The sequence below is a fragment of the Pararhodobacter sp. genome, from assembly GCF_034676545.1.
Classification (GTDB): Bacteria; Pseudomonadota; Alphaproteobacteria; order Rhodobacterales; family Rhodobacteraceae; genus Pararhodobacter.
On the sequence record NZ_JAUCBZ010000015.1, the window covers coordinates 2,774,473 to 3,005,158 of the forward strand.

Annotated in this window: 200 protein-coding genes, 2 tRNA genes, 14 pseudogenes and 1 other annotated feature (2 of these 217 running past the window's edge); of the genes and pseudogenes, 138 read left to right on the top strand and 78 right to left on the bottom strand. The window is 62.0% G+C overall.

All coding sequences use genetic code 11. The features are described 5' to 3' along the window. From VDQ28_RS17085 to VDQ28_RS17125, 9 genes are all read right to left on the bottom strand, one after another. Positions 1-1,066 carry the 5' portion of a cysteine desulfurase gene (locus tag VDQ28_RS17085; protein ID WP_323037075.1) on the bottom strand. The gene continues 155 nt to the left of window position 1, outside the view, so the window shows 1,066 of its 1,221 coding nt (coding positions 1-1,066); the start codon lies at positions 1,064-1,066; the stop codon falls past the left edge of the window. Further along, positions 1,059-1,625 (bottom strand): hypothetical protein, encoded by a 567-nt coding sequence (locus tag VDQ28_RS17090; protein ID WP_323037076.1) that lies wholly within the window; start codon positions 1,623-1,625, stop codon positions 1,059-1,061. Before VDQ28_RS17090 ends, VDQ28_RS17085 begins: the two co-directional genes overlap by 8 nt. 21 nt (positions 1,626-1,646) lie before the next feature. After that, the gene (locus VDQ28_RS17095) at positions 1,647-2,126 is read right to left on the bottom strand and encodes a YIP1 family protein (protein WP_323037077.1); all 480 of its coding nucleotides are present in this window, start codon (positions 2,124-2,126) and stop codon (positions 1,647-1,649) included. Between the two features lie 22 nt (positions 2,127-2,148). Further along, positions 2,149-3,468, bottom strand: a complete 1,320-nt coding sequence (locus tag VDQ28_RS17100; RefSeq protein WP_323037078.1) for a SufB/SufD family protein — start codon at positions 3,466-3,468, stop codon at positions 2,149-2,151. Beyond that, positions 3,465-4,223, bottom strand: coding sequence for a Fe-S cluster assembly ATPase SufC (gene sufC / locus VDQ28_RS17105; protein WP_323037079.1), 759 nt, complete (start codon positions 4,221-4,223; stop codon positions 3,465-3,467). Before sufC ends, VDQ28_RS17100 begins: the two co-directional genes overlap by 4 nt. 297 nt (positions 4,224-4,520) lie before the next feature. After that, entirely contained in the window at positions 4,521-4,721 is a 201-nt protein-coding gene (locus tag VDQ28_RS17110) for a hypothetical protein (RefSeq protein ID WP_323037080.1), read from the bottom strand. Continuing rightward, positions 4,718-6,232, bottom strand: coding sequence for a Fe-S cluster assembly protein SufB (gene sufB / locus VDQ28_RS17115; RefSeq protein ID WP_323037081.1), 1,515 nt, complete (start codon positions 6,230-6,232; stop codon positions 4,718-4,720). The genes VDQ28_RS17110 and sufB overlap by 4 nt, the downstream gene beginning before the upstream one ends. Before the next feature lie 5 nt (positions 6,233-6,237). Further along, a complete protein-coding gene (locus VDQ28_RS17120) occupies positions 6,238-7,320 on the bottom strand; it encodes a cysteine desulfurase family protein (protein WP_323037082.1) in 1,083 nt (360 codons plus the stop codon). Then, entirely contained in the window at positions 7,317-7,781 is a 465-nt protein-coding gene (locus VDQ28_RS17125) for an Rrf2 family transcriptional regulator (protein ID WP_323037083.1), read from the bottom strand. Before VDQ28_RS17125 ends, VDQ28_RS17120 begins: the two co-directional genes overlap by 4 nt. A gap of 201 nt (positions 7,782-7,982) precedes the next feature. On the opposite strand from VDQ28_RS17125, the gene VDQ28_RS17130 reads away from it, so the two are divergent. From VDQ28_RS17130 to VDQ28_RS17165, 8 genes and pseudogenes are all read left to right on the top strand, one after another. Next, positions 7,983-8,642 (top strand): alpha/beta hydrolase, encoded by a 660-nt coding sequence (locus tag VDQ28_RS17130; RefSeq protein ID WP_323037084.1) that lies wholly within the window; start codon positions 7,983-7,985, stop codon positions 8,640-8,642. Positions 8,643-8,916: 274 nt separating this feature from the next. Then, positions 8,917-11,301: a glycogen/starch/alpha-glucan phosphorylase gene (locus VDQ28_RS17135; RefSeq protein ID WP_323038151.1), complete on the top strand. Its 2,385-nt coding sequence runs from the start codon at positions 8,917-8,919 to the stop codon at positions 11,299-11,301. Positions 11,302-11,373: 72 nt separating this feature from the next. Next, positions 11,374-13,563 (top strand): 1,4-alpha-glucan branching protein GlgB, encoded by a 2,190-nt coding sequence (glgB, locus tag VDQ28_RS17140; RefSeq protein WP_323037085.1) that lies wholly within the window; start codon positions 11,374-11,376, stop codon positions 13,561-13,563. Next, positions 13,560-14,825 carry a glucose-1-phosphate adenylyltransferase gene (gene glgC / locus VDQ28_RS17145; protein ID WP_323037086.1) on the top strand — a complete coding sequence of 422 codons (1,266 nt, stop codon included), beginning with the start codon at positions 13,560-13,562 and terminating at the stop codon, positions 14,823-14,825. The genes glgB and glgC overlap by 4 nt, the downstream gene beginning before the upstream one ends. Continuing rightward, entirely contained in the window at positions 14,822-16,285 is a 1,464-nt protein-coding gene (gene glgA, locus VDQ28_RS17150) for a glycogen synthase GlgA (RefSeq protein WP_323037087.1), read from the top strand. Before glgC ends, glgA begins: the two co-directional genes overlap by 4 nt. Next, entirely contained in the window at positions 16,282-18,363 is a 2,082-nt protein-coding gene (glgX, locus tag VDQ28_RS17155; protein ID WP_323037088.1) for a glycogen debranching protein GlgX, read from the top strand. The genes glgA and glgX overlap by 4 nt, the downstream gene beginning before the upstream one ends. Continuing rightward, positions 18,360-20,195, top strand: coding sequence for a 4-alpha-glucanotransferase (malQ, locus tag VDQ28_RS17160; RefSeq protein WP_323037089.1), 1,836 nt, complete (start codon positions 18,360-18,362; stop codon positions 20,193-20,195). Before glgX ends, malQ begins: the two co-directional genes overlap by 4 nt. Further along, positions 20,196-21,820, top strand: a pseudogene (locus VDQ28_RS17165) (alpha-D-glucose phosphate-specific phosphoglucomutase). 86 nt (positions 21,821-21,906) lie between these two features. Here the strand turns inward: VDQ28_RS17165 and VDQ28_RS17170 are convergent. After that, positions 21,907-23,016: a serine/threonine protein kinase gene (locus VDQ28_RS17170; protein ID WP_323037090.1), complete on the bottom strand. Its 1,110-nt coding sequence runs from the start codon at positions 23,014-23,016 to the stop codon at positions 21,907-21,909. A 579-nt stretch (positions 23,017-23,595) separates the two neighbouring features. Continuing rightward, positions 23,596-24,858: a DNA polymerase IV gene (dinB, locus tag VDQ28_RS17175; RefSeq protein WP_323037091.1), complete on the bottom strand. Its 1,263-nt coding sequence runs from the start codon at positions 24,856-24,858 to the stop codon at positions 23,596-23,598. Positions 24,859-24,968: 110 nt separating this feature from the next. Between dinB and VDQ28_RS17180 the strand changes: the two genes are divergently transcribed. From VDQ28_RS17180 to VDQ28_RS17205, 6 genes and pseudogenes are all read left to right on the top strand, one after another. Continuing rightward, complete coding sequence (locus VDQ28_RS17180; RefSeq protein ID WP_323037092.1) at positions 24,969-26,822, top strand: ATP-binding protein; 1,854 nt, start codon at positions 24,969-24,971, stop codon at positions 26,820-26,822. Then, the gene (locus VDQ28_RS17185) at positions 26,819-28,165 is read left to right on the top strand and encodes a sigma-54 dependent transcriptional regulator (RefSeq protein ID WP_323037093.1); all 1,347 of its coding nucleotides are present in this window, start codon (positions 26,819-26,821) and stop codon (positions 28,163-28,165) included. The genes VDQ28_RS17180 and VDQ28_RS17185 overlap by 4 nt, the downstream gene beginning before the upstream one ends. Before the next feature lie 238 nt (positions 28,166-28,403). After that, positions 28,404-29,402 (top strand): TAXI family TRAP transporter solute-binding subunit, encoded by a 999-nt coding sequence (locus VDQ28_RS17190; RefSeq protein ID WP_323037094.1) that lies wholly within the window; start codon positions 28,404-28,406, stop codon positions 29,400-29,402. Between the two features lie 155 nt (positions 29,403-29,557). Continuing rightward, positions 29,558-31,865 (top strand): annotated as a pseudogene (locus VDQ28_RS17195) (TRAP transporter permease). Positions 31,866-31,972: 107 nt separating this feature from the next. Then, positions 31,973-33,142 carry a cytochrome P450 gene (locus VDQ28_RS17200; RefSeq protein WP_323037095.1) on the top strand — a complete coding sequence of 390 codons (1,170 nt, stop codon included), beginning with the start codon at positions 31,973-31,975 and terminating at the stop codon, positions 33,140-33,142. A gap of 297 nt (positions 33,143-33,439) precedes the next feature. Continuing rightward, positions 33,440-33,736, top strand: coding sequence for a hypothetical protein (locus tag VDQ28_RS17205; RefSeq protein WP_323037096.1), 297 nt, complete (start codon positions 33,440-33,442; stop codon positions 33,734-33,736). Positions 33,737-33,774: 38 nt separating this feature from the next. On the opposite strand, the gene VDQ28_RS17210 is transcribed toward VDQ28_RS17205, so the two are convergent. The 4 genes and pseudogenes from VDQ28_RS17210 to VDQ28_RS17225 all read right to left on the bottom strand — a co-directional run bounded on the left by VDQ28_RS17210 (position 33,775) and on the right by VDQ28_RS17225 (position 38,338). Further along, a protein-coding gene (locus tag VDQ28_RS17210) for an IS3 family transposase (protein WP_416349375.1) occupies positions 33,775-35,018 on the bottom strand; the annotation gives its coding sequence in 2 pieces (ribosomal slippage) (positions 33,775-34,715 and positions 34,715-35,018; 1,245 coding nt in all). Then, positions 34,606-34,722 (bottom strand) — a sequence feature (AL1L pseudoknot). (Overlaps the previous gene by 117 nt.) A gap of 51 nt (positions 35,019-35,069) precedes the next feature. Beyond that, positions 35,070-35,558 (bottom strand): annotated as a pseudogene (locus tag VDQ28_RS17215) (ATP-binding protein); the annotation flags it as partial. After that, the gene (gene istA, locus VDQ28_RS17220; RefSeq protein WP_323034837.1) at positions 35,548-37,080 is read right to left on the bottom strand and encodes an IS21 family transposase; all 1,533 of its coding nucleotides are present in this window, start codon (positions 37,078-37,080) and stop codon (positions 35,548-35,550) included. The gene istA (VDQ28_RS17220) and the pseudogene VDQ28_RS17215, both read right to left, overlap by 11 nt. Before the next feature lie 73 nt (positions 37,081-37,153). Beyond that, positions 37,154-38,338, bottom strand: coding sequence for a DNA cytosine methyltransferase (locus VDQ28_RS17225; RefSeq protein ID WP_323037097.1), 1,185 nt, complete (start codon positions 38,336-38,338; stop codon positions 37,154-37,156). Positions 38,339-38,405: 67 nt separating this feature from the next. Here VDQ28_RS17225 and VDQ28_RS17230 point away from each other — a divergent pair, with 67 nt between their 5' ends. Further along, the gene (locus tag VDQ28_RS17230) at positions 38,406-38,873 is read left to right on the top strand and encodes a very short patch repair endonuclease (protein ID WP_323037098.1); all 468 of its coding nucleotides are present in this window, start codon (positions 38,406-38,408) and stop codon (positions 38,871-38,873) included. A 283-nt stretch (positions 38,874-39,156) separates the two neighbouring features. Here the strand turns inward: VDQ28_RS17230 and VDQ28_RS17235 are convergent. Continuing rightward, a tRNA-Ser gene (locus VDQ28_RS17235) sits at positions 39,157-39,246 on the bottom strand. 353 nt (positions 39,247-39,599) lie between these two features. Between VDQ28_RS17235 and VDQ28_RS17240 the strand changes: the two genes are divergently transcribed. Continuing rightward, on the top strand, positions 39,600-39,776 hold the full coding sequence (locus tag VDQ28_RS17240) for a hypothetical protein (protein ID WP_323037099.1): 177 nt from the start codon (positions 39,600-39,602) through the stop codon (positions 39,774-39,776). Here the strand turns inward: VDQ28_RS17240 and VDQ28_RS22655 are convergent. Beyond that, positions 39,743-40,120, bottom strand: a pseudogene (locus VDQ28_RS22655) (hypothetical protein); the annotation flags it as partial. The gene VDQ28_RS17240 and the pseudogene VDQ28_RS22655 sit on opposite strands and share 34 nt — an antisense overlap. Positions 40,121-40,341: 221 nt before the next feature. Here VDQ28_RS22655 and VDQ28_RS17245 point away from each other — a divergent pair. From VDQ28_RS17245 to VDQ28_RS17300, 12 genes and pseudogenes are all read left to right on the top strand, one after another. Next, the gene (locus VDQ28_RS17245) at positions 40,342-41,478 is read left to right on the top strand and encodes an ABC transporter permease (protein WP_416349399.1); all 1,137 of its coding nucleotides are present in this window, start codon (positions 40,342-40,344) and stop codon (positions 41,476-41,478) included. Between the two features lie 2 nt (positions 41,479-41,480). Next, positions 41,481-42,284: an ABC transporter ATP-binding protein gene (locus tag VDQ28_RS17250; protein ID WP_323037101.1), complete on the top strand. Its 804-nt coding sequence runs from the start codon at positions 41,481-41,483 to the stop codon at positions 42,282-42,284. 165 nt (positions 42,285-42,449) lie between these two features. Continuing rightward, positions 42,450-42,569 (top strand): annotated as a pseudogene (locus VDQ28_RS17255) (MlaD family protein); the annotation flags it as partial. A gap of 448 nt (positions 42,570-43,017) precedes the next feature. Next, complete coding sequence (locus VDQ28_RS17260; protein WP_323038190.1) at positions 43,018-44,025, top strand: hypothetical protein; 1,008 nt, start codon at positions 43,018-43,020, stop codon at positions 44,023-44,025. Between the two features lie 7 nt (positions 44,026-44,032). Continuing rightward, entirely contained in the window at positions 44,033-44,668 is a 636-nt protein-coding gene (locus VDQ28_RS17265; protein ID WP_323037102.1) for an ABC-type transport auxiliary lipoprotein family protein, read from the top strand. Positions 44,669-44,922: 254 nt separating this feature from the next. Beyond that, positions 44,923-45,726, top strand: a complete 804-nt coding sequence (locus tag VDQ28_RS17270; protein WP_323037103.1) for an IclR family transcriptional regulator — start codon at positions 44,923-44,925, stop codon at positions 45,724-45,726. 3 nt (positions 45,727-45,729) lie between these two features. Then, complete coding sequence (locus tag VDQ28_RS17275) at positions 45,730-46,161, top strand: PaaI family thioesterase (RefSeq protein WP_323037104.1); 432 nt, start codon at positions 45,730-45,732, stop codon at positions 46,159-46,161. A 93-nt stretch (positions 46,162-46,254) separates the two neighbouring features. Further along, the gene (locus VDQ28_RS17280; RefSeq protein ID WP_323037105.1) at positions 46,255-48,345 is read left to right on the top strand and encodes a 3-hydroxyacyl-CoA dehydrogenase NAD-binding domain-containing protein; all 2,091 of its coding nucleotides are present in this window, start codon (positions 46,255-46,257) and stop codon (positions 48,343-48,345) included. A gap of 3 nt (positions 48,346-48,348) precedes the next feature. Beyond that, positions 48,349-49,524 (top strand): acetyl-CoA C-acyltransferase, encoded by a 1,176-nt coding sequence (locus tag VDQ28_RS17285; protein WP_323037106.1) that lies wholly within the window; start codon positions 48,349-48,351, stop codon positions 49,522-49,524. A 12-nt stretch (positions 49,525-49,536) separates the two neighbouring features. Next, on the top strand, positions 49,537-50,727 hold the full coding sequence (locus VDQ28_RS17290; RefSeq protein WP_323037107.1) for an acyl-CoA dehydrogenase family protein: 1,191 nt from the start codon (positions 49,537-49,539) through the stop codon (positions 50,725-50,727). Positions 50,728-50,752: 25 nt separating this feature from the next. Beyond that, positions 50,753-51,769, top strand: coding sequence for an acyl-CoA dehydrogenase (locus tag VDQ28_RS17295; protein WP_323037108.1), 1,017 nt, complete (start codon positions 50,753-50,755; stop codon positions 51,767-51,769). Beyond that, entirely contained in the window at positions 51,766-52,176 is a 411-nt protein-coding gene (locus VDQ28_RS17300; RefSeq protein ID WP_323037109.1) for a PaaI family thioesterase, read from the top strand. Before VDQ28_RS17295 ends, VDQ28_RS17300 begins: the two co-directional genes overlap by 4 nt. Before the next feature lie 108 nt (positions 52,177-52,284). Here the strand turns inward: VDQ28_RS17300 and VDQ28_RS17305 are convergent, their stop codons facing one another. Continuing rightward, the gene (locus VDQ28_RS17305; RefSeq protein ID WP_323037110.1) at positions 52,285-53,757 is read right to left on the bottom strand and encodes a class I adenylate-forming enzyme family protein; all 1,473 of its coding nucleotides are present in this window, start codon (positions 53,755-53,757) and stop codon (positions 52,285-52,287) included. Between the two features lie 285 nt (positions 53,758-54,042). On the opposite strand from VDQ28_RS17305, the gene VDQ28_RS17310 reads away from it, so the two are divergent. The 13 genes from VDQ28_RS17310 (at position 54,043) to VDQ28_RS17370 (ending at position 66,771) form a co-directional block, all read left to right on the top strand. Continuing rightward, entirely contained in the window at positions 54,043-55,302 is a 1,260-nt protein-coding gene (locus VDQ28_RS17310; protein WP_323037111.1) for a D-amino acid dehydrogenase, read from the top strand. Positions 55,303-55,605: 303 nt separating this feature from the next. Continuing rightward, on the top strand, positions 55,606-56,226 hold the full coding sequence (locus VDQ28_RS17315) for a MarR family winged helix-turn-helix transcriptional regulator (protein ID WP_323037112.1): 621 nt from the start codon (positions 55,606-55,608) through the stop codon (positions 56,224-56,226). An 80-nt stretch (positions 56,227-56,306) separates the two neighbouring features. Continuing rightward, entirely contained in the window at positions 56,307-57,062 is a 756-nt protein-coding gene (locus VDQ28_RS17320) for a hypothetical protein (RefSeq protein ID WP_323037113.1), read from the top strand. A gap of 53 nt (positions 57,063-57,115) precedes the next feature. Beyond that, positions 57,116-57,490: a redoxin domain-containing protein gene (locus VDQ28_RS17325; RefSeq protein ID WP_323037114.1), complete on the top strand. Its 375-nt coding sequence runs from the start codon at positions 57,116-57,118 to the stop codon at positions 57,488-57,490. Further along, the gene (locus tag VDQ28_RS17330; protein ID WP_323037115.1) at positions 57,444-57,593 is read left to right on the top strand and encodes a hypothetical protein; all 150 of its coding nucleotides are present in this window, start codon (positions 57,444-57,446) and stop codon (positions 57,591-57,593) included. Before VDQ28_RS17325 ends, VDQ28_RS17330 begins: the two co-directional genes overlap by 47 nt. Positions 57,594-57,757: 164 nt before the next feature. Next, on the top strand, positions 57,758-58,723 hold the full coding sequence (locus VDQ28_RS17335) for a nucleoside hydrolase (protein ID WP_323037116.1): 966 nt from the start codon (positions 57,758-57,760) through the stop codon (positions 58,721-58,723). Then, a complete protein-coding gene (locus tag VDQ28_RS17340) occupies positions 58,720-60,591 on the top strand; it encodes an adenine deaminase (protein ID WP_323037117.1) in 1,872 nt (623 codons plus the stop codon). The genes VDQ28_RS17335 and VDQ28_RS17340 overlap by 4 nt, the downstream gene beginning before the upstream one ends. A 127-nt stretch (positions 60,592-60,718) precedes the next feature. After that, positions 60,719-61,756, top strand: a complete 1,038-nt coding sequence (locus VDQ28_RS17345) for an ABC transporter substrate-binding protein (protein ID WP_323037118.1) — start codon at positions 60,719-60,721, stop codon at positions 61,754-61,756. A 73-nt stretch (positions 61,757-61,829) separates the two neighbouring features. Continuing rightward, the gene (locus tag VDQ28_RS17350; RefSeq protein ID WP_323037119.1) at positions 61,830-62,654 is read left to right on the top strand and encodes an ABC transporter permease; all 825 of its coding nucleotides are present in this window, start codon (positions 61,830-61,832) and stop codon (positions 62,652-62,654) included. Position 62,655: 1 nt separating this feature from the next. After that, positions 62,656-63,444: an ABC transporter permease gene (locus VDQ28_RS17355; RefSeq protein ID WP_323037120.1), complete on the top strand. Its 789-nt coding sequence runs from the start codon at positions 62,656-62,658 to the stop codon at positions 63,442-63,444. 15 nt (positions 63,445-63,459) lie between these two features. After that, positions 63,460-64,521: an ABC transporter ATP-binding protein gene (locus VDQ28_RS17360; protein WP_323037121.1), complete on the top strand. Its 1,062-nt coding sequence runs from the start codon at positions 63,460-63,462 to the stop codon at positions 64,519-64,521. Beyond that, positions 64,518-65,852, top strand: coding sequence for an amidohydrolase (locus VDQ28_RS17365; protein ID WP_323037122.1), 1,335 nt, complete (start codon positions 64,518-64,520; stop codon positions 65,850-65,852). The genes VDQ28_RS17360 and VDQ28_RS17365 overlap by 4 nt, the downstream gene beginning before the upstream one ends. A 4-nt stretch (positions 65,853-65,856) precedes the next feature. Next, the gene (locus VDQ28_RS17370) at positions 65,857-66,771 is read left to right on the top strand and encodes a nucleoside hydrolase (protein ID WP_323037123.1); all 915 of its coding nucleotides are present in this window, start codon (positions 65,857-65,859) and stop codon (positions 66,769-66,771) included. On the opposite strand, the gene VDQ28_RS17375 is transcribed toward VDQ28_RS17370, so the two are convergent. Then, a complete protein-coding gene (locus tag VDQ28_RS17375; RefSeq protein WP_323037124.1) occupies positions 66,768-67,943 on the bottom strand; it encodes a M20 aminoacylase family protein in 1,176 nt (391 codons plus the stop codon). The two genes, VDQ28_RS17370 and VDQ28_RS17375, sit on opposite strands and share 4 nt — an antisense overlap. 74 nt (positions 67,944-68,017) lie before the next feature. Between VDQ28_RS17375 and VDQ28_RS17380 the strand changes: the two genes are divergently transcribed. After that, positions 68,018-68,710, top strand: coding sequence for a phosphoribosyltransferase (locus tag VDQ28_RS17380; protein ID WP_323037125.1), 693 nt, complete (start codon positions 68,018-68,020; stop codon positions 68,708-68,710). A gap of 24 nt (positions 68,711-68,734) precedes the next feature. Here VDQ28_RS17380 and VDQ28_RS17385 read toward each other — a convergent pair whose 3' ends face one another. Both VDQ28_RS17385 and VDQ28_RS17390 read right to left on the bottom strand, forming a co-directional pair. After that, entirely contained in the window at positions 68,735-69,871 is a 1,137-nt protein-coding gene (locus VDQ28_RS17385; protein ID WP_323037126.1) for an acyl-CoA dehydrogenase family protein, read from the bottom strand. Further along, a complete protein-coding gene (locus tag VDQ28_RS17390) occupies positions 69,868-71,043 on the bottom strand; it encodes a CoA transferase (RefSeq protein ID WP_323037127.1) in 1,176 nt (391 codons plus the stop codon). Before VDQ28_RS17390 ends, VDQ28_RS17385 begins: the two co-directional genes overlap by 4 nt. A gap of 81 nt (positions 71,044-71,124) precedes the next feature. On the opposite strand from VDQ28_RS17390, the gene VDQ28_RS17395 reads away from it, so the two are divergent. Next, positions 71,125-72,042 carry a LysR family transcriptional regulator gene (locus VDQ28_RS17395; RefSeq protein WP_323037128.1) on the top strand — a complete coding sequence of 306 codons (918 nt, stop codon included), beginning with the start codon at positions 71,125-71,127 and terminating at the stop codon, positions 72,040-72,042. Position 72,043: 1 nt separating this feature from the next. On the opposite strand, the gene VDQ28_RS17400 is transcribed toward VDQ28_RS17395, so the two are convergent. Continuing rightward, the gene (locus VDQ28_RS17400; RefSeq protein ID WP_323037129.1) at positions 72,044-73,948 is read right to left on the bottom strand and encodes an FAD-dependent monooxygenase; all 1,905 of its coding nucleotides are present in this window, start codon (positions 73,946-73,948) and stop codon (positions 72,044-72,046) included. A gap of 164 nt (positions 73,949-74,112) precedes the next feature. Here VDQ28_RS17400 and VDQ28_RS17405 point away from each other — a divergent pair, with 164 nt between their 5' ends. The 3 genes from VDQ28_RS17405 (at position 74,113) to VDQ28_RS17415 (ending at position 77,200) form a co-directional block, all read left to right on the top strand. Further along, positions 74,113-74,541, top strand: a complete 429-nt coding sequence (locus VDQ28_RS17405; protein ID WP_323037130.1) for a MarR family transcriptional regulator — start codon at positions 74,113-74,115, stop codon at positions 74,539-74,541. A gap of 303 nt (positions 74,542-74,844) precedes the next feature. Beyond that, on the top strand, positions 74,845-76,335 hold the full coding sequence (locus VDQ28_RS17410; protein ID WP_323037131.1) for a SulP family inorganic anion transporter: 1,491 nt from the start codon (positions 74,845-74,847) through the stop codon (positions 76,333-76,335). A 10-nt stretch (positions 76,336-76,345) separates the two neighbouring features. Then, on the top strand, positions 76,346-77,200 hold the full coding sequence (locus VDQ28_RS17415) for a universal stress protein (protein ID WP_323037132.1): 855 nt from the start codon (positions 76,346-76,348) through the stop codon (positions 77,198-77,200). Here the strand turns inward: VDQ28_RS17415 and VDQ28_RS17420 are convergent. The 5 genes from VDQ28_RS17420 to VDQ28_RS17440 are packed head-to-tail and all read right to left on the bottom strand — an operon-like array spanning position 77,197 to position 81,829. Further along, positions 77,197-77,496 (bottom strand): DUF4387 family protein, encoded by a 300-nt coding sequence (locus tag VDQ28_RS17420; RefSeq protein WP_323037133.1) that lies wholly within the window; start codon positions 77,494-77,496, stop codon positions 77,197-77,199. The two genes, VDQ28_RS17415 and VDQ28_RS17420, sit on opposite strands and share 4 nt — an antisense overlap. Continuing rightward, complete coding sequence (locus tag VDQ28_RS17425) at positions 77,496-78,851, bottom strand: acyclic terpene utilization AtuA family protein (protein ID WP_323037134.1); 1,356 nt, start codon at positions 78,849-78,851, stop codon at positions 77,496-77,498. Before VDQ28_RS17425 ends, VDQ28_RS17420 begins: the two co-directional genes overlap by 1 nt. Before the next feature lies 1 nt (position 78,852). Beyond that, entirely contained in the window at positions 78,853-80,370 is a 1,518-nt protein-coding gene (locus tag VDQ28_RS17430; RefSeq protein ID WP_323037135.1) for a tripartite tricarboxylate transporter permease, read from the bottom strand. Positions 80,371-80,429: 59 nt separating this feature from the next. Beyond that, the gene (locus VDQ28_RS17435; protein WP_323037136.1) at positions 80,430-80,867 is read right to left on the bottom strand and encodes a tripartite tricarboxylate transporter TctB family protein; all 438 of its coding nucleotides are present in this window, start codon (positions 80,865-80,867) and stop codon (positions 80,430-80,432) included. Next, positions 80,867-81,829: a Bug family tripartite tricarboxylate transporter substrate binding protein gene (locus VDQ28_RS17440; protein ID WP_323037137.1), complete on the bottom strand. Its 963-nt coding sequence runs from the start codon at positions 81,827-81,829 to the stop codon at positions 80,867-80,869. Before VDQ28_RS17440 ends, VDQ28_RS17435 begins: the two co-directional genes overlap by 1 nt. A 124-nt stretch (positions 81,830-81,953) precedes the next feature. Here VDQ28_RS17440 and VDQ28_RS17445 point away from each other — a divergent pair, with 124 nt between their 5' ends. The 6 genes from VDQ28_RS17445 to VDQ28_RS17470 all read left to right on the top strand — a co-directional run bounded on the left by VDQ28_RS17445 (position 81,954) and on the right by VDQ28_RS17470 (position 88,142). After that, a complete protein-coding gene (locus tag VDQ28_RS17445) occupies positions 81,954-82,619 on the top strand; it encodes a response regulator transcription factor (protein ID WP_323037138.1) in 666 nt (221 codons plus the stop codon). A gap of 65 nt (positions 82,620-82,684) precedes the next feature. Continuing rightward, a complete protein-coding gene (locus VDQ28_RS17450) occupies positions 82,685-84,022 on the top strand; it encodes a sensor histidine kinase (protein WP_323037139.1) in 1,338 nt (445 codons plus the stop codon). Further along, positions 83,995-84,378, top strand: coding sequence for a hypothetical protein (locus VDQ28_RS17455; RefSeq protein WP_323037140.1), 384 nt, complete (start codon positions 83,995-83,997; stop codon positions 84,376-84,378). The genes VDQ28_RS17450 and VDQ28_RS17455 overlap by 28 nt, the downstream gene beginning before the upstream one ends. Further along, on the top strand, positions 84,308-85,039 hold the full coding sequence (locus VDQ28_RS17460; protein ID WP_323037141.1) for an ABC transporter substrate-binding protein: 732 nt from the start codon (positions 84,308-84,310) through the stop codon (positions 85,037-85,039). Before VDQ28_RS17455 ends, VDQ28_RS17460 begins: the two co-directional genes overlap by 71 nt. A 26-nt stretch (positions 85,040-85,065) precedes the next feature. Continuing rightward, positions 85,066-86,526 carry an amidase gene (locus VDQ28_RS17465; RefSeq protein WP_323037142.1) on the top strand — a complete coding sequence of 487 codons (1,461 nt, stop codon included), beginning with the start codon at positions 85,066-85,068 and terminating at the stop codon, positions 86,524-86,526. A gap of 98 nt (positions 86,527-86,624) precedes the next feature. Then, entirely contained in the window at positions 86,625-88,142 is a 1,518-nt protein-coding gene (locus VDQ28_RS17470; RefSeq protein WP_323037143.1) for a malonyl-CoA synthase, read from the top strand. On the opposite strand, the gene VDQ28_RS17475 is transcribed toward VDQ28_RS17470, so the two are convergent. Both VDQ28_RS17475 and VDQ28_RS17480 read right to left on the bottom strand, forming a co-directional pair. After that, entirely contained in the window at positions 88,139-89,305 is a 1,167-nt protein-coding gene (locus VDQ28_RS17475; protein ID WP_323037144.1) for a DUF1501 domain-containing protein, read from the bottom strand. The genes VDQ28_RS17470 and VDQ28_RS17475 overlap by 4 nt on opposite strands. 2 nt (positions 89,306-89,307) lie before the next feature. Continuing rightward, the gene (locus tag VDQ28_RS17480) at positions 89,308-90,669 is read right to left on the bottom strand and encodes a DUF1800 domain-containing protein (protein ID WP_323037145.1); all 1,362 of its coding nucleotides are present in this window, start codon (positions 90,667-90,669) and stop codon (positions 89,308-89,310) included. A 198-nt stretch (positions 90,670-90,867) separates the two neighbouring features. On the opposite strand from VDQ28_RS17480, the gene aroQ reads away from it, so the two are divergent. The 8 genes from aroQ (at position 90,868) to VDQ28_RS17520 (ending at position 98,218) form a co-directional block, all read left to right on the top strand. Then, complete coding sequence (gene aroQ, locus VDQ28_RS17485) at positions 90,868-91,305, top strand: type II 3-dehydroquinate dehydratase (RefSeq protein ID WP_323037146.1); 438 nt, start codon at positions 90,868-90,870, stop codon at positions 91,303-91,305. A gap of 211 nt (positions 91,306-91,516) precedes the next feature. Next, positions 91,517-92,311 (top strand): crotonase/enoyl-CoA hydratase family protein, encoded by a 795-nt coding sequence (locus tag VDQ28_RS17490; protein WP_323037147.1) that lies wholly within the window; start codon positions 91,517-91,519, stop codon positions 92,309-92,311. 1 nt (position 92,312) lies between these two features. Then, on the top strand, positions 92,313-92,786 hold the full coding sequence (locus VDQ28_RS17495; RefSeq protein ID WP_323037148.1) for a MarR family transcriptional regulator: 474 nt from the start codon (positions 92,313-92,315) through the stop codon (positions 92,784-92,786). After that, positions 92,783-93,664: an amidohydrolase family protein gene (locus VDQ28_RS17500; RefSeq protein WP_323037149.1), complete on the top strand. Its 882-nt coding sequence runs from the start codon at positions 92,783-92,785 to the stop codon at positions 93,662-93,664. Before VDQ28_RS17495 ends, VDQ28_RS17500 begins: the two co-directional genes overlap by 4 nt. A 122-nt stretch (positions 93,665-93,786) precedes the next feature. Beyond that, positions 93,787-94,521: a PIG-L deacetylase family protein gene (locus tag VDQ28_RS17505; RefSeq protein ID WP_323037150.1), complete on the top strand. Its 735-nt coding sequence runs from the start codon at positions 93,787-93,789 to the stop codon at positions 94,519-94,521. A 26-nt stretch (positions 94,522-94,547) separates the two neighbouring features. Further along, positions 94,548-95,219: a 4-carboxy-4-hydroxy-2-oxoadipate aldolase/oxaloacetate decarboxylase gene (locus tag VDQ28_RS17510; protein WP_323037151.1), complete on the top strand. Its 672-nt coding sequence runs from the start codon at positions 94,548-94,550 to the stop codon at positions 95,217-95,219. Next, positions 95,212-96,279: a 4-oxalomesaconate tautomerase gene (locus tag VDQ28_RS17515; RefSeq protein WP_323037152.1), complete on the top strand. Its 1,068-nt coding sequence runs from the start codon at positions 95,212-95,214 to the stop codon at positions 96,277-96,279. The genes VDQ28_RS17510 and VDQ28_RS17515 overlap by 8 nt, the downstream gene beginning before the upstream one ends. 211 nt (positions 96,280-96,490) lie before the next feature. Then, entirely contained in the window at positions 96,491-98,218 is a 1,728-nt protein-coding gene (locus VDQ28_RS17520; protein WP_323037153.1) for a SulP family inorganic anion transporter, read from the top strand. A gap of 61 nt (positions 98,219-98,279) precedes the next feature. On the opposite strand, the gene VDQ28_RS17525 is transcribed toward VDQ28_RS17520, so the two are convergent. The 3 genes from VDQ28_RS17525 to VDQ28_RS17535 form a co-directional block, all read right to left on the bottom strand. After that, positions 98,280-99,413, bottom strand: coding sequence for a glycosyltransferase (locus VDQ28_RS17525; RefSeq protein WP_323037154.1), 1,134 nt, complete (start codon positions 99,411-99,413; stop codon positions 98,280-98,282). Next, on the bottom strand, positions 99,394-101,004 hold the full coding sequence (locus tag VDQ28_RS17530; RefSeq protein ID WP_323037155.1) for a hypothetical protein: 1,611 nt from the start codon (positions 101,002-101,004) through the stop codon (positions 99,394-99,396). The genes VDQ28_RS17525 and VDQ28_RS17530 overlap by 20 nt, the downstream gene beginning before the upstream one ends. Positions 101,005-101,117: 113 nt before the next feature. Next, positions 101,118-101,612, bottom strand: coding sequence for a flavin reductase family protein (locus VDQ28_RS17535; protein WP_323037156.1), 495 nt, complete (start codon positions 101,610-101,612; stop codon positions 101,118-101,120). 197 nt (positions 101,613-101,809) lie between these two features. Between VDQ28_RS17535 and VDQ28_RS17540 the strand changes: the two genes are divergently transcribed. The 3 genes from VDQ28_RS17540 to preA all read left to right on the top strand — a co-directional run bounded on the left by VDQ28_RS17540 (position 101,810) and on the right by preA (position 105,661). Further along, entirely contained in the window at positions 101,810-102,745 is a 936-nt protein-coding gene (locus tag VDQ28_RS17540; protein ID WP_323037157.1) for a nucleoside hydrolase, read from the top strand. Between the two features lie 242 nt (positions 102,746-102,987). After that, complete coding sequence (locus tag VDQ28_RS17545; RefSeq protein WP_323037158.1) at positions 102,988-104,331, top strand: NAD(P)-dependent oxidoreductase; 1,344 nt, start codon at positions 102,988-102,990, stop codon at positions 104,329-104,331. A 25-nt stretch (positions 104,332-104,356) separates the two neighbouring features. Next, positions 104,357-105,661, top strand: coding sequence for an NAD-dependent dihydropyrimidine dehydrogenase subunit PreA (gene preA, locus VDQ28_RS17550; protein WP_323037159.1), 1,305 nt, complete (start codon positions 104,357-104,359; stop codon positions 105,659-105,661). A gap of 155 nt (positions 105,662-105,816) precedes the next feature. On the opposite strand, the gene VDQ28_RS17555 is transcribed toward preA, so the two are convergent. From VDQ28_RS17555 to VDQ28_RS17570, 4 genes are all read right to left on the bottom strand, one after another. Further along, the gene (locus VDQ28_RS17555; protein WP_323037160.1) at positions 105,817-106,242 is read right to left on the bottom strand and encodes a hypothetical protein; all 426 of its coding nucleotides are present in this window, start codon (positions 106,240-106,242) and stop codon (positions 105,817-105,819) included. 152 nt (positions 106,243-106,394) lie between these two features. Further along, the gene (gene eno / locus VDQ28_RS17560) at positions 106,395-107,672 is read right to left on the bottom strand and encodes a phosphopyruvate hydratase (RefSeq protein WP_323037161.1); all 1,278 of its coding nucleotides are present in this window, start codon (positions 107,670-107,672) and stop codon (positions 106,395-106,397) included. Positions 107,673-107,769: 97 nt separating this feature from the next. Further along, positions 107,770-108,645 carry a DMT family transporter gene (locus VDQ28_RS17565; RefSeq protein WP_323037162.1) on the bottom strand — a complete coding sequence of 292 codons (876 nt, stop codon included), beginning with the start codon at positions 108,643-108,645 and terminating at the stop codon, positions 107,770-107,772. Between the two features lie 61 nt (positions 108,646-108,706). Continuing rightward, positions 108,707-109,132, bottom strand: coding sequence for a Fur family transcriptional regulator (locus tag VDQ28_RS17570; protein ID WP_323037163.1), 426 nt, complete (start codon positions 109,130-109,132; stop codon positions 108,707-108,709). 394 nt (positions 109,133-109,526) lie between these two features. Here VDQ28_RS17570 and VDQ28_RS17575 point away from each other — a divergent pair, with 394 nt between their 5' ends. Then, on the top strand, positions 109,527-110,168 hold the full coding sequence (locus VDQ28_RS17575) for a DMT family transporter (RefSeq protein ID WP_323038152.1): 642 nt from the start codon (positions 109,527-109,529) through the stop codon (positions 110,166-110,168). Here the strand turns inward: VDQ28_RS17575 and aroB are convergent. Both aroB and VDQ28_RS17585 read right to left on the bottom strand, forming a co-directional pair. Further along, a complete protein-coding gene (gene aroB, locus VDQ28_RS17580; protein WP_323037164.1) occupies positions 110,165-111,298 on the bottom strand; it encodes a 3-dehydroquinate synthase in 1,134 nt (377 codons plus the stop codon). The genes VDQ28_RS17575 and aroB overlap by 4 nt on opposite strands. A 27-nt stretch (positions 111,299-111,325) precedes the next feature. Beyond that, entirely contained in the window at positions 111,326-111,871 is a 546-nt protein-coding gene (locus VDQ28_RS17585) for a shikimate kinase (protein ID WP_323037165.1), read from the bottom strand. A gap of 158 nt (positions 111,872-112,029) precedes the next feature. On the opposite strand from VDQ28_RS17585, the gene VDQ28_RS17590 reads away from it, so the two are divergent. From VDQ28_RS17590 to VDQ28_RS17600, 3 genes are all read left to right on the top strand, one after another. Next, positions 112,030-112,194: a hypothetical protein gene (locus VDQ28_RS17590; protein WP_323037166.1), complete on the top strand. Its 165-nt coding sequence runs from the start codon at positions 112,030-112,032 to the stop codon at positions 112,192-112,194. A 65-nt stretch (positions 112,195-112,259) separates the two neighbouring features. Then, positions 112,260-113,795 (top strand): hypothetical protein, encoded by a 1,536-nt coding sequence (locus VDQ28_RS17595; protein ID WP_323037167.1) that lies wholly within the window; start codon positions 112,260-112,262, stop codon positions 113,793-113,795. 4 nt (positions 113,796-113,799) lie between these two features. After that, positions 113,800-114,750, top strand: a complete 951-nt coding sequence (locus tag VDQ28_RS17600; protein WP_323037168.1) for a tyrosine recombinase — start codon at positions 113,800-113,802, stop codon at positions 114,748-114,750. On the opposite strand, the gene VDQ28_RS17605 is transcribed toward VDQ28_RS17600, so the two are convergent. Next, positions 114,747-116,354: a chloride channel protein gene (locus tag VDQ28_RS17605; RefSeq protein WP_323038153.1), complete on the bottom strand. Its 1,608-nt coding sequence runs from the start codon at positions 116,352-116,354 to the stop codon at positions 114,747-114,749. The two genes, VDQ28_RS17600 and VDQ28_RS17605, sit on opposite strands and share 4 nt — an antisense overlap. Before the next feature lie 183 nt (positions 116,355-116,537). Here VDQ28_RS17605 and VDQ28_RS17610 point away from each other — a divergent pair, with 183 nt between their 5' ends. Beyond that, the gene (locus VDQ28_RS17610) at positions 116,538-117,914 is read left to right on the top strand and encodes an FAD-binding oxidoreductase (protein ID WP_323037169.1); all 1,377 of its coding nucleotides are present in this window, start codon (positions 116,538-116,540) and stop codon (positions 117,912-117,914) included. Positions 117,915-118,042: 128 nt separating this feature from the next. Here the strand turns inward: VDQ28_RS17610 and ychF are convergent. Continuing rightward, positions 118,043-119,141: pseudogene (gene ychF / locus VDQ28_RS17615) on the bottom strand (redox-regulated ATPase YchF). Between the two features lie 59 nt (positions 119,142-119,200). Next, positions 119,201-119,614: a CopD family protein gene (locus tag VDQ28_RS17620; protein WP_323037170.1), complete on the bottom strand. Its 414-nt coding sequence runs from the start codon at positions 119,612-119,614 to the stop codon at positions 119,201-119,203. 101 nt (positions 119,615-119,715) lie between these two features. On the opposite strand from VDQ28_RS17620, the gene VDQ28_RS17625 reads away from it, so the two are divergent. The 4 genes from VDQ28_RS17625 (at position 119,716) to VDQ28_RS17640 (ending at position 123,244) form a co-directional block, all read left to right on the top strand. Further along, positions 119,716-120,129, top strand: a complete 414-nt coding sequence (locus tag VDQ28_RS17625; RefSeq protein ID WP_323037171.1) for a VOC family protein — start codon at positions 119,716-119,718, stop codon at positions 120,127-120,129. Positions 120,130-120,205: 76 nt separating this feature from the next. Then, positions 120,206-120,997 (top strand): tryptophan synthase subunit alpha, encoded by a 792-nt coding sequence (gene trpA, locus VDQ28_RS17630; RefSeq protein WP_323037172.1) that lies wholly within the window; start codon positions 120,206-120,208, stop codon positions 120,995-120,997. Between the two features lie 370 nt (positions 120,998-121,367). After that, a complete protein-coding gene (locus VDQ28_RS17635; RefSeq protein WP_323037173.1) occupies positions 121,368-121,949 on the top strand; it encodes a DoxX family protein in 582 nt (193 codons plus the stop codon). Positions 121,950-122,074: 125 nt separating this feature from the next. Continuing rightward, positions 122,075-123,244, top strand: coding sequence for an alpha-hydroxy acid oxidase (locus tag VDQ28_RS17640; RefSeq protein WP_323037174.1), 1,170 nt, complete (start codon positions 122,075-122,077; stop codon positions 123,242-123,244). An 85-nt stretch (positions 123,245-123,329) separates the two neighbouring features. On the opposite strand, the gene purF is transcribed toward VDQ28_RS17640, so the two are convergent. Both purF and VDQ28_RS17650 read right to left on the bottom strand, forming a co-directional pair. Then, the gene (purF, locus tag VDQ28_RS17645; protein ID WP_323037175.1) at positions 123,330-124,790 is read right to left on the bottom strand and encodes an amidophosphoribosyltransferase; all 1,461 of its coding nucleotides are present in this window, start codon (positions 124,788-124,790) and stop codon (positions 123,330-123,332) included. Positions 124,791-124,914: 124 nt separating this feature from the next. After that, positions 124,915-125,535, bottom strand: coding sequence for an FMN-binding negative transcriptional regulator (locus tag VDQ28_RS17650; protein WP_323037176.1), 621 nt, complete (start codon positions 125,533-125,535; stop codon positions 124,915-124,917). 135 nt (positions 125,536-125,670) lie between these two features. Between VDQ28_RS17650 and VDQ28_RS17655 the strand changes: the two genes are divergently transcribed. Further along, a complete protein-coding gene (locus VDQ28_RS17655; protein ID WP_323037177.1) occupies positions 125,671-127,179 on the top strand; it encodes a hypothetical protein in 1,509 nt (502 codons plus the stop codon). A 51-nt stretch (positions 127,180-127,230) separates the two neighbouring features. On the opposite strand, the gene rpsI is transcribed toward VDQ28_RS17655, so the two are convergent. The 4 genes from rpsI to VDQ28_RS17675 form a co-directional block, all read right to left on the bottom strand. Continuing rightward, the gene (gene rpsI, locus VDQ28_RS17660) at positions 127,231-127,746 is read right to left on the bottom strand and encodes a 30S ribosomal protein S9 (protein WP_323037178.1); all 516 of its coding nucleotides are present in this window, start codon (positions 127,744-127,746) and stop codon (positions 127,231-127,233) included. Then, the gene (rplM, locus tag VDQ28_RS17665; RefSeq protein ID WP_323037179.1) at positions 127,746-128,213 is read right to left on the bottom strand and encodes a 50S ribosomal protein L13; all 468 of its coding nucleotides are present in this window, start codon (positions 128,211-128,213) and stop codon (positions 127,746-127,748) included. The genes rpsI and rplM overlap by 1 nt, the downstream gene beginning before the upstream one ends. Before the next feature lie 147 nt (positions 128,214-128,360). After that, complete coding sequence (locus VDQ28_RS17670) at positions 128,361-129,164, bottom strand: lipo-like protein (RefSeq protein ID WP_323037180.1); 804 nt, start codon at positions 129,162-129,164, stop codon at positions 128,361-128,363. A gap of 94 nt (positions 129,165-129,258) precedes the next feature. Further along, positions 129,259-130,071 (bottom strand): SseB family protein, encoded by an 813-nt coding sequence (locus VDQ28_RS17675; RefSeq protein WP_323037181.1) that lies wholly within the window; start codon positions 130,069-130,071, stop codon positions 129,259-129,261. 244 nt (positions 130,072-130,315) lie between these two features. On the opposite strand from VDQ28_RS17675, the gene VDQ28_RS17680 reads away from it, so the two are divergent. The 6 genes from VDQ28_RS17680 (at position 130,316) to VDQ28_RS17705 (ending at position 136,069) form a co-directional block, all read left to right on the top strand. Further along, the gene (locus VDQ28_RS17680) at positions 130,316-130,975 is read left to right on the top strand and encodes an ABC transporter ATP-binding protein (RefSeq protein ID WP_323037182.1); all 660 of its coding nucleotides are present in this window, start codon (positions 130,316-130,318) and stop codon (positions 130,973-130,975) included. Then, complete coding sequence (locus tag VDQ28_RS17685) at positions 130,953-132,827, top strand: capsule biosynthesis protein (protein ID WP_323037183.1); 1,875 nt, start codon at positions 130,953-130,955, stop codon at positions 132,825-132,827. The genes VDQ28_RS17680 and VDQ28_RS17685 overlap by 23 nt, the downstream gene beginning before the upstream one ends. A gap of 299 nt (positions 132,828-133,126) precedes the next feature. Next, entirely contained in the window at positions 133,127-134,095 is a 969-nt protein-coding gene (locus tag VDQ28_RS17690; RefSeq protein WP_323037184.1) for a sulfurtransferase, read from the top strand. Next, positions 134,095-135,207 (top strand): YeeE/YedE family protein, encoded by a 1,113-nt coding sequence (locus VDQ28_RS17695; RefSeq protein WP_323037185.1) that lies wholly within the window; start codon positions 134,095-134,097, stop codon positions 135,205-135,207. The genes VDQ28_RS17690 and VDQ28_RS17695 overlap by 1 nt, the downstream gene beginning before the upstream one ends. Then, a complete protein-coding gene (locus VDQ28_RS17700; RefSeq protein ID WP_323037186.1) occupies positions 135,204-135,374 on the top strand; it encodes a hypothetical protein in 171 nt (56 codons plus the stop codon). The genes VDQ28_RS17695 and VDQ28_RS17700 overlap by 4 nt, the downstream gene beginning before the upstream one ends. Before the next feature lie 128 nt (positions 135,375-135,502). Further along, complete coding sequence (locus VDQ28_RS17705) at positions 135,503-136,069, top strand: hypothetical protein (RefSeq protein ID WP_323037187.1); 567 nt, start codon at positions 135,503-135,505, stop codon at positions 136,067-136,069. On the opposite strand, the gene VDQ28_RS17710 is transcribed toward VDQ28_RS17705, so the two are convergent. From VDQ28_RS17710 to VDQ28_RS17745, 8 genes are all read right to left on the bottom strand, one after another. Next, positions 136,063-136,980, bottom strand: coding sequence for an alpha/beta hydrolase (locus VDQ28_RS17710; protein ID WP_323037188.1), 918 nt, complete (start codon positions 136,978-136,980; stop codon positions 136,063-136,065). The genes VDQ28_RS17705 and VDQ28_RS17710 overlap by 7 nt on opposite strands. Further along, on the bottom strand, positions 136,977-137,840 hold the full coding sequence (locus tag VDQ28_RS17715; protein ID WP_323037189.1) for a LysR family transcriptional regulator: 864 nt from the start codon (positions 137,838-137,840) through the stop codon (positions 136,977-136,979). The genes VDQ28_RS17710 and VDQ28_RS17715 overlap by 4 nt, the downstream gene beginning before the upstream one ends. A 36-nt stretch (positions 137,841-137,876) precedes the next feature. Continuing rightward, positions 137,877-138,407 (bottom strand): bifunctional adenosylcobinamide kinase/adenosylcobinamide-phosphate guanylyltransferase, encoded by a 531-nt coding sequence (gene cobU, locus VDQ28_RS17720; RefSeq protein WP_323037190.1) that lies wholly within the window; start codon positions 138,405-138,407, stop codon positions 137,877-137,879. Continuing rightward, entirely contained in the window at positions 138,404-138,925 is a 522-nt protein-coding gene (gene cobC, locus VDQ28_RS17725; RefSeq protein WP_323037191.1) for an alpha-ribazole phosphatase family protein, read from the bottom strand. Before cobC ends, cobU begins: the two co-directional genes overlap by 4 nt. Beyond that, positions 138,916-139,647 (bottom strand): adenosylcobinamide-GDP ribazoletransferase, encoded by a 732-nt coding sequence (gene cobS / locus VDQ28_RS17730; RefSeq protein WP_323037192.1) that lies wholly within the window; start codon positions 139,645-139,647, stop codon positions 138,916-138,918. Before cobS ends, cobC begins: the two co-directional genes overlap by 10 nt. Before the next feature lie 3 nt (positions 139,648-139,650). Then, entirely contained in the window at positions 139,651-140,658 is a 1,008-nt protein-coding gene (cobT, locus tag VDQ28_RS17735; protein WP_323037193.1) for a nicotinate-nucleotide--dimethylbenzimidazole phosphoribosyltransferase, read from the bottom strand. A gap of 104 nt (positions 140,659-140,762) precedes the next feature. Then, on the bottom strand, positions 140,763-142,673 hold the full coding sequence (locus tag VDQ28_RS17740) for an ATP-binding protein (RefSeq protein ID WP_323037194.1): 1,911 nt from the start codon (positions 142,671-142,673) through the stop codon (positions 140,763-140,765). 664 nt (positions 142,674-143,337) lie between these two features. Further along, on the bottom strand, positions 143,338-144,504 hold the full coding sequence (locus VDQ28_RS17745) for an RsmB/NOP family class I SAM-dependent RNA methyltransferase (protein ID WP_323037195.1): 1,167 nt from the start codon (positions 144,502-144,504) through the stop codon (positions 143,338-143,340). Positions 144,505-144,613: 109 nt separating this feature from the next. Between VDQ28_RS17745 and VDQ28_RS17750 the strand changes: the two genes are divergently transcribed. From VDQ28_RS17750 to xth, 4 genes are all read left to right on the top strand, one after another. Next, a complete protein-coding gene (locus VDQ28_RS17750) occupies positions 144,614-145,789 on the top strand; it encodes an aminotransferase (RefSeq protein WP_323037196.1) in 1,176 nt (391 codons plus the stop codon). Positions 145,790-146,026: 237 nt separating this feature from the next. Continuing rightward, positions 146,027-147,886, top strand: coding sequence for a peptidylprolyl isomerase (locus VDQ28_RS17755; RefSeq protein ID WP_323037197.1), 1,860 nt, complete (start codon positions 146,027-146,029; stop codon positions 147,884-147,886). 46 nt (positions 147,887-147,932) lie between these two features. After that, entirely contained in the window at positions 147,933-149,453 is a 1,521-nt protein-coding gene (gene trpE, locus VDQ28_RS17760) for an anthranilate synthase component I (RefSeq protein WP_323037198.1), read from the top strand. A 61-nt stretch (positions 149,454-149,514) separates the two neighbouring features. Continuing rightward, positions 149,515-150,291 carry an exodeoxyribonuclease III gene (gene xth, locus VDQ28_RS17765; protein ID WP_323037199.1) on the top strand — a complete coding sequence of 259 codons (777 nt, stop codon included), beginning with the start codon at positions 149,515-149,517 and terminating at the stop codon, positions 150,289-150,291. Between the two features lie 317 nt (positions 150,292-150,608). Here the strand turns inward: xth and VDQ28_RS17770 are convergent, their stop codons facing one another. Further along, positions 150,609-151,451: a MoxR family ATPase gene (locus VDQ28_RS17770; protein ID WP_323037200.1), complete on the bottom strand. Its 843-nt coding sequence runs from the start codon at positions 151,449-151,451 to the stop codon at positions 150,609-150,611. A gap of 71 nt (positions 151,452-151,522) precedes the next feature. Continuing rightward, positions 151,523-152,638 carry a DNA alkylation repair protein gene (locus VDQ28_RS17775; protein ID WP_323037201.1) on the bottom strand — a complete coding sequence of 372 codons (1,116 nt, stop codon included), beginning with the start codon at positions 152,636-152,638 and terminating at the stop codon, positions 151,523-151,525. 185 nt (positions 152,639-152,823) lie between these two features. Between VDQ28_RS17775 and dksA the strand changes: the two genes are divergently transcribed. Together dksA and VDQ28_RS17785 are read left to right on the top strand one after the other, a co-directional pair. Next, positions 152,824-153,246 carry an RNA polymerase-binding protein DksA gene (gene dksA / locus VDQ28_RS17780; RefSeq protein ID WP_323037202.1) on the top strand — a complete coding sequence of 141 codons (423 nt, stop codon included), beginning with the start codon at positions 152,824-152,826 and terminating at the stop codon, positions 153,244-153,246. A gap of 16 nt (positions 153,247-153,262) precedes the next feature. Continuing rightward, positions 153,263-154,444, top strand: a complete 1,182-nt coding sequence (locus VDQ28_RS17785; protein ID WP_323037203.1) for an FAD-dependent monooxygenase — start codon at positions 153,263-153,265, stop codon at positions 154,442-154,444. Between the two features lie 12 nt (positions 154,445-154,456). Here VDQ28_RS17785 and VDQ28_RS17790 read toward each other — a convergent pair whose 3' ends face one another. After that, positions 154,457-155,785 (bottom strand): ATP-binding protein, encoded by a 1,329-nt coding sequence (locus VDQ28_RS17790; RefSeq protein ID WP_323037204.1) that lies wholly within the window; start codon positions 155,783-155,785, stop codon positions 154,457-154,459. Between the two features lie 55 nt (positions 155,786-155,840). On the opposite strand from VDQ28_RS17790, the gene VDQ28_RS17795 reads away from it, so the two are divergent. The 5 genes and pseudogenes from VDQ28_RS17795 to VDQ28_RS17810 form a co-directional block, all read left to right on the top strand. Next, positions 155,841-156,746, top strand: a complete 906-nt coding sequence (locus VDQ28_RS17795) for an MBL fold metallo-hydrolase (RefSeq protein WP_323037205.1) — start codon at positions 155,841-155,843, stop codon at positions 156,744-156,746. A 113-nt stretch (positions 156,747-156,859) separates the two neighbouring features. Then, positions 156,860-156,934, top strand: a tRNA-Asn gene (locus VDQ28_RS17800). Between the two features lie 103 nt (positions 156,935-157,037). After that, positions 157,038-157,184, top strand: a pseudogene (locus VDQ28_RS22660) (DUF6538 domain-containing protein); the annotation flags it as partial. A 60-nt stretch (positions 157,185-157,244) separates the two neighbouring features. Next, positions 157,245-157,556 carry a hypothetical protein gene (locus VDQ28_RS17805; protein WP_323037206.1) on the top strand — a complete coding sequence of 104 codons (312 nt, stop codon included), beginning with the start codon at positions 157,245-157,247 and terminating at the stop codon, positions 157,554-157,556. 30 nt (positions 157,557-157,586) lie between these two features. Next, positions 157,587-157,841: pseudogene (locus tag VDQ28_RS17810) on the top strand (transposase); the annotation flags it as partial. A 71-nt stretch (positions 157,842-157,912) separates the two neighbouring features. Here the strand turns inward: VDQ28_RS17810 and istB (VDQ28_RS17815) are convergent. The 4 genes from istB (VDQ28_RS17815) to VDQ28_RS17830 all read right to left on the bottom strand — a co-directional run bounded on the left by istB (VDQ28_RS17815) (position 157,913) and on the right by VDQ28_RS17830 (position 161,464). Beyond that, positions 157,913-158,707: an IS21-like element helper ATPase IstB gene (gene istB / locus VDQ28_RS17815; protein ID WP_323034836.1), complete on the bottom strand. Its 795-nt coding sequence runs from the start codon at positions 158,705-158,707 to the stop codon at positions 157,913-157,915. Continuing rightward, a complete protein-coding gene (gene istA, locus VDQ28_RS17820) occupies positions 158,697-160,229 on the bottom strand; it encodes an IS21 family transposase (protein ID WP_323034837.1) in 1,533 nt (510 codons plus the stop codon). The genes istB (VDQ28_RS17815) and istA (VDQ28_RS17820) overlap by 11 nt, the downstream gene beginning before the upstream one ends. A 108-nt stretch (positions 160,230-160,337) precedes the next feature. Next, positions 160,338-161,030: a hypothetical protein gene (locus tag VDQ28_RS17825; protein ID WP_323037207.1), complete on the bottom strand. Its 693-nt coding sequence runs from the start codon at positions 161,028-161,030 to the stop codon at positions 160,338-160,340. 155 nt (positions 161,031-161,185) lie between these two features. After that, positions 161,186-161,464, bottom strand: a complete 279-nt coding sequence (locus VDQ28_RS17830) for a hypothetical protein (protein ID WP_323037208.1) — start codon at positions 161,462-161,464, stop codon at positions 161,186-161,188. Positions 161,465-161,606: 142 nt separating this feature from the next. Here VDQ28_RS17830 and VDQ28_RS17835 point away from each other — a divergent pair, with 142 nt between their 5' ends. The 8 genes and pseudogenes from VDQ28_RS17835 (at position 161,607) to VDQ28_RS17870 (ending at position 182,458) form a co-directional block, all read left to right on the top strand. Next, positions 161,607-162,581 (top strand): WYL domain-containing protein, encoded by a 975-nt coding sequence (locus VDQ28_RS17835; RefSeq protein ID WP_323037209.1) that lies wholly within the window; start codon positions 161,607-161,609, stop codon positions 162,579-162,581. Between the two features lie 24 nt (positions 162,582-162,605). Continuing rightward, the gene (locus VDQ28_RS17840; RefSeq protein WP_323037210.1) at positions 162,606-163,271 is read left to right on the top strand and encodes a hypothetical protein; all 666 of its coding nucleotides are present in this window, start codon (positions 162,606-162,608) and stop codon (positions 163,269-163,271) included. Positions 163,272-163,643: 372 nt separating this feature from the next. Beyond that, positions 163,644-164,348, top strand: a pseudogene (locus VDQ28_RS17845) (IS3 family transposase); the annotation flags it as partial. 475 nt (positions 164,349-164,823) lie between these two features. After that, entirely contained in the window at positions 164,824-174,864 is a 10,041-nt protein-coding gene (locus VDQ28_RS17850) for a hypothetical protein (RefSeq protein WP_323037211.1), read from the top strand. Beyond that, positions 174,861-178,010, top strand: coding sequence for a hypothetical protein (locus tag VDQ28_RS17855; RefSeq protein ID WP_323037212.1), 3,150 nt, complete (start codon positions 174,861-174,863; stop codon positions 178,008-178,010). Before VDQ28_RS17850 ends, VDQ28_RS17855 begins: the two co-directional genes overlap by 4 nt. Continuing rightward, a complete protein-coding gene (locus VDQ28_RS17860) occupies positions 177,995-180,742 on the top strand; it encodes a hypothetical protein (RefSeq protein WP_323037213.1) in 2,748 nt (915 codons plus the stop codon). Before VDQ28_RS17855 ends, VDQ28_RS17860 begins: the two co-directional genes overlap by 16 nt. A gap of 182 nt (positions 180,743-180,924) precedes the next feature. Continuing rightward, on the top strand, positions 180,925-181,365 hold the full coding sequence (locus VDQ28_RS17865; RefSeq protein WP_323037214.1) for a hypothetical protein: 441 nt from the start codon (positions 180,925-180,927) through the stop codon (positions 181,363-181,365). A gap of 577 nt (positions 181,366-181,942) precedes the next feature. Continuing rightward, the gene (locus tag VDQ28_RS17870; RefSeq protein WP_323037215.1) at positions 181,943-182,458 is read left to right on the top strand and encodes a hypothetical protein; all 516 of its coding nucleotides are present in this window, start codon (positions 181,943-181,945) and stop codon (positions 182,456-182,458) included. A gap of 604 nt (positions 182,459-183,062) precedes the next feature. Here the strand turns inward: VDQ28_RS17870 and VDQ28_RS17875 are convergent. Then, a complete protein-coding gene (locus VDQ28_RS17875) occupies positions 183,063-183,980 on the bottom strand; it encodes a LysR family transcriptional regulator (RefSeq protein WP_323037216.1) in 918 nt (305 codons plus the stop codon). Positions 183,981-184,106: 126 nt separating this feature from the next. Between VDQ28_RS17875 and VDQ28_RS17880 the strand changes: the two genes are divergently transcribed. The 7 genes and pseudogenes from VDQ28_RS17880 to VDQ28_RS17910 all read left to right on the top strand — a co-directional run. After that, positions 184,107-185,054 (top strand): PDR/VanB family oxidoreductase, encoded by a 948-nt coding sequence (locus VDQ28_RS17880; protein WP_323037217.1) that lies wholly within the window; start codon positions 184,107-184,109, stop codon positions 185,052-185,054. A 21-nt stretch (positions 185,055-185,075) separates the two neighbouring features. Then, positions 185,076-185,825: an SDR family oxidoreductase gene (locus VDQ28_RS17885; RefSeq protein ID WP_323037218.1), complete on the top strand. Its 750-nt coding sequence runs from the start codon at positions 185,076-185,078 to the stop codon at positions 185,823-185,825. A 45-nt stretch (positions 185,826-185,870) separates the two neighbouring features. After that, positions 185,871-186,920: an aromatic ring-hydroxylating dioxygenase subunit alpha gene (locus VDQ28_RS17890; RefSeq protein ID WP_323037219.1), complete on the top strand. Its 1,050-nt coding sequence runs from the start codon at positions 185,871-185,873 to the stop codon at positions 186,918-186,920. Continuing rightward, positions 186,913-187,734 carry an alpha/beta hydrolase gene (locus VDQ28_RS17895; protein ID WP_323037220.1) on the top strand — a complete coding sequence of 274 codons (822 nt, stop codon included), beginning with the start codon at positions 186,913-186,915 and terminating at the stop codon, positions 187,732-187,734. The genes VDQ28_RS17890 and VDQ28_RS17895 overlap by 8 nt, the downstream gene beginning before the upstream one ends. Positions 187,735-187,769: 35 nt before the next feature. Then, a complete protein-coding gene (locus VDQ28_RS17900; RefSeq protein ID WP_323037221.1) occupies positions 187,770-189,176 on the top strand; it encodes a nucleobase:cation symporter-2 family protein in 1,407 nt (468 codons plus the stop codon). Between the two features lie 25 nt (positions 189,177-189,201). After that, the gene (locus VDQ28_RS17905; protein WP_323037222.1) at positions 189,202-190,185 is read left to right on the top strand and encodes a xylose isomerase; all 984 of its coding nucleotides are present in this window, start codon (positions 189,202-189,204) and stop codon (positions 190,183-190,185) included. A 228-nt stretch (positions 190,186-190,413) separates the two neighbouring features. Continuing rightward, positions 190,414-190,548 (top strand): annotated as a pseudogene (locus VDQ28_RS17910) (IS3 family transposase); the annotation flags it as partial. A 167-nt stretch (positions 190,549-190,715) separates the two neighbouring features. Here VDQ28_RS17910 and VDQ28_RS17915 read toward each other — a convergent pair. After that, a pseudogene (locus tag VDQ28_RS17915) lies at positions 190,716-190,937 on the bottom strand (IS5/IS1182 family transposase); the annotation flags it as partial. 336 nt (positions 190,938-191,273) lie between these two features. On the opposite strand from VDQ28_RS17915, the gene VDQ28_RS17920 reads away from it, so the two are divergent. Next, a complete protein-coding gene (locus VDQ28_RS17920; RefSeq protein WP_323037223.1) occupies positions 191,274-192,710 on the top strand; it encodes a DUF6880 family protein in 1,437 nt (478 codons plus the stop codon). A gap of 187 nt (positions 192,711-192,897) precedes the next feature. On the opposite strand, the pseudogene VDQ28_RS22665 reads toward VDQ28_RS17920, so the two are convergent. Next, positions 192,898-193,117: pseudogene (locus tag VDQ28_RS22665) on the bottom strand (hypothetical protein); the annotation flags it as partial. A 220-nt stretch (positions 193,118-193,337) separates the two neighbouring features. Between VDQ28_RS22665 and VDQ28_RS17930 the strand changes: the two are divergent. Together VDQ28_RS17930 and dctP are read left to right on the top strand one after the other, a co-directional pair. Next, positions 193,338-194,237, top strand: a complete 900-nt coding sequence (locus VDQ28_RS17930; RefSeq protein WP_323037224.1) for an MBL fold metallo-hydrolase — start codon at positions 193,338-193,340, stop codon at positions 194,235-194,237. A 187-nt stretch (positions 194,238-194,424) separates the two neighbouring features. After that, positions 194,425-195,459 (top strand): TRAP transporter substrate-binding protein DctP, encoded by a 1,035-nt coding sequence (gene dctP / locus VDQ28_RS17935; protein WP_323037225.1) that lies wholly within the window; start codon positions 194,425-194,427, stop codon positions 195,457-195,459. 123 nt (positions 195,460-195,582) lie between these two features. On the opposite strand, the gene VDQ28_RS17940 is transcribed toward dctP, so the two are convergent. Then, a complete protein-coding gene (locus VDQ28_RS17940) occupies positions 195,583-196,074 on the bottom strand; it encodes a class II aldolase/adducin family protein (protein WP_323037226.1) in 492 nt (163 codons plus the stop codon). Then, positions 196,055-196,360, bottom strand: a complete 306-nt coding sequence (locus tag VDQ28_RS17945; protein ID WP_323037227.1) for a hypothetical protein — start codon at positions 196,358-196,360, stop codon at positions 196,055-196,057. The genes VDQ28_RS17940 and VDQ28_RS17945 overlap by 20 nt, the downstream gene beginning before the upstream one ends. A gap of 148 nt (positions 196,361-196,508) precedes the next feature. On the opposite strand from VDQ28_RS17945, the gene VDQ28_RS17950 reads away from it, so the two are divergent. Beyond that, positions 196,509-196,922, top strand: a complete 414-nt coding sequence (locus tag VDQ28_RS17950; protein WP_323037228.1) for a hypothetical protein — start codon at positions 196,509-196,511, stop codon at positions 196,920-196,922. Position 196,923: 1 nt separating this feature from the next. On the opposite strand, the gene VDQ28_RS17955 is transcribed toward VDQ28_RS17950, so the two are convergent. The 5 genes from VDQ28_RS17955 to VDQ28_RS17975 all read right to left on the bottom strand — a co-directional run bounded on the left by VDQ28_RS17955 (position 196,924) and on the right by VDQ28_RS17975 (position 201,338). Beyond that, a complete protein-coding gene (locus tag VDQ28_RS17955; RefSeq protein ID WP_323037229.1) occupies positions 196,924-197,892 on the bottom strand; it encodes a fumarylacetoacetate hydrolase family protein in 969 nt (322 codons plus the stop codon). A 40-nt stretch (positions 197,893-197,932) separates the two neighbouring features. Continuing rightward, entirely contained in the window at positions 197,933-199,093 is a 1,161-nt protein-coding gene (locus VDQ28_RS17960; protein ID WP_323037230.1) for an alpha/beta hydrolase family protein, read from the bottom strand. Between the two features lie 16 nt (positions 199,094-199,109). Next, positions 199,110-200,234 carry an FAD-dependent oxidoreductase gene (locus VDQ28_RS17965; protein ID WP_323037231.1) on the bottom strand — a complete coding sequence of 375 codons (1,125 nt, stop codon included), beginning with the start codon at positions 200,232-200,234 and terminating at the stop codon, positions 199,110-199,112. A 94-nt stretch (positions 200,235-200,328) separates the two neighbouring features. Further along, a complete protein-coding gene (locus tag VDQ28_RS17970) occupies positions 200,329-200,817 on the bottom strand; it encodes a LysR substrate-binding domain-containing protein (protein WP_323037232.1) in 489 nt (162 codons plus the stop codon). After that, positions 200,796-201,338, bottom strand: a complete 543-nt coding sequence (locus VDQ28_RS17975) for a LysR family transcriptional regulator (RefSeq protein ID WP_323037233.1) — start codon at positions 201,336-201,338, stop codon at positions 200,796-200,798. Before VDQ28_RS17975 ends, VDQ28_RS17970 begins: the two co-directional genes overlap by 22 nt. Before the next feature lie 38 nt (positions 201,339-201,376). On the opposite strand from VDQ28_RS17975, the gene VDQ28_RS17980 reads away from it, so the two are divergent. The 3 genes from VDQ28_RS17980 to VDQ28_RS17990 all read left to right on the top strand — a co-directional run bounded on the left by VDQ28_RS17980 (position 201,377) and on the right by VDQ28_RS17990 (position 203,489). Further along, the gene (locus VDQ28_RS17980) at positions 201,377-202,306 is read left to right on the top strand and encodes a VOC family protein (protein WP_323037234.1); all 930 of its coding nucleotides are present in this window, start codon (positions 201,377-201,379) and stop codon (positions 202,304-202,306) included. Then, the gene (locus tag VDQ28_RS17985; RefSeq protein ID WP_323037235.1) at positions 202,306-202,650 is read left to right on the top strand and encodes a Rieske (2Fe-2S) protein; all 345 of its coding nucleotides are present in this window, start codon (positions 202,306-202,308) and stop codon (positions 202,648-202,650) included. The genes VDQ28_RS17980 and VDQ28_RS17985 overlap by 1 nt, the downstream gene beginning before the upstream one ends. Before the next feature lie 65 nt (positions 202,651-202,715). Then, positions 202,716-203,489, top strand: a complete 774-nt coding sequence (locus VDQ28_RS17990) for a cyclase family protein (protein WP_323037236.1) — start codon at positions 202,716-202,718, stop codon at positions 203,487-203,489. 46 nt (positions 203,490-203,535) lie between these two features. Here the strand turns inward: VDQ28_RS17990 and VDQ28_RS17995 are convergent, their stop codons facing one another. Beyond that, positions 203,536-203,712, bottom strand: coding sequence for a hypothetical protein (locus tag VDQ28_RS17995; RefSeq protein ID WP_323037237.1), 177 nt, complete (start codon positions 203,710-203,712; stop codon positions 203,536-203,538). Here VDQ28_RS17995 and VDQ28_RS22670 point away from each other — a divergent pair. From VDQ28_RS22670 to VDQ28_RS18010, 4 genes and pseudogenes are all read left to right on the top strand, one after another. After that, a pseudogene (locus VDQ28_RS22670) lies at positions 203,660-204,559 on the top strand (TRAP transporter large permease subunit); the annotation flags it as partial. The gene VDQ28_RS17995 and the pseudogene VDQ28_RS22670 sit on opposite strands and share 53 nt — an antisense overlap. A gap of 28 nt (positions 204,560-204,587) precedes the next feature. Then, positions 204,588-205,433 (top strand): TRAP transporter large permease subunit, encoded by an 846-nt coding sequence (locus VDQ28_RS18000; protein ID WP_323037238.1) that lies wholly within the window; start codon positions 204,588-204,590, stop codon positions 205,431-205,433. A gap of 39 nt (positions 205,434-205,472) precedes the next feature. After that, on the top strand, positions 205,473-206,255 hold the full coding sequence (locus VDQ28_RS18005; protein ID WP_323037239.1) for a siderophore-interacting protein: 783 nt from the start codon (positions 205,473-205,475) through the stop codon (positions 206,253-206,255). Positions 206,256-206,357: 102 nt separating this feature from the next. Beyond that, complete coding sequence (locus VDQ28_RS18010; protein WP_323037240.1) at positions 206,358-207,389, top strand: aromatic ring-hydroxylating dioxygenase subunit alpha; 1,032 nt, start codon at positions 206,358-206,360, stop codon at positions 207,387-207,389. A gap of 176 nt (positions 207,390-207,565) precedes the next feature. Here VDQ28_RS18010 and VDQ28_RS18020 read toward each other — a convergent pair. Then, positions 207,566-207,990 (bottom strand): annotated as a pseudogene (locus tag VDQ28_RS18020) (DNA methyltransferase); the annotation flags it as partial. Between the two features lie 5 nt (positions 207,991-207,995). Between VDQ28_RS18020 and VDQ28_RS18025 the strand changes: the two are divergent. Continuing rightward, positions 207,996-208,397 carry a YciI family protein gene (locus tag VDQ28_RS18025; RefSeq protein ID WP_323037243.1) on the top strand — a complete coding sequence of 134 codons (402 nt, stop codon included), beginning with the start codon at positions 207,996-207,998 and terminating at the stop codon, positions 208,395-208,397. A 98-nt stretch (positions 208,398-208,495) separates the two neighbouring features. Here the strand turns inward: VDQ28_RS18025 and VDQ28_RS18030 are convergent, their stop codons facing one another. Continuing rightward, the gene (locus tag VDQ28_RS18030; protein ID WP_323037244.1) at positions 208,496-209,248 is read right to left on the bottom strand and encodes an IclR family transcriptional regulator; all 753 of its coding nucleotides are present in this window, start codon (positions 209,246-209,248) and stop codon (positions 208,496-208,498) included. A 178-nt stretch (positions 209,249-209,426) separates the two neighbouring features. Between VDQ28_RS18030 and VDQ28_RS18035 the strand changes: the two genes are divergently transcribed. The 17 genes from VDQ28_RS18035 to VDQ28_RS18115 all read left to right on the top strand — a co-directional run bounded on the left by VDQ28_RS18035 (position 209,427) and on the right by VDQ28_RS18115 (position 224,956). Beyond that, positions 209,427-210,263, top strand: a complete 837-nt coding sequence (locus VDQ28_RS18035) for a cyclase family protein (RefSeq protein WP_323037245.1) — start codon at positions 209,427-209,429, stop codon at positions 210,261-210,263. A gap of 115 nt (positions 210,264-210,378) precedes the next feature. Next, positions 210,379-210,729, top strand: coding sequence for a cupin domain-containing protein (locus tag VDQ28_RS18040; RefSeq protein WP_323037246.1), 351 nt, complete (start codon positions 210,379-210,381; stop codon positions 210,727-210,729). Further along, entirely contained in the window at positions 210,726-211,517 is a 792-nt protein-coding gene (locus VDQ28_RS18045; protein ID WP_323037247.1) for an SDR family NAD(P)-dependent oxidoreductase, read from the top strand. Before VDQ28_RS18040 ends, VDQ28_RS18045 begins: the two co-directional genes overlap by 4 nt. A 3-nt stretch (positions 211,518-211,520) precedes the next feature. Next, a complete protein-coding gene (locus tag VDQ28_RS18050; protein WP_323037248.1) occupies positions 211,521-212,450 on the top strand; it encodes a 3-hydroxyacyl-CoA dehydrogenase family protein in 930 nt (309 codons plus the stop codon). Between the two features lie 50 nt (positions 212,451-212,500). Continuing rightward, the gene (locus tag VDQ28_RS18055) at positions 212,501-213,784 is read left to right on the top strand and encodes an ABC transporter substrate-binding protein (protein ID WP_323037249.1); all 1,284 of its coding nucleotides are present in this window, start codon (positions 212,501-212,503) and stop codon (positions 213,782-213,784) included. 55 nt (positions 213,785-213,839) lie between these two features. Continuing rightward, positions 213,840-214,568 (top strand): ABC transporter ATP-binding protein, encoded by a 729-nt coding sequence (locus VDQ28_RS18060; protein ID WP_323037250.1) that lies wholly within the window; start codon positions 213,840-213,842, stop codon positions 214,566-214,568. Next, on the top strand, positions 214,561-215,265 hold the full coding sequence (locus VDQ28_RS18065) for an ABC transporter ATP-binding protein (protein ID WP_323037251.1): 705 nt from the start codon (positions 214,561-214,563) through the stop codon (positions 215,263-215,265). Before VDQ28_RS18060 ends, VDQ28_RS18065 begins: the two co-directional genes overlap by 8 nt. 3 nt (positions 215,266-215,268) lie before the next feature. Then, positions 215,269-216,132 carry a branched-chain amino acid ABC transporter permease gene (locus tag VDQ28_RS18070; protein ID WP_323037252.1) on the top strand — a complete coding sequence of 288 codons (864 nt, stop codon included), beginning with the start codon at positions 215,269-215,271 and terminating at the stop codon, positions 216,130-216,132. Continuing rightward, positions 216,129-217,145 (top strand): branched-chain amino acid ABC transporter permease, encoded by a 1,017-nt coding sequence (locus VDQ28_RS18075; protein ID WP_323037253.1) that lies wholly within the window; start codon positions 216,129-216,131, stop codon positions 217,143-217,145. The genes VDQ28_RS18070 and VDQ28_RS18075 overlap by 4 nt, the downstream gene beginning before the upstream one ends. A gap of 3 nt (positions 217,146-217,148) precedes the next feature. Next, entirely contained in the window at positions 217,149-218,081 is a 933-nt protein-coding gene (locus VDQ28_RS18080; RefSeq protein WP_323035430.1) for a 3-keto-5-aminohexanoate cleavage protein, read from the top strand. Positions 218,082-218,098: 17 nt separating this feature from the next. Further along, on the top strand, positions 218,099-218,899 hold the full coding sequence (locus VDQ28_RS18085; RefSeq protein WP_323037254.1) for a glutathione S-transferase family protein: 801 nt from the start codon (positions 218,099-218,101) through the stop codon (positions 218,897-218,899). Between the two features lie 65 nt (positions 218,900-218,964). Further along, on the top strand, positions 218,965-219,972 hold the full coding sequence (locus VDQ28_RS18090) for a TRAP transporter substrate-binding protein (RefSeq protein WP_323037255.1): 1,008 nt from the start codon (positions 218,965-218,967) through the stop codon (positions 219,970-219,972). Positions 219,973-220,031: 59 nt separating this feature from the next. Further along, positions 220,032-220,559, top strand: a complete 528-nt coding sequence (locus VDQ28_RS18095) for a TRAP transporter small permease (RefSeq protein WP_323037256.1) — start codon at positions 220,032-220,034, stop codon at positions 220,557-220,559. Further along, positions 220,556-221,854: a TRAP transporter large permease gene (locus VDQ28_RS18100; RefSeq protein WP_323037257.1), complete on the top strand. Its 1,299-nt coding sequence runs from the start codon at positions 220,556-220,558 to the stop codon at positions 221,852-221,854. Before VDQ28_RS18095 ends, VDQ28_RS18100 begins: the two co-directional genes overlap by 4 nt. A gap of 7 nt (positions 221,855-221,861) precedes the next feature. Continuing rightward, positions 221,862-222,809, top strand: a complete 948-nt coding sequence (locus tag VDQ28_RS18105; protein ID WP_323037258.1) for a D-2-hydroxyacid dehydrogenase — start codon at positions 221,862-221,864, stop codon at positions 222,807-222,809. Positions 222,810-222,813: 4 nt separating this feature from the next. Then, positions 222,814-223,980 carry a M24 family metallopeptidase gene (locus VDQ28_RS18110; protein WP_323037259.1) on the top strand — a complete coding sequence of 389 codons (1,167 nt, stop codon included), beginning with the start codon at positions 222,814-222,816 and terminating at the stop codon, positions 223,978-223,980. A gap of 10 nt (positions 223,981-223,990) precedes the next feature. After that, entirely contained in the window at positions 223,991-224,956 is a 966-nt protein-coding gene (locus VDQ28_RS18115; protein WP_323037260.1) for an amidohydrolase family protein, read from the top strand. A gap of 328 nt (positions 224,957-225,284) precedes the next feature. On the opposite strand, the gene VDQ28_RS22675 is transcribed toward VDQ28_RS18115, so the two are convergent. Then, complete coding sequence (locus VDQ28_RS22675) at positions 225,285-225,695, bottom strand: efflux RND transporter permease subunit (protein WP_416349400.1); 411 nt, start codon at positions 225,693-225,695, stop codon at positions 225,285-225,287. 5 nt (positions 225,696-225,700) lie between these two features. Here VDQ28_RS22675 and VDQ28_RS18125 point away from each other — a divergent pair, with 5 nt between their 5' ends. Genes VDQ28_RS18125 through VDQ28_RS18135 form a run of 3 tightly spaced genes read left to right on the top strand, consistent with a single transcriptional unit; the run spans position 225,701 to position 227,591 of the window. Next, entirely contained in the window at positions 225,701-226,576 is an 876-nt protein-coding gene (locus tag VDQ28_RS18125) for a WYL domain-containing protein (protein ID WP_323037261.1), read from the top strand. Next, positions 226,573-227,187 carry a DUF1819 family protein gene (locus VDQ28_RS18130; RefSeq protein WP_323037262.1) on the top strand — a complete coding sequence of 205 codons (615 nt, stop codon included), beginning with the start codon at positions 226,573-226,575 and terminating at the stop codon, positions 227,185-227,187. Before VDQ28_RS18125 ends, VDQ28_RS18130 begins: the two co-directional genes overlap by 4 nt. Then, entirely contained in the window at positions 227,184-227,591 is a 408-nt protein-coding gene (locus VDQ28_RS18135; protein ID WP_323037263.1) for a BREX protein BrxB domain-containing protein, read from the top strand. The genes VDQ28_RS18130 and VDQ28_RS18135 overlap by 4 nt, the downstream gene beginning before the upstream one ends. Before the next feature lie 15 nt (positions 227,592-227,606). On the opposite strand, the gene istB (VDQ28_RS18140) is transcribed toward VDQ28_RS18135, so the two are convergent. Both istB (VDQ28_RS18140) and istA (VDQ28_RS18145) read right to left on the bottom strand, forming a co-directional pair. Then, the gene (istB, locus tag VDQ28_RS18140; RefSeq protein ID WP_323034836.1) at positions 227,607-228,401 is read right to left on the bottom strand and encodes an IS21-like element helper ATPase IstB; all 795 of its coding nucleotides are present in this window, start codon (positions 228,399-228,401) and stop codon (positions 227,607-227,609) included. Then, the gene (gene istA, locus VDQ28_RS18145; protein ID WP_323034837.1) at positions 228,391-229,923 is read right to left on the bottom strand and encodes an IS21 family transposase; all 1,533 of its coding nucleotides are present in this window, start codon (positions 229,921-229,923) and stop codon (positions 228,391-228,393) included. Before istA (VDQ28_RS18145) ends, istB (VDQ28_RS18140) begins: the two co-directional genes overlap by 11 nt. Positions 229,924-230,186: 263 nt before the next feature. Between istA (VDQ28_RS18145) and VDQ28_RS18150 the strand changes: the two genes are divergently transcribed. After that, positions 230,187-230,686, top strand: partial view of an MIT C-terminal domain-containing protein gene (locus VDQ28_RS18150; RefSeq protein WP_323037264.1) — the 5' portion only. The gene runs 49 nt beyond the window's last position; the window shows 500 of its 549 coding nt (coding positions 1-500); its start codon is at positions 230,187-230,189; its stop codon lies beyond the right edge, outside the window.

Here is a 230,686-nt window from a genome sequence, read left to right on the forward strand (position 1 = left end):
TCCCCTTTTTGTCCAGAATCGTCGAGATATCATGGGCATGTGCGCCGTTGTTCATGGTAAAAGAGAAAATTCCGCCCTTTTCCGGCGCGTCGCCCTGAAGTGTCAGCCAGTTCAATCCCTTGAGGCGGTCAGACGCATAGGATGCCAGATCCCGCTCATGAGCCGCGATCGCCGCAAGGCCCAGGTCCATCATGTAGTCCAACGCAACGCCCATGCCGATTTGTTGAACGATTCCCGGGGTTCCCGCCTCGAACTTGTGTGGCGGATCGTTGTAAATCACGGTGTCGCGCGTGACCTCGCGGATCATGTCACCGCCGCCCAGAAAGGGCCGCATCTCGGCTTGACGGGCATGGCTCACATAGATCGCGCCCGAGCCCGACGGACCATACAGTTTGTGGCCGGTGATGGGGTAGAAATCGACGCCGAGATTTTGCACATCAACCGGCATGTGCACCGCCGCTTGCGATCCATCGGCCAGCACCGGCACACCCAATGCGCGCGCGCCGGCGGCGATGGTCTTGATGTCAACGACGGTGCCCAAAACGTTTGACATATGGGTCACGGCAACCAGTTTGGTGCGTGGCGTGATGGCCGCCAGAACCCGTGCCGGATCCAGGCTGCCGTCTGGTTCAAGCTCAACCCACACCAGCTTCACGCCTTGCCGCTCGCGCAGGAAATGCCATGGCACGATATTCGCGTGATGCTCCATCACCGACAGAACAATCTCGTCACCGGCCTGCATCCGGGGCATGGCCCAGCCGTAGGCGATCAGATTGATCGCCTCGGTCGTGCCCGAGGTGAACAGGATCTCGGTTTCGGACCCGGCGTTCAGAAAACGCTGTACCTTGCCGCGCACCGCCTCGTATTGATCGGTCGCGAGGTTCGAGAGGTAGTGCAAGCCCCTGTGAACATTGGAATATTCATGGGAATAGGCGCGGTTCATCGCGTCAATCACCACCTGGGGCTTTTGCGCGGACGCACCGCTGTCGAGATACACCAACGGGCGCCCGTTCACGGTTCTCGACAGAATGGGAAAATCACCCCGGACTCGTTCGACATCAAGCATTGGGCACCTCTGCGAAATCAAATCCAAGAAACAGCAAGACAAAGGCCAGAACGAACGTGGTGATTGAAAACACCATGATCCCGCCCATCAGCACCAAAATCCGTGACCGAAACCCATGCAAGGCACAGATGAAACCGGTCAACATCCACAAGGACACGACGATTGACACCATCGTCACGGGAAAACCGAGCATCGGGATCACGACGATTACCGCAAGTTGCCCGATCAACATGATGACGGTGACGGCTTGCAACCACCCCATCAGCAACAAGGCATCGGCAAACGATCCGGTTCCGCCAAATCCACGCCCGACATAGGCCACCAAGCAGACCACCAGCACATTCAGCGCTGCCTGCCCCGCCGCGAACGACCACGGCGACGGCATCTTATCGGCCTCGCCGGTCAGGATCGGCAGCACATAGATCAGCACAACCGACACCAGAATCGCGGCCATCAGCAGCATCCACCGCAGTTGCAGGCTCGGTCGCAGCGCGATGATCGCGCGGCCACCGGCGATCGGGTCAGCGACCGACAAGCGCAGCAGTGCAACAAGGCTCATGTTCTGTATCATTGCGCCCCTCTAGCCCCGCGCAAGCGCCGCTTCAAGGGCAACCCGCAGACCGGCAACCAGCACCATCAGGAAGACGGCAAAAATGACAATCCCGGTCGCCAGGGCTTGCGGGCCTTGACCAATGATCCCGGTGACCAATCCCTGCAACAGCGACAAAGGACTGACAACCAGCAACGCCCAGAACAACGCGAGGCGTATGTCAAACCCGTCAACTTTGGCGACGAACACGCGCAAGAGCAGCGTGAGCACGCCAGCGATGCCATAGAACACCAAGGGCGCGATGAACATGACGCCAAACAGCGCGCCGCTCATGCGCGCCTCGAAGGGTTGAGATTCGTCCAACTGCGCCGAACGCGCAATCCCCGGCCACTGCGCGACAAAGAACAGCGCGCAGGCCAGCATCAGATACACAAGGATTCGCGCCTCGCGACGCGACCCTTGATTGAGCCCGCGCACCACCGCGCGCGGGGTGCGGTAACTGCGCAGCATGTCAGAGGTAACCGACACCGCCTCAGTCGCTATGCCGTTCCAGCCAACCTTGCAGGCGCACCCGCATATCGTCGGCCAGATCGTCGCGGGCAATTTCGTCCAGCGCCTGACTGAGGAACGACAGGATCAGCAAGTGTTTGGCCTCGGCCTCCGATACGCCGCGCGCCCGAAGATAGAACAACTGATCAGGGTTGATCTCGCCCGAGGTCGAACCGTGCGAGCATTTCACATCGTCAGCGTAGATCTCCAGCTCGGGTTTGGCCAGAAACTGACACCGCTCATCCATCAGCAATGACTGGCTGATCTGATAGCCATCCGTCAATTGCGCGGCCCGCTCGACCATGATCTTGCCCTGAAACACGCCGATTGCGCCGTTGTGCAGGACTTTCTTGAACACTTGGCGACTTTCGCAATTGGGGGCCGAGTGGGTCACATACACCGTATCGTCATGGTGAAATGCACCGTCGCCCATCGCCGCCCCGGCGATATGGGCCGAGGCATCGGCGCCGTGCATCCAGATCATGGCCTCGTTGCGCACCAACGCGCCATTGACCGAAAGCGTGAAGGATTTCAAATTCGATGCCGTACCCAAACGCGCGAAAATATGGGTCGTGGCGACACGTTCATGGTCGCGGCCCATGGTGCGGACGTGATGCAGCGTCCCACCGTCGCCAATCTCGGCTTCCATCACGATCGAGGATCGCGCCGCACCCGGTCCGCTTTCCAGCAATGTCATTTCCGCGCCGGACTCGACGCGAATGACATGGTGCAAAACCATCTCGGCGCCGGGATCGCGACGCAAATACACCAACGAAACCGGCCGTTCAACGCGCCGCGTCGCGCGGATCAAGACCCCGTCACTCGCCATTGCCGAATTCAGCGCCGCCAAGGGGCGCGCAACCGGGTTGTGGCCCTCGGACTCAAGCACGCCATAAAGCTCTTGCGACCAGTGGATATCGGTTTGACCGACTTCGGCCAGACGGCTGATTTCCAACCCTTCGCTGGCGAAATCGTCTGATGCGTCGGCATCGAAAACCCCGTCAACAAAGACCAATTGCAGCCGATCAATCGCCCCGAAGACGGCGGGCTCATCGGAGGCATCGAAAACCTTTGCCGACGGTGCCGGCGAGGTGAGCAGCCGTGCAGGATCCGTATAGCGCCAGTATTCGTCGCGCTTTTCCGGCAATCCCATGCCTTTCAGCCGCGCCATCGCGCCTTCGCGGGCGCGCCTCAACCACGCTGCCGAAGTGGGCATTTGCAAAGGTGCCAATGCCGCCTCTGTCGCCACCAACCGCGCGGCAAACCTTGCCGCACGGGGGCTGTGTGCAACCGCGGTGTTCATGCCTCTACCTCAGCCAAGATGCCCGCATAGCCATTGGTTTCCACCTCCAGCGCCAGCTCAGGCCCGCCCGATTTGATGATCCGACCGTCGGCCAGAATATGAACGACATCCGGTTTGATATGATCGAGCAACCGCTGATAATGGGTGATCACCAGAAAGGCGCGTCCTTCCGAGCGCAGCGCATTCACGCCATCCGCAACCAGCTTCATGGCGTCCACGTCGAGGCCCGAGTCCGTCTCATCGAGGATGCACATCCGCGGTTCCAACATCGCCATTTGCAGGATCTCGTTGCGCTTTTTCTCACCACCCGAGAAGCCAACATTGACCGGCCGCTTCAGCATGTCCGCGTCAATGTTCAATTCCTTGGCCTTGGCGCGGACCTGCTTCAGAAACTCACCCGCCGACAACTCCGGCTCACCTCGCGCTTTGCGCTGCGCGTTCACCGCGGTGCGCAAAAAGGTCATGTTACCCACCCCGGGAATTTCGACCGGATATTGGAACGCCAGGAACAGGCCAGCGGCGGCACGCTCTTCGGGGGCCATGTCCAACAGGTTTTCGCCGTCCAAGGTCGCCGAACCGCTCATGACTTCGTAGCCATCCTTGCCCGACAGAACATAGGACAGCGTCGATTTGCCCGATCCGTTCGGCCCCATGATCGCATGGACGCTGCCGGCCTCGATATTCAATGTCAGACCTTTGAGGATGGCTTTATCTTCATTCTCAAGTTCGACGTGCAAGTTGTTGATGTTCAACATGATCATATTCCGTTTTCGCGTTCATTTCCGCATGATTGATTTGGCAGAGAGATGGCTTAGTATGACAGCCGCAATGGCCACAAAAGCCGCCATGCCACGCCCCCCCGGGTACCAAATCGGATAGGTCAAGGACATCATCAGAACCACACCGATCGCCACCAAAAGCACATACCGAGGTCTGGGTTCGCCGGCGCTTAGCAGCCATTTCCAGTTCATATATTCGTCCCCTTCAGCCCGAATTCGCCGTATTGCCCGAGATGGATGTACCGTCGATGGACTCTGATATCGCTTTATTTTTCATTGCGAACTTTTCATTTTTCGGCGCGCGGACCACAACACAAAGATGATTGTCATAATGACCGAAACACCAAGTCGTTCGGCCCAGCGGACAGGGTCTTGCCAGACGACCATGTCCATGAAGACGCCGACAACGATAAAAACCGCAAAGAAGATCGGCGCGAGGCGGGCTTCAGATTTGACGAAATCCCAATACGTCACCCGACCGATCCTTCGAGAGAAATGGCAACAAGCGCCTGAGCTTCCATGGCAAATTCCATCGGCAGGGCCTGCAACACATCGCGGCAGAATCCATTGACCACCAATGCCACGGCTTCCTCTTCGTCCATGCCGCGCTGGCGGCAGTAAAACAGTTGGTCGTCGTCCACTTTCGAGGTTGTCGCTTCATGCTCCACGCGGCTCGATGCGTTACGCACCTCGATGTATGGCACGGTGTGCGCGCCACAAAGATCGCCGATCAGCAGACTGTCGCATTGCGTATAGTTGCGCGAATTCAAGGCCTTGGGATGCATACTAACTAGACCACGATACGTATTCTGCGCGTGTCCCGCGGAAATCCCCTTGGACACGATCCGCGACTTGGAGTTCTTGCCCAGATGGATCATCTTGGTGCCGGTATCGGCCTGCTGCCAGTTGTTGGTGATCGCGATCGAGTAGAATTCACCCGAGGTATCATCACCGCGCAAAATGCAGGACGGGTATTTCCAGGTGATCGCCGAACCGGTTTCGACCTGCGTCCACATCACTTTCGCGCGGTCCTCGCGGCAGTCGGCACGTTTGGTCACGAAGTTGTAAATGCCGCCCTTGCCCTCTTCGTCGCCCGGATACCAGTTCTGAACCGTCGAGTATTTGACCTCGGCATCCTCCAGAATCACGATCTCGACCACGGCCGCATGAAGCTGCGTCGTGTCGCGCTTGGGGGCCGTACATCCCTCGAGATAGGAGACATACGCGCCCTTTTCGGCGATGATCAGCGTGCGTTCGAACTGGCCGGTATTTTCGGCGTTGATCCGGAAATAGGTGCTCAGCTCCATCGGGCAGCGCACCCCCTCGGGGACGTACACAAAGGAACCATCGGTGAAAACCGCGCAGTTCAAGGTTGCGAAATAATTGTCTGACATTGGCACAACCGTGCCAAGGTATTTCCTCACCAAGTCCGGATATTCCCGCACCGCTTCGGTGATCGAACAGAAGATCACACCGGCCTTTTTAAGCTCATCCTTGAACGTCGTGCCAACACTGACCGAGTCAAACACGGCATCCACGGCGACTTTACGCGGCAGTTCCGCACCTTCAACACCCGCCAGAACTGCTTGTTCCTGCAAGGGAATCCCAAGTTTGGCATAAGTCGCCAACAGCTTTGGATCGACGTCATCCAGCGACTTGGGTTTTTCCATCATGCTCTTGGGTTTGGCGTAGTAATACTGGTCCTGATAATCGATTTCAGGGATTTCCAGCATCGCCCAGTCGGGGGATTCCATCTCTAGCCAGCGACGATACGCCTGCAAGCGCCACTCGGTCATCCACTCGGGCTCGCCATTCTTGGCGGAAATCAAGCGCACGATGTCTTCGTTCAACCCTTTGGGGGCAAACTCCATTTCGATCTCGGTTTCCCAGCCGTGCTTGTATTTGCCGGCCATCGACTGCACGGTTTCCACCGTCTCGCGATCGACGCCGTCACGCACCTCAACCGATTTGTCCAAAGCTGCCATTTGCGTCATCCCGTCTTGTGTCGCGGCAGGTTTGAACCTGCCTGTTGAAGTCTATCGCGCGTCCGAGCCCAAGCCTTGGCATAGGTCGCCGCAAATCGTAGCACGTCCTCGGTGCGCGTCTCCGGGCCGAAGGACACGCGCAAGGCCGATCCGGCGTTGATGTCGCTGTGCCCCATCGCCCGCAGAACCCGGCTGACCGAGACCTTGCCCGAGGAACAGGCTGACCCCGCGGAAACCGCGAACCCGGCCAAATCCATGGCCATGACCTGCGTCTCGCCTTTCCAGCCCGGGGCGATCATGCAGATCGTGTTCGGCAGCCGAGGCTGGTCCTTGCCAAGAAAGATAACCCCTGGGCAGTCCGCTTCCAGAGCCTGTTCCAGAATATTTCGGACCTGCGCGATTTTGTCCCACTCCCCATCCGCAAGATCGCGGGCGGCGGCTTCGGCGGCGGCCCCGAATCCGACGATGCCCAGCAGGTTCTCGGTCCCGGCACGGCGCCCCATCTCTTGTCCGCCACCTTTGATTTGCGCTTTCACATCAAGGCCTTGCCGGATTGCCACAGCCCCGACGCCCTTGGGGCCACCAAGCTTGTGCGCGCTGACCAAACCCATATCGACGCCCAGCCAGTTGAAGGCGAAAGGCAGCTTGCCAAAGGCCTGGGTCAGATCACTGACCGCCAGTCCGGTCGGCAGGTCCTGAACCACACCGGTTTCGGAATTGGCCAATTGAAGCGCCGACCGGGCCGGGTCGCTCAGGGTCACTTGGCCCGAGGGTGCGGTTGGCACGTCCGTCTGGCACCAGGCCGCGACGGCATCATGCTCGATGCCCGCACAATGCAGGTCGCGCCCGGCGCAGGCCAAGGCCGCCGCCTCGGTTGCTCCCGAGGTGAACACGATATCCGCCCCGTCCGCCCCCAAAGCCGCGGCGACTTGCGCCCGTGCGCGTTCGATCAAGCCCCGCACGACGCGGCCTTCGGCATGAATCGAACTCGCATTGCCGGTCACGTCCAAGGCGGCGATCATCGCGGCCTTGGCCTCGGCTCGCAGCGGGGTGCTGGCGTTCCAATCGAGATAGACGCGTGTGCTCATATGGTCACCTGAAACAATCCCGGCACGGCGGGGCACGGTTTCAGCGTGTTTCCGGCAATGTCGGCCAACGTGGTCTGGTGCAGGAACACATAGACCTGCGCCGACAGGCTCTCCCACAGGCGATTGGTCATGGATTGCGCCTGGCTGCCCGACACCCCGCCCGACGCCCCGGCCCCCAAGGCCATGGCGTTGACGGTTTCCTCGACCGCTTCCAACACTTCGGACACGCGAATATTGTCCGCATCACGCGCCAGACGATAGCCACCGCCCGGCCCGCGCACCGATTCGACCAACCCTGCCCGGCGCAATTTCACAAAAAGCTGTTCCAGATACGCTTGCGAGACATCTTGGCGGCGGGCAATTTCCGCCAGCGAAACATGCTTTCCGCCCGAACTGCGCACCAAAAGGGCCAGATCGACCATCGCAACCATCGCATAGCGGCCTTTCGTCGAGAGCTTCATGGTATTGACCCTTGCCCCACAGACAATGGGGTGCATAAACATTGACGTTTTGCGCGGGTTTGCATAACTGCTAGACCGCTCATACCGAGTCTGCGCCCAGTTCTGGGGCAGAAATTAGAACCGTTCTAGATATGCCGACTTCTTTTGTCAACAATGGAAGCCCGGCACTGGAACCCGCCCGAACGCGCAGAAGGTCCCCGGATGCCCGAAGTGATTTTTGCTGGCCCTGATGGCCGCCTCGAAGGCCGCTATCACCCTCAACCGAATCGTGACGCACCGATTGCCGTTGTGTTGCATCCGCATCCGCAGTTTGGCGGAACGATGAACAACAAGGTGGTCTATAACCTGCATTACGCGTTCCACCAGATGGGGTTCTCGGTGCTGCGGTTCAATTTTCGCGGTGTCGGTCGCAGCCAAGGCGAGTATGACCAAGGGATTGGCGAACTCAGCGATGCCGCCGCCGCCTTGGATTATCTGCAATCCATGAACCAGAACAGCCGTCATTGCTGGGTGGCGGGGTTCAGCTTTGGCGCGTGGATCGGGATGCAGTTGCTGATGCGCCGTCCGGACATCACCGGGTTCGTGTCGGTGGCGCCTCCGGCCAATCTTTATGACTTCAGCTTCCTGGCGCCCTGCCCTGCGTCGGGCCTGATCATCAACGGCACCGCCGACCGTATCGCGCCCCCCAAGGACGTGGCCAATCTGGTGTCCAAGCTGCATGAGCAGAAGGGCATCACGATCACCCACACCGAGATCGAAGGGTCGGATCACTTCTTCCGCGACGAGGAGGCTTATATGAATCCCATGCTGGAGCATGTGAAGACCTATGTGAGCCGCCGCCTGACCGAGGCCACACGGTAAGGAACCCGTGATTTCGGGCCGAGAACGCCCGAAATCGGTCATTGCCCGCTAAATAACCCTGCTTTTGTCCACAAACCTGCCGATCCTTGCCCGGTTTTTGCCCCGATCATGAACGATCAACGGGTCAGAAGCGAACCATGGGGCGCTGATCAACAGGTGACTCGCCAAGGCGCGAGAGAGACAGGAGCAGGGAATGAAGACGATGCGTTCAATGACGTTTGACAAGGGCACCAGTGGCATGAGCGGCTGGAATCCAACCGCGATCAGTAAGGACATGTTGCCCATGAGTGCCACGCAGTTGCGCGAGTCGATCCTCAAGCATATCGAATTCACCCAAGGCAAGGACCTCGCCCACGCCAGTGTCTATGACATGCGCATGGCGCTGACGATGGCGATCCGTGACCGCGTGATCGAGCCCTGGTTCCGCGCCACCCGTGCCACTTATGCCGCTCAGTCCAAGCGCGTCTACTATCTGTCGATGGAATTCCTGATCGGGCGTCTTTTGGAGGACGCGGTGATGAACCTTGGCCTGACCGACGCCGCGCATGAGGCGGTCACCGGGTTGGGCCATGATTTTCACACGGTCTTGAATGATGAGCCCGACGCCGCGCTTGGCAATGGCGGTCTGGGTCGATTGGCGGCCTGCTTCCTCGATTCCATGTCGACCCTCGCCTGCCCGGCCTATGGCTATGGAATCCGCTACGAACACGGGCTGTTTCGCCAGAGCTTTGGCCCCGATGGCCGCCAGATCGAGACCGCCGAGGATTGGCTGCGCCAAAGCCACGGTTGGGAATTTGCCCGCCCCGAAGCCGCGTTCCGCATCGGCTTTGGCGGTTCGGTCACCGAGGATGGCCGCTCGGCGGTCTGGACACCGGACAACGCGGTTGTCGCCAAAGCCTATGACACGCCGGTGATTGGCTGGCAGGGCAAATGGGCCAACACCCTGCGCCTGTGGAGCGCCGAAGCGCTCAGCAATTTCGACCTCGACGCCTTCAACAAAGGCGATTTCGCCGGGGCCGCAGCACCCGAGGCGCTGGCCCGCACGATCAGCCGCGTGCTCTATCCGGACGACACCACCGAACAGGGCAAGGAGTTGCGCCTCAAGCAGGAATTCTTCTTCACCGCCGCGTCCTTGCGCGACGTCCTGCGCCGGTTTTCAACTGAATGCACCGATCTGGCCGCCCTGCCCACCCGCGTGGCGATTCAGATGAATGACACGCATCCGGCGATTGCCGGCCCCGAATTGGTCCGCATCCTGCATGATGAGCGCGGCATGGGCTTTGACGAGGCTGTCAGCACTGCCCGCGCCTGCCTTGGCTACACGAACCACACGCTGTTGCCCGAAGCGCTGGAACGCTGGCCCGAGAGCCTCATGGCCCGCGTCCTGCCGCGCCACATGCAGTTGATCGAGCGCATCGACGATCTGCACGCCCGCCAGAACCCGACCCGCAAATCGACCATCCTTGAGGGGGGCGAGGTCAAGATGGGCGAATTGTCGTTCATCATGGCCAACAAGGTCAACGGTGTCTCGGCGCTGCACACGGAACTGGTGAAATCGACGGTGTTTGCCGATCTGCACGCGTTGCACCCCGACCGGATCGTCAACCAGACCAACGGCGTGACGCCGCGCCGCTGGCTGAAAGGCGCGAACCCTCGACTGTCGACATTGATCACCGACACGATCGGCGCAGGTTGGGAGGATGATCTGGAGCGCCTGTCCGAGCTGGAGCCTTCTATCGAGGACCGCGCCTTCCGCGATGCCTTTGCCAGCGTCAAGGCCCGTAACAAGGCCGATCTGGCCGCCTGGATCGCGAATGAAACCGGCGTCAAGGTCAACCCGAGCGCCATGTTTGACGTGCAGGTCAAACGCTTTCATGAGTACAAGCGCCAGCACCTGAACATTCTGGAAACCATCGCGCTCTGGCAGGAAATCCGCGCCAATCCGACCGCGAACTGGGCACCCCGCGTCAAGATCTTTGGCGGCAAGGCCGCCCCCGGCTATGTCATGGCCAAGGAGATCATCCACCTGATCAACAACGTGGCGCGCGTCATAAACGCCGACAAGACAACCCGCGACCTGCTGACCGTGGTCTATCCGGCCAATTACAACGTGACCATGGCCGAACACCTGATCCCCGCCTCCGACCTGTCTGAACAAATCTCGACCGCGGGCAAAGAGGCGTCCGGCACTGGCAACATGAAATTCAGCCTGAACGGCGCGCTGACCATCGGCACGCTGGACGGGGCAAACGTGGAAATCCGCGAGTTGGTCGGGCCGGAGAACTTCTTCCTGTTTGGCATGACCGCCGACGAGGTTGTCGAATGCCGCAAGAACCCGGCGCACATGGCCGAGGCAATTGCCAAAAGCAGCCGCCTGAAACGCGCCATTGACCAGATTGAAAGCGGCGTGTTCTCGCATGGCGACACCACCACCTATGCCGCCCTGATCAACAATTTGCGCACCCACGACTACTTCACCGTCTGCGCCGATTTCGACAGCTATTGGAATGTGCAACGGCAAGTCGATGCAGCCTGGGGCGACCAGGATCATTGGACCCGCATGGCGGCCTTGAACTCCGCACGCTCTGGCTGGTTCAGCAGTGACCGCACAATCAAGGGTTACATGAACGATATCTGGTCAATCAAACCGATGCACTAAGCGGACGGAAACTCCGCTGATAGGGTTAACATTTTGATTGCCTTTCGCCCGGTCCTGCGCCAGAAAACGTGCATGGATCGGGCAAACTCCAAGAATAAGAGCACAATTTCCAACCTTGACCTGGAGGCGATCCTCTCGGGGCGGGTTTTTGAACCGTTTGCGGTGTTCGGCCCCAAATACCGGGGGCAAACCGGGCATCTTGTGGTCTTTGATCCCCACGCCACCAACCTGAGCGCCCTGACCCCTGGCGGTGAGATCACTCTAAGCCCTTTGGGACGTGGCGTTTTCTCGGGCGACATCGGTCGGCGGCGCAAGTATCAGTTGCGCGGCAGCGATGGGACGCGCAGTTGGGTCTTTGATGATCCTTATCGTTTTGGCCCGGTGCTGGGCGATCTGGATCTCCACCTGGTTGCCGAGGGCACGCACCGCCGCTTGTGGCAGGCGCTTGGCGCGCATGCGATGCTCCACCAAGGCGTTGCGGGCGTTCATTTTGCGGTTTGGGCGCCAAATGCGCAGCGTGTTTCGGTCGTCGGTGATTTCAACGCCTGGGACGGCCGCCGCGCGCCGATGCGGCGACGTGGGGCGGGACTCTGGGAGATTTTCCTGCCCGGTGTCACCTTGGGCGAAGCGTATAAATATGAAATCCTGCCGCAGCACGGGGCGCCGATGCTCAAGGCCGACCCGATGGCCTTCGGCGCGCAGCATCCACCGCAAACCGCCTCGGTTGTCCGCGCGGTGGGCGACTATGACTGGTCCGATGCCGATTGGATGGCCAACCGCGATGCGCACAACACCCGCACCGCGCCGATTTCCATTTACGAGGTTCATCTGGGCAGTTGGCGCCACCGCGACGGGCGGCCACTGACCTATCGCGAGGCGGCGGTTGAACTGATCGATTACGCGCATGACATGGGGTTCACGCATCTCGAGTTGATGCCGCTGACCGAATACCCGTTCGGCGGCTCGTGGGGCTATCAGCCGGTGAGCCTCTATGCGCCCACCAGCCGCTATGGCACTCCCGACGATTTCCGCGCCCTCATCGAGGCCGCGCACGCCAAAGGCCTGGGCGTGTTGATGGATTGGGTGCCCGCGCACTTTCCGTCCGACGCGCATGGCCTGGCACAATTCGACGGCACAGCCTTGTACGAACACGCCGACCCGCGCGAAGGCTTCCACCCCGACTGGAACACACTGATCTACAATTTCGGCCGCAACGAGGTGCGCAATTTCCTGTCCTCGAACGCGGTTTATTGGCTGCGCGAGTTTCATCTGGACGGTTTGCGCGTCGATGCCGTGGCATCAATGCTGTATCGCGATTATTCCCGCGCCGCGGGGGAATGGGTGCCCAACCATGAGGGCGGGCGCGAGAATTTCGAGGCCATCGCCTTTCTCAAGGACATGAACACCCAAAGCTACGGCGAAGGCCCCGAGGGCCTGATGACCGTCGCCGAGGAAAGCACCGCCTGGCCCGGCGTGACGCGGCCTGTGCATGACGGCGGGCTGGGGTTCGGCTTCAAATGGAACATGGGGTGGATGAACGACACACTCCGTTACATCGAAATGGACCCCATCCACCGCCGCCACCATCACGACCTGATGACCTTCGGCTTGGTCTATGGGTTCTCGGAAAACTACATGCTGCCGATCAGCCATGACGAGGTGGTGCACGGCAAGGGCAGTATGCTGCAAAAGATGCCGGGCGACCACGCGGCGAAACTGGCGAACCTGCGGGCCTATTACGGGTTCATGTGGGGCCATCCGGGCAAGAAGCTGTTGTTCATGGGGTGCGAATTGGGTCAAGGCCATGAATGGAACCATGACGCGCAACTCGACTGGGGGGTGCTGAACGATCCCGGTCACGCCGGGTTGCAGCGCTTGATCCGCGATCTCAACACCCTCTACCGAGCGCATCCGGCGCTGCACGCGCGCGATACCGACCCCGCCGGGTTCACCTGGATCGACCAGACCGCGCGGGCCGAGAGCGTGTTCTCCTGGCTGCGGGTCGGCCTGGACGGCCAGCCGCCGGTCGCCGTGATCTCGAATTTCACACCGGTCGAGCGCCGCTGGACCCTGGGCCTGCCGCAGGGCGGCCAATGGCGCGAGGTTCTGAACACCGACGCCGGTCTCTATGGCGGCGGCAATCGCGGCAATCTGGGCGCGGTCAGCGCCGACGGCCCCGCCCATGCCGGTCAACCGGTCAGCGCGGAAATCACCCTGCCCCCGCTCTCCACCTTGTTCCTAGTTTCGGAGGAAATACCATGACCACGCCAACCACCCGCCTCAGCAATCGTGCGATGGCTTTTGTCCTTGCGGGCGGTCGGGGGTCACGGCTCAAGGAACTGACCGACAACCGCGCCAAACCCGCCGTTTATTTTGGCGGAAAAACGCGGATCATTGATTTTGCGCTGTCGAATGCGCTCAATTCCGGCATTCGCAAAATGGCGGTGGCGACGCAGTACAAGGCGCATTCGCTGATCCGGCATTGTCAGCGCGGCTGGAACTTTTTCCGCGCGGAACGCAACGAATACCTCGATATCCTGCCCGCTTCGCAACGCGTCAGCGAAACCGGCTGGTACGAGGGAACCGCCGACGCCGTGTTCCAGAACATCGACATCATCGACAGCTATGACATTGATTACGTTGTTATCCTCGCCGGGGATCATATCTACAAGATGGATTATGAGGTCATGCTGCTCGAGCATGTCGAGAATAACGCCGATGTCACGGTGGGCTGTCTGACGGTCAACCGCCAAGAGGCCTCGGCCTTTGGGGTGATGAATGTGGACCACTCGGGCCGCATCACCGATTTCATCGAAAAGCCCGCCAACCCGCCGTCGCTGCCGGACGATCCGACCAAATCTCTGGTCTCGATGGGTATCTATGTGTTTCGCTGGAAATTCCTGCGTCAATTGCTGATGGACGACGCGCATGATGCAAACTCCAGCCGCGATTTCGGCGGCGATATCATCCCGACAGTGGTCAGGAATGGCAAGGCCATGGCGCATCGGTTCGAGGATAGCTGCGTGCGCCACACACCCGGCGGGGCGACCTATTGGCGCGATGTGGGCACGATTGACGCGTTCTGGAAGGCCAATATCGACCTGACCGATTTCAACCCGGAACTGGACTTGTGGCAGCGCGACTGGCCAATCTGGACCTATTCCGAAAGCGTGCCGCCGGCCAAATTCATCCATAACGAGGACAGCCGCCGCGGTGTGGCCCTGTCGTCGCTGGTGTCTGGCGGTTGCATCATTTCCGGCACCGAAGTGCGCAATTCGCTGTTGTTCACCGGGGTGCATTCCAATTCCTATGCGAAACTGGATCATGCCGTCGTCTTGCCCTACGCGACTATTTCACGCCATGCGCATTTGACAAATGTCGTCATCGACCGGGGTGTGAAAATTCCCGAGGGGTTGGTTGTCGGGCAGGATCCCGAGGACGATGGCAAATGGTTCCGGGTCAGCGAGGGGGGGGTGACACTGATCACGCAGAGCATGCTCGACCGACGCGCCGACCTGCTATGAGCCGCGCGACCCCTGTGACGCGGCGGGTGCTTGCGGTTGCCTCGGAATGCGCGCCGATCATCAAGACCGGCGGGCTGGCCGATGTCGTCGGGGCGCTGCCATCGGCGATGAAAACCCAAGGCTGGACCTTGCGCACGCTGATCCCCGGGTATCGCGCGGTCATGGCGGCGGTGAAACGCCCCAAATCCGTGTTGGAGATCCCGGATCTGCTGGGCCTGCCCGCCCGCGTACTGGCCGCGAACCTCGCGGGGTTGGACCTGCTGATCCTTGATGCGCCGACGTTGTTCGACCGTGCGGGGTCGCCCTATCTCGATGCCGAGGGGAACGATTGGTCGGACAACGATCTGCGCTTTGCCGCATTGAACAAGGCCGCAGCCCTGATCGCGGCGGAGGGCGTGCAGGGGTGGTGCCCGGACGTCGTGCATCTGCATGACTGGCAAGCCGGATTGACGCCGATCTACATGGCGGCAACCGGGGCCACCCAACCGACGATCCTGACCATCCACAACATCGCCTTTCACGGGCTGACCGCGTATAACCGCCTGAAAGATCTGGAGCTTCCCGAGGACGAGTTCACCATCGACGGCTTTGAGTATTACGGCCATATCTCGGCGCTCAAGGCCGGGTTGACGCGCGCCACGGCCTTGACCACGGTCAGCCCGACCTACGCGCACGAATTGACCACCGCAGAATTCGGTATGGGGCTGGAGGGCGTGATCCGCACCCGGAGCAGAGATTTATCCGGCATTCTCAATGGGATAGACACCAGCGTCTGGAACCCGGCAAGCGACCCCTCGATCAAGCCATTCTCGACACCGGCGGGCAAGGCCGCGAACGCACGCGCCCTGCGGGCCGAATTCGGGCTGGCGACGGGCAGCGGCCCGCTTTGCGTGGTCGTCTCGCGCCTGTCGGATCAAAAGGGCCTCGATTTGCTGCTTCAGGCGTTGCCCGCGCTGATCGGCAGCGGCGGGCAACTGGCGCTGTTGGGCTCGGGCGACCGCAAATTGGAGAACGCCTGGCTGAATGCCGCGGCGGCCCATCCCGGACAGGTCGGCGTGCGGATCGGCTATGACGAGGCGCTGTCGCACCGGCTTTATGCCGGGGCTGATGCGGTGCTGGTGCCATCACGATTCGAGCCCTGCGGCCTGACCCAACTCTACGCGCTGCGCTATGGCGCTCTGCCGGTCGTGGCGCGCACCGGCGGGCTTGCGGATACGGTGATTCATGCGAATGCGGCCGCGATCATGGCCGGGTGCGCGACCGGCTTGACCCACGAAACCGGGTCAGTGCCGGCCTTGGCAAACGCGCTTCAGACCCTGTGCGACCTGTATCGCGACAAGCCGGTGTATCAACGTTTGCAACGCAATGCGATGAAACAACCGGTCGGTTGGGAGGCCAGTGCGCCGCTCTATGCGGCCCTGTATGCAAAGTTCGCCCAGACGCCCGAGGACACTGAATGACACTGACCATGGAACGCGGGCGACACAACCGCATCGGGGCGACCTTTGACGGCGACGGCGTGAATTTTGCGATTTTTTCGGAACACGCGACGGCGGTGGAACTCTGCCTGTTCTCCTCCGATGGAATGCGCGAAACCGACCGCATGCTCCTGCCCGAGCGCACCGGGTGGGTCTGGCATGGCCGCGTACCGGGCCTGTGTCCTGGCCAGCTCTATGGTTACCGGGTTCACGGCCCCTATGCGCCCGAGGACGGCCACCGGTTCAACCCCAACAAATTGCTGCTCGACCCTTACGCCAAACGCATCACGGGTCATCCGCGCTGGTCCGACGCGTTGTTCGGCTACAATCCCGGCGCGAAAACGCTGGACCTGACCTATTCAACCCGCGATTCCGCGCGCTTCATGCCCAAATGCGTGGTCGAGGACCCCAGTTTCTATTGGGGCAATGACCGGCCACCCTCAAAATCCGCCAATGAGTCCATCCTCTACGAAGCCCATGTCAAAGGCTTCACGCAGTTGATGAACACGCCCAATCGCGGCAAGTTTCTGGGGCTGGCCTCGGATGCTGCGATTGATCACCTGGTCGATCTGGGCATCACCGCCATTGAATTGCTGCCCGTGCAATCCTTCCTCACCGACCGCTGGCTGGTCGAGAAAAAGTTGACCAATTACTGGGGCTATCAAACGCTTGGTTTCTTTGCGCCTGAACCCAAATACATGGCGCATGGCCAGATCAACGAGTTTCAACACATGGTCGCCCGGCTGCATACGGCGGGGATCGAGGTGATCCTGGACGTGGTCTATAACCACACCTGCGAGGGCAGCGAACTGGGCCCGACCCTGTCGTTCAAGGGCATTGACAACAAAAGCTATTACCGTCTTGCCCCCTATCCGCGCCACTACATCAACGACACCGGCTGCGGCAATACGCTGAACCTCGATCATCCGATGGTGCTGCGCATGGTGATGGACAGCCTGCGCTATTGGGTCGAGGTCATGCATGTCGACGGGTTCCGCTTTGACCTGGCCTCGACACTGGCGCGCGATGACGACGGGTTCCAACCGAATTCGGCGTTCTTCTCGGCGATCCGTCAGGACCCGGTGTTGAACCGCGTGAAACTGATTGCCGAACCGTGGGACATCGGCCCCGGCGGCTATCAATTGGGCGCCTTCCCGCATCCGTTCATGGAATGGAACGACAAATACCGCGACGGCGTGCGCCGCTTCTGGCGGCGGGATCACCGTCCGGCCCCGGAATTGGCCGCGCGGATCACCGGCTCGGCGATCCAGTTCGACCACTCGGGGCGCGGGGCGACCAGCAGCATCAATTTCATCAGCGCCCATGACGGGTTCAATCTGATGGATATGGTCAGCTACGCCCAAAAGAACAACATCGCCAATGGCGAGGGCAACCGTGACGGGCATTCGGAAAACTATTCCGACAACATGGGCTTTGACGGCCCTACCGACGACGTACAGGTCAACCAGATGCGCGCGCTGCGGCGGCGCAATCTGATGGCCACCTTGCTGCTCAGTCAGGGCACGCCGATGATTCTGGCGGGCGACGAGATCGGTCATACCCAGCAGGGCAACAACAACGCCTATTGTCAGGATAGCGAGATTTCCTGGCTGAACTGGGCCAAGGCCGACACCGATATGCTGGCCTTCACCAAACGCCTGATCGCCTTTCGCAAGAACCACCCGATCCTGCGGCAAAAGCTGTTCCTGCACTCCAAGGCGCGCAGTTCCGACGGAAAATCCGATGTGCTGTGGTGGCATCCCGAGGGGCGCCGGATGAGCGCCTCGGATTGGGAGGATCCGGCCCTGAGTTTTGTGTGCGTCGAGATGCGCACGGCCAGCGGCACACCGGAGTATGCCGACCTGGAGTATGCATTGTTCTTGGTGTTCAACGCGGGCGGTGCACAAGATATCGTATTGCCACCAACCCCAGACGGCAAAATCTGGTCGCGCCGGATCAATACCTACGCACCCGAGGCCCCCAATGAACGCATGGCCTTTGACAAAATGTCCGTGCCTGCACATTCGGTTTCGGCGCTGGTGCTGGAAGACGACGCATGAGCACCCTCGACGATCTGAGCCGTCAGGCGGGGCTGACCTGGGTTTACCGCGACGGCGCGGGACGAATGCAGGAGGCCCCCGAAGACAGCCGCCGCGCCGTGTTGGCTGCCTTGGGTTATGGCAATGGCGACGCGGCAATGCCCGCGACCTTGCACCAATCGACCAGCCTTGCGCTGCTGGCCGGGCAGCCCAAGGATTGGGGCCCCGGGCGCTGGGTTCTGACGCGTGAGGACGGCGAGGAAATCACCGGCGAAGGCCCGCTGCCTGCGCTGCCGGTCGGCTATCACCGCATTCAGCACAATGGCTGGTCCATCCACCTTCTCGCCGCGCCCGCCCGTCTGCCCGCACCACCACGACGCTGGGGGCTGACCCTGCCGCTGTTTTCGCTGTGGGAGGGCACGCAATCCGGTTTTGGCACCTATGCGCACCTGGCCGATCTGGCCGAAGGGGTCGCCACCAAGGGCGCGGCTTTCGTCGGCATCAACCCGATCCACGCGGGCTTTCCCGCGGACCCCGGCAATTTCAGCCCCTATGCACCCTCGCATCGGCGGCGGCTGAACACGTTGCATGTGGAAACCGGGCACCCGATGCCCGAGACCGGCCCCTTGATCGACTACACCCCCTCGATCCGCGCCAAACGCGCCGCCCTGGAAGAGGCGTTTGCCAGCTTTGCCGGTGATCCGGATTTTGAGTCCTGGCGTGGCGAAGGTGGCGGTGCGCTGGAGCAATTCGTCACGCATCAGGCCTTGTCCGAAGCCCATGGTGCGTATTGGATGGCGTGGCCCGCGCCCTATCAAGACCCCGGCAGCCCGCAGGTGGCACGCTTTGCCCGCGAGCATCGGCAACGGCTGCGGTTTCACGCCTGGGCGCAATGGGTCGCGGAAACGCAACTGGCACAGGCCCATGCGCGCGCCCGCAAGGCTGGCATGGCGTTCGGGCTCTACCTCGATATTGCCGTCGGCACGCATCCCGCAGGTGCCGAAACCTGGGCCGAACGCGGGTTGTTCGCACAGGGCGTCAGCCTGGGTGCGCCGCCAGATCTGCTGGGGCCGTCCGGGCAACGCTGGGGGCTTGCGCCAATGCGGCCCGACATCCTGCGCGCCACCGGCTATGCCGCTTTTGCCCAAACCCTGCGCCAGCAGTTGAAATTTTGCGGCTTGCTGCGCATCGACCATATCCTTGGCCTGGAGCGCAGCTTCTGGCTGCCGGACAACTTGCCCGGCCTTTATGTGACCATGCCGCGCGACGAGCTGCTGGCGGTGTTGCGCATCGAGGCCAGCCGCGCCGGAGCCTCGGTGATCGGCGAGGATCTGGGCACGATCCCCGACGGATTGCGCGGCGCTTTGGATGCTTCGGGCGTGATGGGGTGCCGGGTCGCCATGTTCGAGCGCGATTGGGAGGGCACCGGTGCGTTCCTGCCGGCGGAGGCCTATACGCCGACAGCCTTGGCCAGCTGGGGTACGCATGATCTGCCAACCTGGCAAGGCTGGCGTCAGGGGCGCGACATTGATTGGCGGGCGCAACTGGGCGAACTCGACGATCCGGAGCACGCGCATCAGGCACGACGGGCCGAGGTCGCCGGGTTTGACGCCATCGCCGGCGGATCGGATATGGCAACGATGCACGCATTCCTCGGGCGATGCGCATCCGCTCTGGTCGCGGTGCAAGGCGAAGACCTGAGCGGCGCCGTCGAGCAAGCCAACCTGCCCGGCACCGTCTACGAGCACCCGAATTGGTGCCGACGCCTGCCATTTCCCATTTCTGGCCTCATTTCTGCCGCGACCTTGGGGGAAACCGCCACCATCATGGACCATGCCGGAAGGACCCGATAAATGCCCAGCACACACGTCGCCACGCAACCCATCGCCGGACAAAAACCGGGCACCTCCGGTTTGCGCAAAAAGACCCGGATTTTCATGCAGCCGGGCTATCTGGAGAATTTCATCCAAAGCATCTGGAACGGCATTGGCGGCATCACGCGGCGCACCTTGGTCGTCGGTGGTGATGGGCGGTTTTTCAACGACCGTGCGATTCAGACGATCCTGAAAATGGCGGCCGCGTCCGGGGCAAGCCGGGTGATCGTGGGGCAAAACGGATTGCTTTCGACACCCGCCGCCTCGCATCTGATCCGGCTGCGCAAGGCGGATGGCGGCGTGATCCTGTCGGCCAGCCACAATCCCGGCGGCCCTGACGAGGATTTCGGCATCAAATACAACACCAGCAACGGTGGCCCCGCCCCCGAGGGCGTGACGGACGCGATATTCAAGGCGACACAAACGCTGGACCACTATCTGATCGCGGACAGCGCCGACGTTGATCTGGGCATGATCGGCCTCACCAAGGTCGGAGATATGACGGTTGAAATCGTCGATCCGGTCACCGATTACGCAACCCTCATGGCGCGTTTGTTTGATTTCAACGCAATTCGCGCGCTGTTTGCCACCGGCTTTCGCCTCCGCTTTGACGCGATGCACGCCATCACCGGCCCCTATGCCGTCGAGATTCTGGAGCGCCAGTTGGGGGCGCCGGCGGGCAGCGTGGTGAATGCGATCCCCCTGCCCGATTTTGGCGGCGGGCATCCTGACCCGAATCCGGTCTGGGCCAAGGATCTGATGGCGGCGATGTATGCCGCCGACGCGCCCGATTTTGGCGCGGCCTCGGATGGGGACGGCGACCGGAACATGATTGTCGGCAAAGGCGCATATGTGACGCCCTCGGATTCCTTGGCGGTCTTGGCGGCGAATGCGCATCTGGCACCGGGCTATGCGGGCGGATTGAAAGGCGTGGCGCGGTCGATGCCGACCTCCTGCGCGGTGGACCGTGTGGCCGAGGCGCGCGGTATGCCCTGCTATGCTACGCCGACCGGGTGGAAATTCTTTGGCACCTTGCTGGATGCGGGCATGGCGACCCTGTGCGGCGAGGAATTGGCGGGCACCGGATCGGACCATGTGCGCGAGAAAGACGGGCTCTGGGCGGTGTTGCTGTGGCTCAATATTCTGGCGGTCACGCGCAAATCGGTGTCGCAGATGATGGACGATCACTGGGCCGAATTGGCCGCACCTATTATTCGCGCCACGACTATGAGGCCATCGACTCGGCGGTCGCCCATGATCTGATGGCGGCGCTGCGGGCCGCGTTGCCCGGTCTGGCGGGCCAAAGCGCGGGGGGGTTGACGGTCGTCCGGGCCGAGGATTTCCGCTATACGGATCCGGTCGATGGCTCGGTGGCGGCGGCGCAAGGGGTACAAATCGCGTTTGAGGGAGGCGCGCGTGCCGTGCTGCGATTGTCGGGCACCGGCACCGAGGGCGCCACGCTGCGGGTGTATCTTGAGCGGTTTGATCCGCGCGCGTTCGGCCATGACCCACAAGCCGCGCTGGCCCCGGTGATAACGGCGGTCGAGGCGCTTGCCGGGATCGCCGCGCGGACCGGCCGCACGGCTCCCGATGTGATCACCTGACAAGAACGCGCGGCGCGACACGCCGCGCTGCGCCGTTTTTCCGCTGACGGACGGTGCGTGCAAGCACGCACCCTACGGGCCTGCATTTACAGATTGGGGAAATAATCCTTGCAACCTCCTTCGCGGTAAACATCGGCCGTGCAACAATGCAGCCCGCCGCCAAAGGCATAGGCGTCACGCAGATCGACGGGCACCACCTCAAGGCCCAGCTTGTCCATTTGCTCCATCTGATAGACCTCGGAGGCCTCAACGCAGACCGTTTTCGGGTCCAGCACCAGCACGTTCATGCTGAGCCAGGTCGAGGAATAGCACAGCGGCGGCGGTGAATTATGCGCGGGCTGGGCGGCGTCAACGATTTCCCAATCGTTGTCGACGAACATCTTGCGCTGATCTTCGGGCAAACGGCGCTGCGGGTTGTTCAGGATCAGACCGGGGCGCAGCGGCGTGAAGGTGGCGTCGATGTGAATCGGATAGGGATCACCGGGGAAATTCACCGTATGAACCCGGTGATTTGGAAAATGGCGGCGTAGCCATTCGATGCCCTTTTGGTTGGTGGTGAACCCATGTTGCACGACCAGATCGCGGCCAAAACGCAATACATCGGCCGCGTCGAACAGCGGCTCTTCTTCGGTGGTGACAAAGAATTTTTCGGCGGCCCATTGCAGGCGCTTGGCGACGCCGATCTTGTCAGAGAGGTAATCAGGGTGATAATCGGCGTCGGTCAGGCGTGGTTTTGGCGCGCTCTCGTGGCGAAATTTCGGATCTTCATCAAAATATTGCTGCATCAAGGGCCGATAGTTCAGATATTCGAACCAGCGGCAGCGATACGACATTGTTGCTTCAAGAATTTCCGAGCCAACCGTCAGCAACACATCGCGCGGCGGCATGCAGCCAAACTGGCTTTCGGTGTGAAAATCAGGGGTCGTCGCGGGTTTCGAATGGTCGATCGGAGTCGGGCGGTCAACGCGAATGCCGCGGGCTTGCAGCAGTGACGCGAAATTGTCCAGCAACTCATTCGCGCGGTCGATAGTCTCTTGTGGACGCCGCCCCCATTGGCCGCGCATGTCACTGTCTTCGGGCACTTTTGCATCAAGTGCCGGTTCTTGGGGCGGGATATGGCAGTCGTCGGCGCGCCCCACAATGACATGCTTGAGCGGATCCCATTCGTTCCAACTGTTGACGATGGTTTTTTGCATGTCTGATCCCTTGGTTCGTGCACGATTTGGCAAGGGTTTAGGAGTAAAAAAACCGTCAGGCAAGGCATGGTAGGCTGCCGTCACACCGGGTTGCGGCGTTGAAGGAGTATTTTTGGCAAGATGAAATCAGGGCGCTGTGCCGTTGTTGACGGCGCAGGTCGCTTGTCGGGGAGGGACGGGCCGGACCATCGGCGGTGAGAGGCATGCCTTTGGGCAGTTACCGGCGGCTTTGATCAGGTCGGCGCATAAACCAACATACGAATCTGGCGCCGCGGCGGCACGCGTGTCGGTGGTTTCCCGAGGTTCTCGGCGTTTTTGTCGGTGTGACTATCGCGAACACGGCACTGACCGAGGACAGTTCATCGCGCAACGCGCCGCATCGCGCACAGCGGGTTGTGGATTGACCAGGGCGCGGGCCAAGCGATGTTCAGGCCGCGCTCTTTGGTATGCGGCACCAGAGGCGACGCTGCCGGTGGCACCGTCACCGGCGACGGAGCCGTTGGCCTCTGCCACGCCAAAGGATGCGCCAGCTTTCAAGCGCTTAAGGCCAAGGTTGCCGGTCTGGAACCTTGACGGTTTTCACGCCCCGGATTTTGCCTTGCGACAGGATCTGTACGGATATGAAGAGGAGGCTCGGCGGGCATCGCCCTCGGCGGCGACTCTGGCGGGCAGCAAGGCGGTTCCGGGCGGCCCTATGGCACACGGGGTTGTGGCGTTCTTGCAGTGCGCCACGGCACGACGACGCCTTACCACAGTGACAGTTGCCGGCTTTTCTTCGGGTGCGCTGTCCGGATCATCCAGGGTCGAGAGCGTGACGCCGATCAGTCGGATGCCTTTGGCGGTCGGGAACAGGGGTGCCAACAGGGCAAACGCCAGGGTTTCCAGCTCAATGGCGCTGGCAAGCGGCACCGACAGGGTGCGGCTGCGGGTGATCTGCTGGAAATCGGCGTATTTGATTTTCACGGTCACGGTGCGCGCGGTCAAGGTCTTGCCCGCAAGCGAGCGCCAGACCTTCGCCGCCATGATTGCGGTTTCGGATTTGGCTTTGGCTGGGTCAAAGATGTCCTCCAGGAAGGTATCCTCGGTGCCGATGGATTTGCGCTGGCGATGGGGCTGCACGGCGCGCTCATCGATGCCGCGTGAGATCCGGTAGTACCAGCCGCCGGATTTGCCGAAGTTTTGCTGCAAGAACGCCAGCGATTGCGCCCTGAGGTCGGCGCCCGTATGCAGCCCGAGCCGTTGCATTTTCGCCGCCGTCGCGGGGCCCACGCCGTGAAATTTGCCAACCGGCAGCGCCGCGACAAATTCCTCCCCGTGCCGCGGGGTGATCACCGCCTGACCGTTGGGTTTGTTCAGATCGCTGGCGAGTTTGGCGAGGAATTTGCAATAGGAAATCCCCGCCGAGGCATTCAGCCCGGTGACCTCCTTGATCCGGTTGCGGATCCTCTGGGCAAGGTCGGTGGCGGTGGGAATATTGTGGTGATTCTCGGTCACATCGAGATAGGCCTCGTCCAGGGACAGGGGCTCGATCAGCGCGGTATGTTCGGCGAAGATGGCGCGGATCTGGTTGGACACCTCGCGGTAGACGTCAAACCGGGGGCGCACAAAGATCAGGTCCGGGCATTTGCGCCGCGCGGTGACCGAGGGCATCGCCGAGCGCACGCCGAATGCGCGCGCCTCATAGCTGGCGGCGGCCACCACACCGCGTGGCCCGGCCCCGCCGACGGCAACGGGCTTGCCGCGCAGGTCGGGGTTGTCGCGCTGCTCGACCGAGGCATAAAACGCGTCCATATCGACATGAATGATCTTGCGCGTCGGGTGGTAGTCTTGCGAGTCGCTCAAGGGTTGGCCTGTTTACTCAGGATTTTGCGGCAGTTTAACACAGGTATCGGCCCTGTCGCCTGTCAAGACGCCCCTAGGCAATCGCCGTGCTGCGCTTCATAATCGGACACATGATCCATGCTCCTGTCAAACCCTCCGTCACCAGGCGCGCCTTGCAAGGGTTGGCGGTGGTGGTTGCGTTTGCGCTTGGTCTGAGCGTTCTCGCCCTGCCCCGCATCGAGCGCCTGTTCCTGACCCAGAACGGTCGCGCGGCGGGTGCGACCCTGACGCTTGCGGTCGAGGCGCTCGAGGGGGCGCTCAGGCGGTATCAGCCCCTGCCCGCCCTGATTGCCGAGCGTCCGCAATTGCGCGCCTTGCTGGGCAACCCCGGAAACGCCGAACTGGCGGCGCGGATCAATGAGGAACTGCGCCAGACCGCCGAATTTGTCGAGGCATCCGACATCTACGTCATGGACCTGACGGGCCTCACCATTGCCGCCAGCAACGCGGACCGGGAACGTTCGTTCATCGGGCGCAGTTTTGCGTTTCGGCCCTATTTCCGACAGGCGCGCGAGGGTGGTCTGGGGCGCTACTTTGCCTTGGGCACCACCTCGTTGGAGCGCGGTTATTTCTATGCGGCGCCCATTCGCGACGGGGCGCGCATCGTCGGTGTCGTGGCCTTGAAATTCACCGTGGACCGGTTCGAGACCTCGTGGCGTGGCGGCGCCAGCGATATCATTGTCACTGACAGCAGCGATATTGTGTTCATGTCAAACCGCGAGGCGTGGCATTTTCGCGCGCTCAGTCCGCTGTCCGACGCTGCAATCGCGCAGATCGAGGCCACACGGCAATATCCGATGGACCGCATCCTGCCCTTGGAAACCGCGACCCGCCCATTGGGCGATCGCTTCAATTTGATCTCCATCGCCGGGGTCGGCGAGTTCATCACCGCCTCGCATCGGATCGCAGATGCCGGTTGGACCGTGACGATTCTGGAACCCCGAGGCCCGGCGCGCGCGCAAGCGTTGATCGTGTTGGCGCTGATGGTCCTGCTGATCCTGTTCGGGGCGCTCATTGCGGGCCTGTTCATCCAACGCCGCCGACGGCTGGTCGAGCGGTTGGAGCAAATCCGGCTGCACCGCGAGTTGCTGGAACAACGGGTCGCCGAGCGCACCGCGGACCTGAACCACGCCAACCGGCAATTGGTGCAGGAAATCGAGGATCGCAAGGCGACCGAGGCGCGCTTGCGCAAGACCCAGAATGACCTTGTTCAGGCCGGCAAACTGGCCGCGTTGGGACAAATGTCAGCGGCGCTGAGCCACGAATTCAATCAGCCCCTGGCAGCGGTCAAGGTCTATGCGGAAAACGCCGTGACCTTTCTGGATCGGGGGCGGCCCGAGGATGCGCGTCAGAATGTTACGCTGATCTCGCAGATGGCCGATCGCATGGCCTCGATCTCCAAGCACCTGCGCAATTTCGCCCGGCGTCCGCAGGAAAAGATCGGGCCGGTGCCGCTGTATGCCGTGCTCGATGATGCGCTGGCCCTGATGGACGCCAAGCTCAAAAGCGCCAAGGCCACGGTCGACTATACCCGCGCCGCCGAGGATATTCTGGTGATGGGCGGACAGGTGCGGCTGCAACAGGTGTTGGTCAATCTGTTGTCGAATGCGCTGGATGCGATGGAAACCGACGCCGCGCCCAGGATCGAGATTTCGGTTCGCGCGCAGGGGGATCGGCAATGGGTCGAGGTTCGCGATCATGGACCGGGCCTGACGGAGGAAAGCCTGACGCAGTTGTTTGATCCGTTCTTTACCACCAAAATCCCCGGCAAGGGGCTGGGGCTGGGATTGTCGATTTCGTATAACATCGTGCGCGATTTTGGCGGTACTTTGGCGGCACGCAATCACCCCGACGGGGGCGCGGTGTTCACCGTTGATCTGGTGCTGGCCGACCCCCCTCTTGCCCAAAAGGTTGCTGCGCAATGACACCCGAAACCATCCTGTTTGTCGATGACGAAGACCATCTGCGCATGGCGGCTGAGCAATCCTTGCACCTCGCCGACCTGACGGTTGCCTGTTTCCCCGAGGCCACGCAAGCGCTGGCACGCGTCGCGCGCGATTTCCCCGGTATTCTGGTGACGGATATTCGCATGCCCGGCGTCGATGGGTTGGAATTGATGGCGCGCGCCTTGGAGATTGACCCCGAATTCCCGGTGATCCTTGTCACCGGACATGGCGATGTCGAACTGGCGGTGCAGTCGATGCGCGACGGGGCTTATGATTTCATCGAAAAACCCTATGAGCCCTCACGATTGGTCTCTACGGTGCTGCGCGCGCTGGACAAACGGCGGTTGACGCTCGAAAACCGCGCGCTTCGGCGGAAGGTGGGCGGGCGCGATGTGATCGAGGCGCGCTTGACCGGGCGCTCGACGGTGATGGTCAAGTTGCGTGAACAGGTGCGTGCGATTGCTGCGACCGATGCGGATGTGTTGATTCAGGGCGCCACCGGCACCGGCAAGGAAGTGACCGCGCGTGCCCTGCACCGCGCCAGCCCGCGCGCCGACAAGCCCTTCGTGCATATCAACTGCGCCGCCCTGCCCGCCGATCTCATTGAGAGCGAGTTGTTCGGCCATGAGGCGGGCGCGTTTCCGGGGGCCTTGCGGGCGCGGTTTGGAAAATTCGAACATGCGCGCGGCGGGACCGTGTTTCTGGATGAAATCGAATGCATGAGCCAGCCCGTGCAAGCCAAACTGCTGCACGCCATCCAGAACCGCAGTGTCACGCGTCTGGGCTCGAATGATCCGATCACACTGGATGTGCGCTTCATCGCCGCGTCCAAGCAAGACCTTGAACAGGCGTCGGCACGCGGCGAGTTTCGGCCCGATCTGCTGTATCGTTTGAATGTGGTGACCATTCGATTGCCCGATCTGGAGGAACGCCGCGAGGATATCCCGCGCCTGTTCACCCATCTGGTCGGCGAAGCAGCCGCGCGGTACAAACGTCCGACTCCCGACATTCCCGGTGCCATCCTGACAGCGGTCTCCGCGCGGGCCTGGCCGGGCAATGTGCGCGAATTGCGCAATGCGGCGGATCGCTTTGCGCTGGGGCTGGATCTGGACATCGGCGCGCCCGCGGCTTTGGGCGTGACCAACCTGACGCTGGCCGAACAGGTTGCCGATCATGAGAAATCGCTGATTTCGGCGGCGCTGACGGCGCATGGAGGCAGTCTCAAGGATACCTATGAAGCGCTGGGGCTGAGCCGCAAGGCGCTGTATGAAAAGATGCAAAAACACGGGCTTTCGCGCGGGGCTTTTACCGACACGGAATAACCCGGGGGCGGATGGGTCGTTTCCGGGACTCGCATGAAGGCCAATGTCCCGCTTTCGACCCATCCGCCCGGTTTTCTGCCCGTTGCCGCCAGGAATTCCGAAACTGTATCTTGCAAACTGGTCCGCATCCGGCTCCACTGCGTGGTGCATGGCCCGGCTCAGGGCCTCGGGCAAAGTGGAGGCTTTGTCCGATAAAAAAACAGCCAGACATTCTGGCACCAACGGAGGAAAGATACCCATGACCATGACCAAGCTGACTGCGCTGGCCCTGACCACAGCCCTCACCACCACCGCCGTCTTTGCCGAAAGCCACGGCGCGGTTGACCGCAGCGATTGGCCCACAAGCTTTACCGTCGGCACCGCATCACAAGGCGGCACCTTCTTTGCCTATGGGTCGGGCTGGGCAAACCTTGTGGCCGATCAGCTCGGCATCTCGGGCGGCGCCGAAGTCACCGGCGGACCGATGCAGAACATGGCGCTGGTGCACACCGGCGAAGCGCAGTTCGGCATGACCACGATGGGGCCGGCCCGTGAATCGCTGGAAGGCACCAACCCGATTGCCCCCGGCCTGCAAATGACCAACGCCTGCGCGATGTTCCCGATGTACCAGACCCCGTTCAGCGTGACCGCGCTGGGTTCGTCGGGCATCACCTCGATCTCCGAGATCCCCGCTGGTGCGCGCATTGGCTTCGGCCCGGCCGGGTCCAGCTCGGACACCTATTTCCCGGCGATGATGGAAACGCTGGGCGTTACCTTTGATCGCCGCAATGGCGGCTGGGACGATCTGGGCGGCCAGTTGCAGGACGGCTTGCTGGACGTGATCGCCTTTGCCGCCGGCATTCCGATTCCGACCGTATCGCAGCTTGAAGTGCAAACCGCGATCAACATCATCGAGTTCACCGAGGAAGAGCAGGCAGCCATCATCGCGGCTTTCCCGGTCTCGGCCTATTCGATCAACGCCGGAGTTTACAGCTCGCTGGATCATGATGCCCGGTCGGTGGCCATGTGGAACTTTGCCATCGCCAATTGCGACCTGCCGGAAAGCTTCGTCTATGCGGTCGTCGATGTCGTCATGTCTGACCATGAGCGCATGATGGGCATCCACGCCGCGTCGCGCGAAACGCTGCCGGAAAACTGGGACAAGAACACCGTGATGATGTGGCACCCCGGCGCCGCCCGTTGGTTCACCGAGCATGCCGGGGCCACCATCGACCCTGCCATGATCCACGGCGGCTGATCCGCCAAAGAGGCTTTGACCCCGCCCGCGCTAATCCTCGGGCGGGGTTTTTCGCAGCAGCTGTGAGCGCCTGACCGGGCCGAAGTTACTGCACCCAAACACTGGGAAAAACGCGACGGGCGCACAAGCCGCCACGCGCGCAGGGGGACACAACCATGAGCGACCAGATCAATCCGCGCGCCGCAGACCAAAGCGCAGCACCTGATGACGACTTTCCGCAAGGGCCCGTGCTGGCAGACGGTGTCGACGAAGAACCGGTAGAAAAGAACCGACGCCTGCTGGATGGTTGGCGCGGATTGGTTCTTGCGACCATCGCCGCGATATATTCGTTCTTTCACATCGCCGCGCTGAATGGCCTGTCGATCCAGCGTTGGACGGGTATCGACCTGCCCTTTCTGCCTTCGCTGCCGATGGAAACCTGGAATTTTCGCATCGTCCATATCGCGGGCGCGTTGATCCTGGGGTTCATCCTGTTTTCGCCGCGCCTGTTCCGCGACGACAAACCCGCGCGCGATACAAAGGTCATCGGCTACGCGGCGCTCGCGCTGTTGATCCCGGCGGCGATTGCTCTGGCCACCGCGGTCGGCTTTGCGCTGCGCATCAGTTCGGGGGAAATGCCGGTGATGAGCGGCCTGACCACCTGGCCCGCCTTCCCCGGCACCGAGATCCATGGGCTCGAGATCACCTGGTACGGCATCCCGCTGTTGATTGCCACGTTCGGCGCCATCGTGCTCGGCTGGTTCGAGGAGCTGGCCGCGCGACCGGCTGGCGATGTCCGATATGGTCATGGCCTTCTGCGCCATCGTGGTGGCGGTCTATCTGATCACCATCTACGGCACCGCCGCGCGCAACTCGGTCGGCACGCCCTTCGTGCCGATTGGCGTGGCCTTCGCGGCCACGGCAGGCTCGGCGCTGATCATCGAATTGACGCGCCGCGTGGCGGGTATGGCGTTGGTCATCATCACCGGCGTGTTCCTGGTCTATACCTTCACCGCGCATCTGCTGCCCGGCATCCTGGCCGTGCAGACGCCCTATACATGGCAGCGCTTCTTCGGGTTCCTTTATACCGACACCGGTATCCTGGGCGCCACAACGGCGGTGTCCTCGACCTATATCATCCTGTTCATCATCTTCGCGGCCTTCCTCCAGGCGTCCAAAGTCGGCGATTATTTCGTCAACTTCGCCTTTGCCGCCGCCGGGCGCGCACGCGGTGGCCCGGCCAAGGTGGCGATCTTTGCCTCGGGCCTGATGGGCATGATCAACGGCACCTCTGCGGGGAACGTGGTGGCCACCGGGTCCTTGACCATCCCGTTGATGAAAAAGGTGGGCTACAGCAAACAGACCGCCGGCGCCGTCGAGGCCGCAGCCTCGACGGGTGGCCAGATCATGCCGCCGATCATGGGGGCCGGTGCCTTCATCATGGCCGAGATCACCGGCATTCCCTACACCGACATCGCCGTCGCGGCGATCATTCCGGCGGTGCTGTATTTCGTGTCAGTCTATTTCATGGTCGATCTGGAGGCTGCGAAACTGGGCATGCGCGGGATGCGCGAGGACGAGTTGCCCAAGTTCAAGGACATGGTGCGGCGCGTCTTCTTGTTCTTGCCGATCATCATCCTGATCGCCGCCTTGTTCATGGGCTATTCGGTGATCCGGGCAGGCACTTTGGCAACGGCTTCGGCAGCCGTTGTCAGCTGGTTGACGCCCTACCGCATGGGGCTGTCGTCAATCGTCAAGGCGTTCGAGATCGCCGGGATCATGTCGATCCAGATCATCGCAGTCTGTGCCTGTGCGGGTATCATCGTTGGCGTCATCTCGCTGACCGGGGTTGGCGCGCGCTTCTCGTCGCTGCTGCTGGACATCGCCGCCGCCTCGCAATTCCTGGCGCTGTTCTTCGCCATGTGTATCGCGATCCTGCTGGGGATGGGGATGCCGACCACGGCGGCCTATGCGGTGGCGGCCTCGGTCGTCGCACCGGGCCTCGTGCAACTGGGCATCCCACTGCTGACCGCGCATTTCTTTGTGTTCTACTACGCGGTTCTCTCGGCGATCACCCCGCCGGTGGCGCTGGCCAGCTATGCGGCGGCCGGGATTTCGGGCGCGAACCCGATGGCCACCTCGGTCACCTCGTTCAAGTTCGGCCTTGCCGCTTTCATCGTGCCGTTCATGTTCTTCTACAACGGTGCCTTGTTGATGGATGGCACCGGGCTTGAAGTCACCCGCGCGGCCCTGACGGCAACCTTTGGCGTGTTCCTGTTGTCCTCGGGCGTGCAGGGCTGGTTCATGGGCGCGCGCACCGCCTGGTATCTGCGGGTCGCGCTGCTTCTCACGGCACTCCTGATGATCGAGGGCGGCTTGGTGACCGACATGCTGGGCATTGCGGGTGCGGTTGCGGTCTATCTGGTGCAAAAGCTGTTCCACCCATCGCCGGATGCCAAGTTCGACGTGCGCGGCGCGGATTGATTCCGTATGATTGGTGAATGGGCCGTCCTGCGGGGCGGCCCTTTTGCATTGGCTTCAGGGCATGACCTGTTACGTTGGTGCAAACCCGGAACGGAGCACGCGCGCCCATGGCCTTCAATGCGCCCATCGTCAACATTGACCGCAACGCCTTCTGGCATGATCCCTACCCAACACTTGCGACGTTGCGTGCGACCGCGCCGGTTGCCTATGTGCCGCAACTGGGCGCCGTACTGCTGACCCGCCGCGATGACGTCTGGGAGAATGAAAAAAACATCGCGGTATTTTCCTCCGATCAACCGGGCGGCCTGATGACCCGCCTGATGGGCCAGAACATGATGCGCAAGGACGGGGACGCGCATAAAGCGGAACGCGAGGCGATTTTTCCCTCGGTCTCGCCGCGCACCGTCAAGTCCGTGTGGCTGGAGCAGTTTCGCACGCACGCCCTGCGCATTCTTGATGGGATCGAGACCAAAGGCCATGCCGATCTGGTCCGCGACTTCGCGATGCCCCTGTCCGCCGAGGCGCTCAAGGCGATCACCGGCCTGACCACGATGGACGCCGCCGAGATGGACCGCGTGAGCCAGGGTATGATCGACGGCTGCGCCAATTACGCGGGCGACCCGGCCGTCGAGGCCCGTTGCCACGATTGCACCGCCTCCATCGACCGCCATATCGACGCACGCATCCCCGAAATCGACGCCAATCCCGACCACTCACTGCTGTCGGTGCAGCGCCGCGCCGGGATGCCCGACGCCTCGGTACGCGCCAATATCAAACTGGCGATCTCGGGTGGGCAGAATGAGCCACGCGACGCGATTGCCGGCACCGTCTGGGCGTTGCTGAGCCATCCGCAGGCGCTGGCCGCGATCCGCAACGGCGAGGCCACCTGGTTGGCCGCTTTCGAGGAATACGCCCGTTGGAATTCCCCCATCGGCATGTCTCCGCGCCGCATCGCGCAGACCCATGTGCTGCGCGGTGTGACACTGGAACCGGGCGATATGGCGTTCTTGATGTTCGGCTCTGCCAACCATGACGAGTCGGTCTTCGAGCGGCCCGAGGTCTACGACATCCACCGCGACCGCCGCAAAGCCATTCCCTTTGGCGCGGGTCCGCATTTCTGCGCAGGCGCCTGGGCCGCCCGCGCCTTGATCGCCGAGGTTGCCCTGCCCTTGATATTCGAGCGATTGCCGCGTTTGCGCCTTGATCCCGTCGCCCCGGCTCGGTTTGGCGGCTGGGCGTTTCGCGGGCCATTGTCGGTGGCCGTGCGCTGGGATTGAGCGCCCGGTCAGCCAGGCGCCACCAAATGATCAGTGCCGTCCGGGGAAATGCGCCGAATAGCCAGCAGCCTGCCGCTCACGCTTTGCCTGAACCTCGTGACATTTCAGGGATTCCGCCATAGCAGGCATAAACACCACCGACCCGTTTTGCGCGACAGACGGCGCAACTTAGTGGCATCGACGCGTCCAGAGCCACCGCCTCAACGCCGGCGGCACGCCGCCGGTAAGTTCCGGAGGAAGTGCGCTTCCAACTGGACCGTCTCTGACCTGCGCAAGAAGAACGGGCGGCCCAAAATCATGCCGCCCGCCGATTACAGCCCGAACGAGGATCAGACGCAGGATCTGTACATCTTGCGCGCCATCGGCCGGGTATGGGGCTGGCGGCAGCGGATGGAAGGAGGTGAGTTCGCCACGATACAGGAATTGGCCGAGGCCGTCGGTCTGGCCGAGCGCCATGTCAGCCGCCAGCTGTGCCTCGCCTATCTGGCACCGGAGGTGCTCAAACGCCTGACCTGCGGCCGCGAGGCATCGGCGGTCAGACTCTATGACCTGTGCTTTCTGGCAGGGGAGACATGGATGGCGCAGGCTGAGTGAACCGCCCCGGGTTTACCGGAGGGTGATTTGTTCAACGACTAGGCGACCATATCGAGTGTGTTCAGGTTTGCATAGAACGCCTCCTCTGCTTCTGCGGGCGGGATGTATCCGATAGGGCCGAGTAGGCGGCGGTTGTTATACCAATCGACCCATTTCAGGGTTTCCCATTCAACCTCGCGCATTGATTTCCAAGGCCCGATCTGGTTGATTACCTCCGTTTTGAAGAGGCCGATGACGCACTCGGCCAGTGCGTTGTCATAGGCGTCACCGACTGTCCCGACAGAGAGATCGATCTCCGCCTCGGCTAGGCGTTCGGTGTATTTGATCGACAGATATTGGGATCCTCGATCCGAGTGATGCACCAAGCTCTTGTTATCTGGAGTCTTTCTTTGCCAGATTGCTTGATCCAGCGCATCGAGCACGAACTGCGTCTTCATCGAAGTTGAGGTGCGCCACCCCACGATCCGTCGGGCAAATACATCAATCACGAAGGCAACATAGACCGTCCCCGACCATGTGGGCACGTAAGTGAAGTCTGAAACCCACAGCTTGTTCGGCCGATCTGCCATGAAGAGACGGTTCACCTTGTCATCGGGGCATGGCAGCGATGCGTCAGGGTTGGTTGTGATGACCTTTTTGCCGCGAACCACGCCCCTGAGGCCCAGACGGCGCATCAGCCGCTCCACCGTGCATCTGGCAGCGTATTCACCCTGCCGTCGCAAGACATGCCAGACTTTCCGCGCGCCATAGAGTTTGCGGTTCGCATCCCAGGCCGCATCGATCTTGAGGCTCAAGGCGGCATCAGACTTGGCCCGGGCTGAAGCCCGGTCAGGATCACGTGCAATGGCACGTCGGTCATAATAGGTGGATGGGGCAAACTGCAGCGCCCTGCAGATCGGCTCGACCCCGAATGCCTCTCGGCTTTCCTCAATGAAATCAATTATTTGCGAAACGGGCGGTCGAGCTCCGCCTGGGCAAAATACGCTGAAGCTTTGCGCAGGATCTCGTTCGCCTGCCGCAATTCCCGGTTCTCGCGTTCAAGCTCTTTGATCCGCGCAATCTCGACGCCGGTAGGTCCCGGCCGCTCGCCGCCATCGCGCTGGACCTGTCGCATCCAAACGCGAAGACTGTCCGGCGAACAGCCCAATTTGCCCGCGATCGCTGTCAGCGCTGCAGCTTCGCTTTGATAATCATCGCGGTGTTCCATCGCCAGCCGCACCGCGCGTTCGCGGAACTCGGGTGAATACGGCTTCGAAGTCTTCTTCTTTTGTGCATGTTCCATAACGGGCAATTCTCCGAGAGTTTTGCCCTCCGGTAAACCCGGGGCGGTTCAGACGAGGCTTTCGGCAAGCTGTCCGGCTTTGCCTTTGGCCTTCTCCTGTTCGAGCGTATTGACGAGCTCGATGGTCGAGAAGAAGCGAACCTTGCGGCGGTGATGCTCGACAGCCTGCACGCCAAGGGCTGTCGCGACATGCGTTTTGCCAGTCCCAGGGCCCCCGATCAGCACAACGTTCTGGGCACCGTCCATGAACTCGCCCCGATGAAGTTGGCGCACCGTGGCCTCATTGATCTCACTGGCCGCGAAGTCGAAGGCGGTCAGATCCTTGTAAGCCGGGAAGCGAGCGGCCTTCATGTGATAGGCAATGGACCGGACCTCCCGCTCGGCCACTTCGGCCTTCAGCAATTGAGCGAGCATCGGCACCGCAGCATCAAAGGCTGGTGCGCCTTGTTCCATGAGGTCGGTGACGGCTTGGGCCATGCCATGCATCTTCAAACTGCGCAGCATGATGATGATGGCACCGCTGGCGGGATCATGACGCATGGCGGCCTCCGGCGGTCCGGGCCCGCAGGCCGTCATAGCGTTCGACATTCGCCTTTGGCTCACTGCGCAAAGCCAGTGCCTGTGGTGTTTCGATGTCCGGCCCACCAATCGTCTTTCCGTCAATAAGACGGTGCAGAAGGTTCAGAACGTGAGTTTTGGTTGCCACGCCCTCAGCCAAGGCCATTTCCACGGCGACGAGCACGGCCTGTTCGTCGTGATGCAGAACCAGCGCCAAGATATCAACCATCTCTCTGTCACCGCCAGGCTTGCGCAACATAAGGTCTTGCAGCCGCTTGAAGGCCGGAGGGAATTCCACGAAGGGCGCGCCGTTCCTGAGCGCACCCGGCTTACGCTGAAGGACGGCCAGATAATGGCGCCAATCGTAAATCGTGCGTGGCGGGAGTTGGTGGCTGCGCTCAATCACCCGCACATGCTCGCACAGGATCTGACCCTCGGCAGCGACCACCAAACGCTCTGGATAAACCCGCAAGCTCACAGGCCGGTTCGCAAACGACGCTGGAACACTGTAGCGGTTGCGCTCGAAGCTGATTAGGCAGGTCGGGGACACCCGTTTGCTATGCTCGACAAAGCCATCGAAGGCGGGCGGCAATGGCATCAGCACGGGGTGTTCTGCGGCCCAGACGTCAGCAACATTCCCCGGCAGTGCTGCATGAGGAATCTCATTCCACAACGCCACACAGCGCTGTTCCAGCCAATCATTCAGGGCCGCGAGATCGGGGAAGTCCGGCATGGGTTGCCACAGACGGTGCCTGGCATCCTGCACATTCTTCTCGATCTGCCCCTTCTCCCAGCCGGCGGCAGGATTGCAGAACGCTGGCTCGAACACGTAATGGTTGGCCATTGCGAGGAAGCGCATGTTGACCTGCCGCTCCTTCCCACGACCGACGCGGTCAACAGCGGTGCGCATATTGTCGTAAATTCCACGCCCTGGAACGCCGCCGAAGACCCGGAACCCGTGGCAGTGAGCGTCGAACAGCATCTCGTGCGTTTGCAGCAGATACGCCCGAACCAGAAAGGCCCGGCTATACGACAGCTTGATATGGGCGACTTGTAGCTTGACGCGCTCGCCGCCCAAAACGGCAAAATCCTCGCTCCAGTCAAACTGGAATGCCTCGCCCGGACGAAACGACAGCGGCACGAAGATGCCGCGCCCTGTTGCCTGCTGCTCTCGCTGCCGATCTGCCCGCCAGTCACGCGCAAAAGCCGCGACCCGACCGTAAGACCCATCAAAGCCAAGCACCACCAGATCGGCATGCAGCTGCTTCAGCGTTCGCCGCTGCTTGCGCGACTTGGCCGCCTCCGTCTTCAGCCAACCGGCAAGCTTCTCGGCGAACGGATCGAGCTTGCTTTGCCGCTCCGGTGTCGCGAACTGCGGCTCGATCGTGCCCGCATTCAGATATTTTGTAATCGTATTGCGCGACAATCCAGTGCGACGCGCAATCTCACGGATCGATAGCTTCTCCCGCAAAGACATCCGTCGAATAATGTTCAAAAGTCCCATGTGTATCACTCCGCTGCTCCCCGTTGCGCATCGCGCTGGGGGAAGGGTCACATGGCTCAAATCTCAGTGGAAATTATCCGTCTATCCGGCTCACTTCTGCGTGGAGATCTACAGCCATATGTCCTCTTGTCTCGTGCTGGGCGATGGCGCGCAATTCGGGCCGCTCGAGCCAGCGCAGCAGATCGTCATTCGCGGCGCCGTATCCGTCCGGAAGAGCCGCTGACATGCGCGAGGGTGGCGCTCCGGCTCGGAGTCGCCTGGCAATCGTCGAGAAGGCATCTCGCAGGGAAACATCGTCCTTGGTCCGATACATCCCGGCCATGAGTTTCGCCGCATCGATCACGGTACTTCGCCAGGCACCGGCGCTGTCATCCCCACGGCTGAGGCCACTTCGCAGCGAGGAAAGCCCACCAATCGCGTCGGCCACGGTTCGCTTTGGACCGGCAACGACGATGCTCGTTCCGGATGCATCTGCGGCAAGGTCTGACCGGATTCCGACAATGATCACCCGATGCCGGCGCTGCGGTACGCCAAAATCCTCGGTCCGCACGATAAAGTCCGAAGGCCGGGTGGCTTCCTGAAGGCTGGCCTTGCCATCTTCCACCCGGATTGCCCTGAGTTCGTAAAGGTGCACGCCGCCGGTGCCGAGCGAGGACAGGTCTTCCATCAGCAACTCGAAAACAAGGCGGCTCTCGACCGTCGAAGAGAGCATTCCCTTGACGTTTTCCATCACGAAAGCGGCCGGGCGCAAGCGATCCAGCACGCTGATGTACTCGCGAAACAGATAGTGCCTCGCATCGTCCTCCGGCACGTAGCCCTGCTTGCCCCTGGACCTGGCTCTTCCGACAAGTGAATAGGCCTGACAGGGTGGGCCTCCGATCAGGATTGTTTCATCAAAGCCCCGGCGCAACCGCGCGATCGCTTCGTCTGTGGCAGTTCTGGCGGCTTCGGTGCCAAGCTCGAGGCAGCGCGCCTCTTCGGTCGCAATCCGCCAGGTTTCGGCATCCACCGTGGCCCAGTCTGGCTCGGCGATCAGACCGGCGTGGAAGTCGATGAACGGCTGCGGAAGTTCGCCGTGCTTCGCGCGATATTCCCGCAGGAACGCGCGAAGGGTCAGGGTCTGATGGGCTGATGACTCCTTCTCGACCGAAATGCCGATGTGGAAGGGGCGATGCCCGTCGAGCGCGAAAGAGGCAAACCCCTCGCCCAGCCCGCCGGGACCGGCAAAAAGATCAACGATGCCGAAAGTGGCAGGCAAATCAGGCTCCTGACGAATTGCATTCGTCCGGTGTATACTAGGTTCAGGATTGAACGCCAGGAGGCAAGTGATCGATATCGTAGACCAGCAGACCCGGTCCCGCATGATGTCCGGGATCAAAGGCAAAAATACCAGGCCCGAACTGGCGCTCCGCCGGGCGATACATGCCCGCGGCTTCCGTTATCGGTTACATGCCACCGACGTTCTTGGGCGGCCAGACCTCGTTTTCCCGAAGCACAACGCGGTCGTCTTTGTGCACGGCTGCTTCTGGCACCGCCATGCGGAGTGTCGCTTCACGACGATCCCGTCCACTCGACCGGAGTTCTGGCAGACGAAGTTCGAGGCGAATGTGGCGCGGGACAGTGCCGTGCGCGGCGCACTGCTCGCGGCCGGATGGCGCGTTTCGACGGTCTGGGAATGTGCGGTCAGGAAACCGCAACAGGTTGAAGTGGCTGCCAATCTTCTCGCTGCCTGGCTAGGCGACGGCGCTTCTGAATTCGAGATCGGTGAAACGAAAGTGGTCGCCGAGGGATGAGGCGCTTCGAGACGCTCAGGTTTCCGATTTGCGGCGCAACAGACCCAGTCGCGACCCCCATCCAACTCAGATTTCCAAACCGAAAAATACATTAAAAACCGGCGGCTTACAAGCTATTCACCGAAATGGCACAGGCAACAGGTCCGGAGAATATCGGCCCCGAGAGAACGCTTCCAAGCTTCCTGACGCCTAGACAGGTGAACAGCCCGCTTCGCATAACCCTTGAAAACAAAGAGAAATTCTGACCGCAGCCGGATCGGGAGAACGCTTTCGCGGGGGCAAGTGGCGGAGCGAGAGGGATTCGAACCCTCGAGACGGTTCCCCGCCTACACACTTTCCAGGCGTGCGCCTTCGACCACTCGGCCACCGCTCCGTTGGCGAAGCCATAACGCGGGTGGGGGGCGGGGTGCAAGGGGCTAACGGTGTTGGCCGGAAATTCCCTCGGGTGGGTCGATTGAACGTCACGGGATTGCATGCGTACTGGCAAGGATCGTCAGGCGGAATTTCAGATGGACGCTTGCGCGTTGGGAACGAGCCATCGTGGATTGGCAATCTCCCCCCTTTTATCGGGGTGCATTCAGAGAACCAACGCGGCAATTTTTCAGTTTCTGGGCGGGTGTGATGCCGCCGATTCCCGTGTTGGGACGATCGTTGCTCCAAGTCCAGCGTCATTGCGTGAACCGCCCCGGCTTTACCGGAGGGTGATGTGTTGAACAACAGGCGACCATGGACATGCGGGTGGCTTCAGGGATGACCCCTCACGGTGTGCAAATGCAGGAAACACACGCCGAAGCCCAGGTCGTGCAAGGCTTGGTTAGCCTGATCAGCAGATCGGCGTTCACCGCGTTAACCATCTTGCTGAGCCCGAAGGCCCGGCAGGTCAGCGTAACGCTGACCCAATGACGTGACACCGCCCTTTCGGCCATCCCGCAACGCCGAGACGGCCGCGTCACTCTTTTCCAAGGGCCTGCTCTGGCTCAATCGCACCGGTGTCCGCCACCTTCGCGGTTCCGCAGATCGGCCGGCGTGCTGAGGGCCGCAAACATCCGCGTCAGGCGCCAGTTCTCGTTCGGCGCGGCACGCGGACCCATGGCGATTGCGCGTCACTCCGTCGCCTGCATCTGACTGACCATCGACGCATCCATCCCGCGGTTTTTCCAACGCCACTTGTACGACGACGCGCCGCCCATGCCATGCTCACGGAACAGATCGACCACCAGCACACCGCCTTCAGCCTCCCGCCGGATCGCGGGACTCTGCGCCTCGGTGTTTCTCCCTTTTTATCGGACTCACCTCATCCATCTTGTCGAGGAAACGCTACGTCCGCAGCCCCTCGCTGTCAGGGGAATTGCCCAAAAATCAGCGTATCAAAGACCGCCAGAGAGCCATTTGCTTTACTTTGCACAACACCTCTGGTCTACGGCGTGTGCAGCTTGTCCTCAAACGATTCTGCGCTGGAATGGAGCCCGTGACAGTGCTGTCAAGCCTTGACCCCGAGATTGCAATCGTCACCGAGGCTGGTTCCACGTCGGTGGCAATCAGCGGGCCGGTGACGATTTATACGATCAGCGCGATCGAACCCCGGTTTGCAAATCTGCCGCAAGGTCATGCCGTTATCGTGGATATGCAGCATGTCACGCGGCTGGATACGGCCGGGGCGTGGTTGATGATCGGCCTGAAGGCCAGAATCGAAGGCGGCGGGGACAGATTCGAGATTTCGGGGCTTTCTGCGGAAACGCAAAGTCTGCTGGAGGGCGTTGAGCGGGCGATGCCAAGCCCTGAACCCGTCGTTGAACCGCGCAGAACGCTTGCTGATCGGGTGGCGATTGTGGGCAAAGCCGTGGTCGGCGGCGTCGGGTTGATCCTGAACCTGATCGGTTTTTTCGGCATGTTTCTGTCGCGCCTTGCCCGCGCGCTGCGCCATCCGCGTGAATTCCGGCTGACGTCGCTGGTGCACCATTGTCAGGAAGTCGGGCTGAAAGCGGTGCCGATTGTCGCGCTCATGGCGTTTCTGATCGGCGTGGTGCTGGCGTTTCAAGGAGCGTCGCAGCTGCGGCAATTCGGGGCCGAGGTGTTTGTCGTCGACCTCATCGCGGTCTCCATTCTGCGGGAACTCGGCATCCTGCTGACCTCGATCATCGTGGCGGGCCGGACCGCGTCGGCGTTCACCGCCGCCATTGGCTCGATGAAGATGCGCGAAGAGATCGACGCGATGCGCACCCTGGGCCTCGATCCGGCGATGAACCTGTTTGTGCCGCGGATTCTGGCGCTGCTCCTGATGCTGCCAATTCTGGGGTTGATCGCCAACCTCGCCGGGTTGTTTGGCGGCGCACTGATGGCCTGGATCGAGTTGGGCATTTCTCCGGCGATGTTCCAGACGCGACTGGTCGAAGGCACCGATGTGAACCATTTTCTGGCCGGTTTGATCAAGGCGCCGGTGTTCGCGCTGATCATCGGTGTGATCGGTTGCCATTCGGGAATGCAGGTCAAGAGCAACGCCGAATCCCTGGGCCAGATGACCTCGAAAGCCGTCGTCGCCGCGATTTTCTCGGTGATCGTCGCCGACGCGGCGTTCTCGGTCTTTTTTGCGCAGATCGGGTTTTGATGATGTCTGACACACCTTCAGATGCCGTGATTTCGGTGCGCGGGCTGCGCAATCAGTTTGGCACGCATGTCGTGCATGACAATCTGGATCTTGATGTCAGCCGTGGCGAAATCCTGGGTGTGGTGGGTGGCTCGGGCACGGGGAAATCCGTCTTGCTGCGCACCATTGCCGGGTTGCAGCGCCCTGCCCTTGGCCACATCACCGTGCTGGGCACCGATCTGAGTACGGCAAGCGAGGATGCGCGCAAAGCCATCGAGGCCCGTTGGGGCGTGATGTTCCAGGACGGCGCGTTGTTTTCGTCGCTGACCGTGCGCGAAAACGTCGAGGTGCCGATGCGCGCCGTTCCCGGCCTGTCGCCGGCGACCGCGCGCGCGCTGGCCGATCTGAAGATCTCGATGGTGGGCCTGCCCTATCTGGCCGGCGACAAATACCCGTCCGAATTGTCTGGCGGGATGCGCAAACGTGCTGGGCTTGCACGCGCACTGGCCCTGGACCCTGAGATCGTGTTCCTTGACGAGCCGACCGCGGGCCTCGATCCGATTGGTGCCGCAGATTTCGATCAGCTGATCAAGGGCCTGAGCCGCTCACTTGGCCTGACGGTGTTTTTGGTGACTCACGATCTGGATACGCTTCATGCTATATGCGACAAAATCGCCGTTCTGTCCGAGCGCAAAGTGCTGGTAACCGGCACCATGCGCGAAATGCTGAGTGTCGATCACCCTTGGGTGCATAGTTACTTCCACGGACCGCGCGCGCGTGCCGCACTGGACCACGCTGATGGCTTTGCCGCCAAGAAGGACATTTGAGTGGAAACGAAAGCCAACTACGTTCTTATCGGTCTCTTTACGATTGCCGGGCTCGTTGGAATTCTGGGCTTCTTCTTGTGGTTTGCGCAGGTCCAGCTGGACCGCCAATTCGCCTATTACGACGTGCGCTTCGCGTCGGTCTCGGGGTTGAGCAACGCCTCGGACGTGCGGTTCAGCGGCCTGCCCGTCGGTCAGGTCGTCGATGTGCGCCTGTCGTCGGATGGCGACGGCACCATCACCGTGCGACTCGAGGTATCAGCCGACACGCCGGTTCGCACGGACAGCCTTGCAACCATTAAATCGCAGGGTGTGACCGGCGTGTCGTTTGTCGGCATCAGCCCCGGCACACCAACCGCGCCTTTGTTGCTCGCACCCGAGGACGGCGCAGTGCCCGTTATCGAGGCCGGGCGGTCGATGCTGCAAACACTGTCCGAGGACGCGCCCGAATTGGTGAGCGAGACGCTGCGCGTGGTCGAGGGCATCGGCAATCTGCTCAGCGACGACAACCGGCTGCGGATTGACAACATCCTGACGAATGCCGAAAGCGCCTCGGAGGAGCTGGCCTCAACCCTGCGCACGTTTGCCGGGGTGGCCGGAACCGTCGACCAATTTGCCGAGCAAATCAACCGGTTCAACACCACGCTGGACACGGTCACCACCAGTTTGACCGGCGTGTTGGGGACCGCAGACGAGGCCATCGAGTTCGATCCGGGTTCTGGCAACACAATCCACCGTGCTGGTGGACAATGGCACCGTCGCCATCGGCTCGGTGCAAACCGCCGTGGCCGAGGCCGAGCGCTATATCGCCGAGGATCTGACGCAGGTGACCACCACCATCCGAACCACCTTGGTCGATATGAATGCGCAACTGGCGGCACTGAGAACCGACGCGGGTGCGCTCATGAGCACCCTCGACACCACCGGCCAAACCGCCACCGCACGCCTGACCGAAGCGCAGGCGTTGTTCGTGCAGGCCAACACCTTGATGGCCGGGCTGGCGGAAACCGTGGCTTCGTTCGGCGGGGTTGCCACGCGCATCGACGGCTTGATCGAAACCGATGCGGCACCGCTGCTGGCCGAATCCCGGGTCGCCATTGCCGAAACGACCGAGGTGATCCGGGCGGTCAGCGCCCTGACACAGACCGAATTGCCGGCAACCATGACCAACATCCAAGCTGCGGTCGAAAACGCGCGCGCGGTAATCGACACGCTGGGCAGTACCCTGACAACCGCCGTCGGGGGCGTGGGGGATGTTATCTCGGCGGCCGAGACCACGTTGACGCAGGTTACCACCACCTTCAGCGACGCCAACCAGACCCTGACCGCCATCAACAGTGCCCTCGAAGTGGGCGAGCGGACCTTGGCCGCCGCCGAACGCAGTTTTGTCGGGGCTGATCGTTTCCTGAACGAAGATATCGCGGGCTTGATGACCGAATTGCAAACCACGGTGCAGGGCTTGAACGTGGCCGTGGGTCAGGTTTCCGCGGATTTGCCGGACATCACCGCCAATCTGCGCGCCGCCGGACAATCGGCCTCGGACACGTTTGCCCAAATCCAAACGCTGGTCACATCCTCGTCCCCGGCGGTTCAGGAATTTGCCGCAACCGGCCTGCCGCTCTATACACGGCTGGCTCAGGAAACCCGCGAATTGATCGGAAACCTTGATCAACTCACCCAGCAAATTTCGCGCTCTCCGGCCCGGTTTTTCCTGAGCCAAGACGTTCCGGAATTCAGAAGGTAAGACCCAGATGACCCATGTTTCGACGATCAAAGCCATCCTCCTGGCGGTTTGCCTGCCGCTTTTGGCCGGGTGCAGCGCGATTTCCGCGATCAGCGACGCAACCACGCCGTTGAATGTCTTTGAACTGCGCGTGCCGCCCGAATTGCCGGTCTGGCAAAATCGTGCGCTGCAGCGCGACGTCGTGATCGAGCTTCCCACATCGGGCGGCGCTTTGGCGACGGATCGCATCATGGTCCGCCCAAGCCCCCTGCAAGCGCAATATCTGCCCGAAGTTCGGTGGAGCGAGCCGACACCCGTCATGGTTCAGACCTTGATGCTACGCACCTTGGATGCCACGCAGGGTTTGCGCTATGTCGGTCGCCGCCCGCTTGGAGCCAGCGGTGACTTTGCCATCGTCAGCGAGCTTGTCGATTTTCACGCCGTGTTGGCGCCCGAAAGCGACGCCGCAACCGTCGAGGTCCGTCTGATCGCGCGTGTGGTGCGCGAATCCGATGTGCGGATCGTCGCCTCACGCACATTTACCGCCAGCGTCCCCGTTGCCTCCAGCGAAACAGCGACGCTGGTGGACGGGTTCGATGCCGCCGTCGCGCAGGTGATGACCGAGTTTGCGGGCTGGGCACTCACGGCAGTCCGCGCGTATTGAGCCACGCGTAGCAGGCCCGCGCGCCGCGGCGCTTGCGGCAACATCCGTGACCTGCGGCCGGTCGCGTCTGTCATCATTGCCAGTATGGTCTTTGGATGCTCCGGCTGCTGCCCGCAACCGTCGCGCCTGCGTGGACCCGGATCAACTTTATCCGCCCGCGCACACGCAGGGCGTTGCCTTCCTATTTCAGAACGCTATTCTGAAGGCCGGAACAAACCGCGAGCCGCGCAGCGACCCAAGCACCGGAGCCCCCGTTGACTGACCTCGAAACCGAGACAGACACGCTGGACGACACCAGCGATCCGAAATTTGTCACGGCGCTGTCGCGTGGACTGGCGCTGCTGCGGTGTTTTCGCGAAAACGAGCTTTACCTTTCCAATCATAGCTTTACGGCGCGCACCGGTCTGCCCAAGGCAACCGTGACCCGGCTGACCTATACCTTGTGCAAGCTTGGATATCTGGTTCAGGCCGAACCCGGTGGCGCCTATCGTCTGGGACCGGGCGTTCTGGCGCTTGGCTATGGGGTGATCGCCGGGATGGAATTGAAGGACCGCGCTCAACTGGAATTGGCCGAGGTCTGTCGCGGCGACAACCCCCATGTCGCGGCGGCGCTGGGCGAGCGCTGCGGCCAATCCATGGTCTATCTGGCAACCCACCGCACCCCCAATTCCGTGGCCATGGTGTTCCATATCGGGGCGCAGTTGCCGCTTTTCCACAGTGCAATCGGGCGCGCAAATCTGATGGGGTTGCCCGAAGACAGGCAGGATCGTCTGCTCGACGACGCGCTGCGCGTCGCCGATGCGGAGGAACAACAACGCCTGAAAGCGAGCCTTCGACGCGCGCGCGACGATTTCGCGCGCTACGGGTTCTGCACCTCGTTCGGCGAATGGCGCACCGAGATCAACGGCGTCGCCGTCTTGGTGAAACCTGCGCAATCCGGGTCGATCTACGCCATGAATGTGGGTGGATTTGCGTTTTTGACCCCCGCCGAATCCCTCATCGACTGCTACGCACCGCGATTGCTTCGCGCCGCGCAGACCCTCAGCCTTGGATCTTGACCTATGCCCGACAACGCCCCGCCCAACATCGAAGGAAGCACCGGGTACATGGCCCATCTCGGCGTCCATCGGACCGCGTGCTCTGACGGTTTCGCACGCTTCGAGCTTGATATCGGGCCACAGCATTTGAACCTGCGCGGCATTCCGCATGGCGGGGTCTATGCGTCGATCCTCGATTCCGCGCTGGGATCGTCGGGCTGTTGGGACAGCGCAACGGAAACCTATTTTCCGTCGGTCACGCTGAACCTGAACATCAGCTATCTGTCGCCATTGCAGGGCACACATTTGATTTGCGAGGCCCGGCGCGTGGGCGGTGGCAAGTCGATCTACTTTTCCGAAGGTGAAGTGCGCGATGACACGGGCGCAGTGCTTGCGCGCGCCTCTGGCACGTTTAAACTGATGTCGCGACGCAAAGCCCCGACACCAGAGACTTAGCAACACGATTTGACGAACAGGCGCGGCCCTTTCAGCAAGAATGGCCCGGCAGTTCCCGCCCCCTCTTAGATGACTCGGCTGAAAGGATAATTCATGACGGATCCGGTACGATACGAAGCGCATGGCGAGATTGGGGTCATCATTGTTGACAATCCACCGGTGAACGCGACCGGTGTTGCGGTTCGGGCCGGACTTGTCGCAGCGGCGGATGCCTTCGCGGCCTCGGATCAGAAGGTTGCGGTTCTGATGGCGGCGGGGCGCACGTTCATTGCCGGGGCCGATATCAAGGAGTTCGGCAAGACACCGCTGGAGCCGCATTTGTCGACGCTGATCCATCATATCGAGGCGCTGGAAAAGCCGATTGTCTGTGTGATCCACGGCACGGCACTGGGCGGCGGGTTCGAGGTGGCGCTGGGGTGTCATTACCGCGTGGCGCTCAAGGGCGCGCGGGTTGGTCTGCCCGAGGTCAATCTGGGGCTGATCCCCGGCGCGGGCGGCACCCAGCGCCTGCCGCGCCTGATCGGCATGATCCCGGCCTGCGAGATCTTCACCTCGGCGCGTCAGGTTGGGGCCGACGAATGCCTGAAACTGGGCATCGTCGAGGCCGTCGTCGAGGGCACACCGCTGGAGGCCGGGTTGGCGTTTGCCCGCAAGATCCTGGCCGAGGATTTGCCGGTGCGGCGCATCAGCGCCATGACCGTGGCTCCCTATGATCCGGCGGATCTGGCGGCGCTCAGGACCAATGTGGCGGCGCGCAATACGGGTCATGTGTGCCATCTGCGCGCCATTGACGTGGCGGTTGCGGGGGCGGATCTGCCGTTTTTCGAGGGCATAAAGCAAGAGCGTCAGGGGTTTTGGGACCTGATGCAAACCCCGCAGCGCGCGGCGATGATCCATGCGTTCTTCTCGGAACGCGCGGTGGCCAGCCTGCCGGAACTCAAAGGCGTGGTGCCGCGCGCGCTGGGGCATATCGGGGTGATCGGTGGTGGCACGATGGGCGGCGGGATCGCGGTGTCCTGCCTGTTGTCGGGGCTGCGTGTCACCTTGATCGAGCGCAACGCGGAGGCCGCGCAAAAGGCCCGCGACGGCATTGCCGGAATGCTGGCCGACAGCGTGAAACGCGGCAAGCTGACGCCCGAAAAGCGCGATGCCTTGCTGGCGGATGCCTTGGTGACAACCGATGACTACGCCGCCCTGTCCGACGCCGATCTGGTGATCGAGGCGGTGTTTGAATTGATGGACGTCAAGAAAGACGTGTTCACCAAGCTGGACGCGATCTGCAAACCCGGCGCTGTGCTGGCGTCCAACACCAGCTATCTGGACATCGACCAGATCGCGGCGATGACCAAGCGCCCGCAGGATGTGCTGGGGCTGCATTTCTTCTCGCCGGCGCATGTGATGAAGCTGTTGGAGATCGTCGAGGCCGCCAAGACCGCGCCCGAGGTTCTGGCCACCGGCTTTGCGCTGGCCAAGGCGCTCAAGAAGATCCCGGTGCGCGCCGGGGTCTGCGACGGGTTCATCGGCAACCGGATCCTGAAGGCCTATCGCACGGCCTGTGATCACATGGTGCTCGAGGGGGCCTCGCCGTTCCAGATGGACGAGGTGCTGGAGGCGTTCGGCTTTGCCATGGGCCCCTTCAAGGTGACCGATCTGGCGGGCATCGACATCGGCTATCTGACGCGCCAACGTCTTGCCCCGACCCGCGATCCGCGCGAACGCTTTGGCGATTGGGGCGATGTCTTGTATGCCAAGGGGCGGTTGGGGCGCAAAACCGGGCATGGGCATTACATCTATGATGCGCAATCACCCAAGGGCCGCCCGGACCCCGAGTTGCTGGAGATCATCGCCGAGGAGCGCGCCCGCAAGGGCATCACCCCGCGCGCGTTCAGCGCCGAGGAAATCGTGGAACGCTACATGGCGGCGATGATCAACGAGGCGGCTCGCGTGGTTGGCGAAGGCATCGCGCGGCGGCCGCTGGATGTCGATGTGACCAAGCTTTACGGCTACGGCTTCCCGCGATTCCGGGGCGGGCCAATGCATTACGCCGATCACATCGGGCTGGAGCGCGTGCTGGCGACGATCACCGAACAGGCCAAAACCGACGATTTCTTTTGGCAACCCGCCCCGCTTTTGCAACAACTGGTGGCCGAGGGCCGCAAATTCGCCGATTTGAACCAAGGATAAACCATGAAAGACGCCGTCATTGTCTCGACCGCCCGCACGCCAATCGGCAAAGCCTTTCGCGGGGCGTTCAACCAGACGCACGGGGTGACGCTGGGCGCGCATGCCGTCAGGCACGCCGTGGAGCGCGCGGGTATCGACCCGGGCCTGATCGAAGACGCGGTGATGGGCTGCGCGATCCCGGAAAACGTGACCGGCGGCAACGCGGCGCGGCTCATCGCCATTCGCGCCGGGCTGCCGGTGACGGTAGCGGGGACCACGGTAAACCGGTTTTGCGCCTCGGGGCTGCAAGCCATCGCGCAGGGCGCGCATATGATCCAGATGGAGGGCGCGCGGGCGATTCTGGCGGGGGGTGTCGAAAGCATCAGCCTCAACCAACCCGCGCCGCGCAACGCGCCCGAGGCCTGGCTTTTGGCCAACAAACCCGAGATCTATCTGCCGATGATCGACACCGCCGATATCGTCGCCGCGCGCTATGGCGTCAGCCGCGAGGCGCAAGACGAATACTCGCTACGCTCTCAGGCGCGGATCGCCGCCGCGCAGCAGGCCGGGCTCTTTGCCGATGAAATCGTGGCGATGGACGTGGAAATGGGCGTCAAGGACAAGGCCACCGGCGACGTCGGCACCAAGACACTGACCCTCGCCCAGGACGAATGCAACCGCCCCGGCACCACGCTGGAAGGGCTGCAATCCTTGGAACCCGTGCGCGGGCCGGGGCAGTTCGTGACGGCGGGCAATGCCTCGCAATTGTCGGATGGCGCGGCGGCGCTGGTGCTGATGTCGGGCGAAGAAGCAGCGCGGGCCGGGCTGGAGCCTCTGGGCGCATTCCGGGGCTATGCCGTGGCCGGTTGCGAGCCAGACGAGATGGGCATCGGCCCGGTGTTCGCCATCCCGCGCCTGCTGGAGCGTCACGGTCTGAAGATCGACGACATCGACCTGTGGGAACTCAACGAGGCCTTTGCCTCGCAATGCCTCTATTGCCGCGACGCGTTGGGGATCGACCCCGAGAAATACAACGTCAACGGCGGCTCGATCGCCATCGGCCACCCGTTCGGCATGTCGGGCGCACGCATGGCCGGGCATATCCTGCTGGAAGGTCGCCGCCGCAACGCCAAATGGGGCGTTGTGACCATGTGTATCGGCGGGGGCGCTGGCGCCGCCGGCTTGTTTGAAATCTTCTGAAAGGGGCCTGACATGGACCTGACCTACACTGCCGAAGACCGCGCGTTCCGCGACGACGTTCGCGCTTTCCTGAAAGCCAAGCTGCCTGCCGAAATCGCGGAAAAAGTGGCCTCGGGCGAGGAATTGACCAAGGCCGACATGGACCTGTGGCACACCCGCCTCAATGAACAGGGTTACCTGGGCGGCGCCTGGCCGAAGAAATTTGGCGGGGCGCAATGGTCGGCCGTGCAAAAGCACATCTTCGAGGAAGAATGCGCCTTTGCCCACGCGCCGCGCATCGTGCCATTCGGCGTCAGCATGCTGGCCCCGGTGCTGCAGGCGTTCGGCTCAAAAGAGCAGCAGGACTATTACCTGCCGCGCATTCTTTCGGGCGAAGATTGGTGGTGTCAGGGCTATTCCGAACCGGGCGCGGGCTCGGATCTGGCCTCGCTCAAGACCCGCGCGGTGCGCGACGGCGACCACTACATCGTCAATGGTCAGAAAACCTGGACGACGCTGGGCCAGCACGCCAACAAGATCTTCTGCCTGGTGCGCACCTCGACCGAGGGCAAGCCGCAGCAGGGGATCTCGTTCCTGCTGATCGACATGGACACCCCGGGCATCGAAGTGCGACCGATCACCCTGATCGACGGTGTTCAGGAAGTGAACGAAGTGTGGTTCACCGATGTGCGCGTGCCGGTGGAAAATCTGGTCGGCGAAGAGAACAAGGGCTGGACCTATGCCAAATATCTGCTGACCCATGAACGCACCGGCATTGCGGGCGTGGGCTATGCCAATGCGGCGCTGGCTGCACTCAAGGAGATCGCGCGCACCGAATTGAACCACGGTCGCCCGCTGATCGAGGACCCGCAGTTTGCCGCCCGTCTGGCGCGGATCGAGATTGACCTGATGGCGATGGCGACCACCAACCTGCGGGTGGTGGCGGGCGCAGATTCCGGGGCGGCGCCGGGCGCGGAATCGTCGATGCTCAAGGTCAAGGGCTCGATCCTGCGCCAGCAGATCAACGATCTGGCGCGGCGCGCCGTTGGTCCTAGGGCGGTGCCCTTCGTGCCTGCGGGCCTTGACAGCAACCTCTATCATCCGGGCCCCGAGCACGCCGCCAAAGCAGCCAACACCTATTTGAACAACCGCAAGATCTCGATTTACGGCGGCTCGAACGAAGTGCAGCGCGGCATCATCACCAAAGCCATTCTGGGTCTGTAATTCGCGGCTCCGAGGAGGAAAACACATGGATTTCAATCATACCGAAGAGCGTCGGATGCTGGCCGACAGTCTGCGCCGCACGCTGGAGCGCGGGGCAAGCTGGGCGGATTTGGCCGAGCTGGGCGTGTTGGGCGCGCTGTTCACCGAGGCCGAGGGCGGGTTCGGCGGGGCCGGGTTCGACCTGGCCGTGGTTTATGAGGAACTGGGCCGCGCGGGCTGCACCCTGCCGGTGCTCGAGGCCGGTCTGGCGGGCGGTCTGCTGGCCGATTGCGGCAAGTCGGATCTGGTGGAACAGGTGATCGCGGGCAGCCTGCGCGTGACGCTGGCCCATACAGAACCGGGTCTGCGCTATGATCTGGGGCCGATCACCACGACGGTGAACAACGGCACGGTTTCGGGCCGCAAATCGGTGGTTCTCGCCGCCGACGACGCCGATCTTCTGGTGGTCTCGGCGCTGCAGGACGGCGCGCTGGCCCTGTTCGGCGTCGATCCCAAAGCCAAGGGCGTGACGCTGTACACCACCCCGGCCCTGAACGGCGGTACGGTCAGCGAGGTGACGCTCGACGCGGCCCCAGCCACGCCGCTGGGCGGCAACATGGCGATGATCGAAGCCCGCATCGCCGCCGCAACCCTGGCCGTCTGCGCCGATACCCTGGGTGCAATGGACACCGCCGTGGCCATGACCCTCGATTACCTGCGCACCCGCACACAGTTCGGCGTGCCGATCGGCAAATTTCAGGCCCTGCAACACCGCATGGCCGATGTCGCCATCGAGGTCGAGATGGCACGCTCGGCGGTGATCAACCTCGCCGGCCACCTCGGTGCCGACCCGGCGGAACGCGACCGTCAGACCTCGGCGGCCAAGAACCTGCTGGGCCGCACGGCACGACTGGTGGCCGAAGAAGCGATCCAGATGCACGGCGGCATCGCCATGACCGAGGAATACGCCCTCGCCCCCTACGCGCGCCGCCTCATCGCCGCCGACCACCGCTACGGCGACGAAGACTGGCACCTCGAGCGTTTCATCCGGCTCTCGGCATGAGCGTCGCCGCCGATGCGTCAGGCACCGCGCGCCTGCTGAATTGGCGGATCGACACCGAGCGACCGGATGGGCGGATCGCGGTCAGCATGGAAGTCCATCACGACCACACCAACCGGCACGGCAACATGCACGGTGGCCTGATCGCCACCGTGCTTGACACCGCGATGGGGGCAACCGCCAGCTACCTCAAAGGCGACGGCGGACGCGTTCCCTTCTCGACCATCTCGATGACGGTGAATTTCATCGCCCCCATGCCCCTTGGCACCATCACCGCGACCGGCCGCATCATGGGCGGCGGCTATAAGACCGTCTTTGTCGAAGGCGAAGCGCACGACCAGAACGGAACCCTTATTGCCCAATCCACCGGCACCTTCAAACGCGCACCGATGGAAAAGCCCCAGACCTGAACCGCTCGGGGGCTTTCGGCTTCATCTTGCTCTAAATACTCAGCCTTTTTTTCAAACGCCGCATCCTTGGGCGCGCTGCCAACAGGTTTCGCCCCGGCGCGCGCCTGCCTACGGCATGAACTCGGCAATCAACGCAGGTTTGCGGATTTTTCCCGCCGAGGTCAGCGGCATGGCGGGCACGATGATCACATGCTGCGGCCGTTTATAGGCCGCGATCCGATCCTTCAAAAACTCCGCGATTGTCGCCGCCTCTGTCTTGCCGTCGGTGGTGACAAAGGCCAGCACCTCCTCGTTGCCCGGCACGATGCGCCCGACGACGGCGGCTTGCACCACGCCGGGGCAGGCCATCAGCGCGGCCTCGACCTCGGGTGGATAGACGTTGAACCCTGAGCGGATGATCAGCTCCTTGCTGCGGCCGACCAGATGTGCAGCACCGTCCGGCTCGATGCGCCCCAGATCGCCGGTGCGCAGAAACCCGTCGTCGGTAAAGGCCTCGGCGGTGGCTTGCGGATTCTTGTAATAGCCCAGCATCACCCCCGGCCCGCGAAATTGCAATTCACCGACCCCATCCTCGCCGGGCGCGGCAACCCGCAACTCGCACCCCGGATAAGGATAGCCGATCGAGCCATCCGAACGCGGCGGGCCAAACACCGTCGAGGTCACCCCGGGCCCGGCCTCGGTCAGGCCATAGCCGTTGTTGAACTTGATGTTGAACCGCGCCTCGATCCGGGTTTTCAGGGCCGGGTCCATCGGCGAACCCCCTGCCCCCATCATCCGCAAACGCGGCGCGTTCAATGCAACCTCTCCGGCGTCAAGCTTGCGCATGATCTGCTCGAACATCTGCGGGACACCGGACGTCACAGTGCCGCCCTCGGCCAGTGCGTTCATCAGGCCCTCGACCGTGAACCGCGCCAACAGGCGCACCGTCGCACCGCCCGACAGCCCCGCCAGCAAGGCCGTCGACAGCGCCATGATATGCGTGCACGGGATCGCCAGCACCAGCACGTCGCCCGGTGCAAAACCGCGTTGACGGGCGGTGGTCAGCGCGTTGAACAGCAGGCTGGAATGCGACAGCATGACGCCCTTGGGTGCGCCGGTGCTGCCCGAGGTGTAAACCAGTGCCGCGACCTGCTGTTCGGGCGTCTCATGGACCGGTTCCGTCACCGCGTTCGGATCAACGAGAACCGTGAGCGGCGCGCCCAGAACCTCCGGACCCTGTGACGCGCCCAACCGCTGGGCGTGCGCGCCTGCGTCGGCGGAGACGGCGGTGGTGAAAACCGTAACGCGTGGGGTGGCATTGGCGCGAATGGCGTCCAGTTCCGGCGCGGTGATCCGGGCATTGGCGGGCACGCACCACGCGCGCAATTTCATCGCCGCCAGAAACATCACCGCCAGCAAGGCGCAATTCTCGGCCACGACAACGATCCGGTCGCCGGGTTGAACGCCAAGCCGTTGCAGCGCGTGCGCACCCTCGTCGATCGCCGCGTTCAAGGCGCCATAGGTCAGCGCTGTGTCATCATAATCAATCAGCGCGATTGACCCGGTTGGTTTGTCCTGTGTCAGATCGTCAAGCCAGCGCATAAGAACCCTCTTTGTTTCCCGAAGTGTTAAGCTGGAGTCGCCGCTGTCGTCAATTAATTTGAAACACTGTTCCACCGTCCAGAACATTGCGACCCGGGCCCACGGCGCCACGGCTTGAGGTCTGCGCCACAGGGACAACACGCACCGTTGTGTTCACTATCAAGGTCACGTCTTTCCTCAATAGCGGTCGATCCGCCTGAATTGCCGTTGCACGCGGGAAACCTCGGCTTGCAGTTGTCACGCCGCTGACGCATCTTGGCCGGAACACCATTGAGGGGCACTCGGATGAAAGTTGTCGTTATGGGCGCGGGCGTGATCGGCGTCACAACCGCTTATTATCTCGCCAAACAGGGCGCGCAGGTGGTTGTCATCGACCGCCAGACCGGGCCGGGGCTGGAAACCAGCTATGCCAATGCCGGGCAGTTGAGCTATGGCATGAGTTCTCCCTGGGCCGCGCCGGGTATCCCGATGAAAGCGGTCAAATGGATGTTCATGAAACGCCGCCCGTTGTTCATCTGGCCGCTGATCAGCCCGACCATGTGGAAATGGTGTGTGCAGATGGTCGCGAACTGCAACGAGTCCAGCTATCGCATCAACAAGGGTCGCATGGTGCGGGTTTCAAGCTATTCGCGCGATGTGATGCCCGATTTGATCGCCGAAACGGGGATCGAGTTTGACGGGCGCGCGCAAGGCACCTTGCAGCTTTTCCGTACCGAGAAACAGGTCAAGGCCTCGAAAGCCGATCAGGACGTTCTGGCGGAATACAATTCCCCGTACGAAGTGCTGGACCGCGACGCCTGCATCAGTGTTGAACCGGCGCTGGCCGAGGTGCGCCACAAATTTGTCGGCGGGTTGCGGATGACGGCGGATCGCACCGGCGATTGCCGCATGTTCACCATCGCGCTGACCGAGAAATGCGCCGAGATGGGCGTGGAATTTCATTACGGCCAGTCGATCAAACGCATCGCGGTCGAGAATGGCCAGATTGCAGGCGTGGACACCGAAATCGCCGGGCGCATCACGGGCGATGCCTATGTCTGTGCAATGGGCAGTTTCGCGGTGAATGTGTTGAACCCGATTGGCATCAAGCTGCCGGTCTACCCGGTCAAGGGGTACTCGGTCACGCTGCCGGTCACCGACGACGCCTTTGCCCCGCAATCGACGATCATGGACGAGACCCACAAAGTCGCCATCACCCGCCTGGGCGACCGGATCCGGGTGGCCGGACAGGCCGAGATTGCCGGATATTCCGACCGCCTCGGACCCCATGCCACCGATACGGTGAAGCATGTGATCGGCGATCTGTTTCCCAAGGGCGGCGATATTTCCAAGGCCGAGGGCTGGACCGGGTTGCGCCCGATGACCCCTGATGGAACCCCGGTTTTGGGGCCGACGCGCTACAAGAACCTGTTCGTCAACACCGGGCACGGGACGCTTGGGTGGACAATGGCCTGCGGCTCTGGTCGCGCGGTGGCCGATGTGGTGTTGGGCAAAACGCCCGAGATCTCGTTCGACGGGCTCACGGCGGCGCGTTACGAGCGCTGAGTCAAGACGGGCAAAGCCGGGCCTGCCCGGCGGCCCGCGACTGGCACGCACACGCCATCCAGACTTTGACCGACGGCAGCGCCAAGCAGCGGCGCGGCCCTGACGGTGCTTGGGCCCTCCGGTCTTGGCATCGCCTTTGGTGCGCGGGTGCCGCCAGCCGTATCGCGCACGGCTTTCAAGGCAACAAAGCTGGCTCCCTTTTGCAAATCATCGGCGTGGACCAAGACAGCATCCCGATTGGGCGGCAGGATTTTTCTTGCTTTACTTAGGACTCCTATGTATTAACACCATAAGGAGGCACCCATGCACAATGCCCAGATCGCCTTTGCCCTCGATCGGATTGGCCGCGTGCTGAAATCCCACGCGTGGGATCAGGCTGAAGACACCAACCTCACCCCGACGCAGAGCCAGATCCTCGCGCGGATCGCCTCGCAGGGTCCGTCGCGCAGCAGCGCCCTCGCCGCCGACCTCGGGGTGAGCCAACCGACGATCAGCGACGCCGTCACGGCGTTGGTGCGCAAGGGTCATGTCTGCCGCGCGCGTGATCCGCAGGATGCTCGGGCCGTCCGTTTGAGCCTGACGGCGCAGGGGCAACGTCTGGCAGACAGCACGCGAGCGCCATCGCCCACGCTGCTCGCGGCGCTGGATATGCTGTCCGACAAAGACCGTGGCGCCTTGCAACGCGGGTTGATCGGGTTGATCCGGTCCCTGCAAGAGGCGCGCGCAATCCCGGTGCAGCGCCTATGCGTCACCTGTGCCCGTTTCCGCCCCCATGCCCATGACGATGCACGAAATCCGCATCATTGCGCCTTTGTCGACGCCGCGTTCGGGGATGCCGCGCTGCGAACCGACTGTGGCGACCACGAGAAAGCCGCGCCAGAGGCGCGCGCCCGGATTTGGGCGCGTTTCAAAGACGCGGCCTGAGTCGGGTGCCCGACGCCGCGGCAACGGCCCGGACACCCTTTTTGCCAACCTTCCAAAGGATGAAAAGGAAGCACCCCATCATGACACCGAACAGATTTCACTTCCAGAACCTAAGTGCATGCACCCTTGTGGCGGCACTCATGGCCCTGCCCGCGCTGGCGGATGGCACGCATACCGGCGGCATCACGGCGACCGCCGGCGACGCGGCACCGTTTGACATCGTGCACACGCGGATCACCACCGAGGGCCGCGTTGCAACCTTTCACATGGCCGTCTCGGGCCGCGCCGGCGAAAGCCACCCGGCGGCGACGGGTGCCTTGGCCGGGTCCGAGGTGTTCGCCTATGTCTGGCCGACCACGCTGGATGCCGCGACGGTCGGGTTCGAGGCGGGCGCGGGCATTCTGGCAATGGTCGCTACGGCGCACCCCGATTTCGACGACACGCCGCTCTTTGATGAGAACGGCGATGGTGACCGCGCCAATGACGGGGATCTATGGCACAGCCATTGGGTCGTGCTGGGCCCTGACGAGGCCTGCGGGGTGGGTGCGCTGAAGGTGATCGACATCCCCGAAGGCGCCACCCCGGCGCTGCCGCTGACATGGCCCGGCCTGCCCCTGTTGATCGACAGCCCCGGCTGGGGCCCGGTCATCGCGGGCGAAACCATCGAAATCGCGGTGCCGTTTGACGATATCGGCGCGGTCGAGGCGGCCGGATTTGACGGGGTGACGGCGGGCCTTCGGGTGAACGCCAACCTCCACGCGCCGCTGTTGTGCGTCGTCAATGTCTTTGACGTGGCATCCGGCGATCTCAGCCTGCCGGGTCGCGTCAATCAATGATCACGCTGGCGGCGGCCTCGCACCGCCGCCAGCCTTTCCAGAGAGGGTTTCTCATGTCTGATCTTGCCCCGCCGATCCATGCCGCCGAATGGCTGAACACGCCCGAACCGCTGACACTTGAGGCCTTGCGCGGGCGGGTCGTGGTGGTCGAGTGTTTCCAGATGCTCTGCCCCGGCTGCGTCAGTCACGGATTGCCGCAAGCCAGCCGCGTGGCGCAGACCTTTCGCCCGCAGGATGTGGCGGTGATCGGCCTGCATTGCGTGTTCGAGCACCATGACGCGATGACCCCGATTGCCCTGCGCGCGTTCCTGCATGAATACCGCATTCGGTTTCCGGTGGCGGTGGATGCGCCCTGGCCGCAACGGACCCTTGCCGCAGACCATGACGGCCTGGCAGTTGCAGGGCACGCCGACGCTGATACTCATTGACCGGATCGGGCGGATCCGGGCGCGCCATTTCGGATCCGTCGAGGATCTGGCGCTGGGGGCCGAGATCATGATGCTCATGCAAGAAAACGGCGCAGAAGCCTGAGGTGAGGTTGCTGATTTCGCGCGATGACCCTTTCAGCAGGCCACTTTGGCGTCGATAACTGGCGGATTCTGAACCGCAGGATATGCCGGAAAAGGGATGGACTTGTCTGGGTCCAGCCTGTTTGTTAACGCGGACTTAGTGGGCATCAGAGGATCCGCACGCACATGACTCGACGGCTCATTCTGGATACCGACGGCGGCGTTGACGACGCGCAAGCCCTGCTGATGCTGATCGCGGCTGGCAAAGCCCCGGATGCGATCACCACGGTGTTCGGCAATGTCGATCTGGCCGCAGCGACGCGCAACATTCTGGCGGTGCTGGCGGTCGCGGGGTGCGAGGATGTGCCCGTCCATACAGGGGCCGAGCGCCCGCTCAATCAGCCGCTGATCGATGCCGCCGCCATCCACGGCGCGGATGGTCTGGGCGGCGCTCCGCGCCCGGATCACACGGTGGAACCAACCGGCAGTGACGCGGTGGGCTATCTGGTCGCCACCCTGCGCGAGGCCGCGCGGTGCGGCGATACGGTCGATCTGCTGATGATCGGGCCGCTGACCAATCTGGCGCTGGCCTTGCGGCTTGCCCCGGATTGCATGGCGGGTATCGGACAGGTGACCATCATGGGCGGCTCGGTCTATGGGCGCGGCAATGTGACCCCGGCGGCGGAGTTCAACATTTTCTCGGACCCAGAAGCCGCCGGCATCGTGTTTGGCGCCGCGATCAACATCGTCTTGGTGCCCTGGGAGGCCTGTGTGGCGCATTCCGTCACCGGGGCTGCGGTGGATGCTCTGTTTGACGCGGTGTCAGACGGTCCAGCCAAAGAGTTCTCGGTTGCGCTGGCCGCACATGCGCGCAAGGTCATCGCGGGATTTGGCGGCGGCGATAACTTCCGCTTTGTTGACCCATTGGCGGCGGCGGTGGTGATCGAGCCGGGCATCATCCGGAAATTCCTGCGCGCCTCGGTCGATGTGGCTTTGGCCCCCGGCATCACGCGCGGCATGACGGTGGTTGACCCCTCGGGGCGGTTGGGAACACCGACCAGCACCATTGTCGAAGCGGTTGACATGGACCGCCTGGTCGCGCTGTTCAACGCCTCACTCCACCACCAACCACCAAAGGTTACCACGCCATGAAAGATCAAACGCCCCCCACCGATGCGCTGATCAATGCGGCTGACGAGGTGAAAATCCGGCAAAACCTGGTGCGTGTGGCCTTGGGGCACGCGCCTGCCGATACGCGGCTGCGGGTGGGCAGGATGCTCGATGTGCATTCGCGCATGTGGCTGACAGATCAAGAAATTATCCTGTCAGGCCGCCGCATCGCCTATGTTGGCCCGGCGGGGTCTTATCCCGGCACCGTGGCGCATGACGTGCATGAGCCCGACCTGATGGCCGTGCCCGGATTTGGCGAGGTGCACAAGCATATCGAAAGCTCGCATGTCACGCCCGAATGGGAGGCGGCGTTGGTCCTGCCCCATGGCAACACCTGGACCTGCGAGGCCAGCCACGAGTTTTCCAACGTGGACGGGCCGAACAACCTGGCGTTCTGGTTTGCCGCGCGACTGGCGGGCAGTCCGCAGAAAATCTTTCCGCTGCCCGGGTCCGCCGTGCCGCCGACCGCCTATGAATGGGGCGGCGGGTATTTCGGCTATGACGAACAACACAGCTTCATGGCCGACAACCTGATGGTCGCGGGGCTGGATGAGGTGATGGACTGGCCCGCCGTCTGGAACCCGGAAAACCCGTCCTATGAACGGTTGTGGGGCATGATCGAGGCGACGTTCCAACACCGCGGCGTCGTCGAGGGGCACGCCGCCGGAATCAAGGACTTGCCGACAATCAGCGCCTTTGCCGCCGCCGGGCTGGCGTCGGATCACGAGGCCTGGACCAGTGAGGAAGTGCTCGACAAACTGCGGCGCGGCTTGTTCATGGAGCTGCGCCCGCATTCGGTGCAAGACATGATCAAGGGGCTGCTGGAGGCCGGGTTGAGCGACTGGAGCCAATTCGCGTTGACCACCGATGACCGCTCGTGCTCCGACACGTTGAAGCTGGGCGCAACCGATCACAACGTGCGGCTGGCCATTCAGGCCGGGCTGGCACCGGAAATCGCCATTCAGATGGTCACGATCAACCCTGCGCGCCACATGCGGCTGACGCCGTGGGTCGGGTCGATTGCGCCGGGGCGGTTTGGCGATATCGTCTTGCTGGATGACTTGGAAAGCCTGTCGATCCGCAAGGTTTGGGCGGATGGCGAACTGGTGGCCGAGGCTGGCAAATACCTCAAGCCGGTGCCCAAGATTGATTGGCCCGACTGGGCGACGCGGACGGTGAATATCCAGCGCGAGATGACCGCTGACGACTTCGCCATTCCCGCTGAACCAGGCCGCGAGACGATGACAGCGGCGCTGCTGCGGCCCTTCCATTGGCATGACGCGTTCATCGAGATGGAGCTGCCCGTCGTGGACGGACAAGTGCAGCGCGACGCGGATCGCAACGTCACCAAATTCGCCATTGTGGACCGGTTCTCGGGTGCGGGGAAAACCTCAAGGATGTTCTGGCTGGGCACCGGGCCGAAAACGCCTGACACGGCGCTGGCCTGCTCGATGGGGCATGACAAACACAATATCTGGGTGGTGGGGTCCTCGGACGCGGCGATGGCGCAGGCCGTGAATGCGCTGCGCGAGATCCAGGGCGGCTGGGCCTTGGTGCGGGGCGGCGCGGTGGTCGCCACGGTGCGCTATGAGGTGGGCGGCCTGATGACCTGCCGCGCACCCGCCGAACTGGACGCCGAGATGCAGGCGCTTTACGCCGAGGGCGCGAAAATCGAGTGGATGTATGAGCCCACGTTCAGCCCGCGCTGGTTCCCCGGTTTCCCCGAGCGTCTGGCCTTTGCCACGCTGACCTGCGCGCCCTGGCGCTGGGTGCTGGTGGCCCCGTCCGAGCGCGCGCCAGAGGGGTTTGTCAATGTCGCCACCGGGCAAACCCACCCGATCATCTGGTGACACAGATATATAATTTGTGTCATGATGTTGACCTTGCGTCCATCACCCACAGTAAATACGGTTCTGATCATCACTTCGCTGCTCGCCCGCGATTCCGCTTGGGCAACCATCACAACAGGGGATAACCATGACGACACACAAGATCTTGAGCCTTGCAACCGTATCCGTGTTTGCCGTGATGGCGGCGGCACCTTCTGTCGCGCAATCCCGGACCTTTACGATCTCCTGGTGGGGTTTCAACGGTGACAAGCTGCAGGAAATCATCGTCGATCCGTTCGAGGAAATGTGTGGCTGCGAGGTCGTCTTCGAGACGGGCAATAACGCCGACCGTCTGAGCCGTCTGCAATTGCGCAGTGGCGAGGGCGTCGATGTGATCTATCTCACCGACCGTTTCTCGCAGCTTGGCATCGAATTGGGCATGTTCCAGCCCGTCGACCGCGCGCAAGTCCCGAATATCAGCGAACTCTACGATTTCGCACAAGCCCCGCAGGGTGAGTTTGGCCCGGCCTATACCATCGGCCGCGTCGGGATCGTCTATGACGCCGAGGCCGTGTCCGAGCCGATCACCTCGTGGAACGACCTGTGGCGCGAAGATCTGGCGTCGTCGATCTCGCTGCCCGGCATCACCACCACCGCCGGCCCGATGGTCGTGCTGCGGGCCGGTCAACGCGCCGGGGTCGATGCCTACACCGACACCGACACCGCCTTTGAACAGGTTGCCGAACTGGCGGCGAATGTGGTGACCAACTACAACACCGGCTCCGAGATGATCAACCTGTTCTCGACCGGCGAGATCACCGTGTCGATCGCACAGGATTTCGCGCTGGGCCGCATTCAAGCGGCGGTGCCGTCGGTGGTTTGGGCGGACCTCGAGGAAGGCTCGATCGCGACCTTGAACACGATCAACATTCCCATCGGTGCCGCAGAACCAGAACTGGCGCACCAGTTCCTCAACTTCGTGCTGTCGCCGGAAATCCAGCAAGTGCTGGCCGAGCAGGGCATTGATGCCCCGGTCAACACGCGCGTCATGCTGACACCCGAACAGGCCGCGCCCTGGACCTATGGCGACGAGATGATTTCCAGCTTGCAGCACGTCAATTATGTGCCGATGAACGCGGCGCTGGACGGCTGGATCAACCGCTGGAACGAGATTTTCGGCATGTAAGCCACACAAACCGACCTCCCCGAGGCGTAAGGCCGCCTCGGGGAGTTTTCCTTACCTTCGCGAAAGAACCGATATGAAACGTCTTGCGGGCTGGATTCTCTCGTCTCCGGCAACCCTCGCGATTTCCCTGTTCCTGATCATTCCGGTCGCCGCGACGATCAGCGTAACCTTCACCGCGCCGGACGGGATCTTTGACCCGTACCACGACTTTTTCGCGTCGGGGTTTCAGCGCACGGTTCTTTGGCGCACCTTCGAGGTGGCGGCGATCACCACGGTCGTTTCGGTGATCCTCGGGCTGTTGACCGCCTATGTCGTGTCCAGATGCCCGCCCTGGATGAAATCCGTGCTGATCGTGCTGGCGGTGTTCCCGCTGCTGACCGGTGTCGTCGTGCGATCCTTTGCCTGGCTGATCATTCTGGGCCGCAACGGCATCCTGAACAATTTCCTGCAATGGATCGGCGCCATCGAGCGGCCTTTGTCGCTGCTCTATACGCAGTCCTCCGTGATCGTCGCGCTGATTTATATATTCGTGCCGCTGATGGTACTGGTGTTGATCGGCGTATTGGAAAACATCCCCGACGACCTGATCCAGGCCTCGTCATCCTTGGGGGCCACACCCACCGCGACCTTCTTTCAAGTCGTGCTGCCGCTGGCCGTTCCGGGCCTGATTGTCGGCGCCGTGCTTGTGTTCACGGCCAGCTTCACCTCCTACGCCACGCCGCATCTGTTGGGTGGCACGCGGCAGATGATGATGGGCACGTTCCTGCATCAGCGCGCGATGGTCTCGTTCGATTGGGTCAGCGCCTCGACCGTGGCGGCCATCATGGTTGTGGTGATCGTGACGACCGTTCTGGTCATGACGCGCATCGCCCGCCGCCTCAACCCCATGGCCTCCTGAGATGAACACACGCATTCACCCCCTGCTGATCCTGATGACCATTGCGGTCTATATTTTCCTGATCGGGCCGCTGATCATCATTTTCGGGGCCTCGGTCTCGGACACCACGTTTCTGGCCTTTCCACCGCAAGGGCTGACCCTGCATTGGTTCAACAACATCTGGGAAATCAGTGCGTTCCGGCGCACGATCATCACCTCCATGCAGGTGGCGTTTCTGGGCACCGGGTTGGCGCTGCTGATCGGCGTGCCCGCCGCCTATGCGCTGAACCGGCATCGCATCTACCTGCCCGGCTGGCTGTCGACACTGTTTGTCTTGCCGATCCTGGTGCCCGAGATCGTGATCGGCTTTTCGCTGCTGCGCTCGGTCAATGTGGGCCTGGGCATACCGGTGTTCTTCGCGCTGCTGATCGGCCACACGCTGCTGGTGCTGCCCTATGTGATCCGGGTGATTTCGGCCTCGCTCGCGTCGTTTGATTTCTCCATCGAGGAAGCGGCGATCTCGTTGGGCAGCCGCCCGGTCAAGACGTTCTTTACCATCGTTTTGCCCAATGTGCGCTCGGGTATCCTCGCGGCGTTCATTCTGGCGTTCATCACCTCGATCAATGACGTGTCGGTGTCGCTGTTCCTGACCGGGCCGGGCATATCGACGCTGCCAATCCAGATTCTGGCGCATGTCGAGCAGTTCTTCGATCCGACCATCGCGTCGGTGTCGGTCTTGCTGATGATGCTGACCATCATTGTCATGATCATCGTCGAGCGTACGCTTGGCCTGACCGCGGTGACCAAATAACAAGGCGTTTTCCCTATGACTCTGCCCCTCTCGATCGACAATATCACCGCGCATTACGGCACTACCAAGGTTCTGGAGGACCTGTCGCTGACCGTGGGCGATGGTGAGTTGGTGTCCCTGCTGGGTGCGTCCGGCTGCGGCAAGACCACCACGCTGCGGCTGGTCGCGGGCTTCTTGCAGCCGACATCCGGCACCATCCGGCTGGGCGACAAGGACCTGACCCGCCTGCCCGCGCATGGTCGCGACATCGGCCTGGTGTTTCAGAATTACGCGCTGTTCCCGCATCTGAGCGTGCAAAACAACGTGGGTTTCGGGCTGAAACAGCGCAAGCTGTCGACGACCGAGCGCACCAAACGCGCGATGGAGATGCTGGAGCGTGTGGGCCTGGCGCATCTGGCCGACCGCTTGCCCGGCGAATTGTCGGGCGGCCAGAAACAGCGCGTGGCCCTGGCCCGCGCGCTGGTGATCGAGCCGCCGCTCTTGATGTTCGATGAGCCGCTTTCCAACCTTGACGCCAAGCTGCGCGTCGATATGCGCGTTGAAATCCGCCAGTTGCAGCGCGCCAACGGCACCACCGCGCTCTATGTGACCCATGATCAGGAAGAGGCGTTCTCGATTTCGGACCGCGTCGCCATTATGAACAGCGGCCGCATCATGCAGCTGGATACCCCCGAGACGCTCTATCAGCGCCCGGCCAATGCCTTTGTCGCGCGCTTTGTGGGCTTCGAGAACCTGATTGACCTCAAGGTGACAGCCCGCGACGGCGATACCGTTCGCGCCGAGTCCAAGGACGGCGCGCCGCTTGTGCTGTCGCAGGACCGGTTTGGCGCGATCCCCGACGCGTTCATTCTGGCGACGCGCCCCGACGGGTTGGTGGTGACCGACGATCAAAGCGCCGTCGGACTGCCTGCCACGCTGGGGATGCGGACCTATCTGGGTCGCGCCTATCAATACCAATGCCAGACCGGGGCCGGGCATCTTGTCGCCAACGGGTCTTTGGCAACACCGTTCGAGTCCGGCGCGCATGTCAAACTGGTGCCCAACCCCGATCAATGCGCGATCCTGAGGCCCGAGTGAAAACCCTCCTCACCAACGCCTGGGTCCTGACCGTCGATGCGGCGATGACCGAATATCAGCGCGGCTGGCTGTTGATCGACGGGGACAAGATCGCCGCACTTGGCGAGGGTGCTCCGCCCGCCGTGCCGGGCGCAGAGATCCGCGACATGGGCGGCGATATCGTCATGCCCGGTATGGTCAACCCGCATTGCCATATGGCGATGTCCGTGTTTCGCGGTTTGGGCGAGGATGTGGACGACCGTCTGTTTCGCTACATGCTGCCGCTGGAGCGCAAGTTTGTCTCGCCCGCGATGGTGCGCGCGGGGTCCGCCCTTTCGGCGCTGGAAATGATCATGGGCGGCGTCACCACCGTCGCCGACATGTATTATTTCGAGACCGAGGTTGCCGGGGTGATCGACCGCTCCGGCCTGCGCGGCGTGGTCGGTCAAACGCTGGCCGATTTCAACCCACCCGACCACAAGACCTTCGATGAGGGCTTTGCCCTTTGCGATGCACTGGTTGACGTCTGCGCTGGGAACAGCCGCGTGACCGCCTCCATTGCCCCGCACGCGCCCTATTCGACGGGCCTGAAAGTCATGGAACGGGTGGTCGCGTGGCACGCTGCCAACCCAGAAACCCGCATTCATATCCATCTGGCCGAGACCGAGGCCGAGGCCGCCTGGGCGATGGACACCCACAGGCTGAGCACCACCGCCGTTTGTGACAAGGCGGGCCTGCTGAAGCCCGGCACGATTGCGGCACATTGCCTGCTGATGGATGACGCCGATCTTGCGACCCTCGCGCGCACCGGCACCGGCGTTGCGCATAACGCGCGTTCAAATGGCAAGGCCGGGCGCGGCATGGCGCGCATCGAGGATATGCGCCGCGCGGGCATCCCCGTGGGCATCGCAACCGATGGGCCGATGAGCGGCAACACCCTTGATTTGTTTTCACAATTTGGCGTGGTGTCGATCTTTGCCAAAGTGCTGGGCCATACGCGCAAATCCCTGCCGACCCGCGACGTGATCCGCATGGCGACGATTGAAGGCGCGCAGGTCCTGGGGTTGGAGGCGCAAATCGGCTCGCTTGAGCCCGGCAAACAGGCCGATCTGATCCGCATCGACCTGTCGGCCCCGCGAATGCAACCGATCTATGACCCCTATTCGGTGCTGGTCTTTGCCACCATGCCGACCGACGTGCGCGACGTGATGGTCGAGGGCGCGTGGCTGATGCGCGACCGGGCGCTCCAGACGCTGGACCCGGCCAAGGTGCTGGCCGACGCCAATCAGGTCGCCGGGCAATTTCGCGCCGAGATCGCGGTAATTGACGCTGACTTGGCAGCGAAAGGCTAAGACCATGGGCACCGCGCACCGCATCCTGATCGACACCGACCCCGGCCTCGATGACGCGGTGGGCATTCTCTATGCCCTCGCCGAGCCGCGCTTTGCCATCGAGGGCGTCACCGCCGTGGCGGGCAACATCGGCATCGGCACGACCACCCGCAATGTCGGCAGCCTGTTGGCGGCGATGGGGCGCGCGGATATCGCCTATGCAGCGGGTGCATCCGGCCCTCTCAGAGGCGACGGGATCCATGAAGAGGCGATCCACGGCGTGGATGGGTTGGGCGGCGTCACCCTGCCCGCCCCCCGCGCCGCCCCCGATCCGCGCGGCGCCACCCGGTTTCTGGCAGACCAACTGCTGTCCGCCCCCGAAGGCGCGTTGACGGTTCTGGCGCTTGGCCCGTTGACCAACTTGGCGCTGCTGTCCCGCGATGCACCAAGGGCCTATGCCCGCATTGGCCGTATCATCGCGATGGGCGGCACGATCCATGAGCCGGGAAACTGCGGCCCTTATGCCGAATTCAACATGGCCGCCGATCCGCTGGCGGCGCAGATCGTGTTTTCCGGCCCCGTGCCCCTCACGCTGATCCCGCTGGATGTGACGCGGAAATTGCGCGCGAACCCTGAGGATCTGGCGCGACTGGCGGCGAAAGGGACAATCGCCGCCACGCTGTCTGCGGCGCTCATCCAAGCCTATTTCACGGATAACGCGGAACGCCAATCACGCCCGTTGCATGACCCCTGCGTGATGCTGCGGGCGCTGGAACCGCATTTGTTCGGAACCCAGCGCATGACGATTTCGGTCGATTGCGAGACGCATTTGGGGCGGTTGGTGCCCACGGCCGACGGCACCCCCATCGACGTCGCGATGACCATTGATGCCCCCGGCGCGCTCGAGGCGCTTTGGGCGGGGCTCGGCAATCAGCGCTAGGCGGGCAGGTCCATCTCGACAAGCCGTGTCCAGAACGCGATGCCCGGAACCAGCGCGTCATCGTTGAAATCGTAGCGCGTGTTGTGATGCAGCGCGCCGTCAACCGCCGGGCCATTGCCCAGCCAGACATAACACCCCGGCACATCCTGCGAGAAGAACGCGAAATCGTCGCCGGCGGTGGAGGGGGGAAAGCTGGTGCGAACGCGCGCCACACCGAGCGCGGATTGCGCCGCCGCCAAGGCGCGCGCGGTGGTGTCGGCCTCATTGATCACCGGCGGAATCCGGCGGGTGAATTGATAGTTCGCCGCGACGCCAAATGTTTGCGCAATACCGCGCGCGATGGTGCCGATTTCCGCCTCGAGCTGATCGCGGACTCTGGCCGAATAGGCCCGCGCGGTCCCGGCGACGCGCGCGGTATCGGGGATCACATTGAGCGCCTTGAAATCCCCGGCCTCAAGGGCGCAGGCACTGACCACGGCTGGCTCCAGCGGATCAACGACCCGCGCCACAACCGTATGAATTGCCGTCAGAAACTGCCCGGCAGCACTGATTGGATCGCGCCCCAGATGGGGTTTCGCGCCGTGCGTGCCGACGCCCGTGAACGTCACCGACCAACTGTCGGACGAGGCCAATTGCGGACCCATGACCACCGCCATTTCATCGACATCGAGGCCCGGCATATTGTGCAAACCATACACCCGGTCCACCGGAAATCTGGTGAAAAACCCATCCTCGATCATCGCCGCCGCACCGCCGCGTCCCTCCTCTGCCGGTTGGAAAATGAAATGCACCGTGCCCGAGAAATTCCGCGACCTCGCCAGATGCCGTGCCGCGCCCAGCAACATCGCCGTGTGCCCATCATGGCCGCAGGCGTGCATCGTATTGGCCCGCGTCGATTTATAGGGCCGGTCGGCCAATTCGGGCATGGCCAGCGCATCCATATCGGCGCGCAGCGCAATCCGCCCGCTGCCATTTCCCACCGTCAGCGAGCCGACAACCCCGGTTTTTCCCAACCCGCGATGCACGGTGATGCCCGCCTCTTCAAGCCTTTGCGCGACGATCTCGGCGGTGCGGGTCTCTTCAAAGCCCAATTCGGGATGCGCGTGCAGGTCGTGGCGCAGCGCCACAAGCCTCTCCAATTCGGGGGTATCAATCGTGAGCGGTGCGGACATGGCTTGCCTATCCTTGCGGTTCCGGGTCAAACCGATGTGACCCAATGCCGCGTTTGATACAAGAGGCTCTGCCCATGAGCATACACCCCCACGAATTCTGGCAGCATCTGGAGGCCCCCAACACGTATGCGTCGGGCCCCGGTGCGGTATACCAGAACGGTTATCCCGCGACCCTGCCGGATGGGCGGCAATTGCTGCTGCCGATCCGCGCGCTACCCGGTGGTGACGGCCGCGCCGTGGCTTCGTTGATCATCAATCAGGCGGCGTTCTCGGTCGAGGACGCGCTGGCCGACATCATGGCAGACCACTGGCGCGAGGCGCAGCCAGATGTCGTGATCGGTGTCCCGACCTTGGGGCTGCCGCTGGCCCAAGCCGTTGCGCGGCGGTTGGGACATGCGCGTATGGTGCCACTGGGGATATCGCGGAAATTCTGGTACACCGAGGCCTTGTCAGAGCCGATCAGTTCCATCACCTCGCCGGAAAAGGGCAAGATGCTCTATCTTGATCCGCGCATGGTGCCGCTGCTGACCGGACGTCGGGTGCTTTTGGTTGACGATGTGGTCAGTACTGGAACCTCACTGGCGGCGGTGCTGCGACTGCTGGCCAAGGCCGAGGTCACGCCAATTGGCATTTCCGTGGCGATGGAGCAAAGCGCGCGTTGGCGTGATGTGCTGCCCCGGCCAGAGCTGGTGCGCGGGGCTATCCGCACACCGATCCTGACGCGCATGGGCGATGGGTATGTCGACGCCGACGCGCCGCCAGCCTGAGCACTCCGGCGGCCCGGTCCAAGGTCAGGCCAGCAAGCCGCGCGCAATGATGGTGCGCTGGATCTCCGACGAGCCTTCGTAAATCCGGAAAATCCGCAGATCGCGCAGGTAGCGTTCCAGCGGGAAATCGCGGGTGTAGCCGTAGCCACCGTGGATCTGCAACGCGCGGTCGGCGATGCGCCACGCGGCTTCGGTAGCATAGAGCTTGGCAAAGGCGGATTCGGTGGAATAGCGCGCGCCGGTGCCGCGCTTGACGGCGGCTTGCATCGACAGCGCGCGGGCGGCGGCCAGTTCCGTGGCGCAATCGGCGAGCATGAATTGCAAACCCTGAAACTCGCCGATCATCCGGCCGCCGACCTTGCGCTCCTTGGCATAGGAAATCGCGGCTTTGAGCGCGGCATCGGCAATCCCGGTGGCCTGTGCCGCAACCTCGATGCGCCCGTTGTCGAGCACTTTCATCGCCGTGCGGAACCCGGTGCCCTCGTCGCCAAGACGGTTTGCCTCGGGCACGCGGCAATCGAAACTGATGCCGAACACATGCCCGCCCTTGAGGCCCATCGTGCGTTCATTCGGCGCAATATCAACACCTTGCGTGGCCTTTGGTTCGACGATGAACGCACTGACCCCGCGCGCACCAGCCTCGCGGTCGGTCTTGGCGTAAACGACGATGAAATCCGCCGCCCCGGCATTGGAGATGAAGCATTTGCTGCCCTTGATCCGGTATCCGTCGCCGTCACGCAGGGCATAGCTCGTCATGTCGGCAGGGTTGGAACCTGCCTGTGGCTCGGTCAGCGCGAAGGCGCCCAGGGTTTTCCCGGCGGCGGCATCGGGCAACAGCTGGGCTTTGAGGGCCGCATCCCCCCCCAACAGGATTGAATCCGTCGCCAGGAAATGCGCGGTCAGCATCGACGCGGTCGATCCACAGGCCCCGGCGATGGCCTCGACCGCGGCATAAAGCGCCGGACCAGACAGGCCAAGCCCGCCGTATTCTTCGGGCAAATTCATGCCCATCAGGCCCATCTCGGCCATGGCGGGCAGGTGAACCGTGGCAAAGATCGACTCTTCGTCCAGTGTCGCGGCCATCGGTGCCAGAACCTCTTGCGAGAAGCGGGTGATCTGGTTGATGACGGCGATTTCATCGTCGGACAGGGGATAGGTCATTTCTGTTCTCCTTTGGCCAATTCGGCCAGAATTCCGGCGGCATCGGCGTTCAATCCGGGTGCGGCCCGGCGGCCACCGCGTGCCGCGCCGCTGAAATGCACGGGCTGTTCGGGCACACGCAGGCGGCCCAAGGTTGGATGAATCACCTCGGATGCCAGGCCACGCTCAACGGCTTGAGTTGAGGCCCAGGCCTGCGCGACCGATTGGATTTCCGACGCCGGAATCCCGTTTTCGGACAAGCGCGCGACAGCCTCGGCCACGTCGCGCGTGCCCGCCCAAACCGCGATCCTTTCGGCCAGTGCGGGTTCATTGCTGCGTCGCAAGGGGTCGGTGGTAAAGCGGGGGTCGGTGGCCAAGTCGGGCTGCCCGATCACCGTGCAGAACGTCGCAAACAGCCGATCATTCAGCACCGCGACGGCAAAATGCCCGTCGCGCGCCGGATAGGTGCCAAACGGGGCCGAAAGCGCGTGGCGGTTGCCGGTACGGGACGGTGTTTCCCCCGCCATCAACGTGCGACAGGCCAGAAGCGGCATCATCGAGGTCAGCGCATCGAACAGCGCCACATCGACGTGGCGGCCCTTGCCCGTGCGGCTGCGGTCGAACAAGGCCACCATCGTGCCCCAAGCGGCGAAAAGCCCGCCCGCCACGTCGCCCAGCGCCTCGCCGATCATGGTGGGCGTGCCATCGGGGTCGCCGGTCACATCCATCAGGCCGCTCATCGCCTGAATGATGATGTCATAGGCGGGTTTGGCGGTGTTGCTGCCGGTCTGGCCAAAGCCCGACACCGAGACATAAACCAGCCTTGGAAACGCCTCTGCGAGGGCCTCGACCCCAAGGCCCAGCTTCTCCATCACGCCGGGGCGAAAATTCTCGACCAGCACGTCGGTTTCGGCCAGCAATTGCTTGATCGTGGCGATGTCCTCGGCTGATTTCAGATCCAGCACAAATGAGCGTTTGCCCCGGTTTATGGACTGAAACAGCAGGCTTTCACCGTGTTTGAACGGCCCGATATGACGGTAATCGTCACCGTGCACGGCCTCGATCTTGATCACATCCGCCCCAAGATCGGCCATCAGCGCGGTACAATACGGCCCGGCAAGGACGCGGGTGAAATCCAGCACGCGAACGCCGTCCAGCGGCTTTGCGGATGGGGCAGCGGCGGGATCGGGCATGAGGTCACTCCTGTTTGATTGGCTGGAGTTTACGCCACGCCATGCTATAAGAAGAAATACAGATTTTTCATAGAGCAATAGATGAAACCTATACCCATCACCTTGCGGCACATCGACTATGTGATTGCGACCGCCGAGGGCGGCAGCACCGCCGCCGCGGCCCGCATGTTGAATGTGTCGCAGCCCTCGGTGTCACTGGCGATTGCCAAGGTCGAGGATCACTTTGGCCGGCCCCTGTTTGCGCGCACCTCGGGTCAGGGCGTGATCCCGACCTATTTCGGACACCAGAAACTGAGCGAGTTCAAGGCGCTGCGCCATGAGGCCCAGCGCTCGCTCAACCCGGACATCTCGCAGAACACCGTTCTCAATCTTGGCGTCTTTTCGACGCTTGGCCCGCGATACGCCCCGGCTCTGGTGCGCGGGTTTCAGGCGGAAAACCCGAAGATGACCGTGCGATTGCATGAGGCAAACCTTGAAACCTTGGCGACATGGCTGGAAGCTGGACAGATCGACGTGGCTTTGCTCTATGATCTCGGGCTGCCGTCGAGCCTCGAGATCACGCCGCTCGCCGATATTCGCCCCTATGGGCTTTTGCCCGCAGCGCATCGCTTGTCTGATCGCCCCGCCGTGAGCATGGCCGACCTGTTGCAAGACCCGCTGATCCTGGTGAGCCTGCCACACAGTCGCGGCTATTTCCTCGGTCTGGCGCAGATGCAGGGGATCAACCCGAAAATCGCCTATGAAACGGACTCGGTTGAAATGCTGCGCTCGATGGTGGCGAATGGTCTTGGCGTGGGGCTACTGGCAACCGATATTCCGCATGAGTTGGCGTATGATCGGCGGCCCGTCCTGCGGATGCCGCTGACCGGCGATCTGGCGCCGCATCGCATTGCCCTGGCGAAATCGGCGCGTTTGCGCGCCAATCCGCTGGTCGATCACTTCTGCCGCTTTGCGCAAGGCGCGTTCGCCCCGGGCGCGGCGCTTTGGCAACGGTGTTGAGTCACGACGCGGGCCGCAGGAACCCCGCAAAGAACGCGGTCAGTTCGGCCCGCGCCGCCAGTGGCAGGACATGCGCGACGTATTGATCGGGCCGGACGATCACAAGGCAACCCGCATCGCGGTTGATGCCGCGTTGCGCATAGATATCCTCGCCGCGCTTGGGGTCGATGCAGAAAATCTTCTCGTAATCGCACAGCCCGTATTGCCCTTTGTGCGGGCGCAAGGCTGCGGGCATCGCGCCATAGTCAAGGTCGCGAAAGCCGCTTTGGAACACCGCGCGCAGGTCGATCACCGCGTCGATATCGTCGCCCGCGCGGGTATGCGCCACGATCGGCGAGGCGGGGTCGCTATCCAGCCAATCGCACAGATCCGCAACCGCGCCGCCCGGTTGGCCGGTGTCACCCGCACCGGCAAAGGCAAACAGGTGCCATTGCATACCAGCCTCGAGGCAATGGCCCAGCTGCATCGGCTTGGCGTCGGCCAGCCGCACCACCGGGGCCGAGTGGAACCGTTTTCCAATGTTGAACCCCGGCGCAAGGGCTTGATGCTCTGCGCCGCCGGTCAGGGCCGAGGGCTCATATTGAATCGTCAGGCCGCAGGTGAAGGGCAGGTTGTTCTCGAATTCGCGGGCGACGCGAGGCCGGGTGTCGGCGTCTTCACGGCTGACCTTTTCGCCAACGACGCGCGCCCATTCGTGGTCGAATTCCACCAGACCCTTGGCTGCCGCGCGGCGTTCCGCGGTATAGCTATGCAAGAGCGAGGGGTCCGACCGCCCGGTCAGCACCGAGATCAGCTTCCAGCCCATGTTGAACGTATCGCCCATCGACACGTTCATCCCCTGCCCCGCCTTGGGGCTGTGCGTGTGGCAGGCATCCCCGGCCAGCATCACGCGCGGCGACCGGGTGGCGATCTGATCGGCGGGCACGTCGTCGAACCTGTCGGTCAACCGGTGGCCCACTTCGTAGATCGACCACCAGACGACCTCTTTGACGTCCAGTGTGTAGGGGGCAAAGATGCGCTGCGCCTTGTCGATGATGGTCGTGGCATCCATGCCGCGTTCGGCGACGCGCTCCTCCTCGCCCAGCCGATCCAGTTCCACATAGAGCCGCACAAGATAGCCCCCTTCGCGTGGCAAGATCATCAGCGTGCCCGCCGTTTCCGACCGCACGAAGGATTTGACCCGCCAATCGGGGAAATCAGTGACCGCCAGCAGGTCGATCACCCCCCAGGCCTGATGCGCCGCGTCGCCATGCAGCGCGCCACCAATGGCGCGGCGCACGTTGCTGCGCGCGCCATCACACCCGACGACATAATTGGCGCGCACCGTCTCACGCTGGCCCTCGCGCCCCGGTGCCGTGTGTTCCAGCGTGACGGTGACAGGGTGATCGTCGGTGGTGGGATCAACCGTCAGGTCGGTGACGCGCAGCCCATAGTCCGGCTCCAACCGGGTTGGCGAATGGCGCATGATATCGAGGAACATGTCGTGAATGCGGGCCTGATTGATCAGGATATGCGGCATCTCGGAGGTTCCGTCCGGCACGTCCTGCACACGCGCGGCACGCTGAAGGCGACCGTTGCTCGGAGTCCAGAAGGTCGTCTCGTTGATCCAGATCGATTCGCGTTTGACCTTGTCAGCAAAGCCGAAGGCCTGAAACATCTCCATCGACCGCACGCTGATACCGTCCGCCTGCCCCTTTTCCATCGGCCCGGCTTTTGGGTCGACGATCATCGTACGTATCGACGGCACGCCCGCCAATTGCGCGGCAAGACACAGGCCCGCAGGGCCCGTGCCGGCGATCACCACATCAACCGTTCGCGGCAGGCCGTTCGTGCGATCATGCGCGTTCGGCGCCGCCGCCTTGAGATCGGGGTCGCCCGGACGAAACCCGTTGAGGTGGTATTGCATGATCTTGCCCTCCCAGCCCGAACCCTGACTGGGCGCAGCGCAGGCAATTAGTAACTGTACTTACTATATTTCGTCAAGAAAAAAGATATGTGTGCTTTCTATTTCTCCGGTTTTCTGACATACCCACCCCTTGACGATCACCCGGAGACCAAAGGGACAGCACAATGGAAGCCTATGGCATGGCCGGGCATCTCATTCGCCGGTTGCACCAGATTTCAACACAGGTGTTCATGGCGCGTATGCGCGATGCGGGCATCGACGTGACGCAGGTCCAGTTTGCCGCGATGGATGCGATCCGCGCCAACCCCGGCGTCGATCAGGCCAGCGTTGCGGCGCTGATTGCCTATGATCGCGCGACGATTGGCGGCGTGATCGACCGTCTGGTCAGCAAGGGCTATGTGGCGCGAACCGTCAGCGACCGCGACCGCCGTGCGCGCGAAGTGCAACTGACAGCCGAAGGCGCGCGGCTCTTTGACGACTTGCTGCCACTGGTGCGCGGCTTGCAAGACGAGATCCTGAGCAAACTGACGCCCGCAGAACGCGAAACCTTTGTCGCTCTGGCGCATAAAACGATCAACAACAACGCCACCTGACCCGCGCCGACTCTCGGGTCGCGGGCCTCCACATGGCCCGGAACACCGACCGGCGCCGCTATCACCAGCCCCTCGGAACGCGCGCACACAGCGTCATTCTGGCTTGAGGTCCCCACACAGGGCCCTCGCAAGAACGCGGGTTGGCATTTGCGACCACAGCCGCTAAAAGCCCTGCGACCATTGGCCTCAGCGCCGGATCGCGGTCCGCAGACCTGCGCCCTGTGCCGCAACGCCTTGCCATTACGCCTTGTCGAAACACACGAACAGCAGAATGGCGCCTTTCAGCCCGCAAACGGATTTTTCATGATCTCACTCGATGCCTACCGTCGGCAATGGACCGACAATATCCGCGCTGACCTGCTGTCGGGTCTGGTTGTTGCCCTGGCGCTGATCCCCGAGGCGATTGCCTTTTCCCTGATCGCCGGTGTGGACCCAAAAGTGGGCCTGTATGCCAGTTTCTCGATTGCGGTGATCACGGCGATTGTTGGCGGGCGACCCGGCATGATCTCGGCGGCGACGGCGGCGACGGCAGTCTTGATGGTGACCTTGGTGCGCGATCACGGGTTGCAATATCTGCTGGCGGCGACGGTGCTTGCGGGGCTTTTGCAGATCGGCGCGGGGTTCCTCAGCCTTGGTCGCGTCATGCGCTATGTGTCGAAATCGGTGATGACGGGGTTTGTCAACGCCTTGGCAATCCTGATTTTCATGGCACAATTGCCCGAGCTTGACCCGCGCAGCGTGACGTGGCTGACTTATGTTCTGGTCGCGGCGGGGTTGGGCATCATTTACCTGTTTCCGCTGCTGACCCGCGCCATCCCCTCGCCTTTGGTGACGATTGTCGTGCTGACCGCGCTGGCTTGGGCGCTGGGCCTCGATGTGCGCACGGTGGGCGATATGGGCGCGCTGCCCGACACTTTGCCGGTCTTTCTGCTGCCCGACATTCCGCTGACATTCGAGACCTTCATGATCATCCTGCCCTATTCGGTGGCGGTGGCGGTTGTCGGTCTGCTGGAAAGCCTGATGACGCAAACGCTGGTCGATGATCTGACGGACACCACATCCAGCCGCGATCAGGAGTGCATCGGTCAAGGCGTCGCCAATACGGTTACCGGGTTCATCGGTGGCATGGCAGGTTGCGCGATGATCGGCCAGTCGATGATCAACGTGAAATCGGGCGGTCGCGGGCGGTTGTCGTCCTTTGTCGCGGGTGTGTTCCTGCTGATCCTTGTCGTGGGGCTGGGCGATCTGGTCAGCATCATTCCCATGCCCGCGCTGGTGGCGATCATGATCATGGTGTCGATCGGCACATTCAGCTGGTCGTCGATCGGCAACCTGCGCACGCATCCGCGCTCCAGTTCGGTGGTGATGGTGGCGACGGTGGCAACGGTGGTTTACACGCATAATCTGGCGATTGGCGTGCTGGTGGGTGTGCTGTTGTCGGGGATCTTCTTCGCCGGAAAAATCGCGCAATTGTTTCGCGTCACCTCGGAGATCAGCAAGGATGGCCGGGTGCGCACCTACCGGATCGAGGGGCAATTGTTCTATGGCTCGGTCGAGGATTTGATGAAGGCGTTTGACTTTCACGAAGCGCCCGAGCGGGTTATCATCGACGTGAGCCGCGCGCATATCTGGGATATTTCCTCGGTTCAGGCGCTCGACATGGCGGTGCTGAAATTCCGCCGTGACGGGGCCGAGGTGGAGATTGTCGGCATGAATGAGGCGTCCGAGACCTTGATGGACCAGCTTGCGGTGCATGACAAACCGGGCGCGATGAGCGACCTGGTGGCGCATTGAGGAGACCGACATGAGCAGCAAAATCATCGCCTTGATCGACGGATCAATCTATTCGCATTCGGTGTGCGACCACGCCGCCTGGGTCGCGCAGCGCACCGGGTGGAGCGTCGAGTTGATGCATGTTCTGGGCCGCCGCGATAGCGCCGCGAAATCCGACCTCTCGGGCTCGATTGCCTTGGGGGCGCGGTCGGCGTTGCTGGCGGATCTGGCGGAGCTTGATGAACAGCGCGCCAAGTTGGTGGCCCATCGCGGACGCGCGATCCTGGAGGATGCTCAGGCCATTCTGGAAAACGCCGGCGTCACCGACATCACCACCCGCCTGCGCCACGGCGATATTGTGGACACGATGGCCGAGCAAGAGGCCGGGGCCGAATTGGTGATGATCGGCAAGCGTGGCGAGGCGGCGGATTTCGCCAAGGGGCATCTGGGCTCGAATTTGGAGCGTATCGTGCGCGCCAGCCAGAAACCTGTGCTGGTGACCTCGCGGGCGTTCAAGCCGATTTCCAGGATTTTGGTGGCCTATGACGGCGGGGCCTCGGCGCAGCGGGCGGTGACCCATATCGCGCAATCGCCGATCTACAGCGGGTTGACGGTGCATATCGTCACCGTCGGCACCCCCAGCACCGAGCTTCAGCAAAAGATGAAGGACTCGCAGGCCATGCTGCAGGCAGCCGGATTGACCACAACCGTGGGCATCGTCGCCGGGGCGTCGGAAACCGCGCTGGGCGATCTGGTCGATGAACAGGGCTTTGACATGCTGGTGATGGGCGCCTATGGCCACAGCCGCATCCGCAGCCTGATCATTGGCTCGACCACCACCGAGATGATCCGCTCGTGCAAAGTGCCGGTGATGCTGATCCGCTAGAGCGCCATTTCTTCCAGCAACACCGCCAGCGCCGCGCCATGCATGTCGCGGTCATCGCGGCTGCCTTGCACGACGGGGCGCGGGATCGACAGTTTGATCACCGACAGTTCGGCAATATCGAACCGCTTGACCAGGTGCTCGGGCGTGCCGGTGAGGGCGGCGATCCGGGCGGTTTCAAGGGCGGCGCTGACCGTGGCAAAAGCCTCGGCGCTGCCGCAGAATATGTCGATGGTGATCCAGAACGGCCCCGCGTTTTTCGAGCGGACCTTCAGCACCCTATCGCCAAGACGCGCCATCAGTTCACCTCGCTTACAACAAGTCGGAAGGCCGACATCGGGTCATCCAGTTCCATCACATGATTCAAGGCGAACTCATACAGAGGGCCTCGGTCGGTGGTGGCGGGCGAATAGGGAAAGGCGAAGGTCGGCAGTTCCTCGTCCTGGGTCAGCGGATAATGCAGCACGAACGGGTTGATCAATTTGCCGATTTCCGAGGCAAGCGCCTGGGTTTGCGCGGTGACGATGCCCAGAACGCCAACCTCAGAGGGTGTGCCGGTCTTGGTTTCCAGCGCGCCCAAGGCGGCATTCACACCGATCAACCGGAATTCCAGCGTGTAATCGGGTGGCGTCAGCCCCATGCGCTGGGTGATCTGGTCGGTCAGATAGGCGTGCAACTGATCCGCCCAAAGCCGCGCGTTGGCGACGTAATGCGCCTGGCGTAGCACCGCGAGGATGGTGGTCTGAAACCCGGCCTTGCGCGCACCCTCCAGCTTGACGGTATAGCGTCCCGGCACCCATTGCGACCCCTCGACCCGCACCCGGCGATCATCGAGCGCGGCATAGCGCGCGCCGCGCACATCCAGATAGCCGCCCGGTTCATAAAGCTGAAACGGGTCGGAGTTTTCATAGAGCATATGCGCCGAGACCGAATGCGGCGTGCAGCGGGCAGTGGCGGCCATGGCCTCGACGGTGAAGCCCTGTTCGTCGAAATCGACCAGAATCACGCCCGAGGTCGGGTTGGTCGAACACAGCGCGCCGCATTCGGCGATCTTGGCGCCGTGCCACGCGCCGCCGGGGTGGTCGCCGCGCAACAATGGCAGGGCGGCGATGGTGGCGGTGTCGGTCACGCGGCCGCACAGGATGATGTCGGCCCCGGTGGCCAGCGCCGCCTGCACCTGCTCGACGCCGCCCAAGGCGACGATGTTGGTCATCGCGCGCAACCCGTCGGCGTCGATGTCTGGCGCGGGGGTCAGCGGGTGGATGCGGCCATTTTCCAACGCCGTGACCACGCGCGCGGCGGGTTGACTGGAATAGAGCCGTGCCACGCGCAGGCTTTGCCCCAGCTCCGCCGCCAACTCGCAGGTGATGGCATACATCCAGTCCACCGTCGCATCGGTGCCACTGGTGCCCGAGGTGCCCAGAACCAGCGGAACCCCGGCCTCGGCCCGCGCCCGCATCAGGTGGCGCCATTCCGATTTTGTGGCGGCGCGGGCATATTTGCTTTCGCCCGCCCCCAAGGAAAACGGGCCAGAGTCGGTCGATCCGCCGTCAATGGCGATGATGTCGGGCTTGGCGGCCACGCCGCGCGCCAAGGCGACGCGGTCGAAGCCCAGACCCAACACGCCCGAAGGCACCAGAACGCGCGTTGCCATATCAGTCTCCGTGCATTTCTGTCGGTTGCGCGGGCCGTTTGAGGAACCGACGCAAGAACACCGGGGCCATGAACCCAAGGATCGCCGCGACCCACAGGCCGGTCGAGATCGCCGACGAGAACAAATAGGTCCAGTCGCCATTCGACAGGACCATCGCGCGGCGCAGGTTATCCTCCATCGCGTTGCCCAGCAAGATGCCCAGAATGATCGGCACGGTCGGGATATCGAGCTTGCGGCACACATAGCCCAGCACGCCAAATCCGACCATCAGCAGCATGTCAAAGGACGACCCGGTCAGGGAATAGATGCCGACAAAGGCGACCATCGTGACGCCCGGCAGCAGCACATGCGACGGCACCGACAGGATGCGCACGAAAATCTTGACCATCGGCACGTTCATCACCAGCAGCACGATATTGGCGATCAACAGCGAGGCGATCAGGCCCCAGACGACCTCGGGCCGTTCGGTGAACAGCAACGGGCCGGGGGTGATGTTGAGCGTGAGCAACAGCGCCAGCAGAACCGCCGTGGTGCCAGACCCCGGCACGCCCAGCGTCAGCATCGGGATCAGGGCGCCCCCGGCGGCGGCGTTGTTGCCGGCCTCTGGGGCTGCCACGCCGCGCACATCGCCTTTGCCGAATTTGGATTTGTCGCGCGCCCAGGCCTTTTCACCGATATAGGCTAGGAACGAGCCCAGAGACGCCCCTGCCCCCGGCAGGATGCCCGCAACAAAGCCGATGCCGGTGCCGCGCAGCATGGTGCCCCAGGTGCGTTTCAGGTCTCCCCACGGGATCGTCACCTTGCCCAGTTTCACGCCAATCGCCGAGTTCTTGCCGTGGCTCTCGATGAAAAAGAACACTTCCGAAACCGCGAACAGGCCGACGATGGCGACCAGAAAGTCGATACCGTCCATCAGATGCAGGTTGCCATGGGTAAAGCGCGGCATCCCGGTTGTCTGGTCCAGGCCGATCATCGCAATCGACAGGCCCAGCACGGCGGCCAGCGCCGATTTGGCCTGATTGTTGGCCCCGACCCCGCCCAAGGTGCAAAACGCCAGCAGATAAAGGGCGAAATATTCGGCCGGGCCGAATTGGAACGCCACCCGCGCCAGCAAAGGGGCCATCAGCATCAGGCCGACGGTGGCCAGAAACGCGCCGACAAACGAGGCCACGCCGGACACCACCAGCGCGTCGCCTGCCCGTCCCTGTTTGGCCATCGGGTAGCCGTCGAGCGTGGTCATCATCGCCGGTTCATCGCCGGGAATGTTCAACAGGATCGAACTGATCCGCCCGCCATACATCGCGCCGTAGTACACCGAGGTCAGCAGCACCAGCGCCGAGACCGCATCCAGCCCCATCGAGAACGAGATCGGGATCAGCAGCGCCACGCCGTTCGAGGGGCCAAGGCCGGGCAGCGCGCCGATGATCGTGCCGAAAAAGCAGCCGATCACCGCCAGCATCAAGGTCCAGGGGCTGAGCGCGATGGAAAAACCCAGCGCCAGATTCGAGAGGATATCCATAATGTTCTCCCATCGACCGACCTTTGTGGCCGATCCGAACAGTAAGCGGGGTTATCGCGTCAGAACCAGCCGCGCGGAAACGGCTGTAGTCCAAGACCGAGGAGCAGTTTGAACACCACGAACAGCCCGACCGACAGGCCAAGCCCGGTCAGCAGCGCCGAGCTGGGTTTCGGGTTGATCTGATAGCTCAGGATGCCCGCCGCAAAGGCCGTCGGGATCAGGAACCCCAAAGGCCGGATGGTCATGGCGTAGGTCAACAGCACGGCCAGCGCGATGGCCAGTTGTGCGGCGGTGCGCAGGCCGGGCCAGTCGGCATCGGGATCAGGGCGCAGCACCAGCACCGCCGAGCACAGGATGACCAGAAGGCCGATCAGATACGGAAAGACCCGCGGGCCCACGGGGTCCGACAGAAAACTGGTCCGAATCTGGGTGGCGCTGTAGAGATACCCCAGCGCCACCACGATCAGAACCAGACCAAAGATCCGGTCTGCTTTCATTACTGAATCACGCCGATCAGGCGGCTCAGGGCTTCGGTCTGGGCAATCACGCCGTCGATCCAGTCCTGAAAGTCGTCACCGACCTTGGTGAACGGGGCCAGACCATTGGCCTCCATGGCGGCTTGCCATTGGGGGCTGGCAGCGACGGCGGCCAGACGTTCGGCCCAGACGTTGAACTCGGCATCGGTGATACCGCCGGGAACATAGAGCCCGCGCCAATTCACCGCGACCACGTCATAGCCTTGCTCGCGCGCGGTGGGGATATCCTCGAACCCGGGCACTCGCTCTTCGGTCAGAACCGCCAGCACGCGCACATCGCCCGAGCGCACAAAGCCCACGATCTCCGACATGTCGCCGGTCATCGCCTGCGTGAAGCCGCCGATGGTCTGGGTGATCGCATCCGCGCCACCGTCAACCCCGATATAGCGGATCTGGGTGATGTCCTCGAGGCCCGCCGCCTGCAGGATCTGCAGCGGCTTCATATGATCAAAACCACCCACCGCCGAGCCACCGGCAAAGGCCACCGAGGTCGGATCGGCCAGAATCGCATCGACCATGTCAGTGAGCGACTGGAACGGGCTGTCGGCCGCGACCACGATCACGCCGGGATCGGCACCGATGGCCCCGACAAAGCGCACCTGATCCGCGGTCGAGCCGGCATAAGCGTTCTGCGCCAGACGGGTGGTCGTGGCGGATGACGCTGCGACGATCAGATCGGGGTCGGTGTTGCGCTCGTTGACAACGTTGACGAAGGCCAAGCCACCACCGGCACCGGCCATGTTGGTCACCTGAATCGGCGCATCGACGACGCCGATCTCGTACATGATGCTGCTGATCTGGCGGCAGGTGAAATCCCAGCCACCACCCGGGTTGGCGGGGGCAATGCACTCGGTTGCGAATGCGGGCGCGGCAAGCGCCAAGGCGGCACCCATCGACAGGGCCCCGAACGTAAACTTGGTCATGTGTTTCCTCCACAATGTCGGCAAGGGCAAACGTGTATGGTCACGCCCTCCCCCCTTGCATTCGGACAGCTTTCACTGAAAACCTTGCACAGACCTGTCACGGACCCAAGAAAAGAGCCGCGCCATGCGTTTTTTGCTCATCGAGGACAATCTGAACCTGGCGCAGTCGATCTGCGCGCGATTGTCTCTGGAAGGGCACGCCGCCGATCATGCCTCCAGCCTCAGGGATGCCGAAGACCATCTTGCGGCGGCGGCCTACGACTTGATCTTGCTGGATATTACGCTGCCCGATGGGGATGGGCGCGACTTTCTGACCAAGCACCGCGCCGCACGATCCGATACACCGGTGATCGTGCTGACCGCGCGATCGGCGATCTCGGACCGGGTTGATACGCTGGATCTGGGAGCCGACGACTATCTGACAAAACCCTTTGATTTCGCCGAGTTGGAGGCCCGCTGCCGGGCCGTGTTGCGCCGCCGTGGCGGCACGGTCTCGCCGCTTCAGCACTATGCCGATCTGGTTTTCGATCCGATGGGTGCCTGTGTCACGGTCAATGGCGAGGTGCGCGACCTGCGCAATCGCGAACTGCGATTGCTGGAAATCCTGCTGTCCGCGCCCGGTCGCATTCTGTCGAAAGACCAGCTTTGCGACCGTTTGTTTTCCTATTCCGAACCGGTCAGTGACAACGCAATCGAGGTTTATGTCGCCCGGCTGCGCCGCAAACTGGCCGGAAGCGAAGCACGGATCGAGACCAACCGCGGGCTTGGCTATCGGCTGACCGGCGGATGACAGCGCCCGGCGACGCCCCTGCCCGCTTTCCCAGACGGCGACCCGCCAGCCTGAGGCGGCGCCTCGTGGTGCAGTTGATCGCCCTGTCGGCGGTGCTGGCGCTGATCCTCTATATCGCCGTCCGCGTGGGGGCCGAGCGCGCCTCCGAGGCCACGCTCGACGGCATTCTGGGGGCGGCGACCCTGGCCATTGCCGAGGAATTGCGCAGCGTCGAAGGTGGGGCCGAACTGGAGCTTTCGCCCGGCACCTTCTCGATGTTGGCGGCCATGGGCGAGGAGCGGATTTTCCATCGGCTCAATCTGGGCGGGTTGGCGGTGACCGGTTATCCGGATCTGCCGCTGCCCGATGAGACGCCCAGCGCGCTGACTGCCGTGTTTTATGATGCACCCTACCGCGATGCCGACCTGCGCTTGGCGGCGGTGGGGCGCAGCCTGATGATCGACAATCGCCCGACGCCCGTCCTGGTGATCGTCGGCCAGACCCGCGAAGGACAGCGCGCGATTGCACAGCAACTGGCGAACCGGGCGGCGGCGCTGGGTCTCGCGGTGTTTCTGATCGCCATACCGCTGAGCCTGCTGGCCGCGGGCACCCTGTTGCGCCCCATCGCGCGCCTGGCCGAGGCGGTCAGCCGGCGCGGCGGGCATGATCTGCGCCCGGTTCACCATCAGGCCCCCGCCGAGTTGCAGCCCCTGGTCGCGCAACTCAACGCCTTCATCGCGCGCTTGCGCAGCACCCTGACGCAAACCGAAACGTTCATTGCCGAGGCCGCGCACCACATTCGCACCCCCTTGGCCACGCTGCGTTCCGAAGCCGAGATCGCCCTGCGGCAATCCGATGACGAACCCACCCGCATCCACCTGCGCAACATGATCCGCGCGACCGAGGAAAGCGCGCGGTCCGCCAGCCAGCTTCTGGACCACGCCACCGTCGTGTTCCGCGCCGAACAACACGCCAAGGATCGGGTCGATCTGGGCGCGATGACGGCGGCGCTGGTGGCACGGTTCAGACCCACCGCCGACCTCAAGGACATGCAATTCACCGTCACCTTGCCCGATGAAAGGCTGGAAACAGTGGGCGATGCCGTGTTGATCGAAGCGGCCCTGCGCAACTTGCTGGACAACGCGCTGAAATACTCGCCCGCCGACAGCACTGTGAGCATAACCGTGCAGCGCGATGGTGCCTTTGCGCGGCTGCGCGTTTGCGACGAAGGAAGCGGGCTGAACGGCGAGACCCTGCCCGTTCTGTCACAAAGATTCCGGCGCGGCACGAATGTGGGCCAGATCGTCGGCTCAGGGCTTGGGTTGACCATCGTCGCCGAAACCGTGGCCGCCATGCAGGGGCGGTTTGAACTGATCGACAGAAAGGAGGGCGGCACATGCGCAACGCTCTGGTTTCCGCTTTAGGCGTCCTTGCGCTGCTGATGCTGTTCAGCCCTGCGCACGCCTTTGACATCGAGGACGAGCGGCGGTTTGGCCCCGCCGATGCCACGCGCGAGATTACCGTCCTCTCGACCACCGATATCGCGCTTTTTGCACCCTTGGCAGAGGCATTTCTGGCGCGCACGCCCGGCGTTGCCCTGCACTATGTGCAGGCCACCAGTCATCAGGTGCACGCCGCCATCGACACCGAACATGCGGGTTTTGATCTGGTCAGTTCCTCGGCGATGGATTTGCAGATGAAGCTGGCCAATGACGGATTCAGCCGCCCGCTCCCCCTCGGATATCATTGCCGCCCTGCCCGATTGGGCACGCTGGCGTGATCGTCTGGTGGCGATTGCGCAAGAGCCGGTGGTCCTGCTGCTGGCCACCGACGCCCTGCCCGAGGGCACGCCGCCGCCCCGGTCGCGACGCGACCTGATCGCCCTGTTGCGCGACAATGCGCCGATTTTCGAAGGCCATATCGGCACTTACGATCCGGTCATTTCAGGCGCGGGCTTTCTGTTCCTGACCCAGGACGCCCGCATGTCCGATACCATCTGGCGTCTGGCCGAGGTGATGGGGCGGCTCAATACACGGCTGTTCTGCTGCTCGGGCGACATGATCGACCGGTTGCGCAGCGGGGATTTGCTGATGGCCTATAATGTCTTGGGTAGCTACGCGGTGGCGCGGCTGACGCCCGAGGACGGCGTCGAGGTGATCTTGCTGGAAGATTTCACCATCACCCTGCAACGCACGGCTTTGGTTCCCGCAAATGCCGCAAACCCTGACCTTGGCGTCGCGCTGCTCCGGTTTCTGCTGTCGCCAGAGGGTCAGGCCATTCAGGCACAAGCCACCGGGCAGCCGCCCCTGACCGCCGAGGCCTTTCGCCGCCAACCCCATCTGCGCCCCATTCGGCTGGACCCCGGGTTGCTGGCCCATCTCGACACGATGACCCGCACGCGGTTTCTGGCGGAATGGACTGCGGCGCTGGACCAACCCTGACCTTGTTGCCCGCATAGGAGGCCTCGATGACCCGTCCAACCACCCGATTTACCGGCCCCGATCTTTGTGCCCTCTCCGCGCGCGAGGCGGTGCGCTTGCTCAAACGCAAAGACCTCTCACCCGGCGATGTGCTGGCCGCCGCCGAAGCGCGCATCAAGCAGGTCGAACCACAGGTGAATGCCGTGGTGATCCGGGCCGGCGCGCGGGCGCGACAGCAGTTGGACAGCCTTGCAGGTTTTGCCGACCAGAACACCGATGAGCCGGGTTGGCTGGCCGGATTGCCAATTGCGATCAAGGACTTGACGCTGGTCTCTGACCTGCCCGCGACCTTTGGTTCCGCGGCCCTGAAAGACCAGATCGCCACCCAAAGCGACCCGCTGGTTGAACGCCTTGAGGCACGCGGCGGCGTGATCGCGGGCAAGACCAACACCCCCGAATTCGGCGCCGGCGGCAATACCTGGAATGCGGTGTTCGGGCAAACGCGCAACCCGTGGAACACGGCGCGCAATGCGGGTGGCTCCTCGGGCGGGGCGGCGGTCTCGTTGGCGACGGGCGAGGTCTGGCTCAGCCACGGCTCGGATCTTGCGGGCAGTCTGCGCACCCCGGCGGCGTTGTGTGGCGTGGTCGGGCTGCGGCCCACACCCGGCCGCTGCGGTGGCGGCCCTGCGGCGACGGCCTTTGCCATCGAGGGGATCTCCGGGCCAATGGCGCGCGACACCCGCGATCTGGCGCTGTTTCTCGATGCGATGGCCGGCTATGACCCACGCCAACCGATCAGCCTCGAGGCCCCGTCGGTGCCGTTTCAAACCGCGATCATGGCCCCGGATCGCCACTTGCGCATTGCCTTTGCCGAGGATCAAAACGGCTTCGCACCCGTCGAGCCTGAAATCCGCACGGTTTTGCGCCGCGCGATGGAACAGGTGCAATCGGCAGGTCATGGCGTTGATCAGGCCTGCCCGGACCTGCCTGATCTGTACCGAACCTATATCACCTTGCGCGGGGTGCATTACGGCAGCATCAACGCCTATCTGCCCGCCCATGTGCAAGCCGCGTTCAAGGACACGCTGCGCCAGAACGCGGAAACCGGGCGAAATCTGACCACCGCGCAGATTTATGACGCGATGCGCCAGCGCACTGTCCTGTACCACATCATGCGCCAGTTCCTTGAGCGCTACGACGTGCTGGCGATCCCGGTTATCGGGCTCGAGGCCGGTCCGGCGGAGCAGGAATATCCGCTGTTTGTCGATGGTCAACCGATGCTGGATTATGTGGATTGGCTGCGGTTTTCCTTTCTCGCGACGACCACCGCCCTGCCCGCCCTGTCGCTGCCCGCGGGGTTCACCCGCAGCGGCATGCCGGTGGGGGTGCAACTGATCGGCCCGCCGCGTGGCGAGGCGACGTTGCTGCACGCCGCGCGCCAGATCGAGGATATTCTGGCGCTTCCCGCCCAGCCGATCGACCCGATGCCTGCGCGCCCCACAGGCTGACAGCATCCCCTCTACGCATCTCATCGAGCGGCTTGTACTTTGGCCGCATCCTGCGAAACTGCCCGGCAAACCACCTGAGAAACCACCTGGAACACCTGATGCCAAACCCCCTCTTTGATACGCTCTTTGCACCGCTCGAAAACCGCGCAACGCCCGTGTTGATCCTGCCGGACGGCACAACGATCAGCGGCTCGGCGTTTTTTGCGATGATCGCGCGGGCTGCGGGGGCCTTGCGGGCCTGCGGCGTCGAACCCGGCGACCGGGTTGCCGTGCAAATCGCCAAAACGCCCGAGGCGCTGGCGGTTTACGGCGCGGCGGTCGCGGTGGGGGCCATTTTCTTGCCGCTGAATACCGCCTATACCCCGTCCGAAGTGGCTTATTTCGTCGGCAATGCCACGCCGAAACTGGTGCTTGGCGATCCCGCGCAAATCGACGCGCTGACCCCGATCACCGCCCGGCATGGCGCAAGGCTGATGGCCTTGGGGGCGGACGGCACGGGGGATTTCACCGATCTCGCCAAGGCCCAGCCCGACGACATGACCGTTGCCAACCGCACCGAGGACGATCTCGCCGCGTTCCTCTATACCTCGGGCACCACCGGGCGCTCGAAGGGGGCGATGCTGTCGCAACTGAACCTGTTGTCGAATGCCCGGGCGCTGGTTGATCTGTGGCGCTTCACGGCCGATGACGTGTTGCTGCACGCGCTGCCGATCTTCCACACGCATGGGCTGTTCGTGGCGACGCATGTGGCGCTGCTGTCGGGCGCGTCGATGGTGTTCCTGCCCGGCTTTGACCTTGACACCATGATCCGCCTGATGCCGCAAGCCACCAGCGTGATGGGCGTGCCGACCTTCTACACACGGTTTCTGGGTGACCCGCGCTTCAACCGCGACTTGACGGCACATATGCGGCTGTTCATCTCGGGCTCGGCGCCGTTGCTGGCCGAAACGCATCTGGACTTCGAGGCCCGCACCGGTCACCGCATTCTGGAACGCTACGGCATGACGGAAACCAACATGATCACCTCGAACCCCTATGACGGCGAGCGCCGCGCGGGCACCGTGGGCTTTCCATTGCCGGGCGTCGAGGTCAAGATCACCGACCCCGCCACCGGCGCGACTTTGCCGCGCCGCGAAACCGGCATGATCGAGGTGCGCGGCCCGAATGTGTTCCAAGGCTACTGGCAAATGCCCGAAAAGACCCGCGAGGAATTGCGCGAGAATGGCTATTTCCAGACCGGCGATCTGGGGGTCGTGGATGCGGGTGGCTATCTGTCGATTGTCGGGCGGCAAAAGGATCTGATCATTTCGGGCGGGTACAATATCTATCCCAAAGAGATCGAACTGGTTCTGGATGCGCAACCCGGCGTGCTGGAATCCGCCGTTGTCGGTGTTCCGCATCCCGAATTCGGCGAAGGCGTGCTGGCGGTTCTGGTGCCGCGAGAGGGTCAGGGGCCCGACGTCAACGCCATCGAGGCCGCCCTGAAAACCCAGCTTGCGCGGTTCAAGCAGCCCAAGGGCTATGTGATCCGCGACAGCCTGCCACGCAACACGATGGGCAAGGTGCAAAAGAACGCGTTGCGAGAGGCCTATGCGGATCGGTTGACCAAGGGCTAGAGGCGGATCAGCCCGCTCATTGGCTCCGAGGCCAGGCTATCGGGAAAGACCACCTGCTCCACATAGCCCGCGTCCAGCCCGAGGTGGTCGATCAAGACCGCCTTGAACAGGCTCTCGCAGTCGTTGCGTGCGGCGACGTCGCGCCCCTCGAACAGGGCGCTGGCTGACAGGCCCGGCCAATCGCCAGCGATACGCCCGCCCGTCACCGCACCCCCCGCGATCATCGCCAGCCCGCCCGTGCCGTGATCGGTGCCCTGATTGCCGTTTTCACCCGCGGTTCGGCCAAATTCCGACGCGACCACCACCACGGTGTTGGCCCAGTCGCGTCCCAACCCGCTGCGCAGGTCCAGAATCCCTTGCGTCAACCCGCCCAGCAAGCGGTTCAAACGCCCACGTTGCCCGGCATGGGTATCCCAGCCGAGCATCTCCATCGCGGCAATGCGCGGGCCGGTCGGGCGGGTCAGAAACTCAGCCGCAACCCGCGCCGACACCGCGAAATCCTGATTGGCCAGCGGTTGATTGGTCATGCCGGTCATCTCCGGGTCGGGCACATCCTGCGCGTCGTTGAAGGCGCGCGCAAACAGCGCATCCGTGCGGTACAGGGCCCCAAGCCGCGCCAGAAAATCGTCATCCACCTCGGGCAGAGGTGAATTCGCGTAGGTCTGGATTTCGGCCTCGCCCTGCAAGATCAGCGGCACAGTTGGCCCCAGCGCCAGCCCCAACCGACGATCGCCGCCGTTCAGCCCGATGATCGCGCGGCTCAGCCAGCCGTCGCGCGCGCCAAACGGGCGACCCGAACCATTCTCGAGCACGTTTTGCCCGTCAAAATGCGACCGGTTCCGGTAGCGCGTCGAGGCGGCGGGCACGAAGGACAGCTCACCCGCCTGGTACAGCGGAAGCAGCCCGGCCAAGGCCTCGTTCAGCCCGAAATAGCCGTCGAGACTGATCACCTCGGACGCGCCCAAGGCCAGCCGGGGCCGCAACTGCCCATAGCGCGGGTCGCCAAACGGGGCCAAGGCGTGCAACCCGTCCAACCCGCCGCGCAGAAAGATGAACACGAACCGTTTGTCACCCGGCGTCGTGGCAAAGGCCATGCGGGTCGCGCCCGAGGTCGCCAAAAGCCCGGCGCAGGCACCCTGCAAAAACGCGCGGCGATGCAGCATGGCTATCTCCTTTGAAATTCGGGGCTGACGAGGATCATCGCCAACGCAGCATCCCCTGACGGCGCGCGCGCGACCCATTGGTGCAGGTCATCACTGGCAACCGGGCCGACGACATCATCGAGAAACTGCTGCGGGATCAGTGACGCCGGCAACAGGCCAGAAAACCGGCGCGCCCATTCGATCCGCCGCATCAGGGCCTCGGGCGCGATCCAGTGGCCTGCGGTATCGCCCCAGCCCGCGGGTGACGGCGCGGCAAAGGGGAAATGCCCCATCAGGCTGAGCGGCTGAAAAATATCCTGTTGCGTGGCCCGGATGCGCCCTGCCGCACGATGCACCGCGATGACATATTCATAGGCCGTTTTCACCTTGGCCAGCGGGTCCGCCCAAGCCTGCGGCAAGGCGACGACTGCGCGGGTCACCTCGGCCAGATCGCCGTCAGTGTCTTGAAAAACCTGCGCGATTTGCGCCACCGCATCGGCGGGCGGATCATCGGCCACGAAATGCCGAACCAGTTTGGTGGCGATATGGCGCGCCGTTGCCGGGTGGCGCGCAAGGTCGTCAAGCACCGCCATCCCCTCGTCGGCACCGTTTTCATCATAGCGCCGCCCCAGAATGATCTTCGCCCCCGGTTCGTGATAGTCGGGCCGGAATTCAAACCCGCCTTGCACCGGTCTCTGATCATTGGGATAGCGCACCCCGCCATGCGTCCAGCCGGTGATGACCTTGGCAAAGGCCACGATATCGTCCTGAGAATAGCCGCCATCGACGCCCAAAGTATGCAGTTCCAAGATCTCCCGTGCGAGGTTTTCGTTCAGGGCGCTTGGGTTGCCGCGCCGCGCGCGTGCTTGCCCGGCCTGCGAATTCGGACCGACGGACCAGGTGTTATCTAGATACACGATCATGCAAGGATGGCGCACGACGGCCTTGAGCATCTCCGCAAACCGCCCGAAAACCTGCGGCAGGATAACCTCGCGCTCATAGGCCGGAATCGCCGGCGCGATGAGCCGCTGGGTGTTCGACACCGTGAAATGATTGGACCAGAACATCACCATACGGTCCACAAAAGGCCGGTTCGAGGCAATCATCAGCCGCGCGCGCGTGACCAGCGACGGGTTGAACTCTTGCCGATAGCCCCAACGGATCGCCGCGCGGCGCGCCTCGGGGCTTTCAAGGTTGGCCTCGAAGATCCGACGCAAGATCTCGTGCGACGTCTGACGGTTGCGATAGAGGCGCGGCGCGGTCTGGTGCGGCGTGATCTGCGCCAGAACCCAACCCAAAGGGTCATTGCCGATGCGTTCCGCGTCACCCGGTGCGGCGCCCAAGCCAAATCGGTTGAGGGCGATGAAACTTGCAATATCCCGCATGGCACGCCCCTTCGATCCCAAAACCCTGTCGCTGACCCAGCCGTCGCGGATGATTGCGCTCAGTTCTACACCACACCGTGCCATTTGTGATCTGCGAATGCCTCAACTCGTTGTGACGTCTCCCAAAGGCCGGGCTGGCGCGATTGGCCCGGTACGGGTATGCTTTGCGAAAATCGGCTGAGATGTCAGGCACCTGTGATGCGCAAAACGATCTATATCCTGAACGGACCCAACCTCAATCTGCTGGGGAAACGCGAGCCCGAGATTTACGGTCACGAGACCTTGGACGATGTGCGCGCCGCCTGTGTCAAGGTCGGCGCGGCCAGCGGGTTGCAGGTGGAGTTGATGCAATCGAACTGGGAAGGGCAGATCGTGGATTGGATCCACGACGCCCGCGATCAGGCTGCCGGGATCATCATCAACCCCGCCGCGCTGACGCATACCTCGGTGGCGGTTCTGGATGCGTTGAACAGCTTTTCGGGGCCGGTGATCGAGGTTCACATCAGCCAGGTCCACAAGCGCGAAGCCTTTCGCCATCACTCCTATGTCAGCCAGCGCGCCGACGCGGTGATGGCCGGGTTTGGTGTGCATGGCTACGCTTTGGCCATGCAGCATATGGTAAAATTGCTGGCCTGAGCCGGCCTCGCCCGAGGTTGCTCGATCGACGCGAGCAGCAGCGCACCCGTTCCAGCGTGGCGCGGGTGTTGCGGTAAACCCTCGGTGGCCGCCAGCGGTTGCATAACGCCGCAATCGCGTCAGCCATCCTGCAATCAAGTGCCAAGATTAGTTTACATGGAAACAGTTTGCGAGATACTAAGCAGGGAATCACGAAAGGCGGATTGGGGTTATGATGGAGTATGTGACGCTGGAGTATCGGGGCGATGTGGCGCTGGTTGGATTGAACCGGCCGCAAAAGCGCAATGCGATTTCGGATGCGTTCATCGAGGAACTGGATCAGGTCATCACCGAGGTCGAAACCCGTGCCAGGGCGGCGGTTATCCATGGCCATGGCCCGCATTTCTGCGCGGGGCTAGATCTGGCCGAGCATGTCAAGAAAACGGCCTTCGAGGGGGTGCATGGTTCGCGTCGCTGGCACGCGGTGTTTGGCCGCATTCAGCGCGGCAAGCTGCCGTGGTTCGCGGCGCTGCACGGTGCGGTGGTCGGCGGCGGGCTGGAACTGGCCTCGTCGGTGCATGTGCGTGTGGCCGATGAAACCGCGTTTTTTGCGTTGCCTGAGGGTCAGCGCGGCATCTTTGTCGGCGGCGGTGCCTCGGTCCGGTCGGCGCGCCTCATGGGGGTCAGCCGCATGACCGACCTGATGATGACCGGCCGGTCCATTGATGCCGCGACCGCCGAACGCTGGGCCATCGTCAACTATGTCGTCCCCGAAGGTCAGGCGCTGGAGCAGGCGGTCAAACTGGCGGCCCAGGCGGCGACCAACGCCGAATTGTCGAATTACGCGATCATCCACGCTCTGCCCCGGATCAACGACATGGCCTCGAATGACGGGCTGTGGGTGGAAAGCCTGATGTCCTCGCTGACCGCCACCAGCCCCGAGGCCGAGGAGCGCCTGAACGCCTTCTTGTCCAAACGCGTGGCCAAAGTCACCCGCCCCGCGGCACAGGATGGCCCCGGATCATAAGATGAACGCACCGCGCCCCATCACCACGGACGATGACGCCCTTGATATGGGCACCTTGAGCCACTCCCTGGGGCTTCTGGTCCGTCTGGCGCAGGTGCGGATGTATGATCTGTTTTTTGCCGCGTTCGAGGGCACCGATGTGCGGCCCGGCGAGATCAGCATGCTCTGGATGCTCGACCTCAACCCCGGCGTGCGCCAGGGGGCGGTCGCGCGGGCGTTGCAAATCAAACCCGCGCATATGACCAAGCTGGTCCAGCAGCTGGTCAGCGCGGGCCATATCACCCGGCGCATCCCACCCGAGGACCGCCGATCTGTGCGGTTGTCCCTGACCGATCCGGGCCGGCAACGCCTTGAAGATCTCAAGCCGACCTTCCTGGCACTCCACAGCGCCGAAAGCGCCGACCTGACCCCACAAGACGCCGCGCAGCTGCGCCTGCTGTTGCACAAACTCGCCTTCCCCAAGGACCAGCCATGACCATCAACCTTGACGAGATCATCGCGATCGACTTTCACACCCACGCCGAAGAGCCCTGCGACGCGTGCCGCGATGACGGATACAACGAATTTCAGGCGGGGATGGCCAAGTATTTCAAGAACCCGGCGGGGGCCTCGGGCATGTTGCCGACCATTCAGGAAACCGCGCAATATTACCGCGACCGCAAGATCGCGGCGGTGATTTTCCCCGTGGATGCCGAGCGCGAAACCGGGTTCCGGCGCTATCACAACGAGGACGTCGCGCAAATCGCCGCCGAGAATGACGATATCCTGATCCCGTTTGCCTCGATTGATCCGCACAAGGGCAAGGCCGGGGTGCGCGAGGCCCGGCGTCTGGTGCGCGAGTTCGGCATCAAGGGGTTCAAGTTCCACCCGACGATGCAGGGCTTTTACCCCAACGACCGCATGGCCTATGATCTTTACGCGGCGATTGCCGAGGAAGGCGGGATCACCCTGTTCCACACCGGGCAGACCGGCGTCGGATCGGGGATGCGCGGCGGCATGGGGATGCGGCTGAAATACTCGAACCCGATGTATCTCGATGACGTCGCCGTCGATTTCCCCGACATGCCGATCATCCTCGCGCATCCGTCCTTTCCCTGGCAGGAGGAGGCCCTGTCGGTCTGCCAGCACAAGCCCAACGTCTATATCGACCTCAGCGGCTGGAGCCCCAAGTATTTCCCTGAAATCCTTGTGAAATATGCCAACACCATGCTGAAGAAAAAGATGCTGTTCGGCTCGGACTGGCCCGCAATCACCCCCGACCGCTGGCTGGCGGATTTCGAGAAATCAGACTTTCGAGACGAGGTACGCCCCCTCATCTTGAAGGAAAACGCAAAGAGATTGCTGAAACTCTGAGCACATCGGCAGGACGTCAGGACGAAGCGCCCATAGCACAAACTTATGCCGCGACACGGCTTTCGCATTTGATATGTTGCGCCGGAACCTTCACACTCGGCGCAACGTTTCGGAGGGAATCCATGTCTGCCAAGAAAACTGCACTGATCGTCAGCGCCCACGCCGCTGATTTTGTCTGGCGCTGCGGCGGTGCCATCGCCCTGCATGCCGAGATGGGCTATGACGTCACCGTTGCTTGCCTGTCGTTCGGCGAGCGCGGCGAAAGCGCCAAGCTTTGGAAACAACCCGGCATGACGCTGGACAAGGTCAAGGCCGCGCGCCGCGATGAGGCTGAAAAAGCCGCCGTCGCGTTGGGTGTGCACGACCTGATCTGCATGGATCTGGGCGACTATCCGATGGATTTCACCCGCGAGAGCCGTTTTGCCTTGGTCGATATCATGCGCAAGGTTCAGCCCAGTTTCATGATGAGCCACTCCAAATGGGACCCGTATAACTCGGACCACATGCAAACCACGCAGATCGTGCTGGAGTGCCGCTCGACGGCGCAGGCCTGGGGCCACAATCCGGGCGAAAAGGTCCTGGGCGCGCCGCAGGTCTATCTGTTCGAGCCGCATCAATCCGAACAGATGGAGTGGAAGCCCGACACCTTCCTCGATATCACCCCCGTCTGGGACAAGAAACGCGCCGCCATCGAGTGCATGCAGGGTCAGGAACACCTGTGGGATTTCTACACCCGCGTCGCGCAAAACCGCGCCAACCATTTCAAGCGCAACTCGGGCGGGCAATCGGGCGGACGCGATTGCAAATACGCCGAAGGGTTCCAGTCGATCTTCCCGCGCACGGTTGACGAGCTGTAAACACCACACCCAGAAAGGCCACCCCTATGCCTGTTGTTGTCCAGAACATCGAACGCGCCGACCCGGCGATCATCGAACGGCTTGGCCGGGCCGGGGTGGCCACGGTGCACGAATCCCAAGGTCGCAGCGGCCTGATGCGCGCCAACATGCGGCCCATCCAACAAGATGTGGCGATTGCCGGATCGGCGGTCACCATCTCTGCCGCACCCGGCGATAACTGGATGATCCACGTCGCGATCGAGCAACTCAAGGCGGGCGACGTGCTGGTCCTGGCCCCCACCTCGCCCTGCGACATGGGTTATTTCGGCGATCTGCTGGCCACCTCCGCGATGGCGCGCGGTTGCCGCACGCTGATCATCGACGCCGGCGTGCGCGACACCCGCGACCTGCGCCGCATGGGGTTCAGTGTCTGGTCCACCGCCGTCTCCGCGCAGGGCACGGTCAAGGAAACCTTGGGGTCGGTGAATGTGCCAATCGTTTGCGCCGGTGCCCTGGTCAACCCCGGCGATATCATCGTTGCCGATGATGATGGGGTTTGCGTCGTGCCACGGGCGGAGGCGGAAACCGTGATGGCCGCCGCGCAAAAACGCCTCGATGCCGAAGAGGCCAAGCGTCTGCGCCTTGAGGCTGGCGAATTGGGTCTAGATATCTATGACATGCGGGGCAGATTGGCCGAAAAAGGCCTGAAATATGTCTGACCCGGCGGTCGATGGCATTCCCTGCCTCTGGATGCGCGGCGGCTCGTCCAAGGGCGCGTATTTCCTCGCCTCGGATATGCCGTCGGACCCTGCGGCGCGCGACGCCTTATTGTTGTCGATCATGGGCAGCCCCGACCCCCGCCAAATCGACGGCATTGGCGGCGCGGACCCTTTGACCTCCAAGGTGGCGATCCTGTCGCCCGCGTCGCGCCCCGATGCCGATGTCGATTATCTGTTCCTTCAGGTTTTTGTGGATCAAGCCTTGGTCAGCGACGCCCAAGGCTGCGGCAACATTCTGGCCGGGGTCGGCCCCGCCGCGCTGGAGCGCGGCCTGCTCGCGGCACAAGGCGCGGAAACCCCGGTGCGCATTCACATGCTCAACACCGGCGAGGTCGCCCTCGCACGGGTGCAGACCCCCGGTGGCCGCGTGCGCTATGATGGCACCGCCTCGATTGATGGCGTGCCCGGAACCCATGCCCCTATCCCCTTGATGTTTCAAAACATTGCCGGTTCCATGTGCGGCAGCCTCTTGCCCAGCGGGAACGCCGTCGACGTCTTTGACGGCATCGCCTGCACCTTGATCGACAACGGTATGCCCTGCATCATCATGGATGCGGCCGATTTTGGCCTGACCGGAACCGAAAGCCGCGAATATCTCGACGCCGATACGGCCCTCAAAGCCCGCCTCGAATCGATCCGCTTGCAGGCCGGACCGATGATGAACCTCGGCGACGTCTCGGACAAATCGGTGCCCAAGATGACGCTGGTCTCGGCCCCGACCCAAGGCGGCGTGATCAACACCCGCAGCTTCATTCCGCACCGCTGTCACGCCTCGATCGGGGTTTTCGCGGCGGTCAGTGTCGCGACGGCCTGCACCCTGCCCGACAGCCCGGCCGCACGCGTGGCGACGATGCCCAGCGACGGCAAATTCCGCATCGAGCACCCCACCGGCGCCGCTGAGGTCTTGATCGACATGGACGCCACAGGCACCGTCATTGGCGCGGGCACACTGCGCACCGCGCGCAAACTTTTTGACGGACGCGTCTTCTCCGGACAGTAATCCACGACTCTGCATGGAGTGTGGGGGCGGGCCGAGGTATCGCCCGAAACGCTCAATTCGCAAGAAGCCTTGCGTTTCTTGGTCGCCCGTCATATTTGGTATCTTGAATATGTTTTATACGAGATCACGCCACCTTCCCCGGTGCGCCTGCTTGATTCATGCCGACCGGCGCACATGAACTGCGCCTCATAACCCGCTGAAGGGTCTAGAGATGTATGATCGTCTAACAAAATACCTGCCAATTTTCGACTGGGGCCGCGATTACAATCGCGAGACCTTGTCAAACGACCTGATCGCCGCCGTGATCGTCACCATCATGCTGATTCCACAATCGCTCGCCTATGCGCTGCTGGCCGGCCTTCCGCCAGAAGCGGGCATCTATGCATCGATCGTGCCGATCATTCTTTACGCAATGTTCGGAACTTCGCGCGCCCTCGCCGTCGGCCCGGTCGCGGTTGTCTCCTTGATGACGGCGGCCGCAATCGGACAAATCGCCGAAACCGGCACCATGGGATATGCCATCGCCGCCTTGACCTTGGCGTTCTTGTCGGGCGCGATCTTGCTGATCATGGGGGTGTTCCGACTGGGTTTTCTGGCGAACTTCCTCAGTCATCCGGTGATCGCCGGGTTCATCACGGCCTCCGGGATTTTGATCGCTGCGAGCCAGCTCAAGCACATTCTGGGCATCTCGTCCCATGGTCATTCCCTGGTCGACGTGGTGTGGACATTGCTTCAAAATCTGGGCGACACCAACGTGATCACGCTGGTCATCGGTGTCTCCGCCACCGCATTTTTGTTCTGGGTACGCAAGGGGTTAAAGCCTAGACTTCGCGCACTTGGGCTGGGGCCGAAACTTGCTGAAGTGCTCACCAAAGCCGGGCCGGTCGCCGCCGTTCTGGTCACCACTTTGGCGGCATGGGCCTTTGGCCTTGATGCGTGGGGCGTCGATGTCGTCGGTCAGGTACCCCAAAGCTTGCCCCCCTTGACCGTGCCGTCGTTCGAACCGGATCTCATCGCTCAATTGTTCGTCCCCGCGCTGCTGATCTCGATCATTGGCTTTGTGGAATCGATTTCCGTCGCACAGACACTCGCCGCCAAAAAGCGCCAACGGATCGACCCGGACCAAGAACTGATCGGGTTGGGCGCGGCCAATATAGGCGCTGCCTTTACAGGGGGTTACCCGGTGACGGGTGGCTTTGCACGGTCGGTTGTGAACTATGATGCCGGTGCCGAAACACCCGCCGCCGGAGCCTATACGGCGGTCGGCCTGGCCATTGCCGCCGTGGCGCTGACGCCCTTGGTGTTCTACCTGCCCAAGGCAACGCTGGCCGCGACAATCGTGGTTGCGGTTCTGTCTTTGGTCGATTTTTCGATCCTGAAAAAGACCTGGAACTACTCGCGCGCCGACTTTTTCGCGGTTGCCGCCACGATCTTGCTGACCCTGACGTTCGGCGTGGAAACCGGCGTTTCGGCGGGGGTGATCTTGTCGATTGGTCTGCATCTTTACAAGACATCGCGGCCTCATGTCGCCGAGGTTGGTTTGGTCCCCGGAACGCAGCATTTCCGTAACGTCTTGAGACATAAAGTAGAAACGGACGACACCTTGCTGACTCTGCGGGTCGATGAGAGCCTGTATTTCGTGAACGCGCGTTTTCTCGAGGACCTGATTCAAGATCGCACGGCCAAAGGATCACCGATCCGGAACGTTGTCTTGATGTGCTCGGCGGTCAATGAAATCGACTTTTCCGCCCTCGAAAGCCTCGAGGCGATCAATCTGCGGCTGACCGAGTTGGAGATCGGGTTGCATCTGTCCGAGGTGAAAGGCCCGGTCATGGATCGGTTGCGAAACTCTCATTTTCTTCAACACCTGAACGGACGGGTTTTTCAGGCTCAATATGATGCGTGGCAGGCACTTGTTCCGGCCGCAAAGGCCGTATGACCCGCGCTTTGGACGCGTGCTGGAGGGCGACGCTCGCCCGCTTCGGGTTTGCCCGAGTTCGTTATTCAAAGAGCGGCTTCATGACCCGTGCAAATTTGTCAGACAATAGCCAATCATGCACAACTTCAAAGGCTTGGCGCGCGATCCTCTCTCGTGTCGGCTCATCAGCGACCAAGGCACGGACCGTCTCGTCAAAATCGGAAAGGTCCCATTTCAAAGGGACATAGGTTTCCCAGGGCACGAAGATATCGGGATTGGTTTCAAGATGGCTCATGTCCGGCTTGAGCAAGACCGCCCCCGCCATGACGGATTCGTAATCGCGCCAGCACACTTCACCATATCCGAACGGGCTGAACCCGATCTTGGAGCGCCGCATTTCAACCATGAAGCGCGGCAAAGGCACGCCTTCCCCCTTGAGCACGGCAAGATCCGCGATATGCGTGAGCGCGTCTTCGGCCTCGGCGCGCATCGCCTGATACCACGGCGTCCCGCCCACGGCGAAACGCCCATGCAGATCAAACGGCCGATCCGTGACGGGCGGTCTGGACCCCGTCAGCGCTGGCAGGATCCCCGGTGCCGTCGCAAAGGACGGACCGATCAGCAGCTTTTCCATGAATCCGGCAGGAATTTCAAAGCACTGCTCCGGTTCCTCAAACCCGAAACGCCGATTGTAGGCGTCGGTCAGATTGGTGTCGCCGCGTGTCGGTTTGCCGTATTGCGCCCGGTCACGCAGCACATGCTTTTTGATGTAGAGATCCACCAACGGGTTCATCCGGGCGGCGTTGCGAAGGTCGGTCGGTGCGAACCAGTCCAGACAGCCGATTTTCGCGCCCGGGTTCTCGGCTTTCAACCGCTCGATCAGGCGGAACAGGTCGGCATCGGCAATGTCGAACGGGGTCTGAAACAGGACGACGCTTGCCGCCTTGGCTACCTGCGGTTTTCCGGCCAGAACATCCCAGAGATCAGCCTCGCGCACCTCGGCGCCATAGAGGCGCTCCAGGTCTGCGGCGTAATGGTGAAACGGGAAAACCTGACTTTGCGGGATGCGTTCGGGCTGGGTGACCAGCAAAAGCCGCTCTTTGGCGCCAGCCGAAAACGGCCGTCCCATTGCCTTGGCACGCAGCGTTTCTGCGCGCCGCTTGCGCGCGAAGATTCGCAGCCGGTTCAAGAGGACTTCAGCGGCCGAGATGGACATGACTGACCACTTTCTCGCCTTTTGCGGCGGATTTTGACAGCGTCGCACCCAATGCAAGCAGCCGTTTGGCCTCGGCGCTGTCCATGTTACTGACAAAATCACGATGCAGGCGGTAAATATCGGACGGGCCGCGCCGGAGCGGGGTGGCTTGCAGCGCCGCCGCAATCCCGCTTGCACGACGTCCCTGCCCTGCCATTGCGGCAATTCGCACCGTATCCAGTGCATTGGCAAACCGGCTGGCCCGCAGACGCGGCATCGGCTGACTGGTAAAGCCCACGGCAAACGGGATGTCAGCAATTTGCGGATAGGCGCGCGCAATCGCATCATCGTGCAGCATTTGATCGCAGGTCACCGACCAGGGCAGCGACAGGCCCAGATCCACGAAATCCGGGTCGAGATAGGGGCAGAACACCATTGCCGCGCCGCCCATAACCGCCGTGGAAACAAAGGAAATTTCGCGGCGCGTGCGATGATAGAACCAGAACGCCTGATACGGGTCGGGCGCGGCGTCATAGGCCCGGACGGCGGTGGCGATGCGGTCGATTGCGGCGGCCTCCAACGCGGGCGAGAACACCGCGCCTGCGCCGCCGTGATGGCCGTGACGGCTGATCACGCCACCATGGCCGTCGGCCATGCCGCGTGCGATTCCCTCATAGTCGTCGCGGCGCGCGCGTTCCATGAAGCCGGCCGCCCAGTCATCCGGGTTGGTCAGAATATCCCCGCCGATGCCGTCGATTGCCGCCGCGGCGCTGCCGCTCAGATAATCGTGCATTGGCATCATCTGGGCGTGTTCATCGGCGCAAAGCTGGGTCATCAGAAGGCCACGCAGGCTGTCACGCAGACGTTTGCGCGGATGGCCGAGGATCGCATGGCGAACGCCGACCCGGTCCGCCACGGCGCGAGCGGCCTGAACCTCGTTGTTCAGCGCGCGCCCACCATGATGAAAGGTCAAACAAGTGTCCGGCTTGCGCCCCTGGTAAACCATCTCCATCAGGATATGACGCGAGTCGCGCCCCCCCGACAAAGGCAGCGCAATCGGCCCATCCCAGGCGTGCAAAAAGCGGCGAATGGCGGCGCGGGGCACCTCGATAAAGGCCTCGACGGCATTCTCGCGGCTGATCTTCTGTGCCTGCGGCACGGGCTCGCCGCCCTCGATGCGGGCGCGACCGTTTTGCCAGATCAAGCGGCCATTCGGCGGCAAGACCTTGATATGCTCAAAGGGTGTATCGTTGCCGACAAAGAAGCCCACGCGGTGAAAAACCGCCATGGCGACCTCGTCAACCGTGGCGTCGGCCCCCTGCGCCAGAAGCTGAACAAGCGATGGCGAAACAGCGACTTGATCGCCTTTGACATAGACAAAAAGGCTGAAATACCCCAAGGGCTCAACCTGCGCCGTCAGCGTCGCGCCGTCCCATGTCCATTCGCCCCACAGGCCCCGTGGACGCGCATCGCCGGGAACCGCCATTCGGTGACCGACAAAAGCTGACGGCTGGCCGGAAACCAGCGGGTACCCCAGGGATCGGTCAATAAAGACGAAGGGCGCATCGGCGCCGTCATCAATCCACGGCCGCGATTGTGTGCTTGTCGCCATTGCACCGAAACCGGCACCATGATGGGTTTGAGAGTTCACTGCTTTGGTCCCCAAATCTACGCCGGGTAATACATCGAAATATGCCCGCCCGTTGCGGGCAGCAACTGCTCTGGTCAGGATGACCATTGCCCAAACCGGCCGCCATGAAAGAGCAACGGTGCGCCAGGAGTATGCTGCGCGGCCAAAACCCGGCCCACGACAATGGCATGGTCGCCACCCTCATGGACGGCTTCTTGCCGGCATTCAAACACGGCCAGGCATCCCTGAAGGATCGGCACACCCTGGGCGTTCATATGCACATCTGGCAGGTCAAAATCATGGCCTTGCCGCGCAAAATGCCCGGCCAACTCGGCTTGCTCGGCGCCCATGACGTGAATGGCGAAATATTGCGCGCTGGCAAAGGTGGCAAACCTGCGCGAGGCGCGGGCGGGCGACCAAAGCACCAATGGCGGATCAAGCGACAGCGACGCGAAACTGTTCGCCGTGATCCCCAAGGGGCCACGCGCGCTTTGTGCCGTGACAACCGTAACGCCGGTCGCAAACGCCCCGAGGGCATCGCGAAACTGACGCCCGGTTCTTGGGCCGGGTATGAAAACATCAGGGGGCATGGCGTCTTTCATCCGAGGCACGCGTGCAAAAGTCATAGTGGTGTCCATATGCGCTATTTGCCCCAAATTGCCAGCAAAACGCGGCCATTTTACGGCAAGATTTCCATCATGCCGTGTTCCGCGCATGATGGCTCGACAAAGGATCAGCGTCAGGCTAGCGTCGCGCCATCCCCCAATTCCTCAGTCAGAGCCCTCAAATGACGCGCAAAATCATCATCGATACCGACCCCGGCCAGGACGACGCCGTCGCCATTCTTCTGGCATTGGCCTCGCCCGAGGTCGAGCTTTTGGGTCTGACCTGCGTTGCCGGAAACGTGCCTCTGGCCTTGACCACGAAGAACGCGCGCATCGTGTGCGAATTGGCCGAGCGTCCCGACGTCAAGGTGTTCGCCGGCTGTGACCGCCCGCTCAACCGTGACTTGGTGACCGCAGAATATGTTCATGGCAAAACCGGGCTTGACGGGATCGAATTGCCGGACCCGACCATGCCGTTGCAAGAACAACACGCGGTCGATTTCATCATCGACACCCTGCGGCAGGAACCCGGCGGCACCGTGACCCTGGTGCCCATCGGGCCATTGACCAACATCGCCACCGCCATGCAGCGCGCGCCCGACATTATCCCGCGGATCGCTGAGATCGTGCTGATGGGCGGCGGCTGTTTCGAGGGTGGCAATGTCACGCCCGCCGCAGAGTTCAACATTTATGTCGACCCGGAAGCCGCGGACATCGTGTTCCGCGCCGGTGTCAAGCTGACGGTCATGCCGCTGGATGTCACCCACAAGGCCCTGACGACCAATGCCAGAATCGACGCATTCCGCGCCTTGCCGGGACGTGTCGGCCCCGCCGTGGCCAGTTGGACCGATTTCTTCGAACGGTTCGACATGGAGAAATATGGCTCAGAAGGTGCGCCACTACACGACCCTTGCACCATTGCCTATCTGATCCAGCCCGACCTTTTCTCAGGCCGCCAGATCAACGTCGAAATCGAGACCACCAGCGCGCTGACCTTGGGCATGACGGTTGCGGATTGGTGGGGCGTGACCGATCGCGCGCCCAACGCGTTTTTTGTGAACGATCTCGATGCGGACGCTTTCTATACCCTCCTGACCGAGCGGTTGGCCCAGTTCTGATCGCACGCCATCGACACGCCATCGACACGCCGGGGGCGCGCGCCATGGGGCCGCGCCCTTTTTGCGTTGGTCTGGTTCTCCTGGGCGTCGGCATCTGGCAACCAACCCGCGCGCTTTCCCCCAACGTGTTCGAGGCCCCGCCTGACCTGGAAAAATCTCGCGCGCCTCTCATTTTTACCAGTTGATAAAATTTGCAACTGTGCCACTCTGGGGAAAACACCAGCCAACCCCGGAGGTAGCCCGTGACCAACTCTCCACAGACCGAAGGCATCGTGCCGTCGCGTCTTGATCGCGCGACTCTGGACGCGCATTTCGATGACCTCTATCCAATCCTCGACCCGCATGAGGCGCGTGTGGCGTCGGACCGGTGCTATTTCTGCTACGATGCCCCCTGCATCACCGCCTGCCCGACGGCCATCGACATCCCCTTGTTCATCCGCCAGATCCAGACCGGAATGCCCGAGGCGGCGGCACGGACGATCTTTGCGCAGAACATCCTCGGGGCAATGTGCGCGCGGGTTTGCCCCACTGAAACCCTGTGTGAAGGGGCCTGTGTGCGCCAAACCGCCGAGGGGAACCCGGTCGAGATCGGCCGCCTGCAACGCTACGCCACCGACGGATTTCTGCTCGCCAATGAGCACCCGTTCACCCGCGCCAATGCAACCGGCAAACGCATGGCGGTCGTCGGCGCTGGCCCGGCAGGTCTGGCCTGTGCGCATCGCCTGGCGATGAAGGGGCATGACGTGACCCTTTACGATGCGCACGCCAAACCCGGCGGACTGAACGAATATGGCATCGCGGCCTATAAAGCCGCCAACGGCATCGCCCAGGCCGAGGTCGATTGGCTGCTGCGCATCGGCGGTATCGACCTCGTCACCGGCACCACACTGGGCAAGGATATCTCGCTTGAGGAGCTGTCCGAACAGTTTGACGCCGTGTTTCTTGGCATGGGTCTGGCCGGGGTCAATGCCCTGAGCATTCCGGGGTCAGACCTTGAAGGCGTGCGTGATGCGGTTGATTTCATTAAGGATTTGCGTCAATCTGACGACCTGAACCAAGTTGCCATCGGGCGACACGTCGTGGTGATCGGCGGCGGCATGACCGCCGTGGATGCCGCCGTGCAATCGCGCCTTCTGGGGGCCGAACACGTCACCATGGTCTACCGTCGCGACCGCGAGGCGATGGCGGCTTCGGATTATGAACTCGACCACGCCGCAACCGAAGGCGTCAAGATCATCACCAACGCCATGCCCGTCGCCATTCATGGCAAGGGCAAGGTGCAGGAGATCGAGTTTTCTTATACCCGCAGCACCAAAAAAGGCCTTGAACCGACCGGCGAAACCTTCCGCTTGCGCGCCGATCAGGTGTTCAAGGCGATTGGCCAAACCCTCAGCGGTGCGCCTGCGGTCCTGAAATTGGATGGCGGCAAGATCGCGATCAACCCGGCCGGGCGCACCAGCCTTGCGGGCGTTTGGGCGGGCGGCGATTGCGCAACCGGCGGCGAGGATCTGACCGTGACCGCCGTTCAGCAGGGGCGCGATGCCGCCGAGGATATTCACGCGACTTTGACAGGGGCAGCGGGCTGAGGCTCGCGCGACCGAGGACATCATCATGGCAGACCTGACGACCAATTTCGCCGGAATCAAATCACCCAACCCGTTCTGGTTGGCCTCTGCGCCGCCAACGGACAAGGAATACAACGTCGTACGCGCCTTCAAGGCGGGCTGGGGCGGCGTTGTGTGGAAGACCCTGGGCTCCGAGGGGCCGCCGGTGGTCAACGTCAACGGCCCGCGATACGGCGCGGTCTATGGCGCGGATCGGCGGCTCTTGGGGCTGAACAACATCGAGTTGATCACCGATCGCCCGCTGGAAATCAACTTGCAGGAAATCAAGAAGGTCAAACGCGAGTGGAAAGATCGCGCGATGATCGTCAGCTTGATGGTGCCCTGTGACGAGGAAAGCTGGAAAGCCATCCTTGCCCGCGTCGAAGAGACCGATGCCGATGGTGTCGAGTTGAACTTCGGCTGTCCGCACGGCATGGCCGAACGCGGCATGGGCAGCGCCGTGGGCCAAGTGCCTGAATACATTGAAATGGTGACGCGTTGGGTCAAGAAACACTCGCGGATGCCCTGCATTGTGAAATTGACGCCCAACATCACCGACATTCGCGCACCCGCCGCTGCTGCCCACCGGGGCGGGGCAGATGCGGTCAGTCTGATCAACACGATCAACTCGATCACCAGCGTCAATCTCGACATTTTCGCGCCCGAGCCGACGATTGACGGCAAGGGCACGCATGGCGGTTATTGCGGCCCGGCGGTCAAGCCCATCGCGCTGAACATGGTCGCCGAGATCGCGCGCAACCCGGAAACCGCCAATCTGCCGATATCCGGCATTGGCGGCGTAACGACCTGGCGTGATGCGGCGGAATTCCTGTCGCTGGGGGCCGGTTCGGTCCAGGTCTGCACGGCGGCTATGACCTATGGCTTTGATATCATCAAGGAATTGACGGCAGGCCTTAGCCTCTGGATGGATCAAAAAGGGATTACGTCAGTCGATCAGGTTGTGCGCCGCGCGGTTCCGAACGTGTCCGATTGGCAGTATCTGAACCTCAACTATGTGGCAAAAGCCAAGATCAACCAGGATCTCTGCATCGAATGCGGCCGTTGCTTTGCCGCGTGTGAGGACACCTCGCACCAAGCCATCGCCATGTCCGAGGACCGGGTCTTTACCGTCAAAGACGACGAATGCGTGGCCTGCAACCTTTGCGTCAATGTGTGTCCTGTAGAGGATTGCATCACCATGGAGCAGCTACTGCCCGGCACCCTGGACGAAAGAACGGGGCAAATCGTCTCTGATACGCCCGCCGATTGGACGATGCACCCCAACAACCCGATGGCAAAGGCGGCCGAGTAGGGTTCTCAGCGACAACGGACAGGCGACTTCTTTGGCCGGCACGTTCACTCCCGACGTGCCGGTCTTTTTTGCGAGCGTCACCGACAAGGCCCGCCTCTTGGCATCTGCCGGGAAGGACACCTCACAACCCATCGCCAAACCGCAGTAATTCCCGATCAGACCTTGCGATCCAATGTGGCATCGGCACCGGGGTTGCGGTCCGTATTTTTGTACATTGTGTGGTATGTATCCGCCTCACTCCGCGCGCCAGCGTCCTTGCCGGGCCCGGCTTTCGTGGCGTCGTCAGGCGTCTCAACATCCGCTGTTTCCGCGTCGTGCACGGGCGTAGGATCAAGCTGCGAGGCGCGGATATCCTGCAGAACATTGATCTGGAATGTCGGTGGCGGTCCGACAGGCAGATCGCGTTGACGATCCATGCGGGCATCGCGCGCGTCCCGCGCCGGGTCGACGGGCCGCACCGCCGCCGCGCTTTCGGCCCCCTTGGGATGCGCGGCAAAGCTTCCCGCGTGGCCACCGACAGACACCTCTCGCGCCGAGCTTCCCGCGCCGACCGAGGATACGGGTGACAGTAGATCAGACATGACAGCCCCCTTTTGGATATGCTGACCCCAGTGTGCCACCGCTCCCTTAATGCCTGCTTAACTTTTAAAATTGTCGACAAAAAGGGCGCAGCAATCGCCACGCCCCTCAGGAAATCTTCATCGCTTTCGGTCAGCGCGCCCTCGCAGGCACGTCAGCCGCGCAGAATTGAACGTCCGGCATAGATCGCCGTCTCGCCCAGCATTTCCTCGATACGGATCAACTGGTTATACTTGGCCAACCGGTCCGAGCGCGCCAGCGAACCGGTCTTGATCTGCCCGCAATTCGTGGCGACTGCCAGATCGGCAATCGTGGCATCCTCGGTCTCGCCCGAGCGGTGCGACATGACGTTGGTATAGCGCGCGCGGTGGGCCATATCGACGGCCTCCAGCGTTTCCGACAGGGTGCCGATCTGGTTGACCTTGACCAGCATCGAGTTGGCAACACCCGCCTTGATGCCCTGAGCCAGGCGAACCGGGTTGGTGACAAACAGGTCGTCGCCCACCAATTGCACCGTATCGCCAAGCGCTTCGGTCAGCAATTTCCAGCCGTCCCAGTCATCCTCGGCGCAGCCGTCCTCGATGGACAGGATCGGATAATCGCGCACCAGATCGGCCAGATAGGCCACGTTTTCCGCCGCGGACAGGGACTTGCCCTCGCCGGTCATGACGTATTTGCCGCCCTTGTAATACTCGGTCGAGGCACAATCGAGCGCGAGATAGATATCCTCGCCCGGTTTGTAGCCCGCTTTTTCAATCGACTTCAAAATGAAATCCAACGCATCGCGGGCCGAAGACAGGTTCGGCGCAAAGCCACCTTCATCGCCGATTCCAGTCGATAAACCAGCGGCTTGCAGCTCTTTCTTCAAGGTGTGGAACACCTCGGAACCCATGCGCACCGCCTCACGAATGCTGGTGGCGGACACCGGCATGATCATGAATTCCTGAATGTCGATCGGGTTGTCGGCGTGCTCGCCGCCGTTGATGATGTTCATCATCGGCACCGGCAGGACCCGCGCCGAAGTGCCGCCAATGTAGCGGTAAAGCGGCTGGCCGGTGGCCTCGGCAGCCGCCTTGGCGACGGCCATCGACACGCCCAGAATGGCATTCGCCCCCAGGCGCGCCTTGTTCGGCGTGCCGTCCAGCTCGATCAAGGCGGCGTCGATGGCCTGCTGTTCCGTTGCATCCACGCCAACCAGGGCTTCATAAATCTCGCCGTTTACCGCAGCCACGGCGTTCAACACGCCCTTGCCCAGATAGCGTGACTTGTCGCCGTCGCGCAGCTCGACCGCTTCATGTGCGCCGGTCGACGCACCCGACGGCACCGCGGCGCGCCCCAGTGTGCCATCCTCCAGGATCACATCGACTTCGACGGTCGGGTTGCCGCGGCTGTCGAGGATTTCACGGCCGATAATATCCAAGATGGTGGTCATGAGGTGCCCCTCTCCTATGGCTGATTTCGCGCCTCTATACCGCCTGCCGGACGCCACTTAAAGAGCGTACCCTCGGGATATTGCGCCCGATCGCCGTTTAACGCGCTCGCTGGCGTCGGATCCGCATTTCGCGCATCAACGTATAGAGCCCCGCTGCCACGATCAACGCGGCTCCGACCAGGGTCAGCATTGCGGGACGCTCGCCAAACATGATCACCCCGATCATCATGCCGAACACCAATCGCGAGTAACGAAACGGGGTTGTCACCGCGATTTCGCCAGTGCGGGTTGCCAAAACCAGAGCAATATAGCCCAGAATCGCGGTCAACAGGGTCAGGGCCTGAAGCCCCCAATCGGCGGCGGCGGGCATGATCAACCCCTCGCCCCGCATCACCAGCAGGATCACACCGCCCGGGATCGCCGCGGCAAACCCCCAACCCGAGACCTGAATGGAGGCGATGTTTGCCGGCACGCGCCGCGTTGCCAGATCGCGCAGGGTCAGCGCCAAGACAGACCCCACAGGCAGCAACACATAGGGGTCGAAACCACTGGCACCGGGGCGCAGGATCATCAGGACGCCGATGAACCCGACAAGGATCGCGCTCCAGCGTCGCCAGCCGACGGGTTCGCGCAGAAACACAGCCGCCGCCAGCGTGACGGTCAGCGGCATCGCCTGCAAAACCGCCGTCACCACGCTCAGCGGCACCAAGGCAAGGCCCAGCAGCATGAAAACCACCGCACAGGCTTCCGCGAGGGTCCGCACCAGGACCGCGCCGCGCAATGCACGTCGATCGAAAAGGCTATGGCCCTGAATTTGCGCCACGATTCCGAACACCAGAATGCCGCCGACGCCCAGAAACAGACCAAGCTGCCCGATTGGAACCCGGTCCGTCAGGCCTTTGATCAGCGCGTCTTCGGCGGCGAATGCCGCCATGGAAGCCACCATGAAAAGCGGCCCGTGCAACGTATTCATGTTGTGCCCTTAAATTTGACCTTTTGGTCATACCCGGACCAGCGGGCCACCGAAAGGGGGCTCAACGCGGAGCCTTGACGCCATACAGCTCCAACCGGTGCCCTTCCAGCCGATAGCCAAGACGCCGGGCGATGGCTTCTTTCAGGGCTTCGATTTCGGGGTCGCAAAACTCTATCACCTCGCCCGTCGCCACGTCGATCAGATGATCATGGTGATCGCGGTCGGCGTCCTCCCAGCGCGCGCGCCCGTCGCCGAATTCGCGCCGCTCCAGCAAGCCGACCTCCTCAAAGGCCTTGACCGTCCGGTACACGGTCGCGATGGAAATCCCCGGATCCTTGGCTGCGGCGCGGGCATGAAGCGCCTCGACATCCGGGTGATCCTCGGCGGTTTCAAGGATTTGTGCGATGACCCGGCGCTGCCCGGTCAGGCGCAAACCCTTCGCCTCGCATCGCACTGTCAGCCCTTGCCGATTGTCGTCTTTGGTCATGTGATCGCCATTCACCCGAACTTCTCTAAGTCAACCTAAGGCAAACACCGGATTGGCGAAAGACCAATGAGGGGCTTGACCTGACCCGCGCATGTTGATTCACTTGTGCAGCAATTTCAAGTCACAGGATGTCCATGTCACAACCCCTTCGTCGGCCACTCGATCTTCAGGGGTTTTGGATGATGCTGGGTCTGGCCGCCCTGTTCGCGGCCAATAATGTCTTGATAAAACTTGGCAATCAAGGCCTTCAACCGGCGTTTTTCGCGGGCGCGCGGTCCGCGGTGGCAGCGCTGGCGCTTGGCGGCTGGATGGCCTGGCGCAGGATCTCACCGCGATTGGATCTCTGGCGTCCGGGCCTCGTGATGGGGGTGCTGTTCGCGGCGAATTCCTGTTTCTGTTCCTGGCACTCGACAACACCAGCGTGGTGCGCGCCTCGTCGATCTTTTATGCGATGCCGATCTGGCTGGCACTGGCCGCGCATTTCCTGTTTCCGGGCGAGCGCCTGACCCCGATCCGGTTTCTGGGGTTCCTGATGGGGTTCTCGGGCGTCGTCCTGACCTTTGCCGGGCGTGCGGATGCCGTGGAAGCGGGCAATATCTGGGGCGATCTGGCGGCGTTGATTGCGGGCGTGTCCTGGGCCGGAGTTGTGGTCGTTTCGCGCAAATCCCGAATGGGGCTGGCGCGGCCGGAAACGCAGATTTTCTGGCAGCTTCTGGTCTCGGCGGCGCTGCTATGCGCCGTTGCGCCGCTCTTTGCGGGACCGCTGGTGCGGGAGTTCGACGGGTATCAGGCGGTGATCTTCCTGATTCAGGCGCTCGGTGTCGCGGCGACCGGCTATGTGCTGTGGTTCTGGCTCCTGGGCCAATATCACGCCTCGGTTCTGGCCAGCTTCAGCTTCTTGACCCCGGCCCTGAGCGCCCTGCTGGGTTGGATGATGCTGGGCGAACCCGTCACCAGAGCCACGCCGATTGCGCTGGCTTTGCTGATCTCGGGGTTGGTGCTGATCAACCGCCGCCCGCGCAAATTGCCGGTTTAACGCCCGGCCAATGCCTCGTCGAGCAAGGCCGCCAAGGCCGCGCGCGGCACGTCGGCGGTGACGAAACTGTCGCCGATATCGCGCGCCAGGATAAACCGCATCGCCCCATCGACGACCTTTTTATCCTGCGCCATCAAGGCAATAAGCGCGTCGCGGCCGGGCAACTCTCCGGCAATATCCGCCAGGCTGCGCTTCATGCCCATATCGGCGAGATGTTCGGCAACGCGGACCGGGGCTTCTTGCGCGCACAGGCCCAGCCGCGCCGACAGATCGAACGCCAACTGACAGCCGATGGCCACGCCCTCGCCATGCAAGAGCCGGTCGGAATAGCCCGTCGCCGCCTCCAGCGCGTGCCCGAATGTATGGCCAAGGTTCAACAAGGCGCGGTCGCCCTGCTCGGTTTCGTCGCGCTCGACGATATCGGCTTTCATGCGCACGGCCCGCTGCACGGCCTGCTGACGCAGCCCCTTGTCACCCGCCGCCATCGCCGGACCATGCGCGCCCAGCCAATCGAAATACGCCGCGTCGCCCAGCAACCCGTATTTCACCACCTCGCCATACCCGGCCAGAAAATCGCGCGGGGTCATCGTGTCAAGCACGTCGATATCGGCCAGCACAAGGCTGGGCTGGTGAAACGCGCCGATCAGATTTTTGCCCTGCGGCGAGTTGATCCCGGTTTTGCCGCCGACCGAACTGTCAACCTGCGCCAAAAGCGAGGTCGGAATCTGCACGAACCGCACGCCGCGGCGCAGGATTGACGCGGCAAATCCCACCAGATCGCCGATCACCCCGCCGCCGAACGCCACGACCACATCACCACGCTCGACTTTTTGCGCCAGCAGCCACTCGACCGTCTGCTGCAAATGCTGCCAGCTCTTGGTCGCCTCGCCGGGCGGCAGGATCAGCGCCTCCAGTGTGATGCCACTGATGGCAAGCCCCGCACGCAGGGCCTCCAGATGCAAGCCCGCAACGGTCGCTTCGCTGACCACCGCCACCCGCGGACGCCGCAGCAACGGCGCGATCTCAGGCCCGGCACGCGCGATCAGCCCCTGCCCGACGCGCACGGTGTAAGAGCGCTCGCCAAGGCTAACGGCAACATCATCAATGGCGGGTCGCACGATATCAATCATTGGCAATCCTCGTTCATGGTCCAACCGTCAGGGGGCACCCAGCACATCCACGCGCGCGGACAGCGCCTCAACCACTTTTTCTGCTGTGGTTTCAATGGAGTATTCTGGCGTCGTCTGCACGATCAAATCGGCCTCGGCATAGGCGGGTTCACGGATCGTCATCAACTCCGCCAAGGTTTGACGCGGGTTCGGGGTGCGCAGCAATGGCCGCGTATCCTTGCGTTTCACCCGGTGCCACAGGGTGCTCAGATCCGCCTTGAGCCAAACCGAGACGCCTCGCCGCGTGATCAAATCCCGCGTCGCAGCCCGCAAAAACGCGCCGCCACCGACCGACAGCACGCAGGGCTCGGCGTCGAGCAGCCGGGCGATGACCTGCGCTTCCTTGTCGCGAAAAAAGGCCTCACCGTCGCGCGCGAATATCTCGGCGATCGTGGCATTGGCGGCGGTTTCGATCTCGGCATCGGAATCAAGGAACGGAACCCCGAGAAGCCGCGCAAGTTCCTTGCCGACGGCGGACTTTCCCGCCCCCATCATTCCCACCATCACCACGGTTTTCTTCAGCTTGGCCGTCATTACCCTGTCCTCGCCACATCACAGATGGGCGATATTGTGCTTTGTGTCCTTGAATGGCGTGATCTTGCGCAGAGTTCCAGTTATAAAACGCCTGAGACGCCTACACTACCCGACCATCTGCGGGTAGAGACGCAAGAACAAAAGAGGATTGAGCACCCATGTCTCGATATGATGACGGCCCCGGACTGTTTGGATATCTGTTTCGGCTGATCGTGATTCTGGCGCTGGTCGGCGGGATCGGGTTCCTGGCCTATGCCTATTTCGGCGATCTCAGCCAAACGCCAGAGCCGCGCAGCATCCCGATCGACATCAACGAAAGTTAAGCATTGTGGCCACGCGTTTCCGGTTTTTGTTCCAGTTTTCCGGGGTATCCACCCTGATATGCGGTATGGCCCTTTCCCTGACCTCGGCCGCCTCCGCGCAAGACCGAGCGCCGCTGTCGGCCATCGACTGGCTGCGCACGGATGACACGGTGCCGACCCCGGGGGCCTATCCCTTGACCCCGCCGCAACCCACCGCCGCCGATTCGGGGATCTCGGTACGCGCGCTCGATGCCCTGCGCCCTGAGGCCGCCGGTCTGTTTCCAGCGTCGCGCGTCGGCCTGCCCGCGACCTTGTGGGGCACGTCTTCGGCCAATCAATTGGCCGATCTGATCAGCACCCTGCCCACTGACATGGTGCCCGCGCTGCGCGATCTCAGCTTGCGTCTGCTGCTGGCAGAGTTCACCGCCCCGCTGCCTGAACCCGGCGTGACGCAAGACCGCACGCCCAGGTTTTTGCTGGCCCGCATCGACAAGCTGATCGAATTTGGCGCACTGGATCAGGCCGCCGCCGTGCTTGATACGCTGGACCCGGTGGATCCGGTTCTGCGGCTGCGACGGTTTGATATCGGGCTGTTGTTGGGGGATGAACATCAGGCCTGCATCGGCGTTCTGGCCCAGACGCCACCGATCGACAATGTCCCGGCGCTGGTGTTTTGCCAGGCGCGCGACGGCAACTGGGACGCTGCCGCCGAAATTCTGAACGACGCCACCGAGGCGCAAGCGATTTCCGACTATGACGCGGAGTTGCTGCTGCATTTCATCGAGGGTCACGAGGGGTTACCCGGCGCTTCGACCTTGTTACCGCCGCCGACCGGCACCCCCAGCCCGCTGGTCTGGCGTTTGCTCGAGGCCTCGGGCGACCCGGTGTCGACCTTGGGGTTGCCGGTTGCCTATGCCCATGCCGATTTGCGCGGCACGATTGGCTGGCGCGCGCAACTTGAGGCGGCGGAACGTCTGGTGCGGATGGGCGCGCTGTCGCCAAATCGTTTGCTGGGTCTTTATACCGAACGGCGCGCGGCCGCCTCGGGCGGCATATGGGAGCGTGTGCGTCTTGTGCAACAGCTCGATGAAAGCCTGCGCACGGATGATCCGGCCGTGATCGGTCCGGCGCTTTTGCAGGCCTGGCCACAAGTTCAGGCGGGCGAGTTGGAAGTCGCCATGTCAGAGCTTTATTCTCAGGCCTTGGGCCAGGTGCAGTTGACCGGGCGCGCCGCTGATCTGGCCTTCCGCATCCGGCTGCTGTCGGACAGCTATGAAACCGTGGCGCTGGGCCTCGACGCCACCCGGGCGAGCCCGGAACAACGGTTTCTGGCCGCCATCGCGCGCGGATTCGACCCGGCGGCGGCTGGCGCCATGCCTGGCGAGGTCGCGCAAGCCGTGGCGCTGGCCTTCGGGCCTGATGCCTTCGTGCCGCAACCATCCCTGGATGCCTTGGCCGAGGGTCGCCTTGGCGAAGAAATGCTGCGCATTCTCAACCGGATGGGCGGCCCCGGTGATCCGCGCGCCTTGTCCGAAGGCCTGGCGACCCTGCGGCATATGGGGCTGGAGGACATCGCAAGGCGGACCGCGCTGGAAAGCCTGATGCTGGAACGCCGTGGCTGACCCGATGCCGGAAATTTCCGACGCGCGCAGCATTTCCACCTTTCTCGATGCCATCGCCGCCGAACACGGTGCGGCGCGCAACACCTTGCTGGCTTATGGCCGCGATCTGGGCCACGCCGCCGACTGGTTCGCAGGTCACGCGACCGCGCTTGGCCGGGCAAAGTCCGACGACATCGAGGCCTATCTGGTATCGCTGGATGCCGAAGGTCTGGCCCGTGCGACCCGTGCGCGCCGCCTCTCCTCGCTCAAACAGTTCTATCGATTTGCCTATGATGAGGGTTGGCGCAAGGACAATCCGACGCTGCGCATTGATGGGCCGGGGCGTGCGGTGCGATTGCCCGGCACCCTGACCGAGGCCGAGGTTGCCGCCATGCTGGAGGTCGCCCGCGATCACGGCGCGGACACCGCCACCAAAGCCCGCAACGCCTGCCTTTTCGAATTGCTCTATGCCACCGGCCTGCGGGTGACGGAACTGGTCAGCCTGCCCGACAAGGCCCTGCGCGGCGCGCCGCAAATGTTGATGGTGCGCGGCAAAGGCGGCAAGGATCGTCTGGTTCCGCTGTCGGACCCGGCCCGCGCCGCCGTGGCGGTCTGGTTGCAGCACCGCGACAAATCCGAGGAACTGGCCCGCACCAGCGGCAAAGCCGCCTCGCGGTTTCTGTTCCCGGCACGCGGCGCCAAGGGCCACATGACCCGCGAGCGGTTTCACGGCTTGGTCAAAGAGGTCGCGCTGCGGGCCAATCTGGACCCGACCCGCGTCAGCCCGCATGTGTTGCGTCATGCCTTCGCCACGCATCTTCTGGCCGGCGGCGCGGATTTGCGGGTGATCCAGACGCTTTTGGGCCACGCCGATCTCAGCTCGACCGAGATTTATACGCATGTTCTGGATGAACGCCTGCGCAGTCTGGTGATGCAACACCACCCTCTGACCCGGGGCCCAAAAACCGCGGACTAGGAATGTTCCTCGGCGGCAATCGCCGCCAGGGCCTGATTGAACGCCTGCAACGCCTCGACATGGCTGATGCAACCGACTACCTGCACACCGTCTGCACCCGTCGTGGTTACCGCCAGATGCGACGCCCCCGAGCGTTTGAACCGCCACAATGCCTCCTTGAGCAGCGCATGCGCGTCAATCGCCATGCCATCCGCCGCCAGATCCTCGAGCACCGATCTGGGCAAGGCGCGCGGGCTGCCGGGGCGCTGGGTGATCCGCATGATCCCCACCAATTGCAGCAGATAGGCCTGCGGACCCTGCGCAATCGGCACCCCGCGCCGGGAAAGCTGCGACAAGAAGAACGAACGGTTCACGAACCGGCTGGCCACCGCCGTGGCCGTCGACACCGCCGCCAGCACCGCGATCGCAATTTGCCAATCCCCGGTCAGTTCAAACACGATCAGTGACGTGGACACCGGCGCGCCCAGTACCGCCGCCGACACCGCGCCCATACCGGCCAGGGCATAGGTCGTGGATGACCCGGAATAGGCCGGGATCAAGGATGTCGCGATCAGGCCAAAGGCCAGCCCGGTCAGCGCCCCCACCACCAGCGCCGGCGAGAATATGCCGCCGCCCATGCGCCCGCCCAGCGTGATCGACACCGCAATCACCTTGGCCACCGCGATCAGGATCGCCTCGGTCAACAGCATTTGCCCGGTCAGGGCCAAGGTGGTGACCTCATAGCCGATGCCGATGACCTGCGGCGCGACAATCGCGATGGCCCCCACCATCGCCCCGGCGATTGCCGGACGCAGCCAGCGCGGAAACCCCAGCCGCGCCTGAACTGAGCCGAACAGATCCTCGGTCCAGAAAATCGAGCGCATCAGCGCCAGCGCCACCAGGCCACAGACCAATCCCAGGATCAGGAAGGCCGGGATTTCCCAATAAAACGCAACCGTATTGAACACCGGCAAGGTGAACTCTGCGACATTGCCGAAATATAGACGATTCACCACCGTGCCCATGACCGACGCAATCGCGATGGGCGCGAAGGCGTGCAGCGCGTAGTGGCGCAGAACGACCTCCATCGCAAAGATCGCCCCCGCCAGGGGGGCGTTGAACGACGCTGAAACCGCCCCCGCCACCGCGCAGCCCAACAGATCGCGCCCGGTGACGCCACTGGCATCAATCCGCGTCGCCATCCAGGTCGAGATCGTCGCCGCCAGATGCACCACCGGTCCCTCGCGGCCCGACGATCCACCCGATCCCAACGTGATCAACGACGCCGCCGCCGAGGCCAACCCCTCGCGAAACTCAACCCGGCCCCGGCGCAGCGCCGCGCCCTCGATCACATCGGCCACCGCGCGCACCCGGGCGTCGGCGGTGAATTTGTGCAAGATCACACCCACCACCAGCCCGCCTGTGGCCGGGATCAGGATCAGCAAGAACCACGGCATCTCGGAGGCCGCGCTGAAGACATTCTGATCATCGGCCCCATACAGCAGGCTTTCCATCGCCCCGATCCCGGCCCGAAACCCCAGCGCCGCCAGACCTGCCGCAATCCCCAGAAAAAACGCCATCACCCAGAACAGCACTTGTCCCGGCCCGCGTTTGCGCACCCGCATCAAGCCCAGCCGATACAATCTGTGCAAACGAGTCTGCTGTGATATGGGTGTCTTGGCCACGCCCTGCCCCTATTTGGTTCTCCACGAAAACCGCAGATCGCACCCGGTTGCAAGGACTACGAGCCACTGGAATTGCCGAACTGGCCGCGCTAGGCTCAAGGTCCAGCACCCGAGGAGACCAGGATGACCGCCCAAACCGACGCCTTCGAGGCCCTCGAAGCCCTGCTTGGCGCGCGCTTTACCCGCGCAACTGCCGACCGCAACCTGCATGGCCAATCGGAAAGCCATTTTGCGCCGATGCCCCCCGATGCGGTGGTCTATCCGCAGACGACGCAAGAGGTCTCGCAGATTGCCAGGATCTGCTCTCAGGCCGGTCTGCCGATGATCGGCTGGGGGGCCGGCACCTCGCTGGAGGGGCACGCCATCGCCCCGCGTGGCGGTGTTACTGTCGATTTCAACCAGATGAACAAAGTGTTGGAAATCGTCCCCGAAGACATGGTCGCAACCCTGCAACCGGGGATCACGCGCGAGGCCCTGAACACCGAATTGCGCGCGACGGGGCTGTTTTTCCCGGTTGATCCGGGGGCCAATGCCAGCCTTGGCGGCATGGCCTCGACCCGCGCCTCGGGCACCACGGCGGTGCGGTATGGCACGATGCGCGCGAATGTGCTGGGGCTCGAGGTGGTGCTGGCCGATGGGCGCATCATCCGCACCGGCACCCGCGCGCCCAAATCCGCGACCGGCTACGACCTGACGGCGCTGTTTGTCGGCTCCGAGGGAACCCTTGGCCTGATCACCGAATTGACCGTCAAGCTGCATGGCCAACCCGAGGCCATCCGCGCGGCGGTCTGTGCCTTCGAGACGTTCGAGGGCGCGGTAAACGCCGTGATCGCCACGATCCAGTCCGGGATCCCCATGGCGCGGATCGAATTCGTGGACCGTGCCAGTGCCGCCTATTTCAACAAGGCCACCCAAGCGGGATGGCCCGACGCGCCACATCTGATGCTGGAGTTTCACGGCACGGACGCGGGCGTTGCCGAACAAGCCCAGCGATTCAGCGAGATTGCCACGGATTTTGGCGGTCTGGGTTTCCGCTGGGCCGAGAAAACCGAAGATCGCACCGCGCTTTGGGCGATGCGCCATAATGCCTATCGTTCAGCGTTGCAGGCCTATCCCGGCCGCGACCCGATCACCACGGACATTTGCGTGCCGATCTCGCGGCTGGCCGAAGCGGTCGAGGAAACCGCCGCCGAGATTGCCGCCTCGGGCGTGCCGGGGCCGATTGTTGGGCATGTGGGCGACGGCAATTTCCACGCGCTGCTGCTGCCCCGGACGGGTGATGCGGTGGAATGGGAAAAGGCACAAGTGCTGGCGGCGAATATGGCCGAGCGCGCGCTGCGCCTGGGTGGCACGGTCAGCGGCGAACACGGGATCGGCATGGGCAAGATGAAATACATGGCCCGCGAGCACGGCGACGGCTGGGCGGTGATGAGTGCTATCAAGGCGGCGCTTGACCCGGATGGCGTGATGAACCCCGGAAAACTGGTGCCCGGCAATTGAGCGGGTGAACGAGAGCGTGCCGTCGGGGCATCGAGCCCCTCGGCCCGCGTGGGGCCAGCCCCTAACACCCCGTCAAAGGGGTTTTCCACCCCTTTGAAAACCCCGAGGATATTTTTGCGAACAAAGACTCAGGCGTTGAACAGGAAGTGCAGGACATCGCCGTCCTTGACTTCGTAGGTCTTGCCTTCGACGCGGAATTTTCCGGCTTCCTTGGCACCTGCTTCGCCGTTGCCAGCGATATAGTCCTTGAAGGCGATGGTTTCCGCGCGGATGAAGCCTTTCTCGAAATCGCCGTGGATCACGCCCGCCGCACCTGGTGCCAAGGTGCCTTTGGCGATCGTCCAGGCGCGGGCCTCTTTGGGGCCGACGGTGAAATAGGTTTGCAAGCCCAGCAATTCGTAGCCGGCACGGATCAGGCGATCAAGCCCGGCCTCTTCGAGACCCATTTCCGCCAGGAACAGGGCCGCTTCTTCGGCGTCGAGCTGGCTGATTTCCTCTTCGATCCGGGCGGAAATGACGACCATGCCCGCGCCTTGACTTTGCGCCATTTCGGCCACGCGCGCGGTTTGGCTGTTGCCGTCGGCGGCCGAGGATTCCTCGACGTTGCAGACATAGAGCACCGGCTTCGAGGTCAGCAATTGCAGCAAGCGCCAGGCCTTCTGGTCATCCGCGGCAATGGTCACGCTGCGGGCCGGGCGCCCCTCTTCGAGGGCGGCTTGTGCCATGGCCAGCAGACGGTCCTGATCGCCAGAACTCCTTGTCACCGCCGCGCATCTTGCGCACGAGGTTCGCGCGCCGCCGCTCGATGGATTCAAGGTCGGCCAGCATCAATTCGGTTTCGATGGTTTCGGCGTCGGCGACCGGGTCGATCTTGCCTTCGACATGGGTGATGTCGCCATCCTCGAAACAGCGCAGCACATGGGCGATGGCGTCGCATTCGCGGATATTGGCGAGAAACTGGTTGCCCAACCCCTCACCCTTGGAGGCGCCACGCACAAGGCCGGCGATATCGACAAAAGTCATGCGCGTGGGGATGATCTGCTTGGAGCCGGCGATCCTGGCCAGTTGGTCCAGCCGATCATCGGGCACCGCCACGTCGCCGACATTGGGCTCAATGGTGCAAAACGGGAAATTAGCCGCCTGCGCCGCGGCGGTTTTCGTCAATGCGTTGAACAGGGTCGACTTGCCAACGTTCGGCAGACCCACGATCCCCATTTTAAAGCCCATCATTCCCTCCGGCGCTTGGTCGTCGCGCTTCTAGGACAGGCCGGGGGGCGAGGCAAGCGTCAGAACGGTTTGACGACTACAACCCAGAGGATCGCAATGACTCCGATCACGCTGATCTCGTTGAAAATGCGCAAGAACAGATCGGATTCGCGAAACTCGCCGCGTTTGGCACGCACCACCATGACCCCGGTCCAGACATAATGCGCGGCCAGAACCGTGACCATCGCCAGCTTGACATGGACCCAGGGGGCAAAGGCCCAGACCTGCCAGCCCAGCCACAGCCCGGTCAGCAGCGCGATCACGCCCAACCCGGCTGAAAAGCGGTAAAGCCGCACGGTCAGGTCGCCGGTCGGACCAAATTCGCCCAAGCGGGCAAATTCGCGCTTCCAGTAGATCAGCGCGCGCGGCACGGCAAAGATGCTGGTCATCCAGCCCATGACGCATAGAATATGTATGATCTTGATCCAGTCCATGCCCGCTGGATGCCGAATTGCTCGCACCGATGCAAGCCAATATCGGGCTTGATCTGCAGGGTGGTGCGGCTCAAACTGCGGTTTTTATACCCGAGGTTTCCATGCCCCTGTCCCCCTATCTGCATTTTGACGGCACCTGCGCCGAAGCCCTGCGGTTTTATGCCGAGGTCTTTGGCGACCCAGCACCTGACATCCGAACCTTTGGTGACATGCCCGATATCCCCGACGACTGGGACAAATCCCGCGTCTTGCATGGCATGGTCCGCATCGCAGGTGGAGAGCTTATGGCGTCGGATTCGCCGACCGGGATGCCCACCGAGCCGCAGGCCGGCGTGTCGATCAGCGCGACTTTGCCCGACGACGCCAGCGCGCGTGCCGTCTTTGATCGCCTGGCCGAGGGCGGCGCGGTGGTGATGCCCTATGAGAGAACCTTCTTCTCGACAGGGTTCGGCATGGTCAAGGACCGGTTCGGCACCCATTGGATGGTGTCGATCGACGAGCCCCTGCCCGCCTGAAGGCTTGGCCCGCGTGAGGTCTTGATTTTCCCGGCCTGACCGTGCAAGTCGATGGTTGATCAAGCCGGGGACCGCCATGACCAGAATTGACGACACTTTCGCCCGCCTGCGCGCCCAGAAGCGCAAGGCATTCGTGACCTATATCATGTGTGGCGACCCGGATCTGGAGACCTCGCTGACGGTGATGAAGGGTTTGCCGGGTGCGGGGGTCGATATCATCGAACTGGGCGTGCCGTTCACCGATCCGATGGCCGATGGCTCGACCATTCAACTGGCGGGTCAGCGGGCGCTCGATCAGGGGATGACGGTGGATAAGGTTCTGGACGTGGTGCGCGCGTTCCGGGCGGGTGATGATGTGACGCCGATTGTCTTGATGGGCTATTACAACCCGATCTATTCGCGCGGCGTCGACCGGTTTCTGACTGAGGCTGTCGAGGCGGGGATCGACGGGTTGATCATCGTCGACCTGCCGCCCGAGGAGGATGCGGAACTGTGCCTGCCGGCGCAGAAAGCGGGGCTGAACTTCATCCGGCTGGCCACGCCGACGACCGATGATAAACGCCTGCCGAAGGTTCTGACGAACACCTCGGGGTTCGTCTATTATGTGTCGATCACCGGGATTACCGGCGCGGCGGCGGCGCAGGCGGCGGATGTGGCCCCAGAGGTGGCGCGGATCAAGAAACAGACCGAACTGCCGGTGATCGTGGGGTTCGGGATCAACACGCCCGAGGCGGCGGAAAACATCGCGTCGGTGGCGGATGGATGCGTGGTGGGCTCGGCAATCGTGGCGCAGATCGGCGCCGGAAAACCGGTTGACGAGGTTCTGAAATTTGTCGCGGGGCTGGCCGAAGGCGCGCATCGGGGATGACGGCTGTCCCCCCGTGGGACATCTGCACAACCGTTGAATATCAAGAGCTTGACTTGCAGGCTTAACCTGTTGGCAAGGACGTCTCACGGGGTTTCGCGCGCTTCAGCGCGGCTGCCGACCGTTGACACCTGACGTCAAACCATCACCATCGCGCCCCCTTGTTTGGCGGCGCGCCGCGCCATGATCGGCGTCTGGCCATGCGACATTCCATCGCGGCACCGGGCGCTGGTTCGGGTGTACCATGGTCCTCACTTGCCTGAGTCGTTCTGCGTGCCTTTCACTCCGACCAGACCGTGCGATTTCAAAGTCGGGGCCAGCCAAAGACGACGGTGTTTCGCGTCTCGATCCTGTTCGAGAGAAAGGAAGCCCAATGTCACAAGATTTCACGACCACGCGGGACCGCCTCTATTTCCCGTTCCTTTCCGGCTTCTACAACAGCTTTGCGCAGCCGGTCGGATGGCTCGCGTTCCGGATCATCATCGGCGGAATGTTGGCATATGAGGGCTGGAACAAGGTTCAGAACCCAATGGGGCTGGCGGGCTTTGTCGAAAACCTTGGCATCGGCCCGGGCTGGTTTTTCTCGCCGCTGATCGCGGTCACGAATTTCGTCGGCGGCTTGCTGATCGTCTTCGGCGTCCTGACCCGGCCTGCGGCCCTCGCCAATGCCATCATGCTGCTGGTAACCTATTGGTTTCATGTGACTCATCCCTATGGCGATGCGTTCCTGACCCCGGCGGGGATCGAATACCTGAACGCCAATACCGACCTGCTGACCGGCGCCGGACAGCGACAGTTGCTGGCCGATGGCGGCGCGCGTTTCTTGTCCAGCCCGACCGGCGTGCAGCTGAAAGCAGAGCTGAACTCGCTGTTCTGGACGGCTGGCGCGGCGATCATCGCGGCCCTGGGCGGTGGCAAACTGTCGGTTGATCGGATGATGCGCAAGGAATTCTGAAAGCCGGGCCGGTCAATGGCCTTGCCCGGCCCCCCTTGACACCCCTCCCCGAGATGCGCAGTGCGCTTGCCAGAGCCCCGAGCCAGTGGTAAACAAACCTTACCAATTCGCGGGAAGGGAGCCCTATGCCAGTCATCACCACCATCGAGGATTTGCGCAAGATTTACGAACGGCGCACCCCGCGCATGTTTTACGACTATTGCGAATCCGGCAGTTGGACGGAACAGACTTTCCGCGAGAATACCAGCGATTTCAGCAAGATACGGCTGCGCCAGCGGGTCGCGATGGATATGAACAACCGCTCGACGGCCTCGACGATGATCGGCGAGGCGGTGTCGATGCCGGTCGCCTTGGCGCCGGTTGGCCTGACCGGGATGCAATGCGCCGACGGCGAGATCAAGGCCGCGAAGGCCGCCGAGGCGTTCGGCGTGCCCTTCACCCTGTCGACCATGTCGATCTGTTCGATCGAAGATGTCGCAGAAAACACCTCCAAGCCGTTCTGGATGCAGGTTTATACGCTGAAGGACGATGATTTCATGCGCCGCCTGTTCGACCGGGCCAAGGCCGCGAAATGCTCGGCGGCGGTGATCACGGTCGATCTGCAACTGCTGGGACAGCGCCACAAGGACCTGAAAAACGGGTTGAGCGCGCCGCCAAAACTGACGGTGAAAAGCGTCGCCGACATGATGACCAAGGTGCATTGGGGCCTTGGCATGTTGGGCACCAAACGGCGGTTTTTCGGCAATATCGTCGGCCATGCGCATGGGGTGACGGACCCTGGGTCGTTGCATACCTGGACGGCCGAGGCGTTTGATCAATCGCTGGATTGGAACCGGATCCGCGAGTTCCGGGCGATGTGGGACGGCAAGCTGATCATCAAGGGGATTCTGGACGCCGAGGACGCCAAACAGGCGCTGAATGTGGGCGCCGACGCGATCATCGTGTCGAACCACGGCGGGCGGCAGTTGGATGGCGCGATGTCATCAATCCGCATGTTGCCGATGATCATGGATGCGGTCGGCGACAAGATCGAAGTGCACCTGGACAGCGGCATTCGCAGCGGTCAGGACGTGCTGAAAGCCTTGGCGATGGGTGCGCAGGGCACCTATATCGGGCGGGCCTTTGTGTATGGTCTGGGGGCCTATGGCCAGCAGGGCGTGACAAAGGCGCTGGAGGTGATCCGCAAGGAGCTGGATGTGTCGATGGGGCTTTGTGGCGTTCAAGACGTCAACGCATTGAGCCGCGACAATCTCTATGTGCCGCAAGGGTTTGAGGACCCGACTGTGCAGATATAGCACCTGGCGCAATTGTCAGACATATATTGTAAGACATTAAAAGGGGTTGCTGGCGCACCCCTTTTTCTTGTTTTACTTCAGTCGGTTATTCGGCGGCTTTCACCATGAACCCACGTTCGATCATATCCGAAGGGGCAATCGGATAATCGCCCGAAAAACAGGCGTCGCAGAATTGCGGGCAAGCCGAGTTGCGGCCCTTGGCCTCGCCGGCCGCGCGATAAAGCCCGTCAAGCGAGATGAACTTGAGGCTTTGCACGCCGATATAGACGCGCATCTGCTCCTCGGTCATGTTCGCGGCCAGCAGCTTGGAGCGTTCGGGCGTATCCACACCGTAAAAGCACGGCCATTGGGTCGGCGGGCTGGCGATGCGGAAATGGACCTCGGCGGCCCCGGCTTCGAGGATCATTTCCTTGATCTTGAGGCTGGTGGTGCCGCGCACGACGCTGTCATCGACCAGCACGATCCGCTTGCCCTTGACCAGCGCACGGTTGACGTTGAGCTTCAGCCGCACGCCCATGTTGCGGATCTGCTCGGAGGGCTCGATGAAGGTGCGGCCCATATATTGGTTGCGCACGATGCCCATGGCATAGGGAATGCCGGATTCCTGGCTGAAACCGATCGCCGCGGGCGTGCCCGAATCGGGCACCGGGCACACCAGATCCGCCTCGACCGGGGCTTCGCGGGCCAGTTCCACGCCGATCTGGCGGCGGGTTTCATAGACCGAGCGCCCGCCCAGAATCGAATCAGGGCGGCTGAAATAGACATGCTCGAAGATGCAGAAGCGCGATTGCGCGCGCTCGAAGGGCCGCGAGGAGGTCACGCCCTTGGCGTCGATGACGACCATCTCGCCCGGCTCGATCTCGCGGATGAATTCGGCGCCGATGATGTCCAGCGCGCAGGTCTCGGACGACAGGACCCAACCGTCGCCCAGCTTGCCCAGAACCAGCGGGCGCACGCCCAGACCGTCACGCGCGCCGATCAGCTTGGTGCGGGTCATGGCCACGATGGAAAACGCCCCCTCGACCCGGCGCAGCGCGTCTTTCAGGCGCTCGGCGATGGTTTTCTGGATCGAGCGCGCCATCAGGTGAATGATGCATTCGCTATCCGAGGAGGATTGAAAAATCGACCCGCGATCAATGAGTTCGCGGCGAATCGCGGCGGCGTTGGTGATGTTGCCATTATGGGCAATCGCCGCCCCGCCCATCGCGAATTCGCCAAAGAAGGGCTGCACATCGCGGATCGCGGTGGCCCCTTTGGAGCCGGCGGTCGAATAGCGCACATGCCCGAGGCCAATCGCGCCGGGCAGCGTTTCCATCAGCTTGGCCGAGGTGAAGTTGTCGCGCACGAGGCCGAACCGATGCGCGGATTGGAACCCCTGTTGCGGGCTGTGGGTGATGATGCCCCCGGCCTCTTGCCCGCGATGTTGCAAGGCGTGGAGGCCCAGAGCAACGAAATTGGCCGCGTCGGCAACGCCGATGACGCCAAAAACGCCACACTCCTCTTTCAGCTTGTCATCGTCGAATGGATGGCTGAGCCAAGGCTGCATGATCGGACCCTTTGGAATGGTGCTGACGCTGCGATGCGCTCCGTTTAGGCATTTGGCCCGGTCGGGGCAAGAGCCTAGACCTGTGATTCCGCGATTCCGCACAGATGTGTGACCGTCCGGTCAATCATTCGCGCCACGCCCGACGCATCGCCGCGCTCATGGCCGCATTGCCGTGCCGCGCGAACTCCTCGGCAACGGCCTCGGAATCGGCGCGCGCGCGGTTTTGGCTGAGCTTGGATTTCGCATCAAGCCGGGTGACGATCAACCGAAACGCGACAATCGCATCGAGCCGGTCCTGCAGGAATGCCGCGGGCGCATCCCCCATGCGCCATGCGCGATCACCATTGGAGCGGACCTCGAAATGCCGGGTCAACTGATTGAGAATACGACGCTTTTGCGCGTCGTCATGGGTGAACTCCAAAACCCCATGCACATGAATTGCCTGATAATTCCACGTTGGCACGGCCTCATGAGTTGCCGCTTTTGACGGGTACCAATTGGGGCTGACATAGCCATCAGAGGCGGTGAAAATCGCCACAACGGGCGTATTGGCGACATACGCGCGGTGCAGGTCATTGGCCAAGGCGATATGGCCGATGAACTCCGCGCCGTCACGCAACACGGGGATGTGGTTGACCACCAGACCCGCGTCCGTATGCGCGACCAAGGCGGCCAAAGGGTGCGCAAGCAGCAGGTTTTCGATCTCGGCGCGGTCAGCTTCGGCGAAATGAGACGGGGTGTACATGGGATGCCTATGGTCTTGAGTTTGCGTCAGAATAGAGAGAACCCGCGCCGTCGCAAGGGCGGGTTGCTTTCTGGACAGTCGCCCCACCGCCGACTATCGTCGCGCCGTCCCTGCTGCAGGAATTGGAGCGCCGCCGTGAAACCGCCCCCCGCATTGTCTGTGTTGACGGGTTTGCTGGCGCTGCCGGCGCTGGCGAACCTGTGGATATTCTCCCGCTTCACCGTCGATGATGCTTTTATTACATGGCGTTATGGGCGGAACCTGATGTCGCATGGCATCTGGGGCTATAACCCCAGCACGTTTGACCTGACGCAGGCCTATACCAACCCGATCTTTGCGGCGCTGTCGATTGTGCCCGCGGCGCTGGGGCTGGATGTGGTCCTGGCGTTCAAGCTGGTGTCGTTGATCACGCTGGCGGTGCTGGGCGTGCTGTTGCTGCGCGAGGCGGGCGACAAGGCCCGGTTGCTGTTTGTCCTGATGGTGATTTTGGTGATCCCGGCCAGCGTGGCGCATACCTTTTCAGGGTTGGAAACCACGGTCTATTGTGGCGCCCTGGCGCTGTTTTTCATCTATGCCGAGCAGCAGAAATGGCGGGCCGCCTTGCTGTGCGTGCTGTTGCTGGTGCTGACCCGGCCCGAGGCGTGGCTGTTGTATGGCCTATATCCGGCGATGCTGATCGCGGCGCATCTGCGCCCGCAGGACCCGGCATCCGGGCTGCCGCGCGCGGTCATGCTGCGCCAGATCGCCGTGCTGGGCGGCGTGGCGCTGGCCTATTTCGGGTTTCATCTGTGGCAATTTGGCGAGTTGTTGCCAAACACCTATTTCATCAAGTCCGGCGACGGAATTACCGTGGCACAGGCGCTGACGATCCTGCCCTATACCCTGCCCGCCTTGGCGGTCCTGGCGTTTGGCAACCGGCGCACCGGCGTGGCGATGGTGCTGTATTTCGGGGCGGTCGGCTACTCTTATGCCTCGTCTGACCTTTTGATGAACTACCTGCAACGATTTCCGTTTCAGATCGTGTTGCCGTTGGCGCTGTATTGGGGCTGGGCGGTGTCGCGTCGTCAATCGGGGCGCGGCTGGATCACCTTGGGGATCGTCGCGTATCTGGCAGGGTTCGCGGTGCATGCGCGGGGGTTGGGCGATCATCTGGGGATCGCCAATTATTACCCGCGCCTGCTGGACAGTCATGTGGCTCTGGGGCGCACGCTGAACCATTTGGCGCAGGACGGGCGGGTCAGCGCCCTTGCCATGGGGGACGCGGGCGCACCGGCGTTTCATGCGGGTATTCCGGCGTTGGACACCATCGGGCTGGGCAGCCGGATGGTGGCGCGTGACGGGCTGACGCTGGATGTGGTGCGCGCCTATGCCCCGGATGTGGTGACGTTTTTCGGCAATGCCGAGGGGATCCGGGATCTGCCCGATCGCCATGCGGCACTGTGGGCGTATGTGGCCGAGCAGGGCCTGAGCGAGCGTTGCGTTCTGATCTGGGCGCAGCATTACACGGTGTGGATTTACGCGCGCGGCGATTTGCCCGAGTTGGATCAGGTTTGCGCCCGGAGTGCGGTGGCGAATGGCGCGGATGAGTTGCGCTATGCGGTGGAGAACCTGCGTCAGCCGCCTTGGGTCTATTGGCACGAGTAAACGAAAAACGCGGCCCCGAGGGACCGCGCTTCGACGTTGTAGGGTTCGCAATCAGCGCTTCGAGAACTGGAAGCTGCGGCGGGCTTTGCGCTTGCCGTATTTCTTGCGTTCCACAACGCGGCTGTCGCGGGTCAGGAAGCCAGCGGCCTTCAGAGCCGGACGCAGCGAGGGTTCATAAAGCTGGAGCGCCTTTGAAATCCCGTGCTTGACCGCACCTGCCTGGCCCGAGAGACCGCCACCGACAACGGTGGCCATCACGTCGAACTGGCCTTCGACATTGGCAATCTGGAACGGCTGCTTGAGGATCATTTGCAGCACGGGGCGGGCGAAATACGCGTTGATTTCCTTGCCGTTCACCGTGACCTTGCCGGTTCCCGGCTTGATCCAGACGCGTGCGATGGCGTCCTTGCGCTTGCCGGTGGCATAGGCGCGGCCCAGCGCGTCGCGCATGGGTTCACGGGGGGCGGCGGCTTCGGAACCAGCCGAGGAGGTGGCGGCAGCGGCGGTCGATGCCGCACCGGCGACGGCGTCTTTCAACGCGTCGAGTGATTTGATCTCGTCAGCCATTATTGAGCGCTCCGGGTATTTTTCGGGTTCATCGCCTTGACGTCGAGCACGGTCGGCTGCTGGGCTTCGTGCGGATGTTCGGCGCCGGCATAGACGCGCAGATTGGTCATCTGCTGGGCGCCCAGGCTGTTGCGCGAAATCATGCGCTCGACCGCTTTGGTGACGACGCGCTCCGGGTGCGCGCCTTCCAGCACTTGCTCTGCCGTGCGGAACTTGATGCCGCCCGGGTGGCCGGTGTGCCAGTAGTAACGCTTGTCAGCGCGCTTGTTGCCGGTCATCTGCACCTTGTCGGCGTTGATGATGATCACGTTGTCGCCCATATCCATGTGCGGCGTGAAGGTCGGCTTGTGCTTGCCGCGAAGCAAGCTGGCGACGATCGTGGCGAGGCGGCCCAGAACAACGCCTTCGGCGTCGATCAGGATCCACTTCTTTTCGATCTCCGCTGGTTTTGCGGTGTAGGTTTTCATGGTCTACCCTGAAAAGAGAAATGAAGTCGGACGCAGACCAGATGCCCACGTCGGATGCGGGTGTTCTAGCGATTTGCTTGGGCAGGTCAAGAGGGTTGGAGTTGGAATAAGCATTGCAAAACAATGGCTTATAAATTGGGTATTATATTACCCCAGTTTTTCCATCGGCTCTTGGGTCCCGTTTGCCCGGTCGGGACCGGACTCGGTGGACGATTCATCCTCGGCGGCCCAGGGAATGCGCCGAAAATCGAAGCCGCGGCGCAACGTGGGTTTGACCACCTCGAAAAACGGCGAAAGGTCGAAATCACGCGGCATGAACATCGAATAATGCCGGATGTGCCAGACCTCCTTGTGGTGCCAGTGGTTGCCGCCCGAGGCGCTGATCATCTCGATACTGGGCAGGATCGGGAAATTCACCGACTGAAAAGCCTGCGCGATCAGTGACGAACAGATCGCCCGGGTCGGATCACCCGAGCCAAAGGTTATCATGCGCCGCCGCCAGCGAATCGGAATCGGCGGGGTCGGGAACAGATAGCGCAGCAGATCGTAAATGTTGCGCATGTCATATTGCAGCCCGATCCGGTCCAACGCGTAATTCGCGACGATCAGACGCTCTTGCTCGTTCAACCCCCAAGCCCGGCAGATCCGCGTGTTGTAACCCCGGTATTTGGCCAAGGGCAGCCGATGACAGCCATCCTCCAGCGTGACCTCGACCAATTCCGCCGGCAAGCCATTTGTTGAATCCTGCACACAAAGTGCGGCATGAGACCATGTGCTTTGCGTCAGGTATTTGATCCCGGTCGAGATTTTCGCCCGCCCCTCGACCAGCAGCACGTCGCCCACGCGGATGGTGCTGCACAAGGCGTCGTAGTCTTGCGAGATATAGGTCTGTTTGCTGGGGCGCTCGAACTCCAGGTAATGTCCGAGAAACTGCCCGATGCGTTCGAACATGACGATCTCCAAGCCGTTTCAGGGGTCCATTCGCGCAACGGCGGCGCGGTGTTGCCGGGTTCCGGTCTATCTAAGCTTTGGCGGCCGGGTCGGGTCAAGGCCGGGATTGGCGCCGGGCTGATCGTTGGGCGAAATGATCTGCTCCTCGGGCATGACAAAGGGCGCAGGCGTCAGGGCAAGGCCCACGGCGGCAATCGCCGGCATCGAGGCGGCGGGCGGAAAGACCACATCCAGCGCCCCGGCCTCCAGCCCGGACAGCGAGAGGGCCTCGACCACGGCGCGGGCGATGGGGGCCTGCGCGTTTTCGGGCAAACCGGTCAGGGCCAACACATGCCCGCGCGCCCCACCCTGCCATTGAGCACCCGCCAGAATAACCGATTTCGAGCCCGGGCAGGCCGGACAGGCGGCGCTCCAAGGCCGGGATCAGCAGCGACAGGACAGAGCCGGGCAGGTCCGGCGCGGTGAACCGCTCGGGCGTGGCCTGCGCCTCGTCCGGGGGCGGGGCCGAGAGGGTCTGGTCGAGCCACCGCAGGGCTGCGGGGTCCAGAAGTGCGGCGTGGTCCACATCGGGGCCGATCAACAGCGACAACGGCTCGGCCCCGGCGGCCAGCATCGACACCAGCACCCGCCCCGGCAAAGCGGCGTAAGCCGCGGCATCGCCCGCAAAATCGGCCAATTGCATCTCGGAGCCAAAGGCCAGCACCGCGCGTCCGTCGGACAGATCGAACACACGCGGCCGCATCCGGTCACCGCTGATCTCGGCGTCAAGCAGGACAAACAGCTCTGCCCGGCTGAGTTCGGCGTGGAAGGTCAGGCGCGCGGTGGTCTCGTCGGGCGCGGCGGCCATGCGGCGCATCGCGTCATCAAGCCCGGTCTGCGCCGAGCGGGTTTGCGGTTCATCTGGCATCAACGGCCCCTGGTTTGCGCGGTTCACGGCCCGGATTTGGGCGTTGTTGCGCGCAAAGTAAACCCGTCGCCCCACCAAGCACGGCTGAACACAGAGTTTTCACTACCGTCGCGGCCCGGATTGCGGCATAGTTGGCGCTTGATCCTGACCTTGACGGCCCCAGATATAAGAGGTTGCAAGCAAACTCCCGTTAAGCCCTTTGTGCGATGATGGCATCGGCGGGCCGGGACAATGAGGCGTATCGATGCTGGAGTTCTACAACGTCAGCAAATCTTTCTGGACGGGCAGGACCAACAAGGTGATCCTGCACCAAGCCTCATTTCGCATCGAATTGGGGAATTCGATGGGGATATTGGCCCCCAACGGATCGGGCAAGACGACGATCATCAACATGATGGCCGGGCTGGAAAAGCCCGATGACGGCACCATCACACGGGCCTGCCGGGTGTCGTTTCCGCTGGGATTCATGGGCGGTATCAACCACCGTCACACGGCCACCGAAAACGCCCGCTACATCGCGCGGCTGTATCAACTCGACGCCGATGAAGTGGAAGCTTTTTGTCGCTGGTTGTGCGATATTGGTGACTACTTTGATATGGCGGTCGGAACCTATAGTGCCGGGATGCGCGCGCGGTTCGCCTTTTCGCTGATGCTGGCCATCGAATTCGATCTGTATCTTGTCGATGAGGGGATGCCGGCCACCACGGACGTCAGTTTCAATCGCCGTGCCGGGGCGATCCTGAAGGAACGGCTGGAACAGGCGACCGTGTTGATCGTCTCGCACCAAGCCGAAACCCTGGAACGATACTGCAAGTCGGCCGCTGTCCTGCGTGAAGGCCAGTTGCAATTCTTTGACACGCTGGAAGAAGCAAAATCCATCTATGACTACGAAACCCAAAGCTAGACGGTTCCGCCTGCGCCTCGGCGATGACAGCAGCGCCGCGCTGCGCACCACGGTCGCGCCGCAACGCGCGCCGACCTCTGGGCCTGCGGCGGCGCGGCCCACGCCCGAGCGCACGCTGGCGGCTTCGCCCGAGGCCGAGCGCGCCGCCCGGCGGGCGGCGGCCGCGCAACCGGTCGAGACCACACGCGCGGCGGCTACGGGGTCGACGGCGCTGTTCGATGAGGAAGCAGGCCCGGCAACGCCCCCCTCGGCAACCCCGGATACGGCGGCTCGCCAAGCCGCCCGCCCGACCGGTGCCGAAACATCCGCGCACCCCAAGCCCGCAGCACAGGAAACGCCCCGCACCACGCGCGCAACGCCAGAGGATCATGCCGCCGATGTTGGCGGCTCACCGCGCGCCGAGGCCGAGATCGAGGCGATCCGCGCCGAAGAATTGACCGGGCGGCAGCTGCGCATGGCGATGCGGGTCGCGCAGCGCAACGGGATCAAGGCCACCAGCGGCCTGGAGGCGGTGCGCATGTTGCGCGCACGCGGGATCGACCCGTTCGAGGCCTCGACGCTTCTGGACATCGTGCGCGATCAAAGCAAAGCCAGCAACAGCCGCGCGCTGACCACCACCGACCAGCCGCAATTGCCAAAAGCCTACCGCCAGGCCCCGCCACCCGCCAAGACCGAGCCCGAGAAACCCGGCGAGAGCACACGCAAGGCCGAAATCTCCAGAATTCAGGTGGATATCGCGCGGCGGCGGCGGCGGCGCATGGCGCTGCTGGGCACGCGGCTGCTGGTGTTCGTCGGCCTGCCGACGCTGATCACGGCCTGGTATTTCTATGTGATCGCGACGCCGCTTTATGCCACCAATTCCGAATTCGTGATCCAGCAAGCCGATAGTCAAGGTGCCGCCGCGGGCGGTCTGGCGGGCATGATGGGGGCCAGCCCGATCAGCGGGCTGACCGAAAACGGCACGGTGCAAAGCTATCTGCAATCGCGCGATGCGATGCGGCGGCTGGATGAAGAATTCGGCTTCAAAGCCTATTTCCAGCAAAGCGAGATCGACCCCCTGCTCCGTCTGCCCGAGGATGCCACCAATGAAGCCGCCTACCGGCTCTATCAAGACATGGTGCGCGTGGCCTATGACCCCACCGAGGGGTTCATTCAGATGGAAGTTCTGGCCGCCGACCCCGCAACCAGCGAGGAATTCGCCCGGGCACTGGTGCGCTATGCCGAAGAACAGGTGGACCAACTGACCCAGCGGCTGCGCGAAAACCAGATGACCGACGCCTCGGAAAGCGTCGAAATGGCCGAGGCACAGATGAACGCCGCGCAAATGCGGGTTCTGGAACTGCAAGAGCGGTATCAGATCCTGTCGAGCGAGGTGGAGGTCACGCTGCTGACGCAACAGATCACCTCGCTTGAGACGATGCTGAACCAGGAGCGGTTGAGCCTCGATGACATCATGGCCAATGCCCGCCCCAACCGGGCGCGACTGGCACAGGCAGAACGCCGGATCAACTCGCTGGAAACGCAGATTGCCGCGCTGCGGGCGGCCCTGACCCAAGGCGGCGCGGATGGCACCTCGCTGGCCCGGGTCCAGCGCGAACTGGTCATGGCCGAAAGCGATGTCGCAACGCGTCAGATGTTGCTGGCGCAAGCGATGCAAACCATGGAAGCCTCGCGCATCGAGGCCAATCGGCAGGTGCGCTATCTGTCGCTTGGCGTCAGCCCGATCGCCCCCGACGAGGCCACCTATCCGCGCGCCTTCGAGAATACGGCGCTGGCGTTCCTGATCTTTTCCGGGCTGTACCTGATGATCTCGATGACCGCCGCGATTCTGCGCGAACAAGTCACCGGCTGATCAGATTTCGTCCCGGGGGCGGGCGGGCCTTGTGCCCGCCCCCTCTTTGCGCACCCCGTCAGACCGCGCGGCGCAATAAGATCAGTGATCGCCCTCGCCCCGGCTGGGCGGCAATGACTTTCCAACTTGGGCCTCGATCGCGGAACGCCTGTTCGCAAGACCCGGCACCGGCCGGAAATCGCGTCGCCTCCGCACCGCGTCACGGCCGCGCCTGACGCTTGCCCAGCGCCGCCGCCAATGCCAGATCCCCGTCAGACAGGCCCGAACCCGCCTTGGGCCAGCTTTGATGGAGACACGCGATGATCCGGTTTGACGCCTCGAATTTCACGCCCGCCCTTGCCCTTTCCGCCGCGCTCAGCGTCACCTTGGCGCCGATGGCCGCCAAGGCCGAAGCGCCCGAAGGCTGGTCGCCGCTGCTGGAGCCCGCGCAATTGGCCGGCTATCTGGACACCTATGGCGACGAGATCCGCGTGGTGCATATCACCGGCGATTACGCGCAGGGTCATATCCCCGAGGCGGGATGGTCGCCCTATGCCTCGTGGCGCTCGGATATGCCGAACCCCGGCGCGCTGCGCGATCTGGAGCATCTGCAACTTGTCGTGCAGGAACTGGGCATCGACACCGACACCCCGGTCGTGGTGGTGCATTCGGGCCGCGACGCGACCGATATGGGCGCCGCCGCGCGGGTGTATTGGACGTTGAAATCGCTGGGAATCGAGGATCTGGCGCTGCTGAACGGCGGCTTTGCCGCCTGGACCGCCGCCAATCTGCCCGTGCAAACCGCGCCGGCCACGTTCTTTCCCAGCGACTATCAGGCGCAGTGGAGCGAGGATTGGCGGGCCTCGACGGCGGATGTCACAGCACTGGCGGAAGCGGGCGACGCGCGTTTGCTGGACGCACGCCCCGCCGCGTTCTTTGACGGCTCGACCTGGTCGGTGGCCGCACCCGGCACGATCCACGGCGCGCAAAATCTGACCTATGAGCAATTCTTTGATGGCAGCCGTCTGGTCGGGGCCGAGCAAATCCGCCAGATCGCCGCCGAGGCCGGCTATACCGGTGCCACGACCGCCGTGAGCTTTTGCAACACCGGGCATTGGGCCGCGATCAACTGGTTCGCGTTGAGCGAATTGGCGCAGTATGACGACGTGCGCCTCTATGCCGAGAGCATGGCCGAATACACCGCGCTGAACCTGCCGCGCGACAATGCGCCGAACCGTCTGGTCTATGCCTATCGCGCCTCGACGCGGTGGGTGTCGAGCCTGTTCTGATGCGCGCGCGTCGGTTGGGACTGGCCGCGCTGGCGCTGGCGCTGGTCGGCGCCACGGCGCTGGCGGCAGGACCACGCGCGGGCGTCTTGCTGGCGATCGGCATCGGCTTCGGGCTGGTGCTGGAGGGGTTGCGGTTCGGTTTTGCCGGGCCGTGGCGCGCGATGATCGTCGAGCGCGACGCACGCGGGCTGCTGGCGCAACTGCTGGCGATTGGCGTGACGGCGGCGGTGATCTTTCCGCTGCTGGCGGCCAATCCGTTGGAATTATCCCCGGCGCATGCGCCGATCGGCATCGGCATGATCCTGGGCGCGTTCGTGTTTGGCGCGGCAATGCAGGTGGTGATGGGCTGTGGCTCGGGCACGCTGGTCAATGCCGGGTCGGGCAATCAGATCGGCCTGATGGCGCTGATCGGTTTCGTCGCCGGGGCGTTTCTGGGCACGCTGCACACGGATTTCTGGGCTGGCCTTGGCCGGTTGCCACTGGCCTCGGCGCAGTCGCTGGCCGGGCCGATGGGCGGTTTGGGGCTGACGCTGATTGCCTTGGCGCTGGTCGCCGCGGGCATCACGATGCGCGCCGCCCCCGGCAAGCGCCGCCCGCCCGCGCGGTTGCTGCTGGCGGCGCTGCTGCTGGCGGCGCTGGCGGTGGCCAACCTGGCGGTCGCGGGGCAGACCTGGGGCATTGTCTATGGTCTGGGGTTGTGGGGGGCCAAGGTGGCGCAGGCCGCGGGCGCTGATCTGGGCGGCGTGGCCTTCTGGGCCAACCCGGCGAACGCCAGCCGCCTCGAGGCCAGCATCCTGACCGATGTGACCTCGTTGACCGATATCGGGCTGATCCTTGGGGCCTTTCTGGTGATGCGCGCGCGTGCGACGCCCGGTGCGCCGAGTATGGCGCTGGCGTGGCGTGGCTGGGGCTTGGTGTTGCTGGCCGGGATCGTGCTGGGCTATTCCAGCCGTGTCGCGCTGGGGTGCAATGTCGGCGCGTTCTTTTCCGGCATTTCCAGCGGCAGCCTGCATGGCTGGGCCTGGTTCGCAGCGGCCTTTGTCGGCTCGGTGCTGGGTTTGAAACTGCGCCCCTTCGTGCTGATCACACCGCGCGCAATGGTGACGCCATGAGCGTGATGTCCCGCCCCCGGATCGGCCTGATATCACTGGCGCTGATTGGTGCGCTGGTGGTCTGGGATGCCCGCGCCACCGGCCTGCCCGACCCATTCCAATTCCCGGCGGCTTTTGCTCTGGGGTCCGGTGCCGCGCCCACCGGGGCGCATTGCACCGCGAATTGAGCAGGGACGTTTCCACCGGATTCAACGTCAAATTGAACTTTCAAGCCCGCCATTGCGACGGATTATCACTGGCACCCAACCGACCGCGTGGTAGGTTGGGCCAACGGATTTCGCACAAGGAGATTGCAATGCGTTTGATGAAATACTCCGCCATCGCGGCGGCACTGGCGCTGACGGGCTGTGTCGATGTTGATTTGACAGCCACCGTCACCGGCGCAGACACCGCGCGCCTGACCGGCTACATGGAGGTTCAGACCGAGATTCTGAACATGATGGGCGGCGCGGAGTTGTTCTGCAATGCGGAAGAAGGCGGCACGCTGGAAATGACCGACACGACGGCGCGCTGCAACATGCTGGTCGAAGGCACATTCGCCGAAGTGTTCGAGGGTGAACCCGGAGAACCCGTGCCAACCGCGATCGATCTGGGCAACGGCACCGTGCGCGTCGCATTCCCGCTGGGTGAGATGACCGCCGACAGCGCCGAGATGCGCAACGATCCGCAAGCGGCGCAAATGATGGGTCCGATGCTGGCCGGGCACAGCTTTACGATCCGCATCGCCGGTGCCGAGATCGTCTCGACCAATGGCACCATCGACGACGGCGGCCAGAGCGCCTCCTACAGCTTCCCGCTGGCCGAAATCCTGAACCCGGACTTCGTGATTCCCGAGGTGTTCGAAGCGGTCGTGCGCTACTGATCCGACGCTTTTGTCACCATGTCCCGCAGGGCCGTGGTGATGTTTTCAAACGAGCGGCGCGCGCCATCCGCCATGGTGCGCGCCCGTAAATAGCCGTGGATCAACCCCGGCTCTTCGGTGAATGTGACGGGCACGCCGGCCTCGGCCAGACGCGCGGCGAATTCCACGGATTCCGAGGCGAGCGGGTCGCATTCCGCGGAAAAGAGCGCAGTCGGCGGATAGACCGAGAAATCCTCGGCGTCCATCGGAACGGATGTGACGTCATGCTCGGGGCGGCCCTTGGCATAGCGCAGATCGGCATAAAATTCGATGTCGGCCAGGGTCAGGCCCGGCGCGAAAGCGTGGCGCGTGAAGCTGGGCAGCGACAGATCGCGGCCAAAGCCGCCGTAGATCAGCACCTGCCCGACAATATCGTCACGCGTTGCGGCGACGCTGGCGGCCAGATTGGCCCCGGCGCTGTCACCGACCAGAATTTTCGGGCCGGCGACCGCCTCGGCGACCGCGATGCAATCGTCATAGGCGGCGGGGTGTTTGTGCTCGGGCACCAGCCGGTAGTCGACGGAAATCAACGTGGCCTGCGCGCCCTCGGCCAGTTCGGCGCAAATGGAATCGTGGCTGTGCAACCCGCCGACGACAAAGCCGCCGCCGTGGAAATAGAGGACGGTGACGCCCTCACGCGGGGCGGTTGGCGTATAGCGGCGGCAGGGCACACCGTTGAGCGACAGATCCTGCGCGCGCAGCCCCTCGGGATGGGGTGGGGCAAAAGCCGCGCACATCTTGTCATAGAACGCGCGTTGCTCGGCGATGGTGAAATTCACCGCATCCGGCGGATAGGCCGCATCGGTTTTGGCAATGAACGCCAAGACATCCGCCGGCAGCCATGAATAATCTTTGGGGTCATGCTTGGTCATACTGGCTCTTTCAGGTTCAGTCGCATCGCGTCGATCAGCCGACGCCACACCGCGCGATGCCGGTTGCGATAATGGATGACAGCCAGAACCGGCTGCGTCAATTCCGGCGCGTCGAGGATCCGCGTCATCAACCCGTCGGCGATGAGCGTCGCGGCGACCGGTTCTTGCAGATAGGCCGCATGGCGATACGAGGTGATCAACGCCTGAACCGCAACGCTTTGCCCGGCAGCGAGCCGCGGCATACTGAGCTGCGGCAACAGCGCCGCATGGGTGCGCTCCATCGCGGCGGAGATATTGGCGAAAACATAGGTCTCGGCGGTAATGTCCGACACTTTGGTCAAGCCCGAGTCGCGCGGCGCGACCATGCAATAGGTCAACTCGCCCAGGGTTTCAAAATGCAGATCCGGCGCGGGATAAGGGGTGAAGATCAGCGCCAGATCCAGTTGCCCGCTCTGCACATCACGGCACATCTGCGCGGAATAATCAGCCTCGATATACAGCGCGGCCTGCGGCAGATGCGCGTGCACCCGTTTGACCCAGCGCGCCGGGTCATTGGCGGCCAGATCATGCTGCAACCCCAGCCGGATGGTCATCGCATTGCCGCCAGAGCCACGCGCGGCGGCGCGGGCCTCGGTCATGGCGTGGCGCAGGCTGCGGGCGTGAGGCTCGAACCGCAAGCCTTCGGTGGTCAATTCGCACCCGGCGCGCGACCGCCGCAACAGGCTGACGCCCATCGCGCGTTCCAGCGCCGCGACCCGGCCCGACACGGTGGATTGCGTCACGCCAAGACGCTCGGCGGTGCGGTTGAAGCTGTGGGTCTCGCACAGGTCGAGAAAGGTGTCGATCTGTTCAGAACGCATGGGCGCGCCCGGTTTGTGGCGGACGATGACGGCGGTTCATAACGTCCCCTTGAGCGCAATCGGCAACCCGGCGGCCACGAACACCACCCGCGTGGCCTGAGCGGCCAGATCCTGATTGAGCCGCCCCGCCGCATCCCGAAACCGTCGCGCCAGAGCGTTGTCGGGCACGATGCCCAAGCCGACCTCATTGGCGACCGCCACAATCGGCGCCGTGCGTGCGGCAATCGCCGCGCCGAGGGCGCGGGATTGGTCGGTCAGATCGCTCTCGGCCAGCAGGTGGTTGGTCAACCACAGCGTGAGGCAGTCAATCAGGACCGGCGTGTCCGCGGGCAGCGCGCCAAGGGTTGTGGCCAGATCCAGCGGTGCCTCGAGCGTGTGCCACCCCTGCCCGTCGCGGGCGGTTTGGTGGTCCTTGATACGGGCGCGCATCTCGTCATCCCAGGCCTCGGCGGTGGCGATATAAGTGGGTGCGCGACCGGCAGCCGAATGTCGCAAAAGCCGTTCCGCGACGGCGCTTTTCCCCGACCGCGCGCCCCCCAGAACCAGTGTGAACCCGTCGTCACTCATCCCCAGGAAACCTGCCGCCACTGGCCAAACTCGGTGTTGGCCTTCCATCCTTTCGGGTCGCCCCGTGCCGCCAAAGCCGCGCGGATAACGCCCGAATGCGTCACCGCCAGAACCGGGCACGCGCCCTGCACCAGTCGATCGAGCGTCGTGCGCACCCGGCCGGCCAGATCCGCGACACTCTCGCCGCCGTGGGGCTTGGCGTTCTGAAAATCCTCGGCCCATTGGTCGATCTGAGCACGCGGAAGCTCCGCCCAGGGCCGATTTTCCCACGCGCCGAAATCCATCTCGATCAGGCCGGGGTCGATCTCGACCCGGTGTTGACGCGCGCGGCCAATCGCCTCGGCCAGTTGTCGGCACCGCGTGAGGGGGGACGAAACAATACGCATCACGGGCGGCAATTCGGCCAGCAGCCGCGTGACCTCGACATCAAGACCCGGTGCCAACGGCAGATCAGTGCGGCCATAGCAGACACCCTCTGCCCCCTGCGGGATCGTATGTCGCAGCAAAATCAAAGACATGCCAAGAGCCCCAGCAAAAACCCGACGTCACCCAAGACCTGCGCCGCACCAAAGGCGTCTCCGGTCAGACCGCCAATGCGCCGCATCATCCACAGGCGCACAAGCCAGACGGACAGGATCAACCCGGCCAGACCACCGAACACCGCCCAGCCCGCATGATACCCCATCAGCGCCAGGGAAACCAACAGCGTTGCGCCCAACACCGCCGCCCCTTGCGGGCCAAAGGGCCCGGTCATGCCGGTGGCCGCGCCCGAGGCGCGCGCGTAAGGCCCGGCGCGCAACAAAAGCGCCATCATCACGCGGCTCAACCCCTGCCCGGCTATCAAACTCACAACCACCAGCGGACCAAGCGCCGCCAGCGCCAGAATCCGCGCCGCCAGCGCCAACCCGAGCGCCAGCGCGCCGAAACTGCCGATCCGGCTGTCGCGCATGATCTCCAGCGCGCGCTCTTTCGGTCGGCCAGAGCCGAGGCCGTCAAACACATCCGCCACGCCATCTTCGTGCAAACCGCCGGTGATCAGCAGGCCAGCCGCGACCGTCACCAGCGCGGCAAGGGTCGCGGGCCAGAGCGCGTCGGCCACAACAAAGACCAACGCCAGGAGCGCGCCGATCAGCAGGCCTACCACGCCAAACCACGCCGGAGCGCAGGCGAAATCCTCGGCCTCGAGCCGCCCGCTGGGAAGGCGCGTCAGAAAAGCCAGGGCCGCGCGCAGTCCGCGCATCCGTCAGTCCAGGTTCGAGACGCCAGCGGCCTCGAAGCTTGCCATGTCGGTCATCATCGCCGCCGCGGCCTTCAACAACGGCCAGGCCAGCAACGCACCCGTCCCTTCGCCCAGACGCATTTCGAGATGCAAAAGCGGTTTGGCGTCAAGATAGGTCAACAGCGCGCGATGCCCGGATTCGTGCGATTGATGCGCGAACACCATCGCCGCCCGGGTCTCGGGCTGCAACGCCACGGCCAGAACCGCCGCCGCCGTGGCAATGAAGCCGTCAACCAGGATCACCCGGCCCGAGCGCGCCGTTTCCATCATCGCGCCGGCGATCATCACGATCTCGAACCCGCCATATTCCGCCATCGCCTGCTCGGCGCTCAAGGCACCGGTGCGGGCGGCCGCCTTGGTCAGAATGGCCAGTTTGTTGGCCAGTCCCGCATCATCCAGACCGGTGCCGCGGCCCACCAGCTCCGGCAAGGCGATGCCGGTCAACTTGTGGGCCAGCGCAGCCGCGGTGGCCGTGTTGGCAATGCCCATTTCACCAAAGGCCAAGGCCTCTCCGGTCGCGGATTGCGCCACGGCGGCGCCCCGATCGAGGGCCATGCGGGCCTGTTCGGGTGTCATTGCAGGCTGGGTCAGGAAATTGGCGGTGCCCGCGGCAATGCGATGATTGATCAGTGCCGGATGCGCAATCGCCTCGCCCGCGACACCGGCGTCCACAACCTGCAACGTCACGCCGTTCACCTTGGCAAACACGTTGGCCGCCGCCCCGTCAGACAGGAAATTCAGCACCATCTGCCCGGTGACCGCCTGCGGGAACGCAGACACGCCCGCTTGTGCAATGCCGTGATCCGCTGCGAAAATCGTCAGCGTGCAGCCGCGCATGACCGGCGCCACGGTTTTCTGAACCTGCGCGATTTGCGCGGCTAGGTCTTCGATGCGCCCCAGCGCGCCGAGCGGCTTGGTTTTGGTATCAATCGTCTGGCGAATCTGGGCGTTCAGGTCGGCGGTGTCAGGCATCGGTGCATCCATTCAAAAGGTTGCGACCTTCCTAACAGCCCATCTTCCGGGTGCAAGACCGACCGCGACACGCGGGCACCGAGACACGACACGATGGGCGATGATCATGCCACGAGTTGCGTGTCAATTGCGTCGCACAAGTCATGAAGGGAAAACGGTTTTCCCAAAAACAGCGCATGCGGGATCCGGGACAGGGCCTCGCTGAGCGTGTCCTCGGTATAGCCCGAAACGAAGACAACCGGCGTCCCCTGCCGGTCAATCAACGCCTGCGAGACCCAGCCGGGGCCGTCGATACCGGGCATGATGACATCCGTCACAAACAGGTCGATGCGCAGCGCCTGATCCTCCAGGAACTCCAACGCCTGTTCACCGTCCTGCGCCTCGAACACCTGATAGCCCTGGAGCCGCAGCGCCCGCGCGGCAAATGCGCGCACCGGGGCTTCGTCTTCGACCAGCAGGATTGTCCCGCCCCGCAAGGTCTGAACCGGAGGAGTCCTGGCAGGTTCTATTGGGGTTGGCGCAGGGGCGTGGTCAATGATTTCGGGGAGCCGCTCATCGGATCGCGCGTGTTCGGCCTCTGTCGTCGAATCGCTCTGCTCTGTGTGCCTCGGCTCGGCGTGCCGCTCTTGGTGCGGCGTTTCTTCGGTTCGCTCCGCCGCGGTCGCGCTGGCAAAATACAAGGTGAAAACCGTGCCCGACCCCTCCACACTTTGTGCGAAAATGTAGCCACCCATTTGTTTGACAATGCCATAGGCCGTCGACAACCCAAGCCCCGTCCCTTCGCCCAGGCGTTTTGTGGTGAAGAAGGGCTCGAAAATCTTGTCCATATTTGAGGCAGGAATACCAACGCCCTGGTCAATAACGCGAATGATCGCATACTCCCCCGCGGGGATCCGCGCGCGACCGATTTCAAGTTCTGCGTCGAACTGCTGCGCTTCGGTCTCTACCCGAATAGTGCCGCCCATCGGCATCGCATCACGCGCATTCACAACCAGATTTATGATCACTTGTTCAAGCTGGCGGCGGTCCGCACGGATGCTCGTCAACGCGGGATCATGGGACAATTCAAGGTTGATCCGCTCGCCCACGAGTCGCGTCAGCAAATGGGTGAGTTCTTCAAGGAGGCTCTCAAGACTCAGCGTTTCGGGCTTCATGGTCTGCTTGCGCGAAAACGCCAGCAGTTGCCGCACAAGCGCCGCCGCACGGTTGGCGTTCTGATGAATTTGCAAGAGATCGTCATAGTCCGGATGAAAGCGATCGCGATTTATCAAAAGCAGATCGCAATGCCCCGAGATCGCCGTCAACAGGTTGTTGAAATCATGTGCAACACCGCCTGCAAGCTGCCCAATCGCCTGCATTTTTTGACTTTGTACAAACCGCGCCTCGAGGGATTTGAGCTCGGTGGCATCCGAAATGACGGCAACCAGGTTGCCTTTCTCGCCCGACGCCCCAACCCGGCGCAGGATAATCTGGACATAGGTCTCCACCCCCGCCAAGGAGGCTCGAAGCACTTCGGGTCGCCCAAGCGCGCGACCGGCCTGGGCATCCGCCAGCCAATCCGCGACGGGGCGCCCCAAGCCCTCGACAATTTGCCAAAAATACCGTGTTTCGTCGGCGCTGAGCGCCAGGAGGGAGCGCGCGAGACGATTGGTTCCGGCGATGCGCCCCTCCGAATCGAGCTGCAACAACGCGACCGGAATCTCTTCGAAATCCGTGACATGCGGGGCTTTTACCTCAAATCCCAGCGCGTGTGGTGAGACCAGCAATATGTCTTCCAATCCGTCGCTGGCGACACCGCAGATTGCGTGCATGGCTTTTCCGGACGGCAATGTCACCAGCGCGCCCGTTCCATCCATCGCCTGTGCATGGGCAGCATCCTGAGCGATCGCCACAAAGGCGCAATCGTCCGCCAATGCCCGCGCCGCGGCATTTGCGCAGACCAGATCACCGTCCAACGTCAGAATGGGCAGACCGACAGCATCCAACCCTCGCAATGTGCGGTTGTCCTGAGCCATCAAACGCCAGACAATTGCCGCTCCGGCCCCTCCAGAACGATGCGCAACAACCCGTAGTGTTTTGTTTTTACGCGTCAATTCCCGCTTGCTTTGCCCTAGATGCTGAACGTCGGACAGCATGCCTGAAATCAACCTTTGGGGATCAACGCACCATTCCGCCAAATATTCTGCCAACGGTCTTGTTGCACCTGCCGCGATATTCGCGACAACAACGGCGCCCGTCGTATCGGTAACGATAACGGGATCTGGATCTGCTTTAAGTAACGTTGATACAGACTTGGAATCTCTCTGAATATCAATCGTCTGACGTTTATGAATCCAAGCCGAGGTTCCGCCGAGAAGCATGACACTGCCGCCCGCTGCGCCAAGAATCATGGCCCAGAACGAGGCACCCAGCAACGCAATCAAGATCGCAACAATCACCCCGAGCAACCCCCCGAGAAACACGGGCTTCGACACCGGTGACAGACGCAACAAAGGCGCCAGCAACGACTGGGTTTCGATCCGCGCAGAGCGGCGTAGACTTGCTTCCATGGGCGACGACTCAGCGTTTCTGACGGGGGCTGGCATGGTTACCGTTGTGTTCCCAAGGGGTTAAAAGGTGATTAACGATACAAACAGTACCACCTTAGGTTGTTTATGCAACCGGGAAGCGCCACTCTGTCTAATCGTGCTGCAACACCGCCACGAAAAAGCCGTCACCGCCATCGAGCAGGCCAAAGCGGTGCTGCGAAACGCACCGCCAATTCCGATGTGTTGCCAGAAATGCAGTAACGCGATCTTCATTTTCTTCGCGTAGAAGAGAGCAGGTTGCATAGGCCATCAGGCCCGCGGGCGCGGTATGCCCCGCGCAAATGGAAAGGATTTGATCTTGTATTGAGGTGAGTTCCGTCAAGCGCTCCGGCGAAAACACCCATTTTGCCTCGGGGGCACGCCGCCAGCTGCCCGACCCAGAGCAAGGTACATCGGCAAAAATGGCGGACCATTGTCCGACGGGTGTTCCGTGAAGGATCTCGATTTTCGCGCCCGCACGCGCCGCGCGCAGCGGCAGGTCGCGCATGCGCGACGGCGCTGCATCATGCGCGGATACCGAAAACCCCAGTGCGGCAAGCGCCAGGGATTTGCCGCCCCCCCCGGCGCAATAATCCAGCACGGTCGCACCGCGCGGCAGATGTCGTAAAAACTCCTCGACGACAGCTTGGCTGGCCACATCCTGCAACTCCACCCGCCCCTCAAGATATGCAGGGGCGTTGCGCAATCGCCTCGGGTTCTCATGGATCTCCAAAGCCGTCGAGGCCAAGGGGTGAGGCGTTGCGACAATATCAAGGGCGTTCAACTCGGCGATTGCGCGTTCAACACGTGTCTTCGCCACGTTGACCCGCACAAAGACCGGGGCGCGGTCGCGCATCAAGGCCAAAGTGGCGTCCGCAAGGTCGCCCAGGGCGGCGTCAAATCGTGGCAGCAGCCAATCTGGGCAATCGAGTTTTTCGCCGCGCGACAGAGCGGGCAACGGATCGTCAAAGATCGCGCGTTCATCTTCACTTAACCCGACGGGGGTATACATCTCTCCAGTCCAGTTTTCAGGCGCCCCACCGTCACCGCGCACCAGACCCAGCATGAGGGCGCGTCCCGTTTGCCCGCCACCCAGCGCCGCCGCCGATCGCCACTGTCGCACGGCGCGAAACACAAGATCGCGCACGGCCTCGCGGTCTTTGGATCCGGCATAGCGACTGGCGCGGGACCAATTGGTCAGCCCCGCTTCCAGGGGCTGGCCCTCGCGCCAGCGGTCCAGGATATCAATGGCAGCGGCTTGCCGTGCGGCTGGAGTCATGGTTGCACCTCGTTTTGACACCTCATGCGACGGTCACGCCCGCATGGCAAGCCCGCTTGCCCAACGATCATCTCTGCGGCACTGTGATGGCGAACAATCGGATCACGCCATGCCCCTGCCCCTGAATCCCGCCTTTGCCGCAACGTTTTCGCCCCCCGTGCCCGAGGCACGCCGGTGGTTGTCCGAAATCCCTCTCCCCCCGGATCTGCCCTTGATGAACCTGTCGCAGGCCGCGCCAGTCGATCCGCCGCCTGCGGCACTGCGTCAGGCCATGGCCAAGGCACTGGAGGATGATCCCGGCATCCATCTCTATGGACCGGTGTTGGGACACCCGGCACTGCGAGAACGGCTGGCGGCCCGCACGCAAGCGCTTTACGGCGGATCCTGCAACGCCAACCAGATCGCCTTGACATCGGGCTGCAATCAGGCCTTTTGCGCTGCCGTGGCCACGCTTGCGGCCAGCGGCGATCAAGTCATCGTGCCGACGCCGTGGTATTTCAATCACGCGATGTGGTTGTCGATGTCGGGTATCGAGGCCGTCCCGCTGCCAACCGACTCCTCCCTTTTGCCCGACATCGAAACCTGCGCCGCCTTGATCACAAAACGCACCAAGGCCATCGCTCTTGTCACGCCCAACAACCCCGGTGGCGTCGAATACCCAGCCGCCCTGCTGTCCGCATTCGCCGATCTCGCCAGCCGTCACGGCATCGCCTTGATCGTCGATGAAACCTACCGGGATTTCCACACGCAAGACGGACCACCCCATACCCTGTTTGCCAATCCGGATTGGGACCAACATTTCATCCATTTGTATAGCTTCTCCAAAGCCTACCGCCTGACCGGTCACCGCGTGGGCGCCATCGCTGCGGCCCCGGCCCGCCTCGCGGAAATCGAAAAATTCCTCGACACGGTGACAATTTGCGTCTCGGGCCCCGGACAAATGGCCGCGCTGTGGGGGCTTGAAAACCTGCAAGACTGGCTCGCGCAGGAGCGGCGCGAAATCCTGCGCCGCCGAGAGGCCGTGACCACCGGCATCCGGTCGCTCCGCGGATGGGATCTGCTGGGCTGCGGCGCCTATTTCGCCTATGTCCGCCATCCGTTCGACGCCGCCTCACCCGATGTCGCGAAACGGCTGCTGGCCGAGGCCGGCGTGCTGATGCTCCCAGGCACCATGTTCCGCCCCGAAACCGACCGCCGCGGCGATCAGGAACTGCGGATCGCCTTCGCCAATGCCGACCTGCCGCAGATCGCAACGCTCACGGATCGGCTTCGCGCGCTCTCGTAACGTCATCACCGCAAACAATTTCCCCCTGTCTTTGTTCTAAAAATATCCTGGTGGGAGGCGCGTCAGCGCCGTGGGAGGTGAAACCTCCCGGCGGGGCAAAGGGGCTCGATGCCCCTGCGCCACGCTCCCCCCTCCACTGCGCCGATCACAGCCACGCCAGACACCCCAGCAACCCGCTTGCCCCTCGGCGCATGAGGCCATACACAGAGCCAGTCTTATCAGTCAGAGAGGGCCCCGATGGCCACGAAGAAGAGCGCGCAAAGCATCCTGATGTGGATCCTGATGGCCCTGTTGATCGCCGGGCTTGGCGGTTTCGGGATTGATGGTTTCCTCAGCCAACGGGTCACGTCGATCGGGTCCGTCGGTGGCCGCGACATCGACGCGCAGACCTATTCTCGTGCGCTGCAATCGGAAATGCGCGCCTTCGAACAACAGGTTGGCCAGTCGGTCAATTTTTCGCAGGCACGCGCCTTCGGGCTGGATGTCCGGGTGCGCCAGCAATTGGTGACGCAGGCCGCGCTGGAAAACGAAGCCGAGCGGATCGGCATCTCGGTCGGCGATGCCAATGTGCAACGCACACTCACCTCGATCGGTGCGTTTCAGGGGCCGGGTGGCGCCTTTGATCGAGAGACCTATCGTTTCCAGCTACAGAACATCGGCCAAACCCCCGCTGTGTTCGAAGAGGAAATCCGCCGCGACGCCGCACGGGGCATCTTGCAGGCCGCCACCGCCGCCGGGATCGAAACGCCCGGCAACCTGCGCGCCGCGCTGATCGATTTCTACGCGACCCGGCACAGCTTTGATCTGTTCACGATCACCGAAGACCACTTGCCGACCGCCGTCGCAGAGCCGGATAGCGCCGCCATTCAAGCCTATTACGACGCCAATATCGCCGAGTTCACCGCCCCCGAGATCCGGTCGATCACCTATGCCTGGCTGACGCCCGAGATGCTGAACGAAACCGTCGATGTCGATGAGGCCAGCATTCGTGCGCTCTACGAGTCGCGCCTGGAGGAATTTGTCCAGCCCGAACGCCGCCTTATCGAGCGTCTCGTCTATCCCGACGCCGCCGCCGCGCAAGCCGCCGTCGACCGTGTCACGGCCGGATCCGCCACCTTCGAGGATCTGGTCGCAGAGCGTGGCTTGACGCTTGAGGATGCGGATATGGGCGACGTCAGCGAATCCCAACTCGGTGATGCCGGTCCCGCCCTTTTTGCGCTGGAGGATGCCGGCACCGTGGTTGGCCCCTTGCCGACCAACCTTGGCCCCGCCGTGTTCCGGATGAACGCGATTCTGAACGCGCAGGAAACGCCGTTTTCCGAGGTTCGTGACACGCTTCGCGCCGAATTGGCGGGTGACAGCGCGCGCCGCGCAATTGCCGAGCAGCAAGAAAGCTTTGACGATCTTCTGGCCGGCGGCGCCACGCTCGAAGATCTGGCAAACGAGACCTCGATGATGCTGGGCCACATCGACTGGAACCCGGAAATCTCGGAAGGCATTGCCGCCTATACCGAATTTGCCGCCGCGGCGGCGGCCGTCACCGCCGATGACTTTCCCGAACTGGCCGGCCTGTCGGACGGCGGCCTGTTCGCCCTTCGCCTTGACGCGATCATCCCGCCGACGCCCTACCCCCTGGACGAAGTCCGCGCCGAGGTCTCGGCGGCGGCCCGCCAGGTTGCCGTGAATTCGGCCCTGATGGCCTTGGCCCAGGACTGGAGCGCCGAACTGGCAAGCTCCGGCATCGAGACGTTTTCCGAAGCACATGACCTGTCGCCCGACACCTTCGAGGGCATCACAAGGCTTGACCGCCTGTCGCAAATCCCCGCCCCGATGCTCGAGTTGATCCTGACCTCTGACGCCGGGACTCCGGTGGTCCATGTCGATCAGGGGCAAGCGATGCTGGCGCTGGTCACCGGGGCCGAACCGGCCGATCTGGAGGACGAGCAAACCCAGCGACTGGTGAATGCAATTGACGAGCAGGTCGGCTCGGCCTTGGCGCAGGACGTGTTCGAATATTTCGCCCGCGCGCTCGAGGCAGAGGCCGGCATCACCTTGAATCAGGCCGCGATCGAGGCCGTTCACACCAGCTTCCCGTAAACGTCACACCCTTGCTGGTTATCCGGTCTGAAAGGTCACCCGCCCCGTGTCACACTCTGCCCTCTTGATCCCGTCATTTGCCGAATTCGAGGCCGGATGGCAGCGCGGTGAGAACCAGCTGGTCTATGCCCGCCTTGCCGCCGACCTAGATACGCCGGTGTCGCTGTATCTGAAACTGGTCGGCACCAGGCGCGACAGTTTCATGCTGGAATCGGTGACCGGCGGCGAGGTGCGCGGGCGCTATTCGATGATCGGCACGAAGCCCGATCTGATCTGGCAGTGCACCGATGGCAAGAGCCGCATCAACCGCGCGGCGCGGTTCGATGATCTTGCGTTTGTCGCCCAGACTGGCCACCCGCTGGACGAATTGCGCGCCCTTCTGGCCGAGAGCCGGATCACGATGCCCGCCGATCTGCCTGCGGCCTCGGCCGGGCTGTTCGGCTATCTGGGCTATGACATGATCCGTCTGGTCGAGGACCTGCCGCAGACCAACCCCGACCCGCTGAACCTGCCCGATGCGGTGCTCAAGCGCCCCTCGGTGATCGCGGTTCTGGACGGGGTCAAGGGCGAAGTGACCGTGGTGTCGCCGGCCTGGGTCGCCTCGGGGCTGAACGCGCGCGCTGCCTATGCGCAAGCCGCCGAACGGGTGATGGACGCGCTGCGCGACCTCGAGCGCGACGCCGTGGGCGCGGTGCGCACGCTGGGCGATACCGCCAAAGTCGGCGAGGCCACGTCGAATTTCAGCAAGGACGCCTATCTGGCGGCGGTCGAAAAGGCCAAGGACTATATCCGCGCGGGCGACATTTTTCAGGTCGTGCCCTCGCAACGCTGGGCGCAGGATTTCCCGCTGCCGCCGTTTGCCCTGTACCGGTCCTTGCGCCGCACCAACCCCTCGCCCTTCATGGTGTATTTCGATATGGGTGACTTCCATATCGTCGGCGCCTCGCCGGAAATTCTGGTGCGCTTGCGCGATTCCGAGGTGACCATCCGCCCGATCGCCGGCACCCGCAAACGCGGGGCCACGCCCGAGGAAGACAAGGCGCTGGAGGTGGATTTGCTGGCCGACAAAAAAGAGTTGGCCGAGCATCTGATGCTGCTGGATCTGGGCCGCAACGACGTGGGCCGGGTGTCGAAAATCGGCACGGTTCACCCGACCGAGAAATTCATCATCGAGCGCTACAGCCATGTGATGCACATTGTCTCGAACGTGGTCGGGGAAATCCGCGACGACGAGGACGCGCTGTCGGCGCTGCTGGCGGGGCTGCCGGCGGGCACCGTCTCGGGCGCGCCCAAAGTGCGGGCGATGCAGATCATCGACGAGCTGGAGCCGGAAAAGCGCGGCGTCTACGGTGGCGGCCTAGGCTATTTCGCCGCCAATGGCGAGATGGATTTCTGCATCGCGCTGCGCACGGCGGTGGTCAAGAACGGCGTTCTGTATACCCAGGCCGGCGGCGGCGTGGTCTATGACAGCGACCCCGAAGCCGAATACGAGGAAACCGTCAACAAGGCCAAGGCGCTGCGCGCGGCAGCCGAGGGTGCCGGGCTATTCGTGCAGGGCAACCGCTGACACAGGCTTGCCGGGACCTGCCGCGACTGGCACCCTGTCAACCGGGCTTTGAGGGGCAGATATGAAAATCGCGACATTCAACATCAACGGCATCAAGGCCCGCGCCGAGGTTCTGGGCCGCTGGCTGGACGACTCCGCCCCCGATGTGGCGGTGTTGCAGGAAATCAAGTCGGTGGACGAGAACTTCCCGCGCGAGATCATTGAATCCCGCGGCTATCATCTCGAAACGCATGGGCAAAAAGGCTTCAACGGCGTCGCTGTGTTGTCAAAACGGCCGTTGCACGATGTGGTGCGCGGTCTGCCCGGCGATGAGGATGATGACCAGGCACGCTGGATCGAGGCCACCATTGGCGACACCGGGCTGCGGATCTGCGGCCTCTATCTGCCGAATGGAAATCCGACACCCGGCCCGAAATACGATTATAAACTGGCGTGGATGGCCCGCATGGAGACCCGCGCGCGTGCCCTGATGACCGCCGAGCAACCGCTTGTGTTTGCGGGCGATTACAATGTCATTCCACAGCCCGCCGATGCCGCGCGCCCACAAGCCTGGACCGAAGACGCGCTGTTCCTGCCACAAACCCGCGCGGCGTTTCGCCGGCTCGAGGTGCTTGGCCTCTATGACGCCTTGCGCCTGCGCCACCCGGAACCCGGGATTTATTCCTTCTGGGACTACCAGGCCGGCGCATGGCCACGCAACGACGGGATTCGCATCGATCATTTGCTGCTCTCGGCGCAAGCCGCCGACTGCTTGACCGACGCCTGGGTCGAAACCGGCCCGAGAGCCTGGGACAAACCCTCCGATCACACGCCGGTCTGGATTGATCTGGATCTCTAGACAGGGGGCTTTGCCCCCTCGGCGCGTCGCGCCTCACCCCCAGGATATTGAAGGAACAAAGAGGGCCCCTTTACGATTTGGTAACCTTGCCCTGCAATACTTTGGTCGTGGCACAGGCGGCAACGCCTTGTTCCCAGGACAAAGACGGCGATGCGCACATGGCTTGGTGCATCGCTTACCCTTCCGCCCTCCCTGGGGATGGTCTTTGTTCTTCAAATATCCTGGGGGGTGAATGCCCGGAACGGGCAGAGGGGGGGCAAAGCCCCCCTTTCCTCCGCGCGCGGTCGCAGACCGTGCGCACACTTTGGTCAACGCGATCAGCGACCCTGGCGCCGCGCCATGAAGGCCAGGCGTTCGAACAGATGCACGTCCTGTTCGTTCTTCAACAGCGCGCCGTGTAACTTGGGCAACGCGTTCACGCCGTCCCGTTTCAGGTCGTCGGGCGTCAGGTCTTCGGCCAGCAACAGCTTGAGCCAGTCCAGCATCTCGCTGGTGGACGGTTTTTTCTTCAGCCCCGGCGTCTCGCGCAATTCGAAGAATTGCGTGAGCGCGGCCGATAGGAGGCCTGACTTGATATCCGGGAAGTGCACGCGCACGATTTGCGCCAGTGTCTCGGGCTCCGGGAAGCGGATGAAGTGGAAAAAGCAGCGGCGCAGAAAGGCGTCGGGCAGTTCTTTCTCGTTGTTCGAGGTGATGATCACGATCGGGCGCACCTTGGCGCGCACCGTCTCGCCGGTCTCGTAGACAAAGAACTCCATCCGGTCGAGTTCTTGCAACAGATCGTTGGGGAATTCGATGTCGGCCTTGTCCACCTCGTCGATCAGCAGCACGACTTTCGTGTCGGCCTCGAAGGCCTGCCAGAGTTTCCCTTTGCGGATATAGTTTTTCACATCATGCACGCGTTCATCGCCCAGCTGGCTGTCGCGCAACCGGCTGACGGCATCATATTCATACAGGCCCTGATGCGCGCGGGTGGTGGATTTCACGTTCCACTCGATGATCTCGACGCCCAGGGACTCGGCCACTTGCCGCGCCAGTTCGGTTTTTCCGGTGCCGGGTTCGCCTTTGACCAGCAAGGGGCGTTCAAGCGTCACGGCAGCGTTGACCGCCATCGTCAGATCGTCAGTGGCGATATAGGTGTCGGTGGAGGAAAAGCGCATTTGGGTGTCGTCCTGTCGGTTGATCGGCGCGCACACTAGCTCCGCCGGGGCACAGCCGCAAGGCACGCGGCCTAAAGCGTCAGGGTAAACCGGGCCTGTGGTGTGTCCTGCCCGTTGATCCGCAGCGCCACGGCCTGTTCCCCGGCGTAGTGCTTGCGCGTTGTCACAGCGCGCAGGGGCAAGCGGCGGCGAAATGTAACGCGCTCCCTTGGTGCGAGGTCGATCCGGCCGCCCTTGAACACTTTGGGGCGCAGGCTGCCATCGGCCTTTCGGAACCAGACGACGATATCAATGGCCAGGGATTGCACTGTTGCGCCGGTTGATCGCAAGACGCAGGACAGCGCAAGGGTTTCGCCCAGCGCGATGGTTTCGGCACTCAGCACCAGAGGCTGCGCCTCGATTTGCGGCGGCGTCAAGCCAAGCACCGCCAGCGCCGCCGGGTCGCCCGCTTTGATCAGGCTCCGCAGCGCCTGTTTGATCAGGGTCTTGCGCGCGGCGGGGGCGTTTTTCATCCAGTCGGCGGCAAGGTCGATGATCAGGCGCGGGTGATCCTTGGCGATATCGTTGAGATGATTGGCGACCGAGCGGCGCACATAGGCCGAGGGATCGTCGCGCAGTTTGGTGATCAACCGCAGCGCGGGCTGCGGGTTTTCGATCAGCGCGGGCAGCCGTTCCCCCCACGGCAAGCGGGGGCGTGTGCCCTCGGAAATCCAGCGGCGCACATGCTCGTTGGGGTCATCGAGCCACTGGGCAAGGCGCGCCAGCGTGCGCGTTTGCGCGGCGATCAGAAACGGGCGCACGGCAAACTCCGAGGTGAAGCGCATGGTCATCTCGCGCAGCAGATCCAGCGAGCGGTCGAGGTCTTCGAGGCCCAGTTGCGCGACCACCATCGTCAGCGGCCAGACCGCCCAGCCACGCAGCCCCGACGCGTCGCTTTCACCCGATCCGGTACAGTCCGGATGCAGCATGGCGCGCAGCACTGTGGCGCGGTCGGCGGGGTCCGTGGGCAGCACCGCGATCAGGGCCGCGGCCATCGCGCGGGCGCGGTCCTTCAGTTCCAGGGGGTCGAGAGTCTCGACAAGCGGGGGCAAAAAAGCGGCCCGCGAAAACCCCGGAAGATGGGTTTGCAGCTGGTCTGCAATCTGACCGGCGACCTGCGCCGAAAGAGAATTCTTGAAAGGTTCCATTCCCTACACACTATCCGATAAACCCCGCATCAAACAGCATTTCGCGCGCCAAAAAGTGACCAAAATGCCGCGTGACAATCCGGTATTCTTGCGGTAATCCGCCCCGCAGAGGGAACACGGGTAACCAGATCCGACAACGTCGAGACGTCGCGTTTGGTCCACCGGTGCAATAAGGGGATATATCTATGAAACCCGAGAATTTTTTGCCTGACGACTACAAACCTGCCGAAAGCGAACCTTTCATGAACGCACGGCAGTTGGAGTATTTTCGCCGCAAACTTCTGGTGTGGAAAGAAGAACTGCTGGAAGGGAGCAAGGAAACCCTCGTTGATCTTGCGAACAGCTCACGCAATTTGCCCGACGTTGCGGATCGCGCCAGTGAGGAAACCGACCGGGCGCTGGAACTGCGCACCCGGGATCGGCAGCGCAAGCTGGTGTCCAAGATTGATGCGGCCCTGCGCCGGATCGAGAATGGTGAATTCGGCTATTGCGACCGCACCGGAGAGCCAATTTCGCTCAAGCGTCTGGATGCACGCCCGATTGCCACAATGACACTGGAAGCGCAGGAACGCCACGAACGCAGCGAACGCGTGCACCGCGACGACTGACGCAGGTCGCACAACGATGACCTCGCCAACCGCCTCTGCCCTTCTGGCCGGACACCGAGCGCTGGTGTTGGGCGGCGGTGTGGCCGGTCTGGCCGTGTCCTGCGCCTTGCGGCGCTTTGGCATGGCGGTTGACCTGCTCGAACAGGCGCCCGAAATCACCGAGGTCGGGGCCGGGTTGCAGATCAGCCCGAACGGCGTGCGGGTGCTGCGCGCCTTGGGTGTCGACCCCCATGCGGCCGGGGATCGCGCCGCGGCGGTCGAGTTACGCGATCGCGACGGGCGTTTGGTCACACGGCTGGATCTGCCCGCAGACCCCGGGTTCTTTCTGTGCCACCGCGCCGATCTGGTCCGCGTGCTCGAAGACGCCACGCGCAGCGCCGGAACGCATATCCAGTTGTTGCAAAAGGCGGATACCATCTCGTTGAACGCGGATCGCGCCGAGGTCACGACCTCGGTCGGAGCCTCGCATCAGGCCCCTTTGGTGATCGGTGCGGATGGGTTGCACTCGGTCTTGCGCACAGCGCTCAACGGCGCGGCGCCGCCGTTTTTCACCGGCCAAGTGGCGTGGCGCGCGGTGATCCCGGGCGACGGCGGCCCGAATGTGGCGCAAATCTTCATGGGGCCGGGGCGGCATCTGGTCAGCTACCCGCTGCGCGGCGGAACCCTGCGCAATATCGTGGCGGTCATGGAAACCCGGACCTGGCATGCCGAGGGTTGGAATCACCCGGATGATCCGGCGTCCGTGCAGGCGGCTTTTGCCGGGTTTGGCGGGCCGGTCCCGGGTTGGCTGCACGCGGTGCAGGATCTGTGGCTGTGGGGGCTGTTCCGGCACCCGGTTGCGCAGAAGTGGCACGACGGCCACGGCCGTGCGGCGCTGGTGGGTGACGCCGCGCATCCGACGCTGCCGTTCATGGCGCAGGGCGCGAATATGGCGCTGGAGGATGCCTGGACGCTGGCGCAGCAACTGGCAAGGCACGCTCAGGACCCCACCCGAGGACTGGCGCACTATGCCGAGGCGCGCATGGCGCGCACCCGTGCAATCGTCAAGGCGGCAAACAACAACGCGCGGAATTACCACCTGCGCGCGCCGTTTTCACAGGTCGCGCACGGGGTGTTGCGGTTGGGCGGGCGGCTGTCGCCGGATGCCGCCTTGCGCCGCTTTGCGTGGATCTACGACCACGACGTGACGGCAGCCTGAGGTTGGCCCGACCTAAGGCTCTGTTCTGATTGGCAGGATCAGCCGCGCCGCCAACCCGCCGAATCCGGGTGTGGTGCTTTGGTCCAGTTCCAGCTTGCCGCCGTGGCTGCGCATCGCATCGACCACGATTGCCAACCCCAGCCCCGCGCCGCTGCCCTGGCTGGCCCCGCGCGCCGGATCAAGCCGCACAAAGGGCCGGATCGCCATGTCATACTGCGTCGGATCAATGCCGGGGCCGTCGTCCTCGACGGTGACAACCACGCGCGTCGGCTGCACATCGACGCCGACCTGCACCTTGCGGCCATAGCGCATCCCATTGGCGATCAGATTGTCCAACGCGCGACCAAAAAGCTGCGGCCGCAGCTCAAGGATTGGCCCGTCGCCGGGGGTCTTGGCGCTCACCGTACGCCCTGCCCGCGCGGCTTCGGTGACGCGCCGGGTGACCAATGCGCCCAGATCGGTCGGCTCTGTGGGCTCAACCGCCTCGTTGCGCGCGAATTCCAGGAACCGGTCGATGAGCGCCTCCATCTCGGTGACATCGCCCAACAGGGCTGCGGCTTCGGCCTCGTCATCCATGAGCGACAAGGCCAGGCGCATCCGCGTCAGAGGGGTGCGCAGATCGTGGCTGACGCCGGACAACAGCAAGGTGCGCTGCTCGATATGGCGCTCGATGCGTTCGCGCATTTGCAAGAAGGCCGTCCCGGCCGCGCGCACCTCTGTGGCACCCGTGACCCTGAGCGGCACCACTTCGCCGCGCCCGAATGCCTCGGCGGCGCGCGACAACCGGCGAATCGGACGCACCTGATTCTTCAGGTAGATGAAGGAAATCACGCTCATCACCAGCCCGATCACGAACACCAGAACCAACAGTTGATGCGGGTTGCTGGCGGAAATCCGGCGGAGCAGGAAATCCATGCGCACAACGCCGTGCTGCCCGGTCAACCAAAGCGTGACCTGATTGCCGCGCAGGCGGATCGCCGCCAATTCCGGCAAACCGGACGTCAGCTCACGGATCGCCATGCGCCCGGCGATGTCGTAAAACGCGGTGGAGACGTCGACGCGCTCGGTCGGGGCCTGAACATCCGGCATCACCTCCATCGCAAAGGCACGCGCCGCCTCGGCGGCCACCCGCGCCCTGCCCGACGGGTCGTCATGCGCATCCACCCGATGCAGGATATCGCGCGCAACCAGGACGAAATTCCCGGTCATTTGCCGTGTGACGCCCTCATAATGGCGCTGGATAAAGCCGATCGACAGCACCAGAAGCATGGTCACGACCGGCAACAAGACAATCAACGCGGCCCGCCAATACAGACCACGCGGAAAAAACGGTTTGAGCAAGCGGCCTAACATGGTGATACAGTAAGCCCCTGTCCCAGGATTTGCGAGACCCGCCGTGACCGAGCCTGACTTTGCCCCTGTCGTGGGGCGCCCGCTGCTGCTTGCCGAGGATTTGCGGCTGGTTTTGGCGCCCAATCCCTCGCCGATGACCGAGCGCGGCACCAACACCTACCTGTTGGGGCACGGCGCGGTGACGGTGATCGACCCCGGGCCACCGGACCCGGCGCATCTGGCGGCGATTGTCGCGGCCTTGCGGCCCGGCGAACGGATCGCGCAAATCGTCGTGACACATTCGCACAAGGACCACTCGCCCGCCGCACGCCCGCTGGCCGAGGCAACCGGCGCACCCGTGATGGCGTTTGGCGATTCGACGGCCGGGCGATCCCCCCGGATGGCCGCGCTTGAGGGCACGCCGATCGGTGGCGGCGAAGGCATCGACGTTGGCTTTGCCTGCGACGAGCGGCTGCCCGACGGCACCGTACTCGAGGCGGGCGCGAAACCTCTGCGCGCGGTCCACACCCCCGGTCATTTGGGCAATCACCTGTGTTTTCAATGGGGTGACACGTTGTTCACGGGGGATCACATCATGGGCTGGGCCCCCAGCCTGGTGTCCCCGCCCGAGGGTGATTTGACGGATTTCATGTCCAGCCTCGCGCGCATCGAAGCTTTGGGGCCGCTGCGCTACTATCCCGGCCACGGCGCGCCGGTTGCCGACGGTCTGGCGCGACTTCATGCGCTTCGTGCGCATCGCCTGGGCCGCGAGGCGTCGATTCGCCAGGCGGTCGCAGGTGGTGCGACGACCCTGGACGCGATCACCACAGCGGTTTACACCGACGTCCCGCCTGCCCTGCTCCCCGCCGCCGCGCGCAATGTTCTGGCGCATCTGATCGACCTTCAAGGCAAAGGTCTGGTCGAGATCGACGGGGTTATCGGTCCGGATCTGCACGTTTTCCCACGCTGAACGCCGCAAATTCCCCCGTCATTTCCGCAACATCGCATTCGGTGAAAAAATCGTCAGAAACCGCCGCAAAGCTCTGGACCTCGCCGAACCCCCTTGCTATATCGCCCCTGTGTTCCGACGTAGCTCAGCGGTAGAGCAGTTGACTGTTAATCAATTGGTCGTAGGTTCGATCCCTACCGTCGGAGCCAATTTTCAAAAGAATCAATGAAATACCGCGCTACGGCGCTGCTTCACTGAATCTTCAGTGTGCGACACATCCTGCGACACAAAAGTCGCGAAAGGGTCGCACACATGGTCGTACACCCATCCTATAGCATTCGCAGAGACACGACTCTGGTTTTCCGGCGTAGGGTTCCGCCCGTCGTAAATTTTTTCGCGAAATCATTATTTTCATTTTCGCTTCGAACACACCTCATCTCCGAGGCGCGGCGACGGGCCGCGATAGCAGGTCGCTTCACCGACGATCTCATCGGATTGATAGAGATGTACGGAGCGGACATGCTCGACGATAGACATCTGGATGGCATGGTCGACGACCTGATGCGCTTCGAGGTGGCTACCTCGGAGGCACTACGGGAGAACTGTGGCCCGCTCGGCCCGGAAACAGTGACGGCTGCCATCCGGCTGCATGAAGCCACCAGAGAAACTATGCGGGCAGCCCTTGTCTACAATGACTTCCAGTCTGTCACAGAACCGCTCACGAAAACGCTCGACCGTCTCGGGCTACCCGTTGCTCCCGGAAGTGAAGACTGGCTGCGAGCAGCCCGGCGAGCTGCATGGACCTGTCGCGGTTTGGTGCCGCTCCTTTGATAGCATGATGTGCAGCAAAGGAGACGAGCTATGGGCACAGGAAGAACGGATGAATTTCGCAAAGACGCGGTGCGAATTGCACTGACCAGCGGGCTGACACGGCGTCAGGTTGCCGACGATCTTGGTGTTGGGCTTTCGACCCTGGACAAATGGGTGACGGCGCATCGGGATACGGATGTGGTATCGCCCGAGGATCGCGAGCTTGCGCGGGAGAACAAACGGCTTCGTCGTGAGAACCGCATCCTCAAGGAGGAGAAGGATATATCAAAAAAAAGCCACCCAGTGTAGATTTCCACGCGGAAGTGAGCCGGGTTTTCCATCGAGAAGTGAGCCACCTCTAGGTTATGTTTCGGGTTTCAGGCTTTGGTCAATACGTGATTGTCCTCCCTCTTTTTCTGCGCCGCGGTGGCTGCACTGGTTTTGAAGCGGAAGCTGTCGTTGCCGGTCTCGAGGATGTGGCAACGATGGGTCAGGCGGTCGAGGAGTGCGGTCGTCATCTTGGGATCGCCGAAGACGGTGGCCCATTCGCTGAAGCTCAGGTTTGTGGTGATGACGACGCTGGTGCGTTCGTAAAGTTTGCTGAGCAGATGGAAGAGCAGCGCACCGCCTGATGCACTGAACGGCAGGTAGCCGAGCTCGTCGAGGATCACGAGATCCAGGCGGACGAGGCTTTCGGCAAGCTGTCCGGCTTTGCCTTTGGCCTTCTCCTGTTCGAGCGTATTGACGAGCTCGATGGTCGAGAAGAAGCGAACCTTGCGGCGGTGATGCTCGACAGCCTGCACGCCAAGGGCTGTCGCGACATGCGTTTTGCCAGTCCCAGGGCCCCCGATCAGCACAACGTTCTGGGCACCGTCCATGAACTCGCCCCGATGAAGTTGGCGCACCGTGGCCTCATTGATCTCACTGGCCGCGAAGTCGAAGGCGGTCAGATCCTTGTAAGCCGGGAAGCGAGCGGCCTTCATGTGATAGGCAATGGACCGGACCTCCCGCTCGGCCACTTCGGCCTTCAGCAATTGAGCGAGCATCGGCACCGCAGCATCAAAGGCTGGTGCGCCTTGTTCCATGAGGTCGGTGACGGCTTGGGCCATGCCATGCATCTTCAAACTGCGCAGCATGATGATGATGGCACCGCTGGCGGGATCATGACGCATGGCGGCCTCCGGCGGTCCGGGCCCGCAGGCCGTCATAGCGTTCGACATTCGCCTTTGGCTCACTGCGCAAAGCCAGTGCCTGTGGTGTTTCGATGTCCGGCCCACCAATCGTCTTTCCGTCAATAAGACGGTGCAGAAGGTTCAGAACGTGAGTTTTGGTTGCCACGCCCTCAGCCAAGGCCATTTCCACGGCGACGAGCACGGCCTGTTCGTCGTGATGCAGAACCAGCGCCAAGATATCAACCATCTCTCTGTCACCGCCAGGCTTGCGCAACATAAGGTCTTGCAGCCGCTTGAAGGCCGGAGGGAATTCCACGAAGGGCGCGCCGTTCCTGAGCGCACCCGGCTTACGCTGAAGGACGGCCAGATAATGGCGCCAATCGTAAATCGTGCGTGGCGGGAGTTGGTGGCTGCGCTCAATCACCCGCACATGCTCGCACAGGATCTGACCCTCGGCAGCGACCACCAAACGCTCTGGATAAACCCGCAAGCTCACAGGCCGGTTCGCAAACGACGCTGGAACACTGTAGCGGTTGCGCTCGAAGCTGATTAGGCAGGTCGGGGACACCCGTTTGCTATGCTCGACAAAGCCATCGAAGGCGGGCGGCAATGGCATCAGCACGGGGTGTTCTGCGGCCCAGACGTCAGCAACATTCCCCGGCAGTGCTGCATGAGGAATCTCATTCCACAACGCCACACAGCGCTGTTCCAGCCAATCATTCAGGGCCGCGAGATCGGGGAAGTCCGGCATGGGTTGCCACAGACGGTGCCTGGCATCCTGCACATTCTTCTCGATCTGCCCCTTCTCCCAGCCGGCGGCAGGATTGCAGAACGCTGGCTCGAACACGTAATGGTTGGCCATTGCGAGGAAGCGCATGTTGACCTGCCGCTCCTTCCCACGACCGACGCGGTCAACAGCGGTGCGCATATTGTCGTAAATTCCACGCCCTGGAACGCCGCCGAAGACCCGGAACCCGTGGCAGTGAGCGTCGAACAGCATCTCGTGCGTTTGCAGCAGATACGCCCGAACCAGAAAGGCCCGGCTATACGACAGCTTGATATGGGCGACTTGTAGCTTGACGCGCTCGCCGCCCAAAACGGCAAAATCCTCGCTCCAGTCAAACTGGAATGCCTCGCCCGGACGAAACGACAGCGGCACGAAGATGCCGCGCCCTGTTGCCTGCTGCTCTCGCTGCCGATCTGCCCGCCAGTCACGCGCAAAAGCCGCGACCCGACCGTAAGACCCATCAAAGCCAAGCACCACCAGATCGGCATGCAGCTGCTTCAGCGTTCGCCGCTGCTTGCGCGACTTGGCCGCCTCCGTCTTCAGCCAACCGGCAAGCTTCTCGGCGAACGGATCGAGCTTGCTTTGCCGCTCCGGTGTCGCGAACTGCGGCTCGATCGTGCCCGCATTCAGATATTTTGTAATCGTATTGCGCGACAATCCAGTGCGACGCGCAATCTCACGGATCGATAGCTTCTCCCGCAAAGACATCCGTCGAATAATGTTCAAAAGTCCCATGTGTATCACTCCGCTGCTCCCCGTTGCGCATCGCGCTGGGGGAAGGGTCACATGGCTCAAATCTCAGTGGAAATTATCCGTCTATCCGGCTCACTTCTGCGTGGAAATCTACAGACTGTCCTCACGCGTCCAGACACTGGTGCAATGATCCGCCCAACGACAGAAACCGCAGTCGGCGCAGGGCACGGGCCGGGTGATTGTCGGGCTGGCAACGAAAGCCTCGAGGCGCGCCCTGGCTGCCCGCGCATAGTGGGCGTAGTCCGCCAACCGCAGAGTGGCGCGCTCACCCGTGCCCAGCTCGACATGTGCGAATTCAGGTGCAGCGCCCTGAATTTCGGTCAAAAGGTCGGAATAGAGGACCAGTTGCAGCACATGCTTGGGATGCGGTCGGCGTTTGAGTTTGGTATCCGCCACCTCGTAACTGAACGGGCCGAGAGCCGACGGTCGGTCAACTCTCATGAGGAAATCGGACCACCCTCCCCAGTTGCCAGACAGGAATGCGCCCTGAAAAACCACCTCGGCCCCACCTGTCAACGCAATGCGTGTCGCCTCGGAATCCTGCGCCAGACTTCCTCGTTCGATCTCGACGACGCCTTTGCCGTCGGCCTTCAGTCGCGCAAGATGAGCCGCTTCATGGGCGTCGCCTTGCTTTTGCAACAACGCGGCATCCTCGGTATCTTTGCCTGGTGTCGGCCCCTCCCCTCGCAAGCACATCAGGTCGAGCGCGGTCGCATGGACGCACCCCATGAACCGCATGAGATCGGTTGCCGAAAAAAGAAGCGTATTGTCAAATTCCCGCATGGACTCCAGCAATCATCAATGAGCGCAATCCGCCGCGCGGAAATGTCTCGTGTGGTTACAGCTTCTTCATCAACATCCGCGGGTGTCAAGAACCGACATGCTTGCCAAGCAATTGATTTCTAAAGCAATGCATCTTTAGCGCGATTGCACCCACATCACGCGGAAATGCAGTCTTCGCTGCGCACGATCCGCAAGCTTCGCGGGGCAATAAGCGACGCGCGTTTGCCTTTTGCGCCCATCCAGAGCGAGAAACCCTTGTCGAGCAAGACAGCCACCTCATCCAGCGACTTGGCATAGACCGCGAATTCGGCGTGATGTTTGTTCTTGCCCTGTGCCGCGTCCGCCAATTGATACCCTTTGCTGGTGACTGCCGGTTCTTCGATTACGCCTGCCCGCGACGAAATCCGCTCGATTCTGATTACACGTCCACGCATTTGGTTCCCTTTCTCGGTTTCAGTGCGCCTGACGAACCTCTCGACTCGCAACCTGATGACCATTGACGGAATCGGCTCGACAGGACGCAAGGAGATTACTAGCCTATAAGGGTGACAAAAGCTGACAGGCCAAGAGGCACATATGTCGTTTTCAAAGGCTCAAGATCTCATTCGTCTTGCCCAGATGGCGGTTACCCGACGCAGTGGTATCAGCCTCGAGGAGATTTCTGCGGAGTTCGGCATCTCGCATCGAACGGCCCAGCGTATGACCGATGCGCTGGAGGACACGTTCGGAAATGTCGAAGTCGTGGATGGAGAGGATCGAAAGCGGCGCTGGCGTCTTGTCGACACGGGCCTCGCCCAACTGCAACTGAGGCATGAAACATCCGCCGAAGCGCTGGAGATTGCCGCCCGTTCCGCAGAGGCGGAAGGCAGGCTGCGCCATGCCAGGGCGCTCACGGACTTGCGGGACGGGATGTTGGCGCGAATTCCGACGCGGGCGCGCGTCGAATCGGATGCCGAGGCGGTGCTCATGGCGATGGGTCAAGTCACCCGTCCGGGACCCAAGGTCAGCGTCGCACCCGATATCCTTGATGCAATCATCGAAGCGTTGCGCGGGCCATTCCGCCTCTGTGTGCGCTACAATCAGGATACAACAACGCGCATCCTGGAACCCCATGGCGTTTTGCTGGGGCACCGAACCTACCTGGCGGCCCGTGATCCGGCAAAGGCACAAGAGGTCCGAAACTTCCGCATTGATCTGATCCATGAAGCCGAAACTCTGAATGAGAGCTTTGCGCTACAAGACGGCTTCACGATTGCGGACTATGCCGCGCAAGCCTTCGGCGTCTGGCAAGACCCGGCACAATTTGGCGAGGTGATCTGGCGCTTCACGCCAGACGCAGCCGATCGTGCAGCCGGCTTTCAGTTTCACCCAAGACAGTCGTTGGAGTACCAGGGTGACGGAAGCCTGATCGTGCGCTTTCAGGCTGCTGGCTGGTTGGAAATGGTCTGGCACCTTTATCAGTGGGGCGACAAAGTCGACGTCATCGCCCCCAAAGAATTATGGGCCATGATCGAAGACTATCGGCGGTCTGATTTCGCCGCGATGCCATGACCGGATTTCACAAGGAAAAGCTGGATGCCCAATACTCTGACTTTCGATGCACTGAAGGCAAAGCAGCGCGCCATACGCGCCGGGTTTCCCGAAACGATGGGCCTTCGTGTCCATCGCGCGATCAGTTGGATCGGTCGCGCCGAAGCGAGCGGGGCGGATGATGACGCACGCTTCATCTTTCTTTGGATTGCCTTCAACGCGGCCTATGCGGACGAGCGCGAATTCCAATCCATTCCACAGGGAGAGCGCGCGAATTTCCTCGAATTTTTCGGTCTCCTGACGGAGCTGGACGCTGATCGGCGCATCTACAAGGCGGTTTGGCAGCGTTTTTCAGGCCCCGTCCGGCTGCTTCTGGAAAACCGCTATGTGTTCAACCCGTTCTGGCAACATCACAATGGGATTGACGGTTTCGAGGATTGGGAAGCGCGTTTCCGTGCCTCCGCCCGCTCTTTCGCGCAAGCGTTTCAGGCGGGCGACACGGCGCGCGTTCTCAGCTTTGTTTTCGATCGCCTCTATGTTCTGCGCAATCAATTGGTCCATGGCGGCTCGACTTGGAACGGCGGCGTCAACCGCGCCCAGGTGCGGGACGGCGCCGCGATTCTTGCGTTCCTGCTGCCCGTTTTCGTGGATCTGATGATGAACAACCCGAGCAAGGATTGGGGGCGGCCATTCTATCCAGTGGTATCGTAAGCAAGAGTCGTCAGAAATGCCCAAAGGACGTTGTGTTGCGACATGCCTGTTGACGTTGCCCTCGCCTGGAGGAAGGTAGAATTCGACAAATCGGCCGTTTGTTCATCGTTGCCGCCCGTAAAGCCCAGTCGAGTTGGAGCTTCTCGGCGGCAAGGCATAGATCTCGACACAATAGACCTTGCCTTGAAACGTGAGCAGATAAATGAGCCCCGCACAGCTTTGCCGAGCAGGGCTCCGAAACTTAAAGATCCATTGTCTTGGAGATCGCATCTTGGGCTGCTGCGAGGTCGAGTGCCGCATCTCGACAGTTTTGAAATTGACGAAACTGGCGTTGAAGATCAACCAGTTCAACTCCACGATCCGAATAGATGGGACCGTCAGTTCCTGGAGACATCGTGGTATGGATCCCGACAAATGGCCCGCCACATGCAGCGGGAGGGCCACAGATGTGGGCGGCATCGTGTGCGTCGGCTGATGAAGCTCATGCGGTTGGTGCCGAATTACCAAGAGCCGAAGACCAGCAAGAAGCATCCGGAGCACAAGATATACCCATATCTTCTGAAGGACTTGCCCATCACCCGGCCCAACCAGGTCTGGTGTGCTGACATCAGCTACATCCCGATGCGCCGGGGATTTCTCTATCTCGTGGCTATCATGGACTGGCATCGCCGGAAGGTGCTGAGCTGGCAGCTCTCGAACAGCATGGACGCGGGGTTCTGCGTCGAGGCTTTGAAACAAGCGCTGGCCGGATACGGCACCCCCGAGACTTTCAACACCGATCAAGGTTCGCAATTCACCAGCACCGATTTCACCGACGTGCTGCGCGATGCAAAGATCAAAATCTCGATGGATGGTCGGGGGCGCTGGATCGACAACCGGATGATCGAGCGGCTCTGGCGATCCCTCAAATACGAATGCGTCTACTTGAACGCCTTCGAAACTGGTTCCGAAGCCCGGGACAGGATCGGTGGCTGGATCCACTACGACAACGAAAGACGCCCGCACTCATCACATGGGATCATGACGCCTGACGAGGCCTATGGTAGACGATCTCCGGACCTGAAGGTTGCCGCCTGAAATGAAACCAAAGCTATAGCTTTGCACGGCGGCAAACTGGACGAAATTCCAGGACCACCTCTCCTCCACGCTGTCGCGGTGACGCCACTTATACACCGTCTGCTCCGTCGTGCCGCAGCGTTCCGCCATGCCGCCGCAGACTCATCGCTTGCCTGGATCGCGGCCCTTCGCTTTGGTGTCGTTGTTGCCTGTTTGTGACGATGGATCAGCGTGGTTGCACCCCGTCCCGAACGTCCCTCAAAACTGACCTTGCCATGAAAATGGCAGATCGCCGAGGGTCTCTGTGATCCTCCGGGATGGAACAGGTAAGCGATCGAATGAAAATTGTTTGCGAAAATTGAAATCCATGTCACCATTGGGGTTCTAACAGTGGTTGCCGCTGCGGCGGCTGGTTAGAAGGACGCTCACTTTGGGGCCGCGGATTTTAAGTTCGCTAACTCGGAAAAAAGGGGCCAAACAGTCTCGCTTCCTGCCGATGACGCGTCGACAATTCTTGGTGTCCGGGGCGGCAACGTCGTTTGTGCATCCGGCTTTTGCGTCGGGCACCATAACGGCCTACAGTGAATTGGATCTCGAATTTCGATGGTCGCATGATCGCAGCGCACTCACGGTCTTTACTGTTCGACAGCCGCTGAACGAAAATGGCGGTGCGATGGGTGAGCCTGAAATCGTTGAAAGTTGGGTCCTTCGCCGTGATTCATTCGGACCGGATGCGGATTTTGTAATTTCCCGACGGCCACGACAGTCGACTTATGTAATTGCGCAAACTTCGACAGAAACGTCAGCGCCGGTCGACCTCGCTGGATACGAGGTCAGAGTCGTCCGCGCAACATTTGGCCGCAACCGCGACCGCGATTTCCATTTCTACTTTACTCAGCATTCCGAGAGAGTGGTTGGGACCGCGATAAACCGGCGGATCTTTGGTCTGCATGCGTTTACCAATCTCTTCGATCGGCGGGAATTCATTGGACTTGCTGAATCGGGGCAGGACCAGTCCGCCCAACCAAGGATGCCCGCCATTCAGGTGGAACTCCGACACCATCCGGTACACCCTTTGCGTTGGAGCTTGTTCACCAGCCAGGAGACCGGCGGCGGCAATGCCGAGGAGACATGTGCCGGATCCGTCCCCTTGCGCCAGGACATAGCGACGGCACGATGTGCAGCGCCATTGACCCGGATCTTCAATGGGCTTGTTCGGTTCCCCGGGTCTTTTACTGACAACGTCGGCGGGTCATATCATGCCGCCGAGGTTACGTTCGATCAATGTGCTGCTTTGGGATTCAATTTCCATTCCGTCCCACAGAGGCGCAGGCCCTGGGTCATGCGCCCAGAGATTACCGTTGAGCGGCTGAACGTTTTCTGGACCGACGACCGCGGTGCGCTGGTTGATCTTCCGGGCTCGGACAGCGGGTTGAGTGTTCAAAGAACGTCGTCGAATGCGAAAGTTCTCATAGGCTTGGCGAACGGGACACTTGCCCAAGGTGGTGTCCGGATCACCCCCGGTAACGGTCATGGAATGCGCATGATTGCGCGGGATCCAACTGTTGCGTCGCGGTTGGTTACCCTACGCAGCTTCAATACCGAGCGACGGAACGGGCTACTTCCCGCGAACCAAGGCTTTGTCAGTCAAGCAGTGATGGAAGGGATATGGCGGTTGGAATTGCCATATGCCGTCGCAAGTGCGGGATTTGTCGGCCCTTTTCCGGAAATCTCAGGGGCACTTTCGGCTGTCAGCTATTCCGATACCACAGAGAGCGGGCAGGTTCATTTCGCGCGGTCGGGACGATTGCGGTTTCAGGGGAGCTTCAATGGCTCCGATCAAGCACCGCCCCGACAGCCAATCTACGCGATTGAAACGCCGATTGGTGCGGTTACCATTCAGGTCGCATTTTCGGACGCGCCTAACGTTTCGGGACAGCCGCAAGCGGCGCAAAACGGAACGCGACACCAGGACGGCGGCCCCGAGGCTATGCAGGCGGATAGCCAGAACCAAGAGGCGTCTCCATTCTACCCGCGTCCCGGCGACCCCATCCAGATCCTGTATCGTTGGGGTGCTATGCCAGCGGGTGCTCCGGACAACGTTCAAACCGCGACGCCTGAACGACCGCACTGCGACTGGATCGAGATCAACGCCGCAATGGTTGAACTTGACACCGGCCTTGATCATGCGGATTTCAGCCGCCTGACATTTGACCCGAGCGAACTGCGGTTGATTTATACGCCGAATTGGCCGAGCCAAAGCTCTACGGGCAGTATTATCCGGCTTGGCGCGCCCGCGCGGGCGCAAAGCGCTCTGATCGATTTGTCGCGCGCCCGATTGCGTGCCGCGCGAAATTCGACGCTGGTGCAACTTCAGTTCACCTTCGCGGATCTGATGTTGAGCTTTGTCGACGGCGAGGTTCCGGAAATCGTCGCGGCGAATGCAGCCTGCTTTGTGCCCGTCAGTGCCAGCAACGCCCCCCCGCGGCCCGATCCGCGCCCGGTTCTGGTGGTCGAGTTCCCGCCTCAACATCTGCTCGAGGAGGCCTTGTTCCTGCCAGAGCTGGCGCCGCTGCCTGATGTCGAGTTGCCACGCGCGGACGGGGCTGCCAGCGGCCCGGCACTTTATAGATACGACGCCGACGCAAATACGCTGGAACCCGTCGCAGACACTTCGGAAACCGGCGACCATATTTTTTATTTCGACCCCAACGACCGGGCGCGGATTGCCGAAATACTCAAGACCCTGGTCGGGAACGAAGAAAGAAAGTTCCGCGAGGTATTTCGGAACAAGAAAATCGAGGCTGCCGCGGACGATTTGGGGTTCCAGAATTTCAGCATATGCTTTTTCAACAGATCGCAGGACCTTTTAAACCGCAATGCGCTGCCTGAACCACAGCGATACTATATTGGTCCTGTTGGCCTCGACATCGACGCGATGCATCTTGCGCGGCAGATACACGGTGAGGCGCGCGAGACGCACGCAGACCAGCTGCGGTCACAACTTTTTCAAAGTGTTCGGACGGCGCATTCACAGATCATTCAAGATTTCCGCGACGAGGCGCCCTCGTTTCAGCGCGATTTGCGCATTGAGCAGGCATTGGAAGCTGCTGTCCCCAGCTATCAGCTATACCGGGCCACCTATCGGAATTCGATGATCCATGCTGCCACCGGTGGTTCAAATGGACGGGCGCTTGGCTTTGACGGAATTGAAGATCTTTCGCCCGAACACATCGAATTCATCTTTCATGAAAACGATGCGTCAATACCAGTCTGGGCAGCGACGGCAGGTATAACCACACAGCTGCGCCGCCGCCGACGGGACGTCGTGGATAAGGCGTTTGTAAATGCTGTGCTCGCACCCAATTCTGATAGTGTCCTAAATAATGGGACCAGGAATGGCTTGCTTGACGGTCGTCTTTCAAATCCGACGAGGCTGGCGTTCCGGGTCCCTTGTCGTGACGGTATTCAAGCCGCAAGGCTGATGGTTGCGGGTCTCGACACGCCGCCCGACTTTGCGTCGGAACTTCCCCGCGACAGGCTGGAGTTTTCCCTAAATGCGCTTACAAATTTTGCGGCGTTTGAACTATCGGTGATCCGACGGGCTGAACTTGTATACCACGAAGATGCGCTGGGACGGCGAACGGGACTTACGCGCCGCTTAGATCTTTCGGCGCGGGGTCGGCTGAACCATCTGGGGTTCCAGTCCGGGCCGTTTCTGACAAGTTTCACGCGGCTTGCCGATATTCAGGCGTCGCTGGCCAGCCCACCGGGGCCCTTCGAGACTGCGATCGAAATTCCGTCCCGTCTGATACTTTCACCACACCAACGCGCCGTGTTTCTCACGCCTCATTCCGTGGAACCGGCGATCTTCGATCTTCCTTCCGCAGGTGTCGAAACAGATCACCGCTTGTGGAGCGCCAACCTGTTCACGGGCGGCGAAGACCCCGGATTGCGCGCCGTGCACTCGCCGGATTTGCGGCCTGATTTCGTTTGGCAAAGACTCCATCGCAGAGCCGGCGCAGGATCGGGTTTTGGCATTTCGCAAAACCTGCCCGGCGGCGGCGCCCCACCCCGAGGGCCACTGGCGCCCTGGTTTCTGGACCGCGGCGAAACCGGAAGCGCGGCGCCGCGTCCGATTGAGTTGGCGCTGGCGGAACGGGACTTGTGGCCACGGGACTCCGCGGATCGCCCGGCACTGGATGCTATCCTGCGGCCAGGCGAGGACCAATCAGATGCGGCCTTCTGTGCTGAATTGATAAACGAACAGCAGACCACGCCGGGGCGTTTGCCGCTTCCGGCAATCATTTCGCAACTATGCCGACGGGTATTGCGACGCCGGGATCTTGCTGAACAAAATGCACGTTTCGTGTTCCGCAGTTCGCTTGATGCCTTTGCCCGCCACGAGCTTGTTCTCGCCAGTTCCTGCTGGGGGCTGCCTTCGCTTGGGCGGCGCGATCTGAGTGGCGCGCTTCTTGCGGAATCCAGCCAAATCGAGGCCACCCCAGATGACACGCTGATCGATGTGCGCGCAGGCTCCGCGCTCTACAAACCAAGAGCACTTTCGGTTAACGAGCTGTCTCTGACCTCCATCGGCGGCAACTTTCGCCATGATACGGCGTTCGAGCCCCCCGCCTCGGTTCAGGCGCTTGACGGAACGCCGCTGTTTGACGCGCTTTCGATTGAGCGGTGGCAGCATAGCACGGTTCTGGGCCGCGACACTTACGCCGAGGTCGTTTTCAAAGGCTTTCTGGCACCGTTCGGGCACCGGGCTTCGTTGGTGCAGGTCACGGAACGGGTCTTTTTGACCGACCAAACCGGGGCAGTCTGGGCACCGCTGCGGCAGCGGATGTTTATTCGGATCGGTCGACCAGAAAAGCGATTTCCGGCAATCGGGCAACCGTTCGACGGTCGCGCGTTCCCGCTGGAATCGGTTACCTACCTGACAACCAAGAGCCCGGACATCATTGATCCGAACGACCCGTCGACCGGAGGCGCGATTGACGCGTCCGGGACGCTTGCCAGTGGGCGCCTGGCCTTGGGTGACGACTTTCGCGGTTTGGCTTTCTGGCCGCGCACGGCACCGATGCGGGCCGCCAACGTGCGCTTCGAGGTTGCTTTTGCCGACTTCAAAGCCGACATCCCGGTCTTGTTCATCGACAACGTCGCGGCGAATGATCGGCGCTCACTTGAACTGATTGTCAACTACTACAACGGGCAGCTCGCACCCGATTCCGTCAACACGACCGCCCCTCAAAGCGCGCAGATCACCCAGAATGCGTTTGTTCCGACCGAGCATTTGAGAACGATCGCCATGGGCGGGCGCAAATACCGCTATGCACCAGAGCTCAAGTCCGGATCAGCCAGTCAAGAGACCCAATTGTGGACCTTGCGATTGTCGGGGCGTCGCCTTGGTGGTCCACCGACGATGCCGGCGGCGCCGCAGGGGTCACATCTTGGGGCGGTCATGATCGAGGCCAAGGATTTCGACTGGTCTCCGGCGCTGAACGGCGCCGACCAACCGCCGTTTTACCCCGAGGTCGATGTGGCGCGAATCCGGGTTCGACAGGCAGAACGATTGACGGGTCAGAGCTTGCCGGAGGTCCGTGCCCGGTTCGATGGTGCCTACCTGATCCACGGATTGCCACCCGATCCGGCGCAAGCCGACACCCATCCTTCGCAACCCTTCAACACCAGCGAGGTCTATCTGGGGCTGCTTGACATGCCGGCACTGACGATGGGCGCGAAGGGGGACCGCGCCGGGGGGCTGATGCGCCCGGATGGTGTTGTGGGCGCGTTGTCGCGCAAGAAAGGCGCCCTGACCTTTGCCGCCAGACGAACATTGTCCAGTCCAACTTCGGAAAAACGCCCGCTCTATGGGCACGCCTTCTCATTCGACCGGCTGCCCGTGCGGGCTGAAAACACGATCAGTGCTGCCGAAGCTGCGCCAAATGCCGCCCGCATCGCCGAGAACGAGACCACCGAGAAAATCAGGAATATCTACCGGGACCTGTTCTCGCCGGATGCGCAGCTTTTGGGGCTGATCAAGCTGCAAGATCTCATGACGTTCCTAGACAAGTCCAATCTTGAGGATCCCGACAAGGGAATGCCCGAAATGGTGGAAACCGTTCGGTATCAAGCGGCTGCGTTGATGGAACAGCAACAGCAACTGGGCGAAAGCATCACAAATGGTGTCAGCGACGCCGTCGCACTTGTCCGCAACAATGTCGTTCTGCCGCTGAAGCAGGGCGTCGACGAAATCCGCGTGCGTCTGGACGCGTTGGAGCAATCGGTAACCGACGCGCAAGCCACCCTGACGGGTGCCGTCATCCCGAATATCTCGTTGTCCAAGGCGTTGCCCGAGTTCGATCAAAGTCTCAGGGGACTTTCTGCAGCGATTGACGCCAGCCTTGCCGAGACCGATCCAATCCTGTTTTCGCTGTCTCTTGGCGGGATTTACGAGGCCGGGCATCGCTTTATAAATGCGGCAGCGGCAGCGGCATCTAGCACTTTGCAGGGCTTGACGGCCACCTTGCGGGCTGAATTCTTCGAGATTCTTGACACCTATTCCACGCTCGACGGCGCGATCACGGACATTATCCGGCGTCTCTGGGGAATCGACCTCGGCGCCCCGGAATTCCGCGCGCAGATTGCGGCGAGAATTGCGAACTGGTTCTTTCCGGCAAGCAACGCGCTATCGACCGGCGACTTGTTGCCCATGCCGGTCGTTGGTTTCGAGGCGTTACCGCCAGGATTTGAATTCAATGAGGCCGATCTCAGCGCCCTGGAGCGGCTTCGGGCGGTGTTTCGCTTGCCCAATGGCGCAGCCCGCAGGCTCACCGAGGCGTTGATTGTTTATGCGCTGACGCCGCAAACCGCGGCGCGCGATCCGAGCGGTGTGGGTCGGCAAAACGTCGTGGCGCAGATACGCGAAGCCGCAAGAGGGTTTCTGCGCCACGGCGCTATGCCAAACCCACAACCACCGCCAGAGACCCTTTCGCCGGCAGAGTGGCTGGCAAGAAGCATCGCAGAACGCAGAACTGAGCTCGATCGTGCCATTGAAGCGGTGGAAAACGCGGCGCAAGCACATGCCGAAAACGAAGTCGCGGCATGGCTGGATCATATCAAGGTGAATGCCGAACGTTTCTTCGCGCGCTACACGCGCGCCCTTCAAGTGCTGGAAGACGCCGCAAGGGCCGCCGCACTTGAGACCGGAGAGGTCGCCGAAAAGATCCTCGACGATGCCTGGGACACGGTAATCAACGCCGCATTCGACGTGATCTTCGATGATTGCTTCGGGCGAATACTCGAAACCACCGCCGCGCTCGCCACACTTTACGCAGAAGTCACCGCTGACGACACTTCTATTGGCCGCATCGCGCAGGCCGCCTTGACATTCATCGAGGACTTGGGCGGATCGGTCGATTTCGGCGTTGCGGATGTATGCGACACGATCAACGCCCCAATTGAAGCCCTCGATAGGGTGTTTGCGCAATTTGATCTCAACGGATTGGCGCTGGCCTGCCCGACAAGGGCAAACGTGCATGTCTTGGTGTTTGCCGGGCGGATTCGCGATGAAGACGCACCGAAGACCGCTGATGGGACGTCGCCCGGCCGATACGTTTTCGACGCGAACAGGGCCATTTCCGAGATTCTGGATCCGCAGGAGATTGAAAAAATCTTGGGCGGCATTGATCGGATTGACGATCTTCCAAACACTCCGGTCACACAAAGCGTCAAGAGGCAGTTGCGCACCACGGTAAATAACCTGCAAACGCAATTGGCGTATCTTGGTCCAATTACGGCCAATCTTTATGCCGCGCTTGTCAACGATTCACAGGCGCTTCAAGCCGTGCAGGCGCGGCTTGCTCTTTTGGGCAATACGGAATTGTGCAACCTCCAGCCAAACGCGGGCAATGCCCAAAACGGGCTGGATACGCTGTATTCCGAGGCGATCAGAACGATCCCCGAAGACTTCGAAGCCATGTTGCGGCGCCGAGACGCCTTGATGCACGCCGCCCTCGACAGCGCGCGAAAAATTGGAGACATCGCCAAGGCGCTGGTGACCGATCCGATTCTGGTTGCGGGTGGGTTTGCCGCATATCTAACCAGCCAAAATATGCCCTCGTCGACAAAGCTCACGGCATGGAAGCAGGACGCCCGCGCGTGGGAGGAAAAGCTCCGCGGGATTGACCACAGTGTTGCGACATCGACCGTGACGCTGGCGATCCAGATCCTGACCTATGTGGACAGCTATTTTGATAAAGCGAATGAGACGCTGACGGCTTGGGAAAGCAGCACTGTTTTTGCGCGGATCAGCCAGGTTGTGGACACCCGCGATCTCAGGGCAAAGCTCAGACTTCTGCGCCAGACCCAGACACTGTTCAGCGGAATCACAGCCGGAAATGGCACACTTGAACATAAAGGACTGTTGCAGTTTCTTCAGGATCAGCTTGGCATCTGGGGTTCGAGACCGTCGCAAGAACGTGCCTCTTTGCGGTGCATGAGTTTTTTGGCCGACTTGCAAAACGCAATGACGCCCCCGGCAAATGCGGAAAGCCCACGGGATCTGCGGAAAATTGTTCTCGATATTCAGGTGGCATGGGCCGCATCGGCGAATGCGCCCGAGTTTGGTCTTTTGACCGAAATCCTGAACAAGGACACCGCCCTCACCGGACCCGAGGTTGCTGACTTGGCATTCAAAGCGACCGCTTTGCTGCTTGATGCATCGGCAATCCCTGGTCAGCTCGAGCAAGAGCTCGAAAACCGGCTTGCCTCTGTCGACAGCCAGTTTGCCCGTATCAAAGGGTTTGTTCGCAAGGAATTGCGGCAAGCCGAAAGCATCGTTCTGGGTGAACTCGATGGCGTCGTCACCAACCTGCTCACCACGCAGCTTGGCCTTCCAGGAGACGTCAACTGGACGCTGGCGCAGTTCTATGAGGAACTCCTCCTTGCGCAACGCAATGCCCTTCTGGATCGGTTGCAAAGCACATTCCTCGAACCACTTTCGCGTCGTGTTCTGCTGGTTGCCCCCGAACCGGGCCGGAAACCGCCAGGCCAGAGCCTCGATCACCCATCCGATGCGCAGCCGACCCCGCTGACCGGGCGAAATGATCGCCTCGCCGCTGATGCTGCATGGCTTGCCGCTATCTCGGCGCAGACCGGGCCGAATGGCATCGCTCCGGTAAGTGATCGGCGCGGGCGCGCGTTTCTGGTCAGTTTCGTGCGCGACTGGTTTGATGGCAGTTCAACACCGCATTTGATCGTGGCCGAGGCCGAAGATCTGATCGGGGCCATCCTTTCAGGCAACTTCCTTGCGGCAATTCCGTTCGATGAAATCCGCGACATGGTTGAGGAGTATCTTCTTGCTTTGATCCCCGCCGAAATCACGATGAAATATAGCCATGCCATCAAATTGTCGAAAAGTGTCGAGGACGCCACGCTGGGTATTTTCTCGCCTGTCGAAGGCAGCGAACTCAAGGTCGGGGCGCAGATTACTCTGAAACTGAACCCCAGCGACCTTTCACCCACGATCGAATTCGCGTCAACCGGCGAGATTGGTCCATTCAGCGTGAAGCTTGTCGGGGACCTGATCGACGCTGTCGAGTTGAAATTCGCGGGTGCCACATTCAGCTCCGGCTCAAATGGAGGCCCCGAATTCGACGCGGAATTCATCGACGCAAAAATCGGCAACGACCTTGAATTCGTTCAGAAGTTCCAGAAATATTTGTCGCCAAAACCCGGCTCTGGTGTTTTCATTCGGCCGAATTTTTCCCCGCTCGGCATCGAGGCAGGTTACGGATTGTCTCTTGGCATCATTTCAATTGGGGCAATGTCGATCTATAACGTGAGCCTGAACGCGTCGGTGATCTTGCCATTCGAAAATGCGCCTGCGCTGTTCAAGGCAAGCCTGTCGTCACGGCTAAGCCCCTTCACCATCTCGTTCCTTCCGTATGGTGGCTCAGGCTTTTTCTCGATCACTGCGAACCCGAAGGGAATTGTAGGTTTCGAGGCTTCGCTTGAATTTGGGGGCGCAGCGGCTTTTGGATTCGGCCCCCTGGAGGGGACCGGGCGCCTGATGGTGGGCGTGTATATTCGCCAAACCCGGATCAACGGCAACACTTTGACCGAGATATCCGGAACGTTCTTTGCCGGGGGTTCGGCCTCGCTGTGGATTTTCTCTTTTGGCGCGTCGCTTTACGTCCGGCTCGGCATGGTCGGTGGCAACATGTCCGGCGAAGCGACATTCACCTTCTCATTCTCGATGGGCATCCGCGACTTTGAGTTTTCGGTCCGGGTTTGGAAGACGCAACAAAAAGATTACGACGGCGACAGAGAGCAATCCTCTTTGTTGGATAGCAACCGCATTCGCCGCTTTGCCAGCATCGGAGATCCCCAGGGCATCCGACGGTCACTGACGCCGATGGAGCCACAATTGCGCAGCTTCGGTCGCTGCAAAGGCGAAAACTGGCAGATTTACAAATCCTATCTCGCGCCAAAAGAACCAAGCCCCATCGACGGGATTTTCAACCTATGAGCCGGACAATTCCAAACGACGCCCTATCGCATGAGGTTCAGCAAACGTCCGTGTCGGCCTATCTGCGCGTCGTTCCGAACGGTGTTAACGACGATGGAACTGTAAAGCTCAGCGTTCTTTTGACGCCCAGTTCTTCGGCGCAATCGCCGGTATTTACGCTGGAAAATTGGCCTGCCGAAGTCATACGCGCCTTGGCCCCTGCGGGCGAAACCGACAAAACGCTGGAAATTGACGTGGTCCGTATCCATGCCGGCACAAATGCCGGGGCCTTGGCTCCGCTGGGGGCCGCCTGCGCCGTGCCGTCAGGAGAGCCGGTCGCGCCTCTTGGGCTGATACCGCGCCCACCGGGTTTCCGCCCACGACTTGACGATTCGACGCTGCATGCCCTGACACGCGTGTGGCGCGACGCGCTTGGTCCGGGTCAAAACACCGGGCATTGGGGCAACCTTGCGGCGATCGTCGCAAACAGCGTCGCCCCCGGCTCGCCGCAAAATGGTGGCGGGCTGCAAGAGACCGTCATCGATCTGGATCGCAACAGCGACTTTGGAAACGCCGGGCAGATCCGGCCTGCGACGATCGCGCAAGCCATTGGCGACGGTCCCAGGCCTGCTGTTGCGGCAATTCTCGAAGTGCCGCACGCCGATCTTGCACTTGGCCTTGATGCTTTGCGCGTCTGCGAATTGATCGAGAGCGTGTGGGCGGCTGAGAATGCCTCGAACGCGTCTGAGGTTTCGCAGCGCGCACATGCCACGGTCACCAATGACCATATCGATTCAGACCGGGCCAGAAGCCGGGACGTTTACCACCGCAGCTTGCGTGCGCTTTATTCTGTCGATCCCGCAAACAACCAGTCTCCGGCGCGAGAAATTGATGCTTCGCATTATCAAACTTTGCTGGCACTCGATTCGCCGGATGCGATCCTGAGTTCCGTGTCCCTGTTTTCTCCCGAACAACGCGCGCTCAATCAGCTGATCTATCCCGAGATTAGCGCCAAGATGCGCGATCTTACCAAATTGGACATCCGCGAAGATCGGATCAGGCGGCGGGAAGATCTGTCTGCCAGTGAAACCCTGAAAACAAATCGCCGGGCTGCAAAAAGCGCGTTTGACGACGAGATGATGTGCTACGCCGCCACGCCCCGCGACCCGACAGACACCCAACCCGGTGCTGCCAGACGATCATTGAGCCCTGGTGCCGCCGCGCATCCCGACGCGCGCGAAACCGCCTTCGACGCGGCATTCGCAGTTCATCAATACGCCACATATCCAGAATACTCGGACCAGCAGTCGCCCGGCAACCAAGCTTTGGCGGCGGACACGACGCCCCTGGCCAATGCCTGTCGCAATTTCTTCGCCCTGCAATCCAACCCCGTCCTGGCACGGGCTTTTGGCCTTGCGTTCGATGTTGATATGCGTTCGGAACCGATTGTCGCGCAGCTTGGAAGTGATCCTGTTGGCTTTTTCTACCTGCGTGCCCGTTTCGCGGGCAATCAGGCGGCCGGGCCGTGGACCCTTGCGAAATGGTCCCCGGGCCATGGGGGCCGCGCCGCATTCTGGCCCGCCACTGAAGAAGAACTTCATGCGGCTTGCCTGGGCGATCAAAATGCGCGTGGCGCGCCTGATCAATTCGAAGGGTTCATGCTCGTATCCTGCGCCGAGGTCGAGGGGCAACATACCTCTGTTTGTCGATTGGACCTGACCTCGCTTGATGTCCGAACCGCCACCGAAATGGAGGTCCAACGACGGCAGGGCGTTCTTGTCCGGCAGATCGAGGCGGCAACGCAAAGCAGCGGCGCTCTTGACGCGAGCATGATTGAAGGCGCGGAGCGGGTCGAAACCGATCTGGATGTCGGCGCGTTATTTCACACACCGGGTTTGACGATTCTGAATCGCAGGGCACAGAATGACGCCGCGCGACGCCATGCACGCCGTTTGCTCAAACGATCTGTCGATGACATCTGCGACAGCGGCCTTGTGCTGGACGCTGCCGATCTGACCATCGGTCAACGCATTCACATCGGCGTTCCCGGTCCGGGCTGGCGGACCCGGTGGCACAACTTGATGCTGCGCGATGTCAGTTATGCCGAGACCGGCCATCGTGATCGCGGCGCGGTGATCACCGCCATCCGCACGCTGGTGGGTGACTTTCACTCTCGCGAGCGGCGGGCATTGGATGCGGCCCTGGTATCCAGCCCGAGCCGCCTTTTACCGACCGGGGAACCCAATAAAATCGAGGCCGTGGTCGAACAGGCCCTGGCGATTTGGGATGGCGGCCCATTGGGCGTGGTGTGCGACACCCAATCCGCGGTGATGGACAGCCTGCCGTTCGGTCGGGATTTCTATCCCTTGACCCGCTTGAGCGGCGATGCCTTGACCAGCGAGCTGCCGCCCTTGTTGCGCTACGGGTCGGCCTATCGCGTGGCGATGGCGCAAGTGTATTCCAGCGGCTATTCCCGCCGTCCCGAAGATTTACCTGATCCGCAGGCCTTGCCGCCGTCACAGCGCCGTCTTGTTCGGCAGACGACATACCCGGCGGAACAAGATCAATACGACCCGGCGACAGAACCCTTGAAGCCCTTTGTCCGTTTCCTGCGGCAGGCAAAAATCAACGCGCCGCAAGTGCTCTTGCCAGCCGGGCACGCAGACCGGACACGCGTCGGTCGAGCCAATATCAGTGCACAAAATGCCTGCGGGCCGATGGGATACGAGATTGGTCGGCAATTGGTCGTCCGGTCAATGATTGATGCCAATGGCGCGCCTTTCCAAAGGCGAACGCCAGAGGAGCGGCGGCTGGCAGACCGTGCAACACCTGACATTGCACAACGCATTCTGGTCCCGGCCGGGGTTTCTTTCGACGAAGCCAGCCGCCACGGCGCGTTCGATGGCAGCACGCAAGCGCGGCCCTCGGGGGCCTATGGCGCAGTCGGGCTTGCCCACGATGGCGAAGGGTTTCCTGTGACCCTTCTCACGACCGAGACAGGTGCCGACGGGCGCCGTTTTGCCAGCCGCCGCGGCAACACTCGGGCGCCCAACGCCGACAACAACGCCGCCGAACTGGCGACGGGATTTTCGGCATCGGCGGTGCCTCGCAGAGCCGGTTTTACACGGATCCCGCTGCCGACGGCATCGCTATGGCGATCCGGTTGAAAGGACGACATGAATATCTTGCGGGCGGGGTTTACATCGAGACCATCGGCGGCCCGAATCAGGATGCGCGACCCGTCGTGCTGACCGTCGAACGCGGCGACGTAAATCGGACTCGCCCTGTCACCCATATTACCGACCTCTTGGCCAACCCGGCGTCAGGCTTTCCGCGGCAATCCTTTGATCCGACGCGCCGAACCGACATCATGGTCGGCAGCTCGTATCGTGATGCGCATGAAGTCCGGCTTCTTCTGGCCCCCGGAGAAGCCATTGAAATCGACGTATGGTCTGTTCCAAGCGCGACAAGGCTTGCGCGCGAATTTGCGCTTGTCGAAAGTTTCGCTCGTGTTCTCAGTCAGCGTTCAGCCCCCGATCAACCCTGCACCGACGAGGCGATACTCGCGGCCTGCGAACGCTGTATGCCGGCGGGTCCGACGGCTGAAATCGCCCGACTATTGAGGCTGGAGATGGACACGATGCCGAACGAGTCGCTGGCGTTTGTCGGACTGGGCGGGATCGCCTCGCCATCTGTCAGGGCTCTCAAGGCAGCGGGTCGAATGCTGCACACCCTGATGACCACGCGCCCCTTGCCCGAGATCGCGGCACCTGTTCGCATTGATGCGGTGCACGCTGTCAACCGGGTAACGCGTGCGCCATCCCTTCATCGGACGGAAAGCGCTCTGCCGGTGAACAGTCGCAGATTTTTGATAGCCGACCTTTTGCGCACGCCAGAGCTGCGCGCACTGCGTCCGGCAGAAACCGAGCCCCCCGGCGAAATTTCAGTCGCCGCGCAAAGTTCTACCAAGGTCACACTGAGCGGAGCGCTCGACATTGATCTGGCCGTTACGGGCGCCATCGAAGTGAAGGCCACGATGATCCTGCCCGGATCGAGTAACTTCGACGATCCTCGCCGTGGACGTTCGCTTGCGCAAAAACGGTCTGGGGTGTGGCCCACTCTGCGCGACCTCGATGGGCAAGTGCTGGTCAATGCGGCCGGAGAGTCGAGGTTTGTGCAGGCCGAAGCCCTGTTTGGTTTCCAATTGGCCAGCGATGGCAGCATGCAGCACAGGCCAATTGAGGTCACGCTTCTCAGGGCGGATAACCTTCCTCTTGTCTGGGCCGGTGATCGCCCGCTGACACTGCTCGACCTCTTTGAAGAGCAAAATCTTGGCGCGATCCGCATCAGTCAGCGGCACAGTTTTGTTGATGGCAAAGCCCGCCTCATGTCGGTCTGGATAAACGCCATCAGCCGCACCGCGTCGATGCTGTCCACGGTTGATCGGGTGGCGACAGCAACCGACCCGTGGCTGGAGAGCCGCACCGCAATGATTGGCCTCACGCGCGACCAACTGCGGGCAGAACCGGTCCCCGAAGATGCACTCGGACGCGCCTCGCAACCGACACCCGTCATTTTGCCTTCGACCGAACGACCTGCGGCCTGCGATGCGCTTGCTCCGGTCCCTGTGTTTCGGTGGTCAAGCGATAGAAACTCCGATGTCAGTCTATTGCGCAAACGAACTTGGCAGCGCCGCGAGGCACGGATCCGGATACCCTTGGGGCGTTCGTGGTTTTCGTCGGGCGAAGACGAGCGGCTGGGCATTGTTTTGTGGCCGCCAGAAATCCTCGGGCCTATGGCGGCCGAAAATGAAAACATCGTCACGATACGCGATACGGAAGATGACAATACCCTGCGCCGCATCCATGTCGGGCGAACCTCTACAAGCATACCGGCTTTCGCGGATCGTGACCTTGGCCCGGGGGGAAGCTTTGTCAGTCGGCGGGGTGGGGATCCGGTTCGCGGCAGCATTGGCACCGAAACCAAAACATTCCTGTCGCCCTCGGATTTTGTCGGGGTCTCGTTTCCAGGCGGGCCGCGACTGCGCTCAGACGCCATCGAGGCGGAATGGGTGTCGAATGTCGCGATGCCGCTGCAACCAAGCGAAGGCAGGTCGGGTCGTGATCCTGGGCACGCGCAGGCATTGCCGCCGCTCAGCGTGGGACTTTTGCTCTTTAAACCGCGTTTCGATCCCATTCGTGAGGAATGGTATGTTGATCTGGGTGTGAGGGCCTCGAAAACCGCAGAGCCGTTCTTGAGGCTTGGCCTTGTCCGCTACCAGCCAAATACGGTGCCAGAATTGCGGTGTTCAAACCCGATCAGCCAATGGACGCAGCCCTTGCCTGAACGCCGTGTCTTTGCGCGCAGACACAGCGACGGCACGATTGGCGTCACGGTTTGGGGTCAGGCGCCGCAGCGCCGCGCATACCAGCCGCGAACGTGGCCGGGCCCGTCGCAAGATGCCATGGCGGCAGACGCAGACCGAACAATTCAAGCACCAAGGCTTCGGGCGACGATGTTTCTGGAGACGCGTGACCTGGCACGACGCCTGCATCGCCATCGCCTGAACACGCCACCACTGAAAGCGGAGGCAAAAACACTTGGGCGGCACGCGACGCGAATGATCTGGAGTTTCCACTTTGACCGAGTTGACGTTCCCGAGAACAGCACACTCATGCTTTTTCTGGAAGAAATTGAACGGTTCGTCCCTGCGTCCTTTTCGGATGAACCCCTGCTACACGCTGTCTATGTGCCTGCTGAAAGCGGCGAACCAATCGCGGACGCATCAGTCAGTGGCGTTGACAGGACAAGTCCATATTCTGGCGATCGCAACACTTTGTGGCGCGATGCAGGAGCACGCTTTACAACAACCATCAATCTCACCGATCTCGCACGCTAGAACGAGGCGCCGCAATGCCGTGCCCCGGTAGATTGCAAACCCGAGGACCCACCACAACGGAAATACAGAGCGACCTTGACGCGGCGTGAGGCACATTTGTAGTTTTTCGTGATACTTGAAAAACGCCGTATTTGGCGTATGCTATAACAACGAGACTTTCACATAATTAATGGAGGCAAGATATGAAGATGAGCGATGCGGATCAATCGAGGTTTCCAAAGGTAAAATACTATGTCAAGAATGACCTTCCGAGTATTCTGGAGGTCCCGGTAATAGTCAAAGCAATAAATAAGATCGGTGAAATCAATACAAGCAATTTGAAAGCTGCATTGAATTTCGGAAGCGGCCCTGAAATAAAATTTGTTGACAACTTGGGCGCTTGCGGTGAATTTTCACCAGGCATCGGTTCAAACGAACTTCGGATATTGACCAGACTTGCCGAGGAATTCGAAGCCGGAAAGGGCAAGGAAACGACCACGGATGGAAAAGAGGTTTATGTTCTTGGCGTGACACTTCTTCACGAACTTATCCATTGGGGTGATGATCAGGACGGCATAAATAGGCCTGTCGAAGAAGGCGAGGAATTCGAGAAAGCAATCTATGGCAAAGTGATCCCCTGCTGACCCGCAAAGATGGCTGGAAGAAACGTTGCGTGTGCCGGAACCCTCAGCCGTCGTTAGTGTTGCGAACATCAGCGTTGATTGGTTGACCTCCCCGGTGTCAACGCTTGGGCGGCCCCGCCCCAGCACGCCCTTCGTCATGCCGCACGCGTGGTTTCTGACCTCGGCGGTGCGACGACCAAAGCACTAGGGCGGCCAGCATCGCCGGAGCGCTATCACGTCGCAGTTTCCACCAGCGGCCAGAAAGATCGTCTTGTGCGAATAGAAGCGGAGCATCAAGAGAAAGAAGGTTTACCTGTGGACCTGCGACAGCGTCCCCGAGGCACACGCCGGGATCGGTCGCTATCTCGGCTTTCACAACGGCCGACGCCTTACGCAGCGGCAGCGTGGCCGAGGCCGAAGACCACCAAGTAAACGTGCGGGACCTGTTCAGACAAACTGATCCACCCCTCTCACAGTTTGCAGTCGGCAATCAAATGTTGCGTTCCTGGAATATTTGAGCGTGACTCACCTATAGGTGTTGCAATGGCAATGCGAAATTTGGCTGGAAAAAGCATACCAAATTCTGAAAGCAGTAAGCATGCCGTTTGATTTTTACATCCGGCCAGAGATCCTGTCGGCCATAATCGGTGCGATATCTGGTGGATTTTTTGGCGCAACGGTGCCAATCCTCTTGACGGTGGTTGAGGACAATCGAAAAAGGCGACGGATCAAACGAGCAATTGCTGCGGAAATCCGCGCGATGATTTCTGCGACATCACGAGCCGGATTAAGCGATTTCGTCAGTGAGATCGGGACACGCATTTCCGCTGGAGAGGAGCTCCAAGTCCCGACACTATTTTACGACAGTATGAGTTATGATCCCATTTTCGCGTCAAACATGGAGAACATCGGTTTGATCGAGGTGGATTTGGCCCAACAGATTACTGGATTTTACCGGACGGTCCGTCTGGCTCGCTTTCGATTTATTGCATTTCAAGGTCAGAAAATCGGAGATGACAATCGCGAAAACTTTCTGAGGGCACTGGCTATTCTACAGCGCGCCATCCTGGATCTGGATGAGGCAAAAACACTGGCACATAAACTGGAGAAGTAGCTGTTCCATCCCGGATGATCCCAGAGACGCTCGGCGATCTGCCCTTTTTATGGCAAGGTCAGTTTTGAGACACGTTCGGGACGGGGTGCATCATGCTGATCCATCGTCACAAACAGGCAACAACGACACCAAAGCTAACCCAGTGCATGTTAGCCGAGCCGCGAACCGGTTCAGAAAAGCAGGACCACGTCACCTTGAACTCTGCCGAACAGCGTTTCCGTTTGGTCATTTCTGTGCGTTCTTCCTCAGGTGCCACAGCTTTGCACCTGGCCCGAAAGTCCGCGAGCACCTCTGGGTCACATGGCTCAAATCTCAGTGGAAATTATCCGTTTATCCGGCTCACTTCCGCCTGGAAATCGACAAACCGACCGCGATCTGGGTACTTGATGAAACCCATGACGCGATGCGTGACCTCGTTCGCGCCCTGGAAAATACACCCGAGGACCAACTGCGCAAACGTCCCTGCGTTTCGGCGTTTATGCAGCGCAGCGGGCGGGTCTGTCATCTGAGCAAGCCGTGGACTGACCCGCGGCAAACAGCGCTTGGCTTCGCCCTCGTCGGCGCGCCGGACGCGTTGGGAACGCCCGGCATGCGGCGGCTGGGTTCATGGCTCGGGCGGGTCTTGGCGAAAACCTTCGGCCATTTCCTTGACGCAGAATGTTTGAAATTCAGCGGCGGCAGGAGAAAGCGTTTTGCCCGTCAGCGACATCATGATGACCCGGCGCGGCACGGTGGGTTGGATCAGCGGTTTGCGCAAACAGGTATGGACCGTATTTGCCTGTTGCGCGTTCCTCGGCAGGATCGTCAAGGCCAGCCCACGATCGGCGAGCGCCAAAGCGGTGGTGCCGAAGCTGACCTCATAATCCGACCTGAGCATAAATCCCAAACGCCCTGCGGTTCGATCCACCAGTGTGCGGATTGGATTGCCCTTGCACAGAACGGCAAGCGATTGATTCTCCAGATCCTTCCAGGTAATTTGATCGCGCTCGGCGAGCGGGTGATTGGCCGGAACATAGGCCATCAAGTAATCTTTGCCAATTGGCGTTTGAACGATGCGCGGCTCGGGGTCGACTTCGGTCGCCACCGCGAGATCAACCTGCTCAAGCCGCACGAGATCGGCAAGCGATTGTTCGACCGCATCCATGATTTGCACCTTTATCCCCGGAAATCGCGCCTCATAACGGCTGGCGATGGGGATCAACTGGGTGCTGGCTATAACCGTCGAACAGGCGATCCGCACCCGGCCCCGGACCCGCGCGGAAAGCTCGTTCGAGGTGCTCAGCATTGTTTCGATATCGTCCTTCACCCGGAGTGCGATCGGCAACAGATCTTGCCCCGCCGTGGTCAGCGTGGCACCGCGCGCGCGCCGATCAAGCAGCGTCAGGCCGACCACCTGTTCAAGGTCGCGGATCAACCCGCTCAGGCTGGGCTGGGTGATGTTCAACTGCCGCGCCGCACGGGTGAAACTTTGCTGATCTGCGATGGCCACGAAGGCGGCAATTTGTTTGGTGGTGATCTTCAATTCGGCCCATCCGTGGACTGCAACAGACCACGACACCTATCGGAAAATCCTATTGGTGTATAGGTGAATAATAAATCTACCTTTTCCTTGCAAAGCCAGCCCGTCACACAGGAGACCCGCCCGCCGATGCAAGTTGTCGTTCAACAGATCACCGCACCCGCCGAGGGGCTACGCAGTTTCAAACTGGTCGCCCACAACGGCGCGTCGCTGGACCGGTTTACCCCGGGCGCGCATATTGATGTGGCAATGCCGAACGGTATCACCCGTCAATATTCGCTCATCAACCAGCAAGGCGAGGATCATTATCATATCTGCGTCAATCTCGATGCGGCCAGCCGTGGCGGGTCAGCGTTTATGCATCAGACGGTTGCGGTTGGTGATACTCTGGAGATCAGCGCGCCGAAAAACCTGTTTCCCCTGGTCGAGGACGCGCCGCAGACCATTCTGATCGCGGGCGGTATTGGCATCACGCCGATCTACGCGATGGTGCGCCGTCTGGCCGAATTGAAGCAGCCCTGGCGGCTGTATCACTGCACCCGCAATGTTGCCCGCACGCCGTTCATCACAGAGCTTCGCGATCTCGCCGCACGGTCGGGTGGAGAGTTGGTGCATGTGCATGACGGTATTCCCGGCATCCGTCCGCTGGACGTGGCCGAGGTTGTGGCAAGCTCTGATCCCGGCACGCATTTTTATTGCTGCGGCCCAACCCCCTTGATGAACGCCTTCGCGCAGGCCACCGCCAAATTGCCGCAAGACCGCGTGCATACCGAGCATTTCTCGAACATCGTCGAGGTTAAAGCCGATGACGCGGCCTTTGATGTGATCCTCAACCGCTCGGGGCGCAAGATCACCGTGCCCAAAGGGATCTCGATTCTGCAGGCGCTTGAGGCCGAGGGGCTGGCGGTGCTGTGTTCCTGTCGCGAGGGGATCTGTGGCACCTGCGAAACCACCATTCTGGCGGGCGAACCCGACCACCGCGACAAAGTGCTGACCCCCGACGAGCGGGCCACCAATGAAACCATGATGATCTGCGTTTCCCGCGCCAAAAGCGCCGAACTGACCCTGGATATCTGAAACAAAAGGAGCGGCCCGACTATGGGATTGCTGAAAGACAAGACAATCATTGTGACCGGCGCAGGCGGCAACATCGGACAGGCCTATTGCGAGGGGTTTCTGACCGAGGGCGCGAATGTGTTGGCCGCCGATCTGAGCGATATTTCCGACACGGTACAAAGCTGGGGCGCCGGTGACCGGGTCAAAGCCTTCCGCGCCAATGTGCTGGAGCAAGACGATTGCGACGCGATGGCCAAAGCCGCCTTTGACACCTTCGGCCGCATCGACGGTATCGTCAACAATGCCGGCTTTTTCAAATCTGCGAGTTTCGGCAGCTTTATGGATATTGCGCCCGACGAATGGGACCTGTGCTATCAGGTCAACGTGCGCGGCACCTGGCAATGCTGCCGCGCGGTCTACCCGTATATGAAGACGCAGGGCGCGGGCCGGATCATCAATATCTCGTCGAACACCCCCTACAAGGGCATTCCGAATTTCCTGCATTATGTCTCGTCGAAAATGGCGATTGTCGGCCTGTCGCGGGCCTTGGCACGGGAAATTGGCGGCGATGGAATCATTGTCAATTCGCTCTGCCCCGATCTGATCCCCGACGATGATATCATCGAGCGCCAAGGCACCGCCGCGAACGAGCGCACGGTCAGCGAGCGCTGCATCAAGCGCACGCAATTGCCCGAGGATATGGTCGGTGCAGCGGTCTTTTTGCTGAGCGATATGTCGGGATTCATCACCGGACAAAGCCTGCTGGTCAACGGCGGCGCGCATTTCAATTAGAGCCAGCCACCCGGTGGCCCCTCCCCTTCAAAACTGGAGCAAATCATGCTTGATACTTCCCTCAAATCTCCCGCACCCGAGGACAACCCAACCTATCGCGCGCTGCGCAATTTCTGGCATCCGGTGTGTTATGCCAATGAGCTTGGCACCACCAAACCCTTGGGCGTGACACTGCTGGGAGAAAAGGTCGTGGTGGCGCGGCTGGGCGAAAAAGTGGTCGCCATGTATGACCGCTGCCCGCACAAGGGCGCAGCGCTGTCGTTGGGTCAGGTGTTGGATTGCAAGCTCGAATGCCCCTATCACGGCTGGCAGTTCGATGACGAAGGCAAATGCGTGCGCATCCCGGCCCGCGAAGAGGTCACCGCGACGCTCAACCGTCACGCGACGACCTATCACGCCGCCGAAGCCTCGGGCATGATTTGGGTCTGTCTGGCCGAGACGCCGAAATACGACATTCCGAAATTCCCCGAGCTGAATGACCCCAGCTACCGCGTGCTGCAAGGCGAGGTCTATGTGTGGAAAACCTCGACCCCGCGGCGATTGGAGAATTTCGTCGATTTCGCGCATTTCGCCTTTGTTCATGACGGCACCATCGGCAGCCGCGAGAACCCGCGCGTCGATGCGGTCAAGGTCTGGCGCGAGGACAACGTGCTGCGTTTCGACCGCAGCGGCGTCAAGGAACCGGGCGACCCCAAGAAGAAAAAGATGATGGGGATCGACGACCAATGGATCGAGCCGACCAACGTCTACCATGTGACCATGCCGCATACCGTTCACCTCAAGCGCTTGTTCCCCAAAGACAATCGCTATGTGCTGTTCATGGCCTCCTCGCCAGTGGATGCCACCACGACGCGCAATTTCTGGTTCCAGGCGCGCGATTTCGGCACCGAGCCCGAGCATGACGCGTTTTTCATGGATTTCGAGGCCAAGGTTCTGGATGAGGACAAGGACATCATCGAAAGCCAGACCCCGATCCAGATGGATCTGACGGGCGAGCTTGCGCGGTTGGAGATGCCGGTGCGTCATGCCGATATCGTCACCGTTGAATATCGTCGCTGGCTCAACGAATTGACGGCGGAATTCACCGATGTCTGAAGCGGCTTCCAGCTTCATCACCGGTGCGGCGGGGCGGATACACATCCGCGATTTCGGCGGTGACGGCCCGATGATCTTGGCGATGCATGGCGTGACAGGGGGTGCCTTCCTTTGGGAAGGTGTCGCCGCCGCGCTGGCGGGGCGCGCGCGGCTTGTGGCAATGGATTTTCGGGGCCACGGGCAAAGCGACTGGAGCGACGCGCGGCAGTATTCCACGAACGACTACGCTGTGGATCTGACTGCGGTTCTGGCCGCACTTGCCCCCAACACGCCGCCCATCCTGATGGGCGCGTCTTGGGGCGCCTTGGCGGCGATCCAGGTTGCCGCAGACCAACCCGACGCGGCCTCGGGGCTGATTGTCGTCGATGTTGAACCCTCGTTCGAGGCGTCTGCGACGGATGTTTTCCCCCGCCCCTATAAATTCGCGGACTTTGACGCGTTGCTGGCATGGGAGCGCAAGGCCAACCCCGCCGCACCCGATGCGGCGCTGGCGGCTTTTGCCCAAGGCTCGGTGACCACCACCGCCGAGGGCGCGCTGCTGCGCCGCCATGATCCGTTCTTCTTGACCCGCTGGCCATTTCGTGACGATGACCTGTGGGCCGAGCTTGCCGCCGTGCAATGCCCGACCTTGGTATTGAACGGTGACCGCACGTTTGTGCGCCGCGATGTTTGCGAGAAAATGGCCAAAACCGCGCCCAAGGGCCGCTTTGCCGGGATCGAGAATTCCGGCCATCTCATTCCCCTTGAACAACCAGACACGCTGGCCGCGCTTATCGGGGAGTTCATCAACCGCGACCTAAAATCAGTGACGTAGACAACACTTGCATCGAAAAACAGGGAGATACTTCGATGACTACCGAACAAACCGTCCATCCGGCGGACCAGGTTCCACCCGGTCCGCAACTCTTCGCACTCGGATTGCAGCATGTGCTTGTGATGTATGCGGGCGCCATTGCCGTGCCGCTCATTATCGGTGGCGCAATCGGGCTGCCCAAAGAAGAAATCGCGTTTCTGATTAGTGCTGACCTGTTCGTCACCGGCATTGTTTCGATCATCCAATCAATGGGATTTTGGCGTTTCGGCGCGCGTATTCCCGTCATGATGGGGGTGACCTTCGCCTCCGTGCCGCCGATGATCCTGTTTGCAAATGATCCCAACCTTGGACTTCCGGGCATTTATGGCGCGGTGATCGGGGCGGGCATCGTCGTGTTGCTCATTGCACCGTTCATCAGTCGCATGATCCGGTTCTTTCCGCCGGTGGTTACCGGCACGGTGATTTCGGTGACCGGACTAGCCCTCATGCCGATTGGCATCAACTGGGCGGCCGGCGGTCAGCCGATGGTCACGCGAGTCGTGGACGGTGTGCGCAGTCGCGTGCCCAACCCTGAATATGGCTCGCTTGAGTTTCTGGGCCTGTCGATTCTGGTCTTGCTGATCATTCTGGCGGTAACCCGGTTCGGGCGTGGTTTTGTTTCAAATATCGCCGTTCTGATCGGCCTTGCCGGCGGCTTTGCGATCACGCTGTTCTTGGGCCGGGTCGAGTTCGAGGGCGTGGCCGAAGCCAGCTGGTTCGCGGTTATCACGCCGTTCCACTTTGGTTTTCCGATTTTCAACATCGGCGCAATTTTCTCGATGAGCATCGTTATGGTCATCGTGATGGTCGAGACGGCAGGCATGTTGCTGGCGGTTGGTGAAATGGTCGATCGCCCGATGGATGAAAAGCGCATGGCAGACGGGCTGCGCGTGGATGGCCTGGGCTCGATCATCGGCGGTATCTTCAACACCTTCCCCTATGTGTCCTATTCGCAAAACGTCGGCTTGGTCGGTGTAACCGGGGTGAAAAGCCGCTGGGTTTGCGTGATGGCCGGCGCCATCATGATCATGCTGGGTCTGGTGCCCAAACTGGCGGTGATTGCGGCGTCGATCCCGATCTACGTTCTGGGCGGCGCGGGCATTGTTATGTTCGGCATGGTGTGCGCAACGGGGATCCGGATCTTGTCCAAGGTGGACTATGCCGAGCGTGGAAACCTGTTCATCGTCGGGGTGAGCGTCGTGTTGGGCATGATCCCGGTGCTGTCGCCAACCTTCTACTCGCATGCCCCGGCCTTTTTGGCGCCGATCACCCACAGTGGCATCGTGATGTCGGCAATCTCGGCGTTCATGCTGAACCTGTATTTCTCGCATCTGGGTGGCCGCAAGCCTGGCTTGCCCAAGACACTGAACCCGCTCGCAGAAACGGTTGCAGCTGGCGAATAAGCCGGCACTAAAAAAGGAAGCAGCAATGTCAATGAACGGAATATCACTGGGGTGTAACGGTCGCGGTCTTCAACACACGCGCCCGCTCTCGGTGGACGAACAGTTTTTGTTGCTGCGTGAAAGCGGGGTATTCGATCACTTTGATCGAATACCTCTACCGGGCGAAGAACGCGCCTATGTGGACGCCTCCAACAAATACGGCATCCCGATGACCACCGGGTTGTGGACCTATCAGATCGGGCGCGATGAAGGATTGATCAAAACCAATCTGGAATGGGCAAAGCGCGCCGGGGCGAAATGCCACAATCTGATGATCCTGACAGAACACGCCAAGGGTCATGTTGTTACCGATGACGAGGTGGTGGAGTTCTATCTGCGCGCCCATGAGATCGGTGACGCCATGGGAATCACGGTCTGCACCGAAGTTCATATCTATATGTATACCGAGGATTTTCGCCGGGTGACGCCAATTGCCGACAAGATCCGCGCGCATGGCATCCCGTTTAACTTCGCCCTTGATCATAGCCATGTGTTGCTCAAGATCGAAGACCCAGAGGAACAGGATGCATCGGGGATTCGTGACGCACTGGCGGATGGTTCGCTGATTATCGACCCCTATGAAACGGGCAATGTGATCGACGCATGGATCGCGCAGGATATGGTGGTCTGGCTTCAGGTGCGCCCCGTGTCGCCGTCTGGCCCCAAGAACACCTCGATGATTGGCACGGGTGGGCGCTGGGGCCGTGCTTGTCAGTATCCGTTCATGCGCCCGAAGCCGGGCGAGTGGGATCACCCGTGGCATGCCCACCGTGTCGAGCCGTGCAAACATGTGGTGCGCAAGATGTTTGAACACCACCGGACCTCGACCAAAAGTCCGTTGCAGTGGATCACCACTGATATGATCGACATGCCCGATTATGGCGGTGGCGTCGGGTATTCACTGTTCGAGCAAAACGTCGCACTCGCGGATTGGATGCGTTCGCTCTGGAATGATCCGCTAGGCCATTGACGCCGCTCACGGCGTCATTGGCAGGGCAAACGCGCCGCGCAGATGGCCGAGCCTGTTGCAAACCAACTTCCCAGCCTCAGCACCCCTCAGCGTTATGTCGAGGGGTGCCTTTTTTTCGTGAAAATCCCGCGCTGCAATGCACCCACGCATTCCCGTCTGCGCCTCGGTTGGGGCGCGAGACCCCCTCAAGCCGCGCGAAATTGGGTGCCCGGTCCGGCGCGCGCCGTGATCGGCATCCGTGGTGCGGTGCGTGGAAAGGAGGTCAAAACTACGTTTCCTGCCACCTTGGCCCCCTGCCCGCATGACAAGGTGAACCGAGCGTTCCGGGCCCCTGAACCGAACGTGGGCATCTGGATTACAAACCATTTTCGTGGCCGCGCGGTGGTGAGTTTGGCGTGACGCCCGAGGAGGTCGGTTGTCAGTCTGGTGCCCCGGGTCTGTCACGGCACGGTGTCCGTCACGGCGCAATGTCTGTCACATCTGGCTTTTCCGGCCTTGCGGCTTGATCCGCTCGCTGGTTTGCCCGGCGTTCATGCTGCGCACGGCGTGATGCGACACGATTGGGCAAGGCGGCGCATGTTGTAGACAAGATTTTTCATCCCGATCTTGGCCTTGTCCCACACCAGGCCGATCGTGCGCACCAGGGTGCCGCCCATGTCGTTGGCCTGCGCACCGAAGACATATTCGACACGGACCCGCACGGTGGATTTGGTCCGGTTGCTGCCCTTGGCCTGTTCGGTCAACGGCTTGCCCGTCGCCCGGCGGGAGCCGTCGACGATCAGCACGCGGAAATCGAAATGATGCGTTGCCGTTTCGCCATTCGGCCTCACCCATTTGAACGGAACCTGGTTCTCAAGGCCCACCACATCGGGTCGCGCGATGGCCACGAGAGCGGTGCACAGCTCGGTGTGGCGCTCGATATCCGTGGTCCGACCCTCGTCAGGCGAAAAGGTGAATTGGCCGGTGACAGAGCCAACGCCATGTGGCGCTCGGTGACGACTCGCGCGATATAGCAGCAATCCGATTGTGGTTTCGCCCGCGCACGGGCAAGCTGCGCCAAGACCCATAAGACCGGATACTTAATTGATATGTCAAAGAAGACGCTCAATCAAAGCAACCTTGAAAAGCTCGGCCCTGAAAAGCTCGCCGCGCTGGTGATGGACCTCGTGCAAGGCAGCGCCGCGCTTCAGCGCCGGGCGCGGATGGAGCTGAGTGCCGCGCAAGGCCCCAAAGACGTGGCCGCCGATCTGCGCAAGCGCTTTGCCTCGCTGCGCCGCTCAACCAGTTATGTGGACTGGCAAAAGCAACGCGCTTTGGTCAAGGATCTCAACGGCCTGCTATCAATGATCGACACGGTGATAACACCACAAGACCCGCTTGAGGGTTTCGAGTTGCTCTGGTCTTTCCTGCTGCTGGCCCCGTCGATTTATGAGCGCACGGACGATAGCAACGGCGTGATCGGCGATGTTTTTGGCGAGGCCGTGGACAGGATCGAGCACCTGTCCCCCAAGATCAGCCTTGACGCCAAATCTCTGGCCGAGCGCATTCTCGAGGCGGTGACCGATGCCGGCTATGGCGAATTCGACGGCATCATCCCGGCCACCGCGGATGCCTTGGGCGCTGAGGGGCTGGAGCATCTCAAGACGATCACCAAGGCTTGGGAAGCCGCCCCGCCAAGCGCGCAGGACCTGGAGCGCTATCGGGGTTACGGGCTCTCTTCCGCGCCCGAGGACGCTGTGCTGCGCAACAAGCAGCTGACATCCTCGATCATCCTTGCGGATGTGGCCGACGCCCAAGGCGACGTTGACGCCTATATGGCGCGCTATTCGGCCGAGCAATTGACCTATGGCACCATCGCCCCCGACGTCGCGCGCCGCTTGCTGGACGCGGATCGTGTCGACGAGGCTTACAAGATCATCATGGGCGCAAAGGCCGCCGAGGACGGAAAACCGTTCCGCATGTTCCGCCACGATCTCGATGCCGTCTACGAGGAGTGCCTTGAACGGCTGGGCAAGACGGATGACCTGAAGGCCCATCTGTGGGACAGTTTCGCGCAAACCCTCAGCGACCGCAGCCTGCGCGCCTATCTGAAACTCCTGCCGGACTTCGACGATATCGAGGCCGAGGAAAAGGCGCTGGATCTGGCGGAAACACACCCGCATCTGGGCGCCGCGCTGAACTTCCTCATCGGCTGGCCCGCCCCTGCGCGTGCCGCAGCCGTTGTCCTGTCGCGGGCCAAGGATCTCGACGGGAATTCCTACGATACGCTCACGGCGGCGGCGGATGCGCTAGACGCAGGGCACCCGCTGGCCGCAACTCTCCTGCGCCGCGCGATGATCGAGGACACGCTGAACGGTGCGAAATCAAAGCGCTACCGCTATGCCGCCGGCCATCTCGCCGAATGCGCGGCCAGCCACCCCCACATTGAAAAGTATCACGGCTTTCCGACACATGAGCGCTTCGTCGAGGCGCTGAAGCAAAAACATGGTCGCAAATACGGCTTCTGGACGCTGGTCGAGGGATGATATCAGGCCCTTGGCCGCGCCTCAGAGCCGATCGTGCGCGGTCGGAACGATGGTTTCGGGCGATGACGGGAATGTCGGATTTTCCAATCGGCCGCCAAGCCTTTCTGACACTGACCTTGAGCGGCAAATCTACCCGTGGACGGCAGATGATGTGTCAAACCGTGCGACCCAACCCGACTGGGCTTCTATCAGTGAGGATTTGGCGTTTTCGACCTTTGATCCGCTTGCCCATTGCCCGGCAACACAGGCTTGCGTGTGTGAGAGGGGGCATCGTCGCCGGAAAGGGAGATGTTTTCAGAGGTTTTCACGCTCTGGCTGTCGATCACACCGGCAGTCGGCTGCACGTCGCGTCCTGCCGCGAAGCGCGCGGCCGCGACCGGGTGGCGGTTGATCTCGGCCAGCAGGCCATCCTGATCTCCGTTTTGTTTCGCAACCGAACAGAACCACAACCTGCTGAATTCACCTAATCCGTTTCAGATCGGACATTTGGAAACATCATGGAGAACATCGATACCTCATATTGATACAAGCAATTTTTGTGATGATGATTGATCTGCTACTGTTTGGACAACTCAACATGCGCGCCTCGTGTTCGCGCCGCCAAGTTTCAAACACAAGGATTGCTCCATGGCCCCTAAACCCTCCACCTTCACCACATTGGGGACCGCTGGCGGACCCGTGCCAAATCCCCAGCGCGCGCAACCCGCGCATGTATTGATGCATGGTGAAGAACCCATCTTGATTGATTGTGGCGATGGTGCCGTTGGACAGTTGATCCGCGCGGGTGTCGATTACCGCTCTGTGAACCGTGTTTTCCTGTCGCATCACCATTTCGACCATATCGGCGGCTTGTTTGCGCTGCTTGGCGTCAACATGATGACGATGCGCAAGACGCCGTTGACGATCTACGGCCCTCCCGGCACCAAGGCGATCGTCGATGGGATCGTCGCGGCCAGCAGCGGACCGAATGAGATCGGCTTTGGCGTGCCGGGTCAGGCGCTGCCAAAGATCAGCGACTTTGTGTCTGTGCGGGAAATCACCCCCACCGACACCGTCACGCTTGACGGCTTGACCGTGACCTGTTGCGAAAACACGCATTACCGTCCCGAGGCTGAACTGGGCACGCCCGGCCCGCTGTCTCTGTCCTTGCGCTTTGATCTGGCGGATCGCAGCGTTCTTTTTACCGGCGATACCGGGCCCTGCAAGGCGGTCGAAGCCTTGGCGAAGGGCGTCGATCTTGTCATCGGCGAAATGATGGATATCGAGTTGATCATGGGTCGAATCCGGGCGGCAAATCCGAACCAGTCCGCAGCTCACATCGCCAAAATCCAAACCCACATTTCGGACCATCACATCACCGCCGAGCAATTGGCGGACCTGGCCGAAGGCGCAGGGGCCAGCCATGTGGTCGCCACGCATCTGCCGCCGGGCGTTGCCACGCCAAAGACCGCCCCCGAGTATGCCGCCCGCATTCAGGCACGGTTTTCGGGCAGCGTGTCGATCAGTCAGGATCTGGAAAGCTACTGACACAGGCAATTGGGCTTGGCGGCGCGGCGATGATCACACGCGCCCGTGCCAAGCCCCTGCACTTGAAAAGTGTAACGCTCAGGTATTCGCGGAATCGATAGATCCAATTCAATCAATCAAATATGCGAACGATCCGGTTGCCGTTAAACTCAACGCACAAAGATTTTCTACTTCTGGGAGGAACACCATGAAAACGACACTGATAGCCGGCCTGATGGCGGCGACAGCCCTGATGACCCCATTTGCTGCGACTGCGGAAACCCTGGCATTCGGCACCGGCAATAGCGCCGAAGCTCCAGTGGTCCGCATGATCTTTACGCCCTGGGCCGAGCGGGTGAACGCGCAGGGTGGTGACGCCCTGAACATCGAAATGCGTCATGGGCGCATGATCATCACCCCGGACAATTTTGTTGACCGGCTGATTGATGACGTCGTGCAGATCACCTGGGGCCTTGCGGTCTACCAGCCCGGCAACTTCCCGCGGTCTCTGGTGTCAACCATGCCGCTGATGACCGAAAGCTCGGCGGCGGCGGCGATGGCCTTTTGCCGCCTGTATGAAAATGGCGACTTCGGCGCAGAATGGGAGAATTATATCCCGCTGCTGTATGTGCCCTTCCCGCAGGTGGGCGCGCATCTGAATGGTGAACCGCTGACCAGCATGGAAGACCTTGCCGGCATGAAAATCATGACCGGCAGCCCCATCGCGGCGGGCATCGTTCAGGCCTATGGCGGAACGCCCCTGTCGATCCAGCTTCCAGAGCAATATCAGGCACTTCAGCGCGGCACGGCCGACGGCACATTCATGTCCTGGACCGCCTTCCCCGCCTTCAACCTGCAAGAGGTTACGACCGATCACCTGATCGCCCCGCTTGGCGGTGCCACCGGGATCGCCTTCATGAGCCGCGCGCGGTTCGAAGCTCTGTCGCCCGAAGCGCAAGAGGTTCTGCGGGCGAATTCCGGCTGCGACGAAGCGGCCAGAACGGGTGCGATCGTTGACGGCTGGGAAAACGGCGCCCGCGACCGCGTTGCAGCCATGGACGGGCACACCATCACAACGCTGTCGAGCGAGGGCTTGGCGGAATTGTCGGATCGCGTGATGGCCAACGTGATCGCCGGTTTCGACGGTCGCGTTCCCGGAGGTGCAGATCTGATCGCGACCTGGCAGGCTGCCGTGGCACAAGCCGCGATTGACGCGCCCGAAATCCTTGCGCAAGAGCGGTAAGATCGCGCGGCGTTGGTCTTGTGACCGAATGCACGATCCGATCCTCAAGACCCTCAAATGACATCAAAAAGGCCGGCGGTGATACCGCCGACCTTTCCAATGGTGAGGTCCAATGGGTTTTGATCAACTGTCGAAACCCGGAAACTGACGCCGCGCCTTGCGCAACTGGGCCTGCCAAGGACCGGCGCTGAACGGGGTGGCGCGGCTCCAGGTGCCCTTGGCCTCTTTGGCGGCGCGGTCGATGATCTCTTGGTCGATGAGATAGGGCTCAAGGCCGCCAGGCCCCGTGCCACTGGCGATCCGCACCGAACAGGCGCGGTTCAACATATAGGCCAGAAAATACGCCTCTTTCACCGAATGCCCCCAAACAATCATGCCGTGCCCCCGCAGCAAGGTCACTTGGCTTTGCTTGAAGCAGGCCACCAGCTTTTTCGCTTCATTCGGGCCGGTCAGAAAGCCCTCATAGTCGTGATAGGCAACCTCACCAATCCAGATCGCCCATTGATTGTTGCGCACCAGCCCTTGTTTTTGCATCGAGACACCGATGGTGTTGAAGGAATGCGCATGGATCACGCACTTGGCCTCAGGGATCGCGTCATAGACTCTTTTGTGCATCGGATAATCCAGCGGCTTGAGGGGTTTCGCCTGCGCATACTCGAAATCCGCGCGACCGGTTATCGACCAGATCGACCAGCGCGTCAAAATTCCGGTCCCAGTCCTCAAAGATCTCGTGGGTATCCCGGTAGAGATCCGACAGATTGATTGCTTGCCCATCGGCACGCACCAAACCGGGAACCTTCGTATCCCCCAGCACGTATGTCCCGATCCCGAAGGTGTTTTCAAATAGACCCGTCGCCGGGTTGACGATACGGTTTCCCGTAGTCACGATTTCCTTTTGCATAGGTGGAATTGAGAAGAATGACCCGCCGCCCCACTCAGTTTGTGCAGACCGATGCCCCCGATTGAGCCGTCGCTGACACCGCGCAAGCGGCCCACGCAGACGCGCTCAAAGCTGTTGGTGGATTCGATCCTCGAGGGGGGCGGTTCGCGTGCTTGAGGCGCGTGGACGGGCGGAGTTCACGACCACCGCCATCGCCGAGCAAGCCGGCATGGCGATCGAACAGGCGGTAGCGGTGTTGATCCATGCGTTGGCACGGGACAGGCCCTCGACTCGATTGTCGCGAATCCTCGAGGAAGAGGAAGAACGCCTGCCGCGAACCCCCGAGTTGATCGAGATAGAGGCCGCCATTCGCGACACCTCTGCCCAGTTCTTTCGGCTGTTGTTTGCCGGGCGTTTGCCCAATCCCCGCATAGAAATCCTTACCCTTGATGCCTTCAAGATCGCGCGTGCCATGTTCGATGGCCCGCAAGCCGATGTCGACCCAACCGGGCCCGACGCGCTGCCGGTCAGGATCGCCAATGTGATCCTTGGATATTTTGACCGCGTCTTGCGAGACACCTGAATTACGACCCGCCCGCAACAACGGCTTGGTCGATCACCCCGAACAGCGGCTGCCCGTCACGCGCGCGGCATTCCATGCGGACACGGTCACCGAACTGCATGTAGGGCGTCTGCGCAGCGCCCAGATCGAGCAGTTCAATGCCGCGTCGTTCGGCGATGCATGACGACCCGATCTCGCGGAAATTTTCGTTCGAGACCGTGCCGGAGCCAATGATCGTGCCCGCCACCAAGACGCGGGTGCGGGCGGCATGGGCCACCAGTTCATCAAAACCAAACGACATGGGGTAGCCCTCGGCCGCGCCGAAACGTGCGCCGTTCAGATCGACAATCAGCGGCAGGTCCACGCGGCTGTCGCGCCACGCCTCGCCCAACTCGTCTGGCGTCACGGCAACCGGCGCCACCGAGCACGCGGGCTTGGCCTGCACCCAGCCAAAGCCGGTTTTCATCTCGATCGGGGCCAGTGTGCGCAAAGACCAATCGTTGATCTGCACCAACAGGCGGATGTGACCTTGTGCGGTTGCGGCATCGGTGCCCATCGGCACGGCATCGCAAATCACCCCGAATTCGCCCTCAAAATCAATGCCATCCGCCTCGGACGGCAGGGGAACATCGGCGGTGGCCGCCAGGAACTGATGCGACATGCCTTGATACATCAGCGGGCGGCCCTTGGGCGTCGGGTCCATTTTGAAGACTTTTTGCATCAGATCGCCGTGGCTGTCATAGGCCGATCCGTCCAGCCATTGCCACGCGCGCGGCAGCGGCGCCAGCGCCTGTGCCGCGTCAAAATCAGCGCCACCGCCTGCATTCAGCGCGGCATATTGCGCCTCAAGCTGCGGGGCGAACCCGTCCCAGTTTTCCAGCAGCGCCTGCATCGTCTGCGCCCCTTGCGCGGGTTCAATCCGGCGCTGATCACGGCTTACAACATGCAGGCGACCGTCTGGGGTTCCATCGGGCAATGTGGTCAGTTTCATAGGTTACTCCGTGTAATTGTGCGCCGGAAAACTGGGATCGTCACGAAGTCCGTCCACCCAGCGTTTCCGCGAACCAATCGGCGATATAGTCGCGCCCGAAACTCATGTTGTCCGCGCCGACATGTTCGACACCGCCTTCGCGCGGGGTGAAAATCTTCAGCGCGCGTTTGGGTGAATTCACCAGCTGGTCATAGCTTTGGTGTGCATAGTCGAGCGCAATTTGCCGGTCTTGCGCGCCATGTGTCACCAAAAAGGGAACGCGGATCTTCTCCATCTGGCCGTTCAGGTTCATGCCCTCGGCCTTTTGGAAAAACTCGGCGCTATCCTTGGCGCCAAACACCCATTCGACGTGTTTCCAATAATGCGGAACCGGGTTTTCGCCTTCACGCTTGAGACGGCGTTGCTGCACTTCGGCCCAGTTGTGGTTCGCCCCCCAAACCGCGCCCGACGCAAAGCGGGGCTCGTTGGCGCAGACGCGCGGCGCATAATACCCGCCCAGCGAAATGCCGGTGATACCGATGCGGTTTTCATCAACATCGTCGCGCGCGCCGAGGAAATCGAACACCGGCGTGCCCCATTTTTCACTGTCGAAATGCGCGTATTGCTCCAGTTTGCGCAGCGACTCCCCGGTGCCCGGCTGATCGACGCACAGCGTGGAAATCCCCCGCTTGGCCAGCGCGTGTGGCAGGCGCGACCAATACAGCAGCTCTTTGCAGCTATCGAGGCCGTTGAGGTAGACGACCGTTGGCGCCGGGCCGTCAACGCCCTCGGCACGGGTGTAGAGCGCCGGCAAGTGCAGATCACCGTAAGGCACCAACACCCGTTCGACATTGTCACGCGAAAACTGCGTGCCCTTGGCGAAAGCGGCCAGCGCCTTGTCGAAGGTTTCCATGCGGCCGGGATGGCCGTGACCCTGCATCCGCTCGGCCGTGAAATAGTAAAGTGCGGCGCGTTGCAGCTTTGGCCCGGCAGACAGCAAGCGCCCCTCGGCTTCGTCCTCGGACGCCAGATCCACCAGTTTATCCGCGACCTTCATCCATTCGCGCATGAAATCCATCGTGCCGGCATCTTCACCAGCTTGCGCCTTGGCCAATAATGGCTGGCACATGTCCATGATCTCGCCCAGTTCCGCACCGCTGGCCATCGCGATGGAGACCGAGAGGTTCCAGACATAATTCGGGAAGTAGTCAAACATGGCCATCGGGTGTCACCTTGTCTCAGATGGGTTGCGCCACAAGGGCGAGGGTCTTGGCGGTCAGCGCACCGACATCAACGGGCGGAATTTTCCCCATCTGCGCGTCACCGATCATCAGCGAGGTCTTGGCGACCTGCTCGACACGCGGCCACCTGCGGGTGCGGTACGCGGTGAAAGCAGCCTCCAGCGTGTCAGCGGCGTCGAGTTCATCGGCCAGAACCAGCGCGTCCTCGATCGCCATGCCAGCACCCTGCCCTTGATGCGGGGTCGCCGCATGCACGGCATCGCCCAGCAGAACGACGCGGCCCTTGTGCCACTCCCCTTCCAGCAAGATGACCTCCATCGGACGCCCCACGACGCCCGCGTCATCGGTCATATGCACCAACTGCGCGGCCACTTGTGGCGGGGCCATCCGGGCGGCACGCGTGCGCATCGCCTCGGCCGCGCCAGCCACCGGCTGTTTGAAATTCTCGGCCTCTTGGGTGACCAGGAACATATACATCAGATCGGCTGACATCGGCACCAGCCCGGCGTTGCAAGGTCCGGCGAAAACATGGATGCCATCAAGTTCCGGCACGCGGGGCAAGTTGTAACGCCAGACCCACTGCCCCGTGTAGCGCGGTTTGGGGGCATCGGGGAAAATCGTGCGGCGGGTTTGCGAGAACAGCCCATCGGCACCGATCACCACGTCATAGCGCCCCGCCGTGCCATCAGAAAACGTGACGTCCACGCCGTCGCCATCCTCCGTCATCGTGGCCACCGTCAGACCAAGACGCACCTTGGCGCCCACTTCGGCGGCCTTGTTGGCCAGAACCTTTTGCAATTCCGTGCGTCGAATTCCGACATTCGACGGATACTCTGGCCCGGCAAGGCGCGGTGTGTCGAACTTGGCGACCTGTTTGCCCTCTGGCCCCGCAAAAATGGTCGTGCTGTCAAACCCTTGCGAACGCGACAGAAAATCCTTGAGCGCACCGATCTGATCCATCGCGCGCACCACATTCAGTTGCTGGATGATGCCAACGCCGTACACACTCCAGTCCGGATCACGCTCGATGATCTCGACCGGAATGCCTTTGCGGCGCAGCGCAATGCCAGCCGTCAAGCCGCCAATGCCGCCACCCACAATCAATGCTGAAGAAATGTGCACGTCAAAGCCTCCCTCTGGTTGCCACGACAGTAGGGAAGGTCAACGCATTTGAAAAATTGAAAAGAACAATCGGTCTTATCTGTTATATCAATACTCAGCGGATTTGCGACGCCGCATTCTTGAGGAGATCGCGCAACCAGATGATCCCATGATCATTGTCGCGGTACGCGTGCCATTGAACCATCATACGCAAAGGCGACAAGTCGATGGGCATCGGATAAATGACCAACTCGTTCGCAGCGGCCTGCACGCGTGCAAGGCTTGCATGAATCGTCGCCACGCGGTCGGTGCCAGTGATTAAATGCGGAAGCGTCGAAAATGAATAGGACTGAACATCGACACGCCGCGTGACCCCATGTTTCGCCAACATATACGTCTCGCCTGACTTTGCGGCATTGGGCAGTGACATGATCGCATGCGATGCGGCTTCGTAGGTCGCCTTGTCCATCGTGACGTTGCCGTATTTGCCGTCTTTCCAGGCGGCGACGACGTATTTATCTTCGAACAACAAGGCCGACGGATGCTCTTCGGTCACAAAGACATCCGGCGTGATCAGCAGGTCTATTTCGCCATGTTCAAGCATGACCTGCGGCGAGTGTGCCGGCGGCCAAAGTTCAACCGGACCTTGGCCCCTTGTGCGTTCAGCGTGCGAAACACAATCGGCATCAGCACCCGCATCATGTAATCTGACAAGAGGATGCTGAACTCTCTGGTAGACACTGTGGGATCAAACTCTGGCTGCGAGGAAATCGTCGCTTCGATCCTGAACAAAATATCGCGGACGGGCGCGCGCATTGCCTCTGCGCGTGGGGTCAGCTCCATTTTCTTGCCAACTTGCACCAAGAGCGGGTCGTCAAAATAGGTGCGCAATCGCATGAGCGCATTGGACATGGCCGACTGGCTCATGAACATTTTTTCCGCAGCAGCAGAGACCGAGCGCAGCTCAATCATGTGGTCCAGCGCGACCAACAAGTTCAGATCAAGCTTTTTGAACCGCATTGATGCTCTCCCACTGTTCCCACACTCATCGTAGCGCGCAGGCGTGTGCATTTCAATAATCCATAGGTGACATTGAGTAATACAATTTCCCACATGCATCGCCATTGGCTACACCTGAGGAATGACAACGAAGGAGGCAAGTGATGCGGATTATTGGCCCGGATGAATTGGTGTTTGGTGTCGATAACGTCGACGCCTGCGCAACGTTCCTGTCAGACTATGGTCTGACCGACGCAGGCAACGGCCGGTTTGAGGCACTGGACAAAACAGCCTTGACGCTGCGCGCGGTGGATGACCCTGCGCTGCCCGCCGCCTTGGGCACCGGCAGCCTGCTGCGCCTGACAATCTGGGGTGTTGAAGATCAAGCCACGCTGGACGCGATCGAGGCCGAGTTGTCCACGGATCGCACCGTCAACAAGGATGACAGCGGCACGCTTTACACCCAGGACGACGCCGGATTCGAGATCGCCTTTCGGATCACCCGGCGCATTCCTCTGGATTTGCCCGCCGAATTGATCAACTCGCCCGGGGCGAAACCGGGGCGCGCGCCGAACGACGTTGCCGCGGACCAGGACGCCGAGGCCAAGCCACGCACGCTCAGCCATATCGTCTATTTCGTGCCTGATATGGACGCCATGGCGAATTTCTACATCAACCGCCTTGGCTTTGTTATTACAGACAAATTCACCAATACCGGCCCATTCCTGAGGCCACAGGCGAACAACGATCACCACGTTCTGTTCATGATCCAGACCCCACCGCATATGAAGGGGCTGGAGCATCTGGCCTTCCATATGAAAGGCCCGACCGACCTGATGCTGGCCGGCTCGCGCATGGTGGAAAAAGGCTACACCAGCTTTTGGGGCCCAGGGCGGCACAAGTTCGGCTCAAACTGGTTCTGGTATTTCAATTCGCCGCTTGGCACGCACATGGAATACGACGCCGACATGGACCACCATGATGGTGACTGGATCAACCGCGAGGCTCCGCTGAACAAGGAAAACTCGCAGATGTTCTTGTTCGAGAACGTCGAAAAATGGGCACCGGGCGGGCCGCCTCCCGGCAAAGGCTGATGGTGCGCCCGGTCAGACAGCGCCTGTGCTCTTTGAAGGACATCCCTGATGGCGGATCCAAGGGTGTCTTGCCCAACAACCGAGGTCGGGCTCAGGGGTTTTTGGTGCGCCAAGGGGATCGCGTCTTTGGCTATACGAACACCTGCCCGCATTACGACCGCGCGCCGCTGGAATGGAAGACCGACGCCTTTCTGAACGGCACGGGCGACCGCATTCAATGTGCATCGCACGGCGCGCTTTTTCGGATTGAGGACGGATTTTGCGAGGTTGGGCCCTGCGCCGGACAGGCCCTGCGGCCGCTCGCCATCCTCATCGAGGGCGGGCAGATTTTTCTGACAGAATAAACCGGGTGCCTTTTGTGGGGCGCTCATGGAACCAAGATGACCCAAACTTCGGGGACGATAGAACCATGACACGACGTATCATTGATCTTGCGGTCAGCCTGACGGACCAAATCGCCAGCGACCCACCCGGATTGGGGCCTCAGATAACCTATGTGGATCACATCACCGGGGCCGCAGAGTTCCGCGAGATGTTCAACCTTCCCGAAGGCGCGCTGCGTGACAATTCCGGTGCGGCGGTCGAACGCTGCGTTCTGACCACGCACAACGGCACCCACATGGACGCGCCGTGGCATTATCACCCCACGATGAACGGCGGCGCACGCGCCATCACCATTGATGAAGTGCCGCTGGAATGGTGCATCGGGCCGGGTGTAAAGCTGGATTTCCGCGATCGGCCCAATGGCCACACGATTTCCGCCGCCGAGGTTGAAGCCGAGCTGGCGCGGATCGGCCACACCCTGCAACCGGGGGATATTGTTCTGGTGAACACAGCGGCAGGTGCGCGCTATGGCAAGCCTGACTATGTCGCCACCGGCTGCGGCATGGGCCGCGAGGCGACGCTGTATCTGGCCGAACGCGGCGTTCGCGTCTGCGGCACCGATGCCTGGAGCTGGGATCCGCCCTTGATGGGTCAGGCCAACCGCGCGCGCGAAACCGGCGACTGGTCGATCTTTTGGGAAGGCCACAAGGCCGGCGCGGACACGGTCTATTGCCACATGGAAAAGCTGGGCAATCTTGAAAAACTGCCGGATTCCGGCTTCGAGATCATCGCGTTGCCGGTCAAAGTCGCAAAAGGCTCGGCAGGCTGGTGCAGGCCCATTGCCCTTCTGAATGCCTAATCACACACGCTGCAAGGGAGGCGCTGGTGGAAAACATCGACATTATTCAGCGATTTGGTTGGGTTAAAAAGGTCACAGGCGTGATCTCGATCCTCTCGATTTCTGCGGCACTTCTGGGTGCAATGGTCATCGTGTTCGACGTGCTCAGCCGCTGGCTGGTGGGAACCTCGGTGTTCGCACTGAACGAGATCATGTCGACGATTTTCGCCATCGCCATTGCCATGACGCTTCCGGCGGGGGCTGCCAATCGGGTGAACCTGAAAATCGACCTGCTCGGCTATATGACAGGCCCGAAACTGACCGCCTGGCTCAAGGTTGTCGGCTCGGTGATGTTGTTCCTCTTCTTTGCCATTCTGGCATGGCGCATCTTCGGGTTGGCGGGGCGTTATGCGGACCAGGGGCGCGCGACATCGCTGCTGCAACTGCCGTTGGCACCGACCTATTACGCCATTTCGCTGGCAACATTTCTCTCGGCGGCGGTGCAAGTCCTCAATGTCATCGAAGACCTGACCGAGGTGCGCACCGCCACCAGCACCATCCGCACGCACAAGGCAGTCTGGCTGGTCCTTGTCGCGTTCTGTGTTTCGGTGATCGGGATCGGCCTGTGGGCGGCGCTCGATTTTCGGGGCTATTCTGACTATGCCATGATGCACCCGGGCCAAGCCGCGATCATGGGTTTCATGTTTTTGTGGATGGCCGTGCTTTTGCAACTGCCCTTGGCGACCGTCACGGCGATGATCGGCATCTGCGGCACGGCGGCCTTTCTGGGTGCCGGAGCCTCGATGAACACCTTTGCCGGCGATGCTGCCAGTTTCCTGCGCGATGATCAGGTGGCGACCCTGCCGATGTTCCTGATCATGGGTGCATTTGCCGTGGCTGCCGGTGTCTCTGACGACTTGTTTCGCCTTGGACAGGCCATTCTGGGCCGGTATCGCGGCGGGTTGGCCTATGCCACGATTGCCGGTTGCGCCGGGTTTGGCGCGGTGTCGGGCAACTCGATTGCAACGGCGGCGACCTTCGGGCGCATGGCGATCCCGGCGATGAAACAGGCCGGCTATGCGCCGACCCTGTCGACGGCCAGCGTTGCCAGGGGGCACCTTGGGTGCCTTGGTTCCGCCATCGGGCGTGATCATCCTGTTTGCGCTGCTCACCGAAACATCCATCGGCGATCTGTTTGTCGCGGCGATGATCCCGGCGGCGCTGGCCGTGCTTTTGTATTTTGGCGCGGTCTTTGTGATCGTGCGCTGGGATCCGAACGCGGCCCCCGAAGCGAACGGCAGCAGCCTGTCCGATCTGTGGCCCGCCCTCAAGGGCTCGTTCCCGGTTGTCCTGATGTTTGGCGTCGTGATCGGGGGCCTCTATGGCGGCCTGTTCACCGCAACCGAAAGCGCCGCTGTTGGTGCGGTCGGGGCGTTCTTGCTGGCGCTGCTGCGCGGCAGGTTGAACCGCGGCGCGATCCTGCGGGTGTTCTCCGAGACAACCGCCACGACCGCGATGATCTATGCGCTGATCTTCGGTGGCCTATCCTTCGCCTTTTTCATCAACATGGGCGGCGCCCCCGAGATGGTCAGCGCCTGGATCGCCAGCATCGACGCACGGCCGATTTTCATTCTGACGCTGCTGATCATCATCTACCTGCTGCTGGGATCCATCATGGACAGCTTTGGCGTGATGATCATCACGCTGCCCGTGGTCACGCCGATCATCCTCGATCTGGGGTATGACATGCTGTTCTGGGGAATTCTGATGCTGGTAGTGGTCGAGATCGGCATGATCACGCCGCCGTTCGGGATGAACCTGTTCATCATCAAGAGCATCGACCCGAACGTGCAGCTATCCACGGTGATGCGCGGCGTGTTGCCGTTCATCCTGGCAGATTTGCTCAAGATCATCCTGCTGGTCGCGTTTCCGGCTTTGGCCCTTTGGCTGCCGTCCACAATGTAGCGCCTCGCGGCACTCTCTCGTCGAACTTAAGGGGGCTGTATGTCCAGCAGAAAACCAAAACTGTTCACCGTTCTCAAGGCTTGGAACCTGACACCGAACATGATCCGCGTCACGCTGACCGGGCCGGAGATTGCCGCGATGGATCCGAATTGCCGCGGGGCCAACTGCAAGATCTTCCTGCCTGCCGAGGGCCAGAGCCGGGACGAGTTTGAACGCCAGCTTCAAGACGGGCCACGCCCTGTCGTGCGGACCTATACCGTGCGCCAGTTGCGCGCCAAGGCGCAGGAAATGGACATTGATTTTGTCTATCACGGCGATGAGGGGCCAGCCTCCGCCTGGGCTGCGCGGGCCAAGCCGGGTGATTTCTGCGGTTTTGGCGGGCCTGGCCCGGTCAAGGTGACGTCCTTCTACGCCAACAGCTATTTGATCATCGCCGATATGTCCGCCCTGCCACTCGCCGCCGCCACCCTCGAGGCCATGCCCGAGGACGCCACCGGCACCGCGATCTTCGAGATCATGGCACCCACCGACCGGCAGCATTTCCGCATTCCACCGGGCATCGAAACCCACTGGATCGTCAACGCCGACCCCCATGTTCAGACCGAGACAATCCCCCGGATGGTTGCGGCGCTGGATTGGCCCGCAGGCGTCGTTCAGACTTGCATTGCGGGCGAAAGCGGCGTGATCAAGACGCTGCGGCAGGCTTTGTTGGTGGATCGCAAGCTGCCCAAGGAAGATTGTTATATTTCAGGCTACTGGAAGATTGGCCTGAAGGAAGATGAGCACCAGACGATGAAACGCGCCGAAAACGCGATCGCCTAAGCCACCGCCCCGAAACTGGAGGAGAGACCCATGACGAACTCCTCAAAAACCGCCGTTTACCCGTTCACAACCCCTACCGGGATCGTCCGCAACCGCTGGTAGATGGCGACATTCTCGAACGAGATTTCGCGTGATCCGATGGAACGCACGTTTCTGGGCACGCCGGTCGTGATGTATCGCAAACTCGATGGCGATCCGGTTGCGATGTATGGCATTTGCCCGCACCGCTATGCACCGCTGGCCACCGGACGGCTAGAGGGCGACGCGCTGGCCTGTGGCTACCACGGGTTCGTGTTCGAGGCCGACGGCTGGTGCTCCAACATCCCCTCGCAAAGCACGCCCGCGAAATTCTGCCAGCCGACCTATCCGATTGTCGAGCGTGGACCGCTGTGCTGGATCTGGATGGGCGACCCCGACAAGGCCGATCCCGCGGTGATCCCACCCTATGCCGATTTTGGCCTTGGCGAAGACGGCTGGCACTATAGCTCCGAGAACTACTATCATATCAAGGGCCGTGCCCAGTTGCTGATCGACAATCTGATGGATCTCACCCACCTGCCCTATGTGCACCACCATGTTCCGGGCGGCGAAGCCATGAAAGCCCCTAAAATCGAAACCGAAGAGCGCGACATCAGCTACCGCGTGTCACGCTTTGCGAAATCGCCTCACACACCGTTCCATGTGCATATTTTTGGCCCTGATACCAAGTTCGAGGGCATGTCAGATTTCCTCGCATTGTCAGACTATTATGGGCCGGAGTTTATACGCACCAGCCTGCCGATCACGATCAAGCTCGACAACGGCGAACCCGTGCCCGAAGGGCTGGGGTCGCTGTTCATCCTGCACGGGATAACCCCTGAAACGGAAAACTCGACGCATTACTTCGGCTTCTCGACGCGCAACTTCCGTTTGGGCGATGCGGCGCTGGACAAGATGCAGCAAGAGTCTGACATCAAAATCCGGGCGCAGGATGTGGAGACCATCGAAGATGTCGAACGGCGTCTGGAGGCATCGGCGGCGTTGCAACGGGAATTCCTCGTGCGCTCTGACCGACCCGCGATCACCGTGCGCAAGAAGATCCAGGAAATGCTCGAGAAAGAGGCGGCAGAGGCTTTGGCCGCTCACTCCGCCTGAGGCAAAAATCCGCACTTTCTCCGGCGGCGGACCCAGAGTTCGCCGCCGATCCACAAACCGTGCCAATAGCGCCGCTTGACCCGGCAAGCCCATCGGCATCATAAATATTCCAATGTTTGCCGTTCTGGCGGTATTGTCGGAAACGCAGGGCACTCGGTAAAATCCAGATCGTGTCTTGCCTTGAGAAAAAAGCCGAGTATGTGGTCTAACGACCTCCAAGAATTGAAATCGCCATCGAAAAGAGACCTCATATCGTCTTTTTGATCGGGTTCCTGTTCAGTTCCGCCTTTGTAAGGCGAGTTCCCCCCTCGTTTTCGAAATCAATCTGCGCCTGATCCAGAGGACTTTGAAACAGATCCTCGGATTGAAACGTCACCCCCGTCCCCATGGGCGGGCAAATCGACAGCCAATCCATCCGCAAGGCGTTGCCGCAGGTGATCCAGTTCTGCGCGTCCAGCGGCAGGAATTCGGCCAGTGGCTCTTTCTGGCCGCGATAGGTCACGTCGCGTTGGTATTCCGCGATGATCAGCGCCAACCGCACGATCTTGGCCGAGAAATCCCGGATCTCGATGCCGCGTAAATTGGTCAGGGGGAGCTGCGCAAATCATGCGAGGGAGAGACGCGGAGAATTGGAACGACGACGAGATTGCCTGCCGCGAGCGTGGAAGCCTCGCGCTCGAGGTTTTCGCCTGTATCACCAGCCCCGCCAAGGACGGCCCGCCCCCGCCTGAATTGCTGGTCGCGTATCTGGCCTACCAAAAAGACCTCGAGGCACGCGGCGCCTTATTCCTTGCCGGTCCGCTGTCCGATCCGACCGGCACCAGCATGCCCGGCGCGGGGCTGATCATCGACCGCGCCGAGACGATCGAGGCGGCGCGCAAACTTGCCCAGGCCGACCCGATGCACACCAGCGGCCGGCGCAGCTTTACCCGACAGGCATGGCGCTTGAATGAGGACGCGCCACGCCAAAGGCTGCGCCTCTCGGACCCGAGTTTCGACCGTTTTTGACCAAGACCACATTCGCGCGGCCAGCCATGCCCACTGCCGATCAACCGGCTGCGCGGCGGACAAGGCGCGCGCAGACTGCGGCAGCGCCCTTGCCGGCCTCAATACGCCAATTGCACCCGCAAGGTCGCCAACATCTCAAGCAGCGCCTCTTCGATCCGGGGGCGGATTTGCACGAAACGCTGCGAGGGCACCGGCACCGAGATCGCATAGATCTCGCCGTGGCGATCACGCAGCGCCCCGCCCAATGCGGAAATCCCCTCGGTGTGCTCGTCGCTGTCACATGCCAGACCGGTTTCCCGCACCTGTGCCAGAAGCGCGGCAAACGCTGGCCAGTCGCCGCGTTTGTGCCAGCGTTGCCATTCATCCTCGACCAGCTTGCGCGCCTGATCCTCGGGCAGCAGCGACAGCGCCGAGCGTCCGTTGGCCGTGGTGGTCAGCGGAAAGGCATCCCCCACCGACGAGACCGTGCGCAGCCGGTGCATACCCGGCACCTGATCGAGAAAAATCATCGCCGCGCCGCGCAAGACCGACAGATCCGCCGTTTCGCCCAATTGCCGCGACAGTTCCGACAGGTGCAAACGGCATTCCTCGACAACATTATAGCGCGTCGCCTCCGAGAGCGCGGTGATCTCGGGTCCCAATCTGATGCTGCCGCCCGAGCTTGACGCAATCACCAAGCGCTCGGCCTGCAACGCGCCAACGATTCGCTGCACCGTAGAGCGGGGCAATTCCACCCGTTCCGCAATCTGGCCAAGCGACAACCCGTCGGTATCATCGCGCAAAACCCTGAGAATCGCCGCCGCACGGGCGATGACTTGAATGCCGGAGCGGGCGGTTGCTTGGTCGTTCATCGGCTAAGTCCTTACAAGTGTCTCACTAGGCAATACAGCAATCAATCATCACTTTGCAATACGGTACAAACAGCGGAATCTGTATTGACCGCTATGCGGTGCATCCGTATCGTATCATGAACTGGGAGGGGCGCAACTGCACTGCCCACACCGCACGACATTCGAGGAGGAAATCGTCATGGTGAAAGTTCGCGGGATCGAGTTCGAGGGCAATCTCGACAACAGCATGGGGCTGGAGTTCTACAATCTCAGCCACCGGTTCGGGTTTCAAAACCCCAATTGGCCGTATTTCGAAGATACCAAAATCGAGCGCATCCATTATATGGCGAAATCCGGCGTGCTCTCGCAGCGCATCACCACCACGATGCACGCCACCACCCATATCGACGCGCCCGCCCATGTCGTGCAGGGCACGCCGTTTATCGACGAAGTGCCGCTGCCGCATTTCTTCGGCTCGGGGATCGTGGTCGCCTTGCCCAAGAAGAAATGGGAGCCGATCACCGCCGAGGATCTCGAGAAAGCCTGCGGTCATGTGATCCGCAAAGGCGATGTGCTGATCATCAACACCGGCTGGCACAAACACTATGAAGATGGAGACTATTTCGCCTATTGCCCCGGTTTCGTGAAATCGGCGGGCGAATGGATGGTCGAGAAGGGCGTCAAGGTTGTCGGTCATGACACCCAAGCCAATGACCACCCGCTGGCCACCGCAATTGGCCCCCAGCGCAACGGCCCGCTACTGCCGCATCTGGCCGAGGAATACAAGGAATGGTCCGGCGGTGTCGATTGGAAGGACGCATTTCCCGAGTGGGAGCCGGTGCATAACGTGCTGTTCAAAAATGGCATTATGGGGATCGAGAATGTCGGCGGCGATCTGGACGCAGTCACCGGCAAACGCTGCACCTTTGCCTTCTTCCCCTGGAACTGGGACCGCGGCGACGGCTGTATCGTGCGGCTGGTCGCAATGATCGACAAAAGCCAGAACTTCCGCATCGAAGCGGGCGAGGCGATCTGAGGCATGTCGGATCGGGCCTTGCCCGATCCGACCGGCGGGGGGCTACGCGCCCCCCGCACCCCCGCGGAGTATTTTCCGCAAGATGAAGCACAAGCCGGAAGGGGAGGTCTGGCCCATGCATGTGAAACACTTTCAGGACGCCGCCCCCTATGAAGCGCCGAACCATTTCGGCTGCCATGGGCTGCGGTTGCAAGGGTTCGAACCGGATGGCCCCAAAAATCAATGGGTTGGCCTGAGCCAGTTCCTGCCCGCAGGCGGCGCAGGGCCGGACAGCACGCCTTTTGAGAAAGTCTATGTCGTCCTTGAAGGCGAGATGACCGTGATCATCGACGGCACCGAGACCGTACTTGGCAAATACGACAGCTGCACGATCCCCGCCGGTGAAATCCGCACCATCGAAAACCGCAGCAATCACACCTGCACAATGCTGGTGGTGATCCCCTACCCGCCCGGAGTGACGCCATGACCCTGCCCGACCCTCTCGAGTTGTTCAATGTGCGCGGCAAGATCGCGCTGATCACCGGCGCATCGGGCGCCTTTGGCGCGGTGGCGGCGCGGATCTTGGGCGGCGCGGGCTGCAAGCTGGTGCTTGCCGCGGGCAATGCCGCGGCGCTGGCCGAACTGGCCGAGGCGTGTCGCGCAGGCGGCGCCGAGGTCATCGAGGTCAACGCCCGCCCCGACAGCGAGGCGGCCTGTGACGCGCTGGTGGCCAAAGCCGTCGAGGCGTTCGGCGCGCTCGATATTCTGGTGGTGGCATCGGGGATGAATAAAGTTGCCAAGATCGACGAGATGGCACCCGAGACATTCGCGCAGGTGATGGATGCCAATGTCACCCAAAGCTGGCTTTTGGCGCGGGCGGCCACGGTGCAGATGAAAGCGCAGGGCTCGGGCAAGATTGTGCTGGTCAGCTCGGCGCGCGGGCTCCTGGGGCATCCGGCGGGCTATACCGCCTATTGCGCTTCGAAAGCGGCGGTGGACGGGATCACCAAATCGCTGGGCTGCGAGTTGGGGCCGCTTGGCATCACCGTCAATGCAATTGCCCCCACCGTGTTCCGCAGCCCGCTGACCGCATGGATGTTCGGCGACGACGATCACGCCAAATCCGTCCGTGCGGGGTTCTTGGCCCGCGTTCCCAAAGGCCGCTTGGGCGAACCCGAGGATCTGGCCGGTCCGCTGCTGTTTCTCGCCTCGAAAGCCTCAGATTTTTACACCGGGCATATCCTCTATGCCGACGGTGGCTATACGGCGGGTTGAGGGATGAGCGCGCGCGCACAACAGATTGCGGTGATCGGCGCGGGGCTGATGGGCCACGGGATTGCCCTGACACTTGCGCGGGCGGGATATCCGGTGGCGATCACCGATCCCGTGGCCGAGGCCCGCGCCTCGGTCAAATCCCGGATCAGCGCCAGCATGGGGCTGTTGGGGCATGCCGAAGGCGAGATCACGCAGACGCTTGATCTGGTTGAGGTTCTCGACACCACCGCGCAGGCCGTGGCACAGGCGGATGTGGTCTTTGAAGCGGCGCCCGAGAAAATGGACCTCAAACGCCGGATCTTTGCCGAAGTTGAGGCCCACGCGCCCGAGTCGGCAATTCTGGCCTCGAACACTTCGGTGATGCCGATCACCGAGATCATGCGCGATCTGCGGCTGAAATCCCGCGCGCTTGGCACCCATTGGTGGAATCCGCCGCATCTGATCCCGCTGGTTGAAGTGGTGCGCACCCGTTGGACCGATGACACCGCCATGCGTAAAATGGTCGCTCTCTTGGAAAACGCCGGTAAAACACCGGTGCGCGTCGAGCAGGACGTGCCCGGATTCATCGGCAACCGCCTGCAACATGCGCTCTGGCGTGAGGCGATCAGCCTTGTCGAGCGCGGGATTTGCGATGCAGAATCCGTCGATACGGTGATCAAATCCTGCTTTGGCCGCCGCCTGTCAGTGCTGGGACCGCTGGAGAATGCCGATCTGGTCGGCACCGATCTGACGCTGGATATCCACAACACGGTGCTGGCCGATCTCGAAAGCCGCCAAGGCCCCTCGCCCTATCTGCAACGCCTCGTCGCCGAGGGCAAACTGGGCATGAAAACCGGCGAAGGGTTCCGCAAATGGACACCGGAACAGGCTGACGCGCTGCGCAACCGTGTTGCCACGCATTTGCGCAAACTGGACGGAATACTCGACGACTAGGCGCAGCTCCGCGCCATTTCCAACCATCTCGAACTGGGGAGGACGAGACCATGACATCCTTACACCGTAGCACCATCAACCGCCGCCGGTTTCTTGCCGGCACTTCGGCGCTGCTGGCCGCGCCCGCAATCTTGCGCGGCAGTCGTGCCTATGCGCAAACACCGACGCTCAAAGTCGGCCATGTCAGCCCGCGCACCGGCCCGCTGGCCGGATTTGCCGAAGCCGATGACTATGTGCTCGAGGCGATTTCCCAAAGGTTCAGCGCCGGAATCGAGAACAACGGCCGTACTTGGGCGATCGAGGTGATCTCGAAGGACAGCCAGTCGAACCCGAACCGCGCCGCCGAAGTGGCCAGCCAGTTGATCCTCGAGGATGAGGTCGACATCATCGTCGCGGCCTCGACGCCGGACACGGTCAATCCGGTCTCGGATCAGGCCGAGATCAACGACGTTCCCTGTATCACCACCGATTGCCCGTGGCAGCCGTATTTCTTTGGCCGCGGCGGCAATCCTGCCGAGGGCTTTCGCAATACCTTCCATTTTTTCTGGGGTCTTGAGGATGTGATCGCCGCCTTCCTCGATATGTGGGGCGGCACAGGGGTGGCGCCGGTAATCGGTGGATTGTTCCCCAATGATGCGGATGGCAACGCTTGGGGCGATCCGGTCAATGGCTTGCCCACGCCGCTGGCCGAGGCCGGTTACAACCTGATCGATCCCGGTCGCTATCAGCCGATGTCGGATGATTTCTCGAACTATATCAACGCCTTCAAAGAGGCCGGATGCGAGATTGTCACCGGCAATATGATCGCGCCGGATTTCGGCACCTTCTGGGCGCAGGCCGCGCAACAAGGCTTTGCGCCGAAGATCGTGACCATCGGCAAGGCGCTGTTGTTCCCCTCGGTGATCGAGGGCTTGGGGGACCGCGGTATTGGCCTCTCGTCCGAGGTCTGGTGGTCGCCCAACCATCCCTTCGCCTCATCCCTGACCGGCGCCAGTGCCGCCGATCTCGCGCATGGGTTCACCGCCGCCACCGGCCGCCCGTGGACGCAGCCGATCGGCTTTAAACACGCGCTCTTCGAGGTCGTCGCCGATGTTGTTGCGCGCTCCGAGGATCTCGAGGATCCCGACGCCCTGCTGGAGGCGATCCGCACGACGGATATCAACTCGATTGTCGGACCGATCAACTGGGCGAACGGGCCAGTGCCGAACGTCACCAAAACACCTCTGGTCGCCGGTCAATGGCAGCGTGAAGGCGAGGGCATTGATCTGAAGATCGTCGCCAACTCCCACGCGCCCGAGATCCCGACCACCGGCGAATTGATGTTGCTGGCGTAACGCGCAAATGCCGTCCGGCGGTGGCCGGGCGGCGTGGTTTACTGCAGAGGGTTTGATGTCGGTAATTCTGGAACTCAACGGTGTGACGAAAGCCTTTGGCGCGGTGGTTGTCGCCGATGACCAAAGCTGGACCCTCGACAAGGGCGAGGCCTTGGGGGTGATCGGGCCGAACGGCGCGGGCAAAACCACGATGTTCAATCTGGTCACCGGCAATCTTGCTGCGGATGCCGGTGTGATCCGGCTCAACGGCGAGACGATCAGCAAATGGTCCGCCGCACGCCGCTGCCGCGCCGGTATCGCGCGCAGTTTTCAGGTGCCACAACCCTTTGCGCATATGACCGTGTTTGAAAATGCCTATGTCGCTGCCACACAGGGCGCGGGGCTCTCGTCGACACAGGCCGACCGGCTGTGTCTTGAGGTGCTCGACCGCACTGGCTTGCTGGCCAAGTCCAACGTCAAGGCCGGTGGCCTGACCCTGCTCGAGCGCAAGCGGCTGGAGCTCTCGCGCGCGCTCTGTGCCAAGCCCAGTGTTCTGCTGCTTGACGAGATCGCGGGCGGGCTCACCGAACACGAATGCCACGCGCTGATCCAGACCATCAAGGATGTGCGCGAAACCGGCGTGTCGATCGTCTGGATCGAACATGTCGTGCATGCGCTGCTGGCCGTTGTCGACCGGCTGATTGTGATCGATTTCGGCAAAAAGATCGCCGAGGGCGCACCCACGGCAATCATGCAATCCGACGCCGTGCGCGAGATTTATCTGGGGCTTGATGCCGATGCCTGATCCGATCCTGACCATCGACGGGCTCAACGCCCATTACGGCGATTTCCAAGCGCTCTATGATCTCTCGATGAGCGTCGAAGCCGGCGAAGTCGTGGCGGTGATTGGCGCGAATGGCGCCGGTAAAACCACGCTGCTGCGCTCGATCAGCGGGCTGTTGCGCAATGCGCCTGCGTCGGTGCTCTGGCGCGGCACCCCGATCGGGGCGATGCGCGCCGACCAGATTGCCGCGCAGGGCATCGCGCTGGTGCCCGAGGGCCGTCTGCTCTTTCCGTCGCTGAGCGTCGAGGAAAACCTGATCATCGGCGGGCAATCGGGCCGCAAGGGGCCGTGGAATTTGCAACGCGTTTACCGGCTGTTTCCGGTGCTGGAAGAGCGCCGCAATCAGGCCTCGACTTCGCTATCGGGCGGGCAGCAGCAGATGGTCGCGATTGGCCGCGCGCTGATGTCGAACCCCGATGTGGTGTTGATGGACGAGATCAGCCTTGGCCTCGCGCCGGTGATCATCCGCCAGATCTATGAGGCCCTGCCCGGCATTGTCGGCGAAGGTCTGACGGCAGTGCTGGTCGAGCAAGACATCTCGAAGGCGCTCTCGGTCTCGAAACGGGTCTACTGCCTGCAAGAGGGCCGCGTCTCGCTTGAAGGCCCATCTCAATCTGTATCGCGCGACGATATTTCGCGCGCATATTTCGGGGTTTAGCCAATGGATTGGATCAATGCTGTTATCCAGGGCGTGTTGCTGGGCGGGCTCTATGCCCTCTTCGCCGCCGGGTTGAGCCTGATTTTCGGAGTGATGCGGCTGGTCAATATTGCCCATGGCGATCTGATCGTGCTCTCGGCCTATCTGGCGCTGACCGTGACCACGGCGTTGGGGCTGCATCCCCTGCTGGCGCTGGTCATTGTCGTGCCGGGCATGGCGCTGGTCGGCTATACGCTGCAACGCGCGATCCTGAACCGGACCATGGGCGATGACCTGCTACCGCCCTTGCTGGTGACCTTTGGTCTGTCGGTGATCATCCAGAACGCGTTGCTGGCGGGGTATTCCGCCGATCCGCAAAAGCTGCAAGGCGGCGCCATCGAGACCGCCAGCGTGGCACTTGGCCCGATTGCGCTGGGAGTGATGCCGCTGATCGTCTTTGCCACGGCGGTGGTGGTGATCGCGGCACTGCAATGGATGTTCTACCGCACCGCCCTTGGCCGCGCCTTTCGCGCCACCTCGGACAATCAGGATATCGCCCAATTGATGGGGCTGAACCGCGCGCATGTCTTCGGGCTGGCGATGGGGCTGTCGCTGGCGGTCACCGCGTTGGCGGGCGTGTTTTTGGGCATGCGCACCTCTTTTGATCCTGCCGCCGGTTCGGCGCGGCTGATCTTCGGCTTTGAAGCGGTAATCATCGGCGGTCTGGGCAATCTGTGGGGCACTTTGGCCGGAGGCGTGATCCTCGGCGTGGCGCAAACCCTCGGCGCCAAAATCAACCCCGGTTTCCAAATTCTGGCAGGGCATCTCGTGTTTCTCGCGATCCTTGCGATCCGGCCCCGTGGCCTCTTTCCAAGGATTGACGGATGAGCACTCTTACAGTTACCCGCCGCACCCGCCTGTCGACAGTGGTCCTGATCCTGCTGGCACCGATCCTCATCGCGCTGATTGCAGCCCCGTGGTGGGCGGGGCGCGCGGATCTGCGACTGATGGGCGAGATCGCGCTGTATATGTCGCTGGCAACCCTGTGGAACCTGCTGGCGGGCTATGCGGGTCTCGTGTCGGTCGGCCAACAGGCCTATGTCGGGCTTGGCGGCTATCTGTTCTTTGCGCTGACCATGCTGGCGGGCATCGACCCTTATGCGGCCCTACCCCTCGCGGCGCTGGCGGGAGCAGTCATCGCCGCACCGGTGGCGGTGCTGATCTTCCGGCTGCGCGGCGCCTATTTCGCCATCGGCACCTGGGTCATGGCCGAGGTCTTCCGGCTGAGCTTCGCACAGGTTTCGGCGCTGGGTGGCGGATCGGGCACGTCGCTGTCCGCGGATATCGTGCGCGGCATGGCTGATGGGCGCGCGGCCCGTGAGGCCATGGCCTGGTGGCTCGCACTCGGCGTCGCGGTGCTGGTGATTGGTGCGGTGGTGCTGTTCCTGCGCTCGCGCCAAGGCGTGGCGCTGACCGCGATCCGCGACAACGAGGTCGCCGCGCGCAGCCTCGGCATTGATATCTGGCGCAGCAAATTCATCGTCTATGTCGTCGTCGGCGGGCTGACCACATTGGTCGGCTGCCTGATCTTCCTGCAAAAACTACGGATCTCGCCGGATGCGGCCTTCAGCGTCAACGACTGGACCGCCTTTGTCATCTTTATCGTGGTGATCGGCGGCATCGGCACCATCGAAGGGCCGATCATCGGCACGCTGGTGTTCTTTGCGCTGCGCGAGACCATGGCCGATCTGGGCACACTTTATCTGATCGCGCTGGGGCTGGTGGCAATTGTCATCATGCTCAAGGCCCCGCGCGGCCTCTGGGGGTTCCTGCGCGACCGCTACAACCTCGAGATTTTCCCCCTCAGCCGCCGGGTGACCGGTCTGACCAAAGGAGCCTGACCCATGGCGCGCAAACCCAGGACGATCATCACCTGTGCCGTGACCGGCGCGATCCACACGCCGACCATGTCCGACGCCCTGCCCTATACCTACGACCAGATCGCCACGCAGGCGATTGCCGCGGCCGAGGCGGGTGCCTCGATCCTGCATCTGCACGCGCGTGACCCCAAAACCGGCGCACCGTCGATCAACCCCGATGATTTCGCGCCGTTTCTGGCCCGCATCAAGCAGGCCACCGATGCCGTGGTGAACATCTCGACCGGTGGCTCGCTGACCGCCTCGATTCAAGACCGCATCAAACCCGCGCTGACCTTCAAACCCGAGATGTGTTCGATGAACATGGGCTCGTTGAACTTCAGCTTTCACGGGCTGGCGGCGCGCTACACAACCTGGAAATTCGACTGGGAGAAAGCCTATGTCGCGGGCTCCGAGGGCAATATTTTCCGCAACACCTTCAAGGATATCAAGGAAGCCGCCGAGACCCTCGCCCCCGACCAGATCAAGTTCGAGCACGAGATTTACGACGTCGGCCACCTTTATAACCTCAAGGCGATGGCCGATCAGGGGCATTTCAAGGCACCGATTTTCCTGCAATTCGTGATGGGCATCATGGGCGGTATCGGCGCGGATGTGGAAAACCTCGTGTTCCTCAAACGCACCGCCGACAAGCTGTTCGGCGCGGAGTACCGCTGGTCGGTGCTGGCGGCGGGTCTCGCGCAGATCCCGATGGCGGTGACCGCCAGCCAGATGGGCGGCCATGTGCGCGTCGGGCTGGAGGACAGCCTGTTCATCGCGCGCGGCGAACTGGCCGAGTCAAATGCCGCGCAGGTCACCAAGGTGCGCCGGATCCTCGAAGACCTCGGCAACACCATCGCCACCCCGGATGAGGCCCGCGAGATGCTGGGCCTCAAGGGCGGCGACCGGGTGAATTTCTGAGCGTGAAAGGAGCAACTATGCTGACCCTCTATCACGCCCCGACCAGCGTCTGTTCGCAAAAGGTGCGGATCGGGCTGGCGGTCATCGGGCTCGAGTATGACAGCCGCGTCCTCAACCTGCAAAAGGGCGAGCAATTCGACCCGGCCTATCTGCAATTGAACCGCGACGCGGTGGTGCCGACGCTGGTGGACGGGGATTTGGTGGTCACCGAATCCTCGCTGATCCTTGAATACCTCGACCGCGAACACAACGGTGCGGCGCTGATGCCCGCGGACCGGGCGGACAAGACCAATGCGCAAAGCTGGCTGCTGCGCTGTCTTGCTATTCATGCGGCGATCAACACGCTCAGCTTTGCCACCGCCATGCGCGAGAGCATTCTGGCCAGCCAGACACCCGCGCAGATTGACGTTTTGGCCGCGAAATTCCCCGATCCGGTGATGGGGGCCAAACGCAAGGATCTGCTGCTGAACGGGTTGGGCTCGATCTACGTCGGGCAAGCTTTGGTTCATCTGCACCGCACGCTGGCCGATCTGCACGCAGCCCTTGCCCAAGCGCCGTGGCTGGGAGGCCAAGCGCTCGATCTTCGCGACATCGCGCTGGTGGCCTATATCGACCGGCTCGAGCGGCTGGGCATGGCGGGTCTATGGACCACCCGATTCCCCCGCGTCGGCCCGTGGCTGGCGGCATGGCGCGAGACCCCCGCCTATCCCACCGCCATCGCCGCGCATGTGCCTGCGGGCAGCGCCGAAATGATGCGCGCCGGTGGCAGCAAACACTGGCCCCAATTGCGGCATCGCTGGGAGGCCCTCACCGGCTGATCGGGGCGACCCGACAGACCGACATCGACACGAAACGACAAGACCACACACCAAGGGAGGACACTATGAGACTGACGACTTTGACCGCACTCACGGCCCTGACGCTGGGGCTTTCGGCGGCGCTCACTGCGGGTATGAGCGCCGGAGCGATGGCGGAAACGCTGCGCATTTCGACCTTCGTGCCGCCCAATCACGCCTTCAACCGCGCGTTGGCCGCTTGGGGCGAAGAGCTGTCCGAGGCCACCGACGGCGAATTGACCGTCGAGATATTCCCCGCCGGACAACTTGGCCCGCCGCCGCGCCAGTTCGATCTGGTGCGCTCGGGCGGGGCGGATATCTCGGTCATTCTCAACGGCGCAACACCGGGCCGCTTTCCGATGACCGAACTCGCCGGCCTGCCGCTGACCCATCCCTCGGCAGGGCTCGACAGCGCCATCACCTCGCGCCGTCTCACCGAACTCGCACCGGAATATCTGGCGGCGGAATACGAGGGCACGCGGATCTTGTGGATGGCGGTCACGCCGCCCTTGAAAATCCATCTGTCGAGCACCGACCCCTCGAACCTCGACAACCTGCGCGGCCTGCGCATCCGCTACGCGGGCACCACATGGCAGCAAATCCTCGAAGCCTTGGGCGCCTCGCCGGTGCCCGTGCCCCCTGCCGAAGCGGCGGATGCGATGAGCCGCGGCGTCGTTGACGGCGCCTCTTTCCCCTTCGAGGCCACGATGTCCTTTGATCTGGCGCCGGTGACGGAATACTCGCTCGAACCCGGCCTCGCCGCCGCAACCTTCGCGGTGATCATGGGCGATGACGCCTACAACCGGCTTTCCCCCGAGCATCAGGCACTGATCGATTCCACCACCGGACCCGATCGCGCCGAATGGTTCGGCACCATGTGGGACGAAGGCGAGGCACATGGTCGCCAGTATATGGTCGATGCGGGGGTCACCATCGTGACGATGGATGCCGCACAGATCGCCTCGATGACCGAGGCCTTCTCGGGGATCGTCTCCGAGGCGATTGACGCGGTCGGTGGCAATGCCGCCGGTTTTGTCGCGGCCTACACCGAGTAATCCCGGTGCGGCCCGCCTGCTATCGGGCGGGCCGCGCTGGCTGAACCCAGGACATCCTTATGCCCGCCGACAGATCGTCCGCGCACCCGCCAGTTCACGAGGCCAAGCCTCAACCGCGCTCGCGCATTGCCACATACTCCCTCTGGATCGCCTCGGCTGCACTGACGGTGATGATGCTGACCGTCGTTGGCGATGTTGTCTTGCGCGCCGCGTTCAACACGCCGGTGCAGGGCGCTTATGACGTGGTGTCGATCATGTTGCTGGTCATGGTCGCCTTCGGCATCGGTCCGGTGATTGTCAGACGCGGCGAAATCCTGATCGACCTGATCGACGCGATCATCGGGCCGAACGCCGTGCGCATTCTCGGCGCGGTCGGGTCGCTGCTCAGCTTTGCAGTGATCACCTTTATCGGCTGGTCGATGATCAGCCCGGCGCAAGACGCCTGGCAATGGGGCGGCTATTCCTTGGAACTTGGCGTGCCGCAGTGGATCCTCTGGGCGCTGGCCTTTTGCGGGCTCGCCGGCGTGCTTTGGGCAGCGGTGCTGCAAATCATCGGCTTTGCGCGCGGACAGGAGGCGCAGAAATGAGCGGTTTTGCCCTGGGCCTGTCGGGCATCGGCTTGATGTTCGTGCTGTTGTTCCTGCGCCAGCCGGTCTGGCTGTCACTGGCGATTGTCGGCATCCTTGGCAATATCATCTACAACAGCCTCAGCACCGCGCAATATGTGGCGGGGACCGTGTTTTTCGACACCGCCTCGAATTACAATCTCTCGGTGGTGCCGCTGTTCGTGCTGATGGGCGAAGTCGCCTCCGGCTCGCGGATGTCGTCGGAACTGTTCAAAGCCGCGCGGGTGATCGTCTCGGGGCTGCGCGGCGGTCTGGCGGTGGCGTCGCTGGCGGCCTCGGGTGCCTTCGGGGCGATCTGCGGCTCATCGGTGGCCACCGCCGCCACGATGACCCGGATCGCCATGCCCGAAATGCGCAAAGCGGGCTATGAGGACGGCTATTCCTCGGGCGCGATTGCGGCGGGTGGATCGCTGGGCATATTGATCCCGCCGTCGATCATTCTGGTGATCTACGGCTCGATTGCCGAACAATCGATTGCCAGATTGTTTGCCGCCTCCCTGATCCCCGGCATTGTCTTGATGCTGATCTATATCGCCGTGGCCCTCTGGCTGGCGCGGCGCTCGGGAATGGTGCCGAGCGAGGCCTCGGCCAGCCTGTTCGAGCGGCTGCTGTCCCTGCGCCATGCGTGGCAATTCGCGCTGCTGTTCGTTCTCTCCATCGGCGGGATTTATGCCGGGGTTTTCAGCCCCAACGAGGCCGCCTCGATCGGCGCCTTCGGTGCCATCGTGCTGGGCCTGTTGCGCCGGTCGCTCAATCTGGCAGGGATCGTAAAGGCGGTACAAAACTCGGTCCTAGTGTCCTGCGCGCTGTTCATGATCGTCATTGGCGCCACGCTGTTCTCGCAGTTCATCGTGCAAACGCGGCTGCCGGATACGCTCTTGGCGCTGGCGCAAGGCGCCGATCTCTCGCCCGCGATGGTGATCGCGCTGATCATCCTGATCTATATCGTCATGGGCTGTTTTCTCGAGGGGATCGGCATGGTGCTGATCACCGTGCCGGTGTTCTTGCCGGTGGTCGTCGGCTACGGATTTGACCCGATCCTGTTCGGCGTACTGGTCGCGGTGCTGGTGGAACTGGGGCTGATCACCCCGCCGGTCGGGATGAACCTGTTTATCATCCGCGCGCAGGTGCCCGATATGTCGATGGGCGCACTCTACCGCGGCATTCTGCCGTTTCTCATCGCGCCGGTGATCCTGATCGCGCTGATCCTCGCGTTTCCGCAACTCACCCTCTGGCTGCCCGCCGTTTTGTATTGAGGACGCTATGCAAATCCCCCAAGTCCTGATCGTCGACTCCGAGGCTGACTTTTATGCCGCAGCCCTGCGCAAAGCGGCTGCGGGCGCCGAATACCTCACCGCCGCATCGCCCGAGGCGGCCCTGTCCCTCGCAACCGGTGCGCAAGTGATCATCGGTCTTGCCCCGCGCCTGACGTCCGAGCTGTTGCGCGCCGCACCACGGCTGGAATGGGTGCAAGCGCTGACCACAGGTGTCGACAATCTGCTCGCGGATCCCGCGCTTTCGGGGATCGCCCTGACCAATGCCAGCGGGTTTCACGGCCCGCAAATGTCGGAACTCGCGATCCTGATGATGCTGTCGTGCGCGCGCAATTTCCCGCAGATGCTGAACAATCAAAGGCAGGCGACATGGCAGCGCTGGCAGCAGCCGCTCTTGCGTGGCAAAACCGTCTGTCTGGTCGGGATCGGGGCGATCTCGGAGACCCTCGCCGGTATGTGTAACGCATTCGGCATGCGCGTTACCGGCGTCAGCGATGGCCGCAGTGCGGTGCCGGGTTTCGCCGCGATCTATACGCGCGCAGCACTTTCGCAGGCCGCGGCCGAGGCCGATTTCCTCGTGATCCTGACGCCCTATAGCGAAAAAACCCACCATATCATCAACGCCGGGATCCTCGCAGCCATGCCCCGACATGCCTTTCTGATCAACCTCTCACGCGGCGGCTGTGTCGACGAAGAGGCGCTGCTCGCCGCCTTGCAAGACACCACGATCGCGGGCGCGGGCCTTGATGTCTTCGCCACCGAGCCCCTGCCCGAGAGCAGCCCGTTCTGGACCCTGCCCAATGTCATCGTTACGCCACATATCGGCGGGTTTTCAGACGTTTACGCACAGCAAGCCCTGCCCCGTGTCGCCGCGCATATGGTGGAATACCTGCGCGGCGGCACTGCCGCACTGACCAACCGTCTTGACCGGAGTTAACCAGATGCCCGACACGAACTCGCCGATCTCGGACAAGGAACTCGAGCGTCGCTGGACGATTGCGCGCCAGATCATGGCCGATCACGGCCTCGACGCGCTGGTGATGCAGGCGCGCGAAGACTGGATCGGCGGCTATGTGCGTTGGTTCACCGATGTGCCCGCCAACAACGGCTACCCGCGCACGGTGGTGTTCTTTGCCGACCGCCCGATGGTGGTGATCGAGATGGGCGCTTTCGGGACCGACCGCAGGCCCCAGGCGGGAAATAAATCCACGCGTGGCGTCGGGCAGGTTCTGGGCACGCCCTCCTTCCATTCGATCCATTACACGATCCGCTATGATACCGAGCTGCTGCTCGGCTGCCTTCAGGGTTGCAAGCGGGTCGGAGCGCTGGCGCCGGCCGCCATGCCCTATTCGATGACCGCGGCGCTGATGACGCAGTTCGATCTGTTCGATGTGACCGAAGCGCTCGATGCCGCCAAGGCGATCAAAAGCCCCGAGGAAATTGCCCTGATCCACCAATGCGCCGCGTTGCAAGATCAGGTCTTTGCCGAGGTTTGCGATTTTATCCGCCCAGGCGTGAGTGACCGCGATATAACCTCTTTTGCCGAGGCTGTCGGGCGCCGTTTGGGCAGCGATCAAGGTATCCATCTCGGGCTCTCGGCGCCGATGGGCAGCGCCAGCCGCTTTGCCCCGCGCCACTTCCAAACTCGCGAGCTGCGCGCCGGAGACCATATGTCCCTGCTGATCGAGGTAAGCGGCCCCGGCGGCCTCTATCTCGAAATCGCCCGCACCATGGTGCTCGGAACTGCCGACGACCACCTGCTTGGCGCGTTCGAACAGGTCAAAGCCGCGCAGGACCATACGCTTTCGCTGATGCACCCCGGCGCCGCCCCCGCCCAGATCAGCGCGGCTCATGACGCATGGATGCGCGCCCGCGGATTGCCCCCGGAAACGAGGCTTTACGCCCATGGTCAGGGCTATGAAATGGTTGAGCGCCCGCTGATCCGCCACGATGAAACCATGCCGCTGGCCGAGGGCATGTGCCTTGCCGTGCATCCGGGTTTTGATGACGGTCGCGTTTTCGCGGTGATTTGCGACAACTACATGATCGAGGCCGAGGGACCGTCCGCCTGCCTGCACCGCACCGAGAAGAAAATCTTTGAACTCTGAGGGACCGCCGATGACACTGACCCCGAAAATCGCGCTTGAAGAGCACTTCATGCACCCCGATTTCCTCGAGTATTTCGCGACCACCGCGATCAATATCTCGCCCGCGCTGTTTGGCAAGGCCCGTGAGGCGCTGATGGATTTCGGCGAACGGCGGCTGGCGGCGATGGACTCCATCGGCGTGGAAACCTCGGTGCTCTCCCTTGCCGGACCCGGCGTGCAGGCCGAGAAACGCACCGAGATCGCGGTCCGACGCGCGCGCGAGGTCAATGACTACCTCGCCGTTCAAATGCAGAAACAACCCGCCCGCTACGGTGGTTTCGCCCATCTGGCGCTGCAGGACCCCGCCGCCGCCGCGGACGAGTTGGAACGCTGCGTGCGCGATTTGGGCATGCGCGGCGCGATGGTCAACGGGCAGACCGGCGCCACCTATCTCGACGATGACCGCTGCGCGCCTCTGTGGGAACGCGCCGCCGATCTGGGTGTGCCGATCTATATCCACCCCAATAATCCGCCCGAAACCACCCATATGTATCACGGCCACCCCGAATTATTCGGGCCGGTCTGGTCATGGACCGTCGAGACCGCCACCCATGCGTTGCGGCTGGTGTTCTCCGGCATCTTCGACCGCTACCCCGGTGCCAAGCTGATCCTCGGCCATATGGGCGAGACGCTGCCGTTCCTGCTCTGGCGGCTCGATTCGCGCTGGGAGATTTCCAATCGCGGCGACATGACCCTCGCGCGGCCACCCTCCGAGTATTTCAAACGCAACATCTGGGTCACCACCTCGGGCGTCTGCGCCGACGCACCACTACGTTGCACGATCGATACAATGGGCGATGACCGGATATTGTTTGCTGTCGATTACCCATTCGAGACCGCACAAGAGGCCGGCGACTGGATCGAATCCGCGGATATCATGCAAGCGCAACGCCTGAAAATCTGCCGCGACAATGCGCGTGCGTTGCTGAAGATTTGACGGGCTAACCCGGTGTGGTCTGTATCGGCGCAGAGTGCCGGCTGGTGTTGCCTAACAGATCACATCATCCATGCCGGCAAACACGAGGTGTCTAGCCAATCACGCGAGATTTCCAAGTCCATGATGTGATCGAGTGATACCAAATTCTTGCACTATTCCTTTTGCTCCGCGGTCCTGAACGGCCGCATTCAACTGTTCGAGAAGATGAAAAGAGACGGTGCTGGCTTGCCAGGAAACGTGGTCAACGCCACAGGGCTCAAACGCCAATCACCGCCTCGTGACCGACGAGGCCGAGGTCGATGACGAGGGCGGAATAGTAGGATAAGGATCAGGGTCTACCTGCGGCTGTTAGCACCATTCTCTCCTGCTGCAAGCGGCGGGACGATGAGCCGGGTTGCGATCCCCAGACGGCAATCCAGCGGTAAACGACCGGCGTCAAGAACAAGGTGAAGACGGTCGCAAAGCCAAGCCCGCCGACGATGACCCAACCGACTGCAACGCGCGCTTCGGCGCCTGCCCCTGGGGTGAAAATGCAGACACGATGCTCGCAGGTCAGAACATTCCGCCGGCCCCTCTGTCGCACGCGTCGGTGCGCAACGGTGCCGTCGGCCGGCGCGATCTTCGGCAACTGCGGCGAAGCCGTACCGTCGGTCGAGAAAATCCTCCGCCCAAAGGTCGTGACGCTTGAGGCACAAAGGGTTCTTTTTTGTGGACGGGTCAATAAATACACACTACCCATGCGGTATGATTGTCCGTGACACACCTCACCTGACCCGATGGCAACGCGACCGGCGTGCCTTTATCGAACACCGCATTTTCTGGCATGGGTCGATCGGGCTGGCCGACCTGATGTCCGTGATGGAGATCAGTCGGGCGCAGGCATCGAAGGATCTTAACGGGTACATTGCCGATCACCCTGAGCATCTATTCTACGACAAGAGCGCCCGGACTTACGTGATGGGAGAAGGTTTTGATGCGCATTACCTGTCGATTGATCCGGCTGAGTATCTGGCGGATCTCGCTGCGGTCGCTCAGGGCGCGCAGGTGCCGAAATCGGATTGGATCGTCGATCATCCCAGCATTCTAACGCCGACAGTGCCCGCGCGAGGGCTTAGGGCCACAACGGTGCGCAACGTCTTGATGGCTTGCGCTCAGGGGCGACAGTTATCCGTCACCTATCAATCCATGTCGTCGCCAAAGCCGATCGGGCGTGACATTGCACCACACGGGGTGGCCCATGACGGATTTCGGTGGCATGCGCGGGCCTATTGTTTCAGGGATGGCATCTTCAAGGATTTCGTCCTGAGCCGTATTCTGACCAGCCAGCTATCCGGCACGTCCGAGATAGATGCCCAGTTGGATACCGATTGGGTGGAGCCGATCACCTTACAGATTGCAGCGCATCCGGCCCTCTCCGACAATCAGCGACGTGTGGTTGAATTGGATTACGGCATGACCAACGGCACCGCCGAGGTCGTCGTCCGGAAATGCCTCCTGTTTTATAATCTCAAACGACTTGGCTTGGACACCGATCCTGAGGCGCGCGCGCCCCAAGATCAGCACATCGTGCTGGTCAACAGGTCGGAGGTGCAAGCCGCACTGGGAAGACAATCAGCATGAGCAAAGTACATCACAACAAGTACAGAATGTCGTTCAGCACGGGCGGGCTTTTCATCAATGAAAGTGTCGCGGTCGCCCGGCTTCATATCGAGGGCGAGCCTTGGGAGCAAACCGTGCTACGCGCCATGGATCAAGGTGCGACGCTGCTTCCGAAAGCAGCGTCCAATCGTCGTACGCTGCGCGAAATCGCGAACCGTTTACAGACCTTGTCTACGGAAGAACGCAATTTCCTGCTGGATGAGGCTGATCGCACCGACCAGCAGGCATTGCTCTGGTTGTCCACATGCCGGGCCTATCGGTTCGTTCGTGAATTTGCGCTCGAGGTCATCCGCGAACGTCATCTTTCCTATCAGGTCGACTTGCCTCTGGAATCCTTTGACATTCTCTTCGAGGCCAAGGCGGAGTGGGATGAAGATCTGGCAAAACTCAGCACTTCCACCCGCAAAAAACTGCGACAGGTCATGTTTCGCATAATGCGCGACGCGGGCGTCATAACCAGCGCAAATCGCATCCAGTCAGCCATTCTTTCGCCGCGATTGAAAACGATGCTTGAAGTCGAGAATCCGGCAGAGCTTGCCCTCTTTCCCGGCATAGCAATGGACGGAGCATGAGTATGAAGCCCGCGTTGAGCAGAAGAGAACGCGCTGAGCACCTCTACCGCGTCATTACCAGCGAACAATTCCTGACAAAGCAGGGCCTTGGCAATGAAGTGCCGTTCTTCATCTACCCCTTTCCGGCTGAGGAAGGCCTGTCGATTGTCGATGATCGCAAGGATCTGGTCTCCCGCGTCGGCCATTCCGGCGTGCGTGTGCTGGACCTGAGCCTTTACGATATCGCGCTGGAAATCTTGGAAGAGCGTGACATTCTCGAACAGGTTCTGGAAATCGAGGCCGACAGCGAAAAATCCGAGATAAAAGAGCTGCTTCAAGGCGTCCTCGACCCGGAAACCCATCTGATTGTAGATTTCCACGCGGAAGTGAGCCGGGTTTTCCATCGAGAAGTGAGCCACCTCTAGGTTATGTTTCGGGTTTCAGGCTTTGGTCAATACGTGATTGTCCTCCCTCTTTTTCTGCGCCGCGGTGGCTGCACTGGTTTTGAAGCGGAAGCTGTCGTTGCCGGTCTCGAGGATGTGGCAACGATGGGTCAGGCGGTCGAGGAGTGCGGTCGTCATCTTGGGATCGCCGAAGACGGTGGCCCATTCGCTGAAGCTCAGGTTTGTGGTGATGACGACGCTGGTGCGTTCGTAAAGTTTGCTGAGCAGATGGAAGAGCAGCGCACCGCCTGATGCACTGAACGGCAGGTAGCCGAGCTCGTCGAGGATCACGAGATCCAGGCGGACGAGGCTTTCGGCAAGCTGTCCGGCTTTGCCTTTGGCCTTCTCCTGTTCGAGCGTATTGACGAGCTCGATGGTCGAGAAGAAGCGAACCTTGCGGCGGTGATGCTCGACAGCCTGCACGCCAAGGGCTGTCGCGACATGCGTTTTGCCAGTCCCAGGGCCCCCGATCAGCACAACGTTCTGGGCACCGTCCATGAACTCGCCCCGATGAAGTTGGCGCACCGTGGCCTCATTGATCTCACTGGCCGCGAAGTCGAAGGCGGTCAGATCCTTGTAAGCCGGGAAGCGAGCGGCCTTCATGTGATAGGCAATGGACCGGACCTCCCGCTCGGCCACTTCGGCCTTCAGCAATTGAGCGAGCATCGGCACCGCAGCATCAAAGGCTGGTGCGCCTTGTTCCATGAGGTCGGTGACGGCTTGGGCCATGCCATGCATCTTCAAACTGCGCAGCATGATGATGATGGCACCGCTGGCGGGATCATGACGCATGGCGGCCTCCGGCGGTCCGGGCCCGCAGGCCGTCATAGCGTTCGACATTCGCCTTTGGCTCACTGCGCAAAGCCAGTGCCTGTGGTGTTTCGATGTCCGGCCCACCAATCGTCTTTCCGTCAATAAGACGGTGCAGAAGGTTCAGAACGTGAGTTTTGGTTGCCACGCCCTCAGCCAAGGCCATTTCCACGGCGACGAGCACGGCCTGTTCGTCGTGATGCAGAACCAGCGCCAAGATATCAACCATCTCTCTGTCACCGCCAGGCTTGCGCAACATAAGGTCTTGCAGCCGCTTGAAGGCCGGAGGGAATTCCACGAAGGGCGCGCCGTTCCTGAGCGCACCCGGCTTACGCTGAAGGACGGCCAGATAATGGCGCCAATCGTAAATCGTGCGTGGCGGGAGTTGGTGGCTGCGCTCAATCACCCGCACATGCTCGCACAGGATCTGACCCTCGGCAGCGACCACCAAACGCTCTGGATAAACCCGCAAGCTCACAGGCCGGTTCGCAAACGACGCTGGAACACTGTAGCGGTTGCGCTCGAAGCTGATTAGGCAGGTCGGGGACACCCGTTTGCTATGCTCGACAAAGCCATCGAAGGCGGGCGGCAATGGCATCAGCACGGGGTGTTCTGCGGCCCAGACGTCAGCAACATTCCCCGGCAGTGCTGCATGAGGAATCTCATTCCACAACGCCACACAGCGCTGTTCCAGCCAATCATTCAGGGCCGCGAGATCGGGGAAGTCCGGCATGGGTTGCCACAGACGGTGCCTGGCATCCTGCACATTCTTCTCGATCTGCCCCTTCTCCCAGCCGGCGGCAGGATTGCAGAACGCTGGCTCGAACACGTAATGGTTGGCCATTGCGAGGAAGCGCATGTTGACCTGCCGCTCCTTCCCACGACCGACGCGGTCAACAGCGGTGCGCATATTGTCGTAAATTCCACGCCCTGGAACGCCGCCGAAGACCCGGAACCCGTGGCAGTGAGCGTCGAACAGCATCTCGTGCGTTTGCAGCAGATACGCCCGAACCAGAAAGGCCCGGCTATACGACAGCTTGATATGGGCGACTTGTAGCTTGACGCGCTCGCCGCCCAAAACGGCAAAATCCTCGCTCCAGTCAAACTGGAATGCCTCGCCCGGACGAAACGACAGCGGCACGAAGATGCCGCGCCCTGTTGCCTGCTGCTCTCGCTGCCGATCTGCCCGCCAGTCACGCGCAAAAGCCGCGACCCGACCGTAAGACCCATCAAAGCCAAGCACCACCAGATCGGCATGCAGCTGCTTCAGCGTTCGCCGCTGCTTGCGCGACTTGGCCGCCTCCGTCTTCAGCCAACCGGCAAGCTTCTCGGCGAACGGATCGAGCTTGCTTTGCCGCTCCGGTGTCGCGAACTGCGGCTCGATCGTGCCCGCATTCAGATATTTTGTAATCGTATTGCGCGACAATCCAGTGCGACGCGCAATCTCACGGATCGATAGCTTCTCCCGCAAAGACATCCGTCGAATAATGTTCAAAAGTCCCATGTGTATCACTCCGCTGCTCCCCGTTGCGCATCGCGCTGGGGGAAGGGTCACATGGCTCAAATCTCAGTGGAAATTATCCGTCTATCCGGCTCACTTCTGCGTGGAAATCTACAGATGCGACCTATCCGGATGTCGACTTCTATTATTCCGGGTCCGACGGCGAAAAGCGGCGTATCCAGACTGTTGAAGAGCAGGAGTTCCCGCAGTTCTATCATCGAAAACCGGCGCGGGATCCCGGACGGCAGGATGACGCCGAAACAGACGTGGTTGAGGTCGCGCCCGTCGCGGCACAGTCAGCGCCGACCAGCGCCCCGCAGAAACCGAAACCTGAAGAGGGCCATCACGTCTTTGCCGAAAACCGCAAGGGCGTCAGCTATGACACGCTGTTTGGCCCCTATGCCGATGGTGCCACCCGGATCGTGGTGACGGACCCCTATATTCGGTATTTCTACCAGATCAGGAACATGATGGAGTTCGTCGAAATGGTCATTCGGCGGAAAGCGCCTGAGGATCAGGTGGCCATCCATCTCGTGACAGGCCCGCATGACGGTGACATTCAAAAGCAGCGTGAGCTCCTGGAGAGCATTACCGAGGCCTGCACCGGATCCGGCGTGGATTTCACCTGGGCCTTCGACACGTCAGGCAACGCCCATGCACGCGACATCGTGACAGACACTGGTTGGAAAATCGTGCTCGACCGCGGATTGGACATCTTCCAGGCTCCGCTGCGTCGAGACGGTTTCAACCTTGGAGATCGCCTTCA

Excerpts from the sequence above, each read along its gene's own strand:
- VDQ28_RS17090 (WP_323037076.1), bottom strand. The coding sequence starts at position 1,625 with ATGAGCCTTGTTGCACTGCTGCGCTTGTCGGTCGCTGACCCGATCGCC.
- VDQ28_RS17095 (WP_323037077.1), bottom strand. The coding sequence starts at position 2,126 with ATGCTGCGCAGTTACCGCACCCCGCGCGCGGTGGTGCGCGGGCTCAAT.
- VDQ28_RS17100 (WP_323037078.1), bottom strand. The coding sequence starts at position 3,468 with ATGAACACCGCGGTTGCACACAGCCCCCGTGCGGCAAGGTTTGCCGCG.
- sufC (WP_323037079.1), bottom strand. The coding sequence starts at position 4,223 with ATGTTGAACATCAACAACTTGCACGTCGAACTTGAGAATGAAGATAAA.
- sufB (WP_323037081.1), bottom strand. The coding sequence starts at position 6,232 with ATGGCAGCTTTGGACAAATCGGTTGAGGTGCGTGACGGCGTCGATCGC.
- VDQ28_RS17120 (WP_323037082.1), bottom strand. The coding sequence starts at position 7,320 with ATGAGCACACGCGTCTATCTCGATTGGAACGCCAGCACCCCGCTGCGA.
- VDQ28_RS17125 (WP_323037083.1), bottom strand. The coding sequence starts at position 7,781 with ATGAAGCTCTCGACGAAAGGCCGCTATGCGATGGTTGCGATGGTCGAT.
- VDQ28_RS17130 (WP_323037084.1), top strand. The coding sequence starts at position 7,983 with ATGCCCGAAGTGATTTTTGCTGGCCCTGATGGCCGCCTCGAAGGCCGC.
- VDQ28_RS17135 (WP_323038151.1), top strand. The coding sequence starts at position 8,917 with ATGTTGCCCATGAGTGCCACGCAGTTGCGCGAGTCGATCCTCAAGCAT.
- glgB (WP_323037085.1), top strand. The coding sequence starts at position 11,374 with ATGGATCGGGCAAACTCCAAGAATAAGAGCACAATTTCCAACCTTGAC.
- glgC (WP_323037086.1), top strand. The coding sequence starts at position 13,560 with ATGACCACGCCAACCACCCGCCTCAGCAATCGTGCGATGGCTTTTGTC.
- glgA (WP_323037087.1), top strand. The coding sequence starts at position 14,822 with ATGAGCCGCGCGACCCCTGTGACGCGGCGGGTGCTTGCGGTTGCCTCG.
- glgX (WP_323037088.1), top strand. The coding sequence starts at position 16,282 with ATGACACTGACCATGGAACGCGGGCGACACAACCGCATCGGGGCGACC.
- malQ (WP_323037089.1), top strand. The coding sequence starts at position 18,360 with ATGAGCACCCTCGACGATCTGAGCCGTCAGGCGGGGCTGACCTGGGTT.
- VDQ28_RS17170 (WP_323037090.1), bottom strand. The coding sequence starts at position 23,016 with ATGCAAAAAACCATCGTCAACAGTTGGAACGAATGGGATCCGCTCAAG.
- VDQ28_RS17180 (WP_323037092.1), top strand. The coding sequence starts at position 24,969 with ATGATCCATGCTCCTGTCAAACCCTCCGTCACCAGGCGCGCCTTGCAA.
- VDQ28_RS17185 (WP_323037093.1), top strand. The coding sequence starts at position 26,819 with ATGACACCCGAAACCATCCTGTTTGTCGATGACGAAGACCATCTGCGC.
- VDQ28_RS17190 (WP_323037094.1), top strand. The coding sequence starts at position 28,404 with ATGACCATGACCAAGCTGACTGCGCTGGCCCTGACCACAGCCCTCACC.
- VDQ28_RS17200 (WP_323037095.1), top strand. The coding sequence starts at position 31,973 with ATGGCCTTCAATGCGCCCATCGTCAACATTGACCGCAACGCCTTCTGG.
- VDQ28_RS17205 (WP_323037096.1), top strand. The coding sequence starts at position 33,440 with ATGCCGCCCGCCGATTACAGCCCGAACGAGGATCAGACGCAGGATCTG.
- istA (WP_323034837.1), bottom strand. The coding sequence starts at position 37,080 with ATGGGACTTTTGAACATTATTCGACGGATGTCTTTGCGGGAGAAGCTA.
- VDQ28_RS17240 (WP_323037099.1), top strand. The coding sequence starts at position 39,600 with ATGGACATGCGGGTGGCTTCAGGGATGACCCCTCACGGTGTGCAAATG.
- VDQ28_RS17250 (WP_323037101.1), top strand. The coding sequence starts at position 41,481 with ATGTCTGACACACCTTCAGATGCCGTGATTTCGGTGCGCGGGCTGCGC.
- VDQ28_RS17265 (WP_323037102.1), top strand. The coding sequence starts at position 44,033 with ATGACCCATGTTTCGACGATCAAAGCCATCCTCCTGGCGGTTTGCCTG.
- VDQ28_RS17275 (WP_323037104.1), top strand. The coding sequence starts at position 45,730 with ATGCCCGACAACGCCCCGCCCAACATCGAAGGAAGCACCGGGTACATG.
- VDQ28_RS17280 (WP_323037105.1), top strand. The coding sequence starts at position 46,255 with ATGACGGATCCGGTACGATACGAAGCGCATGGCGAGATTGGGGTCATC.
- VDQ28_RS17285 (WP_323037106.1), top strand. The coding sequence starts at position 48,349 with ATGAAAGACGCCGTCATTGTCTCGACCGCCCGCACGCCAATCGGCAAA.
- VDQ28_RS17290 (WP_323037107.1), top strand. The coding sequence starts at position 49,537 with ATGGACCTGACCTACACTGCCGAAGACCGCGCGTTCCGCGACGACGTT.
- VDQ28_RS17295 (WP_323037108.1), top strand. The coding sequence starts at position 50,753 with ATGGATTTCAATCATACCGAAGAGCGTCGGATGCTGGCCGACAGTCTG.
- VDQ28_RS17300 (WP_323037109.1), top strand. The coding sequence starts at position 51,766 with ATGAGCGTCGCCGCCGATGCGTCAGGCACCGCGCGCCTGCTGAATTGG.
- VDQ28_RS17305 (WP_323037110.1), bottom strand. The coding sequence starts at position 53,757 with ATGCGCTGGCTTGACGATCTGACACAGGACAAACCAACCGGGTCAATC.
- VDQ28_RS17310 (WP_323037111.1), top strand. The coding sequence starts at position 54,043 with ATGAAAGTTGTCGTTATGGGCGCGGGCGTGATCGGCGTCACAACCGCT.
- VDQ28_RS17315 (WP_323037112.1), top strand. The coding sequence starts at position 55,606 with ATGCACAATGCCCAGATCGCCTTTGCCCTCGATCGGATTGGCCGCGTG.
- VDQ28_RS17320 (WP_323037113.1), top strand. The coding sequence starts at position 56,307 with ATGACACCGAACAGATTTCACTTCCAGAACCTAAGTGCATGCACCCTT.
- VDQ28_RS17325 (WP_323037114.1), top strand. The coding sequence starts at position 57,116 with ATGTCTGATCTTGCCCCGCCGATCCATGCCGCCGAATGGCTGAACACG.
- VDQ28_RS17330 (WP_323037115.1), top strand. The coding sequence starts at position 57,444 with ATGACGGCCTGGCAGTTGCAGGGCACGCCGACGCTGATACTCATTGAC.
- VDQ28_RS17335 (WP_323037116.1), top strand. The coding sequence starts at position 57,758 with ATGACTCGACGGCTCATTCTGGATACCGACGGCGGCGTTGACGACGCG.
- VDQ28_RS17340 (WP_323037117.1), top strand. The coding sequence starts at position 58,720 with ATGAAAGATCAAACGCCCCCCACCGATGCGCTGATCAATGCGGCTGAC.
- VDQ28_RS17345 (WP_323037118.1), top strand. The coding sequence starts at position 60,719 with ATGACGACACACAAGATCTTGAGCCTTGCAACCGTATCCGTGTTTGCC.
- VDQ28_RS17350 (WP_323037119.1), top strand. The coding sequence starts at position 61,830 with ATGAAACGTCTTGCGGGCTGGATTCTCTCGTCTCCGGCAACCCTCGCG.
- VDQ28_RS17355 (WP_323037120.1), top strand. The coding sequence starts at position 62,656 with ATGAACACACGCATTCACCCCCTGCTGATCCTGATGACCATTGCGGTC.
- VDQ28_RS17360 (WP_323037121.1), top strand. The coding sequence starts at position 63,460 with ATGACTCTGCCCCTCTCGATCGACAATATCACCGCGCATTACGGCACT.
- VDQ28_RS17370 (WP_323037123.1), top strand. The coding sequence starts at position 65,857 with ATGGGCACCGCGCACCGCATCCTGATCGACACCGACCCCGGCCTCGAT.
- VDQ28_RS17375 (WP_323037124.1), bottom strand. The coding sequence starts at position 67,943 with ATGTCCGCACCGCTCACGATTGATACCCCCGAATTGGAGAGGCTTGTG.
- VDQ28_RS17380 (WP_323037125.1), top strand. The coding sequence starts at position 68,018 with ATGAGCATACACCCCCACGAATTCTGGCAGCATCTGGAGGCCCCCAAC.
- VDQ28_RS17385 (WP_323037126.1), bottom strand. The coding sequence starts at position 69,871 with ATGACCTATCCCCTGTCCGACGATGAAATCGCCGTCATCAACCAGATC.
- VDQ28_RS17390 (WP_323037127.1), bottom strand. The coding sequence starts at position 71,043 with ATGCCCGATCCCGCCGCTGCCCCATCCGCAAAGCCGCTGGACGGCGTT.
- VDQ28_RS17395 (WP_323037128.1), top strand. The coding sequence starts at position 71,125 with ATGAAACCTATACCCATCACCTTGCGGCACATCGACTATGTGATTGCG.
- VDQ28_RS17400 (WP_323037129.1), bottom strand. The coding sequence starts at position 73,948 with ATGCAATACCACCTCAACGGGTTTCGTCCGGGCGACCCCGATCTCAAG.
- VDQ28_RS17405 (WP_323037130.1), top strand. The coding sequence starts at position 74,113 with ATGGAAGCCTATGGCATGGCCGGGCATCTCATTCGCCGGTTGCACCAG.
- VDQ28_RS17410 (WP_323037131.1), top strand. The coding sequence starts at position 74,845 with ATGATCTCACTCGATGCCTACCGTCGGCAATGGACCGACAATATCCGC.
- VDQ28_RS17415 (WP_323037132.1), top strand. The coding sequence starts at position 76,346 with ATGAGCAGCAAAATCATCGCCTTGATCGACGGATCAATCTATTCGCAT.
- VDQ28_RS17420 (WP_323037133.1), bottom strand. The coding sequence starts at position 77,496 with ATGGCGCGTCTTGGCGATAGGGTGCTGAAGGTCCGCTCGAAAAACGCG.
- VDQ28_RS17425 (WP_323037134.1), bottom strand. The coding sequence starts at position 78,851 with ATGGCAACGCGCGTTCTGGTGCCTTCGGGCGTGTTGGGTCTGGGCTTC.
- VDQ28_RS17430 (WP_323037135.1), bottom strand. The coding sequence starts at position 80,370 with ATGGATATCCTCTCGAATCTGGCGCTGGGTTTTTCCATCGCGCTCAGC.
- VDQ28_RS17435 (WP_323037136.1), bottom strand. The coding sequence starts at position 80,867 with ATGAAAGCAGACCGGATCTTTGGTCTGGTTCTGATCGTGGTGGCGCTG.
- VDQ28_RS17440 (WP_323037137.1), bottom strand. The coding sequence starts at position 81,829 with ATGACCAAGTTTACGTTCGGGGCCCTGTCGATGGGTGCCGCCTTGGCG.
- VDQ28_RS17445 (WP_323037138.1), top strand. The coding sequence starts at position 81,954 with ATGCGTTTTTTGCTCATCGAGGACAATCTGAACCTGGCGCAGTCGATC.
- VDQ28_RS17455 (WP_323037140.1), top strand. The coding sequence starts at position 83,995 with ATGCGCAACGCTCTGGTTTCCGCTTTAGGCGTCCTTGCGCTGCTGATG.
- VDQ28_RS17460 (WP_323037141.1), top strand. The coding sequence starts at position 84,308 with ATGACGGATTCAGCCGCCCGCTCCCCCTCGGATATCATTGCCGCCCTG.
- VDQ28_RS17465 (WP_323037142.1), top strand. The coding sequence starts at position 85,066 with ATGACCCGTCCAACCACCCGATTTACCGGCCCCGATCTTTGTGCCCTC.
- VDQ28_RS17470 (WP_323037143.1), top strand. The coding sequence starts at position 86,625 with ATGCCAAACCCCCTCTTTGATACGCTCTTTGCACCGCTCGAAAACCGC.
- VDQ28_RS17475 (WP_323037144.1), bottom strand. The coding sequence starts at position 89,305 with ATGCTGCATCGCCGCGCGTTTTTGCAGGGTGCCTGCGCCGGGCTTTTG.
- VDQ28_RS17480 (WP_323037145.1), bottom strand. The coding sequence starts at position 90,669 with ATGCGGGATATTGCAAGTTTCATCGCCCTCAACCGATTTGGCTTGGGC.
- aroQ (WP_323037146.1), top strand. The coding sequence starts at position 90,868 with ATGCGCAAAACGATCTATATCCTGAACGGACCCAACCTCAATCTGCTG.
- VDQ28_RS17490 (WP_323037147.1), top strand. The coding sequence starts at position 91,517 with ATGATGGAGTATGTGACGCTGGAGTATCGGGGCGATGTGGCGCTGGTT.
- VDQ28_RS17495 (WP_323037148.1), top strand. The coding sequence starts at position 92,313 with ATGAACGCACCGCGCCCCATCACCACGGACGATGACGCCCTTGATATG.
- VDQ28_RS17500 (WP_323037149.1), top strand. The coding sequence starts at position 92,783 with ATGACCATCAACCTTGACGAGATCATCGCGATCGACTTTCACACCCAC.
- VDQ28_RS17505 (WP_323037150.1), top strand. The coding sequence starts at position 93,787 with ATGTCTGCCAAGAAAACTGCACTGATCGTCAGCGCCCACGCCGCTGAT.
- VDQ28_RS17510 (WP_323037151.1), top strand. The coding sequence starts at position 94,548 with ATGCCTGTTGTTGTCCAGAACATCGAACGCGCCGACCCGGCGATCATC.
- VDQ28_RS17515 (WP_323037152.1), top strand. The coding sequence starts at position 95,212 with ATGTCTGACCCGGCGGTCGATGGCATTCCCTGCCTCTGGATGCGCGGC.
- VDQ28_RS17520 (WP_323037153.1), top strand. The coding sequence starts at position 96,491 with ATGTATGATCGTCTAACAAAATACCTGCCAATTTTCGACTGGGGCCGC.
- VDQ28_RS17525 (WP_323037154.1), bottom strand. The coding sequence starts at position 99,413 with ATGTCCATCTCGGCCGCTGAAGTCCTCTTGAACCGGCTGCGAATCTTC.
- VDQ28_RS17530 (WP_323037155.1), bottom strand. The coding sequence starts at position 101,004 with ATGGCGACAAGCACACAATCGCGGCCGTGGATTGATGACGGCGCCGAT.
- VDQ28_RS17535 (WP_323037156.1), bottom strand. The coding sequence starts at position 101,612 with ATGCCCCCTGATGTTTTCATACCCGGCCCAAGAACCGGGCGTCAGTTT.
- VDQ28_RS17540 (WP_323037157.1), top strand. The coding sequence starts at position 101,810 with ATGACGCGCAAAATCATCATCGATACCGACCCCGGCCAGGACGACGCC.
- preA (WP_323037159.1), top strand. The coding sequence starts at position 104,357 with ATGGCAGACCTGACGACCAATTTCGCCGGAATCAAATCACCCAACCCG.
- VDQ28_RS17555 (WP_323037160.1), bottom strand. The coding sequence starts at position 106,242 with ATGTCTGATCTACTGTCACCCGTATCCTCGGTCGGCGCGGGAAGCTCG.
- eno (WP_323037161.1), bottom strand. The coding sequence starts at position 107,672 with ATGACCACCATCTTGGATATTATCGGCCGTGAAATCCTCGACAGCCGC.
- VDQ28_RS17565 (WP_323037162.1), bottom strand. The coding sequence starts at position 108,645 with ATGAATACGTTGCACGGGCCGCTTTTCATGGTGGCTTCCATGGCGGCA.
- VDQ28_RS17570 (WP_323037163.1), bottom strand. The coding sequence starts at position 109,132 with ATGACCAAAGACGACAATCGGCAAGGGCTGACAGTGCGATGCGAGGCG.
- aroB (WP_323037164.1), bottom strand. The coding sequence starts at position 111,298 with ATGATTGATATCGTGCGACCCGCCATTGATGATGTTGCCGTTAGCCTT.
- VDQ28_RS17585 (WP_323037165.1), bottom strand. The coding sequence starts at position 111,871 with ATGACGGCCAAGCTGAAGAAAACCGTGGTGATGGTGGGAATGATGGGG.
- VDQ28_RS17590 (WP_323037166.1), top strand. The coding sequence starts at position 112,030 with ATGTCTCGATATGATGACGGCCCCGGACTGTTTGGATATCTGTTTCGG.
- VDQ28_RS17595 (WP_323037167.1), top strand. The coding sequence starts at position 112,260 with ATGGCCCTTTCCCTGACCTCGGCCGCCTCCGCGCAAGACCGAGCGCCG.
- VDQ28_RS17600 (WP_323037168.1), top strand. The coding sequence starts at position 113,800 with ATGCCGGAAATTTCCGACGCGCGCAGCATTTCCACCTTTCTCGATGCC.
- VDQ28_RS17605 (WP_323038153.1), bottom strand. The coding sequence starts at position 116,354 with ATGCGGGTGCGCAAACGCGGGCCGGGACAAGTGCTGTTCTGGGTGATG.
- VDQ28_RS17610 (WP_323037169.1), top strand. The coding sequence starts at position 116,538 with ATGACCGCCCAAACCGACGCCTTCGAGGCCCTCGAAGCCCTGCTTGGC.
- VDQ28_RS17620 (WP_323037170.1), bottom strand. The coding sequence starts at position 119,614 with ATGGACTGGATCAAGATCATACATATTCTATGCGTCATGGGCTGGATG.
- VDQ28_RS17625 (WP_323037171.1), top strand. The coding sequence starts at position 119,716 with ATGCCCCTGTCCCCCTATCTGCATTTTGACGGCACCTGCGCCGAAGCC.
- trpA (WP_323037172.1), top strand. The coding sequence starts at position 120,206 with ATGACCAGAATTGACGACACTTTCGCCCGCCTGCGCGCCCAGAAGCGC.
- VDQ28_RS17635 (WP_323037173.1), top strand. The coding sequence starts at position 121,368 with ATGTCACAAGATTTCACGACCACGCGGGACCGCCTCTATTTCCCGTTC.
- VDQ28_RS17640 (WP_323037174.1), top strand. The coding sequence starts at position 122,075 with ATGCCAGTCATCACCACCATCGAGGATTTGCGCAAGATTTACGAACGG.
- purF (WP_323037175.1), bottom strand. The coding sequence starts at position 124,790 with ATGCAGCCTTGGCTCAGCCATCCATTCGACGATGACAAGCTGAAAGAG.
- VDQ28_RS17650 (WP_323037176.1), bottom strand. The coding sequence starts at position 125,535 with ATGTACACCCCGTCTCATTTCGCCGAAGCTGACCGCGCCGAGATCGAA.
- rpsI (WP_323037178.1), bottom strand. The coding sequence starts at position 127,746 with ATGGCTGACGAGATCAAATCACTCGACGCGTTGAAAGACGCCGTCGCC.
- rplM (WP_323037179.1), bottom strand. The coding sequence starts at position 128,213 with ATGAAAACCTACACCGCAAAACCAGCGGAGATCGAAAAGAAGTGGATC.
- VDQ28_RS17670 (WP_323037180.1), bottom strand. The coding sequence starts at position 129,164 with ATGTTCGAACGCATCGGGCAGTTTCTCGGACATTACCTGGAGTTCGAG.
- VDQ28_RS17675 (WP_323037181.1), bottom strand. The coding sequence starts at position 130,071 with ATGCCAGATGAACCGCAAACCCGCTCGGCGCAGACCGGGCTTGATGAC.
- VDQ28_RS17680 (WP_323037182.1), top strand. The coding sequence starts at position 130,316 with ATGCTGGAGTTCTACAACGTCAGCAAATCTTTCTGGACGGGCAGGACC.
- VDQ28_RS17685 (WP_323037183.1), top strand. The coding sequence starts at position 130,953 with ATGACTACGAAACCCAAAGCTAGACGGTTCCGCCTGCGCCTCGGCGAT.
- VDQ28_RS17690 (WP_323037184.1), top strand. The coding sequence starts at position 133,127 with ATGATCCGGTTTGACGCCTCGAATTTCACGCCCGCCCTTGCCCTTTCC.
- VDQ28_RS17695 (WP_323037185.1), top strand. The coding sequence starts at position 134,095 with ATGCGCGCGCGTCGGTTGGGACTGGCCGCGCTGGCGCTGGCGCTGGTC.
- VDQ28_RS17700 (WP_323037186.1), top strand. The coding sequence starts at position 135,204 with ATGAGCGTGATGTCCCGCCCCCGGATCGGCCTGATATCACTGGCGCTG.
- VDQ28_RS17705 (WP_323037187.1), top strand. The coding sequence starts at position 135,503 with ATGCGTTTGATGAAATACTCCGCCATCGCGGCGGCACTGGCGCTGACG.
- VDQ28_RS17710 (WP_323037188.1), bottom strand. The coding sequence starts at position 136,980 with ATGACCAAGCATGACCCCAAAGATTATTCATGGCTGCCGGCGGATGTC.
- VDQ28_RS17715 (WP_323037189.1), bottom strand. The coding sequence starts at position 137,840 with ATGCGTTCTGAACAGATCGACACCTTTCTCGACCTGTGCGAGACCCAC.
- cobU (WP_323037190.1), bottom strand. The coding sequence starts at position 138,407 with ATGAGTGACGACGGGTTCACACTGGTTCTGGGGGGCGCGCGGTCGGGG.
- cobC (WP_323037191.1), bottom strand. The coding sequence starts at position 138,925 with ATGTCTTTGATTTTGCTGCGACATACGATCCCGCAGGGGGCAGAGGGT.
- cobS (WP_323037192.1), bottom strand. The coding sequence starts at position 139,647 with ATGCGCGGACTGCGCGCGGCCCTGGCTTTTCTGACGCGCCTTCCCAGC.
- cobT (WP_323037193.1), bottom strand. The coding sequence starts at position 140,658 with ATGCCTGACACCGCCGACCTGAACGCCCAGATTCGCCAGACGATTGAT.
- VDQ28_RS17740 (WP_323037194.1), bottom strand. The coding sequence starts at position 142,673 with ATGGCTCAGGACAACCGCACATTGCGAGGGTTGGATGCTGTCGGTCTG.
- VDQ28_RS17745 (WP_323037195.1), bottom strand. The coding sequence starts at position 144,504 with ATGACTCCAGCCGCACGGCAAGCCGCTGCCATTGATATCCTGGACCGC.
- VDQ28_RS17750 (WP_323037196.1), top strand. The coding sequence starts at position 144,614 with ATGCCCCTGCCCCTGAATCCCGCCTTTGCCGCAACGTTTTCGCCCCCC.
- VDQ28_RS17755 (WP_323037197.1), top strand. The coding sequence starts at position 146,027 with ATGGCCACGAAGAAGAGCGCGCAAAGCATCCTGATGTGGATCCTGATG.
- xth (WP_323037199.1), top strand. The coding sequence starts at position 149,515 with ATGAAAATCGCGACATTCAACATCAACGGCATCAAGGCCCGCGCCGAG.
- VDQ28_RS17770 (WP_323037200.1), bottom strand. The coding sequence starts at position 151,451 with ATGCGCTTTTCCTCCACCGACACCTATATCGCCACTGACGATCTGACG.
- VDQ28_RS17775 (WP_323037201.1), bottom strand. The coding sequence starts at position 152,638 with ATGGAACCTTTCAAGAATTCTCTTTCGGCGCAGGTCGCCGGTCAGATT.
- dksA (WP_323037202.1), top strand. The coding sequence starts at position 152,824 with ATGAAACCCGAGAATTTTTTGCCTGACGACTACAAACCTGCCGAAAGC.
- VDQ28_RS17785 (WP_323037203.1), top strand. The coding sequence starts at position 153,263 with ATGACCTCGCCAACCGCCTCTGCCCTTCTGGCCGGACACCGAGCGCTG.
- VDQ28_RS17805 (WP_323037206.1), top strand. The coding sequence starts at position 157,245 with ATGCTCGACGATAGACATCTGGATGGCATGGTCGACGACCTGATGCGC.
- istB (WP_323034836.1), bottom strand. The coding sequence starts at position 158,707 with ATGCGTCATGATCCCGCCAGCGGTGCCATCATCATCATGCTGCGCAGT.
- istA (WP_323034837.1), bottom strand. The coding sequence starts at position 160,229 with ATGGGACTTTTGAACATTATTCGACGGATGTCTTTGCGGGAGAAGCTA.
- VDQ28_RS17825 (WP_323037207.1), bottom strand. The coding sequence starts at position 161,030 with ATGCGGGAATTTGACAATACGCTTCTTTTTTCGGCAACCGATCTCATG.
- VDQ28_RS17830 (WP_323037208.1), bottom strand. The coding sequence starts at position 161,464 with ATGCGTGGACGTGTAATCAGAATCGAGCGGATTTCGTCGCGGGCAGGC.
- VDQ28_RS17835 (WP_323037209.1), top strand. The coding sequence starts at position 161,607 with ATGTCGTTTTCAAAGGCTCAAGATCTCATTCGTCTTGCCCAGATGGCG.
- VDQ28_RS17840 (WP_323037210.1), top strand. The coding sequence starts at position 162,606 with ATGCCCAATACTCTGACTTTCGATGCACTGAAGGCAAAGCAGCGCGCC.
- VDQ28_RS17850 (WP_323037211.1), top strand. The coding sequence starts at position 164,824 with ATGACGCGTCGACAATTCTTGGTGTCCGGGGCGGCAACGTCGTTTGTG.
- VDQ28_RS17855 (WP_323037212.1), top strand. The coding sequence starts at position 174,861 with ATGAGCCGGACAATTCCAAACGACGCCCTATCGCATGAGGTTCAGCAA.
- VDQ28_RS17860 (WP_323037213.1), top strand. The coding sequence starts at position 177,995 with ATGGCGATCCGGTTGAAAGGACGACATGAATATCTTGCGGGCGGGGTT.
- VDQ28_RS17865 (WP_323037214.1), top strand. The coding sequence starts at position 180,925 with ATGAAGATGAGCGATGCGGATCAATCGAGGTTTCCAAAGGTAAAATAC.
- VDQ28_RS17870 (WP_323037215.1), top strand. The coding sequence starts at position 181,943 with ATGCCGTTTGATTTTTACATCCGGCCAGAGATCCTGTCGGCCATAATC.
- VDQ28_RS17880 (WP_323037217.1), top strand. The coding sequence starts at position 184,107 with ATGCAAGTTGTCGTTCAACAGATCACCGCACCCGCCGAGGGGCTACGC.
- VDQ28_RS17885 (WP_323037218.1), top strand. The coding sequence starts at position 185,076 with ATGGGATTGCTGAAAGACAAGACAATCATTGTGACCGGCGCAGGCGGC.
- VDQ28_RS17890 (WP_323037219.1), top strand. The coding sequence starts at position 185,871 with ATGCTTGATACTTCCCTCAAATCTCCCGCACCCGAGGACAACCCAACC.
- VDQ28_RS17895 (WP_323037220.1), top strand. The coding sequence starts at position 186,913 with ATGTCTGAAGCGGCTTCCAGCTTCATCACCGGTGCGGCGGGGCGGATA.
- VDQ28_RS17900 (WP_323037221.1), top strand. The coding sequence starts at position 187,770 with ATGACTACCGAACAAACCGTCCATCCGGCGGACCAGGTTCCACCCGGT.
- VDQ28_RS17905 (WP_323037222.1), top strand. The coding sequence starts at position 189,202 with ATGTCAATGAACGGAATATCACTGGGGTGTAACGGTCGCGGTCTTCAA.
- VDQ28_RS17920 (WP_323037223.1), top strand. The coding sequence starts at position 191,274 with ATGTCAAAGAAGACGCTCAATCAAAGCAACCTTGAAAAGCTCGGCCCT.
- VDQ28_RS17930 (WP_323037224.1), top strand. The coding sequence starts at position 193,338 with ATGGCCCCTAAACCCTCCACCTTCACCACATTGGGGACCGCTGGCGGA.
- dctP (WP_323037225.1), top strand. The coding sequence starts at position 194,425 with ATGAAAACGACACTGATAGCCGGCCTGATGGCGGCGACAGCCCTGATG.
- VDQ28_RS17940 (WP_323037226.1), bottom strand. The coding sequence starts at position 196,074 with ATGCACAAAAGAGTCTATGACGCGATCCCTGAGGCCAAGTGCGTGATC.
- VDQ28_RS17945 (WP_323037227.1), bottom strand. The coding sequence starts at position 196,360 with ATGCAAAAGGAAATCGTGACTACGGGAAACCGTATCGTCAACCCGGCG.
- VDQ28_RS17955 (WP_323037229.1), bottom strand. The coding sequence starts at position 197,892 with ATGAAACTGACCACATTGCCCGATGGAACCCCAGACGGTCGCCTGCAT.
- VDQ28_RS17960 (WP_323037230.1), bottom strand. The coding sequence starts at position 199,093 with ATGGCCATGTTTGACTACTTCCCGAATTATGTCTGGAACCTCTCGGTC.
- VDQ28_RS17970 (WP_323037232.1), bottom strand. The coding sequence starts at position 200,817 with ATGCTTGAACATGGCGAAATAGACCTGCTGATCACGCCGGATGTCTTT.
- VDQ28_RS17975 (WP_323037233.1), bottom strand. The coding sequence starts at position 201,338 with ATGGCGATGCATGTGGGAAATTGTATTACTCAATGTCACCTATGGATT.
- VDQ28_RS17980 (WP_323037234.1), top strand. The coding sequence starts at position 201,377 with ATGCGGATTATTGGCCCGGATGAATTGGTGTTTGGTGTCGATAACGTC.
- VDQ28_RS17985 (WP_323037235.1), top strand. The coding sequence starts at position 202,306 with ATGGTGCGCCCGGTCAGACAGCGCCTGTGCTCTTTGAAGGACATCCCT.
- VDQ28_RS17990 (WP_323037236.1), top strand. The coding sequence starts at position 202,716 with ATGACACGACGTATCATTGATCTTGCGGTCAGCCTGACGGACCAAATC.
- VDQ28_RS17995 (WP_323037237.1), bottom strand. The coding sequence starts at position 203,712 with ATGGCAATGGCGATGGCGAAAATCGTCGACATGATCTCGTTCAGTGCG.
- VDQ28_RS18005 (WP_323037239.1), top strand. The coding sequence starts at position 205,473 with ATGTCCAGCAGAAAACCAAAACTGTTCACCGTTCTCAAGGCTTGGAAC.
- VDQ28_RS18010 (WP_323037240.1), top strand. The coding sequence starts at position 206,358 with ATGGCGACATTCTCGAACGAGATTTCGCGTGATCCGATGGAACGCACG.
- VDQ28_RS18025 (WP_323037243.1), top strand. The coding sequence starts at position 207,996 with ATGCGAGGGAGAGACGCGGAGAATTGGAACGACGACGAGATTGCCTGC.
- VDQ28_RS18030 (WP_323037244.1), bottom strand. The coding sequence starts at position 209,248 with ATGAACGACCAAGCAACCGCCCGCTCCGGCATTCAAGTCATCGCCCGT.
- VDQ28_RS18035 (WP_323037245.1), top strand. The coding sequence starts at position 209,427 with ATGGTGAAAGTTCGCGGGATCGAGTTCGAGGGCAATCTCGACAACAGC.
- VDQ28_RS18040 (WP_323037246.1), top strand. The coding sequence starts at position 210,379 with ATGCATGTGAAACACTTTCAGGACGCCGCCCCCTATGAAGCGCCGAAC.
- VDQ28_RS18045 (WP_323037247.1), top strand. The coding sequence starts at position 210,726 with ATGACCCTGCCCGACCCTCTCGAGTTGTTCAATGTGCGCGGCAAGATC.
- VDQ28_RS18050 (WP_323037248.1), top strand. The coding sequence starts at position 211,521 with ATGAGCGCGCGCGCACAACAGATTGCGGTGATCGGCGCGGGGCTGATG.
- VDQ28_RS18055 (WP_323037249.1), top strand. The coding sequence starts at position 212,501 with ATGACATCCTTACACCGTAGCACCATCAACCGCCGCCGGTTTCTTGCC.
- VDQ28_RS18060 (WP_323037250.1), top strand. The coding sequence starts at position 213,840 with ATGTCGGTAATTCTGGAACTCAACGGTGTGACGAAAGCCTTTGGCGCG.
- VDQ28_RS18065 (WP_323037251.1), top strand. The coding sequence starts at position 214,561 with ATGCCTGATCCGATCCTGACCATCGACGGGCTCAACGCCCATTACGGC.
- VDQ28_RS18070 (WP_323037252.1), top strand. The coding sequence starts at position 215,269 with ATGGATTGGATCAATGCTGTTATCCAGGGCGTGTTGCTGGGCGGGCTC.
- VDQ28_RS18075 (WP_323037253.1), top strand. The coding sequence starts at position 216,129 with ATGAGCACTCTTACAGTTACCCGCCGCACCCGCCTGTCGACAGTGGTC.
- VDQ28_RS18080 (WP_323035430.1), top strand. The coding sequence starts at position 217,149 with ATGGCGCGCAAACCCAGGACGATCATCACCTGTGCCGTGACCGGCGCG.
- VDQ28_RS18085 (WP_323037254.1), top strand. The coding sequence starts at position 218,099 with ATGCTGACCCTCTATCACGCCCCGACCAGCGTCTGTTCGCAAAAGGTG.
- VDQ28_RS18090 (WP_323037255.1), top strand. The coding sequence starts at position 218,965 with ATGAGACTGACGACTTTGACCGCACTCACGGCCCTGACGCTGGGGCTT.
- VDQ28_RS18095 (WP_323037256.1), top strand. The coding sequence starts at position 220,032 with ATGCCCGCCGACAGATCGTCCGCGCACCCGCCAGTTCACGAGGCCAAG.
- VDQ28_RS18100 (WP_323037257.1), top strand. The coding sequence starts at position 220,556 with ATGAGCGGTTTTGCCCTGGGCCTGTCGGGCATCGGCTTGATGTTCGTG.
- VDQ28_RS18105 (WP_323037258.1), top strand. The coding sequence starts at position 221,862 with ATGCAAATCCCCCAAGTCCTGATCGTCGACTCCGAGGCTGACTTTTAT.
- VDQ28_RS18110 (WP_323037259.1), top strand. The coding sequence starts at position 222,814 with ATGCCCGACACGAACTCGCCGATCTCGGACAAGGAACTCGAGCGTCGC.
- VDQ28_RS18115 (WP_323037260.1), top strand. The coding sequence starts at position 223,991 with ATGACACTGACCCCGAAAATCGCGCTTGAAGAGCACTTCATGCACCCC.
- VDQ28_RS22675 (WP_416349400.1), bottom strand. The coding sequence starts at position 225,695 with ATGGGTAGTGTGTATTTATTGACCCGTCCACAAAAAAGAACCCTTTGT.
- VDQ28_RS18125 (WP_323037261.1), top strand. The coding sequence starts at position 225,701 with ATGATTGTCCGTGACACACCTCACCTGACCCGATGGCAACGCGACCGG.
- VDQ28_RS18130 (WP_323037262.1), top strand. The coding sequence starts at position 226,573 with ATGAGCAAAGTACATCACAACAAGTACAGAATGTCGTTCAGCACGGGC.
- VDQ28_RS18135 (WP_323037263.1), top strand. The coding sequence starts at position 227,184 with ATGAGTATGAAGCCCGCGTTGAGCAGAAGAGAACGCGCTGAGCACCTC.
- istB (WP_323034836.1), bottom strand. The coding sequence starts at position 228,401 with ATGCGTCATGATCCCGCCAGCGGTGCCATCATCATCATGCTGCGCAGT.
- istA (WP_323034837.1), bottom strand. The coding sequence starts at position 229,923 with ATGGGACTTTTGAACATTATTCGACGGATGTCTTTGCGGGAGAAGCTA.